Genomic DNA, 229,126 nt, shown 5'->3' with positions numbered 1-229,126 from the left:
ACTGACCCTAACTGGCACTAGACAGCCGACCCATTTGGGTCGGCTTTTTTTTTGGGGGTAAAACCCTGTTTTCTTTCTGGTCGTTTTGCTTGAGCCTATCTCCGGCTACAATCCACCTACCAACAACCCTAGCCACCAGACAGGATAGCGCATGACTTACCGGGTAACAATCCAACCCTCCGGCCACACTTTCAACGTGGAAACCAGTGAAACCATTCTCGATGCCGGTTTGCGTCAGGGTGTTGCCTTGCCCTATGGCTGCCGGGGTGGTGTGTGTGGTTCTTGTGCGGCAACTGTACTGAGCGGTCAGGTGCATTACCCGTTTGGTGAGCCTCAAGGGCTTGCTCCGTATGACGAGGAACGTGGCAAAGCCTTCCTGTGCATGGCAGGGGCGCTCAGCGATCTGGAACTTGATTCCCCACAAGTCGGGGCAGAACCCGACATCGAAGTTAAAACCCTGCCGGTACGGGTCGAAAAGATGCGCAAGCTGGCAGATGACGTAATGGAACTGACCCTGAAATTGCCCGCTTCCGAACGTCTGCGCTTCCGTGCCGGACAATACATCAACATCTTGCTGAAAGATGGCAAGCAGCGGGGCTTTTCGCTGGCGAATGCGCCATTCAATGATCAGATGCTGGAACTGCATGTGCGTCACGTACCGGGTGGGCAGTTCACTTCGCATGTGTTTAACGAGATGAAGGAAAAAGCCTTGTTACGCATTCAGGGGCCGCTGGGCAGTTTTTATATCCATGAGTCCAGCCGCCCATTGATCCTGATGGGGGGAGGAACTGGCTTTGCCCCGTTGAAAGGGATGCTGGAACAACTGATGGAGCAAGGACTCGACAAGCCGGTGTACCTGTACTGGGGCGTGCGTGCCAAAGCTGATCTGTACCTGCATAGCGTGGTGCGTAGTTGGGTTGCTCGCCATCCGCAACTGACTTACATACCTGTGTTGTCTGCTCCGCAGGCGGATGATCACTGGGAAGGGCGTACTGGCTGGGTGCATGAAGCCGTGGTTGCCGACTTTGCGGACTTGTCCGGTCATGATGTTTACATGAGTGGCCCACCGCCGATGATCCATGCAGCCAAAACCGCTTTCCTTGCCCACGGGCTACCGGAAGCGCAACTGTATTCCGATTCATTTGACTTCAGCCCGGATACCCTCAAGGCCATGCAGGAACCAGCCTGATGGCAACAGCTACTTTCAGCCTGCATCCACAACTGGCACAGGATACCCATTTCGTCACCGACCTGCCCTTATGCCGGGTATTGCTGATGAACGAATCACGTTACCCGTGGTTCATTCTTGTACCCCGACGGGCAGACCTCCGTGAAATCCACGAGTTGGATGTTGCTGAGCGAGCGCAATTGTGGGCGGAATCGGATCAGCTTAGTCGTGCCTTGCTGGCGCTGTTTCAGCCGGACAAGCTGAACATGGCGGCATTGGGGAATATGGTGGCGCAACTGCATGTCCATCACATCGCCCGCTTCCAGACGGATGCTGCCTGGCCTGCTCCCGTGTGGGGCAAGTTTCCAGCGTTGGCTTATGCGCCGGAAGTTGCGGCACAGCGTATCCGTTCCATGCAGGAGGCATTGCGCACATGATCCCCAACTGGTCACAAGACAAATACGTACAAGCCTGGGATTTCGCCTGTCTTGCCCATCGCGGGCAAACCTATACAGGGGAAACGGACGGGGTGTTTTACGAATACATCAACCATCCCGCTACCGTAGCAATGGAAGTGATCCATGCACTGGCGCAGCACCCTGACTATCAAGGTGATGTGGCGGTGCAATGTGCCCTGCTGCATGACACGCTGGAAGATACTGCCACTACTTATACCCAGTTGCGGGACATCTTCGGGCAGCCGGTAGCGGAAGGGGTGAAAGCCCTAAGCAAGGATACCAGCCTGCCCAAGGCAGCACAGATGGCTGACAGCTTACAACGCATCCGCCAGCAGCCACATGAAGTATGGCTGGTGAAACTGGCCGACCGTATCAGCAACCTGCAATACATTCCGCCACACTGGTCTGTAGAAAAAGTGGCAGCTTACCGGCAGGAAGCGCAACTGATTCTGGCAACACTGGGTGAGGCCAGCCCTGTACTTGCACAGCGGCTGGAGGCGCATATCCGGTGTTACGGTAACACCGGATAAGTTTCACCAAGGTGTTTATGCCTTGTTACGCTTTTCGATCATGTCATGAATGATCGGGTTCAGGATCAGTTCCATCGCCAGCACCATTTTGCCACCCGGTACAACAATGCTGTTGCGGCGTGACATGAAGGAATCATGGATCATGGCCAGCAGGTAAGGGAAATCCACATTGAAGCTTTTCGGATCTGCAAAACGGATAACTACCATGCTCTCATCCGGTGATGGAATGTCACGAGCGATGAACGGGTTGGAGGTATCCACGGTGGGTACACGCTGGAAGTTGATGTGGGTACGCGAGAATTGCGGGGTGATGTGGTGGATGTAATCCGGCATCCGGCGCAGGATGGTGTCGACAGTCGCTTCAGGTGAATAACCGCGCTCGGCATGGTCACGGGAAATTTTCTGGATCCATTCCAGGTTAATGCTTGGTACGACACCAACGCCGAGGTCAACGTATTGTGCCACGTCATAGCCACCGTAACGCTTGTCTGCGGTCTCGTCTTTCACCAGCCCGTGCAGCCCTTCGTAGAACAGGATGTCAGTGCCTGCCGGAGTATCTTCCCACGGGGTGAATTCGCCGGAACCGGAAGTACAGGTCACGCCTGCATCCGCCAGCCGTTTCTGGTGGAAAGCGGCTTCCTGGTCGTTGTGCAAGTAGTAACGCTTTTTGCCCATGCCGCATTCGCCATAGCTCTTGAACAGGGCTTCCAGCGCGTGGAAATCGTTGGCTTCAGGGCCGAAATGGCTGAAGTTGTGTTCAACCGCAGAACGCTTTTTAAAATCGGTGCGGGTAACACTGTGGAAACTGTCGCCTTCGACGACGGCAGCCGTAATCTTTTCACGAAAGAAAATGTGCTCAAAGGCACGCTTGACGAAGGTTGTACCCGCACCTGACGAGCCTGTAACGGCAATAACTGGGTGTTTACTGGACATGGAGATTCTCCTCTCTCAATATGAAAACGCGCAATCCGGCAACATTCTAGCGAAAGCCCCCCCCGCCCTGTATATGCCTTTTTTGATAGTGAACCTGCCTTGATCCCCATACTTTTTTATCGCTCAGGAATCAGGCGTTTACCGGCTTATCCCCAGAGCCTGTGGATAACTGTGTGGAAAGTTTTGTGGGTAGTTGCTATTCGACCTTGTTTTTCAACATTTATCATTAAAATGAATAAAAAATAACCAATGTAATAATCAAGTAAAATCAACATCTTATAAATATATATGCACATTGCTGGGTCTTTCTGCTAAGTACAGTGCAGGCCACTCCCACATATAGGGTAATGTGCATAACTTTCCTTGGACGGAGAAATGCCTTGACACAATATCTAGTGTTGCGGGGTGATTTCCCGGTAACAGGAGGCATAATGGGTGATGATCAGCTATTATTAGCCGCTTTACTGTTACCTGTGCAGATACCCGTTTATGAAGCAAGCCCAGCCCCGCGTCGGTTTTGTCAGCCTCGGTTGCCCCAAGGCATTAGTGGATTCCGAACGCATTCTCACCCAGTTGCGTGCCGAAGGTTATGAAATCAGCAGCAGCTACGATGATGCCGATCTGGTGGTAGTCAACACCTGTGGTTTCATTGATTCGGCGGTGGCCGAGTCGCTGGATGCGATTGGGGAGGCGCTGGATGAAAACGGCAAAGTGATTGTCACCGGTTGTCTGGGGGCAAATGCCGACAAAGTACTGGCAGAGTACCCCAATGTACTGGCTGTGACTGGCCCTCATGCGTATGAAGCGGTGATGCAATCGGTGCATACGCACTTGCCACCTTTGCACGATCCTTACACCGACCTGATTCCGCCACAGGGCATACGCCTGACTCCCAAGCACTACGCTTACCTGAAGATTTCTGAAGGCTGCAACCATCGCTGTTCCTTCTGCATCATTCCCGCTCTGCGTGGCGATCTGGTGTCGCGCCCGATTGGTGATGTGTTGCAAGAGGCCGAAAATCTGGTGAATGCAGGGGTGAAAGAGCTGCTGGTGATTTCGCAGGATACCAGTGCCTACGGCATCGACACCAAGTACCGCACCGGCTTCTGGAAAGGCCGCCCGGTCAAGACCCATTCCCAGCAGCTTGCTGAGGCGCTTGGCGAGATGGGCGTGTGGGTACGTTTGCATTACGTTTACCCCTACCCGCATGTGGATAACCTGATCCCGCTGATGGCGGAAGGCAAAATCCTGCCGTATCTGGATATTCCTTTCCAGCACGCCAGCCCGCGCGTTCTCAAGGATATGCGTCGCCCGGCACATGCAGAAAAAGTGCTGGATCGTTTGCGCAACTGGCGGCAAACCTGCCCTGATATTGCGATCCGCAGCACCTTCATCGTTGGCTTCCCCGGTGAAACCGAAGAGGATTTTGAAACCTTGCTGGATTTCCTCGAAGAAGCCGAACTCGACCGGGTGGGGGCGTTCACCTATTCCGCAATTGACGGCGCTCCTGCCAATGACTTGCCTGGTGCTGTCCCCGAAGAGGTCAAGGAAGAACGTCTGGAACGTTTCATGGAAATGCAGGCTGAAATCAGTGCAGCCAAACTCAGCCGTCTGATCGGCAAAACCATGACGATACTGGTGGATGAAGCGGGGGATGACCAAAGTATTGCCCGCAGCCACCGCGATGCACCGGAGATTGATGGGCAGGTGATTGTGGAAGGGGTGGAGTTGCCGGTAGGCGAGTTTGCCAAAGTGCGCATTACCCACGCGGATGAACATGATTTGTGGGCAGAACCTGTTGCCTGATATTGGCGAAACCATGCGCCAATGGGCGTAATATGACCGTTAGTCGAAAATAAATACCCCTGCCAAACGACAGGGGGTATAAAGGAGTCAAGACATGGCGAGGCATCTTGTTATTATTGATGTTTAAGCCTGCTCTCTGTCTCTTGGGGCTTGCTGATAAATTTCTTGCTGTTCCGCCGTTCTGACTCGGCATTTTCTTGTTTATTCCAATGCAACCGCCGTGCCAATTTCTTTGAATCCTATAACATATTGATTTTTATTGGAAGCATGGGCTGTTTGTTCATGTGTGTCACGCTTGTGTCAGGTGTTTGACTGTAAAAAAGTGACATCTGTGGCAGGCGATGCTGACAATGCCTATGATTGTCCTAATTCTGTTTTGCCAAGGAGTCAGCCCATGATCCGTTTTACCAGCCCTGCCGGGGCGAGTGTTTCGATGTTTGACAAGGATGCGAAAGCCCTGATCCGCATGATGGGGTTGAGTGGCACGGTTCCCAGTGCGATCCGTGCCGAGGATATTCCTGCTGCCTTGCAGCAACTGGAAGCCGCCCTGCAAACCGAAGAAGCCAAAGCTGCCGAAAGCCAACAGCTACAGCCACCACATGGCGGCAGTGAAGAAAAAGCCGTAAGTGTCAACGTGCGGGCTTATCCGCTGATCCAGTTGCTGAAAGCCGCCATTGCCGGGCAAAAAAACGTGATGTGGGAACAGGATAAGGGGTTTTTCTGAGCGCTCAATGCAGCGCACCGACTACCGCACCGGTGCAGCAGGTTGCCAGCGTACCGGACACAATGCTTTTCCAGCCCAGTGACAGAATTTCTGCCCGGCGGTCGGGAGCCATGGTGGTCAGGCCAGCAATCATGATGCCGAGACTGCCGACATTGGCAAAGCCGCACAGCGCATAGGTCATGATCAGGCGGGAACGCGGACTGAGGGCTTCCGGCGGCAATTGCCCCAGTTGCAGGTAGGCAATGAATTCGTTCAGAACGGTTTTGACCCCCATCAGTGCCCCAGCGGTGTGGGCTTCCTGCCAAGGAATGCCCATCAGCCACACAACCGGTGCCATCACGTACCCTAGCAGGCGTTCCAGTGTGAGCGCTTCCCCGCCCACTTCCGGCAAGATGCCGCCAAGGATGGCATTCAGCAAATGCACCAGTGCCACCAGCACAATCAGCATCGCAGTAATGTTGAGGAACAGTTCCAGACCGCTTTGGGTTCCTTGGGTCAGGGCATCCATGCTGCTGCGAGCGGTTTGAGGAATATCGGCATGGCTGGTTTGGGGCTGTTCAGTTTCAGGCACCATCAGGCGAGCAATCAGGATGGCTGCCGGGGCACTGATCAAGGAAGCTGTCAGCAAGTGTCCGACCGCATCCGGCAGAGTATCGCCCAGAAAAGTGGCGTAAAGCACCAGAACGGTTCCGGCAATGCTGGCCATGCCTGCGCTCATGACGATGAACAGCTCGCTGCGGGTTAGCTTGTCCAGCCACGGGCGGATGAACAGGGGCGCTTCCACCATGCCGACGAAAATATTGGCGGCAGTACTGAGACCAACACTACCGGAAACGCCCAGTGATTTTTCCAGCAACAGGGAAAATGCCCGAATGATTTTCGGCAGGATACGCCAGTAGGTGAGGAGAGCGGTCAGGGCGCTGATCACGATGACCAATGGCAATGCGCGGAATGCCAGGATGTAACTGGCTCCCGGTGCGGTTTCCGCAAAGGGCAAATTGCCACCGCCCAGATAGCCGAATACAAAAGTTGTGCCCTGTTCGGTGGCTGCTTGCAGTGCCAGCACGGCATCGTTCAAGCTGGACAATGCCTGGTGCAGGAAGGGCATTTTCAGCAGCAGTGCCGCCAGCCCGAATTGCAACAGGGAACCTATCAGCAGGAAACGCCAGTCTATGATCCGGCGGTTTTCACTCAGCAGCCAGGCCAGCAACAACAGGATGAAAAAACCGGATAGGCTGTGCAGATTGGAGAGGGACATGACACTTCCTCTTGCTGGGATTAACGCGACTCAGGCGTGTAACGCACTCACGGGTTGACAGCTTGTAAGTTGGATTTGTTCTGAATCCCGAATTCTGCTAGCGTCCCGAGCATACGCATCATAACAATAAACGCAGAGCAAACGGGATTCATGAAATACCTCACCCGCACAGGATGGTTCGTACTGGGATGGTTGCTTGCCAGTACCTCGGCGAATGCTGCCCAAGTCATCACGCCTGCCGATGCTAGTGTCACCGTCAACGGTGGAACCGTAGCGTTTACGCCGGTCTATTCCGTCACCAGTCCGCAAACCAATACTCTGACCGGGTTGGGGTTACGTATCCACTTTGATGCGGATGCCTTGCAATGGCAAGGTGTCAGCGGAACGTATGCCTATGGTTTGCAACCGGTTGGGGTGGTGACAGCAGATACGGAAAATTTCGATGCTGACCCAAACACGGACAGCTATGTGGTGGTGGCGTGGGTTGATCTTGCGGCTCGCTGGCCCGGTACGGGGGAAACACCGCTCAACCTGTTGACGGCAACTTTCCAGCCTAAAACTGGGTTTGTTGGTACAACCCAAATTCGTACCAGTGCCAGTGCCACAGCGGATGATGCCAGTTTCCAGTCTACCCCGATGAGCGTGAGTGTGGTGGTGGAACCCAGTGTACAGGTACGGGCTTTGCTGCAAGGAGCATTTGTGGCAGCGGAAGGCAAGATGCAGGATAACCTGCGGGCAGGCAGCCTGTTGCCACTAGGGCAGCCGTTTGCTGCGCAGGGGTATGCAGGTACTGAAACTACCACGACAGACTTGCTGGAGACGACTGGCAATGATGCGCCGGTTGACTGGATATTGTTGGAACTGCACGACAGCAGCAAACCGCAAACTGTGGTTGCTCGCAAGGCAGCCTTGCTGCAACGGGATGGTGATGTGGTGACGGCGGATACAGGCAGTGCGACATTGCATTTCAGTGGTGTGGCTTCCGGCAGTTACTATCTGGCATTACGCCATCGTAACCATTTGGGGGTGATGAGTGCTTTGCCGCTGACGTTTGCTGGTACGCCGTTGCTGGTGGATTTTACTTCAGCCAGTACGGGGATTTACGGCGTGCCTGATATTCGTCTGCATTCCGGTACATACCGGCTGTTGCCCAGTGGTGATGCCAACAATGACGGCAAGCTGATCGCCGATGGGCCGGATACCGACAAGAATGCGATTCTCGGTAGTGTCCTGACCAGCCCCGCAAATACGGATGCCCAGACCAACTTCCAGTTGTCCGGCTATCTGTCTACTGACCTGAATCTGGATGGCAAAACCGTATTTGCCGGACCAAACAACGAAATCAATATTCTGCTGGGGAATGTGTTGCTGGCTCCTGGCAATAGCACTACCAGCACCAATTACATCTTGCGTGGGAGCTTGCCATGATCAGCCGCCGACTGCTTTCTCTGCTGCTGGCGACTGCCTGGTTACTTCCGGTTGTGGGCTATGCTGACCCGCCGGTCAAGGCTGAACCGGAAACCTTTCTTGGCAGCAGCCTCAAACGCGCTGTACCGGGTTTACGTTTGGCACAGGGCAGCACTGCGGCTCAGCGTTCCACCAAGGCGGATGCCAGCCATACCCTGCCAGCTCTGAATGCGGCGGAAACCAGCCAGTTGCAGCATTCCGGCAAGGAAAAAGCCCTCAAGGTCGGGGTGGGGCGTACCCTGCCCGCCAGCCTTGCCCAGTGGATGGATTTAGCTGCCTGGAACTGGCAAACCGTCAGTGGCGGTCAGGCTGCCCGTTTCAACCTGACATCCAGCGGAGCTTTGCGGGTGCGGGCGCAATTGCACAGTGGGCAATTGCCTGTTGGGGTGGAATTGCGGGTATACAACCCTGCCGATACTACACAGGTATTTGGCCCGTATACCCAAGCCAATACACAATTCTGGTCGTCGACGGTGGAAGGGGAAACACTGGCACTGGAGCTATTCCTGCCGGAAGGTGTCAAACCGCAGGATGTGCAGCTTGCTATTCCGCAACTGTCGCATCTGGTCGTCGACCCGGCAGCCAGTAGTCTGAAAAGTGACAGTAGCATCTACAAGATTGATTACAGTAGCTGTCAGGTGGATATTGCCTGTGCCAGCAGTGCTTGGCAGGCAACCGGCAAGGCAGTGGCGCGGTATGTGTTTACCGATACGGATGGCTTGAGTCGCCTGTGTTCCGGGACATTGCTGTCTGATCAGGATACTTATACACAAGTGCCTTATTTTCTGACTGCCGCGCATTGTGTTAGCAATAGTACGGCGGCAGGCAGCATGGACTTTTTCTGGCATTACCAGAATGCCACCTGTGGCGGTAGCGGCGCAGGCTGGACGCATGGCGGTGTTGGCGCACAATTGCTGGCAAGCCGTTCGGAGCTGGATTCCACGCTGGTACGCCTGAATAATGACCCGCCTGCTGGGGTCACTCTGTCTGGCTGGACAACCACGACCCTGAGCAGCAATCAGGCCATTACCGGCATCCACCATGCCTCCGGTGGGCCGAAAAAGTATTCGGAAGGCAATTTTCAGACACGGGTACGGATTGAAAATTCAGCGGGAGGGTATGCCGTTATTCCTGATAGCAACGGCAGTTTTTCGGCGGTTGTCTGGAGCAAGGGCATTACAGCTCCCGGCAGCAGCGGTTCGGGTGTCTGGGTAGTGGATGGTGGAGTTCATTACCTGAATGGTTCGTTGCTGGGGGGCTCGTCGGATTGCGCCAATACGGATGGACCGGATGAATACAGTCGCTTTGAGCTGTTTTTCGCACATATCAGTTCTTGGTTGGCAACCGCCGGTTCACCACCTTCATTGCACCTGTTGGGCAGCAATTATCCACCAGTTGCCTTGCGTGAAGGGATCATCGTAGCGCGTTATCTGCAAGGCAGCCGGGGCAATGCCTTGTTGGAAGGCGTGACCACCATCAACACGGATACAGCAATGCTGGAAACGAAACTGGCGGCACTTGTACCCTATCTGGACATTGATGGTGATGGCACGACGGATGCGGCAACCGATGCCAGTTTGCTGATCCGTTACTTGCTGGGTTTGCGGGGTGCGCCTTTGTTGCAGGGGCTGGATCTGGGCGGAGCAGTACGAACCAATGCCACGCAAATGGAAAACTATCTGGTGGAAGTGCTGAGCCAATAAGGCAGGCATAAAAAAAGCCCGGTAAAACTACCGGGCTTCCCGCCATGAACCGTGGCAAACCTAGCAATATCTGCCACAGCGACTACCCTCTCTAGCGGTTTCAAGCGGTTAAAAACTTTTCTATCTTTAGCAAATTACTCCAGTAATGATGAATATGCAGAAGAATTTGACCCATGTCAACAAGTGGTTGATTTTAAATATATAATTATTCTCTAACTTTGCAGTGCACAAATTTCTGGGTATCAGGATACTTGTCAGTCTGGCAGCTATGCCTGTATAAACCTGCGTTAGGCTGCCTGCCTGTTCACTTTTACGAGACATCACAGTTCCATGTTCGATTATATTGATAATGCTGCCAAACTGGCTGACCTGCTTGTCCGGCTGGATAAGGCAGAATGGGTGACACTTGATACTGAATTCATCCGGGAAAAAACCTACTACCCACGCTTGTGCCTGATCCAGATTGCCAGTGCCGATACGCTGGCCTGCATTGATCCGCTACAGATTGATGATCTACAACCTTTTCTTGACTGGCTGGCGCAACCGCAACGCCTGAAAGTGCTGCACGCTGCCTGGCAGGATCTGGAAATCTTCCATCATCTGGGGGGCGGCAAGCTGCCTGCACCTGTGTTTGATACGCAAATAGCGGCGGCAGTACTGGGATTGGGCGACCAGTTGGGGTATGCACGGCTGGTTGAACAGTTGCTAGGGATTACGCTGGACAAATCCCAATCACGCACCGACTGGGCACGCCGCCCCTTGAGCAGCAAGCAACTGGAGTACGCCATCGACGACGTGCGCCATTTGCGTGATGTCTATCTTGCCCTGCGCCAACAACTGGAAAAACTCGGACGGTTGCGCTGGCTGGACAAGCCTTTCCAGAAACTGGTTGACTCGGCTACCTATGCAGTTGACCCGCGCATGGTGTGGGAGCGTGTCAAGAATGTGCAAATCCTCAAACCGCGCCAGCTTGCCATCCTGCGTGAACTGGCTGCCTGGCGGGAGGAACGCGCCCTACGCAAGGACATTCCACGCCGCTGGATATTGTCGGATGAAATTCTGATTGATCTGGCGCGGATGAAGCTGGATACCCCTGATTCCATGCAGCAAATCCGAGGTCTTACGGCGGAACAGGTGGAACGCTACGCCCCGGAGTGGTTGCAATGCATCGCACGCGCCAAAGCCTTGCCGGACAGCGCATGGCCCAACCTGCCCCGGCGGCGCAAGCTGGATGACAACATGAGCGTGGTCGCCGACCTGTTGACAGCCCTGCTCAACCAAGTGGCGAATGAAAACGGCATTTCCGCGCAAATGATTGCTACCCGCCAGCAAATCGAAAAAATGCTGGAAGAAGGCCGCACTGCCCTGTCTGACGACTGGCGCGGGGCGCTGGTCAACGACCTGTTTGGACAGGTATTATCTGGCAAGACTTCCATCAGAATCAGCAAGCAGAAGGTGGTTATTGAATGACCGAACGCACCGCCAGCGTGGCACGCAACACGCTCGAAACCCAAATCCGTGTCAGCATCAATTTGGATGGCACGGGCAAAGCCCACTTTGATACTGGCATTCCGTTTCTGGAACACATGCTGGATCAGGTTGCCCGCCACGGCATGATCGACCTTGATATTGAGTGCAAGGGCGACCGTCACATTGACGACCATCACAGCGTGGAAGACATTGGTATTACCCTCGGGCAAGCCTTTGCCCAGGCGGTGGGCGACAAGAAAGGCATCCGCCGTTACGGGCACGCCTATGTGCCGTTGGATGAGGCGCTTTCCCGCGTGGTGATCGACTTTTCCGGCAGACCAGGGCTGGAACATCAGGTGGAATACCCTCGCTCCAACATTGGCACGTTTGAAACCGATCTGTTTTATGAATTCTTTCAGGGCTTCGTGAATCATGCGCTGGTGACGTTGCATATCGACAATTTGAAAGGGCGCAACTCGCACCACATCGCCGAAACCGTTTTCAAAGCCTTTGGGCGGGCACTGCGCATGGCACTGGAACTTGACCCGCGCATGGCGGGGATGATGCCTTCTACCAAGGGGTGTTTGTAATGCAAAAAATCGCCATCATCGACTACAACATGGGCAACCTGCACTCGGTGGAACGTGCCGTGGTACACGCCGCAGGCGGTCACGCCACGGTTGCCATTACTTCCGACCCTGACATGATCAGACAGGCTGACCGAGTGGTATTTCCGGGGCAAGGTGCGGCGCGTGACTGTATGCGCGAGTTGGAGACCCGTGGCATGGCGGAAGTGGTACGCGAAGTTATCCGCACCAAGCCATTCCTCGGCATTTGCATGGGGATGCAGGTATTGATGCAACATTCCGAAGAAAATGGTGGCATCGAATGCCTAGGTTTGTACGCGGGTAAGGTGCGCTATTTCGGTGCTGTACATCAGGAAATCGACGTGCGGCTGAAGATTCCGCAAATGGGTTGGAATCAGATTTGGCAGCAGATGCCGCATCCGCTGTGGAATGGTATCAATGACGGGGCGCGCTTTTATTTCGTCCATAGCTATTACGTGGAGCCACAAACACCGGACTTGATTGCCGGTTCCACCGATTACGGCATCAGCTATGCGTCGGCGATTGCCAGAGACAATGTGTTTGCGATTCAGGCGCACCCGGAGAAATCGGCTGATGATGGCCTGAAACTGCTGGAAAACTTTGTCAACTGGCAACCCTGACTCCCCTGCTGGCGAGGGTGTCGACCGCGCCCTTGCGACTTCGGCAAAAGCCTGCCGCCTCCTGTCTGCTTGCTCCTTGTTTCGCGTTCACGCACCTTCAAAAATCAGGGTATCTCTACTGATAGCAACCCAAGGAAGCCAACGTGAACGATTTTCCCACTGAAACCGAACACCCGATGACAACTGATACATCTGTGGTGGATGCACCTGCTGCTATTGTGCCGCCACCTCCCGTGGAGGAGGTGCTCCAGCCAGTCCCGGAACGCCCCCTGTTTGTGCGGGTCGGGCTGGCGTATCACACCCTGCTCACCAAGGTGATGGAAAACCAGAACGTGGTGCGTGAACAGCGGGTGCAGATTGCTGCCTTGCGTACCCGCCTCCGTGCCCTGATTGCGGAAAACAGCCTGGGTGATGATGACAACGAAGAAGACGAGCTGCGCAACAACAAACTGATGGTGCAGACCGATGATTGCCATACCCTGATCCAGCACGTTGAACAAATCCGCGAACACATCCACCAGAACGCGGGTGTCGCCGAAACTCTGCTGACACCGCTACATTCGCGGGTGGAACTGCTGACCTTGCGTGTCCAGCACATCCGTGCCATCGAACAGTTGCTGGCAAACGTCAAGGACGGCATCCGCTTGCAAGGGCGACTGACAGAAGCGGATGCGGTACTGGATTCGCTGGAATACAGGCTGGCAGCGGGCTGACAACACCCGCCAGAGGTCAGCCTGACAGCCTGTTGCGTACCACCCGCTGGTAAAGCCAGAGCAAGCCAAGGCTGATGCCCAGCGCCAGCACTGCCAGCATTACAGCGATATACCCGAATAGGTCGGGTGCTTTCATCATGGTGCTCATCAGGGATTCTTCATAGAAGAAAAACCACTGGTGTCCTGCGGGGAAAACCCAGACATGCAGTTGATAAAATACCCGCTCCGCACCCAGAGCTAGGATGACAGCCGTGACAGCGCCTACCCCCGCCAAGCCCAGTAACAAGTGCCTGGTGGAGGGTAACGGTTGCCTGAGCCAGACCAGTGTCATAAACATGCCTGCCCACAACGGCAAGGCAAGCAGTGCCATGATCTTCAATTTATCCAGCAAATGGGCAACATCCTGCAAATGCGCAACCTCGGCTGGTGTCAGCAGTGTAGCAATCAGGCGACCTTGGTCGTCGTGGTAACGCAGCTCGCTCAAACCGTGACCTTGGTGATGGATGGCCGTCACGATTTCATGGAACAAACGTGCCCGTTCGGCAGGTGTCGTCAGGTCAAAATAGGGGCGGGTCAGGTTGCGCGGTGCGTATTGTTCAATGTTTTTGCCTAAGCCCGCATGGTCATGCAACAGGGGATAGGCAAAATCAACCTTTGCCAAGACTAGCCAACTGAGACTCAGCGCCACCACCAGAGTGAGTAGCAAAAAGGTCAGCCACAGCATGAAACGTTGCATGGAAAATGTCATGGCCACCATTGTTGGGGTAATCCTTTGGTTTGCAGGAGAGCTGCCATGTCCATGCTGAAAGCAATCGACACATGCACCAGTACACCGCCCCAGATGCTGCGGGTACGCAATGCCAGTATACCCAGAAACAGGCCAAACAGGATTGCACCGGTCGCTTCCAGCCAAGGTTTGGAAAAATGGATCATCAAGTAAGGTACGATCATCACGAAGATTGCGTTGACACCGAATGCTGGTCGGCAAGCCTGGAGGATAAAGCCACGGAAGAAGAATTCCACGCACACGAATTGCGACAGGTAGAGCAGTTCCCACGCCAGTAAATCAGCCCAGCTACGGTTGGCGAGCCGGTAAAAAGGGTAATGGTTGGAAAAGTCATCACGAAAACTCACGATGACCACAAAACAGAGGATGGGCAGGGTCAGCAGCAGATACCATTTGAAATGTTGGCGCAGTTTGCCGATCCCTAACCCATAATTTGCCAGTGATTCGCGGAACACCAGCTTGATAACCAGCACGGGTATCAGGATGAAACAGACGAGATGCCACAGAGACCACCACGCTTCTCCTAGCAGCGAGAAGAAAGGCTGGTTGCGAAACTGCTGTAACGCCAGTTGCGGATTGTCCGCCGTGAGTGAAAACCACCCAGCCAGGCTTACCTGATAGGTGGTGGCAAATTTCAGGTAATGCAGCATCAGTAGGCAGATGGCAATGACCATCAGGGCAATGGCAGGGCGGGAGTCCCATTGCCCGGTAGGTTGCCGCAGCGGGGCGCGGTCGACGGATTCCTGATGGATTTCCTGCAACACGTTCAGGAATTTTTGCAGAACAAGAATGGCTGGTTGTTTCATTTTGATAAATTTTTAATCATTGTTGTGTAAACGTCATGTTCAACGGGGAATCTTCCACTTCCCACTGACCTTTTGCCACATTCTCTCCCGTGGTGCTGTTGAATACCAGATAGCTGTACTTGCTGTAATGCGGCAGTTTGCCAAGCATGTTATCCAGCCCGTCTGCTGAAGTGGCATCCAGCAGCACGATATTTTGCTTGCCTGCCCGTAAGCCCAATGCGAGCGTATGCAGGCCGCAGGTGTAATTGGCACTGTTGAGGGTATAAGCAGCATCGGTCAGGCGGAACGGTTCCTTTGCCCGCTCCAGCAACCCTTGCAAAGCCGCGTTGTCGCCGCCCAGCAGGATGACTGTACCGGTATCGGGCAAGGGTGCGTCGTCGTACTGTATCCGCAGGTTTTTGTCGCGGGTTTTCAAGGTATCCAGCCAGCTTTCCCACGCCATCTGCATGGCTTCATCCGTCTGGCGTGACAGCACATAGGTCTTGCTTGCCGTACCGTACAAGGCTCCCACGGTGGCGGGCAATTCGGCCGGGTCAGGCAGGCGGAACAGGTCAAAATCCGGGTCAACAGCCACCTGTTCCGGTCTGGCTGGCAGGTTCAGGCTGAAGGTCTGGCTGGCTGTGGTCATCAGCAGATGGTCACGTTGTTCCTGTTGCTTTCCGACAAAGCGGATGCGTAGCGGAATGCGCAAGGGAAATGCCTTACCCGGCTGGGTTTGTGCCAGGGTCAGTTCCAGTTTGTAACCTTGACTTGCGGGTGTCAGGATGTGCTGCTTGATGGTCAGTCTGGGTGCACCTTTATGTTCCAGCCAGGATTGGCGGAAGCCGGTATCTGCCTGCAAACTATCCAGTAACTGCTGAAAGTTGGCGGAGCGGAAACGGTAAGCCTGATAAAACTGCCTGAGCCTAGCAAAAAAATGGTCGTCGCCCATCTGCTGGCGCAACATGTGGAACAGCATCATGGATTTGCCATAGCCCACTGCCTGGGTGGCTTCATCGTGGCGGCTGCGGAAGTCTTGTAAGGCGAAATCATCGCGCTCACCCACAAAGGTGGCGTATTTCTGCAAGCTGCTGCGGCGGTATTCTGCGCCTTCGCCATTCATTTCTTTTATGCGCTGGTCAGCCAGATAGGCCGTCAGACCCTCTGACCAGTTGCCCTGACTGGCATCGACATAGACACTGTTACCCCACCAGTTATGTAAAATTTCGTGTGGCAATGACGAGTGCAGGATGAACGGCAAACGAATGACACGCGACCCAAGCAAGGTGAAGGATGGCATTCCCCAGCCCGTTTCCCAGAAACTTTCCACGGTGGCAAATTTGGCGTAAGGGTAATCACCCAGCAGGCGTGAATATTCTTCCAGATACTGCTGGCTGGTTTGCAGGTAACGCTGCGCCAGTGCCTCGTCAGCCGTTTGCAGGTAGACACGCGCTTCAGCCTGTTTGCCTGCTTGCCGGTACACATGGAACGGACCTGCGATCAGGTAGAGGCTGTCCTGCGGGTGGGTTTCCTGCCAGCCGGTTGCAGTTTCCGCGCCCTGGCTGAGGCTGACCCAGCCTTGTGGCAGAGTGATTTGTACGCTGAAGGTGTGGAGGGCATCCCCCGCTTGTGCGTACCAGTGGCTGTTGCCATCCAGATACAAACCGCGTGGGTCGAGCAGGACGCAAGTCTGCACCAGCCAGGCACAATCGTGGGTAGAGGTGAGCTTGCCATGATATTTGAGTGTGATTTTTCGTTCATCGGCTGTAAGTGGAATACTATAGCGCTTGATCTCGGCAGGTTCTTCCTGAGCTGCCAGCAGTCGGACAGTGGACATATCAAGGTGGAAGTTTGTAGCAAGGCTGAAGACAAATTGCCCATTCTGCAACAGGTTTTGCGGTATGCTCAGAGTATCCTCCACCTGCAACTCACCGCTAGCGGGGTTGGGTGTAACCCGCAGCTCATGATGCAGCACGGGCAAGCCTTCTGCCATTGCTGGTAAGGTCAGGGATAAAAACATCAGGACAATAATATGTATCAATATGTGCATGGACAGTTTTCCGCTTTTTGCAGTCGCCAGTGGCAGGTGTTGGGTTTCGCTGTGCTCAGTCTGTTAGCCTCGCCGGTAGTCGCCGGGACTGTGGAACATCATACTTTGCCGGATGCGCTGGCTTACGTTGCAGGGCATCTGCCCTCCGGCATCAGTCAGGACAAACCATTGGCATTTTCTGCCCTGATAGAAGAGCTGACGCCAAACCGGGTAGTGTTTGTGGGCGAAGTGCATGACCGCTACGACCACCACTTGCATCAGCTTGCCTTGTTGCAGGCATTACACCAGAGAAACCCTAACATTGCGATTGGTGTGGAATGGTTTCAGCAGCCGTTTCAACCGGTCTTGAATGATTTTCTGGCGGGTAACATCAGCGAAGCCGAGATGTTGCAACGCAGTGAATACTTTGACCGCTGGCGTTACGATTACCGTTTGTTGCGCCCGATCATGGAATATGCCAAAGCGAACCGCTTGCCAGTGATTGCCCTAAATGCGCCAGTGGAGCTGACCCGCAAGGTATCTGGCGGCGGGCTGGAAGCCTTGAGTCCGGGCGAACGGGCGCAGTTGCCGCCTGAAATCAACCCGCCTGACCACGGTTACAAGGCACGGCTGCAACAGATTTTTACCCAGCATTCCAAAGATGCCAGCCAGTTTGACAATTTCCTGCTGGTGCAGCGTATCTGGGATGAAACCATGGCGCATAACGTGATGCGTTACCTGAAAGCGCATCCGCAGCACCAGATGCTGGTGTTTTCCGGCTCCGGGCACATCAGTTTCAATGCCGGGATTCCGCACGACGTTCAGCAGCAGATGCCGGGAATTCGGCTGGCAACCGTGGTCAGCACTGATCCGCAAGACATCCAGTCGGGCATGGTGGATTACTTCCTGCTCACCCGGATGCTGGAGTTGCCCCGTACTGGCAAGCTGGGGGTGTGGCTGAAATCGGCAGAGGCTGGCGGTGTACAGATTGGTACCTTGCAGGAAAAAAGTGCCGCGAAACGGGCAGGTTTGCGGGCAGGCGACCGGATTACCCGTCTCAATGACGTTGCCATTGGCAGCATGGCTGACCTGATGCAGGGATTGAGCCGCCATAAGCCGGGTGAACAGGTGAGTGTACTGGTGGAACGTGTCGGTATGCAGGAGCCGCTAAAGTATGACGTGACCTTGCAGTAAGCCATTTCGCCTTTCTGATAAATCCTCTAGGCAGGGTAATGTTTATGTTTTGCCCTGTTTGCCGTTCAGTTTGAACGTTTCTGTATTTTGTTGCGACCAACCGACAAGTAAGCCCCCATTTGTCAATGTGGGGATGTCTGAGTGTTGAGTAGAGGTGTTTATGTCGGGAGAAAAATTGGCGCATTATCTGGAAGACAGGCTGATCGAATTACAACTTTCCAAGTCGGAAGCTGCCCGGCGTTCCGGCATTTCCAGGCAAACCTGGTACAGGCTGGAGAGCGGTGAGGCTTTTGATACCCGTCTGTCAACCCTCGTACAGCTTGCTGAGGCACTGGAAACCGAGCCGTTGGTCTTGTTGCAGGTTTATCTGGATGAATAAAAAACGGAACCTGTGTTCAGCAGGTTCCGCTTTGCCTATCGCATTGCTAACACACCCTCAACCGGTACGGCGTTGCAGGGCGGTTGTCTCAGGGACTACTGTTTCTGTTTCACGTGAACGTTCCGTATTTTGTCGGTTGGCGCGGTGTTTCTGGTAATCCACAAATACTGAGGTAAATTCCAGTGACCAAGCAGGACGAGCGCTGGGTTTGCGCATTTCTGCCAGTTTGGCGGGCTGCAAATCAGCCATGACCAGCATTTCAGCATTCGCCGTGCCTTCACTGATGATGCCTGCATGGGAGTAGGCGAAATCGCAAGCACTTAGCATCGCATTCTGTGCATATTGGCTGCCCATGCCAGGCACATTTGGCAAATAGCCAACATTGCCGCACAGGATGCTATATACCTCGTTTTCCAATACCCGCGCCTGTGCAGCATGGCGGATACGCAGATACTGCTCATGCAAGGTAGTGTTGAACGGGGTAAACAGCATGGTGGCGCCCTGATCCACCAGTCGTCTCGCCAGTTCCGGGCTTTCCACATCCTGCCCGATCAGGATACCGATCATGCCGCAATCCGTGTCGATGGCATGAGCAAAATTGCCGGAACAGGTGCTCCAGGTTTGGTTTTCATGCGCAGGGATCAGGATTTTGGACTGATGGTGCAGTTTGCCGTCACGCAATGCCACCAGACAGGTGTTTTCTACTTGTCCATTGGGGCTGCTGACCAGATGTGAACCGCCAATGATATTGATGCCGTGTTGTAAGGCCAGCCTGCGCAGGTTTTTTTCCACCTTCAATGTATAATGGTTGAGGATGGAAATGGCTTCATTGATCGTCAGTTTGCGGTGTTGCAGACTTAGCAGTTGCAGTGTGAACAGTTCCGGCAAGACCAGAAAATCAGCGTCTTGTCCGCTGGCGACTTCTGCCCAGTGCCCAATCTGGTTGATGAAGTCGTCAAAAGAATCAACCCGCCGCTGCATGAATTGCACACTGGCGACGCGCACATTACCGGGCAGATGAGAGAGACTTGCGCCACTCATGTTGAACCCCCAAGTTGGTTGTTTGGTGACAATACTCACCTCGGATAGTACACATATTGTTGTGGTAAATATAAGACAAAGTTTTTTAGCCCCTATAAGCAAAACTTTAATACCGTTAGTCGGTTTTCTCTTGGAGAATCAAAATGAAAGCAGAGTTCTGGCTTGAACGCTGGGAACAAAACCAGATTGGCTTCCATCAAGATGAGTTCAACAACCATTTGCAGGCTTTTTGGTCAGGTCTGGCAGTGCCTGCGGGTGGTCAGGTATTTGTGCCCTTGTGTGGCAAAAGCCGTGACATGCTGTGGTTGCGAGCGCAAGGCTTCATGGTGACAGGGGTGGAAGTCAGCCCGATTGCGGTGCGTGACTTTTTTGCAGAAAATGGGTTGGATGTCACCATTTCGTCACAAGGCAAACTGGAGCGTTGGGAAAGCGATGGATTGGTCATCCTGCTGGGGGACTTTTTCGATCTGCAAGCCGAAGATGTGGCTGATTGTTCCGCCGTGTTTGACCGTGCCTCCCTGATTGCCCTACCCCCGGATATGCGCCTGCGTTATGCGCAACATTTCATCTCCATCCTGCCCACCCATGCACAAACCCTGCTGGTGACACTGGAATACGCCCAAGAGGAAATGAAGGGGCCACCTTTCGCGGTAGGGGAAGAGGAGATTCAGGGGTATTACGCCCAAGCGTTTGCGCTGGAACGTTTGTTTGTTACCGATGTGCTGGCTGAAAACCCCGGCTTCCGCCAGCGCGGGCTGACCCGGCTGGAGGAGAAAGTCTATCGGTTGACACCTGCCTGATGGGTTGACCTAGTGCGGGGTACTGGCAGCTTGCTGGTATTCGGCGCGTACCTGTTCCACTCGGTGTTGCAGCTTGTCGATAAATTCTGCCAGTTTCTGGCGTTTTTCCGGGTCTTTCACTTTGTCCAGCAGTTTGTTGGCCGCCGGGAAGTCGGTCAGCATGGCATAGCCAGATGCCAGTCGTACCCATGCGCTGGCACGGGGTTCCACCCCTTCTGGCAGGGTTTCTGCCAGTTTTCCGGCTTCTTCCAGAATCTGACGGGATGCAATCTGGTTGCCGAACAGGGATTGTTCACTGGCTAGCCGCGCCAGCAATTCCACCTGTGCGGGTAACTGTGGCAACGTGCGGGCTTTTTCCAGTGCTTGTTGCAGACTTTGCCCGGCAGGTTCCCATTCATTTTGCAACAAGTGGGTTTTGCTGATGCAACCGAGGATCAGCGCCTGCTGGGTCACGTCCTGTGTGGCTGCCAGCTCCTGCCTGATACGTTCAATGGTTTCCTTGGCTTTGTCAGGTTGCTGTTTTTGCAGATGCCATTCCACGATGTCCAGCAGCAGCAAGGTGCGTGGGTAGGGTTCCTGGGCTTTTTCCAGCACCATGTCGATCAGGTCAATTTCATCCAGTTTGAGCAATTGCTGGATGCGGCGGCGGTTTTCGGTGTGTTCATCCAGCATGATTTGGAAGCGTGGTGGGGTCAGCTTGTGTTCTTCGATGGCTGCCACGGCGCTGGTGGATGCTTCGGTTTTGACTTTTGCTTCGGTAATTTCTTCCGGGGTGGCTGGCTTGATGGTATCGGTTTTGAGTGCCTCGGTGATTTTGGCTTGCTGCTCCTGCGCCTGTGTTTTGTCTGTGTTGTTGCCGGTTGTGGCCTGTTCGGCGGCGTTCTTTTCCTCTGCACCCATTGCGCCCGCTGCACCAGCGGGTGATGGCAGGTTTTCCAGCTTTGAAGCTATGTCACTGGCCTTTTCCATCGCAGCACTCATGGTTTTGGCGCGTTCTTCTTCCTTCTTGGCTTTTTCCAGACGAGCGGCTTCTTCCTGTTGGGCTATTTCTTCCGGGGTGGGCTGATTGTAGTAATAAACACCCCCCATGCTGATGCAGAAAACGGCAATGGCTGCTGCTACCTTGAGGGCAATGTTGTCCGGTTTTTCTGCCAGCCCCAGGCGTTTGCGGGCTTCGGCCTGCAACAGGGATTCTTCTTCCTGTTTGGCACGTTCCAGCACTTCGCGGATACGTTTGGAACGGTCGTTTTCGTGGCGCTGGCGTTCGGTTTCGATGGCTTGTTCCAGCTTTTGCTTGCGCTGGTAACGTTCGCCGACGATGCCGCACACTTCACAGGCGTCGAGCCGGGTATCAAGCTGGGAGCTTTTGCGTTTGGGTTGTTGATGCCCGCAGGCAGGGCAGGTGTAAATGCCGGTGTCGGCTTCGGCAGTTTCCTGTTCCTTGGGAATGAGCTGGAGGGTGGGGCGAATTTCGCATTCCACGCCGAGCGTTGCCAGTTGGCGGCGCATGGTCTGCGCTTCCTGAAAGCTAATGTTTTCGCGAATTGAAACCATGCCATTGTTGAACAGCAGCGCATCCGAGAGCTTGAATTCTAGGTAGGGGCTGTTGTCACCTAGCAGGTTGAGGATGTCTTTTACCAGTTGTTCTACCGACTGGGGAGAGTTATGCCCGAGAACGACAATATCAAAAAGTTGCTGGGAGTCTGACATGAGCTGAATCCATTTTTATTATTCTGCCTGGGTAGGGCGCTATTGGGGAAAAGCCTATAAGTTGCTTCCGGCAATGTAAATATTTGCCGGACAAGCGTCACAAGGAAGACGCTTCCGGCATTTTGCGGTAGCATTCAGCCTTCACAACCAAGGACTGAACGATGCTGCTGATCCCCGCAATTGATTTGAAAGACGGTCAGTGTGTGCGCCTGCGCCAGGGGCGGATGGACGACACCACTGTATTCGCCAATGACCCTGTAACGATGGCTCAACGCTGGGTGGATGAGGGTGCACGCCGCCTGCATCTGGTGGATTTGAACGGAGCATTTGAAGGTAAACCGGTGAATGGCGAAGTGGTGCGTGCCATTGCTGCGCGTTTCCCCCACATTCCGGTGCAAATCGGCGGTGGTATCCGCGATGCGGCGACAGTTGCTGCGTATCTGGATGCGGGTGTGCAATATTGCATTATCGGCACGAAAGCAGTGCAAGAACCACAATTCGTTATCGACCTGTGCCAGCAATTCCCCGGTCACATTATCGTTGGCATTGATGCGAAAAACGGCATGGTCGCCACCGATGGCTGGGCGGAAGTGTCTTCCGTTTCCGCGATTGAGCTTGCCAGACAATTTGAGCAAGCCGGTGTCAGCGCGATTGTTTACACCGACATTGCCCGCGATGGCATGATGAAAGGCGTGAACGTGGAAGAAACCGCCAAACTGGCAGCTAGCATCAAGATTCCGGTCGTTGCATCGGGTGGTGTGACCAATATGGACGACATCAAAGCCCTGTGCGCGGTGGAAGACCAAGGCATTATGGGTGCAATCCTCGGTCGCTCGATCTACGAAGGCACGATTGATCTGGCAGAAGCCCAGCGCTACGTCGACCAATGCGCCTGATCAACACAGGGGGGGAGGTGGTAATACTCCCCCGTCGAACAGTCGTGAACGGATGCTGTTATTGCTATAACGTTTCAAGTTTTTGATTTAAATCCAAAAACCAAGGCACAAGAGAAGCAATCAAGGGTTCACATTGTGCTAAAAATGCTCCCCGCAGGCACAAACGCTGCGCTTGCGTCAACGTGACACCAATGTAGTCATACAACAAAATCTCTTCTATATCCCACCAAGGCCCGTCAGCTTTTTTATGCAGGATCAAACTCAATCGCGCACTGCAATGCAATGCACCCGCAATACACACATAGCGGTGTGCGGCGGCAATAGAGGCACCATCAGCAAATAACGGTACAAATTCCTCTAGCAATGCCTGCTCGATTTCGGCATGGAATGGCACACTTTCATCACACAATAACCACACCAAATCATCTAAACGGTTACGTGCCCCACAATTTTCCCAATCAAACCATGACACCTGCCCGGTTGTGCTCAGCATCGCATTTCCCGGACGCGCATCCCATTTCACAAAACGGGGGTTCATCGGCAATAAAATATCGTGGAGGGCTTGCTTGGGCAAAGATGGCGCGGGCAGCGCGAGAGCATCCCCGGTTTTGTGAACCTGGCGAATATGCCGCATAATCCACGCTTCACTTGTACCTAAAAACGGCACAGCACGGTCTAATCCCTCACGGGAGGCCGCGTGATGAATCGTCACCAGACTCCTAAAACCCTCAGCTAACCATTCACCGCATTGTTGAGAGGTCGCTGAAGCTAAGCCACGTGCCAGGCCAACTCCTTCCAGCACCTCCTGTATCAGGACAATACCGTTGTAAAATAACACATTAGGGACTTTTGCTGCTTGCTGATACAAATGACGCATCACCCGTTCTTCTAATAGTGCTCGCCCTGAATCAGTTCGCACTGTGGCAATGGCAGTACGTCCATCTGCCCATAGAACGTGACAAGCCCCACGTTCCTCCCCCCCCGGAAACGTAATATCAGCAATGACACCGCCTAAGGCGGTCTCACACACACTCGCCAAACTGTCACAAAAATAGGGTCGAATCCGCCAGTTTCTGATCGGTGCAAAACCAGAGAAAACCGCTGATACTGGGGAAATTTCTGGCGCATCAGATATGGCTGGCAAAGCACCAGACCAATACTGCACGGGGGCATCATAACAACCATCCAGATACACCCCAAAATGGGTGGGGAAATCACTCATGCATACCCCCTAAAGAGCGGGAGGCTCTCCTCACCGCTCCACAGACAAACAACATTAGCAACCGCAGCTTTTACCGCTTTTACCTGAGCCAGACTTGCCGCTGCTCTTGCCTGAACCTGCTTTACTGCCTGAGCCAGACTTGCCGCTGCTCTTGCCTGAACCTGCTTTACTGCCTGAGCCAGACTTGCCGCTGTTCTTACCTGAGCCTGCTTTACTGCCTGAGCCAGACTTGCCGCTGCTCTTGCCTGAACCTGCTTTATTGCCTGAGCCAGACTTGCCGCTACGCTTGCCTGAACCTGCTTTATTGCCTGAGCCAGACTTGCCGCTACGCTTGCCTGAACCTGCTTTACCACCTGAGCCAGATTTGCCGCTGCCAATTTCACCACATTGCTTGCCTGCAATACCTTCCCAAGCCTCGGCAGGGCCTTGAGGATTTGATCCATTACAACTGCTGCCTACACGGGAGCTACTGCAGGGTGCGCTTAAGAAAGAAGTGGAAGAAATCGGCGTTGAGCCACTGGAACCCAAACCAGAAATATTGAATGTCATGATACTAAATCCTTTTTCATGTGTTCAAAAACAGGATCTGGAAGAGCAGAATCGTCACATCCTTGTCATCATCCATTAACATTGAAACTAGGTTAGCTTTTGCCGAAAGAGAGCAGAAAGTCAGATAAACGCCAAAGCATTGCCTACCAACGGTCAATCAGCATAGGATACGGGCTTGAACTTTTAACAACAGGCCAATTTTATGGGCTTAGCCAAACGCATCATCCCCTGCCTCGACGTGGACAACGGGCGCGTCGTCAAAGGCGTGAATTTCGTTGACATCCGCGACGCAGGCGACCCGGTGGAAATCGCTGCCCGCTACAACCGTGAAGGTGCGGATGAAATCACTTTCCTCGACATCACCGCCAGTTCTGACAACCGTGACACCATCGTGCATGTGGTGGAGGCGGTCGCTTCACAGGTATTCATTCCCCTGACGGTCGGCGGCGGTATCCGCAAGCCGGAAGACGTGCGCAGGATGCTCAATGCCGGTGCTGACAAGGTAGGCATCAATACGGCGGCAGTATTCAATCCCGAACTGGTTAGAGAATGTACGGATTATTTCGGTTCGCAATGCATCGTGGTAGCTATTGATGCCAAACGTGTGAATGAACCGGGCGAACCTGACCGTTGGGAGGTGTTTACCCACGGCGGGCGCAAGCGTACCGGGATTGATGCGGTGGAATGGGCGGAAAAAATGGCTGCCTATGGTGCAGGCGAGTTGCTTGTTACCAGTATGGATCGGGATGGAACCAAAGTCGGTTTTGACCTCGGCCTGACCAAAGCCATTACAGACCGGGTAGGTATCCCGCTGATTGCTTCCGGTGGCGTTGGTAATTTGCAACATCTGGCGGATGGCGTGCTGCAAGGCGGTGCAGATGCCGTGCTGGCTGCCAGCATTTTTCACTTCGGCGAATACACGGTCGGTGAAGCCAAGCGTTATATGGCAGCGCAAGGCATCGAAATGCGGCTGTAGAACAAGGACATCAATGCTAACTGTCGATAAAGCGCTGATCCACCAGCGCAAAACGTCCCTGGAAAATGCCAAACTTGCGCTCAAACAGCATTTTATTGGCATTGATAAAATCATCGACGACCTGATTGATTACATTCAGGTCTGGTATCTGATGCCCGAATTGCTCAAGCGCCCGGTGATTGTCAATTTATGGGGCATGACCGGCGTGGGCAAAACCGATCTGGTGCGCAAGCTGGTTAAGCATCTGCATTTTCAGGATCGTTTTGTTGAAATTGAGCTTTCCAATGTTGACCAGACCTCATGGAATTCCTCGGTTTCCAGTGTGCTGGAAAGCTACGAGTTCCATGACGGCAAACCTTGCATTGTGCTGTTCGATGAAATCCAGCGTTTCAATACACTGGATGAACTCGGCAAACCCATGCCGCAAACCAAATTCATGGATTTCTGGGAACTGCTATCTGACGGACATTTGTCAAAAAAGCAGCGTGACGATCTGGATAGTTTCCTGTTCAGCTATTACCAGCGCCGTCAGGAAGCCCAGCGCAAACGTCAGGCGGGTGAAGAGGTTTCCGATTCAGTCTATTACCTCAGTTCGTGGGAGGCAATTTCGCTGAAAAAAGCCCTCAACCTGCACATGGATATGGAGGAGCTATTAAGCCTCAGCGAAGACGACATGATTGACCTGATCATGCAAGCCAAGCGCCAGAAAACCATTTACGAGCCGATTGATCACGCCAAAACCCTGATTTTGATTTCCGGCAATCTGGATGATGCTTTCCAGATGGCGACCCAAGCGGCGGAAAGTGAGGTGGACGCAGATATTTTCCACGCTTTCACCACCAAAGTGACCCTGATGGATGTCAAGGGGGCACTGATGCGTAAGTTTCGCCCGGAACAGGTAGCGCGTTTTGGCAATATACACTTGATTTATCCCAGCCTGCGCAAACAGGATTTCACCCGTCTGATTGAGCGTGAAATTGAGCGTGTCCAGCAGGAAACCGTCGAGCGTACCGGGATTCGTCTGGCAGTGGATCACAGCATGGTGAGCCTGATCTACCGCAATGGTGTGTTTCCGGTACAAGGGGTGCGCCCGGTGTTTTCCAGTGTCACTGACATTCTGGAAGTGAATTTGTCCAAGCTGTTGTTCCACGCCTTGACCCACGATGCCGAGCACATTGCCCTGCGCTATGCGAGCGATGCCAAACAAATTGAGGCACAAGTCGGCGATGAAAAAGTGTATTACCCCTATGTCGGGCGTATTGATGATATTCGTGCCAGTAACGAGCAGGCAACGGTTGCCAATATCAGCATCCATGAAGCCGGTCATGCGGTGGTGTACATGGCATTGTTCGGGCTTGCACCCTTGCAGCTAAAAAGCCGGATTGCCAATGCTTACGCGGGTGGTTTCACCTTCCCGCACCAGATTCACCGCACCCACCGTACCATGCTGGACATGATCAAGGTCTATCTGGCGGGCGGGATTGCCGAGGAACTGGTGTTTGGTGCGCCCAATGCCACTACCGGGCGCGAATACGACCGCGAGCAAGCCACCATGCTGGCGCTGGATTATGTGCGCCGTTTCGGTTTCGATGCAGAATTCCAGGCTTGTTACATTCTGGAAGATCACGCCTACAAGATGCATCAGGCTGTGACCGATATTGATGCCGAAAAAATGATGATGCGGCTTGCCAGCGAAACCCGTGAATTGCTGGCACAACACCGCCAACTGCTGCTGGCACTGGGTGATGCCCTGGCACAATCCGGCAGTCTGGAAACCCAAACGGTTGCCGAATTGGCGGCACGTCACCATGTGGTGGCAGTGGTGAAAGAAGAGGGCTATTTGCACGTTGCGCCTTACGACCAACTGCTGCAACAAGCCTTGCCTAACCTGACAAACTAAGCGCTATAATGCCGCCCATGAATGATACTGTATTGACCCAACTCGCCGAGGTGCTGGAAAGCCGCAAACAGGCTGCACCCGACAGTTCCTATGTTGCCAAGCTCTATGCCAAGGGGCTGGATGCCATCCTGAAAAAGGTTGGTGAGGAAGCCACCGAAACCGTGATGGCAGCCAAAGATGGCGACAAGGAAAAGATTGTTTATGAAGTCGCGGATTTGTGGTTTCATACGCTGGTATTACTGGCACAGCAGAACCTGCACCCCGACGATGTGCTGAATGAACTGGCACGACGTTTCGGCATGTCAGGTCTGGTGGAAAAAGCCAACCGTAAATATTAACTCAAGGAGATTAAGGAAATGGGTTTAGGTGGTATCAGCCCCTGGTCATTGTTACTGATTCTGGTCATTATCCTGCTGCTGTTCGGCACCAAACGCCTGCGCAACATGGGTAGTGATTTAGGTGAGACCTTCAAAAACTTCCGCAATGCCATGAAAACCGGTGAAGAGGAACAAACCAATACCCCCACACAACAGGTCAATCAGCAACAGCCTCCCGTACATGGCAATGTGATCGACTCGGAAGCCAAGGTCAAAGACAAGGTTTGATTACCTCACTTTTCAAGGTAACACCTCATGTTTGAATCCAGTTTCCTCGAAATGCTGGTGGTTGGTATCATTGCCTTGCTGGTCATTGGTCCTGAACGTTTACCGGGGCTGGCTCGCAAAGCAGGGCGACTACTCGGCAAGGCACGAGCTTTCATCGCCACTACCCGTTCTGACATTGAACGTGAGTTGCGCACCGAAGAAATGCGCTCCATGCTCAGCCGTCAGGAAGAGGAAATCCGCGAGTTACGCAATCTGATGCAGCAAAATACCGACGAAGTACGCCACAGTATCGACGCTGCCACCAAGCCACCCCATGACCCAAAAAGCTAAACCGCCCACAGAGGGTGAGGAACTTGGATTCCTGCAACACCTGATCGAGCTGCGTGACCGCCTGCTGCGTATGGTGATGGCCATTGGCATTGTGTTTCTGATCCTGATGCCGTTTGCGCAGGATTTGTACAACCTATTGTCTGATCCATTGGTACGGCATTTACCCGAAGGGCAAAAACTGATTGCAGTGGGAGTGGCTTCACCGTTTTTCATTCCCTACAAACTGGCTCTCATGGTGGCGTTTGTGTTGGCGTTGCCTTATGTGTTGTATCAGGTTTGGGGCTTTGTTGCGCCTGGGTTGTATCAGCATGAGAAAAAAATTGTTACGCCACTGCTGCTTTCCAGTGTGATTTTGTTCTATTTGGGCATGGCATTTGCGTATTTTTTCGTTCTGCCGATGGTTTTCAGCATTTTACCCAGTTTTGCCCCAACGAATGTTAATGTCTCGCCAGACATTGCCGAATACCTTGACTTCGTGATGATGATGTTCATGGCATTTGGTATTGGTTTTGAAATGCCGGTTGCCACGATTTTGCTGATCAGCACCGGCATCGCCAGTCGTGAAACCCTAGAACAGTCGCGCCCTTATGTGATTGTGGCAGCGTTCACCATCGGCATGTTGTTGACCCCGCCTGATGTGCTGTCGCAGGTAATGCTGGCAGTGCCGATGTGGTTGTTGTTTGAGGTCGGCTTGCTTGCCAGCCGCTTGTTCGACAAGAATGTGGCGCAAGCCAGTGCGGAGCGGGAAGCCCGTGAGAAACTTGAATATCAGGGCGAAATCAACGCACCTGCTAACCCGACAACTAGCAACACAATGGCTGCGGCAGGTGTTGCAACAGCCACCAGTGTGGCAACTGCTACCGCTACTGCTTGGGAAGATGATACCCATATTTTCGAGGAAACCGTTGCTACCCAGTCGACAGATGACGAGGAATTCCGTCCTCTGACTGACGAGGAAATGGAAGCTGAGCTGGCAAAGCTGGATGAGGAGTTCAAGCGTATGGAAGAAGGTTTCCGTCGGGAAGAAAACGATCCGCCTAAAACAGAGTGACCTGCCTCAGGCAACGTCTGGCACTTTCGGCCTGGCTTCATCCGCCGGGTCGAAAATGTCGCGGAAGCTGGCATAGCTAGCACCTGCCAGCACCGGGATCAGCACCAGATAACCCAGCCCAAAGGCAACAGACCCCAGCAGCGCCAGCAACAGGATGGCAACCGCAAACAGTACTAGCGGGATAATGTTCTTCAGGCAAGCCAGCAGGCTGGTGGTGATGGCATCCAGCGGTTCCTGATTCTCAAACACCACCAGTGGTGTGGCAAAGAAAAACGCCATCAGCACTACCAACATGACACCACCTTGCAACATCAGGCTGACCGGGGAGCCTTCCGACATGGCAGCCAGTGTTTCAGCGACATTGGCTTCGCTCTGGGGCATATACAGCGCTTGCAGGATGGTTCCGGTCAGCGGATAGAGGGACACAAACAGCAAGAGCGCACCTACCACCATTGCCCCACCCAACACTAACAAAGGTTTGCGGAAACGCGGATCATGGAAACCAATCAGGATGTCTTCCACCTGTGCCAGCGCCCCTACCAGTGACTTGTGGGCTGTAACCAACAAGCCGGTCAGCAGGAAGGGCATGATGAATGCGATCAGGAAAATACCAACAAACGGCAACATGCCCAACAGCATCAGGAGCAAAAGAAAAATGATGGACAGTGCCAACCACGCCCCAAGATTGGATTTGAAGGCGTACCAGCCTGCACCCAGCCAGACGAAGCACTGTCGCAATGCAACCAACTGTATCTTCATGGTGTAGCCCTTTTACCGTGGAAATCTTGTAATAGTTATTGATGAATGAATCTGGTAACAAGTTTCACTTGGTAGCGTAAAAGACTTGAAAAGTCAATTGTGCAGCGCAAATTAAGTAATTACCTGCTACAATGCCCCGCTTCGTGAAAGACTGCATAGCAACGAGGTTCACTGTGAGACCGTCAACTGTTCCCCGCCGCAAAACCGTCATGCTGATTCTGGATGGTTTTGGTGTAAACCCCAGCAAAAAATACAACGCTGTTTACGAAGCCGATACTCCCCGGCTGGATGAATACTTCGGTAAGTACCCACATACGACCCTGCAAGCCTCCGGGCGGGCGGTTGGCTTACCGGATGGGCAAATGGGCAATTCCGAAGTCGGGCACATGACCATCGGTTGCGGCACGATCCTCAAGCAAGATCTGGTGCGAATTGATGATGCCATTGATGATGGCAGTTTTTTCAAAAACCATTCCCTGCTGAATGCCCTGAATGCTGCCAAAGCCGACAAACGCCCGCTGCATTTGTTGGGGCTGGTATCGGATGGCGGTGTCCACAGCCACATGACCCACCTGACTGCCTTGCTGCGTGCCTGCATGGAACACGGTGTCAAACCGGTACTGCACGCCATTACCGACGGGCGTGATACCGCTCCCAAGGTTGCAAAACAGTTCATCAGGCACGTCATGAACATCATGGAAATGACCGGCGGTGAAATTGCCACTGTCACGGGGCGTTTTTATGCGATGGATCGTGACAACCGCTGGGAACGCACCAAAGTGGCCTGGGACGCGATGGTACACGGCATCGGCACACCAGCCAGTGACCCCTTGCAGGCCGTCGAAGATGCTTACGCCGCCGGGGAAACTGACGAATTCATCAAGCCGCGTATCATGCCGGGAGCAGAACGCATCCAGAGCAACGATACCGTGTTGTTTTTCAACTTCCGCAATGACCGCCCTCGCCAGACAGCCAAAGCCTTGGCGGATGAAAACTTTGACGGCTTTGACCGGGGGAGTTTTGAGGTGGTCTCCCTCACCACCATGACGGAATACGACAAGCGCTTGCTGGCTCCGGTGCTGTTCCCACCCGAGCGCCCCGCCACCAATCTGGCACAGACCATCAGCCTGGCTGGCCTGAAGCAGTTGCATTGCGCAGAAACGGAAAAGTATGCCCACGTGACCTTTTTCTTCAACGGTGGGCGTGAGCGTACCTATGCGGGTGAAGACCGCATTGTGATTCCATCTCCCAAGGTGGAAACCTATGATTTGCAGCCGGAAATGAGTGCTGCGGAAGTGGCAGATACCGTCATCAACGCCATTGAAAGCAACCAGTACTGCTTCATCGTGGCGAATTTCGCCAACGGTGACATGGTAGGCCACACGGCTGTACCGGGTGCGGTCATCAAGGCAGTGGAAACGCTGGATCGTGAAGTCGGGCGGGTGCTGGATGCGATCGTCAAGCATAACTATTCTGCCATCCTGACGGCTGACCACGGCAATTGTGATGAATACATCGACCCGCTGAGTGGTGAACCCAACACCCAGCACACGGTTTACCCGGTTCCTTGCCTGATTGTCGACAAATCCAACTGGCGTTTGTCCACGGAAGGCGGTCTCAGCAACCTTGCCCCGACTGTCCTGCATCTGATGGGTTTGCCTAAACCGGAAGGCATGAAAGGCAAGACTCTGCTGCTGGAAGAGTTACCGGCGGGGCAAGGCGCTGGCGGCAATTACTGAGGCTTATTGCCCCAGCAAGGCTTTTTTCAGTGGGGCTTGTACGGGTTTTTCGCCCAGCCATATGCCGAAAAATGCCTGTTTGAAATCCGCCCCGGCAATGCTTGCGGCATTCTTGCCATTCTTGATGATGGCAAGTTTGTCGGCGTTGAAGGCGAAATCGTAAATATCTCCTTCCTTGATTTCTTCCTTGAATACGGCAATCAGTTGCTCAATGCGGGGTTGCAGGCTTGGATCAGTGCTGGATTGCTTGAAGCCAGAGCGCACGGCCTCTTCCATGTTTTCGCTGGTAATCATGCCGGATGTGATTTCCAGGCGCATGGTGCTGGGCTGGGTGGAAGTGAGGATGGCGGCGGCATCTGTACTTTTTGCCTGCAAATACAAGCCTGCGGTATACAGGTTGAAAATGGCCTTGGTGCGGATGCCCTTGCCATTGAGGGTCAGGTTTTGTCCGGCAAAGGTTTGCTGGGCAGGAAAGTTGTCAGTTGCCAGGCTGACAGCAGGTAACAGGCACAACAGTGCTAGACAGAATTTCAACAGGGTACGCATGGCCTATCTCCTCTTTGTTGACTGTGACAGTACGGCTATCTATATCACTTTCAACAATTTTCAGCCATAGAAAACAAAAACCCCGCAGGGGGCTACGGGGTTGAGAGAGAGGAGAGCTTGAGATGTGTTATTTCATTCGCCTTGCCGAAACGCTTTTTGTGTTCCCTTGACTATGACTGGTTGCATCCATGCCGCTTGAGTTGTTGCTTTTAGGTTCGACATTCTTGTCATTCCGGTTGTGGCGTTAATCGACAGGGTTGCTTGCCTGTCTGGGATAAAGTATAGGAAACAAATCTCAGAATGTAAGGCTAAAAAGATATTATCGGTATCATTCCTTGCCTGAATGGTCGCCGGTTATCGGATCGTAACTGTGGTCGGGGTGTACTCTGCTAGACTGGAACCTGATCCGATCAACCAGTCATAAAAACAAACCATGAATACCGGACTCATCATCTTTCTTTCCCTGTTGGGTGGTCTTGTGTTGTGGGCAATCCTGCTCTACAACCAGTTGGTTGCCCTGAAAAACAATACTGCCAAAGCCTGGAGCAACATCGACGTATTGCTCAAGCAGCGCAATGCCGAATTACCCAAGCTGGTCGCTGTGTGCAAGGAACACATGCAATACGAACAGGCAACCCTGCAAAAGGTGATGGAAGCCCGCAACCGGGTTGCCAGTGCCATGCAATCCGGCGATATGGGGGCTTTGGGGGCAGCGGAAGGTGCATTGCGTATCGGTCTGGGGAATCTGTTTGCGGTTGCGGAGGCGTACCCCGAGTTGAAGGCCAGCGATTCCTTCCGGCATTTGCGTGAGCGCATCACCGGGCTGGAAGACAGCATTGCCGATCGGCGCGAGTTTTATAATGATTCTGCTGCCATCAACAATACCCGTATCGAACAGTTCCCGGATGTGGTCATTGCCAAAGCATTCAGTTTCAAGCCATTCCGCCTGATGAGTTTCAGTGCCGAGGAAACCAGTGATGTGGACGTGGCTGCGCACTTTACTGCCTGAACTGGGTGGGACAGGCAACCCGCCGCTGGGTGATAGGGGTGGGCTGGACTGGTTGCAGGTGATGGATAACCAGCGCATTGCTGTTTTGCGGCGCGGTGGTTTGATGAATCTGGCGGCAGCCCCCAGCTTTGTGTTGTTGTGGGGTATTGCCTGTCTGGGATTGTTTTATTACGCGCTCAAGCCGTGGCTGCTGTTGCTTGCAACGTGCAGTCTGCTGTTTTCACTAGGTTTGTTTCGCCGTTATCGCCTGATTGCCGATACCCCAACCTCAACACTCAGCAGTGGTGCGCAGGGTTATGTGGAATTGCAAGGTAAAGCCGCCCTGCCCGATGGGGTGGGTTTCCGTGGTTTACCGCATCTGCCTGTTACCGTGTGGTTGCCGGGTTATGTGGAAGATGAGCCGTTTGTGCTGGATGATGGCAAGGGGCGTTGCCTGCTTTATCCGCGTGGTGCTGAAATCATTGCTTGCCCTGGTGACAGTCATTATTCCTGGCTGAATGCCATTTACCCCGGACAAACCTTGTATGCTTTGGGGGAGTTACATACCTTACGCAGCGTTGGTGATTCAGATGAACAGCGAGAACGGTTGGCGGCGTTATTGGCAGAATGGAAAAGCAACCCGTTACAGTTACGTCGCTGTTTTGATGTGGATGGCAACGGGCAGATTGACCCGGATGAATGGCAGCAGGTATTGGTAGCCGCCCAACGCTGGGTTACTGATGATTTGCGGGAACAACAGCGTGCACCGGGTACGCATGTGATGGATGGGGCAAAGGCTGGACAATTGTTCCTGATTACCAATATTCCCCCTGAGAAACTGGCGGGGCGCTATCGGCAAATGGCATTTGTGCATCTGCTTTACTGGTTATCATGCTTGCTTGCCATGCTCATAATATAAGCAATAATAAACAAATTCTCGCAAACCGCCCTATATCAATAAATGGCAATGTTGAGCAACATTGCGCTTGTTCCTTGCATTTTCTGGGCACTTTTTTCTGTTTTTCATGCAAATTCGTGTCTTTATTGTTCAGCTTCCGCCGTTTTTTGAAGTAGTTACTCCCACCTGTTTACAGCTTTTTTACATGACCGATGACATTATTGCGATGATCGACAAGTTTCCCATCAGGAAAGAGAGGCTTGACGGTTTGGCGGGGTGTGTAGGTCTGTCAAATTCAGAATTGTCGACAATATCATGAAAATGACTGGCTCATGTGCTCTTTCAAACAAGATGGGGACATGGGTCGAATGCATTTTCGAGAGGTTTTTTCAGCAAACGGAGGAGTCATTTAATGGCGTCAAACATCAACTGGGCGGCGATCGACAGCGATCCGCGCTTTCAGGCGTTGCACAAGAAGAAAACCACCTTCTTGTGGAGCCTGATGATCATTTCAACTGTCTACTATTTCCTGCTGCCCATTGGCGCAGCGTACTACCCTGACCTGTTCAAAATCAAAGTCTGGGGGCCAATGAACGTTGGCATCCTGTTCGCTTTGTCTGAATTCGTGGTCGCCTGGACTATCGCGGCTGTTTATGCCCGTCGTGCCAACCGTGATTTCGACGCGATGGCGGCTGAAATTGTCCGTGACGTTGCCTGATCAAGTAAGGGAGAGACACATGAAGAAATCTTTGTGGGCAGGTTCTGCCCTGCTGCTGTCATTGTTCGCTTGCCAAGCTGCCTTTGCTGAAGGTGGTGCGGTAGCTGACCAATACAAGTGGCTAACGTTTGTGGTTTTCGGTGCGATTATCGGCCTGACCATGTATGTAACTTACCGCGCTGCGAAGCAAACCTCTTCTGCGGCTGACTTCTACGCTGCTGGTCGTTCCGTTACCGGTGTACAAAACGGTTGGGCGATTGCGGGTGACTACCTGTCTGCTGCCTCTTTCCTGGGTATTGCTGGTTTGATCTCCCTGTACGGTTATGACGGTTTCATGTACTCCGTAGGCTGGCTGGTTGCTTATATCACCGTATTGCTGGTGATTGCGGAACCTTGCCGTAACATCGGCAAGTACACACTGGGCGACATTCTGGCGTTCCGTAATAACCCGAAAGCCTCCAAGACCGTTGCAGCGATTTCTACCGTTACCGTTTCCACTTTCTACCTGACGGCTCAAATGGTAGGCGGTGGCGTTCTGGTTAAAACCCTGATCGGTATTGACTATGAAATCTCCGTTATCGCAGTAGGCATCCTGATGCTGACCTACGTCGTATTCGGCGGCATGAAAGCCACTACCTGGGTACAGATCATCAAGGCGATCCTGCTGGTGACTGCTTCCATCCTGCTGGTATTGTTCACTTGGGGTCAGTATGGCTTCTCCTTCCCTGGCTTCCTGGATGCGGTCGTTGGCAATGCTGACGTACAAAAGCAAGTTGCCAAACTGCTGGGTGACGCTGCTACCAACATGACACCTGAGCAACTGGGTCAACGCTTCCTTGAACCTGGCCTGTTCCTGAAGAACCCGATTGACCAGATCTCTCTGGGTATGGCACTGGTTTTGGGTACTGCCGGTCTGCCACACATCCTGATGCGCTTCTTCACGGTTCCAACGGCACAAGACGCACGTAAATCTGTTATCTGGGCGATGGGCATCATCGGTGGTTTCTACGTCCTGACCCTGTTCCTGGGTATGGGTGCTGCCATCAACGTAACACCTGCGACAATTGTCGGTCTGGACAAGGGCGGTAACATGGCTGCTCCATTGCTGGCTCAGTTCGTCGGTGGTGGCCCTGACTCGCTGCTGGGTAACTTCTTCCTGGCGTTTGTTGCAGCGGTTGCGTTTGCCACTATCGTTGCGGTTGTTGCCGGTCTGGTATTGGCGGCGGCTTCTGCCATGTCCCATGACCTGTACGTTGGTGTTGTTCGTGGTGACCACGCCACTGCACAAGAGCAAATCACTGCTGCCCGTGTTGCTACCGTTATCGTGGGTGCATTGGCTATCTATGTCGGTATCGCTGCCAAAGGCCAGAACGTTGCGCATCTGGTGGCACTGGCATTTGCGGTTGCTGCATCTTCCAACCTGCCTGCGGTGTTCCTGACCCTGTACTGGAAAAAGACCAACACTTATGGTGTGGTTGCCGGTATGTTGGTTGGTGCGTTCTCTGCAATTTATCTGGTAATGGTTTCCCCGAACATGACTTACCCATTGGCAAAAATTGCTGATGCGAAGAAAGTTCTGGAAGGTACACCAGCAACACCAGCCAAAGAAGCAGCAGCAGCACAATGGGGCTTCTCTTGCGAACTGTTCGCCAGTGCAGATTGCAAGAAGGAAGTGAAAGCATCTCCTGAAAAACCAGCCGTTCCAGGTGCTAAAGAGAAGCTGGCGAAAGCCCAGACTGATCTGGCTGCCCTGGCTGATGAAGCAGCCAAAGCTGCCAAGCAGAAGGAAATTGCTGGTCTGGAAAAAGCCATCAAGGCTGCGGAAGACGACCTGAAGAAATTTGAAGGTCAGACTACCAGCATGATGGGTCTGGAAAAGCCTTGGTTCCAGTTGAAGAACCCTGGCTTGATCTCTATCCCGCTGGGCTTCCTTGTCACCATTCTGGTTTCACTGTTCACTCGTGACCGTCGCTCTGACGAGATGTGGGACGAGCTGTATGTGCGTCAGAACACCGGTATCAACGCCGAAGGTGCACAAGCCCACTAAGAGGTTTCCTCCCTCTAAAGAAAGCCCCCGCCTTGTGCGGGGGTTTTTCTTGCCGGGGTCTGAAAATCAGGGGATAGTCACCATTTTGAAGAATATTATTGAGAGACAAGCCCCATGTCTGTCAGCAGTATCTGGTTTTCCCGCCTGAATCTGGATAACCCTTACGGGAAGGAATCGTATGTCCTGGCCTTCCTGTTTTCCGTGCTGGTTGCGGTTATTTCTTATCCATTGTCCCTGCACATGGACATCGCCAACATCATCATGCTGTTCCTGCTGGAGGTGTTTCTGTGCGCCATTTGGCTGGGGCAAGGTCCATCCTTGCTGGCAGCGATTGCGTCGGTACTGCTGTTTGATTTCTTTTTTGTCCCACCCCAGTTTGCACTATTGACGACCAGTGTCGAACACATTGTCATGATGGTGGTGATGTTGCTGATTGCCTTGCTGACCGGGCAAATGGCGTCTGTCCTGCTGGCGCAGAATCGTGAATTGCAGGCCAGCGAAGCACTGACCAGTTCCCTTTACCGGATGGCACGCGAATTGGCAGGGGCAAGCAGTGCGCAACAAGTGGAAGAAATTGCCCAGCGTTACCCGGCGAGTGCTGCTGCCAGCTCCCTGCTATCCATTGCCCAAGAACGCCTGCATTACGCCGACATGCTGGAGACTCAGCACGTACAGGTGGAATCCGAACGTTTGCGCAATGCTATCCTGTCCTCACTGTCACATGACCTGCGAACCCCTTTGACGGCACTGGTCGGACTGACCGAGGTCCTGCAACTGGACAATGCCAACCTTTCCCCTTCCCAAAGCAACATGGTGGATGCAGTACACGAGCAATCGGTGCGGTTGGCAGGGATGGTGGCAAAACTGCTGGATCTGGCGCGGTTGTCTGCTGGTAAAGTTACCATCAACAAGGAATGGAATTCCCTTGCCGATGTGACGGGTGCTGCGCTGGCGTTGTTAAGCCATGCCTTGGCAAAACACCCGCTTACGGTGGAGATTCCCGGTAACTTTCCCTTGGTGGAATTTGATGCCGTCCTGATTGAGCGGGTTATCAGCAACCTGCTGGACAATGCCTGCAAGTACACGCCAGCGGGAACGCCCATCACCATTGCTGCCGTGCTTAACAGCCGTCAGGTTGAAATGCGCATTTGTGACCGGGGCAGCGAAACCCTGTTCAATACCCTGATGACATCCGGCATTGCTGCCAACCGCGTGGCTGCACCGGAAAAAAACACGGGTTTGGGCTTGGCAATTTGTGAAGCCATTTTGAAGGTACACGGCGGTACGTTATACCTGCAACAGCATAAAGGGGGAGGAATCTGTGCCTGTTTTACCCTACCGTTCAGTACACCTCCCGTCATGGACGATGAACCTGAAGAGAAACCCACATGAACAATAATTCCGTATTGATCGTTGAAGATGAACCGCGTATCCGCCAGTTTCTGCGTACCGCGCTGGAAACAGAGGGCTTCAAGGTGTTGGAAGCCCCTACCGTGACAGGCGGCCTGGGGCTGGCGGGCGAATACCGGCCTGGGCTGGTGGTGCTTGACCTTGGGTTGCCGGATGCGGATGGTATCGAGTTTATCCGCATTTTACGCAGTTGGTCGGATGTGCCGGTACTGGTGCTGTCTGCCCGCAACATGGAAAGTGACAAGGTGGCAGCACTCGATGTGGGGGCAGACGATTACCTTGCCAAACCTTTTGGGGTGACAGAATTGCTAGCGCGGTTACGCGCCCTGCGGCGGCGGCGTGAAAAGCGCCCTACTGATGATTTCGCCGTGATCCGTTTTGGTGAGGTGGTGGTTGACCGTGCCAACCGTGCGATTACCCGCAGTGGGGAAGTTGTCCACCTGACCCCGCGTGAATATCACCTGTTGACGGTGTTGCTGGCACAGCCGGGCAAAATCCTTACCCAGCGGCAACTGTTGCGGGAAGTGTGGGGAACGGGGCACGCCGAAGACGGGCATTACATCCGCATTTACATTGGCAGGCTGCGCCAGAAGCTGGAAACCGATCCGACCCACCCCCGTCATTTACTGACAGAAACCGGGGTGGGGTATCGGTTTAACCCCTGAGCCTTTAGAAATGGGGTTGCTGGATTTCGATGTAGGACACTGAGCCGAATTTTGCCAAGGCAATACGCAACACGGTGGGGGAAGGGTTGATCAACTTTGCGGGGAATTCCGCAAACCAGACATCACCCGCCGGGCTGGGGTTAACCAGAATCAACTGTTCTTCGCCGGATTGCACCAGTGACATTTCAACACCGCGCAGATTGGTATCGGGCAGGATTTCCAGCCGCACCAGACCGGGTTTCTCGGCTTCCTTGCGAACCAGTGCCACCTTCATGCGGGCGTTCTGCAAGGTGCACTGGTTGGTTGCCAGCCAGCATTCACCTGCGAGCTGCAAGGCTTCCATCGCAATGGGCGTTTGTTGTTTCGGCTGGTCTTTCGTGACCCACAAATCCATCATGCCCCAACCACCAATGGTCAGCAGGGGGGCAACGATGATGGCAATCCGCAAGTTCAGGGGCAAACCCAGAAACCATTTCAAAAACATACAATACTCCAGGGAAAACAGGTGCGGGTAGCATACCTGAAACTGCATTTACATGAGGGATGCATTGATCCACAGATGCGCCCAGATACTGACGACATACCCCAGTGCCACTGCCCACGTCCATTTCAGGTGTGACATGAAGGTGTAGATACCGCGAGCCTGCCCCATCAACGCCACACCCGCCGCAGAACCGATGGAAAGTAGTGAGCCACCCACCCCGGCAGTCAGCGTCACCAGCAGCCATTGCCCGTGGGACATGTCCGGGTGCATGGTAATGACCGCAAACATCACCGGAATGTTGTCGATCACGGCGGAAAGCAAGCCGATCATCACGTTGGCCCAGGTAGCGCCCATGTCGGTATACAGCAGCTCGGAAACCAGCGCCAGATAACCAAACGCACCCAAACCACCTACACACAGGATGACGCCGTAGAAAAACATCAGGGTATCCCACTCGGAACGCTGCAACTGGGTAAAGATGTCAAAACGCCCCACACTCTCCTCTTCTGTGTCATTGCGCGGGTCGTGGTCAGACACTTTCAGATACCAGCCATACAGTTTCAGGATACCCAGCCCGGTCATCATCCCCAGAACTGGCGGCAGGTGCAGCGAGTTATGGAACATGACAGCGGTGGCAATGGTGGCAATGAACAAACCCAGTACCACAAAACCGCCCCGCTTGATTGCCACCACGTCTTTCAGGGGGGCAGGATGGCCTTTCTCGATGAAGAACGACATGATCAGCGCGGGAATAAACCAGTTCAGGACAGAAGGAATGAACAGGGCAAAGAATTCCTGAAATTTGACTAGACCAGCCTGCCACACCATCAGGGTGGTGATGTCTCCAAACGGGCTCCATGCCCCACCGGCATTGGCTGCCACCACAATATTGATACAGCCCATCGCTACAAATTTGGGTCTGTCGGATGCAACCGCAACCAGTACCGCTGCCATCAGCAACGCGGTGGTCAGGTTATCGGCTACCGGAGAAATGAAAAATGCCAGTACACCGGTAATCCAGAAAATCCAGTACAGGGAAAAGCCTTTGGAAACCAGCCAAGCGCGTAAGGCTGCGAACATGTTGCGCTCATCCAGCGTATTGATGTAGGTCATCGCCGCCAGCAGGAACAGGAACAATTGCCCGTATTCCAGCAGGTTATGGTTGAGGATTTCACTCATTTGCTCCTGTTTGCCAGCACCAGCATAGGCAAGCGCGACCAGTACCCAGATGATGCCCGCTGCCACCATCACCGGCTTGGATTTGCGCATGTGCAAATGTTCTTCACCAATCACTAGTGCGTAAGCGAATACAAACAGGATGAGGGCGGTCAGGCCAAGCCCGGTGGCAGTGAGGTTTAGTACTTCACCTGCACCACCGCCACCTCCGGCGAAACTTAGTATGGGGAAGAACAAGGCAAGCAGCCCGACCAGCCACGCTAGGGGATCATTAGGTTTCATCAGTCGCCTCTCTGTGTTGAATAACACCTGGATTGTGCCAGCCCGATACGCTGGCGAAAATGATCAAAGTGGTCTGTTTAAGAAAAAGGCTCCCGCAGGAGCCTTTTTTCTACCGATGTGGAGATTCGGTTTAGTGACCAGTCGCCGCGCCTGCCCCGCGAGGGATACGCACGTCTTCGACCAAGTGTTGGATATGCTCCGGTGGTGGTGGAGTTATGCGGGAAACGATAAACGCAACCGCAAAGTTCACCAACGCACCAATCGTACCAAACGCTTCAGGGGAAATGCCAAACAACCAGTTTTCAGGCTTGCTTGCTGCCATTTCAGTACCCTTGACGAAGAACCAGCCCTTGAACCAGAAGATGTAGACGACAGTAACGAGAATACCCGCCAACATACCGGCTACAGCACCTTGGGTGTTCATGCGCTTGGAGAAGATACCCATCATCAGCACAGGGAAGATGGAAGCCGCTGCCAGACCGAACGCCAGGGCTACTACCTCAGCCGCAAAGCCCGGCGGGTTGAGACCCATCCAGCCTGCGATCACGATAGCGAATGCCATGGCAATACGTGAAGCCAGCAGTTCACTCTTCTCGGAAATGTTCGGGTTGATCACGCTCTTGATCAGGTCATGCGAAATCGCAGAAGAAATCGCCAGCAACAGACCTGCCGCAGTAGACAGTGCCGCTGCGATAGCACCTGCGGCTACCAAAGCAATAACCCAGTTAGGCAGTTTGGCAATTTCAGGGTTGGCCAGAACCATGATGTCGCGGTCAACCTTGGTGACTTCGTTACCATTCCAGCCAAATTTGCCCCACTTTTCATCGTGCTTGGCTTTCACCTCGTCCAGTTTCTTCTGGGCTGCGGCTACATCACCACCATCTTTCTGTGCTTTGGCCAGTGCCGCTGTTGCATCAGACAGACCACCGTCGTTGTAGTACTGGATCTTGCCATCGCCGTTTTTGTCAGCCATTTCCAGCAGCTTGGTTTTTTCCCAGGTTTTCATCCATTCTGGACGCTGGTCGAAAGCCAAGTTGCCATCCGGTGAGCCAACAGCACCGGTTTGCACGGTGTTCATCAGGTTCAGGCGAGCCATTGCCCCAACCGCAGGCGCGGTGGTGTACAGGCCAGCGATGAAGATCAGCGCCCAGCCAGCAGACAAACGTGCATCAGAGACTTTAGGTACGGTGAAGAAACGGATGATAACGTGAGGCAGACCCGCAGTACCGATCATCAGGGTCATGGTCAGCATAAACAGGTTGATAGTGCTGCCTTGCTGAACCGTGTAAGCCTTGAAGCCCAGATCAGTAACGACCTGATCCAGTTTATCCAGCAGGTAAACGCCATCAGCCATTTGTGCACCCAGACCCAGTTGCGGGATAGGGTTGCCAGTCAGGTTGAAGGAAATGAAGACCGCAGGAACCGTGTAAGCCAGGATCAGAACCACATACTGTGCGATCTGGGTATAGGTGATACCTTTCATGCCGCCCAATACCGCGTAAACGAACACGATACCCATACCGACGTACAGACCTGTATCAACCGATACTTCGAGGAAGCGGGAGAAGGTAACGCCTACACCACGCATCTGACCGATTACATAAGTCACGGAGATGATGATCAAACAGATAACGCCCACGATACGTGCCGTTTGTGAGTAATAACGGTCGCCGATGAACTCGGGAACGGTAAACTTGCCAAACTTGCGCAGGTAAGGCGCCAGCAGCATCGCCATCAGTACGTAACCGCCTGTCCAACCCATCAGGTAGGCAGAGTTGTCATAACCACCAAACGCGAGCAAGCCCGCCATGGAGATGAAAGACGCCGCAGACATCCAGTCCGCCGCTGTAGCCATACCGTTCTGGATAGGGCCGATGCCACCACCCGCCACGTAGAATTCACTGGTAGAACCAGCACGCGCCCAAAACGCAATACCGAAGTACAGCGCAAAGCTCAGACCGACGACAATATAAGTCCAGACTTGAAGTTCTGACATACGATTCCCCCCTTATTCGTGAACGTCAAATTGACGGTCGATCTGACCCATGCGCCATGCATAGAAGAAGATCAGGCCGATAAAGACGTAAATTGAGCCTTGCTGGGCGAACCAGAAGCCAAGTTTATAACCACCCAAGTGAATGGCATTGAGTGGTTCAACCAGCAAAATACCAAAACCGAATGACACAATGAACCAAATGACCAGGCACATACTAAGCAGACGGACATTCGCCGCCCAGTACGCCTGTGCTGATTTATCCAACATAGTTTAGACTCCTCCGTTGTTGCACAAACGCGATGAGTTTAGCGTGAATGTAAACAACATGTAAATTGCTGAAATTATAAAAACCGTGGATCAGCCAACAATTTGTGGATTCTTGTCGGTCGTTTAGGGGTGTTCAGGCGGTGAAATGGCAGGATAATCCTACATATTGTCGACAATTTCCCAATTGCACCAAATTAGTGCGAAACTTCGTGTAAATTTTTAGCATAAGGAATTTCCTGCCTGAAAACAGGCTGTATCACCCCGGATTTCCCATGATCCGCAAATCCCCCTAGAATGGCGCGAATCCTGAGGCATTCCGCGAGAAACATATCCCATGACTGAACCAGAAAACTATATCCTCACCGTCACCTGTCCAGCCACTACCGGGATTGTTGCTGCTGTTACCGGCTTTTTGGCAGAGTCCCGCTGCTACATTAACGAAATGGCGCAGTATGACGATGAAATGACCCAGAAATTCTTTTGCCGTATCATGTTCCGCCCCGATACGGAGTTATCCCCCTCCATAGCTGACCTGCGTAGCCAGTTTGCCACGGTAGCCAGCCGTTTTGACATGCAATGGCGTATCACCAATGCCGCCCGCCCGACCCGCGTGATCCTGATGGTGTCGAAAGCCGACCATTGCCTGGTTGATCTGCTGTACCGCAAGCACAAGGGTGATCTGAATATGCAGGTGGTGTGTGTCATTTCCAACCACATGGATTTACGTTCGATTGTGGAACGCGAAGGTATCCGCTTTGTCTGTCTGCCCGTCGGCAAGGGCAACAAAGCCGAACAGGAAGCAAGGATGCTGGACATCGTGAGCGAAACCGAAGCAGAACTGGTGGTGCTGGCGCGTTACATGCAAATCCTTTCCAATGATACCTGCCGCAAGTTGGCAGGGATGTGTATCAATATCCACCACTCATTCCTGCCGGGATTCAAGGGTGCTCGCCCTTACCATCAGGCATTTGACCGGGGGGTAAAGCTGATTGGGGCAACGGCGCATTACGTCACATCCGACCTTGACGAAGGCCCGATCATTGAGCAATCAGTGGAGCGTGTCGACCACACGTTCCTGCCCGAAGCCTTGGCAGCACTGGGGCGCGATCTGGAAAACAATGCCCTTGCCCGTGCCGTGCGCCTGCACATTGAGCGGCGCGTGTTTGTGGATGGCAATAAAACCGTTGTCTTTAAATAGTCGCGTCATGCCCCGCATCCTGCCCATCGCCAAGCGTGGCGACCCCATCCTGCAACAGCGGGCGCAACCTGTTGCGGATATTCACGATCCTGCGGTACAAGCCTTGCTGGACGACCTGTTGTTGACGCTGGAAGCCTCCAGTGGTGTCGGTATTGCCGCCCCGCAGGTGTTTGTCAGTTTGCGCATCATCATTGTCGCCTCGCGCCCCAACCCGCGTTACCCTGATGCGCCGCTGATGCAGCCGCTTGCCATGCTCAACCCGGAAATCCTCTGGCAATCCGCCGCCACGTGTACGGGTTGGGAAGGTTGTCTGAGCGTACCCGATGCCCGCGCCCAGGTTATCCGTGCCACCCGCTTGCACATGCGTTACCTCGACCGGCAGGGCGCAGTGGTGGAAGCAGCTTTTGACGGTTTCATCGCCCGCATCATCCAGCACGAATGCGACCATCTTGATGGCATCCTGTTTCCCGAACGCTTGCCCGCGCAGACGCCCATCCTTACCGAAGCCGAATTCCAGCAGGCGATCAGGGGGAGCACCCATGAACCTGTGCTAAAACAATGAATTTGTAGCGCACCATGCCAACAAAAACAGTTTTGGGTGCTGTGTTCCCGCCTGATTGACGATTACAATGTGCCGGATACATATCCAGTATCCGGGCATTCAACGATAACGGTACAATCGCACCCACAGTGACACCAGAATCATCACCAAAGGAGACAGTCATGTCGGACAACACTCAACCGGGCGATTCCCAAGCCGCTATCAATACCTTGGGTTTCGCCTCTGTTGCCAAGGAAATGGGCGAAAATTTCAAGCAGGTCGAAGAGATCATGGCGGGTTTCAGCAAATCCTATGAAAGCCTGAAACTCGACCCTTTCAATCTCAAGCAAGCCTACAGCGACTGGATGGAAGCCATCGCCAAAAACCCGGAAAAGCTCATTGAAGCCAACATGGCTTTTTGGCAAAAGTCGATGGAATTGACCCAACATGCCATGCAGAGTTTCCTGACCGGGCAACCGGCTGGCAAAGTGATCGAAGCCCCAAAATCTGACCGGCGTTTCAGCCACGAAGACTGGGAAACCAAACCGATCTTTGATGTGATCAAGCAATCTTACCTGCTGGTTTCCGACTGGACACGCAAAGTGGTTGCCTCTGCTGAAGGTCTGGACGCACACACCGCCGAGCGCGTCAAGTTTTTCACCGAACGTAACCTTGATGCGATGTCGCCCACCAATTTTGCCCTGACCAACCCGGCAGTGATTGAAAAAATCCGCAATACCAAAGGCGCGAATCTGGTTCACGGCCTGAAAAACATGCTGGAAGATCTGGAAGCAGGCAATGGGCAATTGCGCATCCGCATGACTGACACCAAAGCCTTCAAACTGGGGGAAAACGTGGCGGCAACACCCGGCAAGGTGGTGTTCCAGAACCGCATGTTCCAGTTGATCCAGTACACGCCCAGCACGGAAAAAGTCCTGAAGCGCCCGCTACTGATCGTGCCACCGTGGATCAACAAGTTTTACATCATGGATTTGCAACCCAAGAACTCCATGCTCAAATGGCTGGTGGATCAAGGGCACACCGTCTTTGTCATTTCCTGGATCAACCCTGACGAAACCTATGCCGAGGTTGGCTTTGAAGATTACGTCCACGCTGTTGTCCAGGCGATGGATGCGGTGCAGTACGATACCGGCGAAGCCGAGATGAACGCGATTGGCTACTGCATCGGTGGCACATTGCTGACTTCCACCCTGGCTTACCTGAAAGCCAAAGGCGATAACCGCATCAAGAGCGCCACGTTCTTCACCACCATGTTGAATTTCGCCGAACCGGGTGAGTTGGGTCTGTTTATCGACGAAGTGCAAATCAGCGGTCTGGAAGCACAAATGAACGAGCAGGGTTACATGGATGGCAGCCTGATGGCGGGTGCATTCAACCTGTTGCGTGCCAATGATTTGATCTGGTCATTCTACGTCAACAACTACCTGATGGGTAATGACCCGCGCCCATTCGACTTGTTGTACTGGAACTCCGATTCCACCCGGATGCCTGCGAAAATGCACTCGTGGTATCTGCGCAACCTTTACAAGGACAACAAACTCTGCCAGCCCAAAGCCCTCAGCATTGATGGCGTGGAACTGGACATCGGCACGATTGATACGCCTGCCTGCTTTATTTCCGCGATCGAAGACCACATTGCTCCGTGGAAATCCACCTACTCGGGCGCTCGCCTGTTTGGTGGTGATGTGCGCTTCATTCTGGGAGGCTCGGGTCACATTGCCGGGATCATTAACCCACCGGCTGCTAAAAAGTACAACTACCGTGTCAGTGATGACCTGCCAGAAAGCGCTGATACTTGGCTGGCAAACACCCAGGTCAATGCCGGTTCCTGGTGGCCCGAGTGGGATGGCTGGGTGCGCACATTGGGTGATGCGCAAGTGGATGCCCGTCAACCAGGCATGGGCAAGCTGAAAGCCATTGAAGATGCACCGGGTACTTACGTCAAATGCCGTCTGGGTGAACCAGCCCCGCGTCTGGAAGTCACGCAATTGCCAGAAGTAGTAGCCGCACCAGAACCTGTTGCCGCCGCTGAGCCGGAAGCAGTAGCCGCGCCAGAACCTGTTGCCGCCGCTGAACCGGAAGCAGTAGCCGCGCCAGAATCTGTTGCCGCCGCTGAACCGGAAGCAGTAGCCGCGCCAGCCCCAAAAAAAGCTGCGGCAAAAAAGTCAGCCAAACCTAAAAAGCCAACAGCTTAACGTTGCTTAAGGGGCAGACACTCCTGTCTGCCCCACTGTTGGCCTGTCTGTCTGGGTATTCGCATACACTCGCCCTGAGCAAGAGATTTTGTAATCCCCCCCGGCTATGCTCTAATTTGTCTTTATCCCTGATCTGGAGTCCTCTGTGTACCGCGTGCTGGAACAAAACCTGCAATCCATCGTTACCCACCAACTCCAACCTTATTTGCGCAACGCCCGCACCGGGCTGGAAAAGGAAAGCCTGCGCGTCAACACTGCCGGACGTCTTTCCCAACTTGATCACCCCAAGGTGCTGGGTTCTGCTCTCACCCATCCGTGGATTACCACCGATTACGCCGAATCCCTACTGGAACTGATTACCCCACCCCAGCAACGTGCCACGCAAGCCCTGGATTTCCTGCTCGACATCGAAACCTTTGTTTACCAGCAACTGGGTGACGAATTGCTGTGGACAACCAGTATGCCTTGCGTACTGACAGGGGAAGATGACATCCGTATCGCAGAATACGGCACATCCAACGCCGGGCGCATGAAACACATCTATCGCCAAGGGTTGGCTTTGCGCTACGGCAAAGCCATGCAGGTGATTGCCGGAATCCATTTCAACTATTCGTTTGACGAAGTCTTTTGGCAACCATGGCAAAGCGTGCAGGGCAATACCGACAGCCTGCGCCAATTCCGCGATGCGCAATACATGGCACTGGTGCGCAACCTGCAACGTTACGGCTGGCTGATCATTTACCTGTTCGGCACCTCACCTGCCATTTGTAAAAGTTTCCTCGGCGGCAGGACACCCCCGGAAGGCATGGAAACCCTCAACCAGCACACCCTGTACGAGCCGTTCGGCACATCGCTGCGTATGGGCAACATCGGCTATACCAACAGCAAGGAAAACAAGACCGGGGTCAATGTCTGTTACAACACGTTGGACAGCTATGTCAGCAGTCTGCGCCGCGCTATCAATACCCCTTGCCCGGAATACGCAGAGCTGGGGGTGAAGGTCGATGGCGAATACCGCCAGCTCAATGCCAACATCCTGCAAATCGAAAACGAATACTACAGTACAGTACGCCCCAAGCAGCCGCTGGACGGTTTTGAGAAACCCACCGATGCGCTGGATCGGCGTGGGATCGCCTACGTGGAATTGCGTTCCATCGACGTGAATGCCTTCCACCCGGCAGGCATGACCCGGCGGCAACTGTTTTTCCTCGAAGTTTTCATGCATTTCTGCCTGTTGCAGGAAAGCCCTTGGGTAACAGCCGACGAATTCCATGCCATCAACCACAATCAGATGCTCACCGCCCATCGTGGGCGTGACCCGGATGTGCGCCTGATGTGTCTGGGGGAAAACGTGTTGTTGCGCGACAAGGCGCGTGAGTTGCTGCAAGCCATGCGCCCGGTGGCGGAATTGCTCAATGCGGTACATGGCGAAGACTGTTACACCGACTGTCTCGATAGCCAAATTCAGTTGGCGTGGAATTCAGGCATCACTCCATCAGCACGAATGCTGGAAGAAATGCACCATAACAAGGAAAGTTTCTTCGATTTTGCCCAGCGCAAGTCACTGGAACACCGTGAATATTTCCTCAATCGGCACTTGCCTGACGAGCAGGTACAGACGTTCCGGCAGCGGGCGCAGGCATCGCTGGCACAGCAGCAAGCCATCGAAAGCAGGGCTGCGCCTGACTTTGCGGCTTTCTTGGCGGATTATTTTGCGGGCACTCAGGAAATCACGAAAAATTAACACCACAATCATCCGATTTTAGTTACCAGCGGCAAGAAACTGGGTTACACTCCAGAATACTTGCCTGATACTTGAGAGTTCCGTGCGCTGTGTTTGTTCGCTTGCCACGTTTCGACTTGCAGGTTTCATAGTGCATAACTTATTGGCCACGTGGCCGATCGTTATCAGGTGATTCGTGTGACTGGTTGCCTCTAACGTAAATTCCCAAACAGCACATGATTTTATGAGATGACAAACAGTGAATATCTACGTTGGCAACCTGCCCTATAAAATTACCGAAAACGACTTGCGTGAACTGTTCGCCCAATACGGCGATGTTTCCAGTGTCAGCATGATCAAAGACAAAATGACGGGGCAATCCAAGGGCTTCGGTTTTGTTGACATGCCCAATGCCGCAGAAGCTACAGCAGCTATCAATGGCCTGAACGAGCAAGCAGTTCAGGGTCGCAATATTAAGGTCAACGAAGCCAAGCCTCGTGAAGATCGTCCACGCACTGGTGGTGGCGGTCGTGACGGTGGTCGCGGTGGCTTCGGTGGTGGTCGTGACGGTGGTGATCGTGGTCGCGGTGGTTTCGGCGGTGGCGGTGGCCGTGACGGTGGTGATCGCGGCGGTCGCGGTGGTGATCGTGATGGTGGCGGTTTCCGCAGACGCGAATTCTGATACACCCAAGGGGCTGACCGGGCAACCGTCAGCCCTTTTTTATGATGCCTGCGGGCAGGTTGAGCGGTGCTTCAATGCAGATGTGTTTGTTGCGCCCGGTTTCGCCCGATCTGATATGCACGCCTGATTTGGCGATGCCAAATTCCTTTGCGAGCAGCCTGATCAGGTGTTTGTTGGCTTTGCCCTCCACCGGCGGCGCAGTAATCCGCAAGCGGATGCGGTCTCCCTGTATTTCTGCCCATTCATCTTTGCTGGCTTTGGGCTGCACCCGTAGCAACAGGTGCAGGGTTTCGCCTTCCCAATAATAAAATTCAGTCATCCTTACAGCCCGTAAGACCGCAACACAATCAGGACGATGTACAACAACAGAATGGCAATCATCGGTGATAAATCTACCATGCCAATGGTTGGTATGAGATTACGGATAGGGCGCAGGATCGGGTCAGTCAGGCTGTGCAATATATCCGCCATTGGGTTGCCGTAACTGTTTCCCACCCAGCTTAGCACTGCTTGCACAATCAGGGCGAAAATGTAGATGTGGATCACGGTACGCAGCAGTTCCAGCACTGAGTAAACCGCGACCAGCGGCAGGCTGGCATCTCCGCCAGTCATGCTCAGCAACAGGAATACCTTGATGATCATCAAACCCAGAGCCAATACCACTGCGGCGCTATCCAGCTTGCCAACAGCAGGGATGAAACGCCGCATCGGTATCAGTACCGGGTTGGTAATTTTGACCAGAAACTGTGACAGCGGGTTGTAGAAATTGGCGCGTGACAACGCCAGCAGGAAGCGGATAATCACTGCGCCTATATACAGTGAGAACAGTGTTTCTACCAGAAACACCCCGACGTTTTGTAATGCGTCCATCAAATACCCCTGTTTGGCTTAACTATTGGCGGCTGCCAGTTCGCGTGAACGGTTTTCTGCGGCTTTTAATGCCTGGTCAAACAGCTCGACCAGCCCTCCATCATTCAGTACCTGCAAGGCGGCGGCCGTTGTGCCTCCCTTGGATGTCACTTTGCGGCGCAATTCTGCCGGTGGGTCATTACTTTCCAGCGCCAGCCGTGCTGCCCCCAAAGCGGTTTGTACGATCAGTAAATGGGCATCTTCTGCCTTCAATCCCAGCTTTTCGGCAGCGGCTTGCATGGCTTCCATCACCAGAAAGAAATAGGCAGGGCCACTGCCGGAAATGGCGGTGACGGCATCCAGTTTGCTTTCCTCTTCAAACCAGAGGGTAATGCCCACGGCACGCAGAATACTTTCTGCCAAACTACGCTGTTCCTCGCTGGTGTGTTCATTGGCAAACAACCCAGTGGCTCCGGCTTGTACCAGTGCGGGAGTATTCGGCATACAGCGCACGATGGGTAGGTTGCCACCCAGCCAGCGGTTGAGAGCTTCTTCGCGGATGCCCGCAGCGATGGAAACGAACAGCGGGCGACCACGCTGGGCAATATCACGCAGGCTTTCTGCCACTTCGCACATGACTTGCGGCTTGACGGCAAGTACTACCACATCCGCATCCAGCATGGCTTGCTGATTGTCGGTGGTGGCGAGTACATCAGGCCAGTGGCGGCGGATGGCATCCAGTTGGTTCTGGTCAGGGTCTGCCACGCGCAGGCTGACATTGGCTTGATCTTGCAAGAGACCAACAATCAGGCTTCGCGCCATGTTGCCTGCGCCGATGAAGGTAATGGTCGTGGGTTTTTGTGCCAGTTTGGGTGTGTCCATATTCACGCTTTGCTTTGTGTCTGTTATCGGGTTTCCGTAATAATAGGCGCATTCTACTATTTTCAAGGGCAAGAATGGAAAATCTGCTGTTAATCGGGGTTATCGGTCTGGGTGTATGGTTCTGGCTGGATTCGATGAATGCGCGGGAGCGTGCTGTGGCGGCGGCTTTACGGGCTTGCCGGGAAATCAATGTGCAGTTTTTGGATCAGACGGTAGTGCTGGAGAGCATGAAACCGGCCCGTAACCGCCAAGGGCATCTGGTGCTGCGCCGGATTTACGGATTTGAATTCAGTATTGAAGGTGTGGAACGGCGACGTGGGCGGGCTATTTTACGGGGTCAGGCACTGGAGCAGGTGCAACTGGATAGTGACGAAGGTACAACGATTGAACAATATTAGCCCCTGAGGCGTGAATGCCTCAGGGATATGCGGTTGGTTAGTCGTAACCCAGCACAGCCACCCGGTGAATATCCGGGTCTTCAATGCGCGGAATGTCTGCATGATACTGCGGCACACTGCGCAATGTGACAATGTTGGTATCCGTGTTCCGAGGTTCTGTACGAACCGGGTTCAAAGTAACAGCCTTGGGTGCGGCGAGATTCCTTCCGCTAGCGTAATTATTGTATTGCATTTTTTTATGTCCATTATTAAAAAGTCGACATCGACGGGGACAGTATAGGACAAAATATGCGTTTCATGTAGGCAAAGTCATCAAGTTTTGCCCCAAAAAAGTGCTGTTAGCTTGTGCACGCACTCAAAGAAAGCGACTGATTAAAATCATGTCACTATCTACGCCTGGTGGTAATGGAATGCGTACTTTGTGGCCACTACCGGGCGCAACAGGGATTTCCTCACCTTGCAGGTTTTGCATCGAGTCCAATATCAACTCACGGTTGTTGCCATCTGGCAGGACAAACTCCAAGCGGTCGCCTACACTGAAACGGTTTTTCACATCCAGTTCCACCCATGCATTTTCCCGGTCAACGCGCATGGCTTCGGCAACAAATTGCTGCTGATGTCCCATCGACGCGCCCTGGATGTAGTTCTGGTATTCGTGGGTATGGTGACGTTCGTAGAATCCGTCGGTGTAGCCACGATTAGCCAGATTTTCCAGGATGCCTAGCAGTTTGGGGTCGAAAGGCCGCCCTGCCAGCGTGTCATCAATCGCCTGTTTGTAGGCTTGCGCCGTGCGAGCAACATAATAGTGTGATTTGGTACGCCCTTCGATTTTCAGGCAATCCACGCCGATTTCAGTGAGTTTCTGCACGTGTTCAATAGCACGTAAATCCTTGGAATTCATGATGTACGTGCCATGTTCATCCTCAAACACGGGCATCAGCTCGCCGGGGCGGTTGGCTTCTTCCAGAAAATACACCTGATCAGCCAGTGGGTGGCGCTGTTGTCCGCCCATCCCCAAACCTTCTTCCGCAAGAGGTGAAGGGCGCAAGGCATCCATCGGCAAGATGGCTTCTTTGGGGACAAATTTGCCTTCGGCGGCTTCCGTTGCTGCCGTCGTTTTGTATTCCCAACGGCAAGCATTGGTGCAAGTGCCCTGATTGGGGTCGCGGTGGTTAAAATAGCCCGACAGCAGGCAACGCCCGGAATAGGCAATGCACAAAGCACCGTGGACAAACACTTCCAGTTCCATCTCAGGGCATTGCTGGCGGATTTCGGCGATTTCCTCCAGCGACAGTTCGCGGGAAAGGATCACACGGGTCAGACCAAGGTTTTGCCAGAATTTCACCGTGGCATAATTGACGGTATTGGCTTGTACGGAAAGGTGCACCGGCATGTCCGGCCAGCGTTCCCGTACCAGCATGATCAGACCGGGATCTGCCATGATCAGCGCATCGGGGTTCATGGCGATGACAGGTTCAAGGTCGGCAAGGAAGGTTTTGATTTTGCTGTTGTGTGGGGAAATGTTGACCGCTACAAAAAACTGCTTGCCCAACGCATGGGCTTCGGCAATGCCAATGGCGAGATTGTCGTTTTTGAACTCGTTGTTGCGTACCCGCAGGGAATAGCGCGGCTGCCCGGCATAGACTGCATCTGCCCCATAGGCAAAAGCGTGGCGCATGGCTTTGAGGGTTCCCGCCGGGGCGAGCAGTTCAGGGCGTTTCATTGGGCAACATCCGCTTGGTTACATCAAGGCCAGGATTATATGCGCATGTGCGACAGGTGGCGAATTTACCCGGTAAACACTTTGGCATGATGTTGTTATGCCAAAGAAGAAGGGGCACGAAGCCCCTTCTGTAGTCTCATGTAATGCGTAATTGCTTACTTGTCGGCAATCTTGCGCAATTCCATTGACTGGATAATATTGCCGTCGAGTGCTGCGTCTTTGGCGTTGCGCCCGAACGCCACATCCATCAACTGGCTGTAGTACATGACCGGCATATTGAAATTGGTCTTGTAACGCGCGTTGATGTCATCCTGGTAGATTTCGACGTTGGCTTGGCACAGTGGGCATGGGGTGACGATCATGTTCGCGCCGTTGTCGTAGGCGGATTCAATGATGTCTTTGACCAGCGCCTGACCCTTTTCCGGTTCGGAGAACATCAGCGCACCGCTACAGCAGGCCACTTTCTTCTCGTACTTGGTGAGGGCTTCGCCACCGAGGGTTTCCACCATTTTGTCCAGATACATCGGGTTCTCGAAAGATTCACCGTCGATACCGAACGGGCGGTTGGTTTGGCAACCGACGTAACCGGCAATTTTCAAACCTTCCAGTGGTTTTTTTACCTTGGCAGCCAGCGCATCGTAACCCACGTCTTCGATCAGCACTTCCACCATGTGGCGGACTTTTTTCTTACCGCTGAATTCCAGCTTGACCGCTTGCAGGGCAATGTTGGTCTCTTCCTTCAGCTTCGGGTTGTGCAACAGACGCTCGTTGACCTCACGGGTGTTCAACCAGCAAGCAGCGCAAGTTGCCACGATGTCCTGATCCGGGTGGTGCTTTTCTGACAGCGCAATGTTACGCGCCGAAAGTGTCATGCGTGGCAATTCACCACCGCCCGCATAACCGATGGAAGCACCGCAGCAGTTCCAATCGGGGATTGGATTCAGCTTGATGTCCAGCTCTTCGCACAGAGTTTCTACCGACTTTTCCAGGTTGGAGGAAGACGCCCCCTTCTGGGAAGAACAGCCGGGGTAGTAAGAATATTCTTTAGCCATGTTACCTCATCCTCCTCATTTCTTGTCGGTGTTTTCACCGACACGTGCCGCTTCCAGTTCCTCTGCCTTTTTCAGCATGGCATGGAAACCAGCAAGATCGCTGACGCCGTGGCCACCGAGCATTTCCATCGGTGACATGCGCTTGGCTTTCATCATGTTCATGCCCAGTTTCTGCTTGCTCATGGCGACTTTCACGCCTTCGGCGAAACCGTCCTTGAAGTACAAGCCCAAACCCAGTTTCAACTCGTTGACACGGCCTTTCTTGGTCAGGTTATCCCAGAACATTTGTCCGAACTTTTCAGTTGGCTGGTTCTTTGGTTTCAAGCCGATACGCTTACTGTAGTGTGCCAGACCGTGCATGATGTGCGTAATCGGCAGGCCACGCGGGCAGCGGGCGATACAGTTGTAGCAGGAGGTACACATCCACATCGAGGTGGAGGACAGCACTTCCTCACGCTTGTTGGCGCGGATCATCATGAAAATTTCTTGCGGCGGGTGATCCCAGTGCGGGCCCAGCGGGCATGAGCCGGAGCATACGCCACACTGCATACACATCTTGACCCAGTTGCCTTCCTCGACGTTTTCCGTCACTTCTTTGAGGAAGTTGCCCTTGTATTTTTCAACCATCGCCTGATTGACAGCAGTACTCATTGCAGCCTCCTCCTTAGAACTTGAACGGGCTCATGCCGACGCGGTTGATGACTTCGACCATTTCGTCGAGCAGTTTCGGGGCGCGGTCAATGTCGGTAATCGCCACTTCATGCACCGCTACCCGTTCGGATTCGAGGTTCATGGTGGACAAGGTGTCACCGATCTTAGCCATGCGAACATGCGCCATTTCCGAGCCTTTGACAAAATGGCACTGATAATCTACGCCTTTTTTGCAGCCCATCATCACCACGCCGTCGTAACCGCTGCCCAGCGCATCCTTGATCCAGATGGTGTTGGTGGAGCCGAGGCAACGTACCGGGATGACGCGGATAAACGCGCTGGACTCATTGCGTTTCATCGCTGCCATGTCGAGTGCCGGGTAAGCGTCGTTTTCGCAAGCCAGCACCAGAATACGTGGCTTTTCGGAGTATTCGTCCGGTACTTCCACCGCCTTGAGCTGTGCGCCTACCGTTTCGATGGAGTAGTTTTTGAAGGAAATGACCTGTACCGGGCAAGCACCCATGCACGTACCGCAACGGCGGCAACGCGCTTCGTTGTATTGCGGATAGCCTTTTTCGTCTTCGTTGATCGCACCGAACGGGCATTCCACCGTACAGCGTTTGCACTGGGTACAACCTTCCTTACGGAATGACGGGAAGCTCAAATCACCAGAGCGTGGGTGGGCAGCACGACCGATGGCAGAGTTTTCAATCGCCTGAATCGCTTTCATCACCGCGCCCATCGCGTCGGTTTGCGCCTGACCACCGTCCATTGGGCGGCGTACCGGCCCGGCGGTGTAGATGCCAGTGCGGCGGGTTTCATACGGGAAGCAGATGAAATGCGAATCGGCAAAACCATTCACCAGTTGCGGCACATCCGGCCCTTGGCGGTATTGCAGGTTGAGGATGGATTCCACTGGCACTTTGACTTCGCCGTTAGCAGCATCATCTTTCGGCGCGTCGATATTAACCCCGGCATTCGGCATCATGCCGGTTGCCAGCACCACAAGGTCGGCTTCCATGTGGGTGTCTTCGTTCAGGATCAAATCCTTGAAGTTCACCTTCAGGTCGCTGCCAGCCGCTTCCACGGTGGAGACTTTGCCCTTGCGGAACGTGACCATTTTGTCCTGTGCACTGCGGTAGAAGTTTTCACCGCCAGCACCCGGTGTGCGCAAGTCGTCGAACAGGATGGTGGTTTCAATCTCAGGGTTGCTGTCCTTGAAATACATCGCCTGCTTGACGCTGGTGGAGCAACAGTGACCAGAACACCATGACAGATGCCCTTCTTTCTCACTGCGCTGACCCGCGCATTGCACGAACACCACGTTTTTGACTTCTTTACCGTCGGCACGTTTGATCGCACCGTCGCCCGCTGCTTGCGCCATCGCTTCCAGTTCAAGCTGGGTAACAACGTTGGCGGATTTGCCGTAGCTGAACTCTGGCAGGTTGTTGGCATCGTAAGGGGTGAAGCCGGTGGCTTGCACAATTGCGCCAAACTCCGCCTGAGTGCCTGCGCCCACGCTGGAAGCGATGGTGACGTTGAAACGCCCCGGTGCGCCGCTGGTGCTAGCAACCTTGGAATTCAGGTAAACAGTGATTTTGTCGTCCGCTTCCACCGCCGCAATCATCGCCGCCACACCCGTATCTTGCGGATGCTGGTAAGGGGAACGCAGCGGGTGACGCTTGTGGAGTTGCCCCATCACACCGCCGAGACGGTCAGATTTTTCGATAATGCTGGCGTAATACCCGGCTTTGGAGGCTTCCAAAGCGGCAGTCATACCCGTGACACCACCACCGACGATCATAATGTGGTTGTTTTTGCCTTGCTCACCGCTGGCATCAGCCTGGTGCATGGCTTTGACTTCAGCGCAACCCATGCGGATGTAGTCAGCCGCCATTTCCTGGGTTGTTTCTTCGTGTTCGCTGCCTTCCGGGCGAATCCAGATCACGCCTTCACGCAGGTTGACGCGGGCAGTCGGTACAGCACCGAAATTGAACGCTTCGGTCTTGGCGCGGCGCGAACACGCCATAATCACCAGCTTGGTTACTTTGTCATCGCCTTCCGCAGCCAAGTCGGCGTTAATCATGTCCACACCGGCTTGGCTGCACAGGAAGTCGTGGGTTTTGCAGAAACCGATGCGGCCTTCACGGACAGCGACGGTTTCCAGGGATTTAGTGTCGAGACGGTCGCCAATGCCGCAACCTGTACACAGATAACCACCAATTTTCATCTTATGCTCCTGCTACCTGGTTGACGACCTGCACTGCACGCAAGGCAGCGGCAGTGGCGTGTTGCACGGCGCGGTTCACGTCCATCGCGTCGGCAGCAACCCCGGCAGCGAAAATGCCACCATTGGCTTCGTCGTGCTCAATGAAGCCTTCCTCGTTGACCGCGATCTTGATCGGCAAGCCTTTGAAATCGACGCTCGGTTCCATCCCCGTTGCCAGCACCACCAGATCGTGGGTGTTGGCGTAACGGTGGTAGCCTTCGGTATTTACACCGTGCAATACCGGGTTGCCGTCTTTGTCCTGCTCGACCTTGGCGACTTTCGACTTGATGAAGCTAACGCTGGGGTCGGCTTGCACATTGCGGTAGAAGTCTTCAAAACGGTCAATCGAACGGATGTCGATGTAATAGATGGTAGATTTGCCGTCAGTACCGTATTTTTCCGTTACGTACTGGGTTTGCTTCAGGGAAGCCATGCAGCAGAAACGTGAGCAGTGCTTGAGGTAGTTGCGGTCACGCGAACCCGCGCACTGGATGAAAGCGATGTTTTTCGCTTCCTTGCCGTCGGAAGGGCGCAGCAGCTTGCCGCCCGTTGGGCCGTGCGGATCCATCAGGCGTTCAAATTCCACGTTGTTGATGACGTTGGCAAAACGGTCATAGCCGTAAGGCTGGATCTTGTTGGCGTCGTAAGGCTTCCAACCCGTTGCAAACACCACCGCACCGGCTTTCAGCTCGATGGTTTCTTCTTTTTCGTCCAGATCAATCGCGCCGTATTTACAAGCGGCTTTGGCTGCGTCTGCTTCCGGCGTACCGATCAAACGTGCGTCAATGACATATTGCTGCGGGAAAGCCATCGCGTTGGGCAGGTAAACACCCTTGCGCTTGCCGAGGTTGTAGTTGAACTCGTCGTCAAACTCAGTGGTAGCAGCCTTGGCACAATCGCCGCAAGCGGTACAGTTGCTGTTGACGTAACGCGGGGTCAGGGTCACGGATACCGTGTAATCGCCCTTGCCGCCACTGATGTTGGACACTTCCGCCTGCGTAATGACCGTCAGGTTCTTGTTCATCTTGATGCGGCGCTGGTTGATTTCCTGACCGCAGGTGGGATGGCACATTTTAGGGAAGTACTTGTAAAGCTGGGTGACACGACCGCCGAGGTAAGGGCGTTTTTCCAGCAGGATGACCTGCTTACCGGTTTCGGCAGCTTCGAGTGCAGCGGTCATGCCGCTGATACCGCCGCCGACGACGATAATGGTCTGGTTGGTTGCAACGACAGCCGTCATTGAGGCTCCTCCGTCAGGACTATATTTTGGGAATCCTTTGGTACTGAATCACCCGTTGGTCAGCCCAGTGTGTACAGCAAGGGCATAGGTGTGCGATTGGGCAGTGAGCATACTAATTTTTCAAATACCACCGAATACCTCTATGGGGGGGTGAGTGCTTCTCTACCGCTTGCGGGGGCTTGACGCTACTGGCTGGCTATGTTTGATTAGCCCCAGCCACAGAGAGGAAAACCATGAAAACAGCACCGCGTGAAATCGCCACACCTTGCCCACAAATGAGCCTGAATGTCCCACAAGGCATGACCCAGGTGGAGTTTTTTAACAGCCCTGCCAACCTGAAGAATCTGGCAGAAGAAAACGGCCTGTTCCGCACGCCCGAAGACCTGCTGATGTACCGCAAGCTGGTCGGGCATAGCGTGGAATTTGACACTTCCATCATTCTCGACACCTCACGCCGTATCCTTGACCCGTTAGGTCGCCCGGTACGCCGCGACCAGATGAAACGTCAGGAGAAAAAAGTCTGGTCGAAGATGACCCAAATCATTTGCGATTACATGTTTGAGAAATACCCCGACCCTAGCGAACACCTGATTTTGTGTGGGGAAGCCAGTCTGGATTCCACTTGGCCGCTGAACAAGCCGGGCGTGCCCAGCATTCGCATGATCCACAACCATTTCATGGTGTTTCCGCTGGCGTTGTTACGTGAAGCCAAAGAGGCTGATGCCAACAACCCTAACCTGACGGATAGCGGTCACAATACCCTGTTTTTACGCCAGTTGAGCGAGGCTTACCGCAAGTTTCTGGAAGTGCTGGATCTGCAAATCCTGCGCCTGTTGCCCACCGAAGAGGCCGCACTGAGTCTGACCGGCTACCCGCAAGGCTTGCCGTGCTGGGAGGTCATCGGTGGGGCGGAACGCCTCAAAGACCAGTATTTCTGGCATGAATATGAACAAGTGCTGCGTGGTTTCCTCGATTTCTACCAGACCTTCTTTTCGCTGGTGGCTACCGGGGAGGCGCGTGTGCCGGAACAGGCCAATTTCGCCAGCCAGATTGATGATGTGCTGCTGGGCAACCAGCGCTTCCTGCGAGTAGCACGGGATTTGCGCGAAAAAGTCATTCAGGACCCGCAGTTTGCCAATGACATCCGCTGGCGTCCGGCTTACAAGCAAATCCTGTTCCGCGATGATCAGGGGCGGCTGGTAGTAACGATTTCGCAGAACTCGGTGGGCAATGCCATTACCGAATTGCTGGGGATTGTGGTGAAACGCCAGGTCGATTCGGAGGCTTACGCGGCGGTGGAAGAAGGGTTGGTCAGCCGCCTACTGGAAGTGCGTGAGCGCCTGCGGGCGGCGAATCTGGGTGAAGCCATTTCCGCACCGTGCTGGCCTAATGGTGCATTCCGCCCTTGCCGTTGATTGTCTGGCAGGTTTTGCTGGAATCTTCCTAGTGTATTGCAGTCCAATATAACGAGGACTGCAATACAAGGAGTAAGTCATGCAAACCCGTTTTTCTGTCCGTTTTTCTGCCCTGACACTGGCATTATTGTTCGGCGCGGGCGCATCCCCTGCTCATGCCACTGCCGATGGCCCTGATTATTACGCCGTTACCCGCGTGAACGGCACGGATACCCTGTTCATCCGCAGCCTGCCGTCCAGTAATGGGCGGGTGATTGGCAACATTCCGTTCAATACGGTGCGGGTACAAAACCTCGGAACTCGCAGCGGTGGTTGGTGCAAGGTCAAATACGGCACAACCAGTGGCTGGGCAGGCTGCCAACACCTAACCGAATCAGATGGCAACCGTTACTACGCTACCCACGGTTACAGTGACCGGCTCAATATCCGCAAATCGCCCAGCACGAGCGCCAGGGTAGTTGGCACGATTCCACCGCTGGAAACCGGCTTGCAGGGTACGGGCGAATGCAATACCTCTTGGTGTCCGGTGGATTATCAGGGCAAACGCGGCTGGGTCGGGCGGCGTTATCTGGCGAGCTGGAGTTTCTGAGACGAACCTATAACCAGCCCTTGTGCTTGAACAGCAAGTAAGGTGCTACCCCCGCCACAATCATCAGACCAATCGCCCACGGGTAGCCGAACACCCATTCCAGTTCCGGCATGTGTTTGAAATTCATGCCGTACAGGCTGGCAACCAATGTGGGGGGCAGGAACACCACTGCCGCAATCGAGAAAATCTTGATGATCTGGTTCTGCTTGATATTGATGAACCCTTGGGTGGATGACATCAGGAAGTTGATCTTGTCGAACAGGAAAGTGGTGTGCGACATCAGCCCTTCGATGTCGCGCATCACCTCGCGCAAGGTTTCGACGTGTTCCGGCTGATCACGCAAATGGCGCAACAGGAAAGAAATACCCCGCTGGGTATCCATCAGGCACAGACGGATTTTACCGTTGCTGTCTTCCAGCCTTGCCAGTTCACTGATGGCATCTTCCAGATCAGCATCTTCCTCTTCCAGTACCCGGTGGCTGACTTCCTCCAGTTCGTGATGGATGTCTTCCAGATAGTCGGCATGGTTTTCGACCTTGTGTTCAAGAATCGTCACCAGCAATTCGGTCGCATCACGGCAAGTGATTTGCCCGCGTCTGGCTCGCAAACGGAACAGGCGGAAATCTGGCAGCTTTTCCTCGCGGATGGTGATTAGCCGTGCAGCTTGCAGGATGAAGGCCACGGAAGCGGTATGATGGCGACCTTCTTCCTGATACATGAACAGCGAGTGGACATGCAGCCCGGCCTGATCCACAAAGCAGCGGGCGGAAGATTCGATTTCTTCCACATCGTCGGATTCGGGCAGGTCAGTGCGTAGCAAGGATTCCAGCAGGGAATGTTCGGCATCTTCCGGGTCACACATATCTACCCAGTTGACACTGGCAAGCTGGGCATTCAGGTGGGTATCGTCGGTTGCAAGCTGCCGCAGCAGCAGGCCATTGTCTATGTTGAATAAGCGTAACATGACAGGGTTCCTCGCTTGAGCCAGGTTATGCCGGATGGCTGGCGCATTCTAACCTTAAACCTTCGCCCACTAAAGCCGGATGCCCAACGCACGACCAACGGGCTATAATCGCCTTTTCCTCATCCGACAGCAAAGGCAAACATCCCGTGGTCAACGGTCAAGTCATTCTCAAGACAGGGCGCGACAAAAATGTGCGTGCGCATCATCCCTGGGTTTTTTCCGGTGCTGTCCAGCACGTCAAGGGCAAGCCGCAATCCGGTGAGACGGTGGAAGTGCGTGCCGCCAATGGCGATTTGCTGGGGTTGGGGGCATGGTCGCCAGCCTCGCAAATCCAGGTGCGCCTGTGGACGTTTGCCGATGCGCGGATTGATCGTGACTTTTTTGTCGAGCGCATCCGCCAGGCATTGGCTTACCGCCAGCAACTGGGCATTCCGCAACGCAATTCCGGCTACCGCCTGCTCAATGCCGAATCCGACGGTTTACCCGGTGTGGTGGTGGATGTGTTTGGTGACTGGCTGGTCATGCAAGCTCTGACTGCCGGTGCAGAATACTGGAAACACACCATCGCCGCTGCCTTGCTGGAAGTCATGCCTGCCCAAGGCGTGTACGAACGCTCCGATGTGGATGTTCGCAAAAAGGAAGGGCTGGAAACCACGGTAGGCAGCCTCAAGGGCGCAATGCCACCGGCACAGATCGACATTGAGGAAGAAAACCGCCACTACCGGGTGGATGTCCTGCATGGGCACAAGACCGGCTTTTACCTCGATCAGCGCGACAACCGCAGTGTGCTGCAACACCATGCTGCGGACAAAACCGTGCTGAACTGCTTTTCCTACACGGGTGGTTTTGCCATTGCTGCCTTGCAGGGAGGAGCAGAACAAGCCATCAACATTGATGCCTCGCAACCAGCACTGGATATTGCCGCCCAGACAGCCGCCCTGAACGGTTTTGTCCCTGAGCGCATGGAAAATATCTGTGGTGATGTGTTCAAGCTGCTGCGTGATTACCGCAACGAAGGCCGCCAGTTCGACATCGTGGTACTCGACCCGCCCAAGTTTGCTGAAAACCGCAACCAACTGGAAAAAGCCGCCCGTGGTTACAAGGACATCAACTTGCTGGGCTTCAAGCTGCTCAAACCGGGTGGCTTGCTGTTCACGTTTTCCTGTTCCGGGTTGATGGAAAGCAGCCTGTTCCAGAAAATCGTGGCAGATGCTGCGGTAGATGCCGGTTGTGATGCACGAATCCTGCGCAAACTGGATCAGGCCACCGATCACCCGACCCGGCTGGCGTTTCCTGAAGGTTATTATTTGAAAGGACTGGTATGTCAGAAGTAACACCACCATCTGAGCAATCTGCCAACCTGCAAGCCAGGGCGTTGGACATTTTCCAGAAACTCTTGCCGCTGGTGGATAGCATGGCGGACAAGCTGCGTCTTGCCCTGATACTCGGCGTTATCCTTGTGGGGTGGATTTTCGTCTGGCTGTTTTTCCTCAAGGGTTTTTCACTCACGACAGCAGCGGTCGTGGCGGGAGTAGCCAGTTTGCCGCTATTGATCATCCTGCGTTTCTGGTGGGCACTGGAGGAGCTGAAAGGCTTGCCGGAGATTGTGGGTGACATGGTGGGTGATGCAAAAGAAGAGTTCACTACGACAGTGCAAGGCATCCGCGCAGGCGACCGGCAAAAGATCGGCTTGCTGGGTTCGGTGAAAAAGCTCTGGTCAGTCGGCTCGCTGGCTGGTGAAGCGCGTGAATTGCTCGGCTCCTACATCAGCATTGGCACACTGGCAAATCCGTTATCACTGATCATGGGTGTGTTGTCGCTGTTGTTCGTGTTGCTGTTGCTGCTGGTGGGAATTGTATTGCTGGTGCTGGCCTTGTTTTGACCGCGCCATACCGTTCATTCATGACACTTATTTTCTGCGGCTAACTTATTATTTTTGATTTGCGTCAGTTCTGGAGTGGATTTTTAAGCGTACAGTACATGGAGAATACATGTGACTTACGGCGGAATCCCCATGAACAAAAAAATACTACTAGCAGTTTTGTTACTCTGTTCAGCTCCTCTGGTGCAGGCTGAAGAACGCGCCATGCTGGTGCTGGATGCCTCCGGCAGCATGTGGGGGCAAATCGAAGGTAAAGCCAAAATCGACATTGCCCGCGAAGCCCTTAAAACGCTGGTGGCAGACTGGCCTGCAAACCGTTCGGTGGGGCTGGTGGCCTACGGGCATCGGCAAAAGGACGACTGCAACGACATTGAAACCCTGCTTTCGGCGGGTGCAGTGGATGCCGCCAAGACCGGCAAAATCGTTGATGGTTTAACCCCCAAAGGCAAAACCCCGCTTTCCGCCGCCGTCAAACACGCTGCTGAAGCCCTCAAATATACTGAAGAAAAAGCCACTGTTATCCTCATCAGCGATGGGGTGGAAACCTGTAACCTCGACCCTTGCGCATTGGGGACAGAACTGGAAAAGCTCGGGGTGGATTTCACCGCCCACGTCATCGGTTTTGATGTAAACAAGGTTGAGGATCAAAAAGGTTTGCGCTGTCTGGCAGAAAATACCGGTGGGAAATTCATTTCCGCTGCTAATGCAGGCGAACTCAAAACCGCACTGGAACAAACCGCCAAAGCCCCTGAACCAGAACCCCGACCAGTATCTGAGAAAAAGCCTGAGCCGCCCGCCTTACCCAAAGCTACCTTGACTGTTACCCCGACTGAAACCATCAAAGGTGCAGAAATTGAAGTGAAGGTGGAAGGCGACGCTGATATGGCAAAGAATGCCGATATGCACATCGAGCTGTTTATGGCAGGCAAGGATGTGGCGGTAAACCATCAATATTTGTATCAAGATAAAAAATCCGGCGGTTATAAGCCTGCCAAGTTCCGTATGCCTAACGTAACCGGGGATTTTGTCGTGCGGTTGGCAAAAGGCGACCACCGCGAAAGGGTTGCTGAAGCTGCTGTGAAGGTCATCGAAGCGGAAATCAGGCTGCTCGCTCCCGCCCAAGCCGCACCGGGCAGTAAAATCGAAGTGAAACTGGATGCGCCGCTGGGGCTGAAAGGTGAGGTGCGCCTTTACCCACAAAACGGGGAAAAGTCGGTGGGGATAGGGTATGTGCGCGAAGATGCCATTGAAAACTACAAGCCCATGAAGTTTACCCTGCCGGAAGTGCCGGGTGCTTATGTCTTCAAGTTTGAAGCCAAACCCGACAAAAAAGTGATGGCGGAACTGCCGATCCAGATTGGAGCAACACAGCCATGAACATGAAAAAACTCGCCTTGGCCTGCGTTATTGCCTTACTGTCTACACCAGCCGCTGCCCTTGACCTGAAAGCCTTTCAGGAACAGACCCGCGCCGTGGTGCCAACCGACCCCTTCAAGGCTACTCCGGTATGTATGTTGGATGAAGTCAGCGATGTCGATTCAGGAGGCGGCTGCTCTTTCTTCAACAATACCGGAATGCTGGGTGCTACGGTGCATCTGAACATTGGAGTTGGCAAGGAAAACCCGCAAGATGCCGCCGGGGATGATGGCAATCCTGCCAACACGGATAGCAGCCCCATTGAGATTGAAGGCTGGAAAGGTCTGTTGGCAAGCAAACGTAAACCGGAAGACGGTTTTATTGGCAAGATGCTGATGTTGACCCACCCTCATGGCGATTACCAACTGGTTCTTGCCGCTGGCTGGCGACCCGGTAGCAAGGATGCCCTCAGCGACGACAGCCTCAAAGTCATGGCAGGCAAACTGGCGAAGGTTTATACCGACCAACCCGGTCTACTGAATGGTACAGACACACAGGAAAGCATGGGGGGCATTGTCGGCAGTTGCTTGCTGAAAAACGGTTGGTGTCAGGAGTTTGCCGATGTGCAGGGGCTTAACCTGTCAGCCACTATTAAAAGCGTTGGCGAAGGTTGCAACGCGGGTGGTGGCAAATGGTCAGATCAGCCTTGCAGCCACACGGGCATGGGTGGGGCTTGCCGCACCGATGAAACCATCGCCCATGGCAAGTACCGCATGAGTGTCTGGTATCCAACTACCTTTGAACTGTTGCCCCTGATGAAACAGGGCTGTGCGGATTGGCTTGCACCATGATAAGGCGCTGTGTTACACGCTGCGCTCTGCGGTTGGGAGGCAAAGGCTTCTGAGGAAACAACGAGCAGGGGTATGGTATTCCATGCCCCCTGCTCGCGTCAGGTTATTTTTACTTGGAGGCGCGTTTGCGTTCGTGCTCCAGCAAGAACCTTTTGCGGATGCGGATGCTTTTCGGGGTGATTTCCACCAGCTCGTCATCGTCGATGAATTCCATCGCCTGTTCCAGCGTCATGCGGATCGGTGGAACCAGGATCAGGTTTTCATCCGTACCAGCAGCACGGATATTGGTCAACTGCTTGGCTTTCAGCGGGTTGACCACCAGATCGTTGTCGCGGCTGTGAATGCCGATGACTTGCCCTTCGTACACTTCCTCGGCATGACCGATGAACATACGCCCACGTTCTTGCAGGTTGAAAATCGCGTAAGCCAGTGCCTTGCCGGTGGCGTTGGAAATCAATACACCATTGTGGCGCTGACCGATTGAACCCGGCTTGACCGGCGCATAATTTTCAAAGGTGTGGTAAATCAGGCCAGTACCGGAGGTCATGGTCATGAAGTCGGTCTGGAAGCCGATCAGACCGCGTGACGGCATGATGTATTCCAGACGCACGCGGCCTTTGCCATCCGGCGCCATGTCTTTCAGCTCGGCTTTGCGTTCGCCCAGCGCTTCCATGACTTTACCCTGGCTGGTTTCTTCGATGTCTACCGTAACACTTTCATACGGTTCCATTTTTTCGCCGTCAACTTCACGGATAATGACTTCCGGGCGGGAAACAGCGAGTTCGTAACCTTCGCGGCGCATGTTTTCGATCAGGATGCCCAGATGCAATTCGCCACGCCCGGAAACCTTGAATTTCTCCGGGTCATCGGTGTCTTCGACGCGCAGGGCGACGTTATGCAGCAATTCCTGCTTCAAACGTTCGTTGAGGCGGCGTGAAGATGTGCCGGTTTTGACTTCCTTGCCTGCAAATGGCGAGGTGTTGACCTGGAAAGTCATGGTCACGGTCGGCTCATCAACACTCAGTGGCGGCAGGGCTACCACGTTATCCGGGTCGCACACGGTGTCGGAAATATGCAGTTCATCCATCCCGGAGAAAGCGATGATGTCACCGGCTTGCGCTTCGTTGACTTCGACACGATCCAGACCATTGAAACCGAGGATTTTCAGTACGCGCCCACTGCGGATATTGCCCTCGTTGTCAATGACTTTTACCTGGGTATTGGTTTTGACGCGGCCTTGCTTGATACGCCCGATACCGATAATGCCGAGGTAGGAGTTGTAGTCCAACTGGCTGATCTGCAACTGGAATGGCGCATCCACATCCACATCCGGTGCGGCAACACTATTGATGATGGTCTGGAACAGCGGGGTCATGTCACCTTCGCTGACGGTTTCTTCCAGACCGGCAAAACCGTTCAGGGCAGAAGCGTACACCACCGGGAAATCGAGTTGCTCGTCTGTCGCGCCGAGATTGTCGAACAGTTCAAATACTTGATCCATCACGCGGTGCGGGTTTGCACCGGGGCGGTCGATCTTGTTGACAACCAGAATCGGTTTCAGACCATGGGCAAAGGCTTTCTGGGTGACGAAGCGGGTCTGTGGCATGGGGCCATCCACCGCGTCAACCAGCAATAATACGGAGTCAACCATCGACAATACGCGCTCAACTTCACCGCCGAAGTCCGCGTGCCCTGGGGTGTCGACGATATTGATGCGGTATTCGATGCCATCGGCAGGGTTAGTCCAGCGCAGGGCGGTGTTTTTCGCCAAGATGGTGATGCCGCGCTCTTTTTCCAGCGCGTTGGAGTCCATCATGCGTTCGGATACTTCGGCGCGTTCGCCCAAGGTGCCGGATTGTTGTAACAGTTTGTCAACCAGGGTGGTTTTTCCGTGGTCAACGTGGGCGATGATGGCGATATTTCGCAGGTTCTGGATCACAGCGAGGTACTCATGAATTCGTGAAGGCGCGATTATACTGACAATATGTTAATTTTCTAATGAATTTGCGAAATTGCGTGTTGACGGCTGTAAAAACCCCTTAAACTCGCGCTTTTTTCGTATGAAAGCGGAGTGATGCATGGAATTACCGATTGCAAGCCATTACAACATGCTGGGCGGGGAAGCAGGTGTGCGCCGTCTGGTTGACCGTTTCTATGACCTGATGGATGAATTGCCGGAGGCGTGGGAACTGCGCAAGCTGCACCCGCAGGATTTACAGGGTTCCCGCGACAAGCTGTTCAAGTTTTTGTCCGGCTGGTTGGGTGGCCCCGGTTTGTATGAGGCGGAATACGGACATCCCCGCCTGCGGATGCGCCACATGCCATTTCCAGTAGATATACTGGCACGCGACCAGTGGCTGTTGTGCATGAATATCGCGCTGGATGAACAGGTGGAAGATGAACTGCTGAAAATGCAGCTCAAATCCTCATTCGCCAATACGGCTGATCACATGCGTAACCGGGTAGGCTAGTGCGTATTTTCAGCTATCCAAATAAAAGTACCGCTTATCGGTTGCTGTTCATCGCCTTGATAATCCGGCTTTTTTAAATCTATTGATTTCAATCACTTGCTTTTAATTATAAGTTTCCAGAAAGTTCCATAAGAAATAAAAATAAAAAATTCATATTTTTCCAGCTAAATTAATGAATATTAAAAACGAAAAGGAACTTTGCATAATGAAAACAATGCACAAGATGGTAATGGGTCTCGCGGTATTCAGCGTAGCCGGTTTGGTTCACGCTGATGCTGCACGTCCTTATGTGGGTGTTACCTATGGCATCAATACCGAGGTTGACGCCGACAAACTGGCAGCTAACTGCGGCACAGGCGGGGTTACGTGTAGCGATCTTGGCAATGCGGATGATGCGTGGCAATTTTACGGTGGCTACCCCATCAGGCCGAATATCGCCCTAGAAGGCGGTTATACCAATCTGGTTTATGTTGCCAAGGCAAAGGACAGCGGTGGCAGACAGGCCGAACAGAAAACGGATGGTATTGCTCTAAATCTGGTGGGCAGAAAGGCATTGTCAGGCAAAACAAACGTGTATGGCAAGGTTGGTGCTTACCTATGGAACAGTGAAACCAAATCCACGGTTGGTAATGCGGAAGATTCCGGTACTTCTCCTACCGTAGGGCTGGGGCTGGAATATGGCATCAACGACAAATGGACAGTGCGTGGTGGCTGGGATCGTTTCTTCAGCGTCGGCAAGGATAATGCCCTGATCACGGGTGGTGCTGCCAGTACGCTGAAAGAAGATATTGATACGCTTTCGATTGGTCTGAATTACAACTTTTAAGCCTGTCATTATTAACCGGATACATTGGATTGGTATCCGGCTTTTTTGATTTACTGACCGATATATACCAACGTATCGGAATCCAGCAACTGGTATGCCCGGATCACATCGTCATTTTTCATGCGGATGCAACCGTGGGATGCCGGTTTGCCGATCAAGCCTTCTTCCGGTGTACCGTGGATATAGATGAATCGGTCTTGAGAGTCGACACTACCACCCTTGTTCTTGCCCGGTTCCAGCCCATCCAGCCACAGGATGCGGGTGGTTACGTAATCGGTGGGCACATCTTTGGGTTCGGTGATGATGTCTGCCAGCGTGCCGGTATCCTGACGTGCCTTGAAAATCGTGCCTTTGCGGGCATCATCCCCAAATTTCTGGCTGATGCGGTGAGCGCCCAGTGGGGTTTTGTCACTGCCTTCGGCACTGCCAACGCCCTTGGTGGCAGTGGACACCGGGAATTCACCCAGTTTTTCCTGACCCTGGTAAATGCTCATGCGTTGCTTGTCTACGTCAACCAATACAATCTTGCCTTGGGCATAGCGGGGGAAGCGCTCACGCAACATTGCCAGGGTTTCTGCCGGGTTATCGCCAATCACATCCGTTGTCGGAGCTGCCTGTTGCTGCGGGGGTGCGTTGGTGCTTGTTTCTGCCTCGTATTCGGTCAGTACCCATTCGCCCTGCTGTTTTTGCAGGTGGATGGAACCCTTGAAATCCTGCGGTTTACCACCTGATTCCAGCCCAAGATCTGCCGCCACGACAGCTTTGTTGCCATCATTGCTGACCACTGTCAGGCTGCGGATGGTGGCTGTCTCCAGTTTTTCACAGCGATCCTGGGTAAAACCGGGGCGCAGTTTGATGGCCAAGGCACAATTCTTGCTGGTGGCTGCCGCATAGAACTGCCGCACGCTCTCTTCCGGGGCATCGGGGCTGGCATGAGCCAAACCTGCCAGAATCAACACACTACCTAACAGGGCTTTCTGTAACATGGTTTACATCCTGTGCTGGTTGTCATTTAAGTCGTTTAACGGATGGGTGGCAAACGCTGTTTTTCGGCTTCGATCCACGCTTGCACCTGCTGGTTGATGGCATCGGTTTTCATGCCCTTGGTATCAATGGGCTGACCAATGCTGACGGTAATGGTTCCCGGCAACTTGATCCAGGCATGACGCCGCCAGCTTTTGCCTGCATTGTGTGCTACTGGTACAACTGGATAGCCTGAATAGGAAGCAAGGATGGCTCCACCAATCTTGAAAGGTACGGTTTCATCCGGTGATACCCGTGTGCCTTCCGGGAAAATTACGATACTGATGCCTTCTGCCAGCAAGGCTTTACCCTGCTGCGAAATCTGTTTGACGGCTGCCTTGCCTGCACTGCGGTCAATCGCAATCGGGCGCAGCAGACGCAAACCCCAGCCAAAAAACGGGATTTTCAGCAATTCCTGCTTGAGTACCCAGCTCAGGTGTTGTGGAAAAATGCAGGGCAAGGCAAACGTTTCCCAGGTGGACTGGTGGTTGGACATGACGATGAAAGCGGTATCCGTGGGGATGTTTTCGCGCCCGATGACCTGGTATTTCACCCCACAGGTCACTTCCAGCCACCATCGGTTGAAACAGTTCCACAGTGTGGTGGCAGGGTAACGGTATTTGAGCGGGAAAAACCAGGCCAGCGGAACCAGCAGCCCTGCCAGCAGGGTACTGGGGATGGAGCCGATCCAGAACAGGGTGGCGCGAGCGCCCAACCACAAGGTATTCAGTGCATTCATGCGGGTATGCGTCCAAGGAGTGAAGCAGCATAGTCTGCCAGATTGTTGAAAACAGGTATATCGGCAGGCAGTTTGCCATCTGTCAGGGTGCGCTCGCCTTTGCCGGTACGTACCTGCACGTAAGCCGCCCCGACCACAGCGGCAGCCTGCCAGTCACGCAGGGAGTCCCCCACCACAATGGCTTGCCTTAAGTCGGCATCAAAATGCTCGGCAATTTCCTGCAACAGACCCGGTTTGGGCTTGCGGCAGTGGCAGTTATCGGCATTCACGTGTGGGCAATAGGCAATGTAATCGACCTTGCCGCCCTGTTCTGCCAACAGCTCACGCAGACGGGTATGCATGGCTTCCAGTGTAGCCACGTCGTAGTAACCGCGCCCGATGCCGGACTGGTTGGTGGCTACCGTCAGGGTGTAACCGGCCTGGCTTAGCTTTGCCATTGCCTCAATGCTGCCGGGGATAGGAATCCATTCCGCCAGTGATTTGATGTAGGCATCCGAGTCTTCGTTGATTACACCGTCACGGTCGAGGATGATGAGCGAACCCCTCACCCTAGCCCTCTCCCTCAAGGGGAGAGGGAACAAGAGTCCCGTTCCCTGTCTCTTGTTCCCCCTCGCCCGTTCGGCGGGAGAGGGGGTTAGGGGGTGAGGGTTCTTCCAGCAACTGATGCAGCTTGCGCAAGGCTTGCCCGCGATGGCTGATGCGATTTTTCTCTTCCGGTGGTAGTTCGGCAGAGGAGCAGCCGTGGGTGGGGACGAAGAACAGCGGATCGTAACCGAAGCCGTTCGCCCCGCTCAGGCTGTGCAGAATGCGGCCTTCCCAACTGGCTTCGGCAATGATCGGCAACTGGTCATTTGCATGGCGCAGGTAAACAATGCAGCAGTAGAAACGCGCGGTGCGTTGCTCGTCTGGCACATTTTTCATTTCTTCCAGCAACTTGGCGTTGTTGGCCTCATCACCTGCACCGGAATAGCGGGCGGAATACAGACCGGGTGCGCCGCCGAGTGCATCGACCACAATACCGGAATCGTCGGCCATTGCGGGCATTCCGGTGGCCTTGGCGGCATGGCGGGCTTTGAGCAGGGCATTTTCGACGAAAGTCAGGCCGGTTTCTTCTGCATCCTGCACACCGAATTCGCTCTGGCGGACGAATTCCAGCCCAAGATCCGCCATCATGGCGTTGAATTCACGCAGTTTACCGGCGTTGCCGGAGGCCAGAACAATTTGCTTGCTCATGCCGCTAACGCCTCCTGTTGCGCCTGCATGATTTCACGGATGCCTTTTTCCGCCAGTACCAGCAGGGCATCGAGTTCGTCACGGCGGAAAGCGTGACCTTCGGCAGTACCCTGCAACTCGATGAACTGACCCGCTTCATTCATGACCACATTCATGTCGGTTTCGGCGCTGGAATCTTCGGCGTAGTCCAGATCCAGTACCGGCAAGCCGTTGAAAATACCGACGGAAATGGAGGCGATTTGCCCGTGTAACGGGTTTTTCTTCAGGCGGCGGTTCTTTTGCAGCCAGGTAATCGCATCGCACAGAGCCACGTAGCCACCACTGATGGAAGCGGTGCGTGTGCCGCCATCCGCCTGGATGACATCGCAGTCGATAGTAATCTGGAATTCACCGAGGGCTTCCAGATCGACTACTGCACGCAAGGCTCGCCCGATCAGGCGCTGGATTTCCATGGTGCGCCCACCCTGCTTGCCTCGAGCGGCTTCGCGTGCGGTACGGGTTCCGGTGGAACGTGGCAACATGCCGTATTCAGCCGTCACCCAGCCTTGCCCCTTGCCTTTCAACCAGCCCGGTAATTTGTCTTCTACGGTCGCGGTGCACAGCACTTTGGTGTTGCCGAATTCCACTAGTACCGAACCCTCGGCATGGCAGGTGTAGTTGCGGGTAAACTTGACAGTCCGCATCTGGTCAGGGGTGCGTTTGCTGGGCCTCATGAAAATTCCTTGATTGCATCGTTATATGAAGGGGGGATTATACGCATCCTGCCGGGTGGTTTCACGATGATGTGTTTACGCAAGTTTCTGCTGCCACTGCGGGCGATTACTGGGAGAACCAACCTGAAAATGCTAAAGTAGCGCCTCTTTTCGCTGAGTCGTTTGCCCAAAAGGATTTTTTCATGTTAGTCGCTGCCAACATCACCATGCAATTCGGCGCCAAGCCGCTGTTTGACAACGTTTCCGTCAAATTCGGGGACGGCAACCGCTACGGCCTGATCGGGGCGAACGGCGCGGGCAAGTCCACCTTCATGAAAATCCTCTGCGGGTTACAAGACCCGACTCACGGCAACGTATCCAAGGATGCGATTGAACGCATGGCCTACCTGCGACAGGATCAGTTCGGCTTTGAGGACGTGCGCGTGCTGGACGTGGTACTGATGGGGCACGAGGAAATGTGGAAGGTGATGGCAGAAAAGGATGCCATCTACATGAACCCGGAAGCGACCGAAGACGATTACATGAAGGCGGCGGAACTGGAAGGTCATTTTGCCGAGCTGGGCGGTTACACTGCCGAAGCGCGGGCGGGTGAACTGCTGCTGGCGGTCGGTATTCCCACCGAACAACACAATGGCCCGATGAGTCAGGTTGCCCCCGGCTGGAAACTGCGGGTACTGTTGTGTCAGGCACTGTTCGCCAACCCTGACATTTTGTTGCTGGACGAACCAACCAACAACCTCGACATCAACACCATCCGCTGGCTGGAGGAAACGCTCAACAACCGCGAATCCACCATGATCATCATCTCGCATGACCGCCACTTTTTGAATCAGGTTTGTACCCATACAGCGGATCTGGACTACGGCAAGATTCAGGTTTACCCCGGCAACTATGATGATTTCATGGAAGCAGCCACCCAAGCGCGTGAACGTCAGGCCAGCGCCAACGCCAAAGCCAAGGAACGTATCGCCGAATTGCAGGATTTCGTGCGCCGCTTTTCCGCCAACAAATCCAAAGCCAAGCAGGCTACCAGCCGCCGCAAGCTGATCGACAAGCTCAAACCGGAAGATGTCAAACCATCCAGCCGCCAATACCCGTGGATTCGTTTCGAGTATGACGAAAAAGAGCGCCTGCACCGTTTCGCCGTGGAAGTGGAAAACCTCACCTTCGCCTACGAGGGCATGGAGAAACCACTGATCAAAAACTTCAGTTTTGCGGTGGAAGCAGGTGAAAAAATTGCCATTATCGGTGAAAACGGTGTCGGTAAAACCACGCTGGTCAAACTGCTGGAAGGCAGGCTCCAGCCGCAAAAAGGCAACATCAAGTGGGCAGAAAAAGCCCGTTTCTGTACCTACGATCAGGATCACGAAGACGAATTCAAGAGCGACCGCCCATTGACCGAGTGGATCGCTGAATACGTGCGCAAGGAAGGCTACGAAGGCGAAGACGCCGAAACCCAAATCCGTGGCACGCTGGGTCGTCTGCTGTTCGGGGGTGACACTGTGAAAAAACCGGTGAAAGTCCTGTCGGGTGGGGAAAAAGGTCGCATGATTTTCGGGCGCATGATGCTCTCCCGCACCAACGTGATGCTGATGGACGAACCGACCAACCATCTGGACATGGAATCCATCGAATCGCTCAACGGTGCGCTCGACCGCTACGACGGCACACTGCTGTTCGTCTCGCATGACCGGGTGTTCGTCGGCTCACTGGCTACCCGTATTTTCGATGTGAAAGGCGACGGCACGATTGTCGATTATCGCGGCACTTACGACGAATACCTGTCCAGTCAAGGGCTGGAATAACGGCTCGCTTTCCACACCCCATCAGGAGGATAACCCATGCGTATCGGAACCCCGCTTTCCCCCTCTGCCACCCGTGTCATGCTGCTAGGCAGTGGTGAACTTGGCAAGGAAGTGATCATTGCCCTGCAACGTCTGGGTGTGGAAGTCATTGCTGTTGACCGCTATGCCAATGCACCGGGGCATCAGGTCGCGCATCGTTTCCATGCCATCAATATGGCTGACCCGCAAGCACTGCGGGCGCTGGTGGAACAGGAACAACCGCATATCATCGTGCCGGAAATCGAAGCCATTGCCACCGATGAACTGGGGCGCATCGATGCAGACGGGCTGGCGGAAGTCATTCCCACTGCCCGCGCCACCCAGTTGACCATGAACCGCGAAGGTATCCGTCGCATGGCAGCGGAAGAGCTGGGCTTGCCGACTTCGCGTTACCATTTCTCTTCCAGCTTGGCGGAAATGCAGGCTGCTGCCGATGATGTGGGCTACCCCTGTTTCATCAAGCCGGTGATGTCTTCCTCTGGCAAAGGTCAATCCATGCTCAACAGCGCAGATGAAGTTGCGGCTGCCTGGCAATACGCACTGGATGCAGGCCGCGTCAACCACGGTCGGGTGATTGTGGAAGAAGGCATCCAGTTTGATTATGAAATCACCCTGCTGACAGTGCGGGCGCTGGGGGCAAACGGCGAGATCGAGACCCATTTTTGCGCTCCGATCGGGCATCGGCAGGTCAAGGGCGATTACGTGGAGAGCTGGCAAGCACAACCGATGAGCGATGTTGCCCTTGCCAAAGCGCAGGATATTGCCGAGAAAGTTACCACTAACCTCGGCGGACGCGGCCTGTTCGGGGTGGAACTGTTCATCAAGGGTGATGAGGTCTGGTTCTCAGAAGTCAGCCCGCGCCCACATGACACCGGCATGGTGACTATGGCAACCCAGTTCCAGAACGAATTCGAGTTGCACGCCCGTGCTATCCTCGGTTTGCCGGTGAATACCGCCATGCATTCCATTGGTGCGAGTGCGGTGATTTATGGCGGGATGGAGGCGGAAGGCATTGCTTTTGATGGGGTGGAACATGCCCTGCAAGTGCCGGAAAGCGACATCCGCCTGTTCGGCAAACCGGTGTCTTTCGAGCGTCGCCGCATGGGGGTAGCCTTGGCACGCGGCAATGACACGGATGAAGCTCGCGCTCGTGCTGCCGAAGCTGCCAGCCGCGTGCAACCTGTGCGGGGTTAAGGGCGCAGCCATGTCAAAGCAGGATCAGAACCAGCGTCACCAGCAACGTATGGAACGCAAAAAAGCCGTAATCGACGCCAGCATTGCGCGTGCGAGTACCGACAAAGGCTTGCTGCTGGTGCTGACCGGCAATGGCAAGGGCAAGTCCAGCTCCGCTTTTGGCATGGTCGGGCGGGCGCTGGGGCATGGCATGAAGGTGGGTGTTTGCCAGTTCATCAAAAGTCGCACCGATACCGGCGAGGAAGCCTTTTTCGGCAAACAGGCCAACTGCGAGTGGCATGTGCTCGGTGATGGTTTTACTTGGGATACGCAAGACCGGGAACAGGATATTGCCACTTCCCGGCGCGGCTGGGACATTGCCCGGCGGATGCTGGCTGACCCGGATTATGCGCTAGTGGTACTGGATGAGCTGACCTACTTGCTGAATTACAGCTATCTGGATGCGGAACATGTGCTGGCGGATATTGCCCAGCGCCCGCCCATGCAGCATGTGGTTGTTACCGGGCGAGCTGCCAGCTTGCCGTTGCGCGAACTGGCAGATACCGTGTCGGTAATCGAGGATGAAAAACACGCTTTCCGCGCAGGCATCCAGGCACAAAAAGGCATTGACCTGTAAACGGCAAAACAGGCTGGCTTCCACTATGCTTAAAGGCAAGAGCACAAGCAGCAAGGGAGTTGGATCATGAGCAATACCACGGGTTATTCACTGGCAGCATCACCCTTGATCGTGGACGGGGTTAGCCTGCTGGAATCCATGCCGCCACAATGTCAGGTCAATTTTCATGTGAATGTTGTTGGTGTGGGGCATGTGCTGGAAACGTCGCACAGTATTGAAGGCCACCATGTCAGCATTTTTGTTACCCACATACGCCCGGAGCGGGTCAAGGAACAGAAACCGCACCGGCTGAACGAGTCGGTCAATCTCGGCGTGCTCGACCCTGGTGCTTATGTAGTGACGTTTTTCAACCGGGGAGATGACGGCAATTTCACACCCGTAAAAGCGCTGGTATTGCACGCTTTGGGTGAGGAAAATGCACAAATTCCACCTGACCATTCCCACGACTGGCACGCTTGGATCAATGCCATGCCGCCAGGGCCATCCACTCTGCATGTCAGTGGCACGGTGACAGTGCCCAATGGGGATACGCTGGTGAAACTGGTACGGGCGGCTCCGCAGGGATTTAACCCGCGTATCCTGTTGCTGGATCTGGAAGTACATGATGCCAGTGCTTCCTCTGCCAACGATACCGAGGTGAAAGTGCATTACAGTGAAGCTGCCGGTGCTGACAGTTTTGATGGTGTGCATATCCGCTTCCCGAATGGTGGTGGCACTTACATCGACAACATCATCATCGCCTATTGAGTGCTACATGGATCAAACACTTTCCGTACAGCTTGCGTGTACTGATGCCCCGGAAGTGCGTGATGCCTTGAGAATTTAAGTTGTGCCTTGTCTGGTCAAGTCTGCGTGCTCTTGGGATAATCCGCGCCTATGGCAATCTTAACCTTACGCAATATCCATCTCGAAAACGGTGACAACCGTCTTTTCGACAGCATTGACCTGAGCATTGAGCCGGGCGAGCGTTTATGTCTGGTCGGTCGCAACGGCACGGGCAAATCCACCCTGATGAAATTACTGTGCCGCGAAGTGAGCGCGGACGACGGTGAACTTATCCATTCCCCCGACCTGAAAATTGCCCGCTTGCAGCAAGATGTACCGCACGGAACCGATGTCCGTGTGTTTGACATTGTGGCGCAGGGTTTGACTGACTTGCACCCCGAAGATGCCTGGCAAGTGCAATGGAAAGTCGATACGGTGCTGTCACGCCTGCAACTCGATGGCGAAGCCACGTTTGAAAGCCTATCCGGTGGCTGGAAACGTCGCGCCCTGCTGGCACGTGCGCTGGTTGCCGAACCCGATCTGCTGTTGCTGGACGAGCCAACCAACCACCTCGACATTCCCGCGATTGAATGGCTGGAAAACTTCCTGCTCGGCTACAAGGGAACCCTGCTGTTCGTGTCGCATGACCGTGCTTTCGTGCAGAAACTTGCCACCCGCATCATCGAACTGGATCGCGGCAGGCTGACCAGTTGGCTGGGAACCTTCCAGCAATATCAGGAACGCAAACAGGCGGCACTGGAAGCCGAAGCCCAGCAAGCCGCCCTGTTCGACAAGCGTCTGGCAGAGGAAGAAGTGTGGATACGGCAAGGCATCAAGGCTCGCCGCACCCGCAACGAAGGCCGGGTACGCCGTCTGGAGGCCATGCGTGAGGAATTCCGCCAACGCCGCAACCTGCAAGGCAAAGTACAGGCACAAATCGGGCAGGCGGATGCTTCCGGCAAGGTGGTGATTGCTGCCACCGACCTGTGTTATGCGTGGGCAAGCAAACAACCGTTGATCCAGCACTTCAGCACTACCGTGATGCGTGGCGACAAAATCGGCATCATCGGCGCGAACGGTGTGGGTAAAACCACCCTGATCAAGCTGCTGTTGGGGCAGATCCAGCCCGACTCTGGCAAACTGGAATTGGGTACACGCTTGCAAACCGCCTATTTTGACCAGCACCGCGCCCAGTTCGATGGCGAAAAGAACTTGCGGGACAATCTGGCGCCGGGGTCGGATTTTGTCGAAATCAACGGGCAGAAGCGGCACATCATCAGCTATTTGCAGGATTTCCTGTTTACCCCGCTACAAATCCAGAAGCCGGTAAAGGTGCTGTCTGGCGGCGAACGCAACCGCTTGCTGCTGGCGCGGCTGTTTGCCCAGCCTTCCAATCTGCTGGTACTGGACGAACCCACCAACGACCTCGACGCCGAAACTCTGGAATTGCTGGAAGAACTGCTGATCGAGTATCAGGGAACCTTGTTGCTGATTTCGCATGACCGGAGTTTCCTCAATTCGGTGGTGACGCGCAGCATCGTGTTTGAAAACGACAGCATCGGCGAATATGCCGGTGGCTATGACGACTGGCTGTTGCAACGCCCCGAACCTGTAGTGGAAAAGTCTGCCGCCAAACCCGAAAAACCAGCGGAAAAACCCAAAGCTGATGCCAAGCCTGCGGGCAAGAAAAAACTCAGTTTCAAGGAACAGCGTGAGCTGGAACAACTGCCAGCCCGTCTGGAACAACTGGAAGCCGACATGAGTACTTTACAGGCATTGATGGGCACAGCGGCCTTTTACCAGCAGGACAGTGCTACCATTACCGCCAAACAAGCCGAACTGGCGAAACTGGAAGCCGAACTCGAACAGGCTTTCGCTCGCTGGGAAGAACTGGAGCAAATGAGCCAATGACTCGACAATACCGCGCCGTTTCGCTGATTTCCGGCGGCCTTGATTCCATGCTGGCAACCAAGGCCGTGCTGGAACAGGGTGTGCATGTGGAAGGCATCAATTTTTTCACCGGCTTTTGCGTGGAAGGTCATACCCATGCCATCCGCAAGCAACACAGTGACAAACCCAAGCGCAACAATTCCTTGTGGGTAGCCGAACAACTGGGCATCAAGTTACATATCGTTGACATTGTAGAGCCGTACAAGGATGTGGTGCTGAACCCGAAACACGGTTACGGCGCGAACATGAACCCTTGCCTCGACTGCAAAATCTTCATGGTAAAAAAAGCACACGAGTGGATTCAGCAACACGGTTTCGATTTCATCATTACCGGCGAAGTGGTCGGGCAACGCCCCATGTCGCAACGTGCTGCAACCATGCCGGTGGTCGCGCGCGAATCCGGGGCGGAAGATTTGTTGTTACGCCCGCTGTCTGCGCATAACCTGCCGCCCAGCAAGCCGGAACGCGAGGGTTGGGTTGACCGTGAAAAGCTGTTCGGTTTCAGCGGACGTAGCCGCAAGCCTCAATTTGCGCTGGCAGAACAATGGGGCATCAAGGAATACGCCCAACCCGCTGGTGGCTGCTGTTTTCTGACCGACGCGCATTACACCGGCAAGCTGAAAGATTTGTGGGCGCATCGCCCCAGCCGTGACTACGAACTTGACGACATCATGCTGCTGAAAATCGGGCGGCATTTACGCCCACGCCCGCACTTCAAACTGATCATGTCACGCGAAGAGGGTGAAACCAACTTTCTGGAAGGCTACAAAAACCAGTTCATCTGGATCAAGACGGCCAGCCACGCAGGGCCACTGACCATCCTAGATGGCGATAACGTGACGGATGAGGATATTGCCTTGGCAGCACAGATTTCCGCCCGCTACAGCAAGGGCAGGCAAGAAGCTGAAGTGGTATGCAAAGTGGCTCGACCGGGGGAGGATTTCCGTGAGATCAATGTTCCTCCGCTTGCAGGCGAGATTCCTGACGAGTGGGTGTTGTAAGCCCACCGTCACGAAAAAATCACTGAATAGGCTGATTTGCGCTTGAATTTCCTCTTACTCCATGCTCCAAGATGGATTACAATCGCCCCCTTATCCGCAGTTCCTGCGTTTTTCTTTGAGATTTGGACAAATGACTGACTTAACACTTTACCGGAATATCGGCATTTTCGCCCACGTTGACGCGGGCAAAACGACCACCACCGAACGTATCCTCAAGCTCACCGGCAAAATTCACAAAATCGGTGAAGTGCATGAAGGCGAATCCACCATGGACTTCATGGAGCAGGAAGCCGAGCGCGGCATTACCATCCAGTCCGCAGCAACCACTGCTTACTGGAAAGGTCATCGCTTCAACATCATTGATACCCCAGGGCACGTTGACTTCACTATCGAAGTTTACCGTTCACTGAAAGTTCTGGATGGTGGCGTTGGGGTATTCTGCGGTTCTGGTGGTGTTGAACCTCAGTCTGAAACCAACTGGCGTTATGCCAATGATTCCAAGGTTGCGCGTGTTATTTACGTTAACAAGCTCGACCGTATTGGTGCCGATTTCTACCGTGTCGTACAGCAAGTCCAGGACGTTTTGGGTGCAAGACCTGTCGTTATGGCGCTGCCAATCGGCTTTGAAGACAGCTTCGTCGGTGTGATTGACCTGTTGACCCGCAAGGCATGGGTATGGGATGAATCCGGTGATCCACTGAAGTACACGCTTCAGGACGTTCCTGCCGATATGGAAGCCAAGGTTGAAGAATGGCGTGAAAAGCTGATCGAAACTGCGGTTGAGCAAGACGATGAGATGATGGAAATGTACCTTGGTGGTGAAGAGCCGCCGATTGACGACATCAAGCGTTGCATCCGCAAGGGTACTATTGCCCTCGACTTCTTCCCGACCTTCCCTGGCTCTTCTTTCAAGAACAAGGGCGTGCAACTGGTACTGGATGGCGTGGTTGATTACCTGCCGAACCCGACCGAAGTGCAGCCACAACCTGAAACCGACATCGAAGGCAACCCGACGGGTGAATTCGCAGTGGTTGACCCAGACCGCCCACTGCGTGCGCTGGTGTTCAAGATCATGGACGACCGTTTCGGTGCATTGAACTTCGTGCGTATCTACTCCGGTCGCCTGAAAAAAGGTGACACTCTGCTCAATACCTACACTGGCAAAACCGAACGTATTGGGCGCATGGTGGAAATGCACGCCAACGACCGTTCAGAGATCGACACCGCACAAGCTGGTGACATCGTTGCCTTGATCGGCCTGAAAAACGTTCAGACGGGGCATACTCTGGCAGATCCTGACAAGCCTGCAACGCTCGAACCAATGGTATTCCCTGATCCGGTCATCTCCATCGCCATCGCACCCAAAGACAAAGGCTCTGCTGAAAAGATGGGCATGGCGTTGAACAAAATGGTGCAGGAAGACCCTTCTTTCCGCGTTGAAACTGACCAGGAAACCGGCGAAACCATCCTCAAGGGCATGGGCGAACTGCACCTCGATATCAAGGTCGACATCCTCAAGCGTACCCACAAGATCGAAGTGGTCGTGGGCAAGCCGCAGGTAGCTTACCGCGAATCCATCACCCAACGTATCGAAGACAGCTATACCCACAAGAAGCAGTCTGGTGGTTCCGGTCAGTACGGTAAAATCGACTACACCATCGAACCGAACGAAACCGGCGCTGGTTACGGGTTTGAATCTGTGGTCGTCGGTGGTTCCGTACCACGTGAATTCTGGCCTGCCATCGACAAGGGCTTCCGCGAAAGCATGAGCAAAGGCCCATTGGCTGGCTACCCGGTGGTTGACGTGAAAGTAACCCTGCGCGAAGGTGGCTTCCACGCGGTTGACTCCTCCGCCATTGCGTTTGAAATTGCAGCCAAAGGCGGCTATCGTCAGACCATGCCCAAGGCTGGCCCACAAATCCTCGAACCGATCATGAAAGTCGACGTATTCGTACCTAGCGACTACACCGGTGACGTAATCGGCGACCTGAACCGCCGCCGTGCGATGATCAAGTCGCAAGATACCGCGCCAATCGGCAACCGTATCAAGGCTGACGTACCGCTGTCCGAAATGTTCGGCTACATCGGCGACCTGCGTACCATGACTTCCGGTCGCGGTCAGTTCTCGATGGAATTCTCGCACTATGCGGCCTGTCCGAAGAACGTTTCCGATCAGGTTATCAAGGAAGCTGCTGAACGCAAGAAAGCGGCAGACGCTGCGAAGTAATTCTCGCGCTGCTACTGAACAAAAAGCCCTGCTAGGAAACTGGCGGGGCTTTTTTTTGTCCGGCATAGTGGGCAAACCCCGCCTGCGGAAGCAGGCATCACCCCGACCGGGGGGAAGATAATCCGATTGGCAAAAAAGCCCGAAAACATGGAATATTTTGCCGGGCTGCCCCATCCGTAACCCTACGCGAGGCATTCATCCGCGAGCCATGCTAACCGTATAACTGCTTTACCAACCCAAGGAGGAGAAACCCATGTCAAGAACAATCATGATGGGTATGTTACTGGCCGCCAGCCTGACTGGCTTGGCTGTTGCTGAAGAAGCGAAGAAAGCCGAGACTGCTGCTGCCCCAGCCGCCGATGCCGCCAAACCTGCGGAAGCTGCTGCCCCAGCAGAAGCCAAATTCGACCCTGGCGTTCCCGCCCCTAAAATCGCTGATGACTATTATGCGGGTGCAGAAAAAGTGATCGTGCATGTCACCATGGAAGGCGACGAGAAAAAATACCTCGGCGTGTTGGGCAACGTCAGCAATTACATGAAAGCACTGGATGCCACCGGCAAGAAAACCGACGCTATCATTGTCATGAACGGTGACGGGCTAGGCTTGCTGAAAGTCGCCAAGGAAGTGGAAATGAATGCCGACGCCAAGCTGCCCGGCAAAATTGCGGAACTGAAGGAAAAGGGCGTGAAATTTCAGGTGTGCTACAACACCCTGACAGGACGCAAGATCAAGTTCGATGAATTGTTCGATGCCAAACCGGAAGATGTGATTCCCTCAGGGGTGGCGGAAGCCGGGCGTTTGCAGGCACAGGGCTATCAGTTGCTGAAGCCGTAAGCTGTGTTTCTCCTAGTCTGCGGTAACAGGCATCACCCCAACCGGGTGGAAGATAATCCAATTCACATCAAGGCACAACCTTTCAAGACTTGACTCAAGAAAGGTTATGGCGTGTGAGGTGGCTGATGACCCGATAGTAGTGACGAAAGCCCAGCCGACGAAAGCAGGTAACTGACTGGAGGATAAAACCGGACTGCCCGCCACCAGAGGCGCAGCGGGCAGCTTGTCATCAAAAAAGACAGGCTGATGCGAAGGGGGAAAGCCACCCATCAAGCTGGCAGAAGTGTCCAGCCTGCGAGGGTGGAAGCACGAACCGCCCGACGGGACGGGAGTGTCATGTGACAATTTCTACTTCATCGTTACCATTTCTTCCGCACTGACCGGGTGAATGGCGATGGTGTCATCAAAGTCCTGCTTGGTCGCGCCCATGCGGATGGCAACCGCGAACCCTTGCATCATCTCGTCCACCCCCAGACCGATGGCGTGGCAGCCGACGATCTTTTCTTCCGCACCGACCACCACCAGCTTCATCGCGGTTTTGGCCTTGAGCTTAACGAAGGCGTAATACATTGGGGTGAATTCGGTGCTGTACACCTTGACCGCATCGCCGTACTGTTCCCGCGCGGCTTCTTCCGACAAGCCAATCGTGCCGATCGGTGGATGGGTGAACATCACCGTCGGGATCAGGCTGTAATCCAGCTTACGGTCTTTCATACCACCGAACAGGCGATCACCCAGACGACGGCCTGCGGCAATGGCTACCGGGGTCAGTTGCACGCCGCGCTTGTTGATGATGTCACCAATCGCATACACACCGGGAATGCTGGTTTCCTGATAGTCGTTCACGTCGATGAAACCGCCGGGGGCGAGGCTCAGGCCGATGTTTTCCAGCCCGATGGTGTCGGTGTTGGGAACACGCCCAATCGCCCACAGCAATTGATCCAGCCCATCCAGCGTCGTGCCGTCCGCGTAGTGGATGGTCAGCGTGCCATCCGCCTGCTTTTCAACGCTGGCAATCTTGCCGTCATCATTGAACTGGATGCCGTCGGCTTCCATTTGCGCACGCAGGGTTTTCTGCATCAGGCTGTCGAAACCGATCAGTACCGGGAAACCCTGATGCAGCATGTGCGTTTCCGAACCCAGCGCATTCAGCACACCGGCCAGTTCCAACGCGATGTAGCCGCCACCCACGACCGCAACTTTCTGCGGCTGTGCGTCCAACTCGAAAAAGCCGTCGGAGGTGATGCCGTGTTCCGCACCGGGAATAGTGTTCGGCACGATCGGGCGACCGCCAGTGGCAATGACAATGTGGTCAGCGGTGTAAGTTTCGCCATCGACCTCCAGCGTGTTGGCAGCGACGAAACGGGCGTGGCCTTGCAACAAGTCAACACCCAGTTCGGCGAGGAAGCTGTCCATGTACCAGTCGGTGATCCCGCCGATCATATTGTCGCGCTTGCTGACCAGCTTGCCCCAGTCGAGTTTGCCGGGGGTGGTGGCGAAACCGTAATCCTGCGCGTGGTGTTGGGCATGAGCCAGATTGGCGGCAAACCACATCACTTTCTTGGGGACGCAGCCACGGTTGACGCACGTACCGCCCAAATCGTCGTTGACTTCCACTACCGCGCATTTCGCGCCGTGTTTGGCTGCTTTTTCTACCACTGACAGGCCGCCGCTGCCTGCACCAATGGCGATCAAATCGTAATGTTGGCTCATGCCCTGCTCCTTCTTATCTTGCGTTCAACCACGCTTCCAGTTTGTCCGAACCACCGATCAACTGACCGTTGATGAATACTTGCGGAACCATATCAACACCGGCTACTGCACGCAAACTGCGGTTGGTGTAGTCCTGGTTCAGCACCAGCTCGTCGAAGTCGATTTCGGCGTCGTGCAACATGCCTTTGGCCTTGGCGCAGAACGGGCAGCCAGGGCGGGTGAACACGGTCACATCCAGTGGGGCTGGGGTGTTCGGGCCGATGTAAGCCAGCATGGTGTCAGCGTCGGAGACTTCAAACGGGTCGCCCGGCTTGTTGGGTTCAACGAACATTTTTTCCACCACGCCGTCTTTCACCAGCATGGAATAACGCCAGGAACGCTTGCCGAAACCGAGGTCGTTCTTGTCCACCAGCAAACCCATACCGTCGGTGAAATCGCCGTTGCCATCCGGGATGAAGGTGATTTTGTCGGCTTTCTGGTCAACTTTCCACTCGTTCATGACGAAGGTGTCGTTGACCGACATGCACACGATTTCATCCACCCCCAGCTTCTTGAAGGTATCCGCCAACTGGTTGTAACGCGGCACGTGGGTAGAAGAGCAGGTCGGGGTGAACGCACCCGGCAGCGAGAACACGATCACGGTCTTGCTCTTGAATACGTCGTCGGTGCTGACATCGACCCACTCATGGTTCTGGCGGGTACGGAACGTGACGTTAGGGACGCGCTGGCCTTCTTTGTTTGCAAACATGGGTAGTCTCCTTGAATTGATTTATCTCAAACGATCTAGAAAATTGATCTTGTGCGTTGCAGTATAGACAGGCAGACACTGGATTAAAAGCAGATTGTTTCTAACATGATGTTCGGTTTATTCAATGAAAATCACAACAGGGAAGCCAGCATCTTGGCACTCAACAGCAATACCAGCACCGCAAACAGCTTTTTCAGGGTAGCTACGGGCAGGGAATGCGCCAATTGTGCCCCAATCCTGGTGGTGAAAAAACTTGCGGATGCAATCAGCAGCACCGCAGGCCAGTACACAAAACCGATGGTGTATTCTGGCAAACCGGCTTGCCCCCAGCCATTGAATACGTAGCCGAGCGTACCTGCCAAAGCAATCGGGAAACCAATCCCGGCGGAAGTGGCAATCGCCTGACGGATATTGACGTTACACCACATCAGGAACGGTACGGAAAGTGTGCCGCCGCCGATGGCTGCCAGTGCCGAAATGCTGCCAATTACCAGCCCTGTCAGTGACAAACCCGCCATGCCTGGTATTTCCCGATGCGCCTGTGGCTTGATGTCCAGCCACATCTGCAAGGCCACATAAGCCATGAAACAGGCGAAAAATACCGCTAGCACCACGGTTGGCAGGTAAGTTGCCAGAAACGTGGCACTGAATGTTCCCAGCAGAATGCCCGGTGTGATGTTCCGCACCACTGACCAGTACACCGCGCCCTTGGCATGGTGTGCCCGCATACTGGCAAAAGAAGTCGGTACAATCGCTGCCATCGACGTGCCCAGCGCCACATGCATGACCTGTTCCGGGGCAAAGCCTTGCACCATGAACAGGCTGGTCAGTACCGGAACCATGATGGCACCGCCACCAATCCCCAGCAGCCCTGCGGCGATTCCCACCACCGCACCCAGAGCCAGAAAGGCCAGCAACAAATACCATTCCACGTATAATCTCCTGTTTGAATAATGTCGGATTTGGGGCAAGTGTATGCAATATCTAACCATTCCTGTTACTGCTTTTGCGCAGAATTGCAGTGTTGTCTGGTGTGAAGCGACCAGGGAATGTGCGTTCGTCGATCCGGGTGGTGATGCGACAGAACTGATGGCGGCGGTGCAACAGCACCAGCTCAAGCCCGTTGGTGTATTCCTTACCCATGCGCATCTGGATCATGTGGGCGGCACGCTGGAATTGGCAAAGTATTACCGGATTCCGGTCAGCGGGCCACATGAAGCAGACAAATACTGGCTGGATGCGCTGCCAGTACAGGCGCAACGTTTCGGTTTGTCACATTGCGCTGCCTTTGTGCCGGAACGCTGGCTGCAACACGGTGATACCCTGACGTTTGGGCAGCAACAACTGGAAGTGCTGCACACACCCGGTCACACGCCGGGGCATGTGGTGTTTTTCCATCGCGCCAGCAAGGTCTTGTTTGCCGGGGATGTGCTGTTTCAGGGTTCGATCGGGCGTACCGATTTCCCCGGCGGGAACCATCAACAACTACTGGACTCTATCAAACAGCAGCTATGGACGCTGGGTGACGATGTTACAGTCGTACCGGGGCATGGCCCCAACACCGACATTGGCATGGAGCGCCGCCATAACCCTTACATCCGCTAGTTGAGGCTCCCATGCGCCGTATTGCCACGCTTGCCGCCGGGCTGTTGTGTACAGCCTGTCTTGCCAACGGAATGCCCATGCCCGCACCCGTCACTCCTCCCCCGCCGTTTGCCGACATCGAACCTGCCAACATGCAGGGAATGTTAGCTGCCCACAACCAGGTACGTGCGAGCCTAGGCATAGCACCACTGCGCTGGTCGGGGCAAATGGCAGCCTATGCCCAGCAATGGGCAGAACATCTGGCTCGTCATAACGGTTGCGAAATGCAGCACCGCACCCATGCCAATGCCGACCTGCTCAAGGTTGGGGAAAACCTGTACTGGGCCAGTCCATTGCGCTGGTCGGATGGGCGTATCGAAGTGCAACAAATCTCGCCTACCCGCGTGGCACAAGACTGGGCAAGCGAACAGGCTGATTACAACTATGCGGGCAATACCTGCCGTCCCGGTGCGCAATGTGGGCATTACACCCAGATGGTATGGCGTAGCACCACGGAGGTCGGGTGCGGCATGACGGTTTGCGGCAATCAGGCACAGCTTTGGGTCTGCAATTACAACCCGCCCGGCAACTGGGTGGGTGAAAAACCGTATTAACCTCTAGGCAGGCACATTTTTCCCGCTACAATGGGCGTTTTTCAGCGGATCAAGGGGCGAAATCGTGTCACAAGTGGATATTGCCGCCGTCAAGGCATACCTGCTGGCATTGCAGGATGACATTTGCCAGCAACTGGAAAGCGAGGATGGCAGAGCCAGCTTTGTGGAAGATGCCTGGGAACGCCCAGCCGGTGGTGGTGGGCGCACCCGTGTGATTGCCGATGGAGCGATTCTGGAACAGGGCGGGGTCAATTTCTCGCATGTATTTGGTGACAAACTGCCGCCCTCAGCCACGGCACAACGCCCGGAACTGGCAGGCCGCAGCTTTCAGGCCATGGGTGTATCGCTGGTGATTCACCCCAACAACCCGCTGGTTCCCACCTCCCATGCCAATGTGCGCTTTTTCGTGGCAGAAAAGGCGGGTGAAGAGCCGGTCTGGTGGTTTGGCGGCGGTTTTGACCTGACACCCTATTACGGTTTCGAGGAAGACTGTGTGGCATGGCATCGCACCGCCAAGGCTGCTTGCGACCCATTCGGCGAAGATGTCTATGCCCGTTACAAGCAGTGGTGCGACGACTATTTCTTCCTCAAACACCGCAATGAGCCACGCGGGGTGGGCGGCCTGTTTTTTGATGACCTGAATGCCTGGGGATTTGAGCAAACCTTTGCGTTCATGCGCAGTGTGGGCGACCACTACATCAAGGCTTACCGGCCTATCCTCGCCAAGCGCAAACACTTGCCGTTTACCGAAACCCAACGTGATTTCCAGCTTTACCGGCGCGGGCGCTACGTTGAGTTCAACCTCGTGTATGACCGGGGAACCTTGTTCGGTCTGCAATCCGGCGGGCGCACCGAATCCATCCTCATGTCACTGCCGCCATTGGTCAAATGGCGCTACAACTGGCAACCAACGGCGGGCAGCGATGAAGCCCGCCTGTATACCGATTTCCTGCGCCACCGCGATTGGCTGGCAGAAACCTGAGCTGTTTACCAGGTTTTTTCGCCTGCTTGTGGCTTGTGGTTGGAAAGTTTCATGAATTTCCAGAACAGATAGCCAAGAAAGCCGAGGATGAACACAATGGTAAAACCTGACATGAACACGATGCCTTCAAGGCTGGTAAAGAAGTGAGACATGGGATTGCTCCTGAAAATGAGACATGGGGCAATCCTAGTGACAGCTTTGCAGAGTAGCTTTGAGCGAAATCAAAAATGCCGGGTAATCCCGGCATTTCTTGCTACAGATCAACTTTTTACGGGATTGTTCAACGCCCGGTCATTGCCATGCTGCGTTCAAGATTAATCAACCCATAACCATACTCAGGGTCATAGCCCGGCTTGCCCAAGTCGATGGCAGTTTGGTTCAGGGTCGTCGGGTTGAAAGCGGCATTCATGGATTTCAGCAGGGCAATCGCGCCGCTGACATGGGCTGTTGCCAGTGATGTGCCGCTAGACACATGGAAAGACCCACGTGGTGCGGTGGTGAGGATGCCCACGCCCGGTGCAGCCAGGTCAATGTAATCTCCTCGGTTGGCGTTGTTGAATACCTGTTCGCCTTTATCCACAGCGGTGACAGCAATAACGCCGGGAATGGCTGCGGGGTAAGCTGCTGGTGCGTGTGGCCCGCCATTTCCGGCAGAAGCAACCACGGTAATGCCGCGCTGCATGGCGGCTTCCACCAATCGGTCTACCACCGGATCAGGTTTGCCTGCAAAACTCAGGTTAAGGACGTTGACGCCCCTGTCCATCGCAATCTGCAATGCTTTTGCCACCAGACCGGAGTTGCTGCGGCGTTCCTGCGGGTTTTGCGGATTGGTGCTGAACGCACTGATGGCAACCAGACGGGCATCCGGGGCAATACCAATGCGTGGATTACGGCTGATCATGACACCAGCAATTTCTGTACCGTGCAGGCGGTTGGCTTCATCACCAGCAGGAATCAGGTCAATCCGTTCAATGGCAGAATGCAGGGATTCATGGTCAATATCCACCGGGGTGTCAATCATGCCAATGACAACCCCGTTACCGCTGGTATGCTGGCGGGCAGCACCAATACCAGTCAGGCTCAGCGGGTACATGGAGCCCACCACCCCAAGAGGAGCACCCGCAGCCGTCGCATAGAAATTGCTGGTGGCTGCATCCACTTCGGTTTCATTTTTCTTGATGGATTTCATCAGGTCTTGCGGATCCTGACCGTTGGTGGCAGCCGTAATCATGGTGGTTTTGATCGCACCCAGATCATCACTGCGCTTGGCTCGCAGCCGGTATTTTTTCAGGACGGCATCAGCGACTTCCGCAGGCTTGTCGCTGTCGTAGGTGATGAGCATTTCATCCTTTTCGTAGTCCACACGCTGGAAAACGTGGGTCTCGATACACAGGTGGGGGCTAACCTGGCAAGTGGTGTTGTTGGTGGTTTTGCCAATTACCTTGTATTCGGCTGGCGTGAAACTGCACGCAGCCAGTAGAGGAAGGGCAAGTAACGGCAACAAATGGCGGAAGAGAATAAAATGCATAGCAATCAACGTTCTTAGTATAAAAAGACAAACGCAGTATACCTGCATCCCGCTCAAAACGTCAGGCGGCTATCAGTATCCCCGTCCTGCAAACAGCACGAGTGCAGGGTCTTGCTGCATTTGCTGCAAGACCGCATCAGCACGTGGGTCGGTGGGGGCGACATTCCTGATTTCCAGTTTGAACAGATTGTTGGCATCAGGGCCATCCATGATGCGAGCGTTCCATTTATTGAGGAAGTCACGTACCTGCCCAATGGAAGCCTGCTCGTTGAAATCCACCAGCAGCACCATGCCTTTGACTGCGGGCACGGCAACCTCGCTGCTGACATCGGAGGCACTGAGGTAAATGCCCTCCTGCTGTTTTCCCATGGATGAATGGGCAAACCAGCCTACCAATCCTGCCTGGATCAGCAACAGACTGGCAAACACAGCATTGGTCGGTGTCAGCCACTCAAAGGTAGGTATAAACTTGCGCAAGGTTTCCATGAATCCGCTAGGTTTTATTGAGGTGTTGTGGGGGCGGGTCTCAGGTGCGTGCGGTAACGGGGGAGATGCGACATGGGGGGAGGCATTTTCCTCACGCTGGATGCGTTTCATCAGTTTGTCCAGACGCTGCTGGGTGCTATCGACTGTTGTCAGTTCCAGCAAGCTCGCATTGGCACGGATCAGGTCAACCATCCTCAGTTCCCGCAGGTAATCTTCCTTCAGGGCAGGATGTTGCTGCAACATGTCCTCCACCAGCGTGCGTTCCGGTTCGTTCAGTTTTCCGGTGATATACCAGGGAAGCAACAGCCTTGCTTCTTCCACAGGATCACCCTGCTGGTATCGACTCATAAACATTGTTCTCGCTACATGCTGTTATAGATCAAAACCCGCAATTCCCGCTTTTTCAAGCAGTTGCGCCATTCTTTTGCGGGCGTAAAACATTCTTGTCTTGACTGTGTTTTCGGAAATTTCCAGTATATCAGCGACCTCCTTGACGGATTTATCCTCAAAATAGGTCAGCCTCAGTACTTCCCGGTGTTCATCCGTCAGTTGATCCATCATCCGCAGCAAGTGCTGCTTCATGTCATCCATTGCCAATTCCTCGTGAGGGTTGGCGGTTGGGTCAATTAGGGCATCAAGTACGGACTCATCCTCCAGAGTGACCTCCGAAGTCTTACGTAACCATGAAATCACCTTGTTGCGGGCAATGGAATAAATCCACGTCGAGGGTTTCGACCTGCCTGCAAAGTTGTCAGCCGACCGCCAAACATCAAACAGGGCTTCATCCACAAGATCGGCTGCTTGTGCCAAATCATCGCGTAATACTCTTGCGCAGTATCTGACCAGTTTTGGCTGGTAGCGCAGGTACAACTGGCTGAAAGCCTGCTGGTCGCCTGCACTGATCCGTTCCAGTAACACTTCATCCGGCAATTTGCTGGGTGGTGTGGCGTGGTACGGATTGCTTTGTGGATAGCCTTCCATTTCTGTGTCGCTCTCACCGTTCATTTGGTTCTAATCAATTCTGTATTTTTGGAAAAATATCGTCTTATGGTGTACGAAGGATATACCGCCAGTATGTAACTCTCTGAAATAAAAATAAAAATCAGAAGATTGGCTGGCCTTGAAAAATTTTTCAATTTTTGTTTGAACCAGAGAAAGGATTATAGCGACCAACCGGTACTGACACACTACACACATAGTAAATCTTAAAAGTTATATACTCCCTCGCAAGTCTGGCGAACCTTTGGGTTCGCCTTTTTTTTGTTTACAAGCCCTTGAGCATCAGAATATTATTATAGACTTATATTGATTTGATAACAGTTATTTTATGGAATCCGGGTTATGTACCAAATTGGCACCACACTGACACAATACATCCTTGAAGAGCAACGTAAGCACAGCGGTGCAACTGGCGAATTCAGTTGCGTTCTCAACGACATCGCACTGGCTTGCAAGAAAATTGCAGCCCTGACCAGCAAAGGCGCACTGATCGGTGTACTGGGATCTGCTGGTTCTGAAAATGTGCAGGGTGAAGAACAAAAGAAAATGGACATCATCACCAACGATGTGATGATCGAAGCCTTGTCACGCGGTCACACGGCGGCGCTGGCTTCCGAGGAAATGGATGAAGTGTACAACCTGCCAGCCAGTGTGCCACGTGGTCACTACCTGGTGACGTTCGACCCGCTGGATGGCTCCTCCAACATGGATGTTAACGTTTCCGTCGGTACCATCTTTTCCATCATGAAAGCACCGGAAGGCGTGGAAAATCCTAGCAAGGCCGATTTCATGCAGCCAGGAACCAAACAGGTAGCAGCCGGTTATTGCCTGTACGGGCCTTCTGCCATTATGGTGCTGACCACTGGCAATGGCGTCAGCATGTTTACCCTGGACAAGGATTGCGGCGAATTCCTGCTGACCCGCGAAGACGTAAAAATTCCTGCTGACACCAAGGAATTCGCCATTAATGTTTCCAACCAACGTTATTGGGAAGCGCCGATGCAACGTTACATCGGTGAATGTCTGGCAGGCAAGGATGGCCCGCGAGGCAAGGATTTCAACATGCGCTGGGTAGCTTCGATGGTGGCTGAGATTCACCGCATCCTGACCCGTGGTGGTATTTTCATTTATCCGCTGGATAGCAAGATGAAAGCGGCAGGCAAAACCGGCAAGCTGCGCCTGATGTATGAAGCCAACCCGATGGGTTTCATCGTCGAGCAGGCTGGCGGCATGGCTACCACTGCCTACAAGCGTATCATGGAAATCCAGCCAACGGACTTGCATCAACGTGTGCCGGTGGTTATGGGTTCACGCAATGAGGTAGAACTCGTGACCGGGTATCACAACGAAGTGTAATAACGCACGATTAGCCCCCTCTCCAACCCTTTCTCCGCAGGGGATGAAGGGCGCTAAATGTTGAGGATCGCCCGCGCATGTACTGCATCGCGGGCGATTTGCATTTTGAGGGCATCAAAGGAGACGAATTTCATTTCATCGCGCAGGAAAGTGACTGGTTCAACACAAATGTGCTTGCCGTAAACCTGCTGGTTGAAATCGAACAGGTGAGCTTCCAGACGGTTTTCCAGCCCATGTACGGTTGGGCGTGCACCAAGATTGGCAACGCCGTAGACCACTTCATCACCCAGCCCTGCGACTTTCACTGCATACACACCCTTGCGCAAGGCCACATATTGCGGGACACGCATGTTGAGGGTCGGGAAACCGATGGTGCGCCCGCGCTTGTCGCCGTGGCGTACCCGCCCGGAAATGCGGTAAGGCTTACCCAGCAATTCCGCTGCCAGTTCCAGCTCCGCTGTGCTCAAGGCGAGCCGGATACGGGTGCTGCTGACACGTTCGTCGTCGTGTAGGAAGGTCGGGGTATCGACTACCTGCATTCCATGTGCTGCGCCCATCTGTTGCAGCAGGTGGTAATCACCACGCCGCCCCTTGCCAAAGCGGAAATCATCGCCGACCACCAGATAACGGACTTTCAGGCCATCCAGCAGGATAGTTTGCACGAAATCTTCTGCTTCCATGTTCGCCAGTTGTCGGTTGAAATGCAGGCAGGCGAAGTGGTCGATATTCATCTCCTGCAACAGGCGCAGCTTGTCGCGCAGGGCATAAATGCGCGGTGGGGGCGGGGAACGGAAAAACTCGATCGGTAATGGCTCGAAGCTGATCACGGTGGCAGGCAAGCCCATAGCCTGCGCTTTCCATTCGACATGCTGAATCACTGCCTGGTGGCCTTTGTGCAAACCATCAAAGTTGCCGATGGTGGCAACGCAACCAAGGTCGGAAGGTGAAGCGGGGGAAATGCGGTGTATCAGTTTCATGCCTGGAGTTTACCGCAATTCCGGGAAAGCGTGCTGGCGCAAGGCTTCATAAACCACCACAGCTACTGTATTCGACAGGTTCAGGCTGCGGCTGTCGGGCAGCATCGGTACGCGCAATTTCAACTCTTCCGGGAGGCTGAGCAACAACGCTTCCGGCAAGCCACGGGTTTCAGGGCCGAATAGCAATACATCGCCCGGCTGGAAAACGGTTTCGCTGTAGGTGCTGCGAGCCTTGGTACTGAGGGCAAATACCCGCCGATTCTGCATAACATTGGCGAAGGCGGCGAAACTTTCATGTTCCTGTACCACCGCCAGATCACGGTAATCCATCCCAGCCCGCCGCACCTGCTTTTCATCCAGCGAAAAGCCCAGCGGGTGGATCAGGTGCAAACGGCAGCCGGTATTAGCACACAGGCGCATGATGTTACCAGTATTTGGTGGAATTTCCGGTTGATACAGGGCAATCTCAAACACTGAATACGCTCTTCCCTGCCAGCAAGGTACGCTTGACTGTCCCGTTGAAACTCCAGCCTGCAAACGGGGTATTTTTGCCATCGCTGATCATGCGGTTCAGATCCAGTTCCCACAGGGTATCAGGGTCAAACAGCACCAGATCAGCCGGTGCGCCTACCTGGATGTGTCCAGCTTCGCTGCCAATGATGCGGGCAGGGTTGCTGGTGACTTTTTGCAAGGCAGTCTGCAAATCCAGCACACCTTCTTCCACCAGTCGCAGGGTCAGTGGCAACAGAGTTTCCAGCGCGGAAATGCCCGGTTCGGTCTGCTGGAAGGGGGCGAGTTTGGCATCCAACTCGTGCGGTTGATGGTCGGAACAGATAGCGTCGATGGTGCCGTCTTTCAGCCCTTCGCGCAGCGCATCCTGATCACGGCTGGAACGCAGCGGCGGCATCACATGGCACAGCGGGTTAAAATCTGCGACATCCATTTCGGTTAGGAACAACTGGTGCGCGGCTACGTCGGCTGTGATGTCCAGACCGCTTTCCTTGCCTTGCTTGATTAGTTTTACGCTCAGCTTGGTGGACAAACGACAGAAATGCACCCGTGCGCCAGTATGGCTAGCCAAAGCCAAGGTTTGCGCCACCGCCACTGTTTCTGCGGCAGACGGAATGGCAGGGAAACCGAGACGCGCTGAAACTTCACCCTCATGCATGTAGCCACCGCTGGCTAGCGCGTGTTCCACCGGGTAAACAAATACGGTCAGGTCGTGGGTGGCGGCATATTCCATCGCCCGACGCAGAGTTTGCAGGCTCTTGAATGGCTGCCAGCCATTGGTGACGGCAACGCAACCGGCTTTCTTGAGGCTACCCATATTGCTAAGCTGTTCGCCTTTCAAACCTTGGGTCAGGTTGCCGACCACCAGCACATTGGTGACGGCTTTGCGCTGGCTGAGGTCGATAACCAGTTTGACTTGCGCAGCAGTGTCGAAATTGGCACCCGGTTCCGGCTGGTAGCAGAGCGTGGTCAGGCCGCTGGCTGCTGCGGCGCGGGTTTCATTGCGCAGGGTGGCTTTGTGGTCGAGGCCGGGTTCACGCAACCAGGCGGACAGGTCAATACCACCGGGGAACAGCCACAGACCACTGGCATCAATCTCCTCATCAGCACTGAAATTAGCGGAAGCCTCTGCGATAGCGACAATGCGCCCATTGTGCAGCAGCAGGTTACGTTGCCCATCCAGACCGCTGGCGGGGTCAATGGCACGGGCGTTACGGATTAGCAGGCTCATGCAACACCTCCGGTTTGCGGCCCCATGATCATGGCCATGATTGCCATGCGCACGGCAATACCGTTGGTTACTTGTTCCAGAATGACTGACTGGTTACCGTCCGCCACCCGCGAGTCGATTTCCACCCCACGGTTGATCGGGCCGGGGTGCATGACAATGGCATCGGGTTTGGCAAGTTGCAAACGTTCCTCGGTCAGGCCGTACAGTTTGAAAAATTCGCGTTCGGAAGGCAGCAGCGCGGTTTGCATCCGCTCGCGTTGCAGACGCAGCATGATCACCACGTCAACATCCGCAATGCCTTCATCCAGTTTGTGGAAGACGTTGACCCCCATTTTCTCTATACCCGCCGGAACCAGTGTCTTGGGTGCGACCACCCGCACTTCGCCGGTAGCCAGCGTCGTCAGGGCGTGGATTTGCGAACGCGCCACCCGTGAGTGCAGCACATCGCCGACAATGGCGACCTTGAGTGGCTGGAAACTACCCTTTTTCTGGCGAATGGTGAACATGTCCAGCATCGCTTGGGTAGGGTGCGAATGGCGACCGTCACCTGCGTTCAGCACGCTGATGTGGGGGGCGCAATAACGGGCGATGAAATGCGCTGCCCCAGCGTGTTCATGTCGCACCACGAACATATCGGCGTTCATCGCTTCCAGGTTGCGCACCGTATCCAGCAAGGTTTCACCCTTGGAGGCCGAGGAAGTGCGGATGTCGAGGTTGGTCACGTCCGCGCCCAATCGTTGGGCGGCAATTTCAAAGGTGACGCGGGTACGGGTGGAATTCTCGAAAAACAGGTTCATTACCGTTTTGCCGCGCAGTAAGGGGGCTTTTTTCTGCTGCTTGTTGGGCAGGGTGACGAACTGTTCGGCACGATCAAGGATTTCTTCCAGCAATAGCGGCGGAAGCCCTTCGATGGTCAGGAAATGCTTCAGTTTGCCATCCGCTGTCAGTTGCATCCGGGATGGTAACGGCCCTGGAGAAAGATGAGCATTCAACATGCATCACTCGCTTATATTTTGGACAAATGAGAGTGCGCTTATCTTACAGGTTTGTGACAGGACGATAAAGCTGAAAACTGCAACGTTACTTAATCCCGCTTAGGGTTGATGCGTAAAAATAATAAACACATGTAACAATAATATTTCAATACATAATATTAATTAAGATAATTATTTTATGCTTGAACCATTATTTAATCCTTGTCGACCAATAGTTGGCTGTAATGAAGAAGCCAATATTAAATAAGGAGAATATTATTTATGAGCAAATATCGTTCATTATTTCTGCCGCTGTTGGCATTGGCGCATTTGACTGCTTGTAGCGTATCCCCTGTCGGTTTGTCTGCTGATGCTATTCCACCCAAGCTAGTTAATTTGGCCGCTCCCAAGTCTGGTGAAAAACCCGTTGAGGCACGAGCGTGGGAAGACGGGCGGCTTATGAATTTGGGGTGGGATCGCCCAAGTGCTTTTGGGCCTGTGCCAAAGGAATTGCAGGCAGCAGGTGATGCTACTTGTCAGAAAGCATTGTATCGCAAAGCCATCGGCTACCATCCCAGCGCTGTAGGGTTTGATGGTAAGCCTATCGTTGGTGGAGGCTTTTTCTGTGGTGGTGGCTCGACCAGTAAATGATTTTTACCAGAATGCCTACCCCCTTAGATGCCTATGCTGATAAGGGGGAGTGAGGGGGGCAAGGGCAGTTGAGTGACACCTTACCAGCATTTGATCGCATGGGTGCTAGTGACGGATGGGGTGTGAGTGCTTGAATCGAGGCAGGTGGGTTTTGCAACCCACCCTGCGCGTGAGATTGGCGGAATTAGAAGCCGACCACTAAACCTATAGGCGCTGCCAGATCAAACCTTGACGCACAACATGTGCTGGTAACGCGCCAGCGAACGCCAAGGCTCCTGTCGGGAAAAACGCCGCTCCAGCGGCAAAACCTCATCCAGATCAGCCTGTTTGCGGATTTCCTGACGCATGTAATCGTAAAAACAGCGGATACCTGACCAGGTTTCCACTTGCAAATCCAGCTCCTGCAACCAAACCAGCACATCTTCCGGTTTGAGCGGGGAAATGGGAGCCAAGCCCCGCCGCCCGTTACTGGCAATGTTACCCTGCCGCACGGTTTCCAGATCACCGGCAATCAGGCGGCGCATGACCGTAGAGTGGTAATTGAAAAACATCAGGGAAAGCCAGCCGCCCGGACGCAAACAACACAGCAGTTGCTCCAGCACTTCACGCGGGTTTGCCAACCATTCCAGTACGGCATGGAATGTGATCAGGTCGAAAGGGCCGCAGCCGCGCCCTGCCAGTTCCTGCACGCTGGCCTGCACCAGATGGATGGAGTCTTCCAACCCCGCACGTTCAATATCCGCTTCCGCACGTTGCAGCATTTCGGCGGAAGGCTCAGCCAGTACCACCTGATGCCCCTGTTGCGCCATCCAGATGGACATCTGCCCCAATCCACCACCGGCATCCAGAATCTGCAAAGGCCGCGCACTGGTTACTGCGGGTGTAATCAGCCCGGCAAGGTCATCCTGTAAAATGGCGAGCCGAATGGCTCCTCGCGGGTCATCGTAAATCTTGCTTTGAAAGCATTGCGCAAGCCCGTCGAACACTCGATCCTGCTTTACCAGTTGCATGTAAGTCCCCTTCCACAAGTCCCTATACTGTGCCTTAAAATAATTATATGAACAAATTAAAACGCCAAGGGGTAATACTAGCGCTACCTATCCATTAATCCCCGCCAAAAGCAGGCAATGGGCAGCGGCTATCCCTGACTTGCAAGCGTCTGTCAGTGATTGCTCGTAGAAATGCTGAATGCGCCAACGCCTTGCAGTATACTCATGCCTTTCTTAAAGCACACAAAACAAGCAGCAATGGCGAACTACGACTTATCCACCTTTCAGGGGCTGATCCAGGCACTGCAAGATTACTGGGCGCAGCACGGCTGTGTCATCATGCAACCGTATGACATGGAAATGGGCGCGGGAACCTTCCACCCGGCGACCTTCCTGCGGGCAATTGGCCCGGAGCCGTGGCGTGCCGCCTATGTGCAGCCGTCACGCCGCCCCACTGACGGGCGTTACGGCGAAAACCCCAACCGCCTGCAACACTATTACCAGTTTCAGGTGCTGATGAAACCGTCGCCAGACAATATCCAGGAACTGTACCTCGGTTCGCTGCAAATGCTCGGTTTCGACCCGCTGGTGCATGACATCCGCTTTGTGGAAGACAACTGGGAATCACCGACGCTGGGCGCATGGGGTCTGGGTTGGGAAGTGTGGCTGAATGGCATGGAAGTGACCCAGTTCACCTACTTCCAACAGGTCGGCGGGCTGGATTGCCGCCCGGTCAGCGGTGAAATCACCTACGGTCTGGAACGCCTCGCCATGTACATGCAGAACGTGCAAAGTGTTTACGATCTGGTGTGGACTAAGGGGCCGCAAGGCGTGGTCACTTACGGCGACGTCTACCACCAGAACGAAGTCGAGCAATCCACCTACAACTTCGAGCACGCCAGCATCGACGACCTGTTCCACAGCTTCGACGTGTGCGAACGCGAAAGCCAGCGTCTGATCGAAGCCGGTTTGCCGCTGCCCGCCTACGAACAGATGCTGAAAGCCTCGCACACCTTCAACCTGCTGGATGCCCGCAAGGCCATTTCCGTCACCGAACGCCAGCGTTTCATCCTGCGGGTGCGCACGCTGTCACGGGCGATTGCCGAGGCTTACTACAATGCGCGTGAAGCCCTCGGCTTCCCGATGCTGCAAAATTGAAGAACCCCTCACCCCCTAGCCCCCTCTCCCTCAAGGGGCGAGGGGGAAGAAAAACCGCCTCTTAGCCCCTCTCCCCTTGAGGGAGAGGGGTTGGGGTGAGGGGTAATACAGAGAGATACAGATTATGTTACAAGATTTACTGGTAGAAATTGGCACCGAAGAACTGCCACCCAAAGCCCTGAAGAAACTGTCTGACGCTTTCACCGACGGCATTATCGCTGGCCTGAAAGACGCCGGGGTGGCTGCCGAAGCCGTCCTCCCCTACGCTGCCCCACGCCGTCTGGCGGTCTGGCTGCAAGGCGTACCGGTGCAGCAGGCAGACCAGATTATCGAACGCAAAGGCCCGGCGGTGGCTGCCGCCTTCGACAAGGAAGGCAACCCCAGCAAGGCAGCAGAAGGTTTCGCCCGTTCTTGCAGTGTGGAATTCTCAGCATTGCAGCAGGTGGAAACCGACAAGGGCGCATGGCTGGTGTTCCGCCAGCAACAGGAGGGTCAGCAAACCGCTGCACTATTCCCCGCCATCGTGGAAAAATCCCTCGCCGCCCTACCAATCCCCAAACGGATGCGCTGGGGCAGTGGCACGGCTGAATTCGTGCGCCCGGTGCACTGGATTGTGATGCTGGCAGGCAACCAAGTAATTGATGCAGAAATCCTTGGCATCAAAACCGGCAACCAGTCTCGCGGACACCGTTTCCACGCCCCGGCTGCCATCACCATCAACACCCCGGACGACTACGCCGTCAAACTGGGCGAAGCCTGCGTGATTGCCCGTTTTGAAGCCCGCCGCGACCTGATCAAGAGCAAGGTGGAAGCATTGGCGGCTGAACTCGGCGGCAAGGCGATCATGCCGGAAGACCTGCTGGATGAAGTGACCGCACTGGTTGAATGGCCTGTACCAGTCGCCGGGCGTTTCGAGGAGTGCTTCCTCGACGTGCCGCAGGAAGCGCTGATTTCCACCATGCAGGACAACCAGAAATACTTTGCGCTGGTCGATGCCAATGGCAAGCTGATGCCCAATTTCATCACCGTTGCCAATATTGACAGCCGCGATGTCAGCCAAATTTCCTCCGGTAACGAGCGCGTGATCCGCCCGCGTTTCAGCGATGCCGAATTCTTCTGGAACCAGGACAAGAAGCAAACGCTGGCAAGTCGCCGCGAACCACTGAAGAAAATGGTGTTCCAGCAAAAACTGGGCACACTGTACGACAAGTCCGGGCGGGTGGCACAACTGGCGTCCTATATTGCCCAGCAACTGGGTGCGGATGAAGCACTGGCGGTGCGGGCGGCAGAACTCGGCAAATGCGACCTCGTAACCAGCATGGTGTTTGAATTCACCGAACTGCAAGGCACGATGGGGCGCTACTATGCGCAACACGACGGTGAAGCAGCCGAAGTCGCTACCGCAATGGAAGAGCAGTACATGCCGCGCTTTGCTGGCGATGAATTACCTGCCACTGCCACCGGACGCATTCTGGCGCTGGCGGAACGTCTTGACACACTGGCAGGCATTTTCGGCATCGGTCAAAAACCGACCGGCGCGAAAGACCCGTTTGCCCTACGCCGTGCTGCCCTCGGTGTGCTGCGCATCCTGATCGAACTGCAACTGCCGCTGGATCTGGCTGACTTGCTGGATAAAGCCGCTGATGGTCTGACCACGCAACTCGGCAAGAAACCGGAGACTCAGGAAGCGCTCGATTACATCCTCGAACGTCTGCGTGCCTACTATCAAGAACAAGGCATTGGTGCGGAATTGGTGGAGGCGGTGGCTTCCCTCAAGCCTACCCAGCCGCTGGATTTCGACCGCCGGGTGAAAGCGGTAGCAGCGTTCCGCCAGTTAATGGCTGCCGAAAGCCTTGCTGCGGCTAACAAGCGTATCAGCAATATCCTGAAAAAAGTCGAAGGCGAACTGCCGGACAGTATCCATCCGGGTTTGTTGCAGCTTGAGGCCGAACAGGCACTGGCGGCTGCCGTGCAGTATCAGGACAACAAGGTCATGCCGCTGTTTGCTGCCGGTGAATACGAAGCTGCCCTGCTGTCACTGGCAGAACTGCGTGAGCCGGTCGACAAGTTCTTCGATGACGTGATGGTCATGGCTGATGATGCAGCCCTGAAAAACAACCGCCTAGCACTGTTGAACCGCTTGCGTGGGCTGTTCCTGCGGGTGGCTGACCTTTCCGTACTGTAAGGTTTTGTGACCTTACCCCCTCACTGGTTGCGGGTACTCCCGGCAGTTTTCGTGCTGCTGTGGAGTACCGGCTTCATCGGCGCGAAATACGGCTTACCGTATGCCGACCCACTTGCGTTTCTATCTGCCCGTTATGTGCTGGTGATTATTGCTCTGTCGTTATTGGCATGGGCAGGCAAAGCCGTGTGGGAAACCGACCCCAAACAGTGGTTGCATCTGGCTGTTGCCGGTTTGCTGTTGCAAGCCACTTATCTGGGCGGTGTGTTTGTCGCTATCAGCCACGGCTTGCCTGCCGGTTTGACCAGCCTGATCGTGGGTTTGCAGCCACTGCTGACGGCATTCATGGCAGGTCTGTTGCTAGGGGAAAGTGTCAGCCGCTATCAGTGGAGCGGAATTATGCTTGGCTTGTGTGGCGTAGTACTGGTCTTGGCGGAAAAAGCTGGTGTCGGTGTCACCCACAACTTCGGCTGGCAAGCCCTGATCCCGGCGATCACGGCCTTGTTTGGCATTACCTTCGGCACCTTGTACCAGAAATGCTTTTGCCCCCATTTTGATTTGCGTACCGGCTCCGTCGCACAGTTTGTACCCTCCCTGCTGGTAACGGCCCTGTTCGTGCCGGTCATGGGTGAATGGCGTATTGAGTGGACGGGGGATTTCATCTTTGCGCTGGGCTGGCTGGTTATTGTGCTGTCATTGGGAGCCATCAGTTTACTGAACCTGCTAATCCGCCATCACGGTGCGGTCAACATCACCAGCTTGTTTTACCTGACACCTGCTGTCACCACTTTGATTGCATGGCTACTGTTTGATGAACGGTTGACATTGCAACAGTGGCTGGGAATGGGTTTGACTATGCTGGGTGTATGGTTGGCAAGGCGTACCAGCCGCTAACCCCTGCAATTTATGCATTGTATAGAAAACATATTTTGCATATTCGCCATCCGTGCATTATATATAGTGCATGACAATGCAAACACTGGGCGCAAGCATACGTGCAGCCCGCAAACAACGTCACCTGACCCAAGCCGATCTGTGCGTACAGGTCGGCATGAGCCGTGCCACCCTGTCAGGCATTGAAAATGGCACCATCAACGAAATAGGCATACGCAAAGTCATGGCATTGTGTTCGGTACTCGGGCTTGAACTGACCACCCAAGCGCTGGCTACCCGCCGCCCCACCTTGCATACCCTGGTGGATGAAGCCACCCAGCGCAGGATCGGAGGCAAGCCATGAGCAAACACCCGCAAACCGATGACGGCAGACTGGACATTTTCGTGCAGGGCAAGCGTACCGGTACGCTGGGGCGTAGTGCCATCCGCGCCCATACCTATGTGTTTGGCTACCAGCCCGATGCCCGCCCGCAACAGGCCGTTTCCCTGACCATGCCGGTCATGCCCGACCAGTACGGCTACCAGCAAGGCGTACACCCCATTTTCCAGATGAACCTGCCGGAAGGGGAATTGCGTGAGCTGCTGCGTAACCGTTTCCAGAAAGCCGTGCAAAACTTCGACGACCTCGCCTTGCTGGGCATTGTCGGGCATTCCCAGATTGGGCGTATTCGCATTGCACCAGCGGGCAGCGAACCGGATGCTATGCCACTCCAGAACATGCAAGAACTGCGTACCTATGCAGGGGCAGAAGGTTTGTTTACCGAGCTGATGCAGCGTTACGCCAACTATTCGGGCATTTCCGGGGTACAACCCAAAGTACTGGTAAGGGATGCGGAAACCGTAGCAGCCACCGCGCAACTGGAGCAAGTCAGTTACCGCGATGCCACCCATATCGTCAAGGCATGGAACCCGGAGCGTTTCCCACAACTGGCTGCCAACGAATATTTCTGTATGCAGGCTGCCCGCAAGGCCGGGCTGGAAACCCCGGAAGTGGAGCTTGCCGCCCAAGGACACCTGCTAATCGTCAAACGCTTTGATCTGGATGGCAAAGGCGGCTACCTTGGTTTCGAGGACTTTTGCGTACTCAATGGGCTGGCAACTGATGACAAATACGTGGGCAGTTATCAGGATATTGCCACCCGCATCCGCCAGTTTGTCTCACCCCATCGGGTACACGAGGCGCTGGAACAGTTTTTCCTGTCTCTGGCATTAACCTGTGCAGTGCGCAACGGTGATGCCCACCTGAAAAACTTTGGGGTACTGTACGATGACCCGGAAAGTGAGGTACGGCTTGCGCCAGCCTTCGACATTGTTTCCACCACACCGTATATTCCCAATGACACGCTGGCTCTGTTGTTTGGTGGCAGCAAGGCATTCCCGGAACGCAAGGCGCTGTTGCTGTTTGCCCGCCAGTTTTGCAACATCCATGAACGGCGTGCCAACCGTTTGCTGGAATGGGTAGCGCACGGGCTGGAGGCCACCTTACCTGAATTGCAGGCATACCAGCAGGAAAATCCTGCCTTTGTTGCAATTGGTACACGTATGCAAGCCGTCTGGCAGCAAGGAATAGCTGCCATTATGGGCAAAGATTCTGAATGAGGATTGGTTATGGACAGATTGAAAACACTGGCATGGCTGGGCTGTTGCGCCGCGCTGTTGCTTTTGTCGGGTTGCTGGGAACAGGCTCAGCAACAAACTGATAAACCGGTGGAAGTGCTGGAAACCCAGATCAAGCCACTGGACGTGGCAGACGATACCGTACAAACCCGTTACGGCCGACTGGAAATTACCCGCAGCACCCCAGACATGCCGCCCGACACGCTGTTGCTGGATGGCAAACAGGTCTTTCAGGAAGAGGCGTTTTACCTTTCCCTGCATCAGTACATTACCCAGGATCAGCGCGATCTGGTGTTGTTCGGTTCCAACTGTGGCGGTACGGGTTGCCCGACCGACCAGTTTCACCTGCTGTCGCTGGAAAAGGATAAAGCCCCCCAAACCATTACCCAGGATGCTTTCTCCGCCTACCCTGAAGATCTTAAGATCAGGGCAGACGGCAAGAGCCTAATCATGGATCTGGGCTTCGCTGCTGGCAAACGCAAGACTGCCGTCTTGCTGGGCAACGAGCTGAACATTGTACTGGAAGCGGCTCCCAAGGAATTTCTGGGTGATGAAAACTGCCAGTGGCTGCATACCGATGGTTTGACTGCCTGCGCCGAATACCGCGATGTGGATCCTCAATGTACCGACCCGCAGGCTGATTTCGCAGACTATCTGATGCGTGGGGTAGCGGGCATGGCGGATTACCCCGGCTTTGATGCGGCTGCTTTCAACCGTCACTGTACCGAGACTTGCCTGAACGGACAGCCTGTCATGTATGAAACCTTCGCCAAAGAAACGTGCAGCAAGCCCTGATTACAAATGACGCTGTTGCCGCCGGTTGGCGTTGAGGGCGCGTTCCGGCTGGCTGTTACGGCGAAATTCCGAGAGGAACGGCACCTGCCCTTTCTGCCCGGTGCGGGCATAATCGTCCAGCAAAGCACTTTCCAGAGACGCTTGCGGAATATCCAGCACTTCCTGCCCGCCCTGATGCACCAGCACAAACAGACGTGGCAGGGCAATCTGGTGCGTTTGCTGCGCCTGCTGGTAAATCCATGCCGATAATGCCCAAAAGCGGCTGAAGGGTTGTGTGCCCAGCAACAACGGCAAGGTCTGTTCAAAACGCCCGGAATTACCAATCATGTCCCAATAGCGGGCAAAGCGCCCCATTTGCTGAGTAGTCTGAAAATCAGCCCGGTCAGTTTGCAGGATGTTGTAGGGTGGCTGCGGGTTGTACACCATGCCAAACGCTTGTGTATGGCGGATAATGGGTGTGCCCCGCAGACGCTTGAGGATACCCACCTGAATTTCATGCGGATTCAAGGCAATCAGCCGGTCGAAACCCGCGCCGAAGCTGTACAAATCTTCCCCCGGCAAACCAAAAATCAGGTCAGTGTGCAGATGTGCCTCGGAATGTTGGCGTAACCAGCGGATATTTTCAGCCGATTTGCCGTTGTCCTGTTTGCGGCTGATCAGTGTTTGCACCTCCGGGTTGAAAGTCTGGATACCGATTTCAAATTGCAGGGAGCCGGGAGGGAAGCGGCTGATGCGTTCCTTGAGGGCTTCCGGCAGATGGTCGGGGATCAGCTCGAAATGCAGGAAGGTTTCCGCATCCAGCCGTGCCAGAAAAAAATCCAGGATGGCAATAGTGGTCTGGATTTTCAGGTTGAAGGTACGGTCAACAAAACGGAACTGGCGCAGACCGCGTTGCCACAACCCATCCATTTCTGCCAGAAAGCGCTGTAATTCAAACGGGTAAGCCGTTTTGTCGAGCGCCGACAGGCAAAATTCGCACTTGAATGGGCAGCCCCGTGAGGCTTCCACATAAATGGCACGGGTGCGCAAATCTTCATCTGTGTAATAACGGTAAGGCAAGACCAGTTGTGTCAGGGGAACCTGTTCTCCCGCAATGATCTTGTGCTGCGGTGCTTGCCCTGCCAGCAACTGTTCGCACAAGCGGCGCAGGCTGACATCCCCCGGCCCCGTAATCACATAGTCAGCCCATGCGCTAATCGCCTGCTGTCCGGTTTCATGACTGACTTCCGGCCCCCCCAAAATAATGCAGAGGTCAGGAGCGAGACTTTTGAGCAGTTCGACCAGGGCAGTAGTTTCGGTGATATTCCAAATATAGATGCCAAGACCAATGATGCGTGGCTTGGCTGCCAGCAGTTGCTCGGCAATATCCAGCGGACGCATGGCAATGGTGAATTCCATGATCTGCGTGCGTGCCTGTAATTCACCCAGATTGGCATACAGGTAACGCAGCCCCAGCGAAGCATGGGTGTAACGGGCATTCAGGGTGGCAAGGATGATGTCGGATTGCATGGCGGGGATTCTAGCAAGAATCAGGGCTTGCTTGTTGCAGAAACGTATTTACCTTAATTTTCACAAGGACTTTGCAAAAAAACAACACAAAAATATCCAGTCTCACAAAAACAACACAAATTACTGATTAATAAGGAATTTTAATAAAATAGGGCCAAACTCCTGATACCCTTGGTCGAAAAAAATCTTATGGAAAAATGACATTTGCCATGTGATGGACTAAACTCCCCTCATCGTATGTTGTTGTTTGTTTACGTTAATATATTGATTTTTATATAAAAACGCATTCAAACTACTGCAAGCGGGAAGCGAAAGGATGCGCATTTCCGTCAGGCAGGTAGCCGTTCCCGTGGAGAAATGCATTAAATGTTTATGAAAATTGTAAAAAATAGAAACTCAATCAACCTGACCACTCGTCAGAGTTACCAACAAAAGCTTCCATTAGCATATAAGAATATGCTAACTTTCGTTTCCATCCTTCAATCATCCTCTTAAATATTCAATTTTAATCCTCATATATCAATTATTTAGGTAATATAATCATGTTTACTGTTCCTCGTTTTCTGGTCGTGGTTGCGCTCGCCATTGGTATGGTCGGCACTGCTTCCGCAGGAAAAGAGCTGTCAAACAGCCTTCAGGTTACCGCAACCGCTTATAACTCGCTTCCGTCACAAACGGATGGTACTCCAGACCTCGCCGCATGGGGCGACCGCCTTTCACCTGGCATGAAAGCTATCGCTATTTCCAGAGACCTACTCAGACACCACGGCTTGAGCCGTGGGGATAAAGTCCGTATCAAGGGACTCGATGGTGAATACGTGGTACTGGACAAAATGAACTCCCGCTGGCGCAAAAAGATCGACATTTTCATGGGTAAGGATCGCCATGCAGCCAAACAGTGGGGACGCCGTAAAGTCACCATTCACTGGTAGTGACAGGAGCGATTGAAGGACTGACCCAAGCCCGCTAACCAGCGGGCTTTTTTATTTCAGGGGCAAGGCTTATGATGCGCCCCATGCAAACATCCACACCCCATTACGACGTTATCATCATCGGCGCAGGCGCGGCTGGCCTAATGTGTGCTGCCGAAGCAGGCAAACGTGGGCGACAGGTACTACTGCTCGACAAAGCCGACAAGGTTGGCAAGAAAATCCTGATTTCTGGCGGTGGGCGTTGCAATTTTACCAACCTGTATACCAACCCGGCGGCATACCTGTCGCAAAATCCTCACTTCTGCAAATCGGCACTAGCGCGTTTTACACCGCAGGATTTCCTTGAGCTGATGCGCAAGCACCACCTGAGTTGGACAGAAAAGACACTGGGGCAACTGTTTTGTGAGCAGAAAGCTCCCGCTGTGGTGAACATGTTGTGGGCCGAATGCTGCGAAGCTGGTGTTGCGCTGCGCCTGAATACGGATGTGTCTGACATTAGCCACACTGACAACCACTTTCAGGTGCAAACCTCACAGGGAGCACAAACTGCCACTGCGCTGGTCATTGCCACGGGAGGGCCTTCCATTCCGCGTATGGGTTCTACCGATTTTGGCATCCGGGTTGCCAAACAGTTTGAGCTGAAAAACATCCCGTTTTCACCCGCACTGGTTCCGTTTACCTTTAGCCAAGAGATGCTGGATGGCTTGTTTGCAGGGCTGGCAGGCATCAGTACGGAAGTGGCAGCCAGTTGTGGCTCAGGTCAGTTCCGCGAAAACCTGCTGTTTACCCACCGGGGGCTGAGTGGCCCGGCAATGCTGCAAATTTCGTCCTACTGGAACAAGGGTGAGGCGGTGGAAATTAACCTGCTGCCGGGGCGGGATGCACTGGCGTGGCTACAAGCCCTGCAAAAACAACGCCCCAAAGCCGAACTGAAAACTGCACTGGCGGAAGTATTGCCCAGCCGTTTGGCACAGCGTTTGTGTGAAACATTGTTCCCCAACCGCCCGCTGGGGCAGTATGGCGGCAAAGCATTGCAGGCTATTGCCCAGCAATTGCAGGCATGGCAATTGACCCCGACAGGTACGGAAGGGATGCGCACGGCGGAAGTGTGCCTGGGTGGGGTCGATACCCGCGAGCTATCTTCCAGAACAATGGAAGCACGCAAAGTGCCGGGGCTGTATTTTATCGGGGAAACCGTGGATGTGACCGGCTGGTTGGGAGGGTATAACTTTCAGTGGGCCTGGGCATCTGGGTGGTGTGCGGGGCAGTGCGTGTGATGACAGGGGCGGCTCACAAACCGCCCCTGCAAGAAATTACACGCAACCGGTTGGCTTGGGCAAACCACCGTATTTGGTGATCGGTTTCATTGGGCCGGTTTTCCACATGGCGAACAGTTCTTTCTGATCCATGTTGATGTACTTGGAAAACTTGCGGATAGGTGGAACCACAGCCTGATCATCGTAATATTCACGGGCTTTCATGATCTGCTCCCACTTGGCCTCCGTCAGCTCCACCCCATCGGCATCCGCCATGGCTTGACCGATTTCGGGTGTCCAGTCTTCCATGCTCAACAAGTAACCGTCGCCATCACGGGCTGGCAGTTCAATGCTCATAGTTTCATCTCCTCAAATTGCCTTAGTAATTTAATCAAGTATTGCCAATGAAATGATAAATGGGGTGCGGGTGTCAATATTCACAGCGGGTATGATGGATTGCCTGCCGCTACCACTGGCTACTCCCCGCGCTTGCGCAAGTAGAGTGCATCATCAAACACCGGAATCAACTGTGGCCTGTACACCACCACAATCGCCGTCAACATACCGTTGATTACGCCTTCCGGTAGCATCAGCAGCGGAATGAACGGCAAATAATAAGATTGCAGGTAACTGGCAGAAAAAGTTTCCGTCAGCCACAGCAACAGGCTTCCCGCTCCCACCACGGCAATCGTGCCGAGTATCCCCGCCAGAAAAGCATTGACGAATACAAATACGAAAATATTGGTCGGCAGCCGCCGCTGGCTCCAGCGCAGCAGGAAATGCGTGATCAGGATCGGGATTCCGCCCATTACCAGCGTGTTGAGCGGTACTGCCAGCAAACCGGCATCCAGTCGCCAGAAGGTGATTGTCACCACCACGGTCAATGCCAGCAGTGCCAGTTCCCAGCCAAACATCAGGGTCATGACCACCGCACCCAGAAAATGGAACGTGAGATGGCTACCGATACCTGCCCGCAACATCCAGATCAGACTTGCAAACACAATGGCTCCCAGGTAAACATGCACATGCTCACGCACATAGGCCCACGGCGCACTGCGCCCCGCCCGCAGCAGCAACAAAAACAGCACGAAACCGGCGACCAGTAACCAGTCTTCGTTGAAAACACTAGCAGGAATATCCATGGAAGCTATCCTCTCACGCTTGCAATCGAGTTTGTCGCAAACCCGACCCCTGTTGAAACGACTGTATATTGCCCTGTTGCTGGCAGGCACGGTGGTTGCTTTGCTCCCTATCAGCGGACTGGAAACCCACAACGCCGACAAGGTGATGCACATCCTGTCGTTTTTTGGCTTTGCAGCCCTGCTGGATCTGGCAAGCCTGCGCAGCTTCTGGCACTGGAAAGTACCTTTACTACTCTCTTATGGAGCTTTCATTGAGATAGCGCAAGCCCTCACCCCCTGGCGCTCGTTTTCCGTCGCCGATTTCGTGGCGGATGCCATCGGGGTGCTGCTGTACTGGCTGTTGTGGAAACAGGTCTTGCAACGCATGATCCCGCATCCGCAAGGCTGAAACTACGGCTTGTTGCTGCCCGCAGGCTGTGAATCTGCTGCAATGTCGTAAATTTCTACGCGCGCATCCCTGATCTGGTAGCCCGCTTCAGCCAGATCGGTGTGAATTTGCTCGGTCACAATCGTGCCATACACCCAGACTGGCTCATACATGCGTTCCATACCGATGCTCTTGCCCTCTTGTGGCTTGACCAGCAAGGTCTGGTTGAGCGGTGGCGGCGGTACGTGGATGCAAGCACCGAAATACGGCACGAGCAGAAATTCCTTCACCATCCCCTTGCCATCATCTACTTCCAGCGGGGAAATGAAACCGGGGATTTTGATTTTCTTGCCGTTGAGTGCCGGATTGACAGGGGCGGAATTCATTTCAGCCTGCATTTTTTCCAGCACCGCATCTTCCGCCGGATCGCCTTCAGGAATGGCATCAATTTGCGACTGGTATTTACGCATGATGTCAGCCAGCCCTTGCCCCGGTAATTCCAGCGATTCCCACTCGATTTCAGTGAATTCACCATCCTGTTTGGGCTTGCCATCCGTTTTGGCAACCTCGGCAATCGGCGTGCCGACAGCAGGCGCATTGGCAGGCAAAGCGCTGGAGGGTGTAGACGCACTGCTGGCTAACGCAGGTTCGGCTGGCTTTTCAACCGTTTTGTCTTCGCCACAGGCTGCTAGCAAACCAGCCAGCAATACGACCGGCAAAATTCCTGTTTTCATTTGTTTTTCTCTGCATAGGACACGGTATAAGCCTGACCTTGTTTCAACTTGTCGAAGTTGCCGAAGGTTTCTTTGAGGTTGCGCTTCATGTATTCACGCAAGCCGTTGATGGTGACAAGGTAAACCCGCCCGCCCGGCTTGAGGTGCTTTTTCATGTCGTGCAGCAGGATACTCATCATTTCCTTGCCGACTTTCGCGGGGATGTTGGATGCAATCACATCAAAGCGCAAATCCTTGTCGATGTGCTGGAACCCGTTGCTCAACATGGCTTTGGCATTCGGTAATTGGTTCAAAGCGGCATTACGGTTGGCGTATTCCACCGCCATGAAATCCTTGTCCACCATCAGGGTCTGGCCTTGTGGGGCGAGTTTCGCCATTGCCAGACCCACTGGGCCGTAGCCACAACCAAGATCGAAACAGTCGTCTGTCAGGTTGATGTGCAGGTATTTCAACAGCAGATCAGTGCCATCATCAATTTCACGCGGGGAAAAAATCCCCCACGTAGACAGAAAGGTGAACGTGTGCCCGCAAAGCTCCGTGTCAAAACGGAGGTCTTCGCGCAGCTTGCCAGTGTAGGGAATATCAGCCATCAGAGCAGCGCCGGAATCATTTGTTTGGCAAACAGGAAGGTGTAGGCAAATGCACCCAGCCCAGCCAGCCACAAGACGATCGCGACAGGCTTGCCCAGACCGGGTTTCAGCGCCACTACCCCCAGAATCACGTAAGCCACCAGCCCAAGCGCCTTGGTGATGGTGAAACTGTCAATGCCATGCGTGGTACTGACAAACGTCATCCACAAACCGGTTCCCAGCAGGATCAGCATGGAAAGGGAAGAACTAACCAGCGCCGACTTGCCAGCCACTGCCGGGTTGTTGGTCAGCATCCAGAAACCCCGGATGACATAAACCGCCACCGACAACAAGGCGATGATGACGTGTACTTTCAGAATCATTGTATGAGTGTCCATGTGGTGCTTACCTTTGCAATTGTTGGAAAATCTGCCCCGCCTCGCTAATAGCATCTTCCGTCTGGGCTGCCAGGGTGCAGTAATGCCCCATTTTGCGTCCGGGGCGGGCTTCGCGTTTGCCGTACAGGTGTAGTTTGGTACTCGGGCTTTGCAGCAGTGCCAGCCAGTCGGGCTGCGCATCATGCCAGACATCGCCAAGCAGGTTGACCATCACCACCGGAGAAAGCAGACGAGTATCGCCAAACGGCAGATCACACACCATGCGTACCTGCTGCTCAAATTGCGAAGTCAGACAGGCATCCAGGGTGTAATGCCCACTATTGTGGGTACGCGGAGCCATTTCGTTGACCAGCAGCTCGCCCTGTGTGGTGATAAAAAATTCCACCGCCATTACCCCGACAAAAGCCAGTTGCTCAGCCATGCGGGCAGCCGCAGCCTGTGCAGCTTGTGCCAGTTCCGGGCTAATCCGCGCCGGGACGATGGTCTGATGCAGAATGCCATTGCGATGCTCGTTTTCTGCCACCGGGAAACAGCGCACTTCACCCAGGGTATTACGAGCGAGTATGACGGAAATCTCGCGTTCCAGCGCCACCCGTTGTTCCAGCACACACGCTACCTTGCCCAGTTCGGCAAACGCAGTTTCGGCTTCTGCGGCGGAATTGACCGTCATCTGCCCTTTACCGTCGTAACCCAGTCGGGCGGTTTTGAGAATGGCGGGGTAACTGACCAAACCTTGCGCGGCAGCAATATCCTCCGCCTGGCGAATCGCGGCAAACGGAACCGGCGACAAACCGCAGGCACGCACGAACTCCTTTTCGACAATCCGGTCTTGCGCCATTTCCACCGCACGGGCAGACGGGCGTACCGGACAATACTGGGCAAGGAATTCCAGGGTTGTGGCAGGAATGTTTTCAAATTCGGTGGTGATGACATCGCACGCCTTGCCAAACAGGGTCAGGGCAGTCGTATCATCGTAAGGTGCGGTGATGTGTTCATCGGCAAGCTGACCTGCGGGGCTGTGCGGGTCGGGTTCCAGCACGATCACGTGATAGCCGAGAGTGCGGGCTGCAACAGTAAACATGCGCCCAAGCTGCCCGCCGCCGAGCATACCGATGGTTGATCCGGGAAGTAGTGTCATAAAAACCAAAAACTGATCAGGGTTATTCAGGGGGGAGCGGCATATTCATCGCGTGTTGCCGTTGTTCTTCACGGAATTGTGCCAGCTTTTCGGCAAGCACAGGGTCTGCATTTGCCAGCATCGCAATCGCAAACAAGGCTGCATTCGCAGCACCCGCTTCACCAATCGCAAACGTCGCCACTGGCACACCCTTGGGCATCTGCACGATGGAATAGAGGGAATCGACCCCGCTCAAGGCACGGGTTGTGACGGGCACACCCAACACCGGCACGGTAGTTTTCGCCGCCAGCATACCGGGCAAATGCGCCGCGCCACCTGCACCCGCGATGATACACTGGAGGCCACGACTACGCGCGGTTTCGGCATATTCAAACAGCAAATCAGGGGTGCGGTGGGCAGAAACCACCCGGTATTCATGGGCAATGCCAAACTTTTCAAGCTGTTCGACCGCTTTGGACATCACATTCCAGTCGCTGTTACTGCCCATGACAACACCGACGACTACTGAACCGGGCTGGGTCATACTGCTACCCTTATTTCCTGCAAAATCTGATATTATACCGCGATGTTTACTTTCGCACTATTTTGATAATGGCAATACACAACAATGGCAAGCACTGATACCCCTGCGACTGTTTTCGAGACGCAAATTACCTCCCTTCCCCTGATCGCACGTGGCAAAGTGCGAGATATTTACGCGGTGGATGCGCAGCACATGCTGATCGTCACCACGGATCGGCTCTCTGCGTTTGATGTCATCATGCCCGACCCGATTCCACAGAAAGGCGTCATTCTCACCCAGGTAGCAAATTTCTGGTTTGCCCTGCTCAGCGACGTGATTCCCAACCATTTGAGCGACAAAACGCTGGATGATCTGCCCCTGACAGCAGCGGAAAAAACCCAATTGCACGGGCGCAGCATTATCGTCAAGCGCATGAAAGCCTTACCGGTAGAAGCCATTGTACGCGGCTACCTGATTGGTTCCGGCTGGAAGGATTATCAGCAAACCGGCGCAGTCTGCGGCATCAGCCTGCCAGCGGGTTTGCAAATGGCAGACCGCTTGCCCGCGCCGATTTTCACCCCATCCACCAAGGCCGATGTCGGCACGCACGACATCAATATCAGCTTTGCCGAAATGCAGGACAAAATCGGCACGGAATTAGCTGAACAAATCCGTAGCGTCAGTCTGGAACTGTATAACCGTGCGGCGGCCTATGCCCTTCAGCGTGGCATCATCATTGCCGATACAAAATTCGAGTTCGGGCTGGATGCGGATGGCAAACTGGTGTTGATCGACGAAATCCTCACCCCCGATTCCTCACGCTTCTGGCCTGCTGATCAGTACCAACCGGGCATTAGTCCGCCATCGTTTGACAAACAGTTTGTGCGCGATTATTTAGAAACGCTGGACTGGGGCAAAACCGCACCCGGCCCGGAATTGCCGACCGCAATTCGGGAAAAAACTGCTGCCAAATACCGGGAAGTGGCGGATTTACTGATGAAATGAGAGAAGAAACCCCTCCTAACCTCCCCTTGTCAGAGGAGGCCGGGAGAGATTTCTTACAGGAGAATCTATGCGAGTACTAATAACAGGCGCAGCCGGTTTTATCGGGATGCACCTAGCCCTGAAACTACTGGAACGCGGCGATGAAGTGGTCGGCATCGACAATTTCAACGATTACTACGATGTCAGCCTGAAAGAGCGCCGTTTGCAGCGGGTGGTCGATGCTGCCGGTGAGGGCAAGTTCACCTTCTTCCGCCTCGACCTGGCTGACCGTGACGGCATGGCGAAACTGTTTGCCGAACAAGGGCTGGATGCGGTGGTGAATCTGGCCGCACAAGCCGGGGTACGCTATTCCATCGACAACCCGCTGGCTTACGTCGACAGTAACCTGCTGGGGTTTGCGCACATTCTGGAAGGTTGTCGCCACAACGGGGTCAAGCATCTGGTGTATGCGTCTTCCAGTTCGGTGTACGGGGCGAATGAGTCTATGCCGTTTTCGGTGCATGACAATGTGGATCACCCGTTGTCGCTATATGCCGCTTCCAAGAAAGCCAACGAGCTGATGGCGCATACCTATTCGCATTTGTACGGCTTGCCGACCACCGGGCTGCGTTTCTTCACCGTGTATGGGCCGTGGAGCCGCCCGGACATGGCGATGTTCAAGTTCACCAAAGCGATCCTGGCGGGCAAGCCGATTGATGTATTCAACTACGGCAAGCACCGCCGCGATTTCACCTATATCGACGATATTGTGGAAGGCGTGATCCGCACCCTCGACCATACTGCCAGCCCCAACCCGGACTGGCGAGGCACTGCGCCCGACCCCGGAACCAGCAAAGCCCCGTGGCGGATTTACAATATCGGCAACCAGAACCCGGTAGAGTTGATGGATTACATCAGCGCGATTGAAAAGGCACTGGGCATGAAGGCCGAACTGAACCTGCTGCCGCTGCAACCTGGCGATGTGCCGGATACCTACGCCGATGTGGAAGCACTGGTGCAGGATGTCGGTTATCGCCCCAGCATGTCGGTGGAGGAAGGCACGCGCCGCTTTGTCGAATGGTATCGGGATTATTATCAGGTTTAACCTTATGTGCAGGAATTAACCATGCAAGCAACCCGGCAGTCACGCTTGTTGGAGCGTGTCGTCAATCATTCCCCGGATTACGTCAGCTTCTTGCTGGTCATCCTGTGTGGCTTCCTGCTGGCTCGGCTGCTTTGGATGTTTTTTCCCGCGCAAGCCCCTGTCACCCGTCTGGATGCACCTCCTCCAGTCACAGATGCCACGGAAGTCATGCAGGATCTGGGAGCAAAGATTGCGGATCTGCACCTGTTCGGTGAGCAGGCTGCCAAAACAGCAGCAGCACCTGCCGAACCCATCCAGAACACCCAACTTGCCCTGAAGCTTCAAGGTGTATATGCCTTGCCGGACAAACGGGGTTATGCGGTGATTGAGGAAGGGAGTGAACAAAAAGCCTACACCATTGGCAAAACCATCGGCAACTCGGGAGCGGTACTCGAAGAAATCTTCTCCACCCATGTTACCTTGCGACGCAATGACAAACTGGAAAAACTGGAACTGCCCAAAATCGAACAGACTGGTGGTAATAGTGCAGGTGGTGGGATACCTGATGCCCCCCCCATGATGGACATTCCGCCAACTGTTGAAGTACCTGTCATGGATGGGCACCCCGGTATGCCCCCCCCTGAGGCAGAAGAACCCCCTGTGCCTGACGGTCAACCCGTGGTAGATCCGGGAATCGTACCGCCACCACCTGCACCACCGTCTTCGGATGCCGCCAACCTCGGTGAATTCCGTCAGGCTGTCCTGAACAACAACATGCGCCTGCTGGAAGTCGCCAGCCCACAGCCTCACGAAGTGGATGGCAAATTTGCCGGTTTCCGCCTGATGCCGGGCAGCAACACTGCCCTGTTCAACCAATTGGGCTTACAGCCGGGGGATATTGTCACCACGGTGAATGGTTCCGTACTGGATAGCCCTGCCGCCGGAATGCAGGCTTTGCAAGGGGCAGCGAGCGCTTCCCAGGTGACACTCGGCATTACCCGTGGCGGACAGCAAATTACCCTGCCATTGTCATTCTAAAACAGGCGGGGAACCTCAATTCCCTGCGCCCTTGCGCTGCACATCCAGCACGGAAGACAGTTGCAGCAGCTTTTCCAGAATATCCCCCAGTTGATCCACATCCTTGATTTCCAGAGCGATGTCCATGATGGCGAAACAGGGGTCATTGGTATCGCGGGTGTGTAAGCTCTGGATATTGACCTTTTCTTTCGCCAGCAGGCTGGCAACCTCTCCCAGTACCCCGGACTTGTTGAAGGTGGAAATGCGCACATCAGCAATATAAGCGGTGGCATGACTCCCCCAGGTCACGTCAATGATGCGTTCTTCCCGTTCCTTGCGCAGATTGATCAGTTCAGCACAATCTGCCCGGTGTACAATCACCCCGCGCCCTTGTGACAAATAGCCCACAATCGGGTCGCCGTTGACCGGGTGGCAGCACTTTGCCATTTGCGTAAACAGCTTTTTGACACCGCGTACTTCGACATCACCCGCCCCCGACTCCGCCGCTTTGGATTTGCGGAACTTCAGTTCCGGCTCATGTGAGCGTACCAGCAACTGGCGCACTTGGGTGGTGGAAATGTCATTTTTGCCTACCGCAATCAGGAATTCACGCTCGCTGTTACGGTTGAAATGTTTCGCCAGCGCGGCGTAATCCAGCTTGTTGAGGTTGAGCAGGTGACGCTCTTTTTCCAACAGGCGTTCGCCATCCTTGCAGTTCTGTTCGTGGTTCTGCTGACTGAACCACTGGCGGATTTTCTGGCGGGTACTGCCAGACTTGATGTAACCCAGTTCCTTGACCAACCAGTCCTGACGTGGGCGCTCTTCCTTGCCGGTAATGATTTCAACCTGCGCCCCATTGAACAGTGGACTATTCAGCGGCACGATACTGCCGTTGACCTTGGCTCCCCGGCAGCGATGTCCCACACTGGTGTGGACATGGTAAGCAAAGTCAATCGGCGTTGCGCCTTCCGGCAAATCAAACATCTGCCCTTTGGGGGTAACGACGAAAATGCGTGCCTCAAGGTTTTCGGTACGGAAATCCTCCAGCAGGTCGGTGTCGGATTCGCCGGATTCCAGCATCCGCCGGGAACTGTTGATGGCGCGTTCAATTGCCTGGTTGTACTTGCCGCCTTCCTTATAACGCCAGTGAGCTGCGATCCCCAGTTCGGCGAAACGGTGCATTTCACGGGTACGGATCTGGATTTCCACATACTTGCCCTGCGGCCCCAGCACCACAGTGTGGATCGACTGGTAGCCGTTGGGTTTGCGGTTGGCGATATAATCGTCGTATTCGTCGGGGATATGCACCCAACGGTCATGCACCAGCCCCAGCACGTTGTAGCAGGTGTTGATGTCGTCCACCATCACCCGTACCGCCCGCAGATCGTACAACTCGCTGATTTCCACTTGTTTGCGGTGCTTTTTCTTCCAGATGCTGTAAATGTGTTTGGGGCGACCGTACACCTCGGCCTTGATGCTGTGTTCCTTGAGTAAATCCCGCAAGGTGTCGGTGAAATCGGCGATGTACTGCTCGCGTTCGATACGCTTGTCAGACAGCGACTTGGCGATGGCCTTGTAGGTATCCGGTTGCAGGAAACGGAAGGCAAGGTCTTCCAGTTCCCATTTGATCTGGCTAACACCCAAACGGTTGGCCCAGGGCGCGTAGGATTCCATCGTCAGGCGGGCGACGCAGCGGTGCATTTCGCTGATTTCCTGACGTGACAGCAGGCGCAACACTTGCAGGTTCCAAGCCAGCTTGATCAGTACCGCACGCGGGTTGCCGATCACCGCACGGATCATTTGCCGCAACTGTTCGGCACGTTCGTGCGGGGTTGGATCAATACCATCAATACAATCACGGAAGGCTTGCAACTGGCGCACGCTTTCCAGCAACTGGCGGGTAGTGCTGCCGTAATGCTTTTCCACTTCAGCCAGCGTCAACAGCGCGTTGAAGCGGTTGTCTGCAAGCAAGGCCGCCAACAGGGTAGACTGATCGGAATCCAGATGACGCAGGATTTCCGCCACATCCAGGCAGGATGGCTGCAAGGCATCCTCAGCCGGTGGAAATTTCAGAATGGAATCAATGACCTCTCCCAGCAAGTAGAGGTCTTTCTCGTCTTCGGATACCCAGAAACGTTCAACCCATGCCTGACGGGTACGGGATCCGGTATTGGCAATCTGACTATGTTGCATGTCAGCGTCGTTTCCTCTTTTGCCTTCGTCCTTGATAGCGGTATGGTCGAATGTAAAATGTCGTTATCACGACCCTGTATTCAGCCCTTATGATTATTGATGCGGTTTTTCACCATTTTGTAACAATGGACTCCAGTTCAGCAAGATGGTTGATCGTTGCATCCGGCTTGCCATCACCTGTCCACTCCTCTCCTGACGGATTGTACCAGACAGTACGCCAACCGGCATGTGCGGCTCCCATCACATCCCGCACGGGATCATCCCCCACATACACCGCCTGATGTGCCTCCACCCCGGCCTTGGCGAGTGCCTGATGGAAAATTTCCGGGTCTGGTTTGGAAACCCCGGCTGCTTCCGCGCTATGTACAAAGTCAAACAAATGCCCGATGCCGATGTGGTGAACACTGGCATTGCCATTGCTGATCACCCCGGTGACAAAACGGCCTGCCAGAGAATCCAGCACCTCCCGCACCCCATCAAACAGGGTGACTTCATTGCGAGCCAGCCAAAAGACTTCAAACCCTGCATCCACCAAGGACTCCGGGTAAGCGTGCGCCTGCGCCAGTGTTGCTATCCATTGTTTGCGCAGATGGGTCAGATTGTGGTGCAACTTCGGGTGTTGCCGCATGTAAGCCACCCGGTCTTGCACCAGTTCCGCTGGGGAATAGTTGTCGGTAATGCGCGGATAATGCTGTGCCAGCCATTCATAAAAGCGTTGCTCGGCTTGCACAATGACCGGCTTGCAAGCCCACAAGGTATCGTCAAGATCGAATGCAATACAACGGATTGTCATGGTTGAACCTGATGCAGTAATATCAATATTAGAACCTACTAACATACTAGTCTGATTACAAGGGAGGTTGACATGAAAGCCCGTTATTGGATAGCCCCGCTATTGGTCATATTGCTATTCCCCGCCTCTTTGTGGGCGCAAACAGCAGTGCTAATCCATGGCTTGCAAGGCAAGGGCATGGACTGGCGCATGGCAGGTGTCACACCGGGCTTGCAGCAACATGGCTGGGTGGATGGCGGCAATTTCCTCATGACCCGACAAGGTGCGGTCAATACCTACCAGCTCAGGCAACGCCCCACCAAGGTGTTCTACACCCTTGACCTGCCACCGCGTGCACCCGTGATGTTGCAAGCACAAATGCTGGATGCTTACCTGCAACGCATTTATGCCGAACGCCAGGAACCACTGACGCTGGTTGGGCATTCTGCTGGAGGGCTGGTAGCACGTGGCTGGCTGACCCGTTTTGCCAGTGTACCCGTGGATACACTGGTAACAGTGGCATCCCCGCATGTGGGTACGCTGGCAGCCGACATGGCCTGCCTTGCCAATGATACACCGATGGGAATGCTTGCCAGTGAGACAGGCTTCGGCAAGTGGATGGATGATGCCGAAGACCTTTACCGTGACCTGCGCCGTGAACAACCGGGACATTTCCTCTACTGGCTGAACCACCAGCCACACCCGGCTATCCGTTATGCTTCGGTAGTACGTGACAACGAACCACGCCCTGACCGTTTTGACTTTTTTGTGCCGCGTTACAGCCAAAACATGAACAATGTGTATGCCCTGCACGGGCGTTCAGAAGTATGGCCTGTCACTGGCGACCATTTCATGGGAATCACGGATGGACAGGTACTGGCAGGCATTCTAGCAAAACCGGTAACTTACCCGCAGGTCACGCCGGTTCCACCCAGCCCACAATAACCACCGGGATTTTTCGCCAGATACTGCTGGTGGTAATCTTCTGCGTAGTAAAAGGGCGGGGCACTGAGAATTTCGGTGGTAATCGGCGCATAACCGGCAGCAGCCAGCGCAACCTGATAACGGGCAAAACTGGCTTCCGCCTCGCTTTGCTGCTGTGTCGAAAAAGTGTAAATGCCGGAACGGTACTGCGTGCCCACATCATTACCCTGACGCATTCCCTGGGTCGGGTTATGCGCTTCCCAGAACACTTTCAGCAAACCGGCATAGCTGACCTGTTGTGGGTCAAACACCACCAGTACCACCTCATTGTGCCCGGTCATGCCGGTGCAAACCTCACGGTAGGTCGGGTTGGGGGTGAAACCGGCAGCATAGCCTACCGCTGTGGTGTAAACGCCGGGTAGTTGCCAGAATTTGCGTTCCGCCCCCCAGAAACAGCCCAGCCCGAACAGGGCTTGCTCCAGCCCCTCGGGAAACGGGGGCTGGAGCGGAGTCGCATGGACGAAATGCCGGTTTTCCACCGGCATGGCAGTGGGTCGCCCCGGTAAGGCAGTGCTAGCGTCAGGCATCGCAGTTTGCTTGTACATGAGCTTGTCTCCACCGTTAACCTTGGGCTGGCTTACCAGGCGCTGGCGACATTCTGTCCGCCGAAATACACCCATTCCACCAGATCGTCATGCACGGCCTTGCCAGCCGCACGCACGCTGGCATCGTTGTGCAGGATGGCAACCACATACGGCTGACCATTGGCGGCGGTAATGTAACCCGCCAGTGCCCGCACATCACGCAAGGTTCCAGTCTTGAACTTGCCGCGCCCTGCCAGATTCTTCAAACGGTTTTTCACCGTGCCATCCACCCCCAGTACCGCCATCGAACCCATCAGTTCATCACGGTAAGGGCTGTTGTAGATGTCGACCAGCATTTCACCCATTTCACGGGCGGAAATGCGCTCGGAGCGGCTGAGGCCGGAACCGTTTTCAATGCGCAGGTTGGAGAAGCGCAGACCACGGCTTTCCAGCCATTGACCAACGGCAGCAGCTCCTTTCTGGGTTGTGCCGGGTGCGCCGTGCTGTTTCGCCCCCATGCTCAACAGCAACTGACGCGCCATGACGTTGTTGCTGTCCTTGTTGATCTCGACAATGATGTTGCGCAACGGCTGGGAATGATGGGTATGCACCAGTTGCGCCCCACCCGGTGTTGGGCCGATTTGCAGGCCACCATTCAGATGACCGCCCATTTCACCCACCCAGATTTTCCAGAAATCACCAAACAGGTTCGCATTCAGGTCATTGGCATTGCGCGGGGCAACCGGACAAATCCGCTGAATCTGGCCTGCGCGATTGATTTCATAACAACTGCCACGTTCGTTGTAGAGCAGGGCTTCTGGCTGGGCGTTGTAAGCCGCATTGACATTTTCATCAATCGGTGCCTGATTGCCGACACTGAAATAGGTCTTGTCGATGATGAAATTGCCCGCCACATTGCGGATACCACGCGCCCGCAAGGCTTGCAGCAATTGGCGGAAGTCACCTTCACGAAAATCCGGGTTGCCATAACCCTTGATGACAACATCACCCTGCAGGGTGTCGCCCGCCAGATTGCCAGTCGTGTAGATTTCAGTCGGGAAGCGGTAATCCGGCCCCAGTACACCCAAGGCCGAATAAGTTGTCACCAGCTTCATGGTAGAAGCGGGGTTGCGGGGTATATCCGCATTCGCGGTCAGTAACGGCTGCCCACCATTGGCAGCGCGTACATACGCGCCCATATTCTGTTCCGATAAACCACTTTGACGCATACTGCCTGCAATGCTGTCTGGCAAACGCGCTAGCCTGCCGGGGCCACGGTAGGTTTTGTCTCCACCCGCAGCGCTTAACTGGGTTGGCTGGATACTGGCAGGATTACCGGCAGATGCCCGGTACTGTGCTGTTGCGCGTGCTTGATGCTGGGCAACATCAGCTTTGGCATAAGCCCTGCTAACCTGCGGTGTTGAGCCCTCTTCCGCTGTTCCTGCCGGTTGTGAACTGCACGCTGAAATGGAAATGGATAAAGCAACGGCTGCGGCAATGCGCCAAGTCAGCATAGTGATGTCCTCACAGTGATTTCACACAAAGATTTACGTCCAGCCTAGAGGCTGACGCCCCAAAACTCAAGCTCAAAGCCCTTTAGCCATCTACCCAAATTAGCAGATAGCTCTTAAACATAGACTTAATTTTGGAAAAAAGTTTCCCTACACATCTTGACTTACAGATTAGCCGACTTGTTCGACATTGTCATCAATCGTGTTATGCTTTGCCTTCACTTGTATTTATTACTTGGAGATATAGGGATGAAACCGTCCGCGAATGTTTTCGCAAGTTCTGTACAACGCTGGAGTTTAGGGGTTTTGTTGGGGTTATCGGTCAGTATGGCAGCACTGCCTGACCTTGCCGAAGCCAAAGGCAAACACCCTGAAAAGTCCACCGTCAGCACCAAGAAAGCAGATAAAAAAACAACCAACAAACAAGCCGAGTCGAAGAAAACCTCAAAAATAGCTGACCAGAAGGAACGAAAAAACAGCAAAAAACAGGTCGCTGCCAAGCAGGAAAGCAAGAAGGAAGCAAAACAAGCCAAGGACACAGGCAAAAAAGCAGAAAAAACCTTGACCCGCAAAGACAAACAGGAAGAAAAAAAGCTGAGCCGCAAAGGCAAGGCAGAAGAAAAATCAGACAAACACGGCAAACTAGCCAGTAAAGACAAGCAAAACAAGGACAAACCGGGCAAAAAGTCCAAAACCAGCAAAACCGCAGTTTCAGCCAGCACCGACCGGGACAAACACCCCACCCGCACTACCCGCCGCAAAGCCACCGAACGTAACGCCGTTCAGGAACAGTACGTCTGGCATCCCTCCCGTGAAAATCCCCAAGACTATTACGTCATGCCAGACTCACTGGCAAACGGGACGGAAGCCACACAGGAACCTGAAGAGCAGCCAGTAGCCATTGCCGCTGACGATCTTGTGCAACACCCGGTCAAGGCAGGCAAACCGTTTCAGGTAGGCACTGCCTCTTACTACGGGACGGGTTTCCACGGCAAACGCACCGCCAGTGGTGAGCGTTTCGACCAGGATGACCTGACGTGCGCCCACGGCAGCCTGCCGTTTGGTTGCCGTTTGCGTGTCACCAATGTGCGCAATAACCGCTCAGTGGAAGTCAAGGTCAATGACCGGGGCGCTTTCCACAAATACGGGCGCGTGATTGACTTATCCAAAGCCGCCGCACGGGAAATCGGCATGTTGGGTTCCGGTACTGCCAAGGTCAAAGTGGAAATACTGGAATAAGCCGGTAGCTCTGCTACCCTCCGGGTATGAGCATCTTTGACCTGCACACCCTGCTGCCTGCGTGGATAGGGGATTTCCTGCACCACGAGGCAAGTTGTTTCCCGGATGTCACCGCACGCATGGCATTTGTCATCCGCCTTACCAGCCGCAATGTGGCGGAAGGCAGCGGTGGTCCGTTTGGCGCTGCTGTCTTCGAGCGTGATTCCGGTGTGCTGGTAGCCGTCGGGGTCAACGCCGTGGTAGCCAGCCACTGTTCCCATGCCCATGCTGAAATGGTGGCACTGGCACTGGCTCAACAACGACTGGAAACCCACGATCTCGCCAGCCCCGGCTTGCCTACCCACGAACTCGTCACTTCCTGCGAACCTTGCGCCATGTGTCTGGGGGCAATCCCTTGGTCGGGCGTGAAACGGGTAGTGTGCGGCGCACGTGATGCCGATGCCCGCGCCATCGGCTTTGATGAAGGCAGCAAACCTGCCCACTGGCAACAAACCCTGACCGCACGCGGCATTGAGGTGCTGACCGATGTGTTGCGTGATGATGCAGTAACAGTCCTGAAGCATTACCTTGCAACGGGTGGTATGCTCTACAACGCCTGCACTGATAAAGAGCATGACCCCTGACGATGAAAGCCAACCAGCCCCCCGCATCTGCTTTGCCGGGAAAACGTTTACCGCCCAGTCGGACAGCGGTGGTGTGGTTGTTTGCTCTGTTTGCCGGGCTGACCTTGCTAGTCGTTTATCAAACTGTGCAACAAAGCGCAGCCCAGCGTTTGCAGCAACAAACCCAGTACCTCACCCAGCAACTGGTTGGACAACTCAACGCTGAGCTGGAAAAACACAGCTACCTGCCGGAACTGCTGGCACAAGACCCGCAAACCCGTGCAGTGCTTACTACCCGCAACCCGGATTCTGCCACGCTACAACAGCTCAACCAATTACTGGCAACCGCCAACCGGATTGCGCATACCTCCGACCTGTACCTGATGCGTGCCGACGGCCTGACCATCGCAGCCAGTAACTGGAATACCCAAGCGTCTTTCATCGGCAAGAACTTTGCCTTCCGCCCGTATTTCCAGCAAGCGATGCGCGGGGAAATCGGGCGCTATTTTGCTCTTGGCACGACTTCCAAAAAGCGCGGCTACTATTTTGCACATGCCGTGACGGATGAGCATCACAAGGCTCTAGGGGCCATGGTTGCCAAAGTCGACATCAACAATCAGGAAAGTGCCTGGCGGCAGGAAAATGCCAGTTTCATGGTGGTAGGGAATGACGGCGTGGTCTTCATGTCCAGCAACAGCGACTGGTTGCAGAAATCCCTGTTTCCCCTGTCCGAGGAAGTGCTGGCGGAATTGCACGCCAACCAGCGTTATGACCGCCTGCCGATTGGTTTGCTGCCAGATTATTTGCGCATTGACCCAAGCCTGGAAACCCAGCGGGTCGGTTACGGAGAAAACAGCTACTGGGCGCAACGGCACAGCATGAATCTGATGGGCTGGGATGTCTACGTCCTGACCGACTGGAGCCATGTTAGCCGTACAGCCCTGGTCAGCACCTTGCTGGCGGCCTTCATCCTGTTGCTGACCTTGCTGCTGGTGTATACGGTGTGGAAAAACCAGCGCCAGCGCCGCGATTACGAGCAACATATCCGCGAGGAACTGGAAGCCAAGGTCGAAAAGCGCACCCATGAACTGCGCCGTACCCAGGAAGAACTGGTGCAAGCGGCAAAAATGGCAGCACTAGGGCAGCTTTCCGCTGGCATCAACCACGAACTCAACAACCCGCTGACCGCGATCCGCGCCTATGCCGACAATGCCGCACAATTCCTCGACATCGGCAAGCCGGAGATTGCCCGCAGCAACCTGACTGAAATCGTTGCCTTGACCGAGCGCATGGCAGCGATTACCCGCCAGCTCAAGACCTTTTCGCGCAAAAGTGCCGGGCAGATTGAAACCTGTGACCTGCACCGGGCGCTGGATTCTGCCCTCAGCATTGTGCAGCCCAAACTGGTGCAAACGCCGATCGTGCTGGAACAGTTGCGTGCCGAGAACACCCGTTACGTGCAAGCCGATCTGGTGTGGCTGGAACAGATTCTGGTCAACCTGCTGAGCAATGCTGCCGACGCAGTACAGGAACAGCCCGAACAGCGCATCTGGATTGCCCTGCAACAAGCCGATGGGCAGGTGGCGGTGAGCGTGCGTGATAACGGTTCTGGTATCAGTGAGGCCGCCATGCCGCATGTGTTTGAAGCCTTCTTCACCACCAAGACCATCGGCAAAGGGCTGGGGCTGGGCCTGTCGATTTCCTATCGACTTGCCAAAGACATGCAGGGTAATCTGAGCGTGCGCAATGCCCCGCAAGGTGGGGCGATTTTCACCCTGACCCTGCAACAGGCCAGCGAGGGAGGCCAGCCATGACTACGGCGAACATCATTCTGGTGGATGACGAAAAGGCAGTACGTGATGCTACTGCGCAATCGCTGTTGCTGGCAGGTTACGAGGTGGAAACCTTTGCAACAGCCACGGAAGCCTTGGCGAAAATCACCCCCGAATTCGAGGGTGTGGTCATTTCCGACATCCGAATGCCGGGGATGGATGGGCTGGAATTACTGCAACGGGTGCTGAAAATCGACCGCGACCTGCCGGTGATCCTGATCAGCGGACATGCCGATGTGGCAACGGCGGTGGCAGCGATCCGCAAGGGCGGTTATGACCTGCTGGAAAAGCCGTTTTCCAACACCCAACTGGTGGAAGTGGTGAAACGCGCCAGCGACAAACGCCGCCTGACACTGGAGAACCGCGCCCTGAAAGAGGCGCTGGAAAACCAGACCCGCCCCGGCCCGCGCATCATTGGGCAAACCCCAGCCATCATGAACCTGCGCAAGATGATTACCCGCATTGCCAACGTCAACGCCGATGTGCTGGTGTGGGGCGAAACTGGCACGGGCAAGGAACTGGTGGCGCGTTCCATCCACGAGCAGAGCAAGCGCCGCGACCATAATTACGTGGCAATCAATTGCGCGGCAATTCCTGAAAGCCTGCTCGATAGCGAGCTGTTCGGGCATGAGGCGGGGGCTTTCACCGGGGCGAAAACCAAGCGTATCGGCAAGTTTGAACATGCCAACGGCGGCACGCTGTTTCTGGACGAAATCGAGGGGATGCCGCTATCGACACAAGCGCCGCTGCTGCGGGTGTTGCAGGAGCGCAAGATTGAGCGGCTGGGTTCCAACAAGCTGATCCCACTCGACATTCGCGTGATTGCTGCCACCAAGGTGGATTTAAAGGAAGCGGCGGAACGGGCAGAATTCCGCAAAGATTTGTATTACCGCCTGAATGTGGTGACGCTGGAAGTGCCGCCATTGCGGGCGCGGCGCGAAGACATTCCCTTGCTGTTCCAACATTTTGTGCTGGTGGCGGCAGCGCGGTGCGAAACCGAAGTGCCGCCACTCAACAGCCAGGCGCTGCATGTGTTGCTGGGGCATGACTGGCCGGGCAATATCCGTGAATTGCGCAATATTGCCGAGCGCTATGTGTTGCTGGGGGAGGCTTACAATTTCGACCTTGCCGCACTGATGCAGTCGAGCGAGAAACCGGAAGGGCTGTCATTAGCAGAACAGGTGGCGTGTTTCGAGAAAACCCTGATCGAACAGGCGCTCAACCACCACAAGGGCAATACCCGCGAGGTGATGGAAGCGCTGGATTTGCCGCGCAAAACACTGACGGACAAGATGAAGAAATACGGGCTGGAGCGCGGGCAGTTCCGCGAGTAGCTTACTGGTGGTGCTGGCACGCCCAGCGTACCTGATTGCGGTAATTCACCACTCGGTGCTGGATGTAATCCGACAGCAACGGGGCATAACCTGCATCAGCGATACAGGCAGTGATATGACCTTCCAGCCGTTGCCAATCAGCATCCGTGCCGCATCCGGCCTGATCCAGCGCTGCCCGCAAATCGGTGAAAATATGGTAACGCGCCATCTCGCGTTGGCATAGCAGCTTGCGTAACGGATTCAGGGGCGAACGCTGCTGGCAGTTTGCCAGCAATTGCTCCCAGTGCAGGGTTTTGCGGGTGTAAGCCGTGATGAAATCTTGCATCACCTGATCCAGCCAGCGTGGATCGGTGAATTCCGCCCGCTGCCTGCAAACCCGCTCGGCAATACACAACTGGTTACGGCGAAAACCATCCGTGGGGCTGGTGGGCGCAGGCGGAATCCGCTGCAAATCCTGCACCTGCTGCATACAGACATTCGTACTGGTGTTGCTAGATACCGTGCTTGCTGGTGGTGTCTGCGCACAACCTGCCAGTATTGTCACCAGATTCATCAGCAACAGCCAACGAACCATCCTTACCCCGCGTTTGATTGATGCGCCTTTCTAATGGTTTTACCCGTCCGACTCAAGTACCGCCTGACTGTTGGATGGCAACAGTAGCCAACACTAACGCGGCAGTTTCAGCCCGTACTGGTTTGCCATTGCCAGCAATGGCTATAGGGCGAAAAATGTTTCGCCCCTAGCAATGTTACGCGGCTTTGCCCTTGTCGGTCAGCTTGACCAGATCGTTCATGACACCATCCAGACCGCCGTAGACATTCAGGGTGCTGATGCGTCCGGTGATCTTTTCGAGGATTTCCAGCTCTTTCAGGCGCAGCAAGACCGGGTTGCCTTCCATGACCTTGGCGGTGTTGTGCAGGGAACGGGTTTCCTGCGTTTCTTCGCGGCGGCGAATCAGGTTGGCTTCGGCGCGTTTTTCGGCTTCGACGACTTGCGCCAAAATCGCCTTCATATCACCGGGCAATACGATGTCACGCGCCCCGACGGTTTTCAGGTCGATGCCGTAAGCGGCCGCTTTTTCCGCAACTATTTGCTGGATGGATTGGTTCAGCAGGTTTTTGTCTGCCAGCAATTCGTCCAGCGTTTGGGTGGAAACCACGGCGCGTAACGCCAGTTGCAGTTCGCGGTACAAGTAGTCCTTGTGGTCTGCCAGTGCCGTTTTGACTTGCTGCGGGTCAACAATCTGCCACATGGCGGAAAGGTTGATACGCAAGCCTACGCGGTCTTTAGTGAGGATTTCCTGACCGTTGACTTCCATGTTTTGCAAGCGGCAATCCAACTGGGTTGCTTCGATGGTGTGGTTGAACCTCCACCAAACGTGCGTACCCGCTGTCAGCATGGCGTGCTGTTCGCCGTCAACTTCCAGAAAACCGCTATGGCCTTCCGGGATGATGGCAATAGCCATCGCGTTGAGCACCGCCGCCCGTAATATGGGGTCTTTGGCTGCCAGCAATTGGCTTGCCAAGGCTTTTGGCAGCTTGAAATCGGTGCTGATGTCGAGCTTGCGGATTTCGATGCTGCGCTGACCTTGCCAGTACGCGCCTCGTTGCGCGGGCGGCTTGATGTCTTTCAGTACATTGTCTTGGTACAGCAAGCCGACTTCCTGTTCGCTGGTTTCCCAGCGTTGGATTTGCGCCGCGAATTTTTCAGGGTGCAAATCAGCAAGGCTGACGACATCATCCGGCACAAAGGTTTGCGCACTGCCAGTAACGGCGAATTGCTGGACGCGATACTGGTTTTTCCAGCCGTAAAAGGTGTGGACACCCGCAGGCAGGATTTCAACGAACTGTTCGTCTTTGAACAACAGCCCGCGATGTGTTTCTGGAACAATGATTTTGGTTTTGAATAACATGGCGTTGTCCTGTAAAAATTGGGTGGCATTCCCCCACACCCGTGCAGGCTTGACGATTTGTGCGAGGTGGGAAAGCCGCGTGAGCCGAAGCAGTGGCGGTTTCGCACCCCGCAGACCCACCGTCAAGGCGGCGCGGGTGTTGGTCGTCGCTGTCGGGTAATCCGTGCCGAAACACGTACTGCCGTCGGGCGTTGACCGTGGTGGTTTGCCGTTGTTTGCCCTTGCGGGCTAGGCTACCGTAAAAGGGTAGTTTTACCAGTGGGAGTCGAACCCACTACAGCTTGATCAAATCAAGTGCTCTACCAAATGAGCTATGGTAAGGAGCAGCTAATGGGGCTCGAACCCATGACCACCTTGCGGTTGCTCTACCACTGAGCTATAGCTGCGTTGGGGACTTCTGAAACAGATACGCGGGTACACCAGTGGTGGGCGCGTCAGGCAGGTATTTGAACCTGCTCCACGAGTAACGAAAGTCGTGAATGGTAATGCAAGGGGTGTGCCAAGTTGGTTGTTGTTTTTTAAACTATTAAAATTATTGGGTTTATATGGGTAATTGGTTTTTAAAGAGAAAACCAGATGATGAACCTGTGTATCTATAAAGATAGGAATCTATTTTCATGAAAGAAACAACCCACTATCTCAACACCGACCTTGACCTGATTGCCGAGCAGGATTTGACGCTTCTGGTGCAGGCATTGGAAACCAGTGGCTTTTATTCATTGCACGCTGGGGTTGGCGATGACGGCAAATGGTATGCAACGTTGGAAGTCAATGAGGCGGCTGACGAGGCATTGCACCTGCGCGAACCTGAACTGACCATTGTAGCCATGCTCAATGCTATCGAAGCACTGGATGCTTCAGCCCGTGCCATTTGGGACGCTTGCATGAGCAAAACATTGGACATTGGCTATCAATGTGGTGATGGGGCGCGTGTCAGGAATGAGCTAACCCATGCAACGCTGAGTCGCATGACCGCTTTGGGGATGGGTATGTATATCACGCTGTATCCGTGTGCACCTAACCACATTGCGGAATCCGAGCCTGAACCGCTATGATGAGTTCATGAAAAACGCTAACCGAGGTGTTAGAAATGCAGGTTACACTCGATGTCCCTGAACAATTCGGGTTGGACTACACGCTTCCCGAACTTGCCAAGCAAATCAAGCTGTACGCGGCTCTCGCCATGTTTCAGGTGGGGAAAATATCCGCTGGATTTGCCTGTGAGTTTGCAGGCGTAGACCGCTACCGCTTTTACGAAGAATGCGCCAAACACAAAATCCCTGTCATCCACTACGAACCCGGTGAACTCGAAGCGGAGTTGGAGGCATTGCGCGATTTATGATTATTGTAGCGGATAGTTCTGCCTTGGTTGCATTGGCAGTATGCAATGGATTGCACTTGTTGGACGCGCTTTATCAACAAGTCCGTGTGCCGCGTGCGGTGTTTGAAGAATGTGTTATTGCAGGCAAGCCCGCCGCTGAAAAACTGCGAGCCTACCTGAGTGACAAAACGGTAGATGTTGATTTGTCTGCTTTAGTCATCACCGCTAACGGGCTTGGTGCGGGCGAATTACAAGCAATGGCTTTGTACAAGCGCCTGAATGCCCAGCACTTGTTGATTGATGATCAACGCGCCAAAAAAGTAGCATTACTCAATGCCATTAAAGCTATCGGCAGCTTAGGACTATTATTACGTGCCAAGGAAAAAGGGCTGATTTCGGCAATCAAGCCCTATGCGATGATTATCCAACAGGCAAATCTGTATCTCAGCGACGTGGTGGTAACTGAGGCGCTACGCTTGGCAGGAGAATGATTTTTAGCCTTTCTACACACCTCTTGCTTTAGCATATGCAGCACTTCCACCAAGTCTCTCCACGCCGCCATCATGCTCCCATTTTTTATTGCTGCCTGAAGTACCAATAAGTCGGATGTCGTTTATCCATTTGTTCAACTTGGAAACCTCGGCTGTGCAAGAATTTGACTTGTTCCTGAACAGCTTGGTCAAATGGAAAATCTGAACGCACGTAACGTTGTAATCCCCAATAACCAACACCTTGATCTAAACGGACAAGCCAGCGGGTATCTTTCCATACCAATTCCAATTCACGAGCGTGGGGCAGTTGCTTATTTTCTTTCGATAACCATTCAAAATGAGGCAAGTTGATCTTAAACAAGCGTTCGGCAACTTGGCGGCGTTCCCCATCTTCCAGCCAATCATGATGCAGCAGTCTAGGGTATCCGCTCCTGTTGTCATTAAGTTGTGAGGTTACGACTGTAACGCAGGTTGCTTTCACCAAACCGCCAGTATATTGCCCTAAACCTTGCAACAAACTATTGAGTAGCAGCAACATCAAAGGGGAGCGCAAATACCTATCAGAATATCGTACCTCCACTAATGGTGCACCACTGGCAAGCTGCTTTGCCAATGCTGGTATGTTGTCACAAACCGCCTGCCATGCCTGCTTGCCAAACAAAGTGGATGCGCCGTTGAACTGATCCGTGATGACAAGTTCGGTAGTACCAGCGGGAATGCTTGGATGCAATGCGGTAGGTTCAACCTTTTGCCAACTTGAATGGATGGCAGGTAATGCAGTAGTAAGATGAGTCCTGACAAATTGGCTGCCTGCATAACCTGTAACACCCCACGCAGGAGTCGGGGCAAGTGCATCTGGATGGCTAGCAGCCCAACGGATGCTCTCATCCTGACCACCAGTTTCCATTACAACGGGAGTATTGGGTGTGCTACCTATTTCCCCCATATACACCTCTGCACCGATAAAGGTAATGAGGGCATTAAGCTCACTCTTTTGGCTAGCCTCCAGTTGCTGGAGCATGGATGAAGTTAATACAAATCGCACGAGTGTCCCAGTTTCCCGCAAACGAATTAGGTCATGTCTTAACCGCCAAGCCAGAGGTTCCCATAAGGAAACATCCCCCCCGAAGTAAATCCTGACCTCCTTGAAGTCATGGTGTTGCCATTCACGGTTTAGGGCTAACGCCAGCGGCTCCAGTTCAAATTTCGTTGCTGCACCAAATACCCTTAATGCCTCCGGTAAAACCATTGAATGGAGCAAACCACTTTCCAACAAGGTGTTTGCCTCATGACGGTTCAAATGATCAACATGGTGCTGAGTATCATAGGTCAGCAGGCAGGCTTGGCAAGCACTATCGCATTCTTTTGGACATGGTAAGACACTTTCATGAACACGTTTAAACAGCGTATCAAGCAATGCTACCGCTTGGGTGGAATAACCTGCACCACCTGTTGCCGTGTCGTACAGGTAAATGGAGTAAGTAGGTAATCTCCCTTGATCCCTGCGTTGGGATGCGAATGCACCGACTTCTGACTCCTCAATACCCAGTTCCATACATAATGCACGCCTGAACGCCACAGCCAAAGTATGAGCAACGACTTGATTAATGCCTTTGCCTTGCTCATCCCACAATTGGAGTTCAAATACTTCAGTTTGTGTTGATACACCCAGCAGCAACCCATCTTTAATCGCCCAATCACGGTCATTGCCGGGACAGGCTGTTTCCCTATCATCGTTTTTACCACCTCGTAATCGGCGGTGGTTCTCTAAGCTGGCAGCACGTTTTATTTCTTCACCCTCAACGGTCACGGAATCAGCCCAGCCACAAACCAGACACACAGAATAACCTTTCCCATGCAGACCATCAGAGTGATGGAAAAGATGCCCTTGGTTACTGCTGCGGTAACGCCCAAATTGTGGATTTGGTAATGCCATCCAGTCAGCGTGACGTAACGAAATCATCGGATCGCGTACAGGGATGTATTGAGGAGTGGTAACGTTATTATGCACTTTATGCCGTATTCCGACGGCAAATCCGGCAGGTTGTAGAAACTGGCTAGTGGTTATTTTGCTCGTATTGGTTTCTCCACAGTGCGGGCAAGAGTCGGGTTTAACTGGACGTATCCCATTATTGCCACAAGAATCACACCGCCAGACATATCTCAATGCTTGGATTTTAGGGGCAGTTTCCACTTCGGCAGGCAATTGCCAGTTCAGAGTTACGCCTTGACTGCGGTATACACGCCCATCCAGCACGGTATCTGTACCCGGTGCGTAGTCACGGATGGCGACGGCAAGGTTACGACTTGGATAACCAGCCCGTTTTGCCCGATTGTCCTCGCGTTCATTCTTTGCTTTTTTCTTGTGCTCCAAGTCCTCTGCTGTTGTGGTAATGAAAGGGACAACATTTGTCGGAAAACCATAACCCGGCAAGAAGCCGAGTGTGGCTAACACACCCAGCAAATATTCGCCGCGCAACCGATCCAGTTGCAAATCCAGTGCCTGTTCAGGTTTGCTATTGCCTTTGCTGGTTTTGACTAGTTCTCGCTGTTCAATCAACGCATTGAGATCAACCAGCCAGCGGGCAGCAGTTCTATCTAGCATTTCACAGGAACGCTCCAGCAAATAGGCTACCTCACGACCTTGCAGGATAGAATGCTTAGTCAAGCTGACCAATCCCTCATTAATGGAAGGTTTCTTATGCGCTTCCTGTAGACACCAATTCTTAAATACCTCGTATAAAGCAGAGTTTTCTTCAGATGCTGATTCAAAAAACCACCCACTAGTTAGTGTTAGCCTATTTACAGTATCGTTAGTACGTTCAGCCAGGAACTCGGATAACACCAAAGAGTTGATGTGACGTTGTACGATGGGTTCGCTTTGCAGAGCAACTTTTGGCATAGCCAATTGTGTTGTAAAAGGCCAGAGTGGGTTATGGAAAATCGCCTCTCCGTGTGGAGTTGCTTTACACAAAGTAAAGCTGACCGCTGCCGTTTCCCCTCTTCGTCCAGCACGCCCCGCACGCTGTAAAAAATTAGCGGGGTGAGGTGGTACATTATTCATCGCAACAGCACTCAAACCACCAATGTCCACCCCCATTTCCATGGTTGTAGAGCAACTCAGAAGATTGATTTTACCTTCTTTGAAACTATCGGTACGTCGGGTCAAATCATTGCCTGAAATTTGCGCCGAATGCTCTGCTGCTCGCCAGTAGCGACTAAATTTAACAATACGATCATTTACATCAGACCAAATGCCTAGCTGTCTCAACTTGATTATGTCGGGATTATTTTCAAGCCAGTCGTTGATGGATGCCACATCATTCGGGAATGCAGAGGGAACAATAGGAATAGTGACTTTCTGACAGATAACTAATTCTGCATCTTTGGGATTAAATGGCAAGTAAGGTGTAATGCCACGAAAGGCCACCGGGAGTACGCGGCGGGTTACGGGACATAACCAAGCCTCGTTGACTTGGGATAGTTCGGCTTGTTCATCAAGGTCTAGATAATAACCATCAGCAGATTTGCTCAATATAACAAAGATGCCATTCCAGATGTCTGATAGCATTTCATCCAGTCGTGCGACATGCTCTTTCTGTTCAAAGTCCAGTTTGAAAGCATAGGCCAGCAACCTTGCCAAACGGTTTCTATAGAATAAAATCTGCTTACTAGATGGCCAATAACGCTGAATTTTAGGAGATTTTCTTTGTTCGCCCGGTTTAAGAATAAACATTGGACGAGCAGGATAACCTAGCCAGCGGGCATATTCACGTGTGACATTAATCGTAGAACCACCAGTTCTTAATAAATAATCAACTGCCACCTGTAACAATGTTTGCCATTCTGCCTTATTGACATTTAGACTTTTGAAAAGTGTACTAGGCTCTGATTTGAATAGTTTGGGATAGATCAACTGAGTTAGTCCCAGTCCTTCTAGCGACAGTTGCCGCTTAGGCCGCGCAAAAAACTCCCGTAACAAGCATAATCTTGCATATTCCCTATCCTTGGAAAATTGTTCAAAAGTCAGTTTTTTAAGATCACTTAGCAACCAACGATCAACATCGTCAGTTAGCAGTAATTTTTCCTCCATTTTTTGCCATGCTAGTTGCCCCAATGAGTTCTTGTTAAGAGCCTCATATTTTGATTTTTCTGCTTCTAGTGTGGGTTTTAGAATTGGACTTGATTTTACAATTTTCTCCAATTCTTCTATTCGCTTCAGTAAGTCATCTTTATCAGAAGCAGATGCCGTAGTTGTATTCGCACTATCAGCCAAATAATGATAAATGAGACTCCGTACATAATCCCGTTCGCTATCCTGCTGCAATTTGGCTGCAAAACGGGCTGTACCTTGGCGACTATCGGTAAAAGTAATCAACCTCCTGCCATCTAGCGGGCGTGGCTCACTACCTTTCATCGGAGAGAGCGGTTCAAGCAATGTTGGAATCGCTGTACTTAACATAAATGGCGCACCAACTCGAACGGAGCGACATAATGGGGTATCGTGAAGTTCTTTTTTGGCATGACAAAAAGGGCATTCATTATCATCATCAGTCAAATAGACGGTGAATTTTTTAATATCTGTCCCATCCACCTGACCTGCCGAGGATAACGATATGGTTCTTATTGATGACGTACTACTTGTTGATAGCGCACTGCTGGTCAGCAAACGTTTTAGTTGAGCCGAATGCCTAGGTGATGTTGAAGCTAGCTCAGTATCTTCATCTTCCGGGACTTCTAATTCTTGTTGAAATTCATCTTCATCCTGAAAGGATTGGCGAGGCCGCAACCATTCTTTACCATCTTCATGCTTTTCATCGGCTGCCAAGTATTCGGAACCACATTCACCACATTGCACCAGTTCAAAAACAGGACTTTCGCAGTGAGGGCAGTGTTGCCTACGCTCCAAAAAGATTGCCCCAAATGACCACTTATCACTGTCCAACTGTGTACCTGAGCGACCTTGGCAATGATTGTTAGAGCAAGCCCAAATGCCATTCAACGTGCGCTGGAAGAAATGTCCCCGCAACGGTAAAAATGGGGTGGATTCTGTGTCGATTTTTTTATTGGCCTGAGTGCAACAGTCGATTAATGCCAGTGTCGTGCGCCAATCATTTTCGGCGGGGCTGTTACCGTACAAGGATTCCGTCAAGGTACTTAGCTTGTTAGCCCCGCCTATCAACTGGGTACGTAATTTACGAGTAACGGGGTCTTTTGCTAAAGCATCAAATTTGTCAGCAGCCGACATCTCCCAGAGTTTTTGCAAAGAAGGACGCTGTTCCTTCTGATTCAGTAGATTGTCAGGCAGTTCTGGCACTTCACGCTCACCAGTGACTACTGAGATTTGGGAGACTGAGGCTCCAGCAATATCAGCTAGGAATTTGGCAAGGTGTTGTTTGGATGCCTCGCTGTTATCGCCCAAGGTTGCAGAAGTTGCAACAAAATGTACATCGGTCGGTTTGCATCCAAAGGCATGAAGAACACGGCGTAATAACAAGGTCAACTCTGCGGCCTGAGAACCTAGATACGTGTGAGCTTCGTCAATAACAATCCAGCGCAGTTTACCTTGTGATTGTTCGATGATAAGTCGATCTTTATCCCGAACTAACATGTATTCCAGCATAGTGGTGTTTGTTACCAGAATAGGTGGCGGGTTGTTGCGCAAGGTGTCACGGGTGGCAACCTCGCATTTCCAGTCATTCTTTTTGTTATTTTCTGGTGTATCGCCGTTGTAGAGGCAAAATCTCAGCTTACCACCGAAGGGTTCTGACCATGCCACCAAGCGGTCTTTTTGGCTTTTGATGAGCGCATTCAGTGGGTAGAGGAACAACGCCCGAATCCCTGTCAAAGAGGCGTTTTTCTTTTGCTCGACTTCATTCACCAAGTCGTTGAGGATTGGCACAAGAAAGCATTCCGTTTTACCTGAGCCTGTTCCGCTGCTCACTAAAACGGAACGTCGTGGGTTTTCCTGTAGCAAATTGCTCCACGCCTCCAACTGGTGTTGGTAAGGATGCCTTTCCAGCGGGAAAGCGTAGTCTTCCGTTGTATGCTTCTTTTCTGGTTTGTCCAGTGCTGCCAATAATTGGGAATTAAGCAGTGTTCCTCCCAAGTCCCGCATTTGTTGTGCGGATTGTTTCCAACCAAAAGTGGCTTCAAACACTGGATCGGCTAGCAAAGCACCTGCCATACCCGGCTTCTGCCTGAATTGTTCATCAAGGTAGTTACGTAGGGCATCGTTACGGAATCCGGTCAAACCCAAAACAGAGCGGCTAGCCCGGTTGGTCAATTGCTCTGCCAAAGTGGCATAGAAAAGTTTGGGGGTAGTCACTCAACGCTTCTCCTTTAGATAGTTAGCCAATCCTAGTGCCATGGCAATGCGGTAAGTTTCAAAGAACCATTCTGGATCAAAGGCACGTATAAGCCTTAGTTCGTAAACCAATAGAGAGGACGGTTCAATTCCATTGAGGCAGATGTATGCCGCCACGAAGGGGGCGCAACGGACTGGGCGCAAATGATTGTTTAGGCGCTGGTAGCGATGAAATTCTTCTAAATGGTTAACCAATTTCATCACTTCGTTACTGACAGGCCATTGCTCATCAGCATTGTGTCGTCCCTGCAAGCCTTCTTCGTTTTGCCTAATGATCTCTTTTAGCTGGACATCACCCCTTAACCTTGCCTGCCAAAGCAAGCTAGTTCCATTGACGGGGGCTTTAGGAAATAACTGTTCCTGAAGCCAGTCACCCAAAGGTAGCCATGACGGACGCTGTTCGGTCATCTGCCGATAGAACTGCTTGAAGCTATCCTCAACCGTTTGTTCACCCCAATCAAATGCCGCCAACGAATTTCGCAGCGAGCTGTAGTACAAATGGGCTGTGTCTGCCCATGTCTTTGCTGAAATTAAGCTCCATGAGAAAGGCATTTGCTCTGACAGTGACCAAATTCTATTAAAGTCATCCTCATTGGATTTCAGTAGCAATAAAACCAAGGTTGCGGGATGCTCCACCAAATGGGTCAATACATCCAACGTACTAGGTGGAAATTCGCTGGAAAGCCCTATATAGATGGTGATCAATTCCCAGTCTGGATGTTCAGGATTGCCGCCCAAAGCCTGCATTAAATTATGGAGGTGTTGTTTACGCTGTTGTTCATCCACAATTTTAATAATTGCCTCAAGGGATGGTGCATCTTCCTCCGCAGCAATATCTGTTCCTTCCTCAACATTTCTGGCAGTCCACAGCAACGGACGAAACCGTGCCCAATTGCCATCCCTTCCGATAATCCACCAAGGCCCAGGCGACAAATCGGAAGGAATCCCCCAAACTGCATCATTTCCTTCAATAGTTGTGAGAGAAATGGGTTCACTGCCGGGATTCCACAAGGGAATCATTTCCATGCGGATGCGGGATTGCCAACCATCACCCAGCCGTTGCAGAGATTTATCGCTGATGCTTACAAGACATTGCTTCCGGTCTGGCTGCATCGCCACATCAAAGCGGGCTACGACGACGGTTGCAAGGCAACTTCCACCCGACATGACCTGAATTTTTACTGATATATCTTTCGTATGAGTGCTTGCCAGCAATGAGGTAAGCCTGTCACGTTCACTATCCAGCAAAAATTGTAAACTGCCGCGTTGCAGTGGTGGCAACTTTTGTTTGAACCCAAGGGTGCTGCCTTCCAAAGCAACATCCAAGGCAAATCTGCCGCTATCAGTTTGGTCTTGAATGAGCAATTGCAGACCACCCAAACGCCCCAATGGCACTACGGAATGGTCAGGCAGGATTTTGCCGTCAAACGTAAATACTGCACCACGCTGTGGATAGGGCAACATCATTTCAAATGGTTCCGCCCCCGACCACGCCAAACGCAAACGGATAGGTTCAAGGCTGGCATCGTGGATGAAAGGACAAGACAACTGGATGCCATCACCCATAGGCTGGACTTCTATAACAGGCTTGGCTGGACTTAAAACATGGGCATGATCAACACTGCGAAGCCGATAGCTGCCTGCGGCAAGATTCGATCCTACTGTGCGTGTGATATGGAACGCACGAGGCACAATGTCTGCTTGCCGCCGGAGGCGCTCCGCGCCTGATTCATCTATAAAGCGAAGCCAAACCCTACCACAGCAACCTGCCTCACCCGTGCGCCACGTACCAGCCTCATAAAAAGGACGCCATTGCACTTTGCCTTTGGGTTCGTATATCGGTTGTGTTTGTGTGGTTGCTTTGATGCGGGGAAGCCCTTGGAATATAAGCTGCTCATTCAATGCTTCAAAGACTGTATTGCCGTCCAGCCTGTAACTCTCATCCGAGTCTGTTTCAGCTCGGCAACGGACAAAATAACTATCACCTGTTGACGAATGGAACCTGGCTTCACCTGTCACTCTGTATAAAGTACGTCCAATTGACGGGATGGAACCAACTATCAAGGCTTCCCCGCCATTTACCACTGCCGGGGAAAAACCGCCAGTCACAGCCACCAAGGCAATTTCCTGCTTGGTTTTGGCGGAACCTTCGGTCAGCCATTCCCATTTGCCGTCGGTTTCCCCACCAACAAATACCCACGGCAGATCTCCCCACGGCTCATCATTATGGACAGGAACTGAATAACTGACATTCGCAGCACTTAACAGAATCTTGTGGGGTAAACCAACCCGACCACTATCCAACCTGACAGTCCCGGCACGGTGTAACCACTCACGGCGATAAAAGTTACGTTCATGTTGTTGGTGCAAGGTCAGTAATGCCACTGTGTCACTGCCTTCTGGCGTTTGTAGCACCATCCTGAAACGTGGTGCAGATGATGATTCCGTAGATGCCAACAAAGAAGCCATCTGTTCATCACTCAGCCTTTCGGGAAAATCCAGCAGCTTCCACACCTGCCAACCCTGTAAGGATTCCTGTAAGCAACCCCGCCACAACACACGGGCAGTAGCATTCCTGACAAGCTCACCAGACTGGCGGACTAACCCGGTCAGCAGGACTTTGGCAGCGTCATTCTCCAAACTGAGCGGTAGTTGTTTACGCCATTCTCCATTCAAGTGGTCTAACGCTACAATGGGGTCAGGTGCATCACCCACCCGTTGTTGTAAGGCTGTCACTTGGGCAATCAATTCACCTGCCAACCGGAACACAACATCCTGCCGCAAACTGCTCGGCAGCAAGAACGAACGCTGATTGGCAATCTGTTCTGCCACATCCACCCCGCCAAACCTTCGCGCATGATACTGCTCCAGCACGGAACGGAAAAACTGGGTTAGGTTGGCGTTCTGTTTGTGCAGCAAGTTAAGGGGCAAACCACCTTCACAGGCAATGGTGACAAGGAAGGCTCGATTGCCCTTGCCCTCTTGATAGCGTATTAATGGCCTTTTCCATGTTTTCAGCCCCTGTTCTACCCAAATTCTCGCCCAAGTATCCATGTTGCGGTCACAGTGACGGGAATCAATGTCAAGAGGGGTGAATACCGTTTCCCAAGTCCACGCCCCGTCAGTATGCTTTCGACGAAAAGTTTCGGCTGCATATAGGCAAAACAGGGCAGCAAATGATTGGAGTTTTGAATTATTGTTCCTGCAAGTAGGCAAAATTTCTTGCTGGATTAGCGTGGTTAGTTCGTTATATTTCTTGTCAGAGCACTGGTAAGCATACAGTGGTCGCCCATCAGGTTGAGTTGCACGCACCCGTAGAAGAAACCTTGCCAACCATCCTTGCCTATCCATAAAAGCACCACTTATATCCACGACAAACATGCTTATTGTAAGTTTTTTAGATCAAAAAAACGACTGCATTCCTCACCCCTTCACACACACCACCTGCTTCAACGTATGCAGCACCTCCACCAAATCACTCTGCGCCGCCATCACTTTATCAATCGGCTTGTAAGCCGATGGCGTTTCATCAATCACCGCTTCATCCACGCGGCATTCCACCCCGGCAACGGCGAGCTTATGCTCATCCAGCGACACGCGGCGTTTGGCCTCAGTACGTGACATCACGCGCCCCGCGCCGTGGCTGCAACTGCAAAAACTTTCGGCATTACCCAGCCCGCGCACGATGAACGATTTCGCCCCCATGCTGCCCGGAATAATCCCAAGCTGACCTTGTTGCGCACTCACCGCGCCTTTGCGCGTCACCCACACATCCTTGCCGTAATGGTGTTCGCGGCTGATGTAGTTGTGGTGGCAATTCACCGCCTCCACGTCCGCCGTGAACGGGGTCGGCAACACCTCGCGGATCGCCTGCAAAGTACGCGCCATCATCAGCTCGCGGTTGGCTTGCGCGAAATCCTGCGCCCACGCCACTGCCTCTACGTAGTCGCGGAAATGCGGGCTACCTTCGGGGATGTACGCCAAATCCTTATCCGGCAGGTTGATGAAATAGCGTTCCATGTCCTTTTTCGCCTGCTCGATAAAGTGCGTACCGATGGCATTGCCGACCCCGCGTGACCCGCTGTGCAACATCACCCACACGGTTTGGGTTTCATCCAGACACACCTCGATGAAATGGTTGCCCGTCCCCAGCGTCCCCAAGTGCTTCAGGTTATTGGTGTTTTTCAGGAACGGATGTTTCTCGCACAAGCGCTGGAAACCCGCGCTCAAACCCAGCCATTTTTCCAGCACATCGTCCGGCGGATCACCCCAACTGCCGGTATCGCGCTGACCGCGAGTCGCCACGCGCCCATGCGGAACCACTTGCTCAATCTTGCTGCGCATTGCCTCCAAGGAATCGGGCAAATCGGCGGCGGTCAGGGTGGTTTTCGCCGCCATCATCCCGCAGCCCAAATCCACCCCCACCGCCGCCGGAATAATCGCCCCCACGGTTGGAATCACGCTGCCAATCGTCGCACCTTTGCCCAGATGCACATCCGGCATCGCCGCCACCCACTGGTGAATAAACGGCATCTTGGCAATGTTCAGCAATTGTTTTTTGGAGTTGTCGTCGAAAGGCACGCCTTTTGTCCACGCCTTAACAGGCGCGTGACCAGCTTCATGGAGGACTTCGTAGGAAGTAGCGGTAGTGCTCATGGTGTGTTCCTTGCTTGTCGTTAGTGATGCTTAATATATTGCAAGGGGTGTGCCAGCGTTATCTGTCACCAGCTATCTAACTGATAGATAACAAATAAAACTTGGTTTTTCCGAATATCGCAGAACGTACCTTTCAGACATTACTATCCCTAAAGATAATAATCTATCCTAACGTAATACATATTGCTTTATCTCCACCAGACCGCTCTGCGCCGCCATCACCTTGTCGATAGGCGTAAAGATAACGGCAAGGTGAGGGCCTTGCCGTTAAGGGTATACTGGCGCTGGCTTCGACTTATCCACAGGGGATGCGGGATGTCACCGAAACCAGCGACCAGTATCAGGTGGTCAGGTGCAGGCGCTTACCGCGCGTCACGCACCAGACGGACATACTTGCCCCCCGCCAGCAGACTCTGGAACGGGCGACCATTGCTGAAGTCCACACTCCAGGCGTTGGCACCAGACTGCTCCATCGTCCAGACGCTGAGGGCAGGTGTATTGGGGAAGATATTCAGGTTGATGGAAGGGTTGCTGCACGTCTTTTCAATCAGGCTGCCAAGCTCATTTACAGTAGGAAGCCGCCAGCCGTCCTGGGCTGCAAAACGCTGAGCACTAACCAGTTGCGCCTGTTGTGCGGCGGATTCCCACGACATCTGGCTCGGTCTGCCATAGCAGGCAATCGCCTGTTGGCCTTCGAGACATTTTTTCCACATGAGACCCGTTTGGGTGTCGCTGACAGTACCATTGCGATGATCAACAAAACGCTGATCAGGCGTGGTTGCAGGTTGATTGAGCTGGCAGTCTTGCGCAAATGTCAGTGCTGTCCAGAGGAGAAAGCCCCCACCAACACTGGAAGTCAGTGTTGTTTTTTTCATATTCATCGTTGTTATTACCAGGCAAGTCTTGAGATTATCTTGTTGTTACCGCCCCAAACCCTTGGTGCTCATCGTGGGTCGCAATTGATTAACCGAAGGTTCATATCAATAAAATGAATTTATCATTATCTTTTTGGGTCGGTAAGTAACATGACTTATATATTTTTTAATTATTTGTGCTTGTTTTTTAAGGGTTAACCCTAATGCAACGAGGTATACATGACGCTGAACAAACAGGAACGCTGGGCATTGGCAGTTGGCATGTTGGGTCTGATCTCAACCTTTGGCATTGCACGTTTCATATACACCCCCCTGTTGCCGCTGATGCAGACCCAGCTTGGGTTTGGTGAGGATTGGGCCGGTTTGCTGGCATCCGCCAATTACGTGGGCTATTTGTGCGGCGCACTAATTGCCATGTTCATTCACACCATTGATACCAAGCGCAGACTGTTCCGGTTGGCGATATTACTCGCAGCTTTGAGCAATATCGGTATGGGTATCAGCCTGCATGATACCACGCAATTATTTCTGCGTTTTTTCAGTGGTCTGGCAAGTGCAGGGGGCATGGTAATCGGTTCCGGGCTGATGATGCTGGCAATTAACCCACGCCACAGTTCCACTGCGCTGAGCATCCATTTTGCGGGGATCGGGCTGGGCATTGTGCTGGGAGCCTTGTGGGTACTGGGCTTGCAGCACTTTCAGAGCTGGCAGGGTCTGTGGATCAGCAGTGGCATCCTGATCCTGTTGCTGGGTTTGCCGGGCTTGCTGTTTTCACCGTGGCAACTGCATCCGCACAAGCAAGTAGCGATTGACACTGCCGTACCGCACAAGGCTTTCAAGTGGTTGATCAGCCTGATTGCGCTGGCGTATTTTTGTGAGGGTGTCGGTTATGTCATCAGCGCCACTTTTCTGGTGTCTATCCTGCACAAGGGAACACTGCTTCCACATCTGGGGGATTACGCCTGGGTAGTGGTCGGGTTGGCGGCAGCCCCTTCCTGCTGGTTATGGGCGCAACTGGCGCAGCGGATCGGAGAATTCCGCGCCCTGACCCTTGCCTATCTGGTACAGGCAGTAGGTGTTGTCCTGCCGGTGATCAGCACCTCGGAAGTAGCTGCCATGCTGGGGGCATTACTGTTTGGCGGAACATTCATGGGGATTGTGTCGATGGTTCTGATGTATGGCGGTAAACTGGGAGGTTCCCGACCTACCCGCCTGATGGGTTTGCTGACCGCCTGTTTCGGGGTGGCGCAAATCATCGGCCCGGCGGTAGCGGGCTGGATGGCGGAACAACAGGGCAATTTCAACCTGCCCCTCATGCTGGCGTCAGCTATCACGGTGACTGGCGGAATCCTGATGTGGGTGGCACATTATGTGGCGAAACAAGGGATGGAGGCTTGAATGCAGACACTTTGCCTGGAATGGGGTGCATGGCTTACACAAACCGGCTTGTTGCAAGCTCCCGGCCTGTTCATGACCGGCACGGATACCGGCGTTGGCAAAACCTGGGTGGGAATCCGCCTGATCCAGGTCTTGCGTCAACACGGGCTGGAAATAGCGCCGCGTAAACCTGCCGAATCCGGCTGGGCAGAAGACGTTACCCAAACCGACACCTGGCAACTGGCGCAAGCAGCCGGTGCTGACCCGCAACAGGTATGCGCTAACCGCTTGCAGGCAGCGCTTGCCCCGCCACGTGCTGCCCGACTGGCAGGCAAGACCCTGACGCTGGGCGGTCTGGCAGCAGCCTGTCTTGCCCATGTGCAAGCAGGGCAATTTCTGTTCGTGGAAGGCGCAGGGGGTTTCTATTCACCGCTGGCAGAAGACGGGCTGAATGCCGATCTGGCGGAATGGCTGGGCTTGCCAGTGATACTGGTAACAGAAGACAGAGTAGGTTGCCTCAACCATGTATTACTCACCATTGAGGCAGCCCAGCGGCGCAACCTGACAGTGGCAGGCATCATCCTTAACCGCCAGCAAGCCAGCGTACCTGCTGGCATGGATAACCTTGCCGACTTGCGGGAACGATGCAGTATTCCCCTGTTGCAGCTTTAAGCCGCCACCGCTTCGGCAACCGCCGCTGTTTCGGTAATCGGTGGCATTTCCTGAGCGATTTGCAGGTTATCACCTGCACCAAAATTGATTTGCCATTCCAGGTCATTGCGTGAACTGGCGTATTCCAGCGCAATGGCACGGCTGATCCTGTTGTCAGTATAGAGCTGGTAAAGCGCCTGATCGAACGTTTGCATCCCGTCACTAACCCCTTTGACGACCACATCCTTGAGGTCGCTGAACTGCCCCTTGCGGATCAGTTCCGACACATACGGGGTGTTGATCAGCACTTCGGCAGCCAGATGCAAGCCATCCTGTTCATCAGGGATCAGCCGTTGGGCAACGATACCGCGCAGGTTGAGGGACAAATCCATCAGGATGCGGTTTTTGTCCTCATTCGGGAACAGGTAGAGGATACGTTCCAGCGCTTGGATAACGTTGGTGGCGTGCAGGGTCGAGAGCACCAGATGCCCGGTGTCGGCAAAGCCCAGTGCCGCATTCATGGTTTCGGTATCGCGGATTTCCCCGACCATGATCATGTCAGGGGCTTCGCGCATGGCTTCGCGCATGGCATTGGCGTAACTCAAGGTATCGAAGCCGATTTCACGCTGCCCGACGATGGATTGCCCGTGGCGGAAGGTGTATTCGATCGGGTCTTCAATGGTGAGGATATGCCCGCAATGGCGTTCGTTGCGGAATTGGATCAGGGACGCCATCGAGGTGGATTTGCCCGAGCCGGTAGAACCCACAAACAGCAGCAAGCCTTCCTTGCGCATCACCAGATCCTTGAGCACTTCCGGCAGGTTCAGCTCATGCGGGGCGCGGATGTCGGAACGGATATGGCGGATCACCATCGACACTTCCCCGCGCTGAAAATAGAAATTCATGCGGAAGCGCCCCACGCCTTTCAGGGAAAATCCCTTGTTCAGTTCACGGTTGGCGAAAAAGGCTTCGATTTCCGAGCGCGTCAGAATCTCTTCAGCAAGCTGGCGGATATTGCCCGGCTTCATCGGCTCGCGGCTGATGCGACGCAATTGCCCGCGTACCTTGATGGAAGCGTGCGCCCCAGTCGTCAGATACAGGTCGGATGCCCCCTGTTTCACCATCATGTGCAGCAGCGGGGTAATGCGCAGGTCTGCTTCGGTCAGTGCCGTCATTTACCATTCTCCATCGGTTCGATTGCCATGTTGTCCAACCCTTTGAAAAAGTCGTTGTCTTTGGCGAAACGGCTTTGCAGCTTGAGTTTGAGGCGCAAATCGTTTTGTGAATCGGCATGGCGCAAGCCTTCGTGTACTGTGATCTGACGGGCTTCGATCAGGTCGAACAGCGCCTGGTCGAATGTCCTCATGCCATGCTCGCGTGATTTGGAGGTCAAATCCTTGATGCCCGGTACATCGCCTTTGAGGATCAGGTCTGCCATCAGCGGGGTGTTGATCATCACTTCCACCGCAGGCAAACGCCCCTCACCCTTGGCCTTGCGCACCAAGCGCTGGGACACCACCGACTTGAGGTTGAGGGATAAATCCATCAGTAACTGGTGGCGGCGCTCTTCCGGGAAAAAGTTGATGATGCGATCCAGCGCCTGGTTGGTGCTGTTGGCGTGTAAGGTCGACAGGCACAAATGCCCGGTTTCCGCATAGGCAATCGCGTAATCCATCGCGGCGCGGTCGCGGATTTCCCCCAGCAGGATCACGTCGGGTGCTTGCCGCAGGGTATTTTTCATGGCGATTTCATAACTGGCGGTATCCACACCGATTTCTCGCTGGGTAATCAGGCAGCCCTTGTGCTGGTGGACAAATTCAATCGGGTCTTCGATGGTGACAATATGCCCTTTGGAATGCTGGTTGCGGTAATCCACCATCGACGCCAGTGTGGTGGATTTGCCCGAGCCGGTTGCCCCGACAATGATCACCAACCCACGCTTGGTCATGGCAATGTCCCGCAAGATCGGCGGCAGATACAGGCTTTTGAAATCGGGAATCTCGGTCGGAATATGGCGCAGCACCATGCCCGAACAACCGCGCTGGGTAAAGGCATTCACCCGGAATCGTGCCTTGCCCGGCAAACTGATGGAAAAGTTGCATTCCATGTCCTCCTCAAACTGCCTCAACTGGCGGTCGTTCATGATGGAACGTACCAGCATCCGCGCGTTGATTTCGTTGAGGGGTTGGGTGGTTAATGGCACGACTTCGCTGTCAACCTTGGCGGAAGGGGCAGCATCAGCGGTGATGTACAGGTCGGATGCTTTCTTTTCCAACATGGTCGCCAGCAGTTTGTGGACATAGCTGACGGCAGAATCACGATCCATGGGTCACCTTCCTGTTAAATGGAATCCGGGTTATCGGCTTTGCGGCGGGCATCATTGCGGTCGACCAGCCCTTTCACCACCAGTGTTTTCAGTGACTGGTCGAGGGTCATCATGCCTTCCGTCTGCCCGGTCTGCATGGCGGAACGCATCTGTGCAATCTTGTTTTCGCGGATCAGGTTGCGGATAGCGCGGGTTCCAATCAGGATTTCGTGCGCGGCGACCCGTCCGCCGCCTTTCTTTTTCAGCAGGGTCTGGGAAATGACCGCCTGCAACGATTCGGACAGCATCGCCCGCACCATTTCCTTTTCCGCTGCCGGGAACACGTCGACGATACGGTCGATGGTTTTCGGGGCGGAAGTGGTGTGCAGCGTGCCAAACACCAGATGCCCGGTTTCAGCCGCCGTCAGGGCGAGACGGATAGTTTCCAGGTCACGCATTTCCCCAACCAGAATGGTATCCGGGTCTTCACGCAGGGCGGAACGCAACGCAGCCTCAAACCCTCGGGTATCCCGGTGGACTTCACGTTGGTTGACCAGGCTTTTCTTGCTTTGGTGGACGAATTCGATCGGGTCTTCGATGGTGAGGATATGCCCGTAATCGGTGTCATTCTTGTAGTCGATCATCGCCGCCAGTGTGGTGGATTTGCCGGAGCCAGTCGGCCCTGTCACCAACACCAGCCCGCGTGGCTGTTCGGCAATCTGGCGGAAAATATTGGGGGCATTGAGCTGTTCCAGCGTCAACACCTTGCTGGGAATGGTACGGAACACCGCACCCGCACCCCGGTTCTGGTTGAAAGCATTCACACGAAACCGCGCCACACCGGGGATTTCAAACGAAAAGTCGCATTCCCAGTATTCCTCATACTGCTTGCGCTGGTAGTCGTTCATGATGTCGTAAACCAGTGCGTGAACCTGTTTGTGTTCCAGCACCGGCAGGTTGATCTTGCGCATTTCGCCATCCACCCGGATCATCGGCGGCATCCCGCCCGACAGATGCAGGTCGGAAGCATTGTTTTTCACGCCAAAGGCCAGCAGTTGGGTAATGTCCATTGTCGGTTGTTCGCGTTTAGGGGTTATAATTTTTGTATTACCCGGAAAATTAGCACACACCATGACAATCCGTGAAAATCTCCTGACAATCGGTGAACGTATCCGCACTGCCGAGCAACGTTTCCAGCGTCCCGCAGGCAGTGTGCAACTGCTGGCTGTCAGCAAGATGCATCCTGCCAGTGCCATCCGTCAGGCTCTGGCTGGCGGGCAGATTTTATTCGGCGAAAATTACGTGCAGGAAATGGTGGAAAAAGCCCACGAACTGCTGGGGTATGGCATCGAATGGCATTTCATCGGCCCGATCCAGTCCAACAAAACCCGCCAGATTGCAGCTACTGCCCGCTGGGTACATTCGGTTGACCGTTTCAAAATCGCCCAGCGCCTCAGCGAACAAAAACCTGACAATACTCCCGACATCAACCTGTGTTTGCAGGTCAACATCAGCAACGAAAACAACAAGTCCGGCGTTGCCCCACACGAATTGGCGGAACTGGCAGAACAAGTGGCGGCATTGCCGGGGCTGCGCTTGCGCGGGCTGATGGCAATTCCTGCCCCGGAGCACGACTTTGGGCGGCAACGTGCCGTGTTTGCCCAGGTCAGGGAATTGCAGGAACAACTGATTACACAAGGCTTTGCGCTGGATACGCTGTCAATGGGCATGACCGATGATATGGAAGCAGCGATAGCGGAAGGGGCAACACTGGTGAGGATTGGTACGGCGATTTTTGGGACGCGGCATTGAGTACAACTTTTACTGCTGGAGTTCACGACCATATTGCATACTTGTGATAAATTCAGATTACATTTGATACAGGTAATCGTTTATGCCCATACTCAGTTTTATTTCCGATGAAGTTCTAACCAATGCCGTCAAAAACCTGCTGGATGTAGCGGTTGATGCACGCAAGAAAGCGGATAAAGGCTTCAACCGCAATGTCATTGACCCATTCGCGGTACTGTTTGAAATGTCAGGGTTCCAAGTAGACGAACAAGCATGGCTGGTAGGTGAGAAAAACCGGCAAGCCCAGAAAACGCTGCAAAATCATGTTGGTACTTTCCATCAAACCATTATTGGCAATATTTCCGGCTGGGAGGATTTAGGTACGGGTGGAGTAGTGGATGTCGTTTGTCCTGACAGAAAAATCATTGCCGAAATCAAAAACAAGCACAACACCGTTAAAGGTTCGGATAAAGTCAAAGTTTACGATCTGATGGAGCGGTCAGTCATGACCAAAGGCCATCAATACAAAGGGTTTACAGGTTATTACGTTGAAGTTATCCCCAAATCAACCGCCCGTTATGACAAACCTTTCACGCCGCCCGACAACCAGACCGGACAGCCTCGCGCTGCAAATGAACTGATTCGCCAGATTGATGGCTACAAATTCTATGCGTTGGCAACAGGTGTGCCTGACGCCTTGGGTCAGTTGTTTGCTGCATTGCCTGATGTGATAGAAAACTGTTCGGCATACCGCTTCACTGACCGGACATTTGCCTCGAAGTTCTTTCAGAAGGCATTTGGCTGACCAGTTGTCTTCCCACTCTCCCAACACTCCCTCTGTGCCTGACTATGGGGAGCAACTTCGTGCGCGAACAGATTTCCTTGTCGATATGCTCAACCATGCAGATCCTTCTGTCAGCGTAAACCAGCACCTTTTACCTGTGTTATAGCCAAACTTGCCCTATCTTACCTATAATCAGTAACCATGTGTAAGGTTATAGAAGGTTATATATGTACTCTGTTGCCCAAGTTGCCGATATGCTGGGTGTATCCAAAGAAACGCTACGTCGCTGGGACAACAGTGGGAAGCTGCGCCCAACCCGCAACCCCATGAACAACTATCGCTATTACCAGAAAGAGCAACTGCGACAGTTTGAGGAACTGCACTTCATCTTCGATGATTCCAACCGCCCCCATATCACCCCTGACCACACTTACAAAACCATCGAACTGTTCGCAGGTGCGGGTGGCTTGGCTATCGGGCTGGAAAAAGCAGGGCTGGAAACGGTGCTGCTCAACGAGATTGACAAGGATGCCTGCGCCACCCTAAAAGCCAACCGCCCCCACTGGAATGTGCAATGTGGTGATATTGGCAAGCTGGACTTCACTCCATACCATGACCAAATTGATGTGGTGACAGGTGGTTTTCCTTGTCAGGCATTCAGTTATGCAGGCAAAAAAATGGGCTTTGAAGATGCCCGTGGCACACTGTTTTTCGAGTTCGCCCGCGCTGTCAAGGAAACCAACCCCAAGCTGTTCATGGCAGAAAACGTGCGCGGATTACTCAATCATGACGACGGCAAAACGCTGGAAAATATCCGTTCCGTCATCGACGAATTAGGCTACACACTGATTGAGCCACACCTGATGAAAGCTATTTTCTACCGCGTACCACAAAAACGTGAACGCCTGCTGCTGGTTGGCATCCGCAATGATCTTGCCGAAAAAGTGCAATTCCGCTGGCCTCGTCCCTACCAGAAAATCTACACACTGCAAGATGCCCTGAAAGCTGGTGAACTGTTCCCCTGCGATGCGCCTGTTTCAGCCGGGCAAACCTACCCTGCCAAAAAAGCTGCTGTCATGGCACAAGTGCCGCCCGGTGGCTACTGGCGCGACCTACCGGAAGATGTGCAAAAGGCTTACATGCTGCAAAGTTTCTATTTGGGCGGCGGCAAAACCGGGATGGCACGGCGGATGCATTGGGACGAACCCTGCCTAACCCTGACCTGCGCACCCGCACAAAAACAGACCGAACGCTGCCACCCGGAAGAAACCCGCCCGTTCACTGTGCGCGAATATGCCCGTATCCAGACCTTCCCGGATGACTGGCAATTCAAAGGCGCATTGACTTCGCAATACAAACAGATTGGTAATGCTGTGCCTGCCAACATGGCCTATGAACTGGGTTTGTCAGTGGTGGATTTTCTGAACCGACTGTGTAGCGGAAATGAAGTGTTACCGGCTGGAATGCCAGTGCAACAAACATTCAAGTTTGCCTGACATCAGCAAGTAACGAACAAAAAACGAATAATGGATTGTCAAAGGGAAACTATAATCATAAAATGCAAAAAAGTTTCCCGTGGAGAGTCTCATGTACGATACAAGGAAGTCTGCTGTTTTAAGGTGTCTTGAAGAAGCAGAACAGTATTTCACGCATTCCGAGATAGCCAAGGAACTGGGTGTGAACCCCAGCACGATTGGGCGCTGGGCAAAGGGTGAAACAGAACCCAAACCTTATGTTTTGCACGGCCTGCAACAGATGCTGATGCCGTTTGGCAAACAGGCTGGGCAAGGAGATTTCACCTTCATTGACCTGTTTGCCGGGATTGGCGGCATCCGCAAGGCATTTGAACTGAATGGTGGGCGCTGCGTGTTCACCAGTGAATGGGATGCTTATGCCCAGCGTACCTATCATGCCAATTTTGCCGACGGGCAACACATCGCCGGGGATATTACCGCTGTCTCGGCTGACGACATTCCGGCACATGATGTTTTGCTTGCTGGTTTCCCCTGCCAGCCATTTTCAATTGCGGGTGTTTCCAAGAAAAATGCCCTCGGACGAGCGCACGGTTTCGAGGACGAAACGCAGGGAACGCTGTTTTTCGACGTGGCACGCATCATCAAGGCTAAACGCCCCGGTGCATTCTTGCTGGAAAACGTCAAGAACCTGCAATCGCATGACAAGGGGCAGACCTTTCGGGTGATCCTGCATACATTGCGCGAGGAACTGGGTTATCAGGTTCACTGGACAACCATTGACGGGCAGCACTGGACACCCCAGCACCGCGAACGCACGGTCATTGTCGGATTCCGCGAACCCACCGGCTTTAGCTGGGATGCGCTACAACTGCCGGGCAAGGGTCGCATCACGATGGGCAACATCCTGCATCGTGTGGATGGCAGCGAACCCGTGCTGGAACACGATGAAGGCCGCTATTTCGACCACGCCAACCGCAAGGTGCAGGACAAGTACACCTTAACCCCCAACCTGTGGAAATACCTGCAAGACTACGCCGACAAGCACAAGGCCAAAGGCAACGGTTTTGGTTTCGGGCTGGTATATACCGACAGCGTAGCCCGCACGCTTTCCGCACGCTATTACAAGGATGGTTCGGAAATACTGGTCTGGCAGGGCAACGGCAAAAACCCGCGCCGCCTGACTCCGCGAGAGTGTGCGCGGCTGATGGGCTACCCGGACGATTTCCGCATTCCGGTGTCGGATACGCGGGCATACAAGCAGTTCGGCAACTCAGTGGTGATGCCTGTCTTCCTCGAGGTTGCCCGCATCATGAAACCCTGGATAATGCAACAAACCAACAAGCCCCTGATTGCCGATATGTGGACAAATCAGGATGACAATTTCACCTATATTGGAAAGGAAGCAGAATATGTTGTCAGCAGAGATGATTCCCGAATTTACGGCTAAAACAGCAACCGGTGTACGGGCATGGTGGGATGCCATGCTGGAGCTGGGGTTCTACATTCACCCAGAAGATAATCCGGCAGATCAGGTAGAGGCCGGAACTGGGCAACGGGCGCTGGATGATACGGCCTGCGCCAAGGTTTCAGCCATTTACGAAGACATGTTCAACAGCATTGGCGAATCAGAAACCTATGACATCGGCATAACAGCTTGGTTTAACTATCAGGGATATACATGGGATGAAGACAAGGATGAGTGGGTTCGGCAGCACTGAATGACGGATATTGTTGATCCTGCCACCCGCAGCCGGATGATGTCTGGCATCCGGGGCAAGGATACCAAACCCGAAATGCTGATCCGTAAAGCCCTGCACAAGCGGGGCTTCCGCTACCGGCTTCATGCCAAAGACCTTCCCGGCAAGCCTGATCTGGTTTTCCCGAAGTACAAGGCGGTTGTCTTCATCCACGGCTGTTTCTGGCACGGTCATGAAGGGTGCAAATACTTCAAGGTTCCACAGACCAGAACGGAGTTCTGGCTCAACAAAATTGAGGGAAACCGGTTGCGAGACAAACAAGTTAGGACTCAACTGGAAGAGTCTGGGTGGCGAGTAGGAATTATTTGGGAATGTTCCGTCCGCTATAGACGTTCTGACATCATTAATGTGTTGATTGACTGCCTGTCAGACTGGATTCTCTCTGGAAGATGTTTTATGGAAGTACCTACATCTACAACTTCCTGACATCCAGCCTTCCTGACAGACGCTGATCGGAAAAAATGGCATTCTCAAGATCAGATGGAAAGTCCGCCAAACTACGTAACAAGGCTCTGTCGTTGATATTTTTGACAGTAATGGAATTTCTTGAAACAACCTCCAAAGTTCTTTGTGGCATATAAATGGCAATAAATCCTCGATACAAATATGCTCTTGTCCGTACTTCAGACCATTCGGATGGATCATCAAACAGCCCCCATCCAATAGTCGGAGTAAGCAAGCTGCCTGTACCGCTTGCAAGAAGCCTCTCCTTGGCTTTGAAGCTCTTTACTGAAACCGCAATATCATAGGGATGTCCAGGTAATAGCATGTCCCCCACCCATTCCCAATTTTTGCCAAATGCACGTTGCTGTTCTTCCAGCGAAGATGGAATGCCAAACTTGCACAATTTTTCGCTGATGCTACCTGTTGTTTTTATGTTGATAGGTGTTTCTTGGTTAATTTGCTGTAACTGCAAGATAATATTTTCGATGGCAGCATATTTTTCATGTGGCGGTCTGCCTTGTAAACCAAGTTGATCAAAAACCAGATCAAGAGTTTGATCAGCCTGTGATTGCCCTGCCATGCTTCTTCCTTTTTGTTGCCTCTTCATAGCAGAGTATAAAAGTTAATCGTTTGTTCGTATATGAAATTTCAGGGTTTAAAGCCAAATGCCAGCTAAACAAGTCAGCGATTATTGTGAAGGGGTTGCCGCCAAGTACCTCAGTGCGGTGGATGCCGACCCCAAGCGCTCCAACCAGCATGAGATCGGTGGGCTGCCATCCGTCGGCTTCAAGCAGTATCTGGGTGAACCCGCAAAATTGGAGAAACGGGTGTTCAATGCCCGGATGGTTTACCTGAAAGACGAACATGACACCCCGGAAATGTTTGAGGATGCAGTGACATGGTATGACTGCCGCGAAAACCAGCCTCACCGCAGCCCTGAATACCGCCTTTACTACAAGTCCAACCCGGTGACTGAACTGCTGAATCCGGGTGACTTTTTCCTGATTGCCAAACTGCGGGACAACTCCCTGCTGCTGGCGTTTACCCCGGCAAACAGTAGCCTGGAATTGCAGCTTCGCGCCCTGTTTGGCATTGATAACGTCAGGGAAAAAGGCTTCAATGCCGGTAACATCAGCAAATCCGGGCTGTTGTTACCACTGCGCCTGTTGCTGGAAGATCTGGGGATCGAAGCGTTCCGGGCAGAACCGGATGATGATGAATGGCTGGCAAGGTTGCTGGCAGCGTTTGGGTACAACGGTTTCCCCGCGACTGCCCGGTTTTCTGCGTTTGCCCGCCAGTCACTGGAAAACGAGGTGGATGCGGTTGCAGAAGCTGATGCAACCCTGCTGGCATGGATGGAGCGCGAAGAAAAACTGTTCCGTATTTTTGAGCGTTATTTTGTCCAGCAACGCCTGCGGGAAGGTTTCGGCGAGCATGGCGATGACGTGGATGCTTTCATCGCTTTTTCCCTGAGCGTGCAGAACCGCCGCAAATCACGGGTAGGCCATGCGTTTGAAGGGCATCTGGATACGCTGTTCCGCCTGCATGGTTTGCACTTTGAACAAGGACGCGGCAAAGGGAGGGTGACGGAAAACAACGCAAAACCCGATTTTCTGTTCCCGGACTTCGGCAGTTACCACAACCCGGTTTTCCCGACACAAAACCTGCGTATTCTTGGTGCAAAAACCACCTGCAAAGACCGCTGGCGGCAGGTATTGTCAGAAGCAGCACGGATTTCCGTCAAGCATCTGGTCACGCTTGAACCCGCCATCAGCCTTGCCCAGACCGAGGAAATGCGTTCCCATCAGTTGCAACTGGTTATCCCGCAAGCCATTCACGCAACTTACACACCAGCACAACAAGGGGGGCTGATGACGCTGGATCATTTTATCCGGGAAATTCGTCGCCTTCAGGCTAACTGTTAAGCCGCACCGACGTTAGCAGCACCCTTACGGCTTGGGCAAGCTGGGGAAAGTAAAGGTGGATGGCATCGCTTTGGTAGAACTACCGTACATGTTGTCTTGCAGGTTTTTCTGGGTATCGGTGTTGCTGAGTTCCTTGCTATCGCCGGTTTCCTGCGAACCTTTTTGCAGGTTGAACGTAACCGTTTCGGTATTCTGGATAATATTGCCCTTGGCATCGCTCAACACAGCGAACACGGTGTGTTCCCCCCGCTCAAGTTCGCTCAGCGGAAAGCTCAGGCTAGAACCAGCAGCGGTTTGTTTGCTGTCCACATACAGCGCAACGCTGTCGCCTTCCTTGAGTTTCGGTTTCAGGGCAATGCTGACGGTCAGGTTGCCGTCATTGGCACGGATGGTTTCACCGCTGGCAGGCGATTCGATCCTGAAATCACTGTAGGCAGCGTCATCCTGTTTGGCTGGTTCGGTTTGCGCGGGTTTTTGCGGCACGAAACCATCTGCTACTGTCAGGGTTGGCAGGGTAATGGGCTTGGCCTTGCTTTTGGCGGGCGGCTCATCGCCATACATCACTCGCCCTTCGGCATCTACCCAGCGGTAAATTTCCGCACTGGCAGGCAACATGGCGAAGCCGCATACACATAACAACAGAAATACACCAATACGCATACCGTTTCACGAAGTTGGGTCAATGCCTGCAATTCTACTGAAAAAGGCTGTCTGGTCAGCAAGTTGCAGGACAAGCGGCGGCTATTTGCCGCTTTCCACCAGTTCCACCCACATTTGCCGCACATACTCGCGCTCGCGGGCAAACTGGCTGGCTTCCACCTTGGCATCCTGTTCCTGCAAGGAAAGTTCGTGGATGCGGTCACGCAAGGTGCGATAAGCATCTGCCAGCGTATCCGCCTGTTCAACACTGAGGATACCCACTTGCTGCAAGGATTCCAGTTGGCGGATATTGTCGCTCCACACCACCAGTTCCGGGTGTTCATGGGCATGGGCAAGGATCAGGAACTGCACCATGAATTCAATATCGGTAATGCCGCCGGGGTCTTTTTTCAGATTGAAAACAGATTCGCTTTTGCTGCCGAGGCTTTCCCACATTTTCTGGCGCATGGTGATGACTTCCTTGCGCAATTCGGCGGTATCACGCGGGCGGCACAGCACTTCGCGGCGGATGGCATCGAAACCAGCGCGTAACGCCGCTGAGCCGGTAATGACCCGCGCCCGCAGCAACGCCTGATGTTCCCACACCCAGGCTTTTTCCTGCTGATAAGTGCGGAAGGCATTCAGGCTGCTGACCAGCAAGCCGGATGCACCGCTTGGGCGCAGGCGCGTGTCGGTTTCGTATAAACGCCCTGCCGAGGTAAAGGTGGTCAGGGTGTGAATGATTTTCTGGGCAAAACGCGCGTAGAACACCGCATTTTCCAGCACTTTTTTGCCGTTGGTTTGTTGCGCCTGCCCGTGGCTGTCGTGCAGGAAGATGATGTCCAGATCCGAGCCATAGCCGAGTTCCAGCCCGCCCAGTTTGCCGTAGCCGATGATGGCAAAACCGGCCTCTTGCAGAATGGCTTCGTCATTTCCCCCCATCACCAGCCCTTCGCCTGCAAGGGGAGCAGGAGGGGGGGCAAGATAAGTTGGTACGCCGGTTTGCAGCGCCATCGTGTCCCACACATGCCGCTGGGTTTCTTCCAGCACCGCTTCGGCAATCCAGGTCAACTGGTCAGAAACCTTCATCAGCGGCAACACGCCCGTAATGTCGGCAGCCGCCACCCGCAACACTTGCGCCTGCTTGAACTGGCGCAAGCGTTCCATCACCTGTTCGGTATCGCCTTGGTCGACCCGTTCCAGTTCCAGCCGCAGGGCATCACCGAGTTGCTGGCGATCCAGCGGGGTGTAGAGCTGGCGAGCATCCAGCAACTGGTCGAGCAGGATGGGGTGGTCGGTCAACTGGGTAGTAACCCACAGGCTGTCATTTACCAGCCGCACGAATTGTTCCAGCGCACCGGGGTTATCAGCAAGCATGGCAATGTAACCGGAACGCGGGGCAATTTTCTGCACAATCCGCAGGCAGCGTTGCAGCGCCTGTTCGGTATCTGCCAGCGCATTGCAGGCATCCAGCAGCGCAGGCAGCAAGCGGTTGAGGCGGCTGCGCCCGGTATCGGTAAGGGTGTTGTAAAGGCGGCTGTTGAGCAATTCCTGAATCGCGGGGTGTTCCGGCAGCGGCTGGCTGCCCTTGCTATGGGTATCGAGGGCGAACATGCGCTGGAAAATGTCTGCCACCCCCATCTGATGACGGTTGAGTTCCGCGTAGAAACTCTCCCAGTCGGCAAAACCCAGTGATTGCGCCAGATAAAGCTGACGTTCCGGCGTGACGGGCAGGGAATGGGTTTGTTCGTCATTCCACATTTGCAGGCGGTTTTCAGTGCGACGCAGGAAATGGTAGGCGCTGCGTAATAACGCGAATTCTTCCGCACTGAGCAGTTGCTGTGCCAGCAATACATCCAGCGTCGGTAACAGGCTGCGACAACGCAGTTCGGGGATGCGCCCACCGCGCATGAGCTGAAATAGTTGTGCCGTGAATTCGATTTCGCGGATACCACCCGTGCCGAGTTTCACATCCTGATACTTGCCCCTGCGTTCGGCTTCGCGGTTGATCATCGCTTTCATGTCGCGCAACTGTTCGACCGAACCGTAGTCGAGGTAACGACGAAACACGAACGGGCGCAACCGCGTCATCAGTTCCGCACCGTTGGTTTTGTCGCCTGCCATCACCCGCGCCTTGATCAGGGCGTAGCGCTCCCATTCGCGCCCGTGGGTTTCGTAGTAGTGTTCCATCGCATCAAATGACAGTGCCAGTGCACCGACTTCACCGAAAGGACGCAAGCGCATATCCACCCGGTACACAATGCCGTCGGCGGTTGTTTGCCCGAGAATGGCAATCATGCGTTGCCCGACGCGGGTGAAAAAAGTCTGATTGTCGAGATCACGCTTGCCATCCGTCGCACCCGCCTCGGGGAAGGCGAAAATCATGTCGATGTCAGAGGAAAAGTTGAGTTCCTGCCCACCCAGCTTGCCCATGCCGATGATCACCATCTGCTGCTGTTCACCGCTGCGGCTGCGCGGGATGCCGTGTTTGGCGCTGAGTTCGGCGTAGCTCCACTGGTAGGCCGCTTCCACCAGACCATCAGCAAGGTCTGAGGTGGTACGCAAGGTTTCGGTAAGTTCCGCCATACCGGTCAGGTCGCGCTGGGCAATACGCACCATTTCACGGTTGCGGATCATGCGGGCGCTGCGCAATACGCTGTCGTAATCAGACTGGGCGAGGATTTCTGCCACGATGTTTGCCACCAGTTCGCCGTCAGCATAGGGCTGGCTGGTTTCATTCGCAGCTTGCCATGCCGGGTGCCGCCCGAACTGGAATTGCAGGTAGGGGCTGTTGCTGAGGATGGCATCGTTGGTTGGCATGATTATTCTCGCTTTGGATGGTTTGCCAGCCATTATATGCCCCGAATTAGGGCATGGGAAATGGGCAAGCTGCACTGGCTAACAGGGCTGGTTCACGCAGGGCACAAGGCGCTAGACTGGCAACCTGTTACCTTGCCCCGGACACGCCCCATGCTCGACCTCAGCCAACAGTTCCCCGTACACCACCACCTGATCCACCTGAACCACGCAGCGGTTGCCCCTTGGCCACAAGTAACACAGGATGCCGTCAGCGCTTTCGCTGCCGAAAACGCCCGCTACGGTTCGCTGCATTACCCGCAATGGCTGGCTGTGGAACAGCAATTGCGCGACAAAGCCCAGCACCTGTTCAACGCACCTGCTGCTGATGACATTGCCCTGGTGAAAAACACCTCGGAAGGCTTGTCCTTCGTCGCCTACGGGCTGGACTGGCGGGCAGGGGACAATGTGGTCGGCATCCGTCAGGAGTTTCCTTCCAACCGTTTTGTCTGGTCGTCGCTGGCAAGCAAGGGGGTGGAATTCCGCCAGCTTGACCTGACCGCCTGTAGCGGTGAGCCGGAAGATGCGCTGCTGGCTTTATGTGATGCCCGCACCCGTCTGCTGAGCATCAGTGCGGTGCAATACGCTGACGGCTTGCGTATGGATCTGGCGAAAATAGGCAGTTTTTGCCGCCAGCACGGCATCCTGTTCTGTGTTGATGCCATCCAGCAACTGGGGGCAATGCCTTTCGACGTACAAGCCATTAACGCCGATTTCGCCACTGCCGATGGGCACAAATGGATGCTAGCACCGGAAGGGCTGGGTTTGCTGTACGTGCGCCGTGAACTGGCGGCAACCCTCAGCCTGACCCAGTACGGTTGGCACATGGCAGCGGGCATGAACGATTACAGCGTGGAACATTGCGAGCCTTATCCACACGCACGCCGTTTTGAATGCGGCAGCCCCAACATGCTGGGCATCCATGCGCTCAATACCAGCCTTGGCTTGTTGCTGGAAGTAGGCATGGAAACAGTCTGGCAACAGCTTGCCGGGCATATCGACCATTTGCTGACAGGCTTGCAAGCGATAGCGGGAATCGAAATTCTCAGTGATGTACGTGCAGAACGCCGTTCCGGGATCATTACCTTCCGCCCGGCAGGCAAGGATGTGGAGACACTGTTCCGGTATTTGCAGACCAACAAAGTGTTTTGTGCGCCGCGTGGTGGTGGTATCCGTTTGTCGCCACATTTTCATACGCCACAAGCGCAGCTTGATGAGGTGCTGACGTTAGTGGCGGATTACCAAAAATATTGCCATTCTCAAGCCCCCCCATACCTAGTATCCTGCACACCTTGAAACCGCGCCTCCACACGCAGCAGGAATACCATGACGAACACCGTTAACCATCCAACCTGGAACCTCGATGCCGCCCGCCGCCTGTACAACATCCAGCACTGGGGTGATGGCTATTTCGACATCAACACCGCTGGTAACGTGGCGATGCAACTGCCGGGTGGTCAGCAGCAGATTGACCTGCACCAGCTTGCCATGCGCGTCCACAACGAGGACGGAATGCGCTTCCCGCTACTGGTGCGTTTCACCAACGTGTTGCACGACCGGGTGCAACGTCTGCAAGCCGCCTTTAACCACGCAATTGCCGATTGCGGGCAACACAGCCGTTACACTGCCATTTACCCGATCAAGGTCAATCAGCAGCGCAGCGTGGTGCAGGAAATCCTCAAGGGTGGCGGCACACAGGTCGGGCTGGAAGCAGGCAGCAAGCCGGAACTGATGGCAGTGCTGGGTACTGCCCCGCAGGGTTGCACCATCATCTGCAACGGCTACAAGGATCGGGAATACCTGCGTCTTGCCCTGATCGGCAAGCAAATGGGACACCGCATCTACATCGTGGTGGAAAAACCTTCCGAACTGCTGGAAACACTGGAAGAAGCAGCAAAACTCGGCATCGAGCCGCTGCTCGGCATCCGCGTGCGCCTGTATTCACTCGGCAAGGGCAAATGGCAAAACACCGGCGGGGAAAAATCCAAGTTTGGTCTTTCCGCCGCGCAAGCCCTGCACCTGATCGAGCAACTGCAACAGTACGGCAAGCTGGATTGCCTGGAACTGTTGCATTTCCACATGGGTTCACAGATTGCCAATATCCGCGACATCCAGCGCGGAATGCGCGAAGCCAGCCGCTATTTCGCCGAATTGCACCGCCTGGGCGCCAACATCCGCGTGGTGGACGTGGGCGGGGGGCTGGGGGTGGATTACGACGGTTCGCGTTCACGCAATGACTGTTCCATCAATTACAGCTTGCAGGAATACGCCAACACCATCGTGCGCAGCGTGCTGGACATTTGCGAGGAATACAGCCTGCCGTTCCCCGATTTCATCAGCGAATCCGGGCGTGGTTTGAGTGCGCATCATGCCGTGCTGATCACCAATGTGATCGACACCGACCCACCACAGCCGGAAACCGAACCTGCCTTGCACGAGCCGCAGGAGGATGACCCAGCCATCCTGCACAACCTGTTCCGCCTGTACGCCAACCCACGCAAGCTGCCACCGTCGGAAATCTACCACGACGCCGCCTACTGGCTGGACGAAGCCCACGGCATGTATGCCCACGGCTCGATCAATCTGGAGCAGCGCGCGAAGGCGGAGGAATTCCACCGCGCCATTTGCCGCAAGTTGCTGACCAGCAGCAGACAGTTTGCCGAACTCGACCCGGAAATCCAGACCGGCTTACAGGAAAAACTGGCAGACAAGTATTTCTGCAATTTCTCGCTGTTCCAGTCGATGCCGGATGCCTGGGCCATCGAGCAGATTTTCCCGATCATGCCGCTACACCATCTGCACGAAACGCCTGACCGCCGCGCCACCCTACAAGACCTGACCTGCGATTCCGACGGCACGGTATCGCATTACGTGGAAAGCGGGCGGCTGGAAAGCACCCTGCCGTTACATTCACTCAAACCGGGCATCCCCTATTTGCTGGGCATCTTCATGCTCGGTGCGTATCAGGAAATCCTCGGCGATTTGCACAACCTGTTCGGCGACACCGATTCCATCAATGTGGAACTGCTGGCGGATGGCAGCTATCGCTTGAGCGAACCGGAACGCGGCGATACGATCGACGAATTGTTGCGCTATATCCATTTCGAGCCAAAGGATTTGCTGGCACAATGTCGGCGCAAACTGGCGGCAGCGGTGGATGATAGCGAACGGCAAAAAATGCTGCTGCGTGAAATTGAAGCCGGTTTGATCGGTTATACTTATCTGGAAGATTAGTTCTCAGTATTTATCAGGAAATCAGATGCAATACGTACTGCTTGGCGCATTGGGGTTGGGGATTCTGCTGTTTGTCATTGGCTGGCTGATGGTGGTTGTTACCGGTTTCCAGCGCCACCCCCTGACAGGGCTGATTGCCTTGTTGCCGGGAATCAATATCCTTACCCTGCCATCCTTGTGGCACAAGGTTTCCGGCTGGGTGATCAGCGGTTTTGTCGGCGTCTTGCTAGCAGCAGGGGCATGGTTTGGTGGGGCAAACGAGCAACTTTACCAGCAGGCGCAATCACTGGGCGTGCAGATTACCCCGCCGGAAACAGCCAGTGCCACACCAGTAGCACCAGCAGCCAGCGTTACCCATACCATTGACATCCCGGCGGAAGCACGAGCCAAACCGGCTCCGGCAGCAGTTCCGGTTCCAGCAGCCCCTGCGGTGGCAAGCACCCCGCTGGAATTACCCCCCGCTGCTGCCAGCAAACCGGCTGCGCCTGCCGCTAGTGTAGCTGTAACGGCAGCACCAGCCCAGGCAGCCCCCGTCGCCACGACACCCGCCACACCATTGGCAGATGCCCAGGATTTACCTGCCAGTGCCTTGTACCATGTGGTGTTCAAATCCATTGAAGTTAGCCAGCTTGCCAACAGCAATGGCAAATATATACGGCTGGTACAAAAAGACGGGCGCAAGCGCGAAGGCAAGATCAATGCCGCTTCTGGCACAGACATCACCCTAGAAGAGCGCAAGGATGGCGGTCTGGTCACACTCGACATCAAGACGGCAGACATCCGCGAAGCATCCATCATGACCCGCAAGCAGGGGGGGGAATAAGCCATGCAATGTCATGTCTACCGCAGTCGTCGCAAACCCGGCTCCTTCCTGTTGTTGCCGGAAAAGGGGGTGTTTACCCGCATCCCCGCCAGCTTGCTGAAAATCTTCGGTGAACCGGAATTCTCCTTTGAATTTGACCTGACCCCGGAACGCAACCTAATGCTCAAGGCGGAAGCCAGCGAAGTCATGCGGGTGATCCGCGAAAACGGTTTCTTCCTGCAATTACCGCCGAACGAAGACCTGTCGGCTGATTAGCATCAAGCCACCCGGCAACCGAACGTGGCATAATGAGAGGAAAGCTACGGGAGGTAAGCGATGGGGCAGGAGATTGCACACGATCATTTTAGTCCTGAAGACTGGCGTGAATATGCAGTACGGCTGAAGGCTGAAACTTGGCTGTTGCGGCGGATGTTGGAAAATGGCGAGTTTTCCAGTGCCTCTGCGGTCGGCGGGTTCGAGTTGGAGGGCTGGCTGACCGACCCGCATTACCGCCCGCTGGCCTGCAACCAGGCGTTTCTGCAAACGCTGGCTAACCCGCTGGCAACGGTCGAGCTGGCACGTTTCAACATCGAACTCAATACCCCGCCACGCCCACTGGGCAGTGTTGCCCTGCGCGAATTTGAACAGGCATTGACCGGCTTGCTGGATCAGGCAACCACCACCGCTGCACAACTCAAGGCCAGGCTATTACTGATCGGCATCCTGCCCAGTTGTGTGCAGGACGATTTCTGCCTGGCGAGCATGAGCGATTCCAACCGCTACCATGCGCTGAATGCCGAAATCCTCAAGTCACGCCACGGGCGGCCTATTCGTCTGGAAATTGATGGGCAGGAATCCCTGCATATCCACCACGACAGCGTGATGCTGGAAGCGGCTACCACCTCGTTCCAGCTACACATGCAAGTGGCGGCGGAAACGGCACACCATTTCTACAACGCTGCCATCATTGCCTCTGCACCCGTGCTGGCAGTATCAGGCAATTCACCGTTCCTGTTCGGGCGTTCCTTGTGGCAGGAAACCCGCATTCCGGTGTTCGAGCAAGCGGTGGATGCCGGGCGTGAATACCCGGCGCGGGTCAGTTTCGGTTCCGGTTTTGCCGACAAGAGCATTGCGGAATGTTTCGAGGAAAATCTGGCAATTTACCCGGTGCTGTTACCGATGGTGCAGGACAAGCCTGCCAGCCGCTTTGCCCATTTGCGCCTGCACAACGGTGTTACCTGGCGCTGGAACCGCCCGCTGGTGGGTTTCGACCCGGATGGTAAGCCCCACATCCGCATCGAGCACCGCAGCCTGCCCGCAGGCCCGAGTGTTCCCGACATGCTTGCCAATGCCGCACTGTTCTACGGTCTGACCCAATACCTGGGAGCGCAACTGTGTGCCGGGGAACCGTTACCGATGGCCTTTGCCACTGCGCGGGAAAATTTCTACAACGCCGCACGGGTGGGGCTGGGGGCAAACCTGCGCTGGAACCGGCAAGCATGGTCGGTACAACACCTGATGCTGGATGAGTTGTTGCCACTGGCAGCAGAAGGGCTGGAACAATTGGGGATCGACAATGCCGACATCCGCCATTACCTGAGCATCATTGCTGCCCGTATCGAAAGCGGGCAAACCGGGGCAGTATGGCAGCAACGCCATCTGCAACAGGTGCAAGGCAATGTGGAACGCCTGTTGCTGGATTACGCCCATTTGCAGCATACTCACACCCCTGTCCACACCTGGGCACTGGATACCTGAGACACACCACCATGTTGCAACTGACCGAACTGGAAAGCCTGCCGGAAGGCTTTTTCGCGCTGAAAAACCCGCGTGAACTGCATACCCTGCTGCCGAACCCGACGCTGCTACATCTGGAAGGCAGGCGGGAACCGCGCCTGTTCATTTCAGTGCTGCTGCATGGCAATGAAGACACCGGCTTTTTCGCCATCCAGCAATTGCTGCACAAGTACCAGAGCCAACCGTTGCCACGTTCCCTGTCGGTATTTTTCGGCAATATTGAAGCAGCGACGTTCGGGCTGCGGCGACTGGAAGGTCAGCCCGACTATAACCGGGTGTGGCCGAGCACCGAGCTGGAAGACTGCGAAGAAACCCACCTGATGCAGCAAGTGACCGACATCATGGCAAGCAAAGGCATGTTTGCTAGCATCGACGTACACAATAACACCGGCAAAAACCCGCATTACGGCTGCGTCAATGTGCTGGATAACCGTTCGCTGCAACTGGCACGGCTATTCGCCAACATCGTGGTCTATTTTGAAACCCCGCGCGGGGTACAGTCGATGGCAATGGCGCAACATTGCCCGGCAATTACCATCGAATGCGGCAAACCGGGCGTGGCACACGGGGTAGAGCATGTGCTGGAATTCCTCGACGCTGCCTTGCATTTGCAGGAATTGCCCGACCACCCGCTGCCCGCACACGACATCAACATTTACCAGACTGTGGCACGAGTCACCTTGCCGGAAAACCATACCTTCAGTTTCAACGACCCGGCAGCCGACATTCACCTGTTGCCTGCACTCGACCAGTATAATTTCTCGGAACTGCCCGCCGGAACGGCATTTGCCAGCACCACCCACCCGACAGCGCGTCTGCACGCCTGGGATGATGAAAACGTGGAAGTCGGGGAACATTTCTTCACCCGCGACCACAGCAGCATCCGGCTCAAACAGGCACTGATGCCCGCGATGCTGACCTTGGATGAGATCATCATCCGCCAGGATTGCCTGTGTTACCTGATGAAACGTTTACCTTTGGATAGTGCGCCATGACCATCAAGAACTTTGAAAACCATACCCCTGACATCCACCCGACTGCCTACGTTGACCCGATGGCCTATGTGAGCGGGCAAACCACGCTGGGCGAAGGCTCTTCGGTATGGCCGACAGCCGTAGTACGCGGCGACATCAACCACATCCGCATTGGCAAGCTGACCAATGTGCAGGATGGCTCAGTGCTGCATGTCACGCATGGCGGCATCTATTCCACCCCGGAAGGCCGCCCACTGCTCATTGGGGATGAAGTGACCATCGGGCATCGCGCGGTATTGCACGCCTGTACCATCGGCAATCGCTGTCTGATCGGCATGGGCGCAATCGTGCTGGATGGGGCAGTAGTAGAGGATGAAGTGATGATCGGCGCGGGTAGCCTAGTTCCCCCCGGCAAACGGCTGGAAAGTGGCTATCTGTATGTGGGAAACCCGGTGAAACAAGCACGTCCGCTTACGGACAAGGAACGTGCCTATTTCAGTTATTCCGCCAGTTATTACGCTAAGGTCGCGCAACGCACTGCTGACATCGCCTAATCCATTGCCAGCACAACGCTATTATCAGAACCCTGCCGGACGGTGAATTCACGTCGCCGTTCCCGCCCATTCAGACTGGCAATGGCTTCGTAATGCCCCGGTGCTACTACCAGAGTGGCGCTGTGACGGGTGGGCGAAGCGACTTCCCGCCGCCCGCCATCCAAGCGGAACAACCGCCACTGCATAGGGCGCATGGCAGGCACATTACCCAGTGTTGCCACTAGATTGATCCGCCCGGTAGGTACACTCAGGCTAGCATCAGAAGTTGCCCCACGCCCGACCCGGATGCGTACCCGCTGGCTGGCATCATTGATAGTAGCTACCACCTCAAACTCGCCTGCGGGCACAATCCGGTTGATCTGCTGGCTATCAGTGCGCCCCAGCACCCGGTGCGTGGGCGCTGCTCCTTGCATAAGGAAAACGTCCCAGTTGGCAGGCGCAGCGCTGCTGACCCGCAAACGCCCGATATTAGTAGCAAAATAGGGGGTGGCCATACGCCCCCGGTCAACCTCCACACGGGCGCGTTCTTCATATGCCCCTATCCGCAACAGCACCTCGTAGACACCATCCGGCAAGGACAAATGCAAATTCCGCCCGAACAATTCACGCTCGACACCGCCCTGCAACGGGCGGATCAGCCACACGATTTCGCTATCGGGAACGAACAGGTCGTCAGGAATATTTGCCTGCAATGACAGGTTCTGGTCTGTCGGCAGGTAAGGCTTGTCCGGGCTGTGTGCCTGTCCACCATTGAAAGAGGCGGCAGGCCCATGTTCAAAGCGGCGGAACATACCACCAGGCGCAACCACACGCTGATAAGGTATCAATCCTGCGTACACATCCAGCGCTGGTGGTTTACCTGTCTGACGGGCATCCTGTTGCACCTGGGTGGTTTCAATCCAGCGGAAACCGGGGCGACTGGCATCAACTTCCGGCAACCATTCACCCACCCATGCGGACAAGCCTCCCCACAAACCACTCGCCTGTTGGTTTGTACCGGTATGTTCGTAATCACTGGAAAGTGCCAGCACTGACGTGCTGACCAGACTCATGGCAAGCAACAACAACGGGCTTGCCACTTTCGCCAACGGTGTTTTGGTGATCATAAAAGCAATCCTTGCTCAGCGCATTGCGGGGGCTGATCCCCATACCCCTGTCTGTTTTTTTTAAAAAATAGGCTAATTACCGTATACGTGCGCGACGGTTCGCTGTTGTTATGCCCGTTCATGTTGAATCTATACCGCGTTCTGACACATTCCCAATGGAATGATATTATGGGCGCAATAACAATCTGAAACCGACGAGCCAAAGGTTTTTTACGCCTGACGGATCAAGCTAATGCCGACTAACGCGCGAATGAAGAAAAAGTTGACGGGAAACAATGGAATCAGTCTTTTGCAGACTCAAAGGGGAAGCTAGCCAGCAGACGGGTGGTATCTGTATTTATTTCAAGCAATGCCTTCCATTGCATTTTTTCCTGAGTACAAATAGGTAGAATCAGCTTGCCTGATAATAAATTTTCGGCAATTGCCTGTAAATCAACCAACTGATAGCCCATGAACATGTTTACCCCTTCCACGGTCATACGGGCCGAACGGATATTGGTCATCCCCTCCGTTGCCACTTCCACATGCAGTTCCTGCATGACCGGGATGGTATTGGGGTTGATGCGGAAACGGACACGTTGCCCGGTGCTATTACTTGCCTCACAAGCTGCCTGTCGCAGGTTGCACGGCTGTTGCAGCTTCAGGGCAAGTGTGGGCAAAGCGTCTGGTGGAGCAGGTCGCTGCACGAATACACCAATGGCAAACGCCAGCACAAACAGCCCCCCACCCAGCAACAGATACGGTTTCACCCGACAAACTCCGCTATCACGGGAGTATGATCGGAAGGCTTTTCCCAGGTACGTGGTTCACGGTCAATCACACAACTTGTGCAGGCATCTGCTAGCGTCTGGCTGGCAAGGATCAGGTCAATGCGCAAGCCCAGGTTACGACGAAAACCAGCCGCACGGTAATCCCACCAGCTAAAACTGTTCTCCGCCTGTTCAAACTGGCGGAATACATCACTCAGCCCCAGAGCCTGAATGGCTTGCAGGGCCGTGCGCTCCGGTGCGGAACAGAGGATTTGCCCCGCCCACGCCGCCGGGTCATGCACGTCACGGTCTTCCGGGGCAATATTGAAATCACCCAGCACCACCAGCTTCGGGTACTGCACCGCTTGCTGTTGCAACCATGCGGTCACTTTCGCCAGCCAGTCGAGCTTGTAGGCGTACTTGTCGGAACCGACTTCGGAACCGTTGACCACGTACAAATCCACCACGCGGATACCGTCAATGGTGGCGGCGAGGATACGACGTTGCGGGTCATCCAGTCCCGGAATATCGGTGACAATCTCAGTAGCGGGGGATTTGCTGAGGATGGCCACCCCGTTATAGGTCTTCTGCCCGGCAAAGACGGCTTGGTAACCTGCGGCCTCAATCTCTGCCAACGGGAACTGTTCGTCAACCGTTTTGGTTTCCTGAATAGCCAGCACATCCGGTTGCGCTGCCGCCAGCCATTGCAGCACATGCGGCAGGCGTACCCGCAGGGAATTGACATTCCAGGTAGCAATCTTCATACCGCCAGCCCGTTATGGCGCAGCAGGGCATCGACACTGGGCTTGCGCCCCCGGAACGCGACGAATGATTCCATCGCCTTGCGTGAACCACCCACCGCCAACACTTCGTTAAGGAAGGCCTCACCGACCCCGGCATTAAACAAGCCTTCCTCCTCGAAACGGGCAAAAGCATCGGCGGACAGCACTTCCGCCCATTTGTAGCTGTAGTAACCGGCAGCGTAGCCGCCCGCGAATACATGGGTGAAGCTGTGTGGCATCCGGTTGAAAACGGGGGGCTTGATCACCGCCACTTGTTGCTGCACCTCGGCGCGGATTGCTTCCAGCCTGCCCGGTTCTGCTGCCTGCGGGTCAAGGTGCAAACGCATGTCGAACAGGGCAAACTCCAGTTGGCGCACGGTGGCCATCGCGGTCTGGAAATGGCGGGCGGCCTGCATTTTTTGGTAGAGATTTTCCGGTAACGGTTCACCCGTTTGCCAGTGGGCGGCAATCATGTCCAGCACGCTGCGTTCCCAGCACCAGTTTTCCATGAACTGGCTGGGCAACTCGACTGCATCCCATTCCACCCCGTTGATCCCAGCGATGTCAGGGTAATCCACTTGCGTCAGCATGTGGTGCAGGCCATGCCCGAATTCATGGAACAGGGTGACGACTTCATCGTGGGTAAACAGTGCAGGTTTGTCACCCACCGGCGGGCTACCATTGCAGGTCATGAACGCCACCGGGATTTGCAGGCCATCCTGACGGCGGAAACGCCCGCAGAAATCGCTCATCCACGCCCCACCGCGCTTGTGTTGGCGGGCATACAAATCCAGGTAGAAACACGCTTGCACCGTACCGGTACGGTCATACACCAGATAGAAACGCACATCACTGTGCCACAGGTCAATATGCGCCTGTTGCTGCTCAATGCGTACCCCAAACAGCTTTTCCACCAGTGTAAACAAACCACTGATCACGCGGTCAGCAGAGAAGTAGGGCTTCAAGTCTTCTTCGCTGAAATCGAAGCGTGCCTGTTTCATCTTTTCCGAGACATAGGCCACATCCCACGCCTCTACCTCGTCAATGCCGAGAGTACGGGCAAATTCGCCGACTTCGGCAAATTCCTGTTCGGCAAACGGCTTGGCCTTGTGGGCGAGGTCGGCAAGGAACTCCAGCACCTGCTGCGGGCTTTCCGCCATCTTGGTCGCCAGTGACAGTTCGGCGTAATTGGCGTAGCCGAGCAGGGCAGCTTCTTCCTGGCGCAAGCGCAGGATGTCGCGCATCACTGCCGTGTTGTCCCAGTCCGGGTTGGCCCCCAACTCAGAGGCACGAGTAGTGTAGGCACGGTACATTTCCGCCCGCAGTGCGCGGTTATCGGCATAGGTCAGCACCGGGAAATAGGAAGGGAATTGCAGGGTCAGTACCCAGCCTTGCATGTCGCGTTGCTTGGCAGTTTGCGCTGCCATCTCCAGTGCCGACTCTGGCAAACCTGCCAGTTCCGTCACATCGGTAATCTGCTTGACCCACGCATTGGTGGCATCCAGCACATTGTCGGAGAAACGCGAATTGAGTTGTGACAACTGCTGGCTGATCTCGCGGAAGCGTTCTTTCTGTGCTTCGGGTAGGGCGACACCAGAAAGTTTGAAACCCAGCAGACTATCATCAAGGCTTTTTTGTTGGGCACTGTCCAAGGTGTCATCCTGTGCACGGATGCTGCGGATAGCAGCATACAAAGCGGCGTTTTGCCCCATCTCGGTGTGATAATCACTCAAGCGTGGCAGGTTGCTGTTGTATTCCTTGCGCAATTCATCGGTGTTGACCACCGCATTCAGGTGACTGACGGGCGACCAAGTGCGTTCTAGCCAGTTGCTGGCTTCGTTCAGCGGCGCTACCAGATTGTTCCACGTGAAACGGGTATCAACTGTAAGAGCTTGTTGCAGCCAGTCGCGGTTTTCCTGTAGTACCACATCCAGCGCGGGGGTGATGTGCTCCGGCTTGATCTGTGACCATAGCGGCAGTTTGCTGTTATCCAGCAAGGGGTTGTCTTGTTTCACGTGAAACCTCACACGTCCAGATTGCTAACCGACAGCGCGTTCTTTTCGATGAAATCCCGGCGGGGTTCAACTTCATCACCCATCAGAGTGGTAAACACTTCATCGGCGGCGATGGCATCTTCGATCCTGACCTGCATCAAACGACGGCTTTCTGGATTGAGGGTGGTTTCCCACAACTGGTCAGGGTTCATTTCACCCAAGCCTTTGTAACGGCTGATTTGCAAGCCACGGTTGGCTTCTTTCATCAACCACTCCACCACTTGGTCGAAACGGGTCACATCCTGTTTACGTTCACCACGCATGATCATTGCTCCGTCACCGAGTAGCCCATCCAGCTCGCGGTTGGCTTTGAGCAGCAATTTGGTTTCCGGCATCAGGAAGAAATCGCGGTCGAGTTCGATGCGGTGATCCAGTCCATGCTGGCGGCGATTGACTTCCACTGTCCACGCGCTGTCATCCACCTTGTTTAATACGCTGGAATAGGTGCGTGCGCCAGTAGCCCCAGCATTCAGGGTGGCAATGGCTGTTGCTACCCAGCTTGCAAACGATTCGGCACTGATGTGGTTGACATCTTCCGCAGAGGGCAGCGATTCAAACAGCATGGCTTCCAGCAAGTTGCGGTCATAGCGGCGTGACAGGCGGGCAATCACCTGTTTGACGGCATTGTACTGGCGCACCAGGGTTTCCAGAGCTTCTCCGCTAATGGCGGGGGAGGCGCTGTTGAGATGCAGGCGCGATTCATCCAGTGCCAGTTGCAACAGGTAGCGTTCCATTTCGCTGTCGTCTTTGACGTATTGCTCTTGCTTGCCGCGCTTAACCTTGTACAACGGTGGCTGAGCAATGTAGATGTAGCCACGGTCAACCAGCTCCGGCATCTGCCGGTAGAAAAAGGTCAGCAGCAGGGTACGGATGTGGGAGCCGTCCACATCGGCGTCGGTCATGATGATAATGCGGTGGTAACGCAGTTTGTCGGGGTTGTATTCCTCGCGCCCGATGCCACAGCCGAGGGCGGTGATGAGCGTGCCGACTTCCTGCGAACTGATCATCTTGTCGAAACGCGCCTTCTCGACGTTGAGGATCTTGCCCTTGAGCGGCAGGATCGCCTGGGTGCGGCGATCACGCCCTTGCTTGGCGGAACCGCCCGCCGAGTCCCCTTCCACCAGAAACAGTTCGGACAGGGCAGGGTCTTTTTCCTGACAATCCGCCAGTTTGCCGGGCAGGCCAGCAATGTCCAAAGCCCCTTTGCGGCGGGTCATTTCACGCGCCTTGCGGGCGGCTTCGCGGGCGCGGGCAGCTTCGATCATCTTGCCTGCCACCAGTTTGGCCTCGCCGGGGTTTTCCAGCAGGAATTCGGCCAGTTTGTCGTTCATGGCCGCTTCGACCACGCCCTTGACTTCGGAAGATACCAGTTTGTCCTTGGTCTGGGAGGAGAACTTGGGGTCGGGTACTTTCACCGACAACACGGCAGTCAAACCTTCGCGGGAGTCGTCACCCGTCGGGCTGACTTTTTCCTTTTTCGCCAGACCCGCCTCCTCGATGTAGCTGTTGAGGGTACGGGTGAGGGCAGCGCGGAAACCGGACAAATGCGTACCACCATCGCGCTGCGGGATATTGTTGGTGTAACAGAACACGTTTTCCTGATAGGAGTCGTTCCATTGCAGGGCGACTTCCACCCCCATGCCATCCTGTTCGGTGCTGAAATAGATGATGTTGGTGTGGATTGGGTTCTTGTTGCGGTTGAGGTGCTGCACGAACGCCTTGATGCCACCTTCGTACTCAAACACGTCTTCGCGGCCTTCACCCCGGCGGTCAATCAGGTGGATGCGTACCCCGGAGTTGAGGAACGACAGCTCGCGCAAGCGCTTGGCGAGGATGTCGTAGTGGAATTCGGTCTGGGTGAAGATCGTGGGGCTAGGGTGAAAGCGTACTGCTGTTCCCGTACCCGTGCTGTCACCGATTTCAGCCAGTGGCGCTTCCGGTTCGCCCAGATGGTAAACCTGCCGGTAGAGCTTGCCATTGCGGCGGATGGTCAATTCCAGTTCGTCGGAAAGAGCATTCACCACCGATACCCCAACCCCGTGCAAGCCGCCGGATACTTTGTACGAGTTGTCATCAAACTTGCCGCCTGCGTGCAGGATGGTCATGATAACCTCCGCCGCCGAGCGTCCTTCTTCAGGATGGATGTCGACCGGAATACCACGCCCGTCATCGGATACCTTCACCGAGCCATCACTGAATAGTTCCACTTTGACTTCCGAGCAGTAACCAGCGAGGGCTTCGTCGATGGCATTATCCACCACCTCGAAGACCATGTGGTGCAAACCAGTACCATCATCGGTGTCGCCGATATACATACCGGGGCGTTTGCGTACCGCTTCCAGCCCTTTGAGAACCTTGATGTTCGAGGAATCGTAGGTGTTGTTATCCGTCATGTCGTATCCATTCCTAAAATGAAAAACGGCCTCACTGCTGGCTAGCCTGCCCGTGTTTCACGTGAAACAAACGGGCATCAGCAAACCGTTGCCGTAGTGGGTCGGGGTGAGTGCCGGTAATGATCAGTTGTTGCTGTGTCATGCGCAACGTATTGTATAACGCTTGCAGGTTTGTCTCATCCAGTTCTGAAGCCAGGTCGTCGATGGCGATTATACCGCGTTTTGTGTCCGTCTCGGCAGCCGCATGACTCTGTGCCAGCAACAGGCTGACTGCCAGCAGTTTTAGTTGTCCGCGTGAAGCCACCCGTGTTGCCGGAATACCTTCCAGTAAGATGTGCAAATCGGCACGATGTGCTCCGTACAGGCTGAAACCCTGTTTGAGTTCCTGCTCCCGCTTGTCGTGGAAAAAATGCCGCAGGGATTCCACATCTTCTGCATCCACACTCCCTGGGAAACCACTGCCCAGTTGCAAGTGCGGCATTCCTGCCCCCTCCAGCAAAGCCACACTGATTTGCAGGTCAGCTTGTAGTGCTTGCAAGGCCTGTACCCTGTACCGGTACAGTACAGGTTGCAAGGCAAGCAGTTGTTCCGTCCACTGCGGTAGAGCGTAGCGTTGTCCCGGATCACGCAGGCAGGCATTGCGCTGCCTGAGTATACGCTGATAGTTGCGCCATGCCTGATTAAAATCAGCAAAACGGTAAAAGGCGATCCAATCGAGGAAAGCACGTCGCAGGGCAGGGCTGCCTGTGACCAGTTCCACCGAACCGGGGTGAATCAGAGTCAGGGGCAAGTGGCTGCTGAGTTCAGCCTGTTGCTGTACATCAGCGTGGTTGATACGAATACGGGTGTCTTGACTGGTTTTGCTGATACCAATCGGGTAACTATCTCCGGCAATGCCGTTTTCCACTTTGGCACTGACGGTCAGCTCGCTTGCTCCGCGCCGGATCAGATCGGCAATGCGCGGAGTGCGGAAGGAACGCCCACGCGACAATACCGCCAGTGCCTCCAGCAAGCTGGATTTGCCGGAAGCATTGTCTCCGAACAGGACATTGGCATGTTGTGCCAGTTCCAACCCGGTATCAGCAACAATGCGGCAATTACTGACCGATAGCCTGCTCAACCACACGTGGGTGGGTTCCTGTGCTTACAGGCGGATGGGCATAATGACATTGCGCAAACTGTCATCGACCGGATCTGTCAGCAAGGCACTAGTTTCCGGTGAATTGCAGAACAAACGCAGGGTCTCGCCTTCCAGATGATTAACCGCATCCAGCAGGTAAGTGACGTTGAAACCGATGCTGAAATCATTGCCGGTATAAGCCACATCCAGTTCATCCGTAGCTACTTCCTGTTCCGGGTTGTGTGCCTGTACCTGTAACAGGTTTTCGCTCAGTGACAAACGTACCCCTCGGAATTTTTCATTGGACAGGATCGCCACCCGGTTGAGCATGTCCTTGAAAGATTTGCGGTCAAGATCCACCTGGATTTGCCCACCGCCGGGAACGGCCGCACGGTAGTCAGGGTAACGCCCATCCACCAACTTGGTAGTAAAACGCAGATTATCAAGTTGTACCCGCAGATGGTTCTGACTGGCCTGTACCTGTACGGGTACTTGTGAGTCACCCCGCAGCAAACGTGACAACTCCAGAACCCCCTTGCGCGGAATGATCAGTTGGCGGGACTGTTCCACCCCATCCATGGTTTCATTGTGAAATGCCAGTGCTAGGCGATGCCCATCCGTAGCCACGGTACGCACACCGTCTGGAGTTACATCCAACAACATGCCATTGAGGTAATAGCGCACATCCTGATTGGCCATGGCGAATGCTGTGCCATCCAGCAGGTGTTTAAGCTGCTTTTCCGGCAAGGTAAAACTGTGCATTTCACCAATGTCTTCTAGTTCAGGAAATTCACTGGCGGGCAGGGTAGCGAGTTCAAAGCGGCTACGACCTGAGGTGATACGGGCGCGTTTGTCGTCCTGTATTTCAATGTTGACAATGCTTTCGGCAGGCAGGGATTTGCAAATGTCTGCCAACTTGCGGGCGGGTAGGGTAATTGCACCATTGGAGCCATCCATCACTGGTGTCTGGGTGGCTATTTCCAGTTCAAGATCCGTTCCACGCCAAAAGGACTGGTTGCCTTCAATTCGTAGCAATACATTTTCCAGAATCGGAGCTGTGTGCCGTTTTTCAATGGCTCCCAGAGTGGCTTGTAGGGATTCAAGCAGGTGTTCACGGGTTTGAGTCAGCTTCATATCTTTATCTATCTTGTATATTTAAAAAATAGTAATCGTAATAAGAGGATTGCCTGATTGTGGATAACATGACCATCTATATGATTTTTCAGGTTTTTAGTAATATTATCCACAAGCATAAACCTGTGTCTCGGATAGCACTTTTCCTGTCAGTATCCTGTGGATGAATTTCCATAAACAGATTATCCACAGGATGCCCCAGGACTTGTCAGGGTGCTTATCCTCAGCTTGTTAGAGTACGTAGCAGGATACGGTACTCCTCGTCCAGCTTGGGGGTGGATTCCCGCAATTCCACCACTTTGCGGCAAGCGTGCAGGACAGTGGTATGGTCGCGCCCCCCAAATTCCTCTCCAATCTCTGGCAGGCTGTGGTTGGTCAGTTCCTTGGTCAGTGCCATCGCAATTTGACGTGGACGCGCCAGTGAGCGGGTACGGCTTTTGGAATCCAGGTCGTTAACCCGGATATTGTAGTACTGAGCTACCGCTTTTTTTATATTGGCAATCGACACCAGTTTGTCTTGGCTGGCCAACTGGTCACGCAGGGCATCCTGCACGAAATCCATCGTCACCTGGGTAATGCATTTGAGGCGCATACTGGCGATAACTCGCTGCAAAGCCCCTTCCAGATCGCGGATATTGGAATGAAAACGCTTGCCGATGAAAAAGCTCACATCGTTGGGCAAGCGCAACCCGGCGTCCTCGGCTTTTTTGCGCAGGATGGCGACACGGGTTTCCAGATCCGGCGATTCGATCTGTACGGTCAAACCCCAGTTGAAACGGGTCTTGAGGCGGTCTTCGATACCTTCAAGATCCTTGGGGAATTTGTCACTGGCGAGGATGATGCGCTTTTGTCCTTCCAGCAGGGCATTGAAGGTGTGGAAGAATTCTTCCATGGAACGGTCTTTGCCCGCAAAGAACTGGATGTCATCAATCAGCAAGGCATCAGCGCTGCGGTAATGCAGCTTGAATTCTTCCATACGGTTGCTGCGGATGGCTGAAATCATGTCGTTGACGAAACGTTCCGCATAAACATAAATGACCCGTGCATTCGGGTTGTGTTCTAGCACACGATTGCCGATAGCGTGCATCAGATGGGTTTTACCCAGCCCAACACCACCGTAGATGAATAACGGGTTGTAACTGGTATCCGGGTTATCGCCGACCTGCTGGGCAGCCGCACAGGCCAGTGAGTTGGATTTGCCTTCCACGAAATTGGCAAAGGTCATGCGCGGGTTGAGTGCATTGGCAAACCGCTCGCTGGCTGGGGCAGGCGTAGGTACAAAGGTGTGCAGTTGATTGTTGAGTATTGGCGGTTTGGGAGCTTCCTGTTGTGCCTGTGGTTGCATCTGGCTGGATGAGCCAATTTGCAGCAGGACATCAAAGGCGTTGTCACCGCTGATGATGCGGGCGTGAAACAGGATGCGTGGCAGGTAATTTTCATGCACCTGTTGCAGGACAATGGTGTTGGGAGCCAGCAAATACATGGCGTTGCGTTTTTCGATGGCGTGCAGGGAGCGCAGCCAGGTACTGATTTCGTGGTCAGGGACTTCCTGTTCCAATTGTTGTAAGCATTGTTGCCAGAGCATAAAAAGGCGGTTCCAAGGTGGTTGAAACGGGTGAATGGGTGCGTTTGGAAACCTTGATTATAGACGTCCGTCAGAGTTATCCACAAGCACAAGCTAGCCACAGGAGTTGATCACCGTGTTGACAAAAACGCTGCAATTCCTTATCCTGCCTCACCTTTTTGGCTGCCCGCGATTGCAAAACTTTTTTTCGGGGCGACCAACGAACGATTTTCTGAATTAATTGGTGATTTGTCATGAAAAGAACCTTCCAACCAAGCAATCTGCATCGTGCCCGTACCCACGGTTTTCGCGCCCGTATGGCCACTGCTGATGGGCGTAAAGTCCTGAGTGCCCGCCGTGCCAAAGGCCGTGCCCGCCTGATCCCGTAAGATTTTGGAGGCAGGCAAGCTAGCGGCTGGCGGGTTTCCGCGTTGTGTACGCCTGACCCGTGGGGTTGAATTCCAGCGGGTTTTCCAGCACGGCAAACGCCTACACGCCAATGGGCTGAATGCGCGCGCCGCTGCCAATTCACTGGGGTTCCCCCGTTTGGGCATGGCCATTGCCAAGAAAGCTCTGCGTCGCGCCCATGAACGCAACCGTATCCGTCGGCTGATACGGGAAAGTTTCCGCCAGCATTTGTCCCAATTGCCTGCGGTCGATCTGGTGGTCATGTGCCGTTCTGATGTTCTGACCATGAGCAATTCCGAACTTTTCCAGCAACTGGAAGGTTTATGGTTGCGCTTGCACAAGCTATACTCTGCCGGGTCCGGGCAGACCCAAGACCCTGCCCTCCCCTAACTGCCAATAACCGGATTGCATTACCCATGGATTCGCAACGTCCTTTCCTGTACCTCACCCTGTTATTCATGCTGTTCCTGATTTGGACGACATGGCAACAGGATCATGCTCCCAAACCTGAACCGACTGTCGCAACCAGCGGTGCTGCACCAGCGGCGGGGGCAAATGCTGCCCAGGATGTACCGGTACAGGGAAGTGTCCCTGCTCTGCCGGGGAATGCTGCCGTGCCGGTTTCCGGTGAAAGCGGTGGTGGTCAGGTGGTGACTGTGCGTACCGATACACTGGTGCTGCGCATCAACACCCGTGGTGGTGAAGTGCTGGAAGCCGATTTGCCAACTTACCCGGTCAGTCTGGAACAGGCTGATAAGCCAGTCAGGATTCTTGACATGAACGGGCGTAACTACGTGGCACAATCCGGTCTGCAACATCTGGCGGTGGAAGGTCAGGATGCCAAAACCCTTGCACCTGACCATCTGGCAACCTATACCGCAGCCCAGAATGAATACAAGCTGGCGGATGGGCAGAATGAACTGGTTGTGCCACTGACCTGGCAAGGGGCAAACGGCGTGACCGTCACCAAGCGCTTCGTATTCAAGCGTGGCAGCTTCCTGGTGGATGTAGAACACGAGGTCAAAAACGGTTCCGGCAATGTCTGGAGTGCTACCGAGTACCGTCAGCTCAAACATGGTCATGTAGCCGAAGGCAGTAGCCTGTTTGGTGTGTATGCTTATACCGGTGCTGCCTATTACCATGAGGGGGCATACGCGAAGCTGTCTTTCAGCGATATGGATGAAAAGAAGCTGGATGAAACCATCACAGGTGGCTGGGTGGCGATGCAGGAGCACTATTTTTTGAGTGCTTGGATTCCCCCGCGTGACCAGCAAGGCCAGTACTACAGCATGGTGACGCAGAACCAAGGAACCAAAGGATACGTGCTGGGAATGCGCAGCCCGGTACAGCAGGTTGCTCCCGGTGCAACCGGTGTGTTTAAAAGCGGTTTTTACGTTGGGCCGAAGGATCAGGATACGCTGGCAGGTATTGCCGATGCTCTTGACCTGACAGTGGATTACGGGATTTTTGCGTTCATTTCCAAGCCGATTTTCTGGCTGATGCAAATGATCCACAAAGTGGTGGGTAACTGGGGTTGGACGATCATTTTCCTGACCATCATCATCAAGCTGTTGTTCTTCTACCCTTCCGCCATGAGTTACAAGTCGATGGCGAAGATGAAGGCGGTTTCCCCCAAGCTGAAAGAAATCAACGAACGTTTTGCTGATGACCCGCAAGGCAAGCAAAAGGCGATGATGGAAATTTATCGCAAGGAAAAAATCAATCCGCTGGGTGGCTGCCTGCCGATCCTGATCCAGATTCCGGTCTTCATGGGTTTGTACTGGGTGCTGCTGGAAAGCGTGGAATTGCGTCAGGCTCCGTGGCTGTTGTGGTACAAGGACTTGTCCATCATGGATCCTTATTTCGTGCTGCCGGTCATCATGGGGGCATCCATGTACTTCCAGCAACTGCTCAACCCGCCGCAGGTTGACCCGATGCAGCAGAAAATCTTCCAGTTCATGCCGGTCATTTTCACCGTGATGTTCCTGTGGTTCCCTGCTGGTCTGGTGCTGTACTGGGTGGTGAATAATATTCTGTCGATGGCTCAGCAGTGGTACATCAACAAGAAAATCGTCGGGCACGCCTAAGTACCCCTCACCCCAACCCTCTCCCTCAAGGGGAGAGGGGGTAAGAGAGCATGTTTCATGTGGAACAATTCCGACACCATCGCAGCCGTAGCTACGCCGCCGGGGCGGGGTGGGGTCGGGATTATCCGTATTTCCGGGCAGCGCGTCCCTGAACTCGCGGCTGCCATCCTCGGATCACTTCCCTCCCCGCGTCAAGCTGTACACCGCTTGTTCAAGGCGGCGGATGGCACGTCACTGGATGATGGTATCGCACTGTATTTCCCTGCTCCGCATTCCTTTACCGGCGAAGATGTGTTGGAGCTGCAAGGGCATGGCGGCACGGTGGTGCTCGACATGTTGCTCAAGCGCTGTGTGGAATTGGGTGCACGCTTGGCTCGTCCCGGTGAATTTTCCGAGCGTGCCTTCCTCAATGACAAGCTGGATCTGGCACAGGCGGAAGCGATTGCCGACCTGATTGATTCGGGGTCGGAACAGGCAGCACGTTCTGCCCTGCGTTCCTTGCAGGGTGAGTTTTCCAGCGCAGTCAATACCCTGCTCACCAGCCTGATTGAATTGCGCGTGTATGTGGAAGCCGCTCTCGATTTCCCCGATGAGGAAATTGATTTCCTCGCGGATAATGAAGTGACTCGACGGCTGGAAAGCATCAGGCAGCAGTTACAAATCATTTTCCAGAAAGCCCGCCAAGGCAGCCTGTTGCGCGACGGGATGCATCTGGTCATTGTTGGCAGACCGAATGCGGGCAAATCCAGCCTGCTGAATGCACTCGCCGGGCAGGAAACCGCCATTGTCACCGATATTGCCGGAACCACCCGCGATGTGTTGCGCGAGCGTATCAATCTGGATGGAATGCCGTTGCATATCGTGGATACTGCCGGTTTGCGTGATAGCGATGACCCGGTGGAAAAGATCGGTATTGAACGCGCCTGGGCAGAAATCACCAAAGCTGACCTGATCCTGCTGCTGGTGGACGATACCCGTCATGACGAACCGGAAAATGCAGTCATACTGGCTCGCCTGCCCCCGCACCTGCCGCGCATTACCGTGCATAACAAAGTGGACTTGAGCGGCAAGCAGCCCGGCAAGCAGGGCGAACATATCTACATTTCCGCCAAACATGCCCAAGGTATGGATGCATTGCGTACCGAACTGAAAACCCGCATGGGCTATCAAGGTGAGGCGGAAGACACATTCATTGCCCGCCGCCGCCACCTCCAGGCACTGGAAGACACCCAGACTGCCGTCGAGCGTGCCGAATTCCAGTTGCGCGAGTTCAACGCCGGGGAACTGATGGCGGAGGAACTGCGACTGGCGCAGGATGCACTGGGTCAGATTACGGGTAGGTTCACGCCGGATGATTTACTGGGGGAAATCTTCAGTTCTTTCTGTATCGGCAAGTAGACCCTTTTTCATTCCTGTGCACGCCGGTATTCCTGGGGAACATGCGGTTCACAAATGTGCCATGCCCGTTGAATCTCATGAGAGGCACGTTCCAGGTGCAGGCTACATTCCTGCAAATGCCCGCCCAGTTTGAAGCGTTGCCGCGCAAGGTCGGCATTCGCATCCCGCTGGAGTTTCTCACTCAGTAGTTGCAGTAAATCTGCGAGTGAATCGTAAAACAAATCACCGATTTCCTCGGCTAATTGTTCCGGGCTGCCTTGGTAGTTTTTGAGGGTATGGGTGTGTTTCATGCTTGGTTACTCCGTGTGCGAATCACGTCAAAATCGTCATCCACCAACAACTCGCCGTTGCGGAATACCGGGCGTAAGCAGTTGCTTTCCCACGACAGCGCATCCTCGCGGACAGTCTTGATTACGCCCGCATCCTTAATCACCGCCAGCCGTCCGCGTTTGGAGTTTTTGCCGGAATCGGTAATGGGCTGTTTATACACATCGCGCCACGCGCCATTGATTTGCATCGCGGAAGCCTTCATCGCAAAGCGCAAGGTATCGCGGTTGACTTTCTGTAGTAGCCCGCCGCCCATGCCAAACGCCACGTTTTCGGTGGAAAAGCCTGCCTGTTGGATGCGTTGCAAAATCACGCCGATGGAATCCACATCCACCCCATCGCCCTGAATCACCCGCACGCAATCGCTCAACACTTTGTAGCCCTTGCTGTTTACGCGCCCGCCGAATTCCGCATACAAACGTTCCAATACCTCCGGCACGATGTCTTCTGGCACACCGGAATCGGGGCGGATCACCACGGTAGCACCGCTGCGTTCCACCTGCGCCCGCAATTGCTTGCCCCAAATCTCAGAAACGGCGTGGTAAATGTCGTAGGAATCGGATACCACCGCGAGTATTTTCCCCGCCTGCCCGAATTGTTGCAGCATATTGGCGTAAGCATCGGTTTCGCCTTCACGTCCCCATGCGGTGATGGTGGAATGTTCTGCCGCCGGGATCGAAAAGCCCGCCATGTCCGCGCCGTAATACTTGCGTGCAGCCAGCAATGCCACGACCGTATCGCTACCCATGAAATTGACCAAATGCGCCATGCCACCGAGGGCGGCGGATTCGTGCGAAGACACCCCGCGTGCGCCGAAATCATGCAGCTTGAACGGCAACTCCACCATTGGATTGTCGCAAGTCGCTTCGAGGGCTTGGCGAATGCTTTGCTTCACCTGCCATGACAGCGTGGCAACGGTGGTGGGATACCACACCGCCCGCAGCAATGCGGTTTCCAGATACGAGGTCAGCCAAAACGCTTGCGGGTCAGTATTGCGGATTTGTACCAACGCATTGCCGGTGGGGACAATCATGCCTTCGGGCAAGGCTTCGATTTCAATGGGCAAGAAACCGCCGTGTTGCTGCACAATCTGTTCCCAGCCTTCACGGAAAAACGGTACGCCGTGCGCGGCAAACACTGCCTCTGCCTCATCAATATCCGCTGTGGTGACAGGCTTGAGCAGGTATTCCTTGATAAACGCCTGCAAGCCAAAGAATAGCGTGTGCGGAAATTGCCCGCCGCGTGACTCGATGTAGGATGACACCACTTGCGTCCCTGCTGGGTATTGCAAAAAGTGGCTGGCTTTGTAGCTGTCGGTGTTGAGAATCAAGTTAGTGAACATAGGAAATCCTCCTGTGTTGTTACATGAGTGGCAGTCTATCTGCCACTGTTTTACCCCTCGCCCCTTGAGGGAGAGGGGGTGAGGGGTTTTACCCAATCATCGTCTTAATAATCTGAAAATGGTCTTCAAACAGCCGTTCAGGATCGAGATCGCCGAGCGGAACCCAGAAAGCGTGTTGCGCATCATCACCGCCTTTCACTTTCGGCAAACCGTGTGCATCCGGCTTGAGTTCAATCAGGAACGCATGGGTAATGGTGCGCCCACGTGCCGAACGGTAGGGGTCGTCAAATACCTGCTCTTTCACAATCGACCCTGCCAACACGGGTGCTGGTACTTTGATGCGGGTTTCTTCACGCAATTCACGAATCACCGCATCGCGCAGCTTTTCGTGCGGGTCAAGGAAACCACCGGGTAATGCCCATTGCCCTTTGCCGGGGCGGGCTTTGCGTTCGATCAGCAAGATGTGCCCAGCTTGTACCACCACCGCATCCACGGTCACAAACGTTGGTGCGTAAGGCGCGGCTTCCCAACCCTTGCGGTACTGACTGATGAATTCCCACTCACTGGCGATGTGCCGAAAGGTGTCGGATTCGCGGAAGGTTGCCAGCCAGGTTTGCATCGCAGGTGGCATGTCTCCGCTGGTTGTACCGTGCTGGAAATACTGTTCGCGCAACGGTGTCGACGACAAGCCACGCACGTTATCCACCGCGACTGATTGCCATTGCGGGAACATCGACAGGTAATAGGAACTGTGGTCTTTGCTGTGTCCGATCAAGCCGATACGTGGTGCTGCACTGCCTACTTTGGGGGGGAAACGGCAAGCGATGCCATGCACGCTTTGTTGCACGCGGGTAATCCAGCCTTGCTCGTTGTAGGTGTCGTCCAGCAATGGTGCAAGGATCAAGCGGTCGCCTGCTTCAGGGAAAGCGGCACGGATAAACTGCTCGCGTTCGGCAAATGTCCACGGGTTACGCAAGGTACGTGGCTGGCAACTCGAGCCGACCAGCACAATGACGCGCTCGGCACGCTGCAACGCGGTTTCCACCACGACCTGGTGGCCTGCATGAAATGGCTGAAACCGGCCAATGAAGACCAGAAAATCGAAATCAGGTTTGAACATGTCAGTAAGCTCCTTACTGCGAACGTTGTCCCCGGTCTATCCGGGAATGCTCAAAGTAAACGCTGTTGCGACTTGTCTGTCAACCCCCGTTGGTCGTGCGGCAATTTTGTTGGTGTGTCCTGCTTGAATCCCGCCCCGTTCTCCCCCATGCTTGACACCTGCCATGACATAACAGGTAACAAGCATGACCGCCAAAACACCCGCCATCCCCTTGATCAAAGCCCCGCGCACGGCTTACATCGAATCCCTCAACCCGCACTACAGCCCGGAACAGAAAGCCGAAGTCAAAGCCAGAATCAAACAGTTGCTGAAAGAGCAGGATGCGGTGCTGGTAGCGCACTACTATGTTGAACGCGACTTGCAGGAACTGGCGGAAGAAACCGGCGGTTACGTCTCCGACTCGCTCGACATGGCGAAATTCGGCAACGAACACCCGGCGAAAACCCTGATTGTGGCGGGTGTGCGTTTCATGGGCGAAACCGCCAAAATCCTCAACCCGGAAAAGCGCGTGCTGATGCCAACGCTGGAAGCCGAATGCTCGCTGGATCTGGAATGCCCTGCTGCCGAATTCATCCCGTTTTGTGATGCCAACCCTGACCGTACCGTGGTGGTGTATTCCAACACCAGTGCCGAAGTCAAAGCCCGTGCCGATTACGTGGTCACGTCCAGCATTGCGGTGGAACTGGTCACATGGCTGGATGAACAGGGCAAGAAAATCCTCTGGGCACCGGACAAGCATCTGGGCAATTACATCCAGCGCATCACGGGTGCAGACATGCTGTTATGGCAAGCAGCCTGTGTGGTGCATGATGAGTTCAAGTTTCGTGCTTTGGGGGACATGATTGAAAAATACCCCGATGCCGGTGTGCTGGTACACCCCGAATCACCGCAGGAAATCATCAAACTGGCGGATGCGGTCGGTTCCACTTCCCAACTGATCAAGGCTGCCCAGACCTTGCCGCACCAGCGTTTCATCGTGGCAACCGACAGCGGGATTTTCTACAAGATGCAACAGGCTGCCCCCGGCAAGGAATTCATTGCCGCCCCCACTATGGGGGAAGGTGCAACCTGCCGGAGTTGCGCCCATTGCCCGTGGATGGCGATGAATGGTCTGCACAACCTGCTCAAGGTGCTGGAAACCGGCAATAACGAGATTTTCGTGGAGGAAAGCATCCGCGTGCAAGCCTTGCGCTCCACACAACGGATGCTGGATTTTGCCAAAATGCGCCGGGGCTAAGCGGATTTTTCCACCGTAAAGATGACCCCATCCACGCCGGTGACGCGAACCCGTGTTCCGGCAGGCAGGTCAGCGCCGCGTACCCGCCAGGCAGTATCGCCCACGCGCATGGCTCCCCGCCCATTGATGATGGCTTCGGTCAGCACGTATTCCTTGCCGATGTGGCTATGCAGGCGGTTGTTGAGGTCGGGGCTATCAGATGCCACGTTTTCCTCACGGAAACGTGACTTGCGCCAGCCAAATACACTGACCAATGACACCAGCGCAAAGATCAGAATTTGCAAACCCAGAGGCATGGCAGGAAAAACCCACAGGGCAATACCGGCTACCATCGCGCCGAACCCGAACCACATCAGCACCATAGCCGGAGCCAGCACTTCCAGCGCCATTAGCAGTGTTCCGAAAATCAGCCAGTGCCAGAATTCAATACTGACGGTTACATTCATGACTTGGCATCCTTCATGGCTTTCCACAACTCATTGATGCTGCCAATGGAACCCATCAGACCGCTGGTGTCCATCGGCATGAAAATGGTTTTCTGCTGGTTGGAGTCGGCAAACTTGCCCAGGGCTTCCACGTATTTTTGCGCGACGAAGTAGTTGAGGGCTTGCACATCCCCTTCTGCTACCGCTTTGGAAACCATCTGGGTAGCTTTGGCTTCGGCGAGGGCTTCACGTTCGCGGGCTTCGGAACGCAGGAAGGCGGCGGTTTTCGCGCCTTCAGCTTCGAGGATTTGTGCTTCCTTTTTACCTTGTGCTTCGGTGATCTGGGCGCGTTTCTGGCGTTCGGCAGTCATTTGCAGGTTCATGGCGCGTACCAGTTCGGCGGGTGGCTCAATGTCCTTGATTTCGACACGCAGTACTTTCACGCCCCAGGCGTTGGTGGCTTCGTCGACAATTGCCAGCACTCGCGCACCGATTTCATCCCGCTTGCTGAGCAAATGGTCGAGTTCCAGCGAACCGCACACGGAACGCAGGTTGGTCATCACCAGATTGAGGATGGCGTTGTTCAGGTTGGCGACTTCATACGATGCCTTGGCTGGATCAAATACCTGATAGAACACTACGCCGTCGATATTGACGTTGGCGTTGTCGGCAGTAATGACCTGTTGCGGCAGGATGTCGAGCACCTGTTCCATCATGTTGACCTTGCGCCCAACCTGATAGATGACCGGAACCAGCAAACCAAGCCCCGGTTGCAGGGTGTAAACGTAACGCCCAAAGCGCTCGACGGTGTAGTTGTAGCCTTGCGGTACCATTTTCACACCCATGAAGATGAGTGCGGCGATAAAGACCAGAACGGCGATGGCAAATTCAGTCATGAATGGCTCCTTGCTGATGCAGTAGATTTGTTGTTGGTATCTAACACCAGTTTAGTCCCGCAGGCAGCAATCGGCATCTATTTCCAGATAAAGATGGGGTTATCGCTGGTGCGGGCAAGGTGGTTTTCTCTAATAAGAACTTGGCTACAGCAAGAATCTCCATTATAGTTTTTCTTATTATAGAAACCATGCCACTTTCTAAAATATGAATCTATCTGAGTACCAATCTGGTCATTATGAAGCTCAATATGAGTACCAGAGCTTTCTGCCATCCCTGATCAATCATCCTTGGGTAATCGCTGATCCTGCCCTGTTGCAACTACTGAGTCAGGCTGACCGTGCGCTGGGTGAGCTGAATGCGTTTTCGCAATTAGTGCCGGATGTCGACTTTTTCATCCAGATGTATGTTGCCAAGGAAGCGACGTATTCAAGCCGTATTGAAGGCACGCAAACGAATGTCGAAGACGCTTTCAAGGATGCTGCTGATGTCGCGCCAGAGAAACGTGACGACTGGGCGGAAGTGCAGAACTACATTCAGGCGCTGAATCATGCGGTGGCGCGACTGGAAACCCTGCCTCTCTCCAACCGTTTGTTGCGGGAGGCGCACGCCACCCTGTTGCAAGGTGTCAGGGGGGCAGGCAAACAGCCTGGTGAATTCCGCACCAGCCAGAACTGGATTGGCGTTAGCCTGAAAAACGCGGTGTTTGTTCCCCCGCACCATGAGCGGGTTGGCGAGTTAATGAGTGATCTGGAAAAATTCCTGCACGACGACACGCACTATGTTTCTCCGCTGCTCAAGATTGCGATTGCGCATTACCAGTTTGAAACGATTCACCCGTTTTTGGATGGCAATGGGCGGCTGGGGCGGTTATTGGTTCCACTGTATCTGGCTTCTGAACAGATTCTTGCCAAACCCGCGTTGTATTTGTCGGATTATTTCGAGCGCAACAAGACGGCTTATGTCGATCACCTGATGGCAGTCAGGCAAGGCAACCACTTGCGTGAATGGCTGCTGTTCTTTTTGCATGGCGTGGCAGAAACGGCGCAATCCTCCATTGCTGTCTTCAAAAGCATATTGTTGCTCAAGGAGCGTATCGACAGGGATGTATTGCCACGCTTCGGTGTACGTCGGCAGGAGAATGCGCAACAGCTCATGCGCTACCTCTACCGGAAGCCGGTTGTTGATGTGAAAACGGTTACGGCGCTGTTGGAAACCACGCAAAAAACGGCGGGGTCGTTGGTTGATGATTTGGTTAGTTATGGGGTGTTGGCGGAGATCACCGGGCAGCGGCGTAATCGGTTGTTTGTGTTTAGGGAGTATCTTGGGTTGTTTACAAGATAGGTCGGAAAGGCAAGGCAAACCGCGCCATTCACTCCTTATCCAGCACGTCTGGTTTCCGTAACACTTTTTTCTCTTCGGATGCCAAACGGCGTTCCACTTTTTTCACATCCTCAGCGGGTGGCAGGTTTTCCGGGCGAATGCCGCGTTCCAATAGCGTTTTACGCACGGCTTGATTGTTGGTGATGTGTTCGCTGGAAATGGCGGCTTCCGTTTTCATTTTGTGTTCGCGGGCGTTAAAGATGGTGATTTCCGTGGCGAAGTCTTTGGCTTTGAGGATGATGGTTGGGGCGAAATCCGCCAGTGGGCGATTGTCAGGCACGTTCCATTGGGCTTTCATGGATTGGGTTGGTTTGCCGAACAGTGCGGTATCGCCTTTGCTGCGGATCAGGGCAAAGTTCTTGTTTTCACCTGTTTGTTCGTAGATGACTTGGGAAAGTTCTTTCTCGGTTTCCGCCAGTTTTTGACGGGCAAAAACCCGTTCTGCTGCCAGTAAACGTTGCTCAATCAGTTCTGCCTTGCGTGTTTGCATGGCGAAGTAGGTTTGCGCAAAGGCGATTTGCTGTTTGCGTGGGTCGCCATTCTGGGCAATCAAATAGCAGGCGTAGCGGGTCAACATGATGTCTTCCACTTCGCGTTTACTACCAGAACCGAGTTCCACCATTTTGTTGACATCAACAAAATGGTCTGCGATAGCGTGGTCAGAAATTTCACAAGCCGTCTTGGCTTTGTTGATGGCAAGCATGAAGTTACGCCATTCGGTGTAGCCCAATAGATGTTGTAAATCGCGGGCAAGCCAGAATTCCACGCCGCCTTCCGTGTGTTGTGCGTGTGCTTCAAAGGTGGAAGTCAGGGTGTGAACCAATTCCTTTTTCATGGCTTGTCTCCGTATCACTCAAAATTATCATCATATTGGTTATGTATAGTAGCTCATTTTATTGAATTTAAGAATAGTAACAATCATAATATGCGCTATGAAACAAACCGACACTATGACAACCTCTTCCGATACCCTCGCCTCCCTGAGCCTATCGCAGCGCGAACGGCTGGCGTACATTGAGTTCCGCCTGTTTTTTCTGGGCGATGTGCGCCGTCAGGATTTGATGGAGCGTTTTGGTATTGCCCCCGCCGCTGCGACCCGCGATTTTGCGCAATACCGCGAGCTTTGCCCCGATAACCTCAGTCTGGATGGCAGCAGCAAGGCGTATGTGCTGGGCGGTGGCTTTCGACCTGCGTTTGCGCACAATGTCGAGCGCGTATTGATGATGTTGTCGCAAGGGTTTGGCGATGGGATCAGCCAGATGCAGGATGCGTTGTTGCCGTGTGAACTGCCGCCGATGTTGAACCGCCCTGCGGTTGACATCCTTGCGCCAGTGACGCGGGCAATTTATCAGCGCAAAGCGGTGCGGATGCGTTATTTCTCGCATTCCAGCGGGGTGTCGGAGCGGGAAATTGTGCCATTCGCGCTGGCAAATGATGGGTTGCGCTGGCATGTCCGTGCTTTTGACCGCAAATCCGGGGAATTCCGCGACTTTGTGTTTACGCGCATGGAATCCACCGAACTGCTGGATGGCAACCCCGCCAAACACGAACTCCCCGCGCAAGACATCCAGTGGAACCGCATTGTCGAACTCGACATCGTGCCGCACCCTGACCGTCCGCATCCTGAAATCACCGAACGCGATTACGGTATGGTTGATGGTGTGCTGCATCTGAAACTGCGGGCGGCGATGGCGGGGTATGTGTTGCGGCAATGGCAGGTCGATTGCTCGGCGGATCATAGGGTTAAGGATAAAGGGTGTCGGTTGTGGTTGCGGGATGTGTTGGCGTTGTATGGGGTGAAGAATGCGATGCTGGCGTTGGGGATATGTACAGCTAAAAAACAATGACTCACATGAAGTTGCAACTGTTGACATCAGACGCAAACCGTGCAATTCTTTATTTAACCTTTTTTGGTTTACAAGTTTCTCCTAAAATGGCATTATAATTTAACTTAACTGGGAGGCTAGGCGGCAATGGCAACTACATTTGGAAAATTTGTACGTAAACTCAGGATTGATCGAGGCAAAGTATTAGGGGATATGGCAGCAGCGTTAGGCTTGTCAAGTGCGTATTTGTCTGCTGTTGAGAATGGGAAAAAGAATGTTACTGATCAACTACTTATCGGTGTGATTGATTATTTCTCTTTGGATGAGAAAGCAACAGTAGAACTGCGAGAAGCTGCTGCAAACTCACAAACATCAGTAAAATTTGACTTACAAGATTCTCCAGAAATGGAGCGTATGTTGGTTAGTTCATTTGCAAGGAAAGTACGAGATCTTTCCCCAAATCAGCAAGGAGACTTGCTGGATTTTTTAGGTAAATTATAACAGGGTGGTTTTATTGATGAATAAAGGACGCAAGGTTAAGCCGCGATATATTAAAGATATAAGAGATCTAAGTCATTTGATAAGGCAAGAATTTGATCTCCCAAAAGCATGGTTTCCTATTGTAGAACTGGTTGAGAAACTAGCTGCAAATGAGGCTATAGAATTCATGATTCTTGCTGAAAATGAAATGCCTCATGATTACGGCTTAACATTTCCGAGGAAAAATCTTATCCAAATAAGAGAAGATGTATATGAGGATGCTGTAAGTAAAGGAGGATTTGGGCGTTTTACTATGGCACATGAATTAGGACATTTATTTTTACATCGAAATGAGCCAGCCTTTGCAAGGAATCAATCAGTTACCAAACACCAAACTATTGAAGACTCAGAATGGCAAGCCAACAAGTTTGCTCAAGAGCTTTTGGTTGATGTTCGTCATCTTGACCCATACTCAACTCCCGAATTAATGGCTAAAAAATTTGGCATTACCGGACAAGCAGCACAGGTAACATTTAATGCATTGAAAAGAGAAGGGATACTAAGATAGATAAGGCTCTATGCGGGAACACAGAGCCTTAGTTTTTTAAGTAGCCTACAGAAAGAAGGTGAACAGAGCGCACCACACTTTCTATATTTGCAGAACCACTTTGTATTGGCGTGCTGAGTATAGTTCTGAAAATAGGGTATGTCCAATTCGCTCAATAGCAAAGAGGATACTGACATGAGTATGTGTCACTACCCTAGAGCGGTGTTTGTGCGTGCATATCACCGTTTTCGCTTTGGACAGTGGGAGTTTGTGCGCCAGCACTGCCGTAGCTATCCGGGGCAATTGTCTTTTCCTTGGTAAATCATGAATATCATGAACCGATGATGCTTTATTGGTCAAAAATAGACAAATCCGGTGCTTATGCGCCGGATGATGCTACCTCATGATTAAATGGAAAATATAGAAGATTCTTTAAGGGTTTCTAATCAATTATTAGTAGACAATTCACTGGAGTGACCCTTTCTCTACCCCCTGACGATCAAACCCGCCTCGAAGTCCGCCTGCAAGACAAAACCGTGTGGCTTTCCCTCACCGACAATATTTAGAAATGATGTTTGCCGAAATTACTGAACGTTGAATCCCAAAAACGCCCGCAAATCCCCATTCCCCAACGCCCCCCGACGCGGTGGCAACTTATCCACATCTGCCGCCATCACCTCCCGATACGCCGCCCGCACAAACGCCATGCACAGCGGAGCAACCGCCCCCGTTTCCGCCTCGGTTTTGGTCGCTTTATCCCGAATCTGCCGCTGAAACGCCTCCAGCACCGCCACATCATCCGTCAATGCCTGCAACAAATCCGGGAACACCACGGTAGGCATCGTGTGTTCGCGCATCACCCACAACGCACTCAGGGTGGCGCGGCTGATGTAAAAGAACCGCTTCAGCTTGATGTCCGGCGCATCCAGCGCGGCAATCATATTGTGCGCCATCGCGCTGTAATGGTGGAATGTCGCCTTGGCGTTGAAGGTACGCACCACCATCTCACGCAGCAGCGCCGCCCGTTGCGGGTCTTCGCGGTAAACCAGCGGTGAAATCAGCCATTCCTGAATCACGCTGTTGCCGCTGTTAGCGAGTGTCATCGCCTTGCGCACATCCCAGCCGCCAATATCCAGCACCGCGTTGACAGGCAGTTCGATCACATCGCGTTCCGGGTCAAGCTGGATGTACCACTCTGGCGCATGGGCATACACAAAGCGCACGTCGTAATCACTATCCGGCGACGGAAAGCCCCACGAACGGCTGCCGCTTTCAATCGCGCTAATAATCGTCACCTGATGCTGGCGAGCCAGCTCCTCCAGCTTGCCCAACACTTCCGTGCGGATGCTGGTATTAATCAGTTCCTGCATTTACACCTTCCCCTGATAACGTTGCAACACCTGCCCAATCTCCTCCAACGCCCGCTCCGCCGCGTGCGGACAGCTCACTGCCTCGCTGATCGAGCCGAAATGCTGTTCCAGACAATCGGTCAGCAACTGGCGGATGGCATCCGTATCCGGCGCATCCGGCAAGCGGCTGGCGAGATATACCCGTTCCAGATCGGCTTCCTTGCGGGCAAAGTAATCTTCCAGTTGCGGCAGCGTCCATTCACCCCGGCGGATCGCTTTCATCTGTTCGGCATCGCGCTGCAAATCCATGTCCTGATGCATCAGCAATTGCTCAACCTCACCCAACAAACGCACCACGTGGTAGGCGAATTTCACGTCATAACCGAATTGCTCCGTCAATTCCTTGCGCTTGCCCTCCGGCTGTTTGGTTCGGATTTTGTGCATCTGCCCGTAGGCATAGCCCTTGAACTTCGCCCAGCAGCCTTTGTGCAAAAACAGTTGCCGCCGCTCGCGCACCAGCTTGCCGATGGGCGAGGCATACAGCACGCAATTTTCCGGCACATACAGGCTGTCGATAATGTTGGGGTTATTGTCAGCCAGCAGGCGGAAATACTTGGCAATCGCAAACACCGTCACGTCATACACCCGCCCCTTGCCACCCAAGGCTGCCGCATCGCGGATATGGTGCTGCTGGTATTGCTCGAATTGTACCGAGTAGTTATCAAAACCCGGAATTTCGCCGCGCAAATGCGGGAACATCATGGTTTTGGGCGGAATGGCGAAGGCGTAGATGTCCATGTCCGAACTGTCGTTGCTGACCCCATACGCCACCGAACCCATGATGACTTCGTACTGCACGGCACTGCTGAGAAAATCCGGCGGGCTGGGCAGGAGCTTTTTTTGCTGGAGTGACTGGATGTGGCTGCTCATACGTACTGGCTAATCTCTTTATCTCAAATTTCATATATTTTGAAACAAATACGAAATTTTGGCTATAATGATTTCAATTACCTTTATTTTTGAGATAATTGTGATTAAGCATCCACCCTTCAAGGATCAAACCCCTACTGCTGCATTCGCAGAGGTGTTTGTTGAAATCAACCAGCGTTGTCCTGAAAAGCTGATGGAATACATGGCTTTCCAGCGCCCAGTGGATGAGAAAGGGCGTTACCTTCACTTCGATGAAATGCGTTATCGGGTAAAGCCTGAGCTGAATGCCGAGTGGGTGTGGGCGGCACTACGTTATTCGCGTGACAGACAATTAACGCCCTTGGTAGCCTTGGGCGACCCTGCTGTTATCTGCCAATACCTGCAAACACCCACTATCCAGCAGGCACTGTCGATGGTGGATCGGTACACCAGTGCCTCCGCTCTCGATTTGATGAGCAGCAAAATCGGTGAAAAGACCCAACTGAATCACTACCTCATCAATGACCTGATTGAGGACGAAGCGATCAGCAGCAGCCAGCTCGAAGGGGCAGCGACCACGACGCTGGTAGCCAAAGAGATGCTGAAACGTAAACGCAAACCGCGCACCTCGGATGAAAAAATGATTCTGGGCAATTTCAGGATGATGCAGTTTGCGTGGGAACAACGTCACCAGCCGCTCAGTATTGAATTCATCGCCGACCTGCACCGCATTGGCGTTGAGGGAATTGATGATGCCAAATACACACCGGGACGTTTTCGGCGCACCGATGATGTGGTCGTCGTTGGCAAAGATGACGAGATCGTGCATCAGCCTCCACCAGCAACCGCCTTGAAGGAACGCTTGCGGCGCTTCGCTGACTGGATCAATACTTGCCACGATGATGCAGAAAGCAATGCCTACATCCATACACTGATCAAGGCGATTACCCTGCACTTTACCATCGGGTATGAACACCCGTTCCGCGATGGCAATGGGCGGGTTGCTCGTGGTCTGTTTTACTGGTTCATGTTTAAGCATGACTACACCGCGTTTCGTTATATCGCCATTAGTACCTTATTGAAAAAAGCCCCGATCCAGTACGGCAAGTCTTACCTTTACACCGAAACGGATGGCATGGATTTAACCTATTTCATTGATTATCAATGCAGGATTATTGTGCGGGCGATTCGGGGATTCCTTGATACCTACCAGAAAATACGCCGCGACATTGAGGCGTTTGACCGTTGGTTATGGGATAGCGGACTGTATCGCCAACTGAATGATAAGCAACGGATGCTGTTCAATATTGCCAAGGACGATAGCAACCAACACTTTACGGTGCGCGGTGTGGAAAACAACCTGAGGTGCTCCTACAACACGGCAGCGGCGGCACTCAATGGCTTGGTAGACCTGGGATTATTCCGCAAGCAGAAAGAAGGTCGGGAATGGGTGTATGTGTTGCTGGATAAACAGGCTATCCAGAAAAGCTGGAAAAGCTGATCCCCCCTGGTGTTGATACCGACCGACCAGTAAACGCTGCGCTTGGGGTTGTCCACAAAGCCGACCTATTGGCGTTCATCCTGTAAAGCAGGTATAAGTGTCATAACCATTCACGACCCCTTGGCACTGCAATGACAAGAATTCTATCCGCCTGTTTTATCGGTATCTTTTTGTCCGGCTGTTCGCTGGTGCAAGGGCAGTACGATGCCTTGCTCAACCCGCGCGAATCCGGCAAGGCTTTCGCTGCCGTCACCCGTCAGGTTTCACCGTCGGTGGTGTCGGTACAGTCGGAATTCCCCATTGACCCTGCCTCCCTGCAACTGTCGCCTGTCGAGCAGGATTTCCTCAGGCGCTATTTCGGCGAGTTGCCTAAACCGCGAGACAATCTGCCGCCCGAGGATGTGTTTGATGTTGCCCAGGGGTCAGGGTTTGTATTCAGGACAGAAGGCGGGCGCACCTACGTCCTCACGACCAACCATCTGGTGGAAAATGCCAGCAAGGTGCGGGTGGTGTTGTTGAACGGTCAGGAACTGGATGCCACCGTCAAGGGCGTGGATTCCCATTCCGACATTGCGTTGCTGGAAATGCCTGCGGTGGATGTGCCGCCCCTGCCGCTGGGCAATTCGACGCAACTGGATGTGGGGGAATGGGTGCTGGCAATCGGCAACCCGTTCGGCTTGCAACACACCCTGACAGTGGGGGTAGTCAGTGCCAAGGGGCGCACAGAACTGGGTATCAACGATTACGAGGATTTCATCCAAACCGATGCTGCCATCAACCCTGGCAATTCCGGCGGCCCGCTGGTCAATCTGGATGGGCAAGTGGTGGGTATGAATACCGCCATTTTCAGTAGCAGTGGTGGTTACATGGGGATTGGTTTCGCCATTCCGGTCAATTTCGTCAAAAGCGTGGCGGATCAGCTTATCCAGCAGGGTACGGTCGTGCGCGGGCAGATCGGGGTGATGCTCCAGCCGCTGACCCGTGACGTGGCTCAACGTCTGCAACTGGAGCGTGGGCAGGGCGGTATTCTGGTGACAGGGGTACAACCCGGTTCACCTGCTGCGCGGGCGGGTGTGCAAGTCGATGATGTGATTATCAGTTTTGCCGGTCAGCCGGTGGTGGATGTGGGCGATTTCCGCAACCGGGTGGCGGCCTCCAGCCCTGGCAGCCGTCAGGAACTAGGGGTTTTGCGGCGGGGAGCACGTGAAACTTTGGCGGTAGATATGGGACGCTTACCGTAACCCTTCATTTTTCATGAATTTTATATTTATAAATTATTGATAAATAAACAACTATTTTTTCATTATAATAATTAAAAAATACAATCATTATTTCTAAATCCTTCTGTGTATTTCTATAGTAGTATCCGCTCCGAAAGGGATAGGGGGTGCTGCTGTATATATCCCTTTTGGCTAGAAAGAACAAAAAATAAACATTTTGACCATCAATCTATAGCTAGGAGGAACCATCATGAGTATGGAGTATGTCGATCTTGACCCGCAAGAAACGGCGGAATGGCAAGAAGCCATTGATGTCGTGGTTGAGCGCGTCGGTGCAGAACGCGCCCGCCACTTGCTGCAAAAAACCATTGAGAAAGCATTCGAGTCTGGCATTGAGCCACCCGATATGCACACGCCTTACGTCAACACCATTCCTGTCGCGCAACAGCCTGTTTATCCGGGAAATTTAGAGCTGGAACGCCACATTTTGCGGGCATTGCGCTGGAATGCCACTGCGATGGTGGTACGTGCTAACCGCAAACCTGCTTCCCCCGGCGGTCACATTGCCTCATTCCAATCTTCCGCGATTATGTACGAAGTCGGTTATAACCACTTCTGGAAAGGGCATGATCATCCGAATGGCAGCGATATGTTGTTTATTCAGGGACATACCGCACCTGGTACGTATGCGCGCGCTTTCGTCGAAGGGCGGATCACCGAAGAGCAGTTAGAAAACTTCCGTATTGAAGCCGGTGGCAAGGGCATTTCGTCGTATCCACATCCGTATTTGATGCCCAATTTCTGGCAGTTCTCCACCGTTTCAATGGGCTTGGGGCCTATCATGGCTATCTACCAGGCACGTTTTTTAAAATATTTGGAAAACAGAGAGTTAACCAAGAAATCTGAAAATCATGCGGAAGGACGTAAGGTTTGGGCGTTCTTGGGCGACGGTGAAATGGATGAACCGCAATCCCAAGGCGCGATTGCGCTGGCTTCCCGCGAAAAACTCGACAATCTGGTGTTCGTGGTTAACTGTAACCTGCAACGCTTGGATGGCCCGGTACGCGGCAACAGCAAAATCGTGCAAGAACTGGAAGGCAATTTCCGGGGCGCGGGCTGGAATGTGATCAAGGTGCTGTGGGGTTCCGGCTGGGATCGTCTGCTGGATGACCCGCAATACGGTCAGTTACTGCGCAAGCTGATGATGGAATGCATCGACGGCGAATACCAGAACTTCAAGAACAAGGGCGGTGCGTACATCCGTGAACGCTTCTTCGGCAAATACCCAGAGCTGAAAGCGATGGTTGCCGATATGACCGACGAGCAGATTTACTACGATCTGATGCGTGGCGGTCACGATCAGGAAAAAGTCTACGCGGCGTACCACAATGCGGTGACGACCGTGGGTCGCCCGACCGTCATCCTCATGCACACCGTCAAAGGTTACGGCATGGGCGAAGCGGGCGAAGGCATGAATATCAGCCATCAGCAGAAAAAGCTCAGTTCCGACCAATTACTGAAACTGCGTGACCGCTTTAATATTCCGGTTTCAGAACAACAAGTTGAAGGCGCGGAATTCTACAAGCCCGCCGCTGATTCGCCGGAAATGCAGTATTTGCATGAACGTCGTCAAGCCTTGGGTGGTTATTTACCGAACCGTCCGCAAAATTTCGAGACATTGCCAATTCCTGATCTATCTATCTTTGATGCGCTGTTGAAAGACACTGGCGAACGCACCATGTCCACCACGATGGCGATGGTGCGGGTGATGGTAGCGATTGCACGTCACAAGGAATTGGGGCCGCGTTTAGTGCCGATTGTGCCGGATGAAGCGCGGACTTTCGGTATGGAAGGCATGTTTCGCCAGGTCGGCATTTACTCCCCGGAAGGGCAGAAATACGAGCCGGAAGATGCCAACGACATCATGCCTTACAAGGAATCCAGCAAGGGGCAGTTGCTGGAGGAAGGCATTAACGAAGACGGCGCTATGTCCTCGTGGATTGCGGCTTCCACCTCGTATGCCAACAACCACAAGATGATGATTCCGTTTTATATTTTTTATTCCATGTTCGGTTTCCAGCGGGTTGGTGACCTGGCGTGGGCAGCGGGCGACATGCTGGCACGCGGTTTCTTGGTCGGCGGCACGTCAGGGCGTACCACGCTTAACGGCGAAGGTTTGCAACATCAGGACGGTCACAGCCAGTTGTTTGCCGGTTTCATCCCCAACTGCAAGTCCTATGACCCGACCTTCGCCTATGAAGTGGCGGTGATTGTGCATGACGGCATGAAGCGCATGTATCAGGACGGTGAAAACGTGTTCTATTACCTCACTACCCTGAACGAAAACTATGCCATGCCCGCCATGCCGGAAGGCGCAGAAGCAGGCATCATCCGGGGCATGTACCGCTTGCAAACGGCGGCAGGCAAGGCGGCAAACCGGGTGCAATTGCTGGGTTGCGGCTCAATCCTGCGCGAAGTGATGGCTGCTGCCGAGTTGTTGCAAGCCGATTGGGGCGTGGCAGCCGACATTTGGGCAACGCCAAGTCTGAACGAATTGGCACGGGATGGCGCAGCGTGTGCGCGGTGGAATTTGCTGCATCCTGATCAGGAAGAGCGCAAGCCGTGGGTCACGCAATGCTTGGAAGGTCAGCAAGGCCCTGTTATTGCTTCCACTGATTACATCCGCAGCTTTGCCGAGCAAATCCGTGCGTATGTGCCGGGGGATTACCACGTGTTAGGCACAGACGGTTTCGGGCGTTCCGATAGCCGTGATGCGTTGCGCTCACATTTCGAGGTAGACCGTTATTACGTCACCGTAGCGGCGCTGAAAGCACTGGCCGACCAGCAAAAAACCAGCCAAGCCAACGGCAACATCACGGTGAAAACCGTGCTGGAAGCACTGGCGAAATACGGCATCGACCCTGAAAAACCCAACCCGCTGTACGCCTGATCTGGAGTTGATTTTATGAGTATTGAAATTCGTGTTCCCGACATTGGCAATTTCGCTGATGTCGATGTGATTGATGTGTTGGTGAAGGTTGGCGATACCGTTGCGATTGACGATGCGCTGATTACGCTCGAATCCGACAAAGCATCAATGGATATTCCCGCCCCGCGTGGTGGGGTGATCAAGGCAATCAACATCGCTGTGGGCGACAAGGTTTCCGAAGGCTCCCTGATCCTGTTGCTGGCTGATGCCGGTGAAGCCAGCGTCAACGTGGCTTCGGCTGCCGCCCAGCCGAAAGTCTCCGGTGGTGCTGCCGCTGCCGTGCCGGTCACGGTGGTCACGCCGACCGGTCTGGAAGACATCTGCGTGCCGGACATCGGCAACTTCAAGGATGTCGACGTGATTGAAGTGTTGGTGCAGGTCGGGGACGTGGTGGCAGCGGAAGACTCGCTGATTACGCTCGAATCCGACAAGGCATCGATGGAAATTCCCTCGCCCAAAGCGGGCAAGGTCAAGGAGATCAGGATTGCGGTCGGTGACAAGGTTTCCGAAGGCAGCCTGATTCTGGTTTTGGAAGTGGCAGGCGCATCATCCTCAGAGGCTGCTCCGGTTGCAGCCGCCATGCCTGCCGCTTCCCTTTTTGTTTCCCCGGCGACCAATGCCCCGGCGGTGGATGCGGAAAGTTTCCGCCGCGCCCACGCCAGCCCGTCAGTGCGGCGCATTGCGCGTGAACTGGGCGTTGACCTGACGCAAGTGGCAGGCTCAGGCTCACACGGGCGCATTACCGAAGCCGATGTGCGCAACTTTGGCAAAGGTGGCAGTGCTGTGGTCGCACAAGCTGCTACACCTGCACCAGCAGCAAAACCTGCCGCACCTGCTGGCGGTGAAATGGGTATTCCGCTGATTACCCAACCCGATTGGAGTCAGTTTGGTGCAATCGAAACTGTGCCGATGTCGCGGATTGGCAAACTTTCCGCCAAGCATTTGCACCGCGCATGGCTAAACGTGCCGCAAGTGACCCATTTCGACGAAGCCGACATCACTGAACTGGAAGCCTACCGCAACAGTTTGAAAGACAAGGCCAAGGCAATGGGCTTCAACTTCACCCCGCTGGTGTTCATGCTGAAAGCGGTGGTCGCCGCTCTCAAGGAATACCCGAAATTCAATTCGGCACTGGCGGACGATGGCGAAAACCTGATCCAGCGCAAGTTTTATAACATCGGCATTGCGGTGGATACGCCGGATGGCCTGGTTGTGCCCGTCATCCGCGATGTCGACCGCAAAGGCTTGTTTGAACTGGCACGCGAACTCGGCGAAGTGTCGAAAAAAGCCCGCGATGGCAAGCTGAAGGCGGCGGACATGCAGGGTGGCTGTTTCACCATTTCCAGCCTTGGCGGGATTGGTGGCACGAACTTCACCCCGATTGTCAACGCACCGGAAGTCGGCATTCTCGGCCTGACCCGTGCGCAAGAGCGCCTCAAGCGCGTGAATGGCGAAATTGTCGACCGTCTGCTGCAACCACTGGCGGTGTCTTACGACCATCGCGTGATTGATGGCGCGTATGCGGCACGTTTCGTCAGCCATATCGCGTTTGTGTTGTCCGACGTGCGTAACCTGATCCTGTAATGCGGGGAGTTGAATCATGAGTAACTTGAAAGCAGATATTTCCTGCCAGATGCTGGTGTTGGGTGCAGGCCCCGGCGGTTACACCGCTGCCTTCCGTGCTGCCGATCTGGGGCTGCAAACCGTGCTGGTGGAACGCTGGAGCACCTTGGGTGGTGTGTGTTTGAACGTCGGCTGCATTCCGTCCAAAGCCTTGCTGCACGCGGCAAAAGTGCTGGACGAAGCGCACGAAGTCGCCGATTGCGGCATTGAATTTGCCCCGCCCAAAGTCGACATCGACAAACTGCGCGGCTGGAAAGAAAAGATCGTCAACCGCTTAACCGGCGGTCTGTCGGGCTTGGCAAAACAGCGCAAAGTGCAGGTGGTGAATGGCGTGGGGACATTCCTCGACCCCAACCACGTTGAAGTCATCGGCAACGACGGCAAAAAAACCGTGGTGCGTTTTGAAAAAGCCGTGATTGCGGCGGGTTCGGAAGCGGTGAAATTGCCCTTCATTCCAGATGATCCGCGCGTGATCGACTCCACGGGTGCGCTGGAATTGGCGAGCGTGCCGGAACACATGCTGGTCATCGGCGGCGGTATTATCGGGCTGGAAATGGCAACGGTTTACGCCGCCCTCGGTTCTAAAATCACCGTAGTCGAAATGCTGCCCGGCATTATCGCGGGCGCGGACAAAGACGTGGTGAAACCGTATTTCACCCGCATTAAAAAGCGTTATGAAAACATCTGGTTAGAAACCCGTGTGACCAAAGTCGAAGCCACAGCGGCAGGCATGAAAGTCACCCTTGAAGGCAAACAAGCGCCCGCCGAACCGCAATTGTATGACCGCGTATTGGTCGCAGTTGGGCGCACGCCGAACGGCAAGCGCATCGGTGCGGAAAAAGCGGGTGTGGCGGTGGACGAACGCGGCTTTGTGCAAGTGGTCGACACGCAAATGCGCACTACCCAGCCACACATCTTCGCGATTGGCGACATCATTGGGCAACCGATGCTGGCGCACAAAGCGGTTCACGAAGGCAAAACCGCTGCCGAAGCTGCCGCTGGCATGGCAAGCCACTTCGACGCACGGGTGATTCCATCCGTTGCCTACACTGACCCTGAAATCGCCTGGGTCGGCGTGACCGAAGAAGAAGCCAAAGCCAAAGGCATGAACATCGGCAAAGGCGTGTTCCCGTGGGCAGCCAGCGGACGTTCGCTATCCTTGGGGCGCGACGAAGGCATGACCAAGCTGATTTTCGACGCGGAAACCGACCGCGTGATCGGTGCGGGCATTGTCGGCACGAACGCAGGCGATTTGATTGCCGAAGTCGCGCTGGCAATCGAAATGGGCGCGAATGCCACCGACATCGGCTTGACGGTGCATCCGCACCCCACACTGTCCGAAACGGTGGCAATGGCAGCGGAAATGTTTGAAGGCTCGATTACCGACCTGATTCCGCCGAAGAAAAAACACTAAACTGAACGCGGTTTAGGCAAAGAAAAAGGCGAGGCAACTCGTCTTTTTCTATTACGGGCATTTAAACGCAGTCAACTGTTCCTCACACCGGCTGGGTTTGTTGTCGGGTAGCGGCACAGCATCCGCCAGAATGTCACACGCAACCTGCCAGGCACCCTTGAACTGGTGTTCCGTTTCCATGCGGTAAAGCTGCCCGATCACGTCACTGGTGGCGCAATCCCTTTTTCTGTCCACCGCCAGTGCTGACTGGTAGACGCGGAATGCCTGCTCGTACTGGCCTGCGGCAAAATAACGGTCAGCCACGGCGATATAAAACTGCTTATCCAGCCCTACCTTGTTGGCGGGGTTAATGCTGCGGGCGGCAAGGCAGCTTTCGTCATTGATCAGTGTCTCCATACCATCCAGCGGAGCGGCATACGCACGGGCAATGCACAGGCTGTTCGGCATCCAGTCGGCTTTGGTGTTGATTTTGGTGGCACGCACCAGCGCCAGTTCTGCTTCAGTCGCGCTTTGCAGTGTGCCCGGCGCAAGCAGCAAAACCCCCATGTTTGCCCAGGCGAAAGCATTATTGCAGTTCAGGTCGAGTGCCTGTACATATTTTTCCATAGCTGGAATGGGTTGGTGATTATTGAATAATATTTTGCCATCCCCATCTAACTGGTTGGATGCCAGTTTTGCCTGCCCACTGGGCAGCGGGCGTTGCGGATCATCACATTTTTCTAGCAATTCCCGCACACTGGGTAATTCAATCAGGGGGGCAGTGCCTGCTGCGGTGGCAGTACCGCTTTCTGCCTGTGGTGCGAGCGTAATGACGCTGGTAGGCATTTCCTGCGGCTCGAATGCACTTGCATCCAGCAGGTCAGGCAACATCATTTTAGGCGCGGGTGCAGGCGCTATCACGGGCGGGATAAAGTTCGGAATGCGGATCGCAACCTGCGGGATTTCCGTTACTGCCATTTCCTTGCAGACCTGGGTCTGGGGGTAATCCGGGCACAGCAATCTGGTTTTGTCCCGCGCAGTACTCAGGGTTTGGTTGAGGATGTGGCGCAAGGTATCATTGTCGCTGGTTAGCCCTTTCCATTCGGCTGATTTCAGGCGTTTCAACAAGGTATCCAGACTGGCGGGGGTAATGTCGCTGCTTTTCAGTTGGGAACAGTGGTCAAACCAGGACTGTAAGGCGCTGTCAGGATGTTCAATCACATCGGTTTCACCCGAACAGTAGTAATACAGGTTGTGGCTGGCGGAAGCGACGTTCAGCAGACGGATACGGCTTTCCCGCAGCATCTCGATGATCAGATCCATGTTCAGCGCCTTGTCGCTGCGGCTGCCCAGTTCACGCTGGAAAATGAACATGCGCCCTTCCAGTTCCACTTGCAGGAACAGCTTGCCCTGATCCTGATACACCGAGCCAACAATGTTGTGCCGCCCGAAAATGCTGGAAATGAATTCCACCACATCAGTGATGGAAATACCGGTTTCCGGCAGCTTGATGCTGGAACCCAGCAGGTAATCTTCGGAATTGCCGGTGACAGCGCCGATGTTGATGTTTTCATCATTGCTGGTGCGTTTGACGGTGGTATAGATGGAGTTTTCCGCATCCAGCAGTTCGCGTTTGAGCAGGTTGGCGATGATGCGCCCACTGTCGGCATGGCTGTCAGCCAGGGATTTGGGCACGGAAAACGGCTTGACCAGCACCAGTTGCGAGCTTTGGTAGGCTTTCCAGACCACAAAAGCCACGATCAGGAACAGCCCTAAGGTAGCAAACAGGCGTAAAAACCCCATCAGCCTCTCCGTCAGCAGGCGCATCACGTCGAGTGAATGGATTCCCCAGTTGTGCAGGCGTTCCCGCCATTTTCCCCAGCGGGTCTCTGCCGTGAGGGCAGGTATTTCGGTAGGGGTGCTGTGTTCAGTCATGGTTGTGGCCCGTAGCGAGGTTTACACCGGAGTATAGGCAAAATGTTGCACGTTTTATGGCAAGATAGGCGTATGTAACAGTAACAAAGAGAGTATTACCATGAATGTGCAAATCAACGTCGACATGACCCCGGAAGAACTGCGCCGCCTGATGGGCTTGCCGGATGTGCAGGAATTCAACCAGAAAGTCATGGAGCAAATGCTGCAAAAAATGCAAGAAGGCGCAGAGGGCTTTGATCCTACGGGTATTTTTAAATCCAGCATCGTCAACAATGCTGATGCCATGAAGCACTGGATAAACCTGTTCGGCAATTTCGCCAGTGGCAAGAGTGCATAACAAACAGTAATCCTGCACAAAATCTGCAAAACATTTCTGCGGTATCTCCACATTAACAGGACAATACCTGCACAACTGATCCGTACCATGCATTCCTGACACTACTCACTGAACCGGCGACTGGCTCATGAATAACAATAAGCCGCATAGCCTTAGAGTCTGTTTTGCTGGTGGGTTTGACAAACCCGGAGACCCCTCCGAATGCCGGTCAGCGGTGCGACACCCGTTGGTCGGCATTCTTTGTCTTTCCGGTACTACAATAGATTTTTTATGGTAATTTCTTGGGTTTAGGGCATTAGAGGGTCAGGCATGAACAAACGCATACTCATTGCAGACGACGACCCCCATATCCGCGATGTCATCAGTTTCGCGCTGGAAAAAGCGGGTATGCAGGTCACACAGGCCGAAGAAGGCCGACAGGCACTGGAAACATTCCGTAGCCAGTCCGCCGACCTGATTGTGCTGGACATCAATATGCCGGAACTCGACGGGCTGGAAGTCTGCCGTGAAATCCGCAAATTTTCTGACGTGCCCATCCTGTTCCTGTCATCCCGCGATGATGAAATCGACCGTATCCTCGGTTTGGAAATCGGCGGGGATGATTACGTCACCAAACCGTTCAGCCCACGCGAACTGGTGGCAAGGATCAATGTCATCCTCAAGCGCACCCAGCCAAGCAGACCACCGGCAACTGAAACCCAGCCCGGCATCCTGCAATATGGCAAACTCAACATCTTGCCAGAGCAACACGCCGCAAGCTGGAACAACCAGCCCCTCAGCTTGACTGCTACCGAGTTTGCCATGCTGCAAATGTTTACCCGTCAGCCTACCCGCGTGTTCAGCCGCGACAGCATCATGAACAGTGCGTATGATGGCAATGTGTATGTCAGTGACCGCACCATCGACAGCCATATCCGTCATATCCGCCAGAAATTTGCCGATATAGGCTGTGAAAACGTCATCGAAACCGTCCATGGAGTAGGTTACAAACTCGCCACATGCCAATAAATGCCCGCCTGCCGCTGCCACGCAAAACGCTGTTCCGCTTGCGCAGCATTCTGCTGGTCGTAATGCTGGCAGTGTTGGCTTTGCCTTTGGGCGGTTTGTATTTTTTCCGCATTTATGAAAATGAACTGGTACAACAGACCGAGCTGGAACTGATTGCTCAGTCGGCAGCCTTATCAGCCACCTTTCGCCAACTAGTGCGGGATCAGCAGCGCGAAAACGATTTCGGCTACATCCAGTTTTCTTCCTCTCTGACCCAGCCGTATGCACCCTATGCCGCAAGGGTGCAAGCCGGTGATTCGTTTTACACTCCCGTCATACCGAGGGTAAACCTGATTGATCCGATTGCCCCGCCGCGCCCTGAAGCCCGCCCCAGTACCGAAGCGGTTGATCCGCTGGCTCGCAAACTCGGCGAACACATGATGCAAATCCTGCGGGATACCCAGCAGATTACCCTGACCGGTATCCGCGTGCTGGATGCCAACGGCACGGTCATTGCCGGGCGTGAAGAAGTCGGCCTGTCATTGGCACACATCCCTGAAGTAAAACAGGCATTGCAAGGCCAGTATGCCAGCATCATCCGCCAGCGGGTTTCCGATGAGCCGCCCCCACCGCTGTATTCGATCAGCCGGGGAACGCATATCCGTATCTTCATTGCCTTCCCCATTATCGAAAACGAGCGTTTGCAAGGGGTGATGTATCTTTCCCGCACCCCCACCAACATCATCAAACACCTGTATGAAAACCGGGGCATGGTGTTCCTTGCCACCCTGAGTTTGTTGGCACTGGCAGTGTTGCTGGTACTGTTTGTTTCCTCAACCATTTCCCGCCCGATCCGCGAGCTGTTGCGCCAGACAGAACGGGTAAGGCAAGGGGAACAGCTTGCGGTAGAACCCATCCAGAACCCTGTCACTCAAGAAGTGGCGCAACTGTCAGAAAGTTTCGCAGGCATGTCGCACGCACTGGCGGAACGTTCGGATTACATCCGCCGCTTCGCTACCCATGTGTCCCACGAATTCAAAACCCCGCTGACCGCCATGCAGGGTGCGCTGGAACTGCTGCATGACCATCTGGATACCATGCCACCGGCACGTTCCGAAAAATTCATCCAGAACCTACTGGCGGATACCCAGCGTCTCAAGCAACTGGTCAACCGCCTGCTGGAACTGGCACGTGCTGATGCCCTCGAACCCAGCAAGGAAACCAGCACCCTGCCTGACATTTGTAAGTCACTTAAAAGCCGCTATCAGGATCGCGGGCTGGAACTGCATTTCGGCAATGCCCTGCCGACCACGCCCTTGGCGATTGCCCCTGATGCCCTCGAAGCCATTTTCAACAACCTGCTGGACAACAGTCTGCAACACGGGGCGCACCGGGTAGACATCCACACCCGCTACTGGGTAGGAACCCTGCAAGTGCGCCTGCATGACAATGGCGAAGGCATTTCCCCTGCCAACCGTGACAAGATTTTCACTCCCTTTTTCACCACCAAGCGCAGCAAGGGTGGAACCGGCCTCGGGCTGGAAATCATTGCCTCCATCCTCAAGGCTTACGGCGGCAACATCCGTCTGGGCGAAGCCAGCCAGGGCGCAGAATTCGTGCTGGAACTGCCGCTGGAAAAGTCCGAACCCGAACGCAAGGGTCGTAACCATTCCCCACGATTATCGTCTTCCTGATACCGGTCAACAGGTTGCCCGTCTCCTTCCCCCGCACAGAAAACCAGAATAAGCAGCAGGAAAAGTTTGTTGGGGTGGTGAACCATGCGTTACCTGAAAATCTTGCTGTTGTGCCTATTGGCCTGTGTGCCTGCGATTCCTTCCGCATTCGTCGCTCCCGCTCAGATCACGTTGGAGAGTCAGAACAACTGGGGCGATGCCAATCCGCAGGATATTCAGGCTGCCTTGCAATCAGTCATTGAAGTGATCGCTCCCTATACTGCTGGGCGCAAGTTCGGCACGATCATTGTGCGCAAAAGCAATGCTGCTCCCATTTCCCTGTATGAGAAAGGCGTTAATGGTGAATACATCATCATGCTCAATGTACAGGGGCGGCACTGGTCACAGCTTGCTTACCAGTTTTCCCATGAAATGTGTCACCTGATGAGCAATTACGATCTGGCTCCCAACAATATTTCCCGCCAGCAATGGTTTGAGGAAGCCTTGTGCGAAGCCTTCAGCCTGTTTACGCTGGAGCGGATGGCAGCATACTGGGCAGAACACCCGCCTTACCCCGGCTGGAAGGATTACGCACCACGCTTCACCGAATACCTGCAAGACAACATGATGCAGACACACCGTCGCTTGCCGCTCGGTATGAAACTGCCAACCTGGTATCAGGAATACCACCAGCTTCTCAGTGATGACCCTATCGCCAGAGATCGTGACCTGAATGAGCTGGTAGCCAACCAGTTGCTGCCTGTTTTCAATGCAAACCCGGAAAATTGGATGGCTATCAATTACTTGAATCTAGGGGATGACAGGGGAGACAAATCCCTGCAAAAGTACCTGCATGACTGGGAACAAAACGCGCCCCCCAACCTGCAAGCCCCGGTCAGGGAAATCCGCAAGCTGCTGTTGAAGAACTCTGCATAAACCATTCTTCAGAAACAGGTTTTAGCCGCAGTAAAAAAACTCTATTATGATAGTGGCTAGACGCTGAACTTTTCAGTGTGACTTTTATCAATAAATATAACAAAAATACATTCACGGGGAACACGCCATGAACAAACCAATGCTGTTACTCGGTGCACTGACGATTTTCATGATGGGCTACTGGATTCCTGAAGACCGTCATGTTCCGGTAGAAGGCGCCAAACCATACGACTGGAACCCAGCCTCATTCTGGTACGTGGGCGGTCTGAACGCGCAAAAAGGAATCAATATTTTCGCCAGTAAGGGAACACCCGTGGAAGCGACTACGGGCGGCTGGGTTATTTACCGCGAAAATGACCCGGAAGGTGACAATTCCGTGTGGGTGCTGGGGGCAAAATGGCGCTTGCACCACTACGCCAATATGGACAGTGTAAACGTCCAACCAGCCTCTTGGGTGAAAACCGGGGAACAGATTGGCACGGTAGGCACACCTGTCAGTGCCAAGCCGCGCCCTGCCAACCTGTATTATTCCATCCGCAGTTTGCCCCCACAGGTTTCCGAGTGGGAACCGGACAAGCCGTTCGGGCTAGATCGGGTTTTTTACGTGAATCCGCATGAGTTTCTGACGGCTTATCAGGCTACAGATAGTAGTCATGAACAACCCAGTCCAGGTAACACCTCACCCACCCCGGAAAAGCCCTGAACATCCAGCATTTCGACAGTCGCCTAGCTTAAATGGAGTATACTGTGGCTTTGTAATTAGCCTTGCAAAGCCACATGTCCCAGCCCAACACCAAGCCGCTTGTCCTCGTGGACGGTTCTTCCTACTTGTTCCGCGCTTTCCACGCCCTGCCGCCGCTGACCAATTCGCATGGCGAACCGACTGGCGCGATGCACGGCGTGCTCAATATGCTTGATAAGCTGCGTAAGGATTACGCCCCGGAACACATGGCGGTGATTTTCGACGCCCCCGGCAAGACCTTCCGTGATGGTATGTACCCGCAATACAAAGCCAACCGTCCGCCGATGCCGGAGGATTTGCGCTGCCAGATTGAGCCACTGCTGGATATTATCCGCGCACAAGGCTACCCGTTGTTGATTATCCCCGACGTGGAAGCCGACGACGTGATCGGTACGCTGGCAGCGCAGTACGACGGCAAGGTAATCATTTCCACCGGTGACAAGGACATGGCGCAATTGGTGGATCAACGTGTCCACCTGATCAATACCATGAGCGGGCTGTATTCCGACCCGGCGGGGGTAGTAGAAAAGTTTGGTGTCACCCCGGAACGCATCCGCGACTACCTTGCCCTGATCGGCGACACCGTGGATAACGTACCCGGTGTCAACAAGGTCGGGCCGAAAACGGCAGTCAAATGGCTGGAAGAGTACGGCTCTTTGGACAATATCATCGCGCACGCTGCCGAGTTCAAGGGCAAGATCGGTGACAACCTGCGCGAAGCGCTGGCACACCTGCCGCTGTCGTATGAGCTGGTGACGATCAAGTGCGATGTGGAATTGGACATTACCCCGGAAACGTTGGCGTTTAACCCGCAGGATGTGGATAGGTTGAGGGAACTGTATGAGCGCTATGAGTTTCGGACACGGTTGGCGGCGTTGAACAGCTCCGCTGTTACCACCCATCCTAACCTTCCCCCGCAAGGAGGGAAGGAACAAGAAGGCAGTACTGGCGACCTCTTCACTCCCTTCCCCCCCAGCGGGGGAAGGGCTGGGGATGGGGGGGATAGCGTCGGTAACGACGCTTATGCCACCATCCTCTCACAAGCAGACCTCGACCGCTGGCTCCAGCGCCTACAGCAAGCAGGCGAATTTTCCTTCGACACCGAAACCACCAGCCTCAACTACATGGATGCCGAAATCGTTGGCGTCTCCTTTGCCATTGTTCCCGGTGAAGCCGCCTACCTGCCGCTGGCACACGACTACCTCGGCGCACCGCCGCAACTCAACCGTGAGGCCGTGTTCGCCCAACTCAAGCCGTTGCTGGAAGACCCAGCCATCCGCAAAATCGGTCAAAACCTCAAATACGACCGCAGCGTGCTGCTCAACCACGGCATCGAATTGCGCGGCATTGCCCACGACACCATGCTCGAATCCTACGTGCTGGATTCCACCGCCAGCCGCCACGATTTCGATACCTTGTGCGCCAAGCACCTCAACCACACCACCATCAGCTTTGCCGATATTGCGGGCAAGGGCAAACACCAGATCACGTTCAATCAGGTCGCGCTGGAACAGGCCACCCCCTACGCTGCCGAAGATGCCGATTACACCCTGCGCCTGCACCAGCATTTCGCGCCGCAGTTGCAGGCACTCGACGCGCAACGCAAGCTGTACGAAACGGTGGAAATACCGTTGCTGAGCGTGCTTTCCACGATTGAGCGCAATGGTGTCAAAGTCGATGCCACTATGCTTGCCAGACAAAGCAAGGAACTGGACGCGCGTATGCACAAGGTGATGCTGGAGGCTTATGCAGCAGCAGGACAGGAATTCAACCTTGCCTCACCCAAGCAACTGGGGGAAATCCTCTACACCAAACTTGGCCTGACTGCCCCGCGTAAAACCCCCAAAGGGCAACCGTCCACTGCCGAGGATGTGCTGGAGGATCTGGCAGCACAGGGGCATGAATTACCCAGTCTGATCCTCGAACATCGCGGTTTGGCAAAGCTCAAATCTACCTACACCGACAAACTGCCCGAACAGATCAACCCGCGTACCGGGCGGGTACATACTTCCTACCATCAGGCAGTCGCTTCTACCGGGCGCTTGTCATCCACCGACCCGAATTTGCAGAACATTCCAGTGCGTACCGAGGAAGGGCGGCGTATCCGTCAGGCGTTTATCGCCGAACCTGGCTGCAAGCTGCTGGCGGCGGATTATTCGCAGATTGAACTGCGCATCATGGCGCATTTGTCGGGTGACAAGGGTTTGCTGGAAGCGTTTGCCAGCGGCAAGGATGTACACCGTGCCACTGCCGCCGAAGTGTTTGGCACACCGCTGGCGCAAGTGAGCACGGAGCAACGCCGTGCCGCCAAGGCGATCAATTTCGGCCTGATTTACGGTATGTCCGCCTTCGGCCTCGCCAAGCAACTGGGGGTAGACCGCAAGGATGCGCAGGATTACGTCAACCTGTATTTCGCCCGCTACCCCGGCGTAAAACAGTACATGGATGACACCCGCGAACAGGCAAGGGCGCAAGGCTACGTTGAAACGCTGTTCGGTCGCCGCCTGTTCCTGCCCGACATCAAGTCGAAGAATGCCGCCACCCGCCAGTATGCGGAACGCACTGCCATCAATGCGCCAATGCAGGGCACGGCTGCCGACATCATCAAGAAAGCGATGATTGCGGTGGATGGGTGGTTACGTGACAGCGGCCTGCAAACCAGAATGATCATGCAGGTGCATGACGAACTGGTGTTTGAAGTGCCGGAACACGAGCTGGCAACCGTGCAGGTGCGGGTTACTGAGCTGATGACGAATGCAGTACAACTGGCAGTGCCGTTGGTGGTGGATAGCGGTATCGGGAATAACTGGGATGAAGCCCATTAAGGATTGCGCCCCATTGGTCGACAGGTTGCAAACCCTGGGCAAAGTTCTCGGTTTTTCTGCCATTGGCATCAGCAATATTGACCTTGCCCATGCCGAACAACGCCTGCTTGACTGGCTGGCACACGGCTACCACGGTGACATGGAGTGGATGCAACGCCACGGCAGCAAACGTAGCCGCCCGGCTGAGCTGGTTCCCGGTACGCTCAGCATCATCAGTGTGCGCATGGATTATTTCCCGCCCGCCAGTACCGATGCGGCCATGCTGCTCAATCACCCGCAACGTGCCTACATTTCCCGTTACGCGCTGGGGCGTGACTATCACAAGCTATTGCGCCAGCGACTGGAAAAGCTGGCACAACAGCTACAGGCTGACATCGGTGCATTTGGCTACCGGGTTTTTACCGACAGCGCCCCGGTGTTGGAAAAGCCGATTGCGCTCAAAGCCGGGTTGGGCTGGATGGGCAAACACACCAACATCCTCAGCCGTGAAGCTGGTTCCTGGTTTTTTCTGGGTGAAATCTATACCGATTTGCCGCTGCCGGAAACTGGGCAGGTCAGCGGGCATTGTGGGCAATGCACGGCGTGCATTGATGTCTGCCCGACCCAGGCGATTCTTGCCCCTTATGTGCTGGATGCACGCCGGTGCATTTCCTACCTGACTATCGAGCATCAGGGTAGTATTCCAGTAGCACTGCGTCCCTTGCTGGGCAACCGCATTTACGGTTGTGATGATTGCCAGTTGATATGCCCGTGGAACCGGTTTGCGCAAACCTCTCTGGAAGCGGATTTTGCCGTGCGTCAGCGGCTGGATTGTGCCAGCCTGAGCGAGCTGTTCCAGTGGAGTGAGGCGGAATTCCTGCGTAAACTGGAAGGTTCCGCTATTCGTCGTATCGGCTACGAACGCTGGTTACGTAATATCGCGGTGGCACTGGGGAATATGCCAGCCAATCCATCCACCCTGCGTCTGCTGCAATTCCGGCGGCAGGCAGTCAGCAGTTCGCTGGTGCAGGAACACATCGACTGGGCAATTGGCAGGCACGATCAGTCCAAAAATTAACCGATCATCTGTCTTTATTGTCCTCTTGTCTGCGGTTATTTCCGTCTGTCACATAACGCTGCACATTTGCATTTTTTTCTGTAAGGATATGCCCATACACAAGCCGAAAACACAAAACGACACCATGAAAACAAGAAAAAACAGTGTGTTATTGTCAATCCTTGCCCTGTTGCCATTGTTTGGCTGTGCAAGCGTACAAAATCACCCCGTCTACAGTGCATGGCAGGAAAAAGCCTATAGCGCTTACGGGATGCCGGTTCCAGCATCGGGCGCTGTTCCCTTCATGAGTGCCACCATGCCTTCTCGGTCTTATACGGAGCGAGGTTCGTCATACCGCTTGCAGCACGGTTATACCGGGCGTACTTTGCGGGTTTCGGCTCCGGTGGTGTCAGCCGCTGAACAGAATTACATCGCTCAACACTATTCATTAAGATAGCCTGTTGACCAACCTATTGTTAGCCCCTGGGGTCCACACGGACTCCACTTCGACACAAAGGTCTTAGCCCTTCCTTTGTGTCCTTTTAGCCAGACCCTTTATTTCGGGTCTGGCTTTTTTTCGTTGTACACTCGCGCTGGTATCAATCCGAATTCTTCAAGGAGATCCTGATATGGACATCGGTGCATTACGCCGGGAATACACCCAGGCAGGTCTGGAACGCGCCACGCTGGCTGATAACCCTTTCCAGCAATTCAGTCTGTGGTTTCAGCAAGCGGTCACGGCGGAAGTGTTGGAACCCAATGCCATGCAGATTGCGACCGTGGCTGCCAACGGCAAGCCTTCCTTGCGCACGGTGTTGCTCAAATCCTATGATGAACAGGGATTTGTGTTTTTCACCAACTACCATAGCCAGAAAGCCCAGCAGATCAACGAAAATCCGCAAGTAGCCCTGCTGTTGTTCTGGAAAGAGCTGGAGCGGCAGGTGGAAATTATTGGCAGGGCAGAAAAGGTTTCCACCCTGGAATCCCTGCGCTATTTCACGACCCGCCCGCGTGGCAGCCAGTTGGGGGCATGGGTATCGGCACAGAGTTCCATTATTACCTCACGCACGTTGCTGGAAATGAAGCTGGATGAAATGAAACGCAAGTTCAGTGCCGGGGAAATCCCGCTGCCCGATTTCTGGGGCGGCTACCGTATCGTCCCGGAAACCATCGAATTCTGGCAGGGACGCCCCAGCCGCCTGCATGACCGCTTTGAATATCGCCGTACTGAAACCGGTTGGGAAATTGTGAGGCTGGCACCGTGAATACTTTGCAACTGAAAATACCGCCGCCGGTTTACCTGCTGGCTTTTGCCGGAATGATGTGGCTGCTGGATGCACAACTGCCGCTATGGCAGTGGCTGGCTGCACCGTGGAACAAGCTGGGGCTGGTGCTGATCGTACTGGCTTTAGTGGTAGATTTCTGGTCGCTTGGGCTGTTTTTCCGCGCCCATACCACGTTCAATCCCATCCATCCCGAGCGCACTCGCGAACTGGTGACAGATGGCTCTTACCGTTATACCCGTAATCCCATGTATCTGGGGATGCTGATTATCCTTTCTGGCTGGGGCATTTATCTTGGAAGTCTTGGCCCCTTCCTGCTGTTGCCATTATTTGTGCTGACCCTGACGGTGCAGCAGATCATTCCCGAAGAAAAAATGCTGGCAGAAAAATTTGGTGAAAGGTATCGTGCATACACAAAGCGGGTTCCCCGTTGGCTCTAAGAGGGTGGCAGGATGTCTGTGCGTAGTATTGTAATTGTGAGTGGTTTGTTGTTGCTGGCAGCGTGCAACACGGATAATCCGTTGGCAGGCAGCAATGCCCCGGTATCTTCTGGAACCCTGAAGATTGAAACTGTCGAATTCCAGCGCAACGGTGGCCCGCAATGCCCAGGTACTCCGGGCGTCACACCTGATAACCAGCAGTGTGCCAGCGTCAGGATTTCCTACCCCAAGGTGCAAGACCCTGGCAACCCGGCAGTGGCTGAAACCATCAACCAGTTTATTCGGACCCAATTGCTGGAATATGGCGAAGATGAGCAAGGCAAACAGCCTGCCACCCTGGATGAACTTGCCAACACCTTCATCGGTGAATACTTGCAAGACCCGGTGGGAGCCTGGGAAATGGAGCGCCACATCGCGGTGGCTTTCGGCACGGAACAACTGCTAACCCTCAGTTATAGTGAAAGTGGCTATACCGGTGGGGCGCACCCATTCAGTGGACAGCGCCATTTTGTGCTGGCTACCGGCAACGGGCAGCAACTTACCCTGTCTGACCTGCTGGCTTCCGGTTACGAAAGCCAACTGAATGTTGCAGGCGAAAAAGCCTTCCGTCAGGCACGCGAAATAGCCCCGGATGCAAATCTGGAGTCGGAAGGTTTCTGGTTTGAGAACAATGCCTTCAAGGTCAACACCAATTTCGGGGTCATGGCTGACGGCTTGCTGTTCACGTTCAATCCTTACGAGGTCGCGCCCTATGCCCTTGGGCCGACGGATTTCACGGTACACTACGAAGACATCCGCAGCCTGATAAGCACCAGCAGCCCGCTGGCAGCACTCGCCAAGTAAACAGGCAATGCAATACCTGCGTGACCCGGAACGTATTCTCCAGCAAAATTACGCCAACATCCGGGAACAACTCACGCTGGATGCCTTCACCCCTGCACAGCAACAGGTGGTTATCCATCTGGTGCGGGCTTACGGCGACCCGTTACTGGCACAACACATCCTGTTCAGCCAGCACGCCATTGATGTTGCCCTGAAAACCATCAAAAAACGCAACAACATCCTCTATGATGTCGAACTGGTACGGCATACACTGGATACAACCCTGTTGTACCAAGAGCCGCTTAGCTTTCTCGGCAAGGCCGCCGTCATTTCCCATGCCAAGGCCAGCAAGCAAACCCGTGCCATGACAGCGGTGGATTACTGGAAGCCCTACATGGCGGGTTCCATCATCCTGATCGGTGAATCAGCCACTGCTTCGCTACGTTTGCTGGAAATCCTCAAGGAGGGTGCACCCAAACCCGCCCTGATTGTGACAACCTCGCGTGGTTTCGTGAATGCAGAAGCTGCCAAGCGCATATTGTGGGAGCAACATGCCGACCTGGGGGTGGAATGCATTGTGCTGGCAGGAACCCGTGGCGGCGGTGTGCTGGCTGCCACCATCATGAATGCCCTGCTGATGCTCCAGCAAGGCATCTACGTGTAAGCCGCCTTACAGCTTTTCCAGATTGGCATAACCCAGCACCAGCCACTTTACCCCCGCAGTCTTGAAATTGACCTGTACGCGGGAATGCGCCCCGGAACCTTCCGCATTGGTGATCACCCCTTCGCCGAATTTGGCGTGGCGCACCCGTTGCCCGATACGGTAGCCGGTTTCGGCTTCGGCGTATTTGTTCGGGGTACGTACCGGCGGTGGCGGGGCGGATGGGCGATAGCCGCCGCCATCGGTGTAACGGGTAGTCTGGTAGGTCTTCACTTTCGGGCGTACTTCTTCCACCAGTTCCTCCGGCAGTTCACGCAGGAAACGTGACGGCGGGTTGAACTGGGTGCGCCCGTGCAACTGGCGTTGTTCGGCGTAGCTCATCACCAGTTCCTGTTCGGCGCGGGTAATGCCGACGTAGCACAGGCGGCGTTCTTCCTCCATCCGTGCCGGGTCATCGGCAGACATCTGGTGCGGGAACAAGCCTTCTTCCAGCCCACACAGGAACACCAGCGGGAATTCCAGCCCCTTCGCCGAATGCAGGGTCATCATTTGCACACAGTCTTCGCCTGCTTCACCTTGCCCTTCACCCGCTTCGAGGGCAGCGTGGGAGAGGAAAGCGGAAAGCTCGTCCATTTCCGGCATATCGTCCGTTCTGACGTAGGTGTAGCCCCGTGCCGCTGTCACCAATTCGCCCAAGTTATCCACCCGTGCTTGCCCTGCTTCCCCTTTTTCTTTGGCGAGGAAATGCGGTTTTAGTCCCGCAAGGTCAATGATGATTTCCACCTGTTCGGCAAGGGGTAAGGTGTTGATGTCGCTTGCCATGCGGTTGATGAGATGCACGAAATGCAGCACACCGTTAGCCGCCCGTGGGGTGAAATCACCAATCTCGGCGGCTTGGTTGGCGGCTTCCCACAAGGAAATATTGGCAGTGCGGGCGTGGATACGCAGGATGTCGACGGTGCGTTCGCCGATGCCGCGTGGTGGATGGTTGACGATGCGTTCAAACGACGCATCATCTTGGCGATTCACGCTCAGGCGCAAATACGCTAGCGCATCCTTGATTTCCGCCCGCTCGAAGAAGCGCAAGCCGCCATACACGCGATAGGGGATGCGGTTTTCGTTGAAGGTGGTTTCAAACACCCGTGATTGCGCGTTGGAACGGTACAGCACCGCCACGTCGCGGCGCACGCCGCCCTGTTTCACCCATTTCTGGATGCGCCCGGCAACGAAACGCGCTTCATCCAGTTCGTTGAAGGCGGCGTAGAGTTGCAGGCGTTCGCCCTCCTTGCCATCTGTCCACAGGTTTTTGCCCAGCCGCCCCCGGTTGTTGCTGATAAGCGTGTTCGCGGCGGTGAGAATATTGGCGGTGGAACGGTAATTCTGCTCCAGCCGGATGGTTTCGCAGTTGGGGAAATGTTTGGTGAAATTGCGGATGTTTTCGATCTTCGCCCCACGCCAGCCGTAAATCGACTGGTCGTCATCGCCGACTGCAAACACTGGGTTGTTGTCCCCGGCAATCAGCCGCAGCCACGCATATTGCAGTGCGTTGGTATCTTGGAACTCATCCACCAGAATGTGGCGGAAACGGTTGCGGTAATGCTGTTGCAGGTCGGGGTTGTCGCGCAGCAGTTCCAACGAGCGCAGCAGCAGTTCGGCGAAATCGACCACGCCGTTGCGCTGGCAGGCTTCCTCGTAGACGGTGTAAATCCGCACCATTTGCCGCTGGGCGAAATCACCCCGGTCTTCGATGTGCTGTGGGCGCGAACCTTCATCCTTGCGGGCATTGATGAAACCAGCCACCTGACGCGGCGGGTAACGGGTTTCATCCAGTTCCAGCGACTTGAGGATGCGCTTGACCATGCGGATCTGGTCTTCGGAATCGAGAATCTGGAAGGTCTGCGGCAGTTTCGCCAGTTGCCAGTGCAGGCGCAGCAGGCGGTGGGCGATGCCGTGGAATGTTCCCACCCACATACCACCGGTCGGTACTTGCAGCAGTTCCTGGATGCGCCCGCGCATTTCCGCCGCCGCCTTGTTGGTGAAGGTAACAGCGAGGATGCTGAAGGGCGAAGCATTTTCGACTTCGATCAGCCAGGCAATGCGGTGTACCAGCACACGGGTCTTGCCGCTGCCTGCCCCGGCAAGGACAAGAATAGGCTTGGGCGGCGCAGACACGGCCAGTTGCTGCTGCGGGTTCAGGGGGGCGAGGATGGGGGAGGTTGTATTCATGCAGGGATTGTAGCGTTTAACGCGGCTTGGTTCATGCTGTTCCGTTGTGCAATTCGGTTTCACCCATCCAGTAACACAGCAAGGGGGCGGGTATTCGTGTCTGGTATCTTTTATCCCGGTGGCATTCAATCGCCTGATCGGCAATACTGGTATTCATGCAACACCTCCTCGTCGACATTTCCGCCCACGGCCTCGGGCACGTGGCGCAGACTTCCGCTGTCCTGAATGCGCTCGACTGCGCCCATTTGCGTCTGACCATCCGCTCCATGACACCGGAAAGCGTGTTGCGTCGCCGTATCCGCCATCCTTTCACCCTGATTCCCTGGCAGCAGGATAACGGTATGCTGATGCATGACGCGCTGCGGGTGGATGTGCCTGCCAGTATGCACTGGTACGCAACCTTCCACGCCAACTATTGCGAACGCAAGGCGCAGGCTGCCCGCGAACTGGAACGGCTTCAGCCTGATCTGCTGTTTGCCAATATTCCCTACCTGAGTCTGGATGCTGCGGGGGAATGTGCTATTCCGGCAGTGGCGCTGTGTTCGCTCAACTGGGCAGACGTGTTCCATGCTTATTGCAGCAAACTGGCAGGAGCCGAAAAAATTTATGCTGAAATTCGCCACGCCTATACGCAGGCGGAGGTTTTCCTGCAACCTGTGCCATCAATGGTGATGCATCACGACTTGCGTACCCGCGCTATTGCCCCCATTGCTGCCATCGGACAACGCCAGCCTGAGTTGTTGCGGGCAAAAGCGCGGCAACCGGATACCACCCGTTTCGTGCTGGCAGCTCTGGGCGGAATCGGGGTGGAATACCCGTTGGCAAACTGGCCTGTTTTGCCGGGTGTGTGCTGGATATTCCCGGATGCGGCCTTGTGGCGGCAACGTGAGGATTTCCTGCCGGAATCGCTGTTTGGTTTGAGCTATCTGGATTTGCTGGCATCCTGTGATGCTGTCATCACCAAAACCGGCTATGGCACGCAAACGGAAGCGGTGGTGAATCAGGTTCCGGCCTTGTGTATCCGCCGGGGTGACTGGCCGGAGGAACCCAACCTGCCGGATTGGCACGCCCAACACGGTGAAGTGTTGTTCACCGACTGGCAGCAGATACAGGTGTGTAGCTTCGGGGAACAGATCATGACCTTGCTGGAAACGCCATGGGGGAAGCCAGCAGTTTCCCCCACGGGTGCTGCCGAAGCAGCGTCGGTGTTACAGGCTCGCTTGCAAGCCTTGTAAATGCTTATGGCACGATGCAACCGCGCCAGGTACTGCTATGTACGGCCTGATAAAACTCAAACGTGCCTTCAAAGCAGTTGGGTTCATACAGGTTGCTTGCCCCGGTAAAGCTGCTCAGACGAGCACCGTTCTGGTCGAAATATTCCATGGTCAGGTGCTGTGGGTCAGGTTGTGACCAGATGCCAGTAGTGGCACTGCCGCCCGTATCAATGCTGTTGTTGGGGTTGAGGGTCAGGGTGGCTGGATCCTGCAATTCCGGCGGACACTGCGAAATATTCATGTTGTACCAGCAGTTGGTGAAATTCAGGGTTGCCGGTGGTGTTACCACAATATCCGGCCCGACCGGAATGGGGGCACTAACCACGGTTGTGACGGTCTTGCTGTTGTTGTTCGGGTTGGCTTCCCCGCTGACCGGGACAACAGCCGCGCTGAACTGGATGCTGCTGTCCGTTGCCGGGGTAATGACATCAAACGGCAAAACCTTGTAGCCATAATTCGGCAGGGAAGGAATCGCACAGTTCAGGACGTTGCCGTTTGCCGTACAGTTGGGTGCTTGTACCAGGGTGACATTGGCTGGCAGGGTAATGGTGGCGGTGGTGCTAGCAGCCACACTGTTTTGCACGGTATTGCGCACCCGTGCTTCATAGCGGGTAGTGGTGGTAGCACGGGCAGTGACGGGGGCGATCGGGAAATCCATCACCAGTTCCGGCGGGATGGCAGGGGCGCTGACGGTGGTAGTAACGGTGGCACTGTTGTTCGCGGTATTGTTCTCGCGGCGTACCGGTGCGACGCTGCCGCTGATTTGCAGGGTGGTGGCGGTTGCTGGTGTCATGATGTCAATGGGCAAAACCCTAGAAGCATTACTGGCAAGAGCAGGAATCGCACAACTCAGGCTGTTGCCGTTGACATTGCAACCGGGAGCTTGTACCTGTGTGACATTGGTTGGCAAGGTGAAGGTGGCAGTGGTGCTGGCAGAAGTGCTGTTGGTGGCAATATTGGTGATGCGGGCTTCGTAATGGGTATTGCTGGATGTGATCGTGCTGGTTGGGGCGACCGGGAAGGTCAGTGCCAGATCAGCAGGGGGAGCGGCATATGCCCCGGTGGCAAAACTGGACAAAATGATGAAGCTGATTGTTTTTAAAGATAATGGTTGTTGCTTTTTTTGCATGACACTCTCTCCGTTATGTTGTTGTTGATTGATGCTTGTAACAATAGGATTATTTTATGAATGTGTGGTTTCATACATCCATCAGCGGTATGAATCGGCAGACAAATATCGGGGAGTCTCCAAAATACCACACGAACCTCGGCAGTAATTGCCGGAACTGTTATATTCAGCTATTCAATTAACCTGATGATGACGTTACAAACACCAATAAGGAGGCAGCCATGCAAGACGGTATTCTCAGTGAAAGCATGAAAGGTATTTCCCACATTGCCAACAATCCTTACCGGCATTTGCAAAAGATTTCTGCCGAGATTGACAGCTACGATACTCGTGACAAGATCGACCGGGTGCTAGATGAGCTGGATTTCATCCATGAATTGCTGGATCCGGAAATGCAGCCGATGGTAACGAAAGTCACGGATGCACTGATGGATCGTTATCGGGCGCTGGGCTGATTCCGGCTTGGCGGCGGCATGGAAACCTATGCCAAACGTTTGAACAACCCGTTTCGAGGCCTGTTGCAGGTGGTTGCGACCACTCAGGTACGTGCCCTCAGTTTCGACGGGCGTTATTGGGAACTCCAGTTTCTGTGCGATATGCATCAGCTTAAGCCTGCGCTGCGGAAGTCCGTGCCGCGTTTCCAGTATGCCCGCATCGGTCAGTGGGATACCCAGCGCGGGTTTCAGCCCTATCCGCTTGACCCGGTACTGGATCGTGCCGAGGTAGAGCAGCATTACGGTGCAGTAGTTGCAGCGTTGGGTAATGTCCATGCTCCCCTGCCGCAGGATGATGTTTACGAATACTGGTTGCTGGATGAGCAAAATGCCCAGCCGCTGGCTTTGCTTGCCAGTTGCCGCACGGCTGCGGAAATGGCGGAACTGACTCCGCGCCAACCTTGTTGGAAAGCCGTCAGTGCCGCCCAACTAGCCATCAGCTACACAGGAGAAGAAACCCGCCGGGGAATGCCGCCCGTTGCTTACCGGCTGGAAGTCCAGGTCAAGGCCAGAGCCGGGCAAAATCCGCTAGCCCGCTGGTATCGGCGTAATCCTGATGGTTCCGGGCAGGAAAGCAGCCAGACGGGTGGTGATTGCGCCCTCTTGCCTGCCAGTGCCTTTCCCGAACTGTTGTTGCGCGAAGACTGGCCTAACAACACGGCACAGGATTTGTGCGACCGCTACCTGCAACGGCTTGCCCCACAATTGCTGGTTTTGCAGGGGCTTTCTCATTCAGCCCGAGACCGGTTGGAACAGATGGCAAGCCAGCATGTGGTGGAAATGGATAGGTGTTTCCATCTGTATCCGGCAGTCGCTGACCCCCAGCGCATGACAGCCTGGCGGGTGGAAGCGCGGTTGCGGGTGGCTTGCGGGCGCGAGTAAGGCCGGGTTAGTCAGGGGCGGAAGTGTGTTTCCAGTGCAGCCAGCAAGGTGTCCACATCGGCACTGCTGTGGGCTGCTGAAAATGTAACCCGCAAGCGGGCGGTATCGACGGGCACGGTAGGCGGGCGGATGGCTGTCACCAGAATACCAGCCTCTGCCAATTGCTGGCTTAGTAGCAATGCCTGTTCGCTGCTACCGATCAAGATCGGCTGGATGGGCGTGTCGGAAGGCATCAGCGGTAAACCAAGCTGACTTGCACCCAGGCGGAATTGCCGGATGAGTGCCTGCAAGTGTTCGCGCCGCCAGTGTTCGGTTTGTGCCAGTTGCAGGCTGGTGAGTGTGGCAGCGGCAATGGCGGGCGGTTGGGCAGTGGTGTAAATCCAGGTACGGGCGGTCTGGATCAGGTATTCGATCAGCTCGTGGCTACCAGCTACAAACGCACCCGCAGTTCCCAGTGCTTTGCCCAATGTACCCATCAGGATGGGGACATCGCTTTGACCCAGACCTTCCGCTTCCAGCAGACCAGCACCGTTTTTCCCCAGTACGCCAATACCGTGGGCGTCATCCACCATCAGCCAGGCATCGTGTTCCCGCGCCATAACTGCCAGCTTGCCGACCGGGGCAACATCGCCATCCATGCTGAACACACCATCCGTGAGGATCAGTTGGGTGACATTGTTGTCTTCTTCCTGTGCCAGCAGGCGTTTGCCCAGTGAGGATGTGTCATTGTGCGGGTAACGTATCAGTTTCGCCCCAGACAGCAACCCAGCATCCACTAGCGAAGCATGGTTGAGACGGTCGGCATACACTACGTCGTTGCGGCTGCTGAGCAGGGCATTCGCTACTCCTAGGTTTGCCATGTAGCCAGTGGAAAACAGCAAAGCACGTTCCCGCCCGGTAAAGGCAGCGAGGGCTTCTTCCAGTTGTTGGTGGGGACGTGAGTGCCCGCTGACAAGATGGGCTGCACCACTGCCGACCCCATACGTATTGGCTGCGACCTGCATGGCGTGGATCACATCCGGGTGATTTGCCAGCCCCAGATAATCATTGCTGCAAAACACTAGCATGGGTTTACCGTCGATATGCATGTGCGGTTGCTGGGCGGAATCAGTCGTGCGGGTACGGCGGTAAAGGTGGCGGTCGTGGCGGGCGATCAGTTCGGAGTGGAGTCGGTCAAATTTGGGATCGTTTGTCATTGGGTTTTATGAGCGAGGGGGAAAGTTCGGGGGTGGCTGCCTCTCCACCCCCGTGAGCGTGATTACGCTTTCTTGATCATGAAAGTGTATTCGCCGCCAGCTTCGCTGCTGCTAACCATTTCGTTGCCGGTTTGCTTGCAGAATGCTTCCATATCCTTGACAGAACCTGGGTCGGTAGCGATGACCTTCAGCACTTCCCCGGAAGCCAGACCATTGATAGCCTTCTTGGTACGAAGGATAGGCAGTGGGCAGTTCAGGCCGCGTGCGTCAAGTTCCTGTTTAAAATCAGACATGTTTCCTCTCCTGATCTCAGATTGATGTGATTGCGATCCAAAATTTAGGCTTTGTAACATATCACCAAAATTGCCGTATCGCCATATCTCCGTATACTTGCCGTTTTAGGTAGCAGGAAATCAGCCATGACAGGTACACAACTTCATTTCAGCAAAATGCACGGTATTGGCAACGATTTCGTGGTGCTGGATTGTATCAACCAGCAAGTCAGGCTGGATGCGGCGCAAATTCGGCGCATTGCTGACCGGCATTTCGGGGTGGGCTGTGACCAGTTGTTGCTGGTGGAGGCGTATGCGGGTGACGATGCCGATTTTCGCTACCGAATTTTCAATGCGGATGGTGGCGAAGTGGAACAATGCGGTAACGGTGCACGCTGCTTTGCGCGTTTTGTGTACGATCAGGGCTTGACGCACAAAACCACCATTCCGGTAATGACGGCTGCGGGGCGGATTGTGCTTGAAATCCGTTCAGATGGGCAGGTGACAGTCAACATGGGTGTGCCTGAACTGGAGCCAACCCGCATCCCTTTCATTTCCGAACAGCGGCAAACGCTCTATAATCTGGAAGTGGCGGGCGAATTATGCACATTTGCCGCTGTTTCGATGGGAAATCCGCACGCAGTGCTGCAAGTTGCCGATGTGGATACTGCGCAGGTTGAAATGCTGGGGCCACAACTGGAAAGACATCCGGCATTTCCCCGACGTGTCAATGTAGGTTTCATGCAGGTGGTTGGGCGTGACCGTATCCGCTTGCGGGTATTTGAGCGCGGTTCTGGTGAAACCTTGGCATGTGGCACAGGTGCGTGCGCCGCTGTGGTGGCAGGTCGGCTACAAGGTTTGCTGGATGCACAGGTCAGTGTGGCATTACCCGGCGGGCAATTGCAGGTTCAGTGGCAAGGTGAAGGGCAGCCGGTATGGATGACCGGCCCGGCAGAAACAGTATTCAGGGGTACACTCACAGTATGAGCACGCAAGGCGGACAGGATGGCAACAGCATCAGCGCGGAACAGGTGGCGGCATGGTTGCAGCAACACCCGGATTTTTTCCGTGAGCACGAAGATTTACTGGATTGCCTGAGTATTCCCCACCCACATACCGGTGATGCGGTTTCCCTGCTGGAACGGCTGGTACAACGCCAGCGCAACCGTTATCAGGAGTTGGAACAACGCCAGCATGACATGCTGCGGGCTGCCCGTGACAGTGAGCATGTAATCAACCGCCTGCACAACATGGCGCTGGAACTGATGACTTGCGACAGCCTGGATGATGTGGTGGCAACCTGCAACAGCCTGTTGCGCGGTGATTTCAAGGCGGACAGCGTGGTGTTGCGCCTGATCGGGCACGGCAAACCCCGCGATGGTTTGCATTTCATCAGCCCGGAAGACAAGGCTCTCAAACAGCTTGCTGCCTTGTTCCGCAAGCGTCAGCCTGTGTGTGGGCGCTTGCGTCCGCGTCAGCAGATGTTCCTGTTTGGTGAGGAAGGTGTCGCCATCAAGTCAGCAGTACTGATTCCGCTGTATGAAGCACGTGAAATCGGGGTGCTGGCACTGGGCAGTGAAAACGAAGGCCGTTTCTATCCCGGCATGGGTACTTTGTTCATCGGGCAACTGGGTGACCTGGTGGCTCGGGCACTGGTGCGTTATCTGGATACGCCCCTGCAAACTGCCGAGTCGGGTTCCTGAGTTTGGACAGTGCTACCGACAGCCTGTTAAACCGTTATCATCACCACCTCGCCAGTGAACGGCGCTATTCCCCACGCACGGTCAGCAGTTACGAAACCGATTTGCAGGCATTTCTCGGCTGGCTGGTGCAGCAATCCCCTGAACAGGTGGTTTCCCCGCTAGTAGTGCAAACCTGGCAAGTGCGCCAGTGGATCAGCCAGTTGCACCGCAAGGGCTTGTCCGGCAAGAGTTTGCAACGCAAGTTGTCTTCCATCCGCCGCTTTTACCGTTTCCTGCTGCGCGAAAACCTGATCGAGCATAACCCGGTGGTGGATGTGCAATCCCCCAAACATGCCCGCAAACTGCCGGATACGCTGGATGCAGAGACCCTAGACCGCTTGCTCGACATTGAGCCGGATGATGTGCTGGCGGTACGTGACCGTGCCCTGATGGAGCTGCTGTACTCGTCCGGCTTGCGTCTGTCGGAACTGGTGGGGCTGGATGTGCGGGATCTGGATCGTCGTCAGCAACAGGTCAGAGTCATCGGCAAGGGTAACAAGGAACGTTACGTGCCGGTTGGCAGGGTGGCACTGTCAGCCTTGCAGGAGTGGCTGTATCAGCGCGGAGCACTGGCAGCACATGGGGAAACCGCTCTGTTTGTCAGCAAACTGGGAACCCGTTTGCATCCGCGTAGCATCCAGTACCGTCTCAATCACTGGCGCTTGCAACAGGGGTTAGATCAGCACGTGCATCCACACAAGTTGCGCCATTCGTTTGCCAGCCATGTGCTGGAATCATCCGGGGATTTGCGGGCGGTGCAGGAAATGCTGGGTCATGCCGACATCAGCACCACCCAAATCTATACGCACTTGGATTTTCAGCATCTGGCGAGCGTGTATGACAAGGCTCATCCACGCGCCAGAAAGAAGTGATCAGTCTTCCATGATCCAGACGGAATGGATGGTGGCAGATGGAGATGCGATGCTGGTAGATGTGCCGCTGTTGGCGTAAACGCCAGCAGAACCGTCGCGACCCACTACCTGAAATTCCACGTTTTGCGGCGAATTCTTGAAAGTGGCAAATTCTCGCGATTCGATTTCGGTCGCCTGGATCTCAGTTAGCCCACCCAGTTTGTCAGCAACGCTTTGCAGGTTTTCACCGACATGCACCCCTTGTTCCGTTTTGTATTCAGGGCTGAATACCCGGATCAGGTTAACAGTATGGTCAGCATCATCCAGCATCAAGCGCATGATGATTTCACCGTGGACAGTGATAGCTGCCCAAGTAATGCCTTCGCCATCCTGCTCATTGCTGCTGGTGGCATTCGGCAGGGCAATCAGCACTTCATTGAGGTTCATGCCCAGTTGTACTGCCCCGGCAGCGGTACTGCTGATCAGGTAACGGCTGTTTGCGTTCTGCTGCGCTGATGCGGATGGCTTGTCGCCACTACTGTTGTCACAACCACCCAGCAACAATACCAGACCGACAACTCCTGCTCCCAGATTCTTCCTAAACATTGCTCTCCCTCCCTTGGTGTGGCAAACACTAGCCTGCTGTTTGATGTTTGTCAGGATGGATTCTCAAAGAATACGTAAGGCGTTGAGTAATCACTCACCTCAAAATACACTTTTTTCTCACCGGCATCGACCACGCCGTTCAGATTGGCATCCAGTATGCCGTAACCAAAGCGGTAAGGGCGGTCGCTGCCATTGCTGGTTCCAGCGGCTGTTGTCAGTTTGTCGATCTTGATGAAGCGTCTGACCAGCTTGTCACCGGCATACACTTCCAGTACGCCGTTGACGCCCGTCCAGTTGTTGATTTCGCGCCCGATCTTGTTCTGGGTTTCCTGGGTGCAGGCACTCAGGCCAACCAACAGGGCGAGGGACAACAGGGTGATTAAGGGTTTCATGCATTTTTCCTTGTCAGTTCAATCAATTAGAAGCCAAGAATGCGGGCAGTACGCAAGTCCCCTTTGTCCAATGCCATCTGCACGGGTGTTTTTGGGGGATTTTCAGTGGTGGTGGCATTCAGGTTTGCGCCCTTGCCTTTGAGGAAGTTGGCAATGTCGGCACGACCAAAGCGGGCTGCGTGGTGCAGGGGTGTCCAGCCATTGGCGGTGGTTGCGTTGATATTGGCTCCAGCGTTGACCAGATAAATCACGGTTTGCAGCGAACCGGCTGCGGTTGCCGCGTGCATGGCGCTTTCACCGACACGGCTGGTATGGTGGATGTTGGCTCCCTGCTGGAGCATGTTGGCTACCGTGGCGGTATCCCCGGCACGGGCGGCATCCCACATGCGGGTATCCATTTCTGCCTGTGACATCGGGGGGGCTTCCGGCTGAACCACCGCAGGGGCGGCATTCCCTGCTTCGGCAGGAGGGGCAATAGTTGGGTCAGGCATATAGACAGCCTCGGGAACCGGGACGCTAGGTACGCCAGAAACAACTCCGCCCAGTGAAAACGAGCCTGGCAGGCCATCAGAGCCTGAGGACAGGACTGGTGCTACGGTCGGTGCGGCTATTGCGGGAGCGACCGCAACAGGTGCTGTCGGGGTGCTGGTAGTGCCGAATAGGTCATCATCGGCTAGGGCGGTTGTGCTGACGCCAATAACCAGCACGCCTGTCAACAACAGACGGAAAGAGTGGGTATGCATGTCAATGCTCCGAATTGTGCGAACCATGCTTATATCTATGATTGTCGCTAGTCCGTATTCCCCGGTGTTACGCGGAATAACAGTGGTTAAAGAAATGCCGCGCTGTCCGTCCGCTTTGTCCGCCACGGGTAATGGCAAACGCAAGTGCTTCCTGATGCAGCAGTTCGCTATCCTGTACCCGCCCTTTGAACAGCGTATCGACGATGTTCAGGTAGGTATCCTTGCCCATTGGGCGGAAGGACAGGGACAAGCCGAACCGGTCTGCCAGTGACAACTTGTCTTCAATGGCCTCAGCAGGGTGGATTTCCCCGTCAACCATGCTGGTGGCGAGGTTTTCCGACATGCGCTCGGGCATCATGTGGCGGCGGTTGGAAGTGGCGTAAATGAGTACGTTGGCTGGTGGCTTTTCCAGCGTTCCTTCCATGGTGCTCTTTAACATCCTGTATTCGCTCTGGCCTTCCTCGAAAGTCAGGTCATCGCAGTAAATGATGAAACGGTGATGTGAATCCATGATTTCGTCGGTGATATCGACCAGCACATGCAGGTCATCCTTGGAAATCTGGATCATGCGTAAGCCATAGGTGTGATAACGGGTCAGCACCGCCTTGATCAGTGAGGATTTGCCGACTCCGCGAGCACCCCACAACAGCGCATGGCTGGCAGGTTTGCCACGCAGGAAATGCTCCGTATTGCGGAAAATGGCTTCCTTCTGCTCGTCAATGCCAAGCAGGGTATCAGGATTGACCAGATCAACGTTCAGAATGGGCTTAAGAAAATGCCGGTTGGAACGCCATACGGCAGCAATGGTGCTGCGCCAGTCAATTGTCAGTTTGCCGAAAGCCATCTTAACTCCTGTAGCTGGTTCTATAGGTCTCAATAACCTGCCCACAAGTTTAGCCGCTTATAAAACAATTTTCCGCTGCTTTCTGATGATGAAGCGTTTTTACGGAAAAATGGCGGGAACCAGACCCGCCATTTACCGCTTCCGGCTAGCTTGCCCGATTAGGCAGCATCAGTTTCGGCGGAATCTTTCTCGCCCTTGTTGTCAGTCCATGCGAGTTTGACCTTGTCGCCAGCC

General features: G+C 54.1%; 217 protein-coding genes and 2 tRNA genes. 124 read left to right on the top strand and 95 right to left on the bottom strand.

The window, feature by feature from the left end; translation table 11 throughout:
- Positions 1-151: 151 nt before the first annotated feature.
- From B2U47_RS06215 to B2U47_RS06205, 3 genes are read left to right on the top strand one after another with little or no spacing between them, the layout of a single operon-like run.
- The gene (locus tag B2U47_RS06215; RefSeq protein WP_296681959.1) at positions 152-1,189 is read left to right on the top strand and encodes a CDP-6-deoxy-delta-3,4-glucoseen reductase; all 1,038 of its coding nucleotides are present in this window, start codon (positions 152-154) and stop codon (positions 1,187-1,189) included.
- Positions 1,189-1,605, top strand: a complete 417-nt coding sequence (locus tag B2U47_RS06210; RefSeq protein ID WP_296681957.1) for an HIT domain-containing protein — start codon at positions 1,189-1,191, stop codon at positions 1,603-1,605. The genes B2U47_RS06215 and B2U47_RS06210 overlap by 1 nt, the downstream gene beginning before the upstream one ends.
- Positions 1,602-2,156 carry an HD domain-containing protein gene (locus tag B2U47_RS06205; RefSeq protein ID WP_296681955.1) on the top strand — a complete coding sequence of 185 codons (555 nt, stop codon included), beginning with the start codon at positions 1,602-1,604 and terminating at the stop codon, positions 2,154-2,156. Before B2U47_RS06210 ends, B2U47_RS06205 begins: the two co-directional genes overlap by 4 nt.
- A gap of 15 nt (positions 2,157-2,171) precedes the next feature.
- Here the strand turns inward: B2U47_RS06205 and B2U47_RS06200 are convergent, their stop codons facing one another.
- Positions 2,172-3,089: a phosphoribulokinase gene (locus B2U47_RS06200; protein WP_296681953.1), complete on the bottom strand. Its 918-nt coding sequence runs from the start codon at positions 3,087-3,089 to the stop codon at positions 2,172-2,174.
- A 489-nt stretch (positions 3,090-3,578) separates the two neighbouring features.
- Here B2U47_RS06200 and rimO point away from each other — a divergent pair, with 489 nt between their 5' ends.
- Positions 3,579-4,895 (top strand): 30S ribosomal protein S12 methylthiotransferase RimO, encoded by a 1,317-nt coding sequence (gene rimO / locus B2U47_RS06195; protein ID WP_296681951.1) that lies wholly within the window; start codon positions 3,579-3,581, stop codon positions 4,893-4,895.
- Positions 4,896-5,289: 394 nt separating this feature from the next.
- A complete protein-coding gene (locus tag B2U47_RS06190) occupies positions 5,290-5,619 on the top strand; it encodes a DUF1840 domain-containing protein (protein ID WP_296681950.1) in 330 nt (109 codons plus the stop codon).
- Between the two features lie 4 nt (positions 5,620-5,623).
- On the opposite strand, the gene B2U47_RS06185 is transcribed toward B2U47_RS06190, so the two are convergent.
- On the bottom strand, positions 5,624-6,877 hold the full coding sequence (locus B2U47_RS06185; protein WP_296681948.1) for a NupC/NupG family nucleoside CNT transporter: 1,254 nt from the start codon (positions 6,875-6,877) through the stop codon (positions 5,624-5,626).
- A 150-nt stretch (positions 6,878-7,027) separates the two neighbouring features.
- Between B2U47_RS06185 and B2U47_RS06180 the strand changes: the two genes are divergently transcribed.
- From B2U47_RS06180 to B2U47_RS06155, 6 genes are all read left to right on the top strand, one after another.
- Positions 7,028-8,305 carry a hypothetical protein gene (locus B2U47_RS06180; RefSeq protein WP_296681946.1) on the top strand — a complete coding sequence of 426 codons (1,278 nt, stop codon included), beginning with the start codon at positions 7,028-7,030 and terminating at the stop codon, positions 8,303-8,305.
- Positions 8,302-10,047 carry a trypsin-like peptidase domain-containing protein gene (locus tag B2U47_RS06175; protein WP_296681945.1) on the top strand — a complete coding sequence of 582 codons (1,746 nt, stop codon included), beginning with the start codon at positions 8,302-8,304 and terminating at the stop codon, positions 10,045-10,047. The genes B2U47_RS06180 and B2U47_RS06175 overlap by 4 nt, the downstream gene beginning before the upstream one ends.
- A 330-nt stretch (positions 10,048-10,377) precedes the next feature.
- A complete protein-coding gene (rnd, locus tag B2U47_RS06170; protein ID WP_296681944.1) occupies positions 10,378-11,517 on the top strand; it encodes a ribonuclease D in 1,140 nt (379 codons plus the stop codon).
- Positions 11,514-12,107, top strand: coding sequence for an imidazoleglycerol-phosphate dehydratase HisB (gene hisB, locus B2U47_RS06165; RefSeq protein ID WP_296681942.1), 594 nt, complete (start codon positions 11,514-11,516; stop codon positions 12,105-12,107). Before rnd ends, hisB begins: the two co-directional genes overlap by 4 nt.
- Positions 12,107-12,745, top strand: a complete 639-nt coding sequence (hisH, locus tag B2U47_RS06160) for an imidazole glycerol phosphate synthase subunit HisH (RefSeq protein ID WP_296681941.1) — start codon at positions 12,107-12,109, stop codon at positions 12,743-12,745. Before hisB ends, hisH begins: the two co-directional genes overlap by 1 nt.
- Before the next feature lie 143 nt (positions 12,746-12,888).
- Positions 12,889-13,458 (top strand): hypothetical protein, encoded by a 570-nt coding sequence (locus B2U47_RS06155; RefSeq protein WP_296681939.1) that lies wholly within the window; start codon positions 12,889-12,891, stop codon positions 13,456-13,458.
- Between the two features lie 16 nt (positions 13,459-13,474).
- Here the strand turns inward: B2U47_RS06155 and B2U47_RS06150 are convergent, their stop codons facing one another.
- Genes B2U47_RS06150 through B2U47_RS06140 form a run of 3 tightly spaced genes read right to left on the bottom strand, consistent with a single transcriptional unit; the run spans position 13,475 to position 17,080 of the window.
- Positions 13,475-14,206 (bottom strand): DUF1461 domain-containing protein, encoded by a 732-nt coding sequence (locus tag B2U47_RS06150; RefSeq protein WP_296688275.1) that lies wholly within the window; start codon positions 14,204-14,206, stop codon positions 13,475-13,477.
- The gene (locus B2U47_RS06145; RefSeq protein ID WP_296681936.1) at positions 14,203-15,051 is read right to left on the bottom strand and encodes a CPBP family intramembrane glutamic endopeptidase; all 849 of its coding nucleotides are present in this window, start codon (positions 15,049-15,051) and stop codon (positions 14,203-14,205) included. The genes B2U47_RS06150 and B2U47_RS06145 overlap by 4 nt, the downstream gene beginning before the upstream one ends.
- A 16-nt stretch (positions 15,052-15,067) precedes the next feature.
- Positions 15,068-17,080 (bottom strand): M1 family metallopeptidase, encoded by a 2,013-nt coding sequence (locus B2U47_RS06140; protein ID WP_296681935.1) that lies wholly within the window; start codon positions 17,078-17,080, stop codon positions 15,068-15,070.
- On the opposite strand from B2U47_RS06140, the gene B2U47_RS06135 reads away from it, so the two are divergent.
- A complete protein-coding gene (locus tag B2U47_RS06135) occupies positions 17,063-18,253 on the top strand; it encodes a ChaN family lipoprotein (RefSeq protein ID WP_296681933.1) in 1,191 nt (396 codons plus the stop codon). The genes B2U47_RS06140 and B2U47_RS06135 overlap by 18 nt on opposite strands.
- 160 nt (positions 18,254-18,413) lie before the next feature.
- Positions 18,414-18,632, top strand: coding sequence for a helix-turn-helix domain-containing protein (locus tag B2U47_RS06130; RefSeq protein WP_296681932.1), 219 nt, complete (start codon positions 18,414-18,416; stop codon positions 18,630-18,632).
- Between the two features lie 57 nt (positions 18,633-18,689).
- Here the strand turns inward: B2U47_RS06130 and B2U47_RS06125 are convergent, their stop codons facing one another.
- The gene (locus tag B2U47_RS06125) at positions 18,690-19,673 is read right to left on the bottom strand and encodes a nitrilase-related carbon-nitrogen hydrolase (protein WP_296681930.1); all 984 of its coding nucleotides are present in this window, start codon (positions 19,671-19,673) and stop codon (positions 18,690-18,692) included.
- 143 nt (positions 19,674-19,816) lie between these two features.
- Between B2U47_RS06125 and B2U47_RS06120 the strand changes: the two genes are divergently transcribed.
- Entirely contained in the window at positions 19,817-20,473 is a 657-nt protein-coding gene (locus B2U47_RS06120) for a thiopurine S-methyltransferase (RefSeq protein ID WP_296681929.1), read from the top strand.
- A 9-nt stretch (positions 20,474-20,482) separates the two neighbouring features.
- Here the strand turns inward: B2U47_RS06120 and B2U47_RS06115 are convergent, their stop codons facing one another.
- Complete coding sequence (locus B2U47_RS06115; RefSeq protein ID WP_296681927.1) at positions 20,483-22,183, bottom strand: hypothetical protein; 1,701 nt, start codon at positions 22,181-22,183, stop codon at positions 20,483-20,485.
- Between the two features lie 161 nt (positions 22,184-22,344).
- Between B2U47_RS06115 and hisA the strand changes: the two genes are divergently transcribed.
- Entirely contained in the window at positions 22,345-23,079 is a 735-nt protein-coding gene (gene hisA / locus B2U47_RS06110) for a 1-(5-phosphoribosyl)-5-[(5-phosphoribosylamino)methylideneamino]imidazole-4-carboxamide isomerase (protein WP_296681926.1), read from the top strand.
- Positions 23,080-23,143: 64 nt separating this feature from the next.
- On the opposite strand, the gene B2U47_RS06105 is transcribed toward hisA, so the two are convergent.
- Together B2U47_RS06105 and B2U47_RS06100 are read right to left on the bottom strand one after the other, a co-directional pair.
- Positions 23,144-24,301 (bottom strand): phosphotransferase, encoded by a 1,158-nt coding sequence (locus tag B2U47_RS06105; RefSeq protein ID WP_296681924.1) that lies wholly within the window; start codon positions 24,299-24,301, stop codon positions 23,144-23,146.
- Between the two features lie 54 nt (positions 24,302-24,355).
- The gene (locus B2U47_RS06100) at positions 24,356-24,850 is read right to left on the bottom strand and encodes a hypothetical protein (protein ID WP_296681922.1); all 495 of its coding nucleotides are present in this window, start codon (positions 24,848-24,850) and stop codon (positions 24,356-24,358) included.
- A gap of 202 nt (positions 24,851-25,052) precedes the next feature.
- Here B2U47_RS06100 and hisF point away from each other — a divergent pair, with 202 nt between their 5' ends.
- From hisF to tatC, 6 genes are read left to right on the top strand one after another with little or no spacing between them, the layout of a single operon-like run.
- Complete coding sequence (gene hisF / locus B2U47_RS06095; RefSeq protein ID WP_296681921.1) at positions 25,053-25,826, top strand: imidazole glycerol phosphate synthase subunit HisF; 774 nt, start codon at positions 25,053-25,055, stop codon at positions 25,824-25,826.
- A 13-nt stretch (positions 25,827-25,839) separates the two neighbouring features.
- A complete protein-coding gene (locus B2U47_RS06090) occupies positions 25,840-27,726 on the top strand; it encodes an AAA family ATPase (RefSeq protein WP_296681919.1) in 1,887 nt (628 codons plus the stop codon).
- 17 nt (positions 27,727-27,743) lie between these two features.
- A complete protein-coding gene (locus tag B2U47_RS06085; protein ID WP_296681918.1) occupies positions 27,744-28,064 on the top strand; it encodes a phosphoribosyl-ATP diphosphatase in 321 nt (106 codons plus the stop codon).
- A gap of 18 nt (positions 28,065-28,082) precedes the next feature.
- Complete coding sequence (gene tatA / locus B2U47_RS06080) at positions 28,083-28,331, top strand: twin-arginine translocase TatA/TatE family subunit (protein ID WP_296681916.1); 249 nt, start codon at positions 28,083-28,085, stop codon at positions 28,329-28,331.
- Between the two features lie 27 nt (positions 28,332-28,358).
- Positions 28,359-28,661 (top strand): Sec-independent protein translocase protein TatB, encoded by a 303-nt coding sequence (gene tatB / locus B2U47_RS06075; protein WP_296681915.1) that lies wholly within the window; start codon positions 28,359-28,361, stop codon positions 28,659-28,661.
- Positions 28,645-29,712 (top strand): twin-arginine translocase subunit TatC, encoded by a 1,068-nt coding sequence (gene tatC, locus B2U47_RS06070; protein ID WP_296681913.1) that lies wholly within the window; start codon positions 28,645-28,647, stop codon positions 29,710-29,712. Before tatB ends, tatC begins: the two co-directional genes overlap by 17 nt.
- 6 nt (positions 29,713-29,718) lie before the next feature.
- Here tatC and B2U47_RS06065 read toward each other — a convergent pair whose 3' ends face one another.
- Positions 29,719-30,471, bottom strand: a complete 753-nt coding sequence (locus B2U47_RS06065; protein ID WP_296681911.1) for a BPSS1780 family membrane protein — start codon at positions 30,469-30,471, stop codon at positions 29,719-29,721.
- A 173-nt stretch (positions 30,472-30,644) separates the two neighbouring features.
- Between B2U47_RS06065 and gpmI the strand changes: the two genes are divergently transcribed.
- Complete coding sequence (gene gpmI / locus B2U47_RS06060; RefSeq protein ID WP_296681910.1) at positions 30,645-32,210, top strand: 2,3-bisphosphoglycerate-independent phosphoglycerate mutase; 1,566 nt, start codon at positions 30,645-30,647, stop codon at positions 32,208-32,210.
- Between the two features lie 3 nt (positions 32,211-32,213).
- On the opposite strand, the gene B2U47_RS06055 is transcribed toward gpmI, so the two are convergent.
- Positions 32,214-32,756 carry a chalcone isomerase family protein gene (locus B2U47_RS06055; protein ID WP_296681908.1) on the bottom strand — a complete coding sequence of 181 codons (543 nt, stop codon included), beginning with the start codon at positions 32,754-32,756 and terminating at the stop codon, positions 32,214-32,216.
- Between the two features lie 433 nt (positions 32,757-33,189).
- Here B2U47_RS06055 and B2U47_RS06050 point away from each other — a divergent pair, with 433 nt between their 5' ends.
- The 6 genes from B2U47_RS06050 to B2U47_RS06025 all read left to right on the top strand — a co-directional run bounded on the left by B2U47_RS06050 (position 33,190) and on the right by B2U47_RS06025 (position 39,482).
- Positions 33,190-33,765: a LemA family protein gene (locus B2U47_RS06050; protein WP_296681907.1), complete on the top strand. Its 576-nt coding sequence runs from the start codon at positions 33,190-33,192 to the stop codon at positions 33,763-33,765.
- A complete protein-coding gene (locus tag B2U47_RS06045) occupies positions 33,734-34,663 on the top strand; it encodes an EF-hand domain-containing protein (RefSeq protein WP_296681905.1) in 930 nt (309 codons plus the stop codon). The genes B2U47_RS06050 and B2U47_RS06045 overlap by 32 nt, the downstream gene beginning before the upstream one ends.
- Positions 34,664-35,054: 391 nt before the next feature.
- On the top strand, positions 35,055-35,360 hold the full coding sequence (locus B2U47_RS06040) for a DUF485 domain-containing protein (protein ID WP_296681904.1): 306 nt from the start codon (positions 35,055-35,057) through the stop codon (positions 35,358-35,360).
- A 19-nt stretch (positions 35,361-35,379) separates the two neighbouring features.
- Positions 35,380-37,407 carry a solute symporter family protein gene (locus tag B2U47_RS06035; RefSeq protein ID WP_296681902.1) on the top strand — a complete coding sequence of 676 codons (2,028 nt, stop codon included), beginning with the start codon at positions 35,380-35,382 and terminating at the stop codon, positions 37,405-37,407.
- A 114-nt stretch (positions 37,408-37,521) separates the two neighbouring features.
- Positions 37,522-38,799, top strand: a complete 1,278-nt coding sequence (locus B2U47_RS06030) for a DUF4118 domain-containing protein (protein ID WP_296681901.1) — start codon at positions 37,522-37,524, stop codon at positions 38,797-38,799.
- Positions 38,796-39,482 (top strand): response regulator, encoded by a 687-nt coding sequence (locus tag B2U47_RS06025; RefSeq protein ID WP_296681899.1) that lies wholly within the window; start codon positions 38,796-38,798, stop codon positions 39,480-39,482. The genes B2U47_RS06030 and B2U47_RS06025 overlap by 4 nt, the downstream gene beginning before the upstream one ends.
- Before the next feature lie 4 nt (positions 39,483-39,486).
- On the opposite strand, the gene B2U47_RS06020 is transcribed toward B2U47_RS06025, so the two are convergent.
- The 4 genes from B2U47_RS06020 to B2U47_RS06005 form a co-directional block, all read right to left on the bottom strand.
- The gene (locus tag B2U47_RS06020) at positions 39,487-39,966 is read right to left on the bottom strand and encodes a hypothetical protein (protein ID WP_296681897.1); all 480 of its coding nucleotides are present in this window, start codon (positions 39,964-39,966) and stop codon (positions 39,487-39,489) included.
- A 48-nt stretch (positions 39,967-40,014) separates the two neighbouring features.
- Complete coding sequence (gene nhaD, locus B2U47_RS06015) at positions 40,015-41,424, bottom strand: sodium:proton antiporter NhaD (RefSeq protein WP_296681896.1); 1,410 nt, start codon at positions 41,422-41,424, stop codon at positions 40,015-40,017.
- 130 nt (positions 41,425-41,554) lie between these two features.
- Entirely contained in the window at positions 41,555-43,420 is a 1,866-nt protein-coding gene (locus tag B2U47_RS06010) for a sodium:solute symporter family protein (RefSeq protein WP_296681894.1), read from the bottom strand.
- Positions 43,421-43,432: 12 nt separating this feature from the next.
- A complete protein-coding gene (locus B2U47_RS06005; protein WP_296681893.1) occupies positions 43,433-43,687 on the bottom strand; it encodes a DUF4212 domain-containing protein in 255 nt (84 codons plus the stop codon).
- 334 nt (positions 43,688-44,021) lie between these two features.
- Between B2U47_RS06005 and purU the strand changes: the two genes are divergently transcribed.
- From purU to B2U47_RS05980, 5 genes are all read left to right on the top strand, one after another.
- Positions 44,022-44,885: a formyltetrahydrofolate deformylase gene (gene purU / locus B2U47_RS06000; protein WP_296681891.1), complete on the top strand. Its 864-nt coding sequence runs from the start codon at positions 44,022-44,024 to the stop codon at positions 44,883-44,885.
- 7 nt (positions 44,886-44,892) lie between these two features.
- A complete protein-coding gene (def, locus tag B2U47_RS05995; RefSeq protein ID WP_296681889.1) occupies positions 44,893-45,447 on the top strand; it encodes a peptide deformylase in 555 nt (184 codons plus the stop codon).
- Positions 45,448-45,608: 161 nt separating this feature from the next.
- Positions 45,609-47,642, top strand: a complete 2,034-nt coding sequence (locus tag B2U47_RS05990) for a PHA/PHB synthase family protein (protein WP_296681887.1) — start codon at positions 45,609-45,611, stop codon at positions 47,640-47,642.
- A 145-nt stretch (positions 47,643-47,787) separates the two neighbouring features.
- A complete protein-coding gene (gshA, locus tag B2U47_RS05985; RefSeq protein ID WP_296681886.1) occupies positions 47,788-49,386 on the top strand; it encodes a glutamate--cysteine ligase in 1,599 nt (532 codons plus the stop codon).
- 238 nt (positions 49,387-49,624) lie between these two features.
- Positions 49,625-50,047, top strand: a complete 423-nt coding sequence (locus B2U47_RS05980; protein WP_296681884.1) for an RNA recognition motif domain-containing protein — start codon at positions 49,625-49,627, stop codon at positions 50,045-50,047.
- A 28-nt stretch (positions 50,048-50,075) separates the two neighbouring features.
- Here the strand turns inward: B2U47_RS05980 and B2U47_RS05975 are convergent, their stop codons facing one another.
- From B2U47_RS05975 to proC, 3 genes are read right to left on the bottom strand one after another with little or no spacing between them, the layout of a single operon-like run.
- Positions 50,076-50,366, bottom strand: a complete 291-nt coding sequence (locus tag B2U47_RS05975) for a DUF167 family protein (RefSeq protein WP_296681883.1) — start codon at positions 50,364-50,366, stop codon at positions 50,076-50,078.
- A gap of 2 nt (positions 50,367-50,368) precedes the next feature.
- The gene (locus B2U47_RS05970) at positions 50,369-50,917 is read right to left on the bottom strand and encodes a YggT family protein (RefSeq protein ID WP_296681881.1); all 549 of its coding nucleotides are present in this window, start codon (positions 50,915-50,917) and stop codon (positions 50,369-50,371) included.
- A gap of 18 nt (positions 50,918-50,935) precedes the next feature.
- Positions 50,936-51,778, bottom strand: coding sequence for a pyrroline-5-carboxylate reductase (proC, locus tag B2U47_RS05965; protein WP_296681880.1), 843 nt, complete (start codon positions 51,776-51,778; stop codon positions 50,936-50,938).
- A 74-nt stretch (positions 51,779-51,852) separates the two neighbouring features.
- Here proC and B2U47_RS05960 point away from each other — a divergent pair, with 74 nt between their 5' ends.
- Positions 51,853-52,176: a DUF3301 domain-containing protein gene (locus tag B2U47_RS05960; protein ID WP_296681878.1), complete on the top strand. Its 324-nt coding sequence runs from the start codon at positions 51,853-51,855 to the stop codon at positions 52,174-52,176.
- 37 nt (positions 52,177-52,213) lie between these two features.
- On the opposite strand, the gene B2U47_RS05955 is transcribed toward B2U47_RS05960, so the two are convergent.
- The 6 genes from B2U47_RS05955 to B2U47_RS05930 form a co-directional block, all read right to left on the bottom strand.
- Positions 52,214-52,408 carry a hypothetical protein gene (locus tag B2U47_RS05955; RefSeq protein ID WP_296681877.1) on the bottom strand — a complete coding sequence of 65 codons (195 nt, stop codon included), beginning with the start codon at positions 52,406-52,408 and terminating at the stop codon, positions 52,214-52,216.
- Between the two features lie 123 nt (positions 52,409-52,531).
- Complete coding sequence (gene yegQ / locus B2U47_RS05950; protein ID WP_296681875.1) at positions 52,532-53,899, bottom strand: tRNA 5-hydroxyuridine modification protein YegQ; 1,368 nt, start codon at positions 53,897-53,899, stop codon at positions 52,532-52,534.
- A 155-nt stretch (positions 53,900-54,054) separates the two neighbouring features.
- Positions 54,055-54,951 (bottom strand): CoB--CoM heterodisulfide reductase iron-sulfur subunit B family protein, encoded by an 897-nt coding sequence (locus B2U47_RS05945; protein ID WP_296681873.1) that lies wholly within the window; start codon positions 54,949-54,951, stop codon positions 54,055-54,057.
- A 15-nt stretch (positions 54,952-54,966) separates the two neighbouring features.
- Complete coding sequence (locus B2U47_RS05940; RefSeq protein ID WP_296681871.1) at positions 54,967-55,602, bottom strand: 4Fe-4S dicluster domain-containing protein; 636 nt, start codon at positions 55,600-55,602, stop codon at positions 54,967-54,969.
- 13 nt (positions 55,603-55,615) lie between these two features.
- Positions 55,616-57,832, bottom strand: a complete 2,217-nt coding sequence (locus tag B2U47_RS05935) for a hydrogenase iron-sulfur subunit (protein ID WP_296681870.1) — start codon at positions 57,830-57,832, stop codon at positions 55,616-55,618.
- A 1-nt stretch (position 57,833) separates the two neighbouring features.
- Positions 57,834-59,111 (bottom strand): CoB--CoM heterodisulfide reductase iron-sulfur subunit A family protein, encoded by a 1,278-nt coding sequence (locus B2U47_RS05930; protein WP_296681868.1) that lies wholly within the window; start codon positions 59,109-59,111, stop codon positions 57,834-57,836.
- Between the two features lie 233 nt (positions 59,112-59,344).
- On the opposite strand from B2U47_RS05930, the gene B2U47_RS05925 reads away from it, so the two are divergent.
- Positions 59,345-60,526, top strand: coding sequence for a hypothetical protein (locus tag B2U47_RS05925; protein WP_296681866.1), 1,182 nt, complete (start codon positions 59,345-59,347; stop codon positions 60,524-60,526).
- A gap of 79 nt (positions 60,527-60,605) precedes the next feature.
- The gene (locus B2U47_RS05920) at positions 60,606-61,115 is read left to right on the top strand and encodes an SH3 domain-containing protein (protein ID WP_296681865.1); all 510 of its coding nucleotides are present in this window, start codon (positions 60,606-60,608) and stop codon (positions 61,113-61,115) included.
- Positions 61,116-61,122: 7 nt separating this feature from the next.
- Here the strand turns inward: B2U47_RS05920 and corA are convergent, their stop codons facing one another.
- Positions 61,123-62,079 carry a magnesium/cobalt transporter CorA gene (gene corA, locus B2U47_RS05915; protein WP_296681863.1) on the bottom strand — a complete coding sequence of 319 codons (957 nt, stop codon included), beginning with the start codon at positions 62,077-62,079 and terminating at the stop codon, positions 61,123-61,125.
- Positions 62,080-62,225: 146 nt separating this feature from the next.
- Here corA and B2U47_RS05910 point away from each other — a divergent pair, with 146 nt between their 5' ends.
- The 4 genes from B2U47_RS05910 to B2U47_RS05895 all read left to right on the top strand — a co-directional run bounded on the left by B2U47_RS05910 (position 62,226) and on the right by B2U47_RS05895 (position 66,168).
- Positions 62,226-63,413, top strand: a complete 1,188-nt coding sequence (locus tag B2U47_RS05910; protein ID WP_296681861.1) for a class I SAM-dependent rRNA methyltransferase — start codon at positions 62,226-62,228, stop codon at positions 63,411-63,413.
- Positions 63,401-63,961, top strand: coding sequence for a hypothetical protein (locus B2U47_RS05905; protein ID WP_296681859.1), 561 nt, complete (start codon positions 63,401-63,403; stop codon positions 63,959-63,961). The genes B2U47_RS05910 and B2U47_RS05905 overlap by 13 nt, the downstream gene beginning before the upstream one ends.
- Positions 63,962-64,093: 132 nt before the next feature.
- Positions 64,094-65,338 carry a vWA domain-containing protein gene (locus B2U47_RS05900; protein ID WP_296681858.1) on the top strand — a complete coding sequence of 415 codons (1,245 nt, stop codon included), beginning with the start codon at positions 64,094-64,096 and terminating at the stop codon, positions 65,336-65,338.
- Positions 65,335-66,168 (top strand): hypothetical protein, encoded by an 834-nt coding sequence (locus B2U47_RS05895; protein WP_296681856.1) that lies wholly within the window; start codon positions 65,335-65,337, stop codon positions 66,166-66,168. Before B2U47_RS05900 ends, B2U47_RS05895 begins: the two co-directional genes overlap by 4 nt.
- Positions 66,169-66,277: 109 nt before the next feature.
- On the opposite strand, the gene typA is transcribed toward B2U47_RS05895, so the two are convergent.
- The gene (gene typA, locus B2U47_RS05890) at positions 66,278-68,107 is read right to left on the bottom strand and encodes a translational GTPase TypA (protein ID WP_296681855.1); all 1,830 of its coding nucleotides are present in this window, start codon (positions 68,105-68,107) and stop codon (positions 66,278-66,280) included.
- Between the two features lie 139 nt (positions 68,108-68,246).
- Here typA and B2U47_RS05885 point away from each other — a divergent pair, with 139 nt between their 5' ends.
- Positions 68,247-68,639 (top strand): group II truncated hemoglobin, encoded by a 393-nt coding sequence (locus tag B2U47_RS05885; RefSeq protein ID WP_296681854.1) that lies wholly within the window; start codon positions 68,247-68,249, stop codon positions 68,637-68,639.
- Between the two features lie 205 nt (positions 68,640-68,844).
- Positions 68,845-69,465: an outer membrane beta-barrel protein gene (locus B2U47_RS05880; RefSeq protein ID WP_296681852.1), complete on the top strand. Its 621-nt coding sequence runs from the start codon at positions 68,845-68,847 to the stop codon at positions 69,463-69,465.
- Positions 69,466-69,515: 50 nt separating this feature from the next.
- Here B2U47_RS05880 and B2U47_RS05875 read toward each other — a convergent pair whose 3' ends face one another.
- Genes B2U47_RS05875 through rph form a run of 5 tightly spaced genes read right to left on the bottom strand, consistent with a single transcriptional unit; the run spans position 69,516 to position 73,173 of the window.
- Complete coding sequence (locus tag B2U47_RS05875) at positions 69,516-70,451, bottom strand: L,D-transpeptidase (protein WP_296681851.1); 936 nt, start codon at positions 70,449-70,451, stop codon at positions 69,516-69,518.
- Positions 70,452-70,486: 35 nt separating this feature from the next.
- On the bottom strand, positions 70,487-71,227 hold the full coding sequence (locus B2U47_RS05870; protein ID WP_296681849.1) for a lysophospholipid acyltransferase family protein: 741 nt from the start codon (positions 71,225-71,227) through the stop codon (positions 70,487-70,489).
- Complete coding sequence (gene gmhB / locus B2U47_RS05865) at positions 71,224-71,775, bottom strand: D-glycero-beta-D-manno-heptose 1,7-bisphosphate 7-phosphatase (protein WP_296681847.1); 552 nt, start codon at positions 71,773-71,775, stop codon at positions 71,224-71,226. Before gmhB ends, B2U47_RS05870 begins: the two co-directional genes overlap by 4 nt.
- Position 71,776: 1 nt before the next feature.
- Positions 71,777-72,460 (bottom strand): RdgB/HAM1 family non-canonical purine NTP pyrophosphatase, encoded by a 684-nt coding sequence (rdgB, locus tag B2U47_RS05860; protein WP_296681846.1) that lies wholly within the window; start codon positions 72,458-72,460, stop codon positions 71,777-71,779.
- Positions 72,457-73,173 carry a ribonuclease PH gene (rph, locus tag B2U47_RS05855; RefSeq protein WP_296681844.1) on the bottom strand — a complete coding sequence of 239 codons (717 nt, stop codon included), beginning with the start codon at positions 73,171-73,173 and terminating at the stop codon, positions 72,457-72,459. Before rph ends, rdgB begins: the two co-directional genes overlap by 4 nt.
- Before the next feature lie 182 nt (positions 73,174-73,355).
- Here rph and B2U47_RS05850 point away from each other — a divergent pair, with 182 nt between their 5' ends.
- From B2U47_RS05850 to B2U47_RS05815, 8 genes are all read left to right on the top strand, one after another.
- Positions 73,356-74,978: an ABC-F family ATPase gene (locus B2U47_RS05850; RefSeq protein ID WP_296681843.1), complete on the top strand. Its 1,623-nt coding sequence runs from the start codon at positions 73,356-73,358 to the stop codon at positions 74,976-74,978.
- A 36-nt stretch (positions 74,979-75,014) separates the two neighbouring features.
- Positions 75,015-76,211, top strand: coding sequence for a formate-dependent phosphoribosylglycinamide formyltransferase (purT, locus tag B2U47_RS05845; protein WP_296681841.1), 1,197 nt, complete (start codon positions 75,015-75,017; stop codon positions 76,209-76,211).
- Positions 76,212-76,221: 10 nt separating this feature from the next.
- A complete protein-coding gene (cobO, locus tag B2U47_RS05840) occupies positions 76,222-76,827 on the top strand; it encodes a cob(I)yrinic acid a,c-diamide adenosyltransferase (protein WP_296681839.1) in 606 nt (201 codons plus the stop codon).
- Between the two features lie 66 nt (positions 76,828-76,893).
- Entirely contained in the window at positions 76,894-77,574 is a 681-nt protein-coding gene (locus B2U47_RS05835) for a hypothetical protein (protein ID WP_296681838.1), read from the top strand.
- Between the two features lie 129 nt (positions 77,575-77,703).
- Positions 77,704-79,503, top strand: a complete 1,800-nt coding sequence (locus B2U47_RS05830) for an ATP-binding cassette domain-containing protein (RefSeq protein ID WP_296681836.1) — start codon at positions 77,704-77,706, stop codon at positions 79,501-79,503.
- The gene (locus B2U47_RS05825; RefSeq protein ID WP_296681835.1) at positions 79,500-80,543 is read left to right on the top strand and encodes a tRNA (5-methylaminomethyl-2-thiouridylate)-methyltransferase; all 1,044 of its coding nucleotides are present in this window, start codon (positions 79,500-79,502) and stop codon (positions 80,541-80,543) included. The genes B2U47_RS05830 and B2U47_RS05825 overlap by 4 nt, the downstream gene beginning before the upstream one ends.
- 130 nt (positions 80,544-80,673) lie before the next feature.
- On the top strand, positions 80,674-82,770 hold the full coding sequence (fusA, locus tag B2U47_RS05820) for an elongation factor G (RefSeq protein ID WP_296681833.1): 2,097 nt from the start codon (positions 80,674-80,676) through the stop codon (positions 82,768-82,770).
- 253 nt (positions 82,771-83,023) lie between these two features.
- Positions 83,024-83,605, top strand: coding sequence for a DsrE family protein (locus tag B2U47_RS05815; protein ID WP_296681832.1), 582 nt, complete (start codon positions 83,024-83,026; stop codon positions 83,603-83,605).
- Between the two features lie 348 nt (positions 83,606-83,953).
- Here B2U47_RS05815 and gorA read toward each other — a convergent pair whose 3' ends face one another.
- From gorA to B2U47_RS05800, 3 genes are all read right to left on the bottom strand, one after another.
- Positions 83,954-85,318 carry a glutathione-disulfide reductase gene (gorA, locus tag B2U47_RS05810; protein WP_296681830.1) on the bottom strand — a complete coding sequence of 455 codons (1,365 nt, stop codon included), beginning with the start codon at positions 85,316-85,318 and terminating at the stop codon, positions 83,954-83,956.
- Positions 85,319-85,331: 13 nt separating this feature from the next.
- Positions 85,332-86,066 (bottom strand): glutathione peroxidase, encoded by a 735-nt coding sequence (locus tag B2U47_RS05805; RefSeq protein ID WP_296681829.1) that lies wholly within the window; start codon positions 86,064-86,066, stop codon positions 85,332-85,334.
- 131 nt (positions 86,067-86,197) lie between these two features.
- On the bottom strand, positions 86,198-86,998 hold the full coding sequence (locus B2U47_RS05800; RefSeq protein ID WP_296681827.1) for a sulfite exporter TauE/SafE family protein: 801 nt from the start codon (positions 86,996-86,998) through the stop codon (positions 86,198-86,200).
- 43 nt (positions 86,999-87,041) lie between these two features.
- Between B2U47_RS05800 and B2U47_RS05795 the strand changes: the two genes are divergently transcribed.
- From B2U47_RS05795 to hemF, 3 genes are all read left to right on the top strand, one after another.
- Positions 87,042-87,671, top strand: a complete 630-nt coding sequence (locus tag B2U47_RS05795) for an MBL fold metallo-hydrolase (RefSeq protein WP_296681826.1) — start codon at positions 87,042-87,044, stop codon at positions 87,669-87,671.
- A gap of 11 nt (positions 87,672-87,682) precedes the next feature.
- Positions 87,683-88,264: a CAP domain-containing protein gene (locus tag B2U47_RS05790; protein WP_296681824.1), complete on the top strand. Its 582-nt coding sequence runs from the start codon at positions 87,683-87,685 to the stop codon at positions 88,262-88,264.
- 64 nt (positions 88,265-88,328) lie between these two features.
- The gene (gene hemF / locus B2U47_RS05785; RefSeq protein WP_296681823.1) at positions 88,329-89,246 is read left to right on the top strand and encodes an oxygen-dependent coproporphyrinogen oxidase; all 918 of its coding nucleotides are present in this window, start codon (positions 88,329-88,331) and stop codon (positions 89,244-89,246) included.
- Positions 89,247-89,251: 5 nt separating this feature from the next.
- On the opposite strand, the gene B2U47_RS05780 is transcribed toward hemF, so the two are convergent.
- The 4 genes from B2U47_RS05780 to B2U47_RS05765 form a co-directional block, all read right to left on the bottom strand.
- The gene (locus B2U47_RS05780; protein ID WP_296681821.1) at positions 89,252-89,398 is read right to left on the bottom strand and encodes a hypothetical protein; all 147 of its coding nucleotides are present in this window, start codon (positions 89,396-89,398) and stop codon (positions 89,252-89,254) included.
- Between the two features lie 128 nt (positions 89,399-89,526).
- Positions 89,527-90,774 carry a S8 family serine peptidase gene (locus B2U47_RS05775; RefSeq protein WP_296681819.1) on the bottom strand — a complete coding sequence of 416 codons (1,248 nt, stop codon included), beginning with the start codon at positions 90,772-90,774 and terminating at the stop codon, positions 89,527-89,529.
- 72 nt (positions 90,775-90,846) lie between these two features.
- Complete coding sequence (locus tag B2U47_RS05770) at positions 90,847-91,608, bottom strand: hypothetical protein (protein ID WP_296681818.1); 762 nt, start codon at positions 91,606-91,608, stop codon at positions 90,847-90,849.
- A 24-nt stretch (positions 91,609-91,632) separates the two neighbouring features.
- Positions 91,633-92,265, bottom strand: coding sequence for a sigma-70 family RNA polymerase sigma factor (locus B2U47_RS05765; RefSeq protein WP_296681816.1), 633 nt, complete (start codon positions 92,263-92,265; stop codon positions 91,633-91,635).
- A 336-nt stretch (positions 92,266-92,601) separates the two neighbouring features.
- Between B2U47_RS05765 and B2U47_RS05760 the strand changes: the two genes are divergently transcribed.
- A complete protein-coding gene (locus B2U47_RS05760) occupies positions 92,602-93,615 on the top strand; it encodes a class 1 fructose-bisphosphatase (protein ID WP_296681815.1) in 1,014 nt (337 codons plus the stop codon).
- Between the two features lie 53 nt (positions 93,616-93,668).
- Here the strand turns inward: B2U47_RS05760 and ribF are convergent, their stop codons facing one another.
- The 4 genes from ribF to B2U47_RS05740 are packed head-to-tail and all read right to left on the bottom strand — an operon-like array spanning position 93,669 to position 97,328.
- Positions 93,669-94,592: a bifunctional riboflavin kinase/FAD synthetase gene (gene ribF / locus B2U47_RS05755; RefSeq protein ID WP_296681814.1), complete on the bottom strand. Its 924-nt coding sequence runs from the start codon at positions 94,590-94,592 to the stop codon at positions 93,669-93,671.
- A gap of 9 nt (positions 94,593-94,601) precedes the next feature.
- Positions 94,602-95,066: a tRNA (cytidine(34)-2'-O)-methyltransferase gene (locus B2U47_RS05750; protein ID WP_296681812.1), complete on the bottom strand. Its 465-nt coding sequence runs from the start codon at positions 95,064-95,066 to the stop codon at positions 94,602-94,604.
- Positions 95,059-96,333 (bottom strand): dihydroorotase, encoded by a 1,275-nt coding sequence (locus B2U47_RS05745; RefSeq protein WP_296681811.1) that lies wholly within the window; start codon positions 96,331-96,333, stop codon positions 95,059-95,061. The genes B2U47_RS05750 and B2U47_RS05745 overlap by 8 nt, the downstream gene beginning before the upstream one ends.
- Positions 96,330-97,328 (bottom strand): aspartate carbamoyltransferase catalytic subunit, encoded by a 999-nt coding sequence (locus B2U47_RS05740; protein ID WP_296681809.1) that lies wholly within the window; start codon positions 97,326-97,328, stop codon positions 96,330-96,332. Before B2U47_RS05740 ends, B2U47_RS05745 begins: the two co-directional genes overlap by 4 nt.
- A gap of 261 nt (positions 97,329-97,589) precedes the next feature.
- Here B2U47_RS05740 and B2U47_RS05735 point away from each other — a divergent pair, with 261 nt between their 5' ends.
- A complete protein-coding gene (locus tag B2U47_RS05735) occupies positions 97,590-97,958 on the top strand; it encodes a hypothetical protein (protein WP_296681807.1) in 369 nt (122 codons plus the stop codon).
- 221 nt (positions 97,959-98,179) lie between these two features.
- On the opposite strand, the gene B2U47_RS05730 is transcribed toward B2U47_RS05735, so the two are convergent.
- On the bottom strand, positions 98,180-98,968 hold the full coding sequence (locus tag B2U47_RS05730) for a methyltransferase domain-containing protein (protein ID WP_296681805.1): 789 nt from the start codon (positions 98,966-98,968) through the stop codon (positions 98,180-98,182).
- A 237-nt stretch (positions 98,969-99,205) separates the two neighbouring features.
- Here B2U47_RS05730 and glyQ point away from each other — a divergent pair, with 237 nt between their 5' ends.
- The 6 genes from glyQ (at position 99,206) to B2U47_RS05700 (ending at position 105,593) form a co-directional block, all read left to right on the top strand.
- Positions 99,206-100,105, top strand: coding sequence for a glycine--tRNA ligase subunit alpha (glyQ, locus tag B2U47_RS05725; protein WP_296681804.1), 900 nt, complete (start codon positions 99,206-99,208; stop codon positions 100,103-100,105).
- A 124-nt stretch (positions 100,106-100,229) separates the two neighbouring features.
- Positions 100,230-102,290, top strand: coding sequence for a glycine--tRNA ligase subunit beta (gene glyS / locus B2U47_RS05720; protein ID WP_296681802.1), 2,061 nt, complete (start codon positions 100,230-100,232; stop codon positions 102,288-102,290).
- A 6-nt stretch (positions 102,291-102,296) separates the two neighbouring features.
- Entirely contained in the window at positions 102,297-103,181 is an 885-nt protein-coding gene (locus tag B2U47_RS05715; protein ID WP_296681801.1) for a DMT family transporter, read from the top strand.
- Positions 103,182-103,251: 70 nt separating this feature from the next.
- Positions 103,252-103,524 (top strand): helix-turn-helix domain-containing protein, encoded by a 273-nt coding sequence (locus B2U47_RS05710; protein ID WP_296681799.1) that lies wholly within the window; start codon positions 103,252-103,254, stop codon positions 103,522-103,524.
- Positions 103,521-104,780, top strand: coding sequence for a type II toxin-antitoxin system HipA family toxin (locus tag B2U47_RS05705; protein WP_296681798.1), 1,260 nt, complete (start codon positions 103,521-103,523; stop codon positions 104,778-104,780). Before B2U47_RS05710 ends, B2U47_RS05705 begins: the two co-directional genes overlap by 4 nt.
- Before the next feature lie 9 nt (positions 104,781-104,789).
- The gene (locus B2U47_RS05700) at positions 104,790-105,593 is read left to right on the top strand and encodes a hypothetical protein (protein WP_296681796.1); all 804 of its coding nucleotides are present in this window, start codon (positions 104,790-104,792) and stop codon (positions 105,591-105,593) included.
- Here the strand turns inward: B2U47_RS05700 and B2U47_RS05695 are convergent, their stop codons facing one another.
- Positions 105,594-107,102, bottom strand: a complete 1,509-nt coding sequence (locus B2U47_RS05695; RefSeq protein ID WP_296681794.1) for a B12-binding domain-containing radical SAM protein — start codon at positions 107,100-107,102, stop codon at positions 105,594-105,596. It lies immediately after the preceding gene.
- A gap of 542 nt (positions 107,103-107,644) precedes the next feature.
- On the opposite strand from B2U47_RS05695, the gene B2U47_RS05690 reads away from it, so the two are divergent.
- Positions 107,645-108,034 carry a 3D domain-containing protein gene (locus tag B2U47_RS05690; RefSeq protein ID WP_296681793.1) on the top strand — a complete coding sequence of 130 codons (390 nt, stop codon included), beginning with the start codon at positions 107,645-107,647 and terminating at the stop codon, positions 108,032-108,034.
- An 83-nt stretch (positions 108,035-108,117) separates the two neighbouring features.
- Positions 108,118-109,311 carry an NAD(P)/FAD-dependent oxidoreductase gene (locus B2U47_RS05685; RefSeq protein WP_296681791.1) on the top strand — a complete coding sequence of 398 codons (1,194 nt, stop codon included), beginning with the start codon at positions 108,118-108,120 and terminating at the stop codon, positions 109,309-109,311.
- Between the two features lie 36 nt (positions 109,312-109,347).
- On the opposite strand, the gene B2U47_RS05680 is transcribed toward B2U47_RS05685, so the two are convergent.
- Together B2U47_RS05680 and B2U47_RS05675 are read right to left on the bottom strand one after the other, a co-directional pair.
- A complete protein-coding gene (locus B2U47_RS05680) occupies positions 109,348-109,647 on the bottom strand; it encodes a TusE/DsrC/DsvC family sulfur relay protein (RefSeq protein ID WP_296681790.1) in 300 nt (99 codons plus the stop codon).
- A 119-nt stretch (positions 109,648-109,766) separates the two neighbouring features.
- Positions 109,767-110,432 carry an energy-coupling factor ABC transporter permease gene (locus B2U47_RS05675; protein ID WP_296681788.1) on the bottom strand — a complete coding sequence of 222 codons (666 nt, stop codon included), beginning with the start codon at positions 110,430-110,432 and terminating at the stop codon, positions 109,767-109,769.
- Here B2U47_RS05675 and B2U47_RS05670 point away from each other — a divergent pair.
- Positions 110,431-110,820: a VanZ family protein gene (locus B2U47_RS05670; RefSeq protein ID WP_296681786.1), complete on the top strand. Its 390-nt coding sequence runs from the start codon at positions 110,431-110,433 to the stop codon at positions 110,818-110,820. The two genes, B2U47_RS05675 and B2U47_RS05670, sit on opposite strands and share 2 nt — an antisense overlap.
- A gap of 2 nt (positions 110,821-110,822) precedes the next feature.
- Here B2U47_RS05670 and B2U47_RS05665 read toward each other — a convergent pair whose 3' ends face one another.
- Genes B2U47_RS05665 through purE form a run of 5 tightly spaced genes read right to left on the bottom strand, consistent with a single transcriptional unit; the run spans position 110,823 to position 114,161 of the window.
- Positions 110,823-111,533, bottom strand: coding sequence for a DUF3299 domain-containing protein (locus B2U47_RS05665; RefSeq protein ID WP_296681785.1), 711 nt, complete (start codon positions 111,531-111,533; stop codon positions 110,823-110,825).
- On the bottom strand, positions 111,530-112,123 hold the full coding sequence (locus B2U47_RS05660) for a class I SAM-dependent methyltransferase (protein ID WP_296681783.1): 594 nt from the start codon (positions 112,121-112,123) through the stop codon (positions 111,530-111,532). The genes B2U47_RS05665 and B2U47_RS05660 overlap by 4 nt, the downstream gene beginning before the upstream one ends.
- Positions 112,123-112,500 (bottom strand): SirB2 family protein, encoded by a 378-nt coding sequence (locus B2U47_RS05655; protein ID WP_296681781.1) that lies wholly within the window; start codon positions 112,498-112,500, stop codon positions 112,123-112,125. The genes B2U47_RS05660 and B2U47_RS05655 overlap by 1 nt, the downstream gene beginning before the upstream one ends.
- A gap of 7 nt (positions 112,501-112,507) precedes the next feature.
- A complete protein-coding gene (locus tag B2U47_RS05650) occupies positions 112,508-113,638 on the bottom strand; it encodes a 5-(carboxyamino)imidazole ribonucleotide synthase (protein ID WP_296684036.1) in 1,131 nt (376 codons plus the stop codon).
- Between the two features lie 22 nt (positions 113,639-113,660).
- Positions 113,661-114,161 (bottom strand): 5-(carboxyamino)imidazole ribonucleotide mutase, encoded by a 501-nt coding sequence (gene purE, locus B2U47_RS05645; protein ID WP_296681778.1) that lies wholly within the window; start codon positions 114,159-114,161, stop codon positions 113,661-113,663.
- A gap of 84 nt (positions 114,162-114,245) precedes the next feature.
- Here purE and B2U47_RS05640 point away from each other — a divergent pair, with 84 nt between their 5' ends.
- From B2U47_RS05640 to B2U47_RS05630, 3 genes are all read left to right on the top strand, one after another.
- On the top strand, positions 114,246-115,145 hold the full coding sequence (locus B2U47_RS05640) for a phosphoribosylaminoimidazolesuccinocarboxamide synthase (protein ID WP_296681776.1): 900 nt from the start codon (positions 114,246-114,248) through the stop codon (positions 115,143-115,145).
- 67 nt (positions 115,146-115,212) lie between these two features.
- The gene (locus B2U47_RS05635; RefSeq protein WP_296681774.1) at positions 115,213-116,229 is read left to right on the top strand and encodes an NAD-dependent epimerase; all 1,017 of its coding nucleotides are present in this window, start codon (positions 115,213-115,215) and stop codon (positions 116,227-116,229) included.
- A gap of 21 nt (positions 116,230-116,250) precedes the next feature.
- A complete protein-coding gene (locus B2U47_RS05630; protein WP_296681773.1) occupies positions 116,251-117,246 on the top strand; it encodes a type II secretion system protein N in 996 nt (331 codons plus the stop codon).
- Between the two features lie 15 nt (positions 117,247-117,261).
- Here B2U47_RS05630 and B2U47_RS05625 read toward each other — a convergent pair whose 3' ends face one another.
- A complete protein-coding gene (locus tag B2U47_RS05625) occupies positions 117,262-119,418 on the bottom strand; it encodes a RelA/SpoT family protein (RefSeq protein ID WP_296681771.1) in 2,157 nt (718 codons plus the stop codon).
- Between the two features lie 109 nt (positions 119,419-119,527).
- A complete protein-coding gene (locus tag B2U47_RS05620; RefSeq protein WP_296681770.1) occupies positions 119,528-120,211 on the bottom strand; it encodes an HAD family hydrolase in 684 nt (227 codons plus the stop codon).
- 72 nt (positions 120,212-120,283) lie between these two features.
- On the opposite strand from B2U47_RS05620, the gene B2U47_RS05615 reads away from it, so the two are divergent.
- Positions 120,284-121,135, top strand: a complete 852-nt coding sequence (locus B2U47_RS05615; protein WP_296681768.1) for an esterase/lipase family protein — start codon at positions 120,284-120,286, stop codon at positions 121,133-121,135.
- On the opposite strand, the gene msrA is transcribed toward B2U47_RS05615, so the two are convergent.
- Entirely contained in the window at positions 121,096-121,719 is a 624-nt protein-coding gene (msrA, locus tag B2U47_RS05610) for a peptide-methionine (S)-S-oxide reductase MsrA (protein WP_296681767.1), read from the bottom strand. The two genes, B2U47_RS05615 and msrA, sit on opposite strands and share 40 nt — an antisense overlap.
- A 32-nt stretch (positions 121,720-121,751) precedes the next feature.
- Positions 121,752-123,212, bottom strand: a complete 1,461-nt coding sequence (gene dacB, locus B2U47_RS05605) for a D-alanyl-D-alanine carboxypeptidase/D-alanyl-D-alanine endopeptidase (RefSeq protein ID WP_296681765.1) — start codon at positions 123,210-123,212, stop codon at positions 121,752-121,754.
- Positions 123,213-123,536: 324 nt separating this feature from the next.
- Here dacB and B2U47_RS05600 point away from each other — a divergent pair, with 324 nt between their 5' ends.
- From B2U47_RS05600 to B2U47_RS05585, 4 genes are read left to right on the top strand one after another with little or no spacing between them, the layout of a single operon-like run.
- Positions 123,537-124,448: a septal ring lytic transglycosylase RlpA family protein gene (locus B2U47_RS05600; RefSeq protein WP_296688267.1), complete on the top strand. Its 912-nt coding sequence runs from the start codon at positions 123,537-123,539 to the stop codon at positions 124,446-124,448.
- 26 nt (positions 124,449-124,474) lie between these two features.
- The gene (locus tag B2U47_RS05595; protein WP_296681763.1) at positions 124,475-125,071 is read left to right on the top strand and encodes a nucleoside deaminase; all 597 of its coding nucleotides are present in this window, start codon (positions 124,475-124,477) and stop codon (positions 125,069-125,071) included.
- 2 nt (positions 125,072-125,073) lie between these two features.
- A complete protein-coding gene (locus tag B2U47_RS05590; protein ID WP_296681762.1) occupies positions 125,074-126,864 on the top strand; it encodes an ATP-binding protein in 1,791 nt (596 codons plus the stop codon).
- Entirely contained in the window at positions 126,861-128,216 is a 1,356-nt protein-coding gene (locus B2U47_RS05585) for a sigma-54-dependent transcriptional regulator (protein WP_296681761.1), read from the top strand. The genes B2U47_RS05590 and B2U47_RS05585 overlap by 4 nt, the downstream gene beginning before the upstream one ends.
- A gap of 1 nt (position 128,217) precedes the next feature.
- On the opposite strand, the gene B2U47_RS05580 is transcribed toward B2U47_RS05585, so the two are convergent.
- Positions 128,218-128,790, bottom strand: coding sequence for a hypothetical protein (locus B2U47_RS05580; protein ID WP_296681760.1), 573 nt, complete (start codon positions 128,788-128,790; stop codon positions 128,218-128,220).
- A 175-nt stretch (positions 128,791-128,965) separates the two neighbouring features.
- A complete protein-coding gene (locus tag B2U47_RS05575; RefSeq protein WP_296681759.1) occupies positions 128,966-130,129 on the bottom strand; it encodes a slipin family protein in 1,164 nt (387 codons plus the stop codon).
- Positions 130,130-130,195: 66 nt separating this feature from the next.
- Between B2U47_RS05575 and B2U47_RS05570 the strand changes: the two genes are divergently transcribed.
- Complete coding sequence (locus B2U47_RS05570; RefSeq protein ID WP_296681758.1) at positions 130,196-130,324, top strand: hypothetical protein; 129 nt, start codon at positions 130,196-130,198, stop codon at positions 130,322-130,324.
- Between the two features lie 55 nt (positions 130,325-130,379).
- On the opposite strand, the gene B2U47_RS05565 is transcribed toward B2U47_RS05570, so the two are convergent.
- Together B2U47_RS05565 and B2U47_RS05560 are read right to left on the bottom strand one after the other, a co-directional pair.
- Positions 130,380-130,450, bottom strand: a tRNA-Gln gene (locus tag B2U47_RS05565).
- A gap of 1 nt (position 130,451) precedes the next feature.
- Positions 130,452-130,515: transfer RNA gene (locus B2U47_RS05560), tRNA-OTHER, on the bottom strand.
- Between the two features lie 231 nt (positions 130,516-130,746).
- Between B2U47_RS05560 and B2U47_RS05555 the strand changes: the two genes are divergently transcribed.
- From B2U47_RS05555 to B2U47_RS05545, 3 genes are read left to right on the top strand one after another with little or no spacing between them, the layout of a single operon-like run.
- A complete protein-coding gene (locus tag B2U47_RS05555) occupies positions 130,747-131,184 on the top strand; it encodes a hypothetical protein (RefSeq protein WP_296681757.1) in 438 nt (145 codons plus the stop codon).
- 35 nt (positions 131,185-131,219) lie between these two features.
- Positions 131,220-131,471 carry a UPF0175 family protein gene (locus B2U47_RS05550; protein WP_236499522.1) on the top strand — a complete coding sequence of 84 codons (252 nt, stop codon included), beginning with the start codon at positions 131,220-131,222 and terminating at the stop codon, positions 131,469-131,471.
- Positions 131,468-131,941, top strand: a complete 474-nt coding sequence (locus tag B2U47_RS05545) for a DUF3368 domain-containing protein (RefSeq protein WP_296681755.1) — start codon at positions 131,468-131,470, stop codon at positions 131,939-131,941. Before B2U47_RS05550 ends, B2U47_RS05545 begins: the two co-directional genes overlap by 4 nt.
- 85 nt (positions 131,942-132,026) lie before the next feature.
- Here the strand turns inward: B2U47_RS05545 and B2U47_RS05540 are convergent, their stop codons facing one another.
- The 4 genes from B2U47_RS05540 to B2U47_RS05525 form a co-directional block, all read right to left on the bottom strand.
- The gene (locus B2U47_RS05540) at positions 132,027-138,269 is read right to left on the bottom strand and encodes a DEAD/DEAH box helicase (RefSeq protein ID WP_296681753.1); all 6,243 of its coding nucleotides are present in this window, start codon (positions 138,267-138,269) and stop codon (positions 132,027-132,029) included.
- Positions 138,270-141,689, bottom strand: coding sequence for an STY4851/ECs_5259 family protein (locus tag B2U47_RS05535; RefSeq protein ID WP_296681751.1), 3,420 nt, complete (start codon positions 141,687-141,689; stop codon positions 138,270-138,272).
- Between the two features lie 42 nt (positions 141,690-141,731).
- Entirely contained in the window at positions 141,732-142,964 is a 1,233-nt protein-coding gene (locus B2U47_RS05530) for an RtcB family protein (protein WP_296681749.1), read from the bottom strand.
- A gap of 362 nt (positions 142,965-143,326) precedes the next feature.
- Entirely contained in the window at positions 143,327-143,845 is a 519-nt protein-coding gene (locus tag B2U47_RS05525; protein WP_296681748.1) for a DUF1566 domain-containing protein, read from the bottom strand.
- A gap of 213 nt (positions 143,846-144,058) precedes the next feature.
- On the opposite strand from B2U47_RS05525, the gene B2U47_RS05520 reads away from it, so the two are divergent.
- Both B2U47_RS05520 and bioD read left to right on the top strand, forming a co-directional pair.
- Positions 144,059-145,237, top strand: coding sequence for a YbfB/YjiJ family MFS transporter (locus tag B2U47_RS05520; protein ID WP_296681746.1), 1,179 nt, complete (start codon positions 144,059-144,061; stop codon positions 145,235-145,237).
- Positions 145,238-145,888, top strand: a complete 651-nt coding sequence (bioD, locus tag B2U47_RS05515; protein WP_296681743.1) for a dethiobiotin synthase — start codon at positions 145,238-145,240, stop codon at positions 145,886-145,888. It abuts the gene before it with no gap.
- On the opposite strand, the gene B2U47_RS05510 is transcribed toward bioD, so the two are convergent.
- Genes B2U47_RS05510 through B2U47_RS05500 form a run of 3 tightly spaced genes read right to left on the bottom strand, consistent with a single transcriptional unit; the run spans position 145,885 to position 149,242 of the window.
- A complete protein-coding gene (locus tag B2U47_RS05510; RefSeq protein ID WP_296681741.1) occupies positions 145,885-147,042 on the bottom strand; it encodes a PilT/PilU family type 4a pilus ATPase in 1,158 nt (385 codons plus the stop codon). The two genes, bioD and B2U47_RS05510, sit on opposite strands and share 4 nt — an antisense overlap.
- Positions 147,039-148,193: a PilT/PilU family type 4a pilus ATPase gene (locus tag B2U47_RS05505; protein ID WP_296681740.1), complete on the bottom strand. Its 1,155-nt coding sequence runs from the start codon at positions 148,191-148,193 to the stop codon at positions 147,039-147,041. Before B2U47_RS05505 ends, B2U47_RS05510 begins: the two co-directional genes overlap by 4 nt.
- Positions 148,194-148,207: 14 nt before the next feature.
- On the bottom strand, positions 148,208-149,242 hold the full coding sequence (locus tag B2U47_RS05500; RefSeq protein WP_296681737.1) for a type IV pilus twitching motility protein PilT: 1,035 nt from the start codon (positions 149,240-149,242) through the stop codon (positions 148,208-148,210).
- A gap of 61 nt (positions 149,243-149,303) precedes the next feature.
- Here B2U47_RS05500 and B2U47_RS05495 point away from each other — a divergent pair, with 61 nt between their 5' ends.
- The 6 genes from B2U47_RS05495 (at position 149,304) to B2U47_RS05470 (ending at position 154,405) form a co-directional block, all read left to right on the top strand.
- Positions 149,304-149,984 (top strand): YggS family pyridoxal phosphate-dependent enzyme, encoded by a 681-nt coding sequence (locus B2U47_RS05495; protein ID WP_296681736.1) that lies wholly within the window; start codon positions 149,304-149,306, stop codon positions 149,982-149,984.
- An 82-nt stretch (positions 149,985-150,066) separates the two neighbouring features.
- A complete protein-coding gene (locus B2U47_RS05490) occupies positions 150,067-150,768 on the top strand; it encodes an Eco47II family restriction endonuclease (protein WP_296681734.1) in 702 nt (233 codons plus the stop codon).
- 206 nt (positions 150,769-150,974) lie between these two features.
- Complete coding sequence (gene dcm / locus B2U47_RS05485) at positions 150,975-152,243, top strand: DNA (cytosine-5-)-methyltransferase (protein WP_296681732.1); 1,269 nt, start codon at positions 150,975-150,977, stop codon at positions 152,241-152,243.
- A gap of 91 nt (positions 152,244-152,334) precedes the next feature.
- A complete protein-coding gene (gene dcm / locus B2U47_RS05480) occupies positions 152,335-153,669 on the top strand; it encodes a DNA (cytosine-5-)-methyltransferase (protein WP_296681731.1) in 1,335 nt (444 codons plus the stop codon).
- Entirely contained in the window at positions 153,632-153,940 is a 309-nt protein-coding gene (locus B2U47_RS05475; RefSeq protein WP_296681730.1) for a hypothetical protein, read from the top strand. The genes dcm (B2U47_RS05480) and B2U47_RS05475 overlap by 38 nt, the downstream gene beginning before the upstream one ends.
- Complete coding sequence (locus B2U47_RS05470; protein WP_296681729.1) at positions 153,941-154,405, top strand: very short patch repair endonuclease; 465 nt, start codon at positions 153,941-153,943, stop codon at positions 154,403-154,405. It abuts the gene before it with no gap.
- On the opposite strand, the gene B2U47_RS05465 is transcribed toward B2U47_RS05470, so the two are convergent.
- Positions 154,392-155,003: a hypothetical protein gene (locus tag B2U47_RS05465; protein WP_296681728.1), complete on the bottom strand. Its 612-nt coding sequence runs from the start codon at positions 155,001-155,003 to the stop codon at positions 154,392-154,394. The two genes, B2U47_RS05470 and B2U47_RS05465, sit on opposite strands and share 14 nt — an antisense overlap.
- 85 nt (positions 155,004-155,088) lie before the next feature.
- Here B2U47_RS05465 and B2U47_RS05460 point away from each other — a divergent pair, with 85 nt between their 5' ends.
- Complete coding sequence (locus B2U47_RS05460) at positions 155,089-156,348, top strand: type II restriction endonuclease (RefSeq protein ID WP_296681727.1); 1,260 nt, start codon at positions 155,089-155,091, stop codon at positions 156,346-156,348.
- 24 nt (positions 156,349-156,372) lie between these two features.
- Here the strand turns inward: B2U47_RS05460 and B2U47_RS05455 are convergent, their stop codons facing one another.
- Together B2U47_RS05455 and glnE are read right to left on the bottom strand one after the other, a co-directional pair.
- Positions 156,373-157,008 (bottom strand): DUF4124 domain-containing protein, encoded by a 636-nt coding sequence (locus B2U47_RS05455; protein WP_296681725.1) that lies wholly within the window; start codon positions 157,006-157,008, stop codon positions 156,373-156,375.
- Positions 157,009-157,089: 81 nt separating this feature from the next.
- The gene (gene glnE / locus B2U47_RS05450; protein WP_296681723.1) at positions 157,090-159,807 is read right to left on the bottom strand and encodes a bifunctional [glutamate--ammonia ligase]-adenylyl-L-tyrosine phosphorylase/[glutamate--ammonia-ligase] adenylyltransferase; all 2,718 of its coding nucleotides are present in this window, start codon (positions 159,805-159,807) and stop codon (positions 157,090-157,092) included.
- 60 nt (positions 159,808-159,867) lie between these two features.
- On the opposite strand from glnE, the gene B2U47_RS05445 reads away from it, so the two are divergent.
- Genes B2U47_RS05445 through B2U47_RS05415 form a run of 7 tightly spaced genes read left to right on the top strand, consistent with a single transcriptional unit; the run spans position 159,868 to position 167,204 of the window.
- Positions 159,868-161,139, top strand: a complete 1,272-nt coding sequence (locus tag B2U47_RS05445) for an aminotransferase class V-fold PLP-dependent enzyme (protein WP_296681722.1) — start codon at positions 159,868-159,870, stop codon at positions 161,137-161,139.
- 30 nt (positions 161,140-161,169) lie between these two features.
- On the top strand, positions 161,170-163,077 hold the full coding sequence (gene speA, locus B2U47_RS05440) for a biosynthetic arginine decarboxylase (RefSeq protein ID WP_296681720.1): 1,908 nt from the start codon (positions 161,170-161,172) through the stop codon (positions 163,075-163,077).
- Positions 163,078-163,102: 25 nt separating this feature from the next.
- Positions 163,103-163,900, top strand: a complete 798-nt coding sequence (locus tag B2U47_RS05435; protein WP_296681719.1) for a hypothetical protein — start codon at positions 163,103-163,105, stop codon at positions 163,898-163,900.
- A gap of 3 nt (positions 163,901-163,903) precedes the next feature.
- Positions 163,904-164,155: a YcgL domain-containing protein gene (locus B2U47_RS05430; protein ID WP_296681717.1), complete on the top strand. Its 252-nt coding sequence runs from the start codon at positions 163,904-163,906 to the stop codon at positions 164,153-164,155.
- 60 nt (positions 164,156-164,215) lie between these two features.
- The gene (locus tag B2U47_RS05425) at positions 164,216-165,637 is read left to right on the top strand and encodes a glutamate--cysteine ligase (protein WP_296681716.1); all 1,422 of its coding nucleotides are present in this window, start codon (positions 164,216-164,218) and stop codon (positions 165,635-165,637) included.
- Positions 165,638-165,648: 11 nt separating this feature from the next.
- Positions 165,649-166,671 carry a M14 family metallopeptidase gene (locus B2U47_RS05420; RefSeq protein WP_296681714.1) on the top strand — a complete coding sequence of 341 codons (1,023 nt, stop codon included), beginning with the start codon at positions 165,649-165,651 and terminating at the stop codon, positions 166,669-166,671.
- A complete protein-coding gene (locus tag B2U47_RS05415) occupies positions 166,668-167,204 on the top strand; it encodes a gamma carbonic anhydrase family protein (protein WP_296681713.1) in 537 nt (178 codons plus the stop codon). The genes B2U47_RS05420 and B2U47_RS05415 overlap by 4 nt, the downstream gene beginning before the upstream one ends.
- Here B2U47_RS05415 and B2U47_RS05410 read toward each other — a convergent pair.
- From B2U47_RS05410 to dnaA, 8 genes are all read right to left on the bottom strand, one after another.
- Positions 167,201-168,310: a hypothetical protein gene (locus B2U47_RS05410; RefSeq protein ID WP_296681711.1), complete on the bottom strand. Its 1,110-nt coding sequence runs from the start codon at positions 168,308-168,310 to the stop codon at positions 167,201-167,203. The two genes, B2U47_RS05415 and B2U47_RS05410, sit on opposite strands and share 4 nt — an antisense overlap.
- A 281-nt stretch (positions 168,311-168,591) precedes the next feature.
- Positions 168,592-169,059, bottom strand: coding sequence for a hypothetical protein (locus B2U47_RS05405; RefSeq protein ID WP_296681710.1), 468 nt, complete (start codon positions 169,057-169,059; stop codon positions 168,592-168,594).
- On the bottom strand, positions 169,056-169,823 hold the full coding sequence (gene xth / locus B2U47_RS05400) for an exodeoxyribonuclease III (RefSeq protein WP_296681708.1): 768 nt from the start codon (positions 169,821-169,823) through the stop codon (positions 169,056-169,058). Before xth ends, B2U47_RS05405 begins: the two co-directional genes overlap by 4 nt.
- Positions 169,820-171,856: a M3 family metallopeptidase gene (locus B2U47_RS05395; protein ID WP_296681707.1), complete on the bottom strand. Its 2,037-nt coding sequence runs from the start codon at positions 171,854-171,856 to the stop codon at positions 169,820-169,822. Before B2U47_RS05395 ends, xth begins: the two co-directional genes overlap by 4 nt.
- 8 nt (positions 171,857-171,864) lie before the next feature.
- On the bottom strand, positions 171,865-174,288 hold the full coding sequence (gene gyrB / locus B2U47_RS05390; RefSeq protein ID WP_296684041.1) for a DNA topoisomerase (ATP-hydrolyzing) subunit B: 2,424 nt from the start codon (positions 174,286-174,288) through the stop codon (positions 171,865-171,867).
- Positions 174,289-174,319: 31 nt separating this feature from the next.
- The gene (gene recF / locus B2U47_RS05385) at positions 174,320-175,414 is read right to left on the bottom strand and encodes a DNA replication/repair protein RecF (RefSeq protein ID WP_296681703.1); all 1,095 of its coding nucleotides are present in this window, start codon (positions 175,412-175,414) and stop codon (positions 174,320-174,322) included.
- An 18-nt stretch (positions 175,415-175,432) separates the two neighbouring features.
- Positions 175,433-176,542, bottom strand: a complete 1,110-nt coding sequence (dnaN, locus tag B2U47_RS05380; protein WP_296681701.1) for a DNA polymerase III subunit beta — start codon at positions 176,540-176,542, stop codon at positions 175,433-175,435.
- Positions 176,543-176,765: 223 nt separating this feature from the next.
- A complete protein-coding gene (gene dnaA / locus B2U47_RS05375) occupies positions 176,766-178,127 on the bottom strand; it encodes a chromosomal replication initiator protein DnaA (RefSeq protein WP_296681699.1) in 1,362 nt (453 codons plus the stop codon).
- Between the two features lie 233 nt (positions 178,128-178,360).
- On the opposite strand from dnaA, the gene rpmH reads away from it, so the two are divergent.
- From rpmH to mnmE, 4 genes are read left to right on the top strand one after another with little or no spacing between them, the layout of a single operon-like run.
- Positions 178,361-178,495, top strand: a complete 135-nt coding sequence (gene rpmH / locus B2U47_RS05370) for a 50S ribosomal protein L34 (protein ID WP_296681697.1) — start codon at positions 178,361-178,363, stop codon at positions 178,493-178,495.
- Positions 178,496-178,499: 4 nt separating this feature from the next.
- A complete protein-coding gene (gene rnpA / locus B2U47_RS05365) occupies positions 178,500-178,904 on the top strand; it encodes a ribonuclease P protein component (protein ID WP_296681696.1) in 405 nt (134 codons plus the stop codon).
- 26 nt (positions 178,905-178,930) lie between these two features.
- Positions 178,931-180,601, top strand: a complete 1,671-nt coding sequence (gene yidC, locus B2U47_RS05360) for a membrane protein insertase YidC (RefSeq protein ID WP_296681694.1) — start codon at positions 178,931-178,933, stop codon at positions 180,599-180,601.
- 57 nt (positions 180,602-180,658) lie between these two features.
- On the top strand, positions 180,659-181,999 hold the full coding sequence (gene mnmE, locus B2U47_RS05355; protein ID WP_296681693.1) for a tRNA uridine-5-carboxymethylaminomethyl(34) synthesis GTPase MnmE: 1,341 nt from the start codon (positions 180,659-180,661) through the stop codon (positions 181,997-181,999).
- Positions 182,000-182,007: 8 nt separating this feature from the next.
- Here mnmE and B2U47_RS05350 read toward each other — a convergent pair whose 3' ends face one another.
- From B2U47_RS05350 to B2U47_RS05340, 3 genes are all read right to left on the bottom strand, one after another.
- Positions 182,008-182,289: a hypothetical protein gene (locus tag B2U47_RS05350; protein ID WP_296681691.1), complete on the bottom strand. Its 282-nt coding sequence runs from the start codon at positions 182,287-182,289 to the stop codon at positions 182,008-182,010.
- Positions 182,286-183,668, bottom strand: a complete 1,383-nt coding sequence (locus tag B2U47_RS05345) for a nicotinate phosphoribosyltransferase (protein ID WP_296681690.1) — start codon at positions 183,666-183,668, stop codon at positions 182,286-182,288. Before B2U47_RS05345 ends, B2U47_RS05350 begins: the two co-directional genes overlap by 4 nt.
- Positions 183,669-183,756: 88 nt before the next feature.
- The gene (locus B2U47_RS05340) at positions 183,757-184,788 is read right to left on the bottom strand and encodes a bifunctional nicotinamide-nucleotide adenylyltransferase/Nudix hydroxylase (protein ID WP_296681688.1); all 1,032 of its coding nucleotides are present in this window, start codon (positions 184,786-184,788) and stop codon (positions 183,757-183,759) included.
- A 184-nt stretch (positions 184,789-184,972) separates the two neighbouring features.
- Here B2U47_RS05340 and nadA point away from each other — a divergent pair, with 184 nt between their 5' ends.
- Complete coding sequence (gene nadA / locus B2U47_RS05335) at positions 184,973-186,025, top strand: quinolinate synthase NadA (RefSeq protein ID WP_296681687.1); 1,053 nt, start codon at positions 184,973-184,975, stop codon at positions 186,023-186,025.
- Here the strand turns inward: nadA and B2U47_RS05330 are convergent.
- Both B2U47_RS05330 and B2U47_RS05325 read right to left on the bottom strand, forming a co-directional pair.
- Positions 186,022-186,471 carry an NfeD family protein gene (locus B2U47_RS05330; RefSeq protein ID WP_296681685.1) on the bottom strand — a complete coding sequence of 150 codons (450 nt, stop codon included), beginning with the start codon at positions 186,469-186,471 and terminating at the stop codon, positions 186,022-186,024. The two genes, nadA and B2U47_RS05330, sit on opposite strands and share 4 nt — an antisense overlap.
- Complete coding sequence (locus B2U47_RS05325) at positions 186,468-187,346, bottom strand: SPFH domain-containing protein (RefSeq protein ID WP_296681683.1); 879 nt, start codon at positions 187,344-187,346, stop codon at positions 186,468-186,470. The genes B2U47_RS05330 and B2U47_RS05325 overlap by 4 nt, the downstream gene beginning before the upstream one ends.
- 205 nt (positions 187,347-187,551) lie before the next feature.
- On the opposite strand from B2U47_RS05325, the gene B2U47_RS05320 reads away from it, so the two are divergent.
- Positions 187,552-188,688 (top strand): Fic family protein, encoded by a 1,137-nt coding sequence (locus tag B2U47_RS05320; RefSeq protein WP_296681681.1) that lies wholly within the window; start codon positions 187,552-187,554, stop codon positions 188,686-188,688.
- Positions 188,689-188,716: 28 nt separating this feature from the next.
- Here B2U47_RS05320 and dinD read toward each other — a convergent pair whose 3' ends face one another.
- On the bottom strand, positions 188,717-189,562 hold the full coding sequence (dinD, locus tag B2U47_RS05315) for a DNA damage-inducible protein D (protein ID WP_296681680.1): 846 nt from the start codon (positions 189,560-189,562) through the stop codon (positions 188,717-188,719).
- Between the two features lie 115 nt (positions 189,563-189,677).
- Between dinD and B2U47_RS05310 the strand changes: the two genes are divergently transcribed.
- From B2U47_RS05310 to B2U47_RS05300, 3 genes are all read left to right on the top strand, one after another.
- Positions 189,678-190,574, top strand: coding sequence for a transcriptional regulator (locus B2U47_RS05310; protein ID WP_296681678.1), 897 nt, complete (start codon positions 189,678-189,680; stop codon positions 190,572-190,574).
- 126 nt (positions 190,575-190,700) lie between these two features.
- A complete protein-coding gene (locus tag B2U47_RS05305) occupies positions 190,701-191,054 on the top strand; it encodes a helix-turn-helix domain-containing protein (RefSeq protein WP_296681677.1) in 354 nt (117 codons plus the stop codon).
- 16 nt (positions 191,055-191,070) lie between these two features.
- The gene (locus B2U47_RS05300; protein ID WP_207250643.1) at positions 191,071-191,601 is read left to right on the top strand and encodes an ImmA/IrrE family metallo-endopeptidase; all 531 of its coding nucleotides are present in this window, start codon (positions 191,071-191,073) and stop codon (positions 191,599-191,601) included.
- A 563-nt stretch (positions 191,602-192,164) separates the two neighbouring features.
- Here the strand turns inward: B2U47_RS05300 and B2U47_RS05295 are convergent.
- Both B2U47_RS05295 and B2U47_RS05290 read right to left on the bottom strand, forming a co-directional pair.
- Entirely contained in the window at positions 192,165-192,950 is a 786-nt protein-coding gene (locus B2U47_RS05295; RefSeq protein ID WP_296681671.1) for a nucleotidyltransferase domain-containing protein, read from the bottom strand.
- Positions 192,951-193,859 (bottom strand): nucleotidyltransferase domain-containing protein, encoded by a 909-nt coding sequence (locus B2U47_RS05290; protein ID WP_296681670.1) that lies wholly within the window; start codon positions 193,857-193,859, stop codon positions 192,951-192,953.
- Between the two features lie 100 nt (positions 193,860-193,959).
- On the opposite strand from B2U47_RS05290, the gene B2U47_RS05285 reads away from it, so the two are divergent.
- The 5 genes from B2U47_RS05285 (at position 193,960) to lpdA (ending at position 202,585) form a co-directional block, all read left to right on the top strand.
- Entirely contained in the window at positions 193,960-195,339 is a 1,380-nt protein-coding gene (locus B2U47_RS05285) for a Fic family protein (RefSeq protein WP_296681668.1), read from the top strand.
- Positions 195,340-195,470: 131 nt separating this feature from the next.
- Positions 195,471-196,580 (top strand): S1C family serine protease, encoded by a 1,110-nt coding sequence (locus B2U47_RS05280; RefSeq protein WP_296681667.1) that lies wholly within the window; start codon positions 195,471-195,473, stop codon positions 196,578-196,580.
- Between the two features lie 229 nt (positions 196,581-196,809).
- Positions 196,810-199,509 (top strand): pyruvate dehydrogenase (acetyl-transferring), homodimeric type, encoded by a 2,700-nt coding sequence (aceE, locus tag B2U47_RS05275; RefSeq protein ID WP_296681665.1) that lies wholly within the window; start codon positions 196,810-196,812, stop codon positions 199,507-199,509.
- A 15-nt stretch (positions 199,510-199,524) separates the two neighbouring features.
- Positions 199,525-201,132, top strand: coding sequence for a dihydrolipoyllysine-residue acetyltransferase (locus B2U47_RS05270; protein WP_296681663.1), 1,608 nt, complete (start codon positions 199,525-199,527; stop codon positions 201,130-201,132).
- A 16-nt stretch (positions 201,133-201,148) separates the two neighbouring features.
- The gene (gene lpdA / locus B2U47_RS05265; protein ID WP_296681659.1) at positions 201,149-202,585 is read left to right on the top strand and encodes a dihydrolipoyl dehydrogenase; all 1,437 of its coding nucleotides are present in this window, start codon (positions 201,149-201,151) and stop codon (positions 202,583-202,585) included.
- 51 nt (positions 202,586-202,636) lie between these two features.
- On the opposite strand, the gene B2U47_RS05260 is transcribed toward lpdA, so the two are convergent.
- Entirely contained in the window at positions 202,637-204,499 is a 1,863-nt protein-coding gene (locus B2U47_RS05260; RefSeq protein WP_296681657.1) for a hypothetical protein, read from the bottom strand.
- Positions 204,500-204,599: 100 nt separating this feature from the next.
- Between B2U47_RS05260 and B2U47_RS05255 the strand changes: the two genes are divergently transcribed.
- From B2U47_RS05255 to B2U47_RS05200, 12 genes are all read left to right on the top strand, one after another.
- Positions 204,600-204,836 (top strand): DUF6489 family protein, encoded by a 237-nt coding sequence (locus tag B2U47_RS05255; RefSeq protein ID WP_296681656.1) that lies wholly within the window; start codon positions 204,600-204,602, stop codon positions 204,834-204,836.
- 309 nt (positions 204,837-205,145) lie between these two features.
- Positions 205,146-205,844 carry a response regulator transcription factor gene (locus B2U47_RS05250; RefSeq protein WP_296681653.1) on the top strand — a complete coding sequence of 233 codons (699 nt, stop codon included), beginning with the start codon at positions 205,146-205,148 and terminating at the stop codon, positions 205,842-205,844.
- The gene (locus tag B2U47_RS05245) at positions 205,835-207,517 is read left to right on the top strand and encodes a sensor histidine kinase (RefSeq protein WP_296681652.1); all 1,683 of its coding nucleotides are present in this window, start codon (positions 205,835-205,837) and stop codon (positions 207,515-207,517) included. The genes B2U47_RS05250 and B2U47_RS05245 overlap by 10 nt, the downstream gene beginning before the upstream one ends.
- Positions 207,518-207,601: 84 nt before the next feature.
- Entirely contained in the window at positions 207,602-208,432 is an 831-nt protein-coding gene (locus tag B2U47_RS05240; RefSeq protein ID WP_296681650.1) for a hypothetical protein, read from the top strand.
- Positions 208,433-208,559: 127 nt separating this feature from the next.
- The gene (locus B2U47_RS05235) at positions 208,560-209,135 is read left to right on the top strand and encodes a M23 family metallopeptidase (protein ID WP_296681648.1); all 576 of its coding nucleotides are present in this window, start codon (positions 208,560-208,562) and stop codon (positions 209,133-209,135) included.
- A 74-nt stretch (positions 209,136-209,209) separates the two neighbouring features.
- Positions 209,210-211,999: a DNA polymerase I gene (gene polA / locus B2U47_RS05230; protein WP_296681647.1), complete on the top strand. Its 2,790-nt coding sequence runs from the start codon at positions 209,210-209,212 to the stop codon at positions 211,997-211,999.
- On the top strand, positions 211,986-213,056 hold the full coding sequence (gene queG, locus B2U47_RS05225; protein ID WP_296681645.1) for a tRNA epoxyqueuosine(34) reductase QueG: 1,071 nt from the start codon (positions 211,986-211,988) through the stop codon (positions 213,054-213,056). The genes polA and queG overlap by 14 nt, the downstream gene beginning before the upstream one ends.
- 124 nt (positions 213,057-213,180) lie before the next feature.
- A complete protein-coding gene (locus B2U47_RS05220) occupies positions 213,181-213,492 on the top strand; it encodes a hypothetical protein (RefSeq protein ID WP_296681643.1) in 312 nt (103 codons plus the stop codon).
- 172 nt (positions 213,493-213,664) lie between these two features.
- Positions 213,665-214,300 (top strand): pyridoxamine 5'-phosphate oxidase, encoded by a 636-nt coding sequence (pdxH, locus tag B2U47_RS05215; protein ID WP_296681641.1) that lies wholly within the window; start codon positions 213,665-213,667, stop codon positions 214,298-214,300.
- Positions 214,297-214,758, top strand: a complete 462-nt coding sequence (locus tag B2U47_RS05210; RefSeq protein WP_296681640.1) for a methyltransferase family protein — start codon at positions 214,297-214,299, stop codon at positions 214,756-214,758. Before pdxH ends, B2U47_RS05210 begins: the two co-directional genes overlap by 4 nt.
- Positions 214,759-214,776: 18 nt before the next feature.
- On the top strand, positions 214,777-215,601 hold the full coding sequence (locus B2U47_RS05205; protein ID WP_296681638.1) for a DUF3298 and DUF4163 domain-containing protein: 825 nt from the start codon (positions 214,777-214,779) through the stop codon (positions 215,599-215,601).
- Positions 215,602-215,608: 7 nt separating this feature from the next.
- Positions 215,609-216,244, top strand: coding sequence for a precorrin-8X methylmutase (locus tag B2U47_RS05200; protein ID WP_296681637.1), 636 nt, complete (start codon positions 215,609-215,611; stop codon positions 216,242-216,244).
- Positions 216,245-216,250: 6 nt separating this feature from the next.
- On the opposite strand, the gene uvrD is transcribed toward B2U47_RS05200, so the two are convergent.
- Positions 216,251-218,467: a DNA helicase II gene (uvrD, locus tag B2U47_RS05195; RefSeq protein ID WP_296681636.1), complete on the bottom strand. Its 2,217-nt coding sequence runs from the start codon at positions 218,465-218,467 to the stop codon at positions 216,251-216,253.
- A 31-nt stretch (positions 218,468-218,498) separates the two neighbouring features.
- Positions 218,499-218,624 (bottom strand): hypothetical protein, encoded by a 126-nt coding sequence (locus tag B2U47_RS05190; protein WP_296681633.1) that lies wholly within the window; start codon positions 218,622-218,624, stop codon positions 218,499-218,501.
- Here B2U47_RS05190 and B2U47_RS05185 point away from each other — a divergent pair.
- Positions 218,623-219,702: a hypothetical protein gene (locus B2U47_RS05185; protein WP_296681632.1), complete on the top strand. Its 1,080-nt coding sequence runs from the start codon at positions 218,623-218,625 to the stop codon at positions 219,700-219,702. The two genes, B2U47_RS05190 and B2U47_RS05185, sit on opposite strands and share 2 nt — an antisense overlap.
- Before the next feature lie 4 nt (positions 219,703-219,706).
- Here B2U47_RS05185 and B2U47_RS05180 read toward each other — a convergent pair whose 3' ends face one another.
- Positions 219,707-220,870 (bottom strand): hypothetical protein, encoded by a 1,164-nt coding sequence (locus B2U47_RS05180; RefSeq protein ID WP_296681630.1) that lies wholly within the window; start codon positions 220,868-220,870, stop codon positions 219,707-219,709.
- Positions 220,871-221,091: 221 nt separating this feature from the next.
- On the opposite strand from B2U47_RS05180, the gene B2U47_RS05175 reads away from it, so the two are divergent.
- Both B2U47_RS05175 and B2U47_RS05170 read left to right on the top strand, forming a co-directional pair.
- Positions 221,092-221,325: a hypothetical protein gene (locus B2U47_RS05175; protein ID WP_296681629.1), complete on the top strand. Its 234-nt coding sequence runs from the start codon at positions 221,092-221,094 to the stop codon at positions 221,323-221,325.
- Between the two features lie 18 nt (positions 221,326-221,343).
- A complete protein-coding gene (locus B2U47_RS05170) occupies positions 221,344-222,246 on the top strand; it encodes a hypothetical protein (protein WP_296681627.1) in 903 nt (300 codons plus the stop codon).
- Between the two features lie 11 nt (positions 222,247-222,257).
- Here the strand turns inward: B2U47_RS05170 and bioF are convergent, their stop codons facing one another.
- Positions 222,258-223,442, bottom strand: a complete 1,185-nt coding sequence (gene bioF / locus B2U47_RS05165; protein WP_296681625.1) for an 8-amino-7-oxononanoate synthase — start codon at positions 223,440-223,442, stop codon at positions 222,258-222,260.
- 62 nt (positions 223,443-223,504) lie between these two features.
- Entirely contained in the window at positions 223,505-223,735 is a 231-nt protein-coding gene (locus tag B2U47_RS05160; RefSeq protein WP_296681624.1) for a sulfurtransferase TusA family protein, read from the bottom strand.
- 126 nt (positions 223,736-223,861) lie between these two features.
- Here B2U47_RS05160 and dapF point away from each other — a divergent pair, with 126 nt between their 5' ends.
- The 3 genes from dapF to xerC are packed head-to-tail and all read left to right on the top strand — an operon-like array spanning position 223,862 to position 226,328.
- Positions 223,862-224,701 carry a diaminopimelate epimerase gene (gene dapF, locus B2U47_RS05155; RefSeq protein WP_296681622.1) on the top strand — a complete coding sequence of 280 codons (840 nt, stop codon included), beginning with the start codon at positions 223,862-223,864 and terminating at the stop codon, positions 224,699-224,701.
- A complete protein-coding gene (locus B2U47_RS05150; protein ID WP_296681620.1) occupies positions 224,698-225,417 on the top strand; it encodes a DUF484 family protein in 720 nt (239 codons plus the stop codon). The genes dapF and B2U47_RS05150 overlap by 4 nt, the downstream gene beginning before the upstream one ends.
- Before the next feature lie 2 nt (positions 225,418-225,419).
- A complete protein-coding gene (gene xerC, locus B2U47_RS05145; protein WP_296681618.1) occupies positions 225,420-226,328 on the top strand; it encodes a tyrosine recombinase XerC in 909 nt (302 codons plus the stop codon).
- Here the strand turns inward: xerC and B2U47_RS05140 are convergent, their stop codons facing one another.
- The 4 genes from B2U47_RS05140 to B2U47_RS05125 form a co-directional block, all read right to left on the bottom strand.
- Positions 226,329-226,913: a hypothetical protein gene (locus B2U47_RS05140; protein WP_296681617.1), complete on the bottom strand. Its 585-nt coding sequence runs from the start codon at positions 226,911-226,913 to the stop codon at positions 226,329-226,331. It abuts the gene before it with no gap.
- A 50-nt stretch (positions 226,914-226,963) separates the two neighbouring features.
- Positions 226,964-227,305 carry a hypothetical protein gene (locus tag B2U47_RS05135; RefSeq protein ID WP_296681615.1) on the bottom strand — a complete coding sequence of 114 codons (342 nt, stop codon included), beginning with the start codon at positions 227,303-227,305 and terminating at the stop codon, positions 226,964-226,966.
- 26 nt (positions 227,306-227,331) lie between these two features.
- On the bottom strand, positions 227,332-228,048 hold the full coding sequence (locus tag B2U47_RS05130; RefSeq protein WP_296681614.1) for an ankyrin repeat domain-containing protein: 717 nt from the start codon (positions 228,046-228,048) through the stop codon (positions 227,332-227,334).
- Between the two features lie 67 nt (positions 228,049-228,115).
- A complete protein-coding gene (locus B2U47_RS05125; protein ID WP_296681612.1) occupies positions 228,116-228,892 on the bottom strand; it encodes an ATP-binding protein in 777 nt (258 codons plus the stop codon).
- Positions 228,893-229,126 lie beyond the last annotated feature (234 nt).

Origin of the sequence: Thiothrix sp. UBA5583 (assembly GCA_002425225.1) — a bacterium.
GTDB classification, from domain to species: Bacteria; Pseudomonadota; Gammaproteobacteria; order Thiotrichales; family Thiotrichaceae; genus Thiothrix; species Thiothrix moscowensis.
Note: the sequence above shows the minus strand (reverse complement) of the source record. Positions and strands in the feature narration are given on the sequence as shown.

What these genes read in the sequence shown, in the direction of transcription:
- B2U47_RS06215 (WP_296681959.1), top strand. Translation starts at nt 152, where the DNA reads ATGACTTACCGGGTAACAATCCAACCCTCCGGCCACACTTTCAACGTG.
- B2U47_RS06065 (WP_296681911.1), bottom strand. Translation starts at nt 30,471, where the DNA reads ATGAAGATACAGTTGGTTGCATTGCGACAGTGCTTCGTCTGGCTGGGT.
- B2U47_RS06205 (WP_296681955.1), top strand. Translation starts at nt 1,602, where the DNA reads ATGATCCCCAACTGGTCACAAGACAAATACGTACAAGCCTGGGATTTC.
- B2U47_RS05790 (WP_296681824.1), top strand. Translation starts at nt 87,683, where the DNA reads ATGCGCCGTATTGCCACGCTTGCCGCCGGGCTGTTGTGTACAGCCTGT.
- B2U47_RS05445 (WP_296681722.1), top strand. Translation starts at nt 159,868, where the DNA reads ATGGGCAAGCTGCACTGGCTAACAGGGCTGGTTCACGCAGGGCACAAG.
- B2U47_RS05175 (WP_296681629.1), top strand. Translation starts at nt 221,092, where the DNA reads ATGCAAGACGGTATTCTCAGTGAAAGCATGAAAGGTATTTCCCACATT.
- B2U47_RS05585 (WP_296681761.1), top strand. Translation starts at nt 126,861, where the DNA reads ATGACTACGGCGAACATCATTCTGGTGGATGACGAAAAGGCAGTACGT.
- B2U47_RS05665 (WP_296681785.1), bottom strand. Translation starts at nt 111,533, where the DNA reads ATGAAAACAGGAATTTTGCCGGTCGTATTGCTGGCTGGTTTGCTAGCA.
- B2U47_RS05940 (WP_296681871.1), bottom strand. Translation starts at nt 55,602, where the DNA reads ATGAGTACTGCTGTCAATCAGGCGATGGTTGAAAAATACAAGGGCAAC.
- B2U47_RS05520 (WP_296681746.1), top strand. Translation starts at nt 144,059, where the DNA reads ATGACGCTGAACAAACAGGAACGCTGGGCATTGGCAGTTGGCATGTTG.
- B2U47_RS06185 (WP_296681948.1), bottom strand. Translation starts at nt 6,877, where the DNA reads ATGTCCCTCTCCAATCTGCACAGCCTATCCGGTTTTTTCATCCTGTTG.
- B2U47_RS05975 (WP_296681883.1), bottom strand. Translation starts at nt 50,366, where the DNA reads ATGACTGAATTTTATTATTGGGAAGGCGAAACCCTGCACCTGTTGCTA.
- B2U47_RS05830 (WP_296681836.1), top strand. Translation starts at nt 77,704, where the DNA reads ATGGCAATCTTAACCTTACGCAATATCCATCTCGAAAACGGTGACAAC.
- B2U47_RS05850 (WP_296681843.1), top strand. Translation starts at nt 73,356, where the DNA reads ATGTTAGTCGCTGCCAACATCACCATGCAATTCGGCGCCAAGCCGCTG.
- B2U47_RS05920 (WP_296681865.1), top strand. Translation starts at nt 60,606, where the DNA reads ATGCAAACCCGTTTTTCTGTCCGTTTTTCTGCCCTGACACTGGCATTA.
- B2U47_RS06040 (WP_296681904.1), top strand. Translation starts at nt 35,055, where the DNA reads ATGGCGTCAAACATCAACTGGGCGGCGATCGACAGCGATCCGCGCTTT.
- B2U47_RS05200 (WP_296681637.1), top strand. Translation starts at nt 215,609, where the DNA reads ATGCAATACCTGCGTGACCCGGAACGTATTCTCCAGCAAAATTACGCC.
- B2U47_RS05635 (WP_296681774.1), top strand. Translation starts at nt 115,213, where the DNA reads ATGCGAGTACTAATAACAGGCGCAGCCGGTTTTATCGGGATGCACCTA.
- B2U47_RS05455 (WP_296681725.1), bottom strand. Translation starts at nt 157,008, where the DNA reads ATGCGTATTGGTGTATTTCTGTTGTTATGTGTATGCGGCTTCGCCATG.
- B2U47_RS05240 (WP_296681650.1), top strand. Translation starts at nt 207,602, where the DNA reads ATGCGTTACCTGAAAATCTTGCTGTTGTGCCTATTGGCCTGTGTGCCT.
- B2U47_RS05460 (WP_296681727.1), top strand. Translation starts at nt 155,089, where the DNA reads ATGCCAGCTAAACAAGTCAGCGATTATTGTGAAGGGGTTGCCGCCAAG.
- B2U47_RS06180 (WP_296681946.1), top strand. Translation starts at nt 7,028, where the DNA reads ATGAAATACCTCACCCGCACAGGATGGTTCGTACTGGGATGGTTGCTT.
- B2U47_RS05295 (WP_296681671.1), bottom strand. Translation starts at nt 192,950, where the DNA reads ATGCAGGAACTGATTAATACCAGCATCCGCACGGAAGTGTTGGGCAAG.
- speA (WP_296681720.1), top strand. Translation starts at nt 161,170, where the DNA reads ATGACGAACACCGTTAACCATCCAACCTGGAACCTCGATGCCGCCCGC.
- dinD (WP_296681680.1), bottom strand. Translation starts at nt 189,562, where the DNA reads ATGAAAAAGGAATTGGTTCACACCCTGACTTCCACCTTTGAAGCACAC.
- rpmH (WP_296681697.1), top strand. Translation starts at nt 178,361, where the DNA reads ATGAAAAGAACCTTCCAACCAAGCAATCTGCATCGTGCCCGTACCCAC.
- B2U47_RS05305 (WP_296681677.1), top strand. Translation starts at nt 190,701, where the DNA reads ATGGCAACTACATTTGGAAAATTTGTACGTAAACTCAGGATTGATCGA.
- def (WP_296681889.1), top strand. Translation starts at nt 44,893, where the DNA reads ATGCCCCGCATCCTGCCCATCGCCAAGCGTGGCGACCCCATCCTGCAA.
- B2U47_RS05805 (WP_296681829.1), bottom strand. Translation starts at nt 86,066, where the DNA reads ATGTTTGCAAACAAAGAAGGCCAGCGCGTCCCTAACGTCACGTTCCGT.
- B2U47_RS05640 (WP_296681776.1), top strand. Translation starts at nt 114,246, where the DNA reads ATGGCAAGCACTGATACCCCTGCGACTGTTTTCGAGACGCAAATTACC.
- B2U47_RS05580 (WP_296681760.1), bottom strand. Translation starts at nt 128,790, where the DNA reads ATGGTTCGTTGGCTGTTGCTGATGAATCTGGTGACAATACTGGCAGGT.
- cobO (WP_296681839.1), top strand. Translation starts at nt 76,222, where the DNA reads ATGTCAAAGCAGGATCAGAACCAGCGTCACCAGCAACGTATGGAACGC.
- B2U47_RS05885 (WP_296681854.1), top strand. Translation starts at nt 68,247, where the DNA reads ATGGAATTACCGATTGCAAGCCATTACAACATGCTGGGCGGGGAAGCA.
- B2U47_RS06130 (WP_296681932.1), top strand. Translation starts at nt 18,414, where the DNA reads ATGTCGGGAGAAAAATTGGCGCATTATCTGGAAGACAGGCTGATCGAA.
- B2U47_RS06020 (WP_296681897.1), bottom strand. Translation starts at nt 39,966, where the DNA reads ATGTTTTTGAAATGGTTTCTGGGTTTGCCCCTGAACTTGCGGATTGCC.
- B2U47_RS06045 (WP_296681905.1), top strand. Translation starts at nt 33,734, where the DNA reads ATGTGGACGTGGCTGCGCACTTTACTGCCTGAACTGGGTGGGACAGGC.
- tatB (WP_296681915.1), top strand. Translation starts at nt 28,359, where the DNA reads ATGTTTGAATCCAGTTTCCTCGAAATGCTGGTGGTTGGTATCATTGCC.
- B2U47_RS05190 (WP_296681633.1), bottom strand. Translation starts at nt 218,624, where the DNA reads ATGAATACCAGTATTGCCGATCAGGCGATTGAATGCCACCGGGATAAA.
- dcm (WP_296681732.1), top strand. Translation starts at nt 150,975, where the DNA reads ATGTACTCTGTTGCCCAAGTTGCCGATATGCTGGGTGTATCCAAAGAA.
- B2U47_RS05490 (WP_296681734.1), top strand. Translation starts at nt 150,067, where the DNA reads ATGCCCATACTCAGTTTTATTTCCGATGAAGTTCTAACCAATGCCGTC.
- B2U47_RS05255 (WP_296681656.1), top strand. Translation starts at nt 204,600, where the DNA reads ATGAATGTGCAAATCAACGTCGACATGACCCCGGAAGAACTGCGCCGC.
- B2U47_RS05280 (WP_296681667.1), top strand. Translation starts at nt 195,471, where the DNA reads ATGACAAGAATTCTATCCGCCTGTTTTATCGGTATCTTTTTGTCCGGC.
- B2U47_RS05555 (WP_296681757.1), top strand. Translation starts at nt 130,747, where the DNA reads ATGAAAGAAACAACCCACTATCTCAACACCGACCTTGACCTGATTGCC.
- B2U47_RS05685 (WP_296681791.1), top strand. Translation starts at nt 108,118, where the DNA reads ATGCAAACATCCACACCCCATTACGACGTTATCATCATCGGCGCAGGC.
- B2U47_RS05710 (WP_296681799.1), top strand. Translation starts at nt 103,252, where the DNA reads ATGACAATGCAAACACTGGGCGCAAGCATACGTGCAGCCCGCAAACAA.
- B2U47_RS05465 (WP_296681728.1), bottom strand. Translation starts at nt 155,003, where the DNA reads ATGGCAGGGCAATCACAGGCTGATCAAACTCTTGATCTGGTTTTTGAT.
- B2U47_RS05420 (WP_296681714.1), top strand. Translation starts at nt 165,649, where the DNA reads ATGTTGCAACTGACCGAACTGGAAAGCCTGCCGGAAGGCTTTTTCGCG.
- B2U47_RS06150 (WP_296688275.1), bottom strand. Translation starts at nt 14,206, where the DNA reads ATGACATTTTCCATGCAACGTTTCATGCTGTGGCTGACCTTTTTGCTA.
- B2U47_RS05550 (WP_236499522.1), top strand. Translation starts at nt 131,220, where the DNA reads ATGCAGGTTACACTCGATGTCCCTGAACAATTCGGGTTGGACTACACG.
- B2U47_RS05590 (WP_296681762.1), top strand. Translation starts at nt 125,074, where the DNA reads ATGAAAGCCAACCAGCCCCCCGCATCTGCTTTGCCGGGAAAACGTTTA.
- B2U47_RS06115 (WP_296681927.1), bottom strand. Translation starts at nt 22,183, where the DNA reads ATGTCAGACTCCCAGCAACTTTTTGATATTGTCGTTCTCGGGCATAAC.
- B2U47_RS05795 (WP_296681826.1), top strand. Translation starts at nt 87,042, where the DNA reads ATGCAATATCTAACCATTCCTGTTACTGCTTTTGCGCAGAATTGCAGT.
- dapF (WP_296681622.1), top strand. Translation starts at nt 223,862, where the DNA reads ATGACAGGTACACAACTTCATTTCAGCAAAATGCACGGTATTGGCAAC.
- B2U47_RS06145 (WP_296681936.1), bottom strand. Translation starts at nt 15,051, where the DNA reads ATGAAACAACCAGCCATTCTTGTTCTGCAAAAATTCCTGAACGTGTTG.
- xth (WP_296681708.1), bottom strand. Translation starts at nt 169,823, where the DNA reads ATGAAGATTGCTACCTGGAATGTCAATTCCCTGCGGGTACGCCTGCCG.
- B2U47_RS06135 (WP_296681933.1), top strand. Translation starts at nt 17,063, where the DNA reads ATGTATCAATATGTGCATGGACAGTTTTCCGCTTTTTGCAGTCGCCAG.
- B2U47_RS06030 (WP_296681901.1), top strand. Translation starts at nt 37,522, where the DNA reads ATGTCTGTCAGCAGTATCTGGTTTTCCCGCCTGAATCTGGATAACCCT.
- B2U47_RS05495 (WP_296681736.1), top strand. Translation starts at nt 149,304, where the DNA reads ATGACAATCCGTGAAAATCTCCTGACAATCGGTGAACGTATCCGCACT.
- B2U47_RS05730 (WP_296681805.1), bottom strand. Translation starts at nt 98,968, where the DNA reads ATGCAACTGGTAAAGCAGGATCGAGTGTTCGACGGGCTTGCGCAATGC.
- B2U47_RS06085 (WP_296681918.1), top strand. Translation starts at nt 27,744, where the DNA reads ATGAATGATACTGTATTGACCCAACTCGCCGAGGTGCTGGAAAGCCGC.
- B2U47_RS05435 (WP_296681719.1), top strand. Translation starts at nt 163,103, where the DNA reads ATGCAATACGTACTGCTTGGCGCATTGGGGTTGGGGATTCTGCTGTTT.
- B2U47_RS05535 (WP_296681751.1), bottom strand. Translation starts at nt 141,689, where the DNA reads ATGTTTGTCGTGGATATAAGTGGTGCTTTTATGGATAGGCAAGGATGG.
- B2U47_RS05430 (WP_296681717.1), top strand. Translation starts at nt 163,904, where the DNA reads ATGCAATGTCATGTCTACCGCAGTCGTCGCAAACCCGGCTCCTTCCTG.
- B2U47_RS05765 (WP_296681816.1), bottom strand. Translation starts at nt 92,265, where the DNA reads ATGAACGGTGAGAGCGACACAGAAATGGAAGGCTATCCACAAAGCAAT.
- B2U47_RS05415 (WP_296681713.1), top strand. Translation starts at nt 166,668, where the DNA reads ATGACCATCAAGAACTTTGAAAACCATACCCCTGACATCCACCCGACT.
- B2U47_RS05510 (WP_296681741.1), bottom strand. Translation starts at nt 147,042, where the DNA reads ATGACGGCACTGACCGAAGCAGACCTGCGCATTACCCCGCTGCTGCAC.
- yidC (WP_296681694.1), top strand. Translation starts at nt 178,931, where the DNA reads ATGGATTCGCAACGTCCTTTCCTGTACCTCACCCTGTTATTCATGCTG.
- B2U47_RS05270 (WP_296681663.1), top strand. Translation starts at nt 199,525, where the DNA reads ATGAGTATTGAAATTCGTGTTCCCGACATTGGCAATTTCGCTGATGTC.
- lpdA (WP_296681659.1), top strand. Translation starts at nt 201,149, where the DNA reads ATGAGTAACTTGAAAGCAGATATTTCCTGCCAGATGCTGGTGTTGGGT.
- B2U47_RS06100 (WP_296681922.1), bottom strand. Translation starts at nt 24,850, where the DNA reads ATGACATTCAATATTTCTGGTTTGGGTTCCAGTGGCTCAACGCCGATT.
- B2U47_RS05740 (WP_296681809.1), bottom strand. Translation starts at nt 97,328, where the DNA reads ATGTTGAATGCTCATCTTTCTCCAGGGCCGTTACCATCCCGGATGCAA.
- tatC (WP_296681913.1), top strand. Translation starts at nt 28,645, where the DNA reads ATGACCCAAAAAGCTAAACCGCCCACAGAGGGTGAGGAACTTGGATTC.
- B2U47_RS06120 (WP_296681929.1), top strand. Translation starts at nt 19,817, where the DNA reads ATGAAAGCAGAGTTCTGGCTTGAACGCTGGGAACAAAACCAGATTGGC.
- rph (WP_296681844.1), bottom strand. Translation starts at nt 73,173, where the DNA reads ATGAGGCCCAGCAAACGCACCCCTGACCAGATGCGGACTGTCAAGTTT.
- nadA (WP_296681687.1), top strand. Translation starts at nt 184,973, where the DNA reads ATGACCGCCAAAACACCCGCCATCCCCTTGATCAAAGCCCCGCGCACG.
- B2U47_RS05530 (WP_296681749.1), bottom strand. Translation starts at nt 142,964, where the DNA reads ATGAGCACTACCGCTACTTCCTACGAAGTCCTCCATGAAGCTGGTCAC.
- B2U47_RS05700 (WP_296681796.1), top strand. Translation starts at nt 104,790, where the DNA reads ATGGACAGATTGAAAACACTGGCATGGCTGGGCTGTTGCGCCGCGCTG.
- B2U47_RS05125 (WP_296681612.1), bottom strand. Translation starts at nt 228,892, where the DNA reads ATGGCTTTCGGCAAACTGACAATTGACTGGCGCAGCACCATTGCTGCC.
- yegQ (WP_296681875.1), bottom strand. Translation starts at nt 53,899, where the DNA reads ATGAAACGCCCTGAACTGCTCGCCCCGGCGGGAACCCTCAAAGCCATG.
- B2U47_RS06010 (WP_296681894.1), bottom strand. Translation starts at nt 43,420, where the DNA reads ATGTCAGAACTTCAAGTCTGGACTTATATTGTCGTCGGTCTGAGCTTT.
- B2U47_RS05895 (WP_296681856.1), top strand. Translation starts at nt 65,335, where the DNA reads ATGAACATGAAAAAACTCGCCTTGGCCTGCGTTATTGCCTTACTGTCT.
- B2U47_RS05160 (WP_296681624.1), bottom strand. Translation starts at nt 223,735, where the DNA reads ATGTCTGATTTTAAACAGGAACTTGACGCACGCGGCCTGAACTGCCCA.
- B2U47_RS05775 (WP_296681819.1), bottom strand. Translation starts at nt 90,774, where the DNA reads ATGCATTTTATTCTCTTCCGCCATTTGTTGCCGTTACTTGCCCTTCCT.
- glyS (WP_296681802.1), top strand. Translation starts at nt 100,230, where the DNA reads ATGTTACAAGATTTACTGGTAGAAATTGGCACCGAAGAACTGCCACCC.
- B2U47_RS05690 (WP_296681793.1), top strand. Translation starts at nt 107,645, where the DNA reads ATGTTTACTGTTCCTCGTTTTCTGGTCGTGGTTGCGCTCGCCATTGGT.
- B2U47_RS05150 (WP_296681620.1), top strand. Translation starts at nt 224,698, where the DNA reads ATGAGCACGCAAGGCGGACAGGATGGCAACAGCATCAGCGCGGAACAG.
- dacB (WP_296681765.1), bottom strand. Translation starts at nt 123,212, where the DNA reads ATGCTGACTTGGCGCATTGCCGCAGCCGTTGCTTTATCCATTTCCATT.
- hisH (WP_296681941.1), top strand. Translation starts at nt 12,107, where the DNA reads ATGCAAAAAATCGCCATCATCGACTACAACATGGGCAACCTGCACTCG.
- B2U47_RS05990 (WP_296681887.1), top strand. Translation starts at nt 45,609, where the DNA reads ATGTCGGACAACACTCAACCGGGCGATTCCCAAGCCGCTATCAATACC.
- B2U47_RS06090 (WP_296681919.1), top strand. Translation starts at nt 25,840, where the DNA reads ATGCTAACTGTCGATAAAGCGCTGATCCACCAGCGCAAAACGTCCCTG.
- glnE (WP_296681723.1), bottom strand. Translation starts at nt 159,807, where the DNA reads ATGCCAACCAACGATGCCATCCTCAGCAACAGCCCCTACCTGCAATTC.
- B2U47_RS05545 (WP_296681755.1), top strand. Translation starts at nt 131,468, where the DNA reads ATGATTATTGTAGCGGATAGTTCTGCCTTGGTTGCATTGGCAGTATGC.
- B2U47_RS05300 (WP_207250643.1), top strand. Translation starts at nt 191,071, where the DNA reads ATGAATAAAGGACGCAAGGTTAAGCCGCGATATATTAAAGATATAAGA.
- B2U47_RS05970 (WP_296681881.1), bottom strand. Translation starts at nt 50,917, where the DNA reads ATGGACGCATTACAAAACGTCGGGGTGTTTCTGGTAGAAACACTGTTC.
- B2U47_RS05745 (WP_296681811.1), bottom strand. Translation starts at nt 96,333, where the DNA reads ATGAGCCTGCTAATCCGTAACGCCCGTGCCATTGACCCCGCCAGCGGT.
- B2U47_RS06005 (WP_296681893.1), bottom strand. Translation starts at nt 43,687, where the DNA reads ATGTTGGATAAATCAGCACAGGCGTACTGGGCGGCGAATGTCCGTCTG.
- dcm (WP_296681731.1), top strand. Translation starts at nt 152,335, where the DNA reads ATGTACGATACAAGGAAGTCTGCTGTTTTAAGGTGTCTTGAAGAAGCA.
- B2U47_RS05935 (WP_296681870.1), bottom strand. Translation starts at nt 57,832, where the DNA reads ATGAAAATTGGTGGTTATCTGTGTACAGGTTGCGGCATTGGCGACCGT.
- B2U47_RS05250 (WP_296681653.1), top strand. Translation starts at nt 205,146, where the DNA reads ATGAACAAACGCATACTCATTGCAGACGACGACCCCCATATCCGCGAT.
- purE (WP_296681778.1), bottom strand. Translation starts at nt 114,161, where the DNA reads ATGACCCAGCCCGGTTCAGTAGTCGTCGGTGTTGTCATGGGCAGTAAC.
- B2U47_RS05325 (WP_296681683.1), bottom strand. Translation starts at nt 187,346, where the DNA reads ATGACTGAATTTGCCATCGCCGTTCTGGTCTTTATCGCCGCACTCATC.
- B2U47_RS05930 (WP_296681868.1), bottom strand. Translation starts at nt 59,111, where the DNA reads ATGACGGCTGTCGTTGCAACCAACCAGACCATTATCGTCGTCGGCGGC.
- B2U47_RS05770 (WP_296681818.1), bottom strand. Translation starts at nt 91,608, where the DNA reads ATGAGTCGATACCAGCAGGGTGATCCTGTGGAAGAAGCAAGGCTGTTG.
- B2U47_RS06050 (WP_296681907.1), top strand. Translation starts at nt 33,190, where the DNA reads ATGAATACCGGACTCATCATCTTTCTTTCCCTGTTGGGTGGTCTTGTG.
- B2U47_RS05875 (WP_296681851.1), bottom strand. Translation starts at nt 70,451, where the DNA reads ATGTTACAGAAAGCCCTGTTAGGTAGTGTGTTGATTCTGGCAGGTTTG.
- pdxH (WP_296681641.1), top strand. Translation starts at nt 213,665, where the DNA reads ATGGACATCGGTGCATTACGCCGGGAATACACCCAGGCAGGTCTGGAA.
- B2U47_RS05475 (WP_296681730.1), top strand. Translation starts at nt 153,632, where the DNA reads ATGTTGTCAGCAGAGATGATTCCCGAATTTACGGCTAAAACAGCAACC.
- rdgB (WP_296681846.1), bottom strand. Translation starts at nt 72,460, where the DNA reads ATGAGCAAGCAAATTGTTCTGGCCTCCGGCAACGCCGGTAAACTGCGT.
- uvrD (WP_296681636.1), bottom strand. Translation starts at nt 218,467, where the DNA reads ATGAATACAACCTCCCCCATCCTCGCCCCCCTGAACCCGCAGCAGCAA.
- B2U47_RS05245 (WP_296681652.1), top strand. Translation starts at nt 205,835, where the DNA reads ATGCCAATAAATGCCCGCCTGCCGCTGCCACGCAAAACGCTGTTCCGC.
- B2U47_RS05290 (WP_296681670.1), bottom strand. Translation starts at nt 193,859, where the DNA reads ATGAGCAGCCACATCCAGTCACTCCAGCAAAAAAAGCTCCTGCCCAGC.
- B2U47_RS05615 (WP_296681768.1), top strand. Translation starts at nt 120,284, where the DNA reads ATGAAAGCCCGTTATTGGATAGCCCCGCTATTGGTCATATTGCTATTC.
- B2U47_RS05695 (WP_296681794.1), bottom strand. Translation starts at nt 107,102, where the DNA reads ATGCAATCCGACATCATCCTTGCCACCCTGAATGCCCGTTACACCCAT.
- B2U47_RS05180 (WP_296681630.1), bottom strand. Translation starts at nt 220,870, where the DNA reads ATGCAAAAAAAGCAACAACCATTATCTTTAAAAACAATCAGCTTCATC.
- corA (WP_296681863.1), bottom strand. Translation starts at nt 62,079, where the DNA reads ATGTTACGCTTATTCAACATAGACAATGGCCTGCTGCTGCGGCAGCTT.
- B2U47_RS05675 (WP_296681788.1), bottom strand. Translation starts at nt 110,432, where the DNA reads ATGGATATTCCTGCTAGTGTTTTCAACGAAGACTGGTTACTGGTCGCC.
- B2U47_RS05505 (WP_296681740.1), bottom strand. Translation starts at nt 148,193, where the DNA reads ATGGATCGTGATTCTGCCGTCAGCTATGTCCACAAACTGCTGGCGACC.
- B2U47_RS06105 (WP_296681924.1), bottom strand. Translation starts at nt 24,301, where the DNA reads ATGAGTGATTTCCCCACCCATTTTGGGGTGTATCTGGATGGTTGTTAT.
- B2U47_RS05735 (WP_296681807.1), top strand. Translation starts at nt 97,590, where the DNA reads ATGAGCAAATATCGTTCATTATTTCTGCCGCTGTTGGCATTGGCGCAT.
- B2U47_RS05620 (WP_296681770.1), bottom strand. Translation starts at nt 120,211, where the DNA reads ATGACAATCCGTTGTATTGCATTCGATCTTGACGATACCTTGTGGGCT.
- B2U47_RS05525 (WP_296681748.1), bottom strand. Translation starts at nt 143,845, where the DNA reads ATGAATATGAAAAAAACAACACTGACTTCCAGTGTTGGTGGGGGCTTT.
- B2U47_RS05340 (WP_296681688.1), bottom strand. Translation starts at nt 184,788, where the DNA reads ATGTTCAAACCTGATTTCGATTTTCTGGTCTTCATTGGCCGGTTTCAG.
- B2U47_RS05835 (WP_296681838.1), top strand. Translation starts at nt 76,894, where the DNA reads ATGAGCAATACCACGGGTTATTCACTGGCAGCATCACCCTTGATCGTG.
- dnaN (WP_296681701.1), bottom strand. Translation starts at nt 176,542, where the DNA reads ATGAAGCTGACTCAAACCCGTGAACACCTGCTTGAATCCCTACAAGCC.
- B2U47_RS05330 (WP_296681685.1), bottom strand. Translation starts at nt 186,471, where the DNA reads ATGAATGTAACCGTCAGTATTGAATTCTGGCACTGGCTGATTTTCGGA.
- B2U47_RS05310 (WP_296681678.1), top strand. Translation starts at nt 189,678, where the DNA reads ATGACAACCTCTTCCGATACCCTCGCCTCCCTGAGCCTATCGCAGCGC.
- B2U47_RS05470 (WP_296681729.1), top strand. Translation starts at nt 153,941, where the DNA reads ATGACGGATATTGTTGATCCTGCCACCCGCAGCCGGATGATGTCTGGC.
- B2U47_RS05705 (WP_296681798.1), top strand. Translation starts at nt 103,521, where the DNA reads ATGAGCAAACACCCGCAAACCGATGACGGCAGACTGGACATTTTCGTG.
- proC (WP_296681880.1), bottom strand. Translation starts at nt 51,778, where the DNA reads ATGGACACACCCAAACTGGCACAAAAACCCACGACCATTACCTTCATC.
- hisA (WP_296681926.1), top strand. Translation starts at nt 22,345, where the DNA reads ATGCTGCTGATCCCCGCAATTGATTTGAAAGACGGTCAGTGTGTGCGC.
- B2U47_RS05135 (WP_296681615.1), bottom strand. Translation starts at nt 227,305, where the DNA reads ATGAAACCCTTAATCACCCTGTTGTCCCTCGCCCTGTTGGTTGGCCTG.
- nhaD (WP_296681896.1), bottom strand. Translation starts at nt 41,424, where the DNA reads ATGAAACCTAATGATCCCCTAGCGTGGCTGGTCGGGCTGCTTGCCTTG.
- B2U47_RS05575 (WP_296681759.1), bottom strand. Translation starts at nt 130,129, where the DNA reads ATGTTATTCAAAACCAAAATCATTGTTCCAGAAACACATCGCGGGCTG.
- rnd (WP_296681944.1), top strand. Translation starts at nt 10,378, where the DNA reads ATGTTCGATTATATTGATAATGCTGCCAAACTGGCTGACCTGCTTGTC.
- B2U47_RS05600 (WP_296688267.1), top strand. Translation starts at nt 123,537, where the DNA reads ATGGCAGCACTGCCTGACCTTGCCGAAGCCAAAGGCAAACACCCTGAA.
- B2U47_RS05630 (WP_296681773.1), top strand. Translation starts at nt 116,251, where the DNA reads ATGCAAGCAACCCGGCAGTCACGCTTGTTGGAGCGTGTCGTCAATCAT.
- B2U47_RS05760 (WP_296681815.1), top strand. Translation starts at nt 92,602, where the DNA reads ATGTACCAAATTGGCACCACACTGACACAATACATCCTTGAAGAGCAA.
- B2U47_RS05815 (WP_296681832.1), top strand. Translation starts at nt 83,024, where the DNA reads ATGTCAAGAACAATCATGATGGGTATGTTACTGGCCGCCAGCCTGACT.
- B2U47_RS05955 (WP_296681877.1), bottom strand. Translation starts at nt 52,408, where the DNA reads ATGCAATACAATAATTACGCTAGCGGAAGGAATCTCGCCGCACCCAAG.
- purU (WP_296681891.1), top strand. Translation starts at nt 44,022, where the DNA reads ATGACTGAACCAGAAAACTATATCCTCACCGTCACCTGTCCAGCCACT.
- B2U47_RS05925 (WP_296681866.1), top strand. Translation starts at nt 59,345, where the DNA reads ATGAAAACAGCACCGCGTGAAATCGCCACACCTTGCCCACAAATGAGC.
- B2U47_RS06200 (WP_296681953.1), bottom strand. Translation starts at nt 3,089, where the DNA reads ATGTCCAGTAAACACCCAGTTATTGCCGTTACAGGCTCGTCAGGTGCG.
- B2U47_RS05650 (WP_296684036.1), bottom strand. Translation starts at nt 113,638, where the DNA reads ATGACACTACTTCCCGGATCAACCATCGGTATGCTCGGCGGCGGGCAG.
- bioF (WP_296681625.1), bottom strand. Translation starts at nt 223,442, where the DNA reads ATGACAAACGATCCCAAATTTGACCGACTCCACTCCGAACTGATCGCC.
- B2U47_RS05655 (WP_296681781.1), bottom strand. Translation starts at nt 112,500, where the DNA reads ATGGACACTCATACAATGATTCTGAAAGTACACGTCATCATCGCCTTG.
- B2U47_RS05140 (WP_296681617.1), bottom strand. Translation starts at nt 226,913, where the DNA reads ATGTTTAGGAAGAATCTGGGAGCAGGAGTTGTCGGTCTGGTATTGTTG.
- B2U47_RS05500 (WP_296681737.1), bottom strand. Translation starts at nt 149,242, where the DNA reads ATGGACATTACCCAACTGCTGGCCTTTGGCGTGAAAAACAATGCTTCC.
- B2U47_RS05260 (WP_296681657.1), bottom strand. Translation starts at nt 204,499, where the DNA reads ATGACTGAACACAGCACCCCTACCGAAATACCTGCCCTCACGGCAGAG.
- B2U47_RS06140 (WP_296681935.1), bottom strand. Translation starts at nt 17,080, where the DNA reads ATGCACATATTGATACATATTATTGTCCTGATGTTTTTATCCCTGACC.
- tatA (WP_296681916.1), top strand. Translation starts at nt 28,083, where the DNA reads ATGGGTTTAGGTGGTATCAGCCCCTGGTCATTGTTACTGATTCTGGTC.
- B2U47_RS06210 (WP_296681957.1), top strand. Translation starts at nt 1,189, where the DNA reads ATGGCAACAGCTACTTTCAGCCTGCATCCACAACTGGCACAGGATACC.
- B2U47_RS05960 (WP_296681878.1), top strand. Translation starts at nt 51,853, where the DNA reads ATGGAAAATCTGCTGTTAATCGGGGTTATCGGTCTGGGTGTATGGTTC.
- gorA (WP_296681830.1), bottom strand. Translation starts at nt 85,318, where the DNA reads ATGAGCCAACATTACGATTTGATCGCCATTGGTGCAGGCAGCGGCGGC.
- B2U47_RS05170 (WP_296681627.1), top strand. Translation starts at nt 221,344, where the DNA reads ATGGAAACCTATGCCAAACGTTTGAACAACCCGTTTCGAGGCCTGTTG.
- B2U47_RS05780 (WP_296681821.1), bottom strand. Translation starts at nt 89,398, where the DNA reads ATGTCTCACTTCTTTACCAGCCTTGAAGGCATCGTGTTCATGTCAGGT.
- B2U47_RS05345 (WP_296681690.1), bottom strand. Translation starts at nt 183,668, where the DNA reads ATGTTCACTAACTTGATTCTCAACACCGACAGCTACAAAGCCAGCCAC.
- B2U47_RS05945 (WP_296681873.1), bottom strand. Translation starts at nt 54,951, where the DNA reads ATGGCTAAAGAATATTCTTACTACCCCGGCTGTTCTTCCCAGAAGGGG.
- fusA (WP_296681833.1), top strand. Translation starts at nt 80,674, where the DNA reads ATGACTGACTTAACACTTTACCGGAATATCGGCATTTTCGCCCACGTT.
- B2U47_RS06025 (WP_296681899.1), top strand. Translation starts at nt 38,796, where the DNA reads ATGAACAATAATTCCGTATTGATCGTTGAAGATGAACCGCGTATCCGC.
- B2U47_RS05880 (WP_296681852.1), top strand. Translation starts at nt 68,845, where the DNA reads ATGAAAACAATGCACAAGATGGTAATGGGTCTCGCGGTATTCAGCGTA.
- B2U47_RS06035 (WP_296681902.1), top strand. Translation starts at nt 35,380, where the DNA reads ATGAAGAAATCTTTGTGGGCAGGTTCTGCCCTGCTGCTGTCATTGTTC.
- B2U47_RS06125 (WP_296681930.1), bottom strand. Translation starts at nt 19,673, where the DNA reads ATGAGTGGCGCAAGTCTCTCTCATCTGCCCGGTAATGTGCGCGTCGCC.
- B2U47_RS06055 (WP_296681908.1), bottom strand. Translation starts at nt 32,756, where the DNA reads ATGCGTACCCTGTTGAAATTCTGTCTAGCACTGTTGTGCCTGTTACCT.
- aceE (WP_296681665.1), top strand. Translation starts at nt 196,810, where the DNA reads ATGAGTATGGAGTATGTCGATCTTGACCCGCAAGAAACGGCGGAATGG.
- gyrB (WP_296684041.1), bottom strand. Translation starts at nt 174,288, where the DNA reads ATGACGGATAACAACACCTACGATTCCTCGAACATCAAGGTTCTCAAA.
- B2U47_RS05680 (WP_296681790.1), bottom strand. Translation starts at nt 109,647, where the DNA reads ATGAGCATTGAACTGCCAGCCCGTGATGGCGACGGTTACTTGTTGAGC.
- B2U47_RS05130 (WP_296681614.1), bottom strand. Translation starts at nt 228,048, where the DNA reads ATGCATACCCACTCTTTCCGTCTGTTGTTGACAGGCGTGCTGGTTATT.
- mnmE (WP_296681693.1), top strand. Translation starts at nt 180,659, where the DNA reads ATGTGGAACAATTCCGACACCATCGCAGCCGTAGCTACGCCGCCGGGG.
- B2U47_RS05870 (WP_296681849.1), bottom strand. Translation starts at nt 71,227, where the DNA reads ATGAATGCACTGAATACCTTGTGGTTGGGCGCTCGCGCCACCCTGTTC.
- B2U47_RS05900 (WP_296681858.1), top strand. Translation starts at nt 64,094, where the DNA reads ATGAACAAAAAAATACTACTAGCAGTTTTGTTACTCTGTTCAGCTCCT.
- glyQ (WP_296681804.1), top strand. Translation starts at nt 99,206, where the DNA reads ATGGCGAACTACGACTTATCCACCTTTCAGGGGCTGATCCAGGCACTG.
- B2U47_RS05425 (WP_296681716.1), top strand. Translation starts at nt 164,216, where the DNA reads ATGGGGCAGGAGATTGCACACGATCATTTTAGTCCTGAAGACTGGCGT.
- B2U47_RS05625 (WP_296681771.1), bottom strand. Translation starts at nt 119,418, where the DNA reads ATGCAACATAGTCAGATTGCCAATACCGGATCCCGTACCCGTCAGGCA.
- B2U47_RS05825 (WP_296681835.1), top strand. Translation starts at nt 79,500, where the DNA reads ATGACTCGACAATACCGCGCCGTTTCGCTGATTTCCGGCGGCCTTGAT.
- bioD (WP_296681743.1), top strand. Translation starts at nt 145,238, where the DNA reads ATGCAGACACTTTGCCTGGAATGGGGTGCATGGCTTACACAAACCGGC.
- B2U47_RS06190 (WP_296681950.1), top strand. Translation starts at nt 5,290, where the DNA reads ATGATCCGTTTTACCAGCCCTGCCGGGGCGAGTGTTTCGATGTTTGAC.
- B2U47_RS05595 (WP_296681763.1), top strand. Translation starts at nt 124,475, where the DNA reads ATGAGCATCTTTGACCTGCACACCCTGCTGCCTGCGTGGATAGGGGAT.
- B2U47_RS05905 (WP_296681859.1), top strand. Translation starts at nt 63,401, where the DNA reads ATGTCAGAAGTAACACCACCATCTGAGCAATCTGCCAACCTGCAAGCC.
- purT (WP_296681841.1), top strand. Translation starts at nt 75,015, where the DNA reads ATGCGTATCGGAACCCCGCTTTCCCCCTCTGCCACCCGTGTCATGCTG.
- hisB (WP_296681942.1), top strand. Translation starts at nt 11,514, where the DNA reads ATGACCGAACGCACCGCCAGCGTGGCACGCAACACGCTCGAAACCCAA.
- hisF (WP_296681921.1), top strand. Translation starts at nt 25,053, where the DNA reads ATGGGCTTAGCCAAACGCATCATCCCCTGCCTCGACGTGGACAACGGG.
- rimO (WP_296681951.1), top strand. Translation starts at nt 3,579, where the DNA reads ATGAAGCAAGCCCAGCCCCGCGTCGGTTTTGTCAGCCTCGGTTGCCCC.
- queG (WP_296681645.1), top strand. Translation starts at nt 211,986, where the DNA reads ATGAAGCCCATTAAGGATTGCGCCCCATTGGTCGACAGGTTGCAAACC.
- msrA (WP_296681767.1), bottom strand. Translation starts at nt 121,719, where the DNA reads ATGTACAAGCAAACTGCGATGCCTGACGCTAGCACTGCCTTACCGGGG.
- B2U47_RS05350 (WP_296681691.1), bottom strand. Translation starts at nt 182,289, where the DNA reads ATGAAACACACCCATACCCTCAAAAACTACCAAGGCAGCCCGGAACAA.
- B2U47_RS06175 (WP_296681945.1), top strand. Translation starts at nt 8,302, where the DNA reads ATGATCAGCCGCCGACTGCTTTCTCTGCTGCTGGCGACTGCCTGGTTA.
- ribF (WP_296681814.1), bottom strand. Translation starts at nt 94,592, where the DNA reads ATGAAACTGATACACCGCATTTCCCCCGCTTCACCTTCCGACCTTGGT.
- B2U47_RS05185 (WP_296681632.1), top strand. Translation starts at nt 218,623, where the DNA reads ATGCAACACCTCCTCGTCGACATTTCCGCCCACGGCCTCGGGCACGTG.
- polA (WP_296681647.1), top strand. Translation starts at nt 209,210, where the DNA reads ATGTCCCAGCCCAACACCAAGCCGCTTGTCCTCGTGGACGGTTCTTCC.
- B2U47_RS05670 (WP_296681786.1), top strand. Translation starts at nt 110,431, where the DNA reads ATGGAAGCTATCCTCTCACGCTTGCAATCGAGTTTGTCGCAAACCCGA.
- dnaA (WP_296681699.1), bottom strand. Translation starts at nt 178,127, where the DNA reads ATGCTCTGGCAACAATGCTTACAACAATTGGAACAGGAAGTCCCTGAC.
- B2U47_RS05660 (WP_296681783.1), bottom strand. Translation starts at nt 112,123, where the DNA reads ATGGCTGATATTCCCTACACTGGCAAGCTGCGCGAAGACCTCCGTTTT.
- B2U47_RS05410 (WP_296681711.1), bottom strand. Translation starts at nt 168,310, where the DNA reads ATGATCACCAAAACACCGTTGGCGAAAGTGGCAAGCCCGTTGTTGTTG.
- B2U47_RS05235 (WP_296681648.1), top strand. Translation starts at nt 208,560, where the DNA reads ATGAACAAACCAATGCTGTTACTCGGTGCACTGACGATTTTCATGATG.
- B2U47_RS05220 (WP_296681643.1), top strand. Translation starts at nt 213,181, where the DNA reads ATGAAAACAAGAAAAAACAGTGTGTTATTGTCAATCCTTGCCCTGTTG.
- B2U47_RS05320 (WP_296681681.1), top strand. Translation starts at nt 187,552, where the DNA reads ATGAATCTATCTGAGTACCAATCTGGTCATTATGAAGCTCAATATGAG.